This window comes from Sagittula sp. S175 (assembly GCF_049800975.1).
Classification (GTDB): domain Bacteria; phylum Pseudomonadota; class Alphaproteobacteria; order Rhodobacterales; family Rhodobacteraceae; genus Sagittula.
Genome location: NZ_JBNAGB010000007.1, coordinates 57672 through 257862 on the forward strand (window position 1 = coordinate 57672; position 200191 = coordinate 257862).

Genomic DNA, 200191 nt, shown 5'->3' on the forward strand with positions numbered 1-200191 from the left:
TCTACGTGGTTCTCACGCTGCTCTTCCACAGCTTCGTGACCCCGGTAACGATCATCCTCTCCCTGCCCCTCGCCATCGGCGGCGCGATCTTTGCGCTGTATCTTTACGGCGCGGGCATCGGCCTGTCGGTGGTCATCGGCTTCCTGATGCTGATGGGGATCGTGACCAAGAACGCCATCATGCTGGTGGAATTCGCCATCGAGGCAAGCCATCGCGGCCTGACCCGGGCCGAGGCCATGATCGACGCCGCGCACAAGCGCGCCCGCCCGATCATCATGACCACCATCGCCATGACCGCCGGTATGGTTCCCTCTGCGCTGGCCCATGGCGAGGGCGGCGAGGTCCGCGCGCCCATGGCCATCGCGGTGATCGGCGGCCTGCTTCTGTCCACCGTCCTGTCGCTGCTGCTGGTGCCGTCGATGTACGACCTCATCGAGGGCGGCAAGGACCGCCTCCGCCGCCTTCTGGGCCGCGTCCTCGGCGGCGAGGCGCATCTGGCGAAGGATCACTGACAGACCACGGACCCAGCAAAGCGCGGGGCATTCGCCCAAAATTCAGGCAGATGCCCCGCGCCCCCTGCCGCAGCGCAGCAATCCCCCTTGAAATCCTGCCCCCACGGGCGCTTGCTGATCCCAAGACGGCAACGGCGCTGTCCTTTCCCGAATCTCCGGGTTCACCCGAGCAAGGCTGCTCGACCCTCCTGTGACCAACCATGGTGCAGGCGTGTCGGCGGCCTTTTCTGCGTTTGGAAGGATGAAAGCATGAAGAACTTCCCGATGTTCCTGCGTATGGACGGTCGTCGCGTCGTGATCTGCGGCAGCGGAGAAGACGCCGCCCGCAAGGCCCGCCTCGTCCTGAAAACCGAGGCCGCCATCCGCATCCTCGGAACGGACCTCGACCCGGAACTGGCGGGCCTCGTCGCCTCTGGCCGCGCCGACCATCACCCGACCCTGACGCCCGCGACCTTCGACAACGCCGCGCTGACCTTCATCGCCACCGGCTGCCCCGCGCTGGACGCCGCGCTGGCCGACCACGCCCGCCGTCACGGTGCCGTCGTCAACGTCGTGGACCGCCCCGACATGTGCGACGCCGTCACGCCTTCGATCGTCGACCGCGACCCGGTGGTCATCGCCATCGGCACCGAAGGCGCGGCCCCCGTCCTTGGCCGCTCGATCAAGACCGAGATCGAGACCATGCTCTCCCCCCGCCTCGGCTCCTTCGTCGCCCTCGCGGGAAGGTTGCGCGACGCGGTGGCGCAGAACATCCCGCACCGCCAGCGCCGTGGCTTCTGGGAATGGGCCTTCAACGGCGAGGCCTTCCGCGCCCACCTCGCGGGCCGCGAACGCGCCGCCGCCGAGATCCTGAAGGACGCCATCGCCGCCGGTCAGGCCCCCGCCGAAAAGGGCCACATCGCCCTCGTCGGCGCTGGCCCCGGCGCCCGCGACCTTCTGACCCTGCGCGCCGTGCAGCGCCTGCAACAGGCCGACGTCATCTTTTACGACCGCCTCGTCGACCCCGAGGTGCTGGAACTCGCCCGCCGCGACGCAGACCGCATCTACGTCGGCAAGGACGTCGGTGCCCACGCCATCCCGCAGGCCACCATTGACCGCATGATCGTGAACGAAGCCCTGAAGGGCCGCCGCATCGTGCGCCTGAAATCCGGCGACCCCTCGGTCTTTGGCCGCGCCACCGAAGAACTCGAAGCGGCCAAAGCGGCAGGCATCGAGACAGAGATCGTCCCCGGCATCACCGCCGCCTCCGCCGCCGCCGCCAGCCTGCAAAAGCCGCTGACCGAGCGCGGCGAGATCGACACCTTCGCCATCACCACCGGCCAGTGCCGCCCCGGCGACGCCGCGCCCTCGCGCGCGCGGCTCGCCCATCCCGGCACCGCCGTGGCGCTGTACATGGCCGTGGAAAAGGCCGAGGAGGTCAGCCGCGACATGATCGCCGCCGGGACGCCCGCGGACTGCCCCGTGGACATCGTCGCCTCCGTCTCGACCAGGGACGAGCGCCACGCCGCCACCACGCTGGGCAACCTCGCGCAGACCATCCGCGAGGAGGGCCTCGCCTACCCGGCCATACTCTTTGTCCGCTACCCGAAATCCATGGCCGCCTCCGCCCCCGCGCAGCAGGCAACGGCGGCCTGATCCCTCCCCGACAGGGGAATGCCCCGGCGGTGACGGCTCCCTTCGGGCCGCCGGGGCGCATCGTTCTTGACGGACGAGTCAACACCGCTTGAAGCCCGCGCCGCTTTCCCCGATGCTGCGCGCAATCAAAAACCAACAGCGGAGACTCGATCCATGAAGCTCAAGCTTGCCCTCGGCCTGACCACGGCCCTCACCGCCACCACGGCCTTTGCCGACTGCGACACCATCGTCATGTCCGACGTTGGCTGGACCGACATCACCGCCACCACCGCCGCAACCTCGGTCGTGCTCGAGGCCCTCGGCTACGGCACCGACGTCAAAGTCCTCTCGGTCCCCGTCACCTATACCTCGCTCGCGTCCAAGGACGTGGACATCTTCCTCGGCAACTGGATGCCGACGATGGAAGCCGACATTGCCAAGTACCGTGACGAGGGCACCGTCGACACCGTCCGCGCCAACCTCGAAGGCGCGAAGTACACCCTCGCCGTGAACAAGGCCGCCGCCGATCTGGGCATCAAGGACTTCGCCGACATCGCCGCACACAAGGACGCGCTCGACGGCAAGATCTACGGCATCGAGCCGGGCAACGACGGCAACCGCCTGATCCAGTCGATGATCGACGACAACGCCTTTGACCTGTCGGGCTTCGAGGTGGTGGAATCCTCCGAGCAGGGCATGCTCTCCCAGGTTTCGCGCGCAGACCGCCGCGACGAGCCGGTCGTCTTCCTCGGCTGGGAACCGCACCCGATGAACGCCAACTTCGACATGTCCTACCTGACGGGCGGCGACGATTTTTTTGGCCCGAACCTCGGCGGCGCGACCGTCTACACCAACACGTCCGCCGGCTACGTCGAGGCCTGCCCGAACGTGGGCAAGCTGCTGGGCAACCTTGAATTCACCCTCGCCATGGAAAACGAGATCATGGGCGCGATCCTCGACGACGGCAAGGATCCCAAGGACGCCGCGCAGGCATGGCTCTCGGCCAACACCGGCGTTCTGGACGGCTGGCTGGACGGCGTCACCACCAAGGACGGCGGCGACGCGATGGAAGCGGTCAAGGCCGCGCTGGACTGATCCGATCCCGGACCCGCAAACAGAAACGGCGCCCCGCAAAGGGCGCCGTTTTCATTTCCGGGCGCTGAGACCTCAGGACTTGAACACCCGGTAGATCGCCGGGATCACCAGCACCGTCAGCGCCGTGGACGACAACAGCCCGAACATCAACGCAATCGCCAGCCCCTGAAAGATCGGGTCCGCAAGGATCACCGCCGCCCCGATCATCGCCGCCAGCGCGGTCAGCAGGATCGGCTTGAACCGCGTGGCCCCCGCCTCGATCAGCGTGTCTATGCTGACCTTCCCCTCGGGGTCGGCATGGCGGATGAAGTCCACCAGCAGGATCGAGTTCCGCACGATGATCCCCGCCAGCGCGATGAACCCGATCATCGACGTGGCCGAGAACGGCGCGTGGAACAGCCAGTGCCCGCCCATGATGCCAAGAAAGGTCAGCGGCACCGGGGTCAGGATCACCAGCGGCAGGCGGAAGCTGCCAAACTGCGCCACGACGAGGATGTAGATCCCCAGCAGCGCCACGCCAAAGGCCGCGCCCATGTCGCGGAAGGTGACCCATGTCACCTCCCATTCACCGTCCCACAGCAGGGTCGGCGTCAGGGTCTCCTCGGGCTGGCCGTTCATGCGGATCACGGGCTTTTCCAGGTCCGTCCAGTCCATCGCGTCCAGCGCATCTCTGACCGCCAGCATCCCGTACAGCGGTGCCTCGAAATCCCCCGCCAGCTCGCCCGTCACCATCACCACGTCATAGCCGTTGTGGCGAAAGATCGGATAGGAGGCGCGCTCCTCCGTGACCGTGACGATATCGCCCAGTTCCACCACGCCGCGCCCGCCGGGAATGGCGTTGGCGGGGACAGGGATGGACAGCGTGTGCTGATCCATCGTCCGATCCGCCCGCGCCCGCGCGATCACGATGGGAATGGCCCGCCGCCCCTCGCCGCGATGCGAATAACCCACCGGCGTGTCCGAGTTCAGCAGCCGCAGTGTCTCCAGCGCGTCGGCCTCCTGCACGGCATAGAAATCAAGGTCCGAGGTCGACAGCTTCGCCCGCAGCCGGCGCGGACGCTCACCGTAGCTGTCATCCACGTCCACCACGAAAGGCACGCTCTCGTAGGCCGCGCGCACCCGCTCCGCCACGGCGCGGCGTGTCTCGGGATCGGGACCGTAGATCTCGGCCAGCAGGGTCGAAATCACCGGCGGACCGGGCGGCGGTTCGACCACCTTCAGCACGCCGCCATCAGGCAGCTTCACCGCCTTCAGCATGTCGCGCAGGTCCAGCGCGATATCATGCGAGGTCCGCTCGCGCTCGGTCTTGTTGGTCAGGTTTAGTTGCACCTCGCCCATCTCGGGGTTCTCGCGCAGGAAGTAGTGCCGCACCAACCCGTTGAAATTGAACGCAGCCGGGGTGCCCGCATGGGTCTGCGCCGTGCGCACCTCCTCGACCCCCAGCGCGATGCGCGCCACATCCGAGGCCACGCGATCCGTGACCTCCACCGCCGTGCCTTCGGGCAGGTCGATCATCACGGCCAGTTCCGACTTGTTGTCGAACGGCAGTAGCTTGACCGTCACGTCCTTCGTATAGAGCGCCGTCAGCGACCCGAAGGACGCCACGATCACCACCAGCAGGAACAGGCCCGACACGGCCTTCGACCGCAGGATCGGCCGCGCCACGGCGGCGTAGAACCGGCCCAGCCCCGTGGCCGACCCATGCCCGTCATGGCCATGATCCGCGACCTTCGCCCGCCCGGCGATCTTCAGCATCAGCCAGGGGGTAATCATCACCGCGACGAAGAAGGAAAAGATCATCGCCGCCGAGGCATTGGCCGGAATGGGGCTCATGTACGGCCCCATCAGGCCCGACACGAACAGCATCGGCAACAGCGCCACCACCACGGTCAGCGTCGCGACGATGGTGGGGTTGCCGACCTCCGCCACGGCCTCGATGGCAGCGGTCATGCGCGACTTGCGCGGATGCAGCGACCAGTGCCGCGCGATGTTCTCGATCACCACGATGGCGTCATCGACCAAAATACCGATGGAGAAGATCAGCGCGAACAAAGACACCCGGTTCAGCGTATACCCCATGATATAGGCCGCAAAGAGCGTCAGCAGGATCGTCACCGGGATCACCAGAGCCACCACGATCGCCTCGCGCCAGCCAATCGCCAGCAGCACCAGCACGACGATGGACACCGTCGCCAGACCAAGGTGGAACAACAATTCGTTGGCCTTCTCGTCCGCCGTCTCGCCATAGTCGCGGGTGACTTCGACATGAACCGAATCCGGGATCAGGTGGCCCTCCATGGCCTCCACCCGGTGCAGGATCTGCTCGGCCACCAGCACGGCATTGGCACCCGCGCGCTTGGCCAGCGCCAGCGTCACGGCGGGGCGGCGTTCGGCGCCCTCAGGCCCACGGCTCCAGGTCGCCACATGCTGCTCGTCCGTGTCCGAGACATAGGCCACATCCGCCACATCCCGCACGTAGACGGTGCGTCCGTCGCGGGTGGTCAGTTCCAGGTTGCCGATCTCGGCGGGGGTCGACAGCGTCTTGCCAATCGCCAGCCCGATCTGCTCGCCGCCATCGCGCAGCAGACCCGCGGGGGCCGCGGTGTTCGCCCCCTGCACCTTGCTGACAAGCTGTTGCAGCGTCACGCCATTCAGCGCCAGCCGCTCCGGGTCGGGGGCCACGCGCAGCGCCTCGTCGGTCTCGCCCACGATATAGGTCAGACCCACGTCCTGGATCTTTGCCAGCTCCACCTGCACCTCGCGGGCGATGCGCGTCAGGTCGGCGGCGGTCACGTCGTCCTGCCCCTCTGTGGGGGCAAAGGTCAGCGACACGATGGCCACGTCATTGATGCCCCGCCCGACGATCAGCGGCTCTGGGATGCCGACCGGAATCCGCGACAGGTTCGACAGGAGCTTGTCCCGCACCCGCAAGATCGCCGTGTCCGAAGGAATGCCCACGAGGAACCGCGCCGTGACCATGACGTGATCGTCGCGCGTGTCCGAATAGACGTGTTCCACGCCGTCGATGCCCTTGACGATGGTCTCCAGCGGCTCGGTAATCAGCTTCACCGCGTCCACCGCCTCCAGCCCGTCGGCCTGAACGTGGATGTCCACCAGCGGCACGGAAATCTGCGGCTCTTCCTCGCGCGGGAGGCTCATGAGCGCGATCAGCCCCACCGCAAGCGACGCCATCAGGAACAGCGGCGTCAGCGGCGAGCGGATGAAGGCCTGCGTCAACCGGCCCGCGATGCCAAGGTTGCCCTTCGGAGGTGTCTCGTCCTGCATCGGCTTCACTCCGCGATCACGATGGTGTCGCCCGCCGCGAGGCCGGTGAGGATCTCACGCCAAGCCACGCCCTCGCGGACCACCTCGGCCCCCGGCACGACGACGCGGTCCAGCGCCGCGCGATCATCCTGCACGGCCACGAAATCAAGTCCCCCGCTGCGGTGCAACGCCGCCTCGGGGATAAGGATCGCCTGCCGTTCCGCCACGGGCAGCCGCACCGGCATCCGCCGCCCGACAAAGCGCCCGTCCAGCCCCTCGACCTCCACGTCCGCCTGCACGCGGCCGCCTTCGATCTGCGGATACAGCTTCACCAGTCGCCCGGTCTGGCGTTCGCTGTCCGCGCCGGTGCCGATCTCGATATCCGCGCCTTCCTGCAAATCCCCCGCATAGCGTTCGGGGATCGCCAGCCGCAGGTAGACCCCGCCGCCCGCGATCACCGCCACCGCCTCGCCCGGGACCACCACGGACCCGCGCGAGATCGGCACCGACAGCACCACGCCCGTCGCCGGGGACAACACCTTGCCCTCGTCGATCTGCTGCATCACCACCTGCCGTTCCGAGGTCAGGCCGCGGATCTCGCCCTCGATCACGTCCACCGCCGTCTGCAACTGGTCCAGCCGCTGCGCCGTGATGACTCCGCGTTCCCGCAGGGAGGTGCCGCGCTCCAGATCCGCCTGCGCCGTCTCCAGCTGAGCGGTCAGCGATTCCAGCCGCCCGTCGATGGCGTCGATCTGGAACTGCAGCTTGTTGTCCTCGACGAGCGCGATCTGCTGCCCCTGCTCCACCCGGTCGCCCTCGACCACGTCCAGCGCCTCGGCGGTGCCACCGATCCGCGCCCGCGCGGGCACCTGATCGCGCGCCTCGACCCGGCCATAGACGGATTTCCATTCGATGATCGGGGTCTCGGTCACCTCCAGCGTCTGCTGCGCCAGGGCGGGCAGCGCCACGAGTGCCGTAATCAGCGCCAAAATCTGCGGCCGAACATAGGTTTGCAAAGCCATGGGTCCCCTCGTGTCAAAATCCGTCCCGCTATATATGCAAATTCACGCATACGTCTAGCGCCTATCCATTCGGTGAGACTTTTCATCCATCGGGCGAGCGCCAAAAGGCACCGCCAAAGCCGGACGTTGCGAATCACCCCCACGAAATTCGTACCGCCCTTTGACCTGTCCACATATGACATGCCGCAAGGTCACATGTTTGCACGGCCACCCCTGCCGCTAGGGCACCTGCCTAAAAGCCATTCAAAATCTGGACCAATTGGCAAAATTTCGCCTTCCGCGTGTAGCGACGCAAATGTGTGCTGGACGTAACACCGTTGTTACCAAACGCTGTCACCCACAGCCTGACGCATTCAGAACGGGCACAACCGGGGGATTTCGATGTTTTTCAAACCGTTTCAGTCAAAGGGCCACGGCCACGCGCGCGGCCACAACCCGTTCAACTTCGAGGTCGGGACCAAGGGCGGTGATTCCCTCACCGGGACCGATGGCACCGACCTGATCTTTGGCCGCTCGGGCGATGACACCATTGTGGCCTCGCTGGGTCTGGACATCATCGACGGCGGGCGCGGGTTCGACACCGTGGAATATACCGGCTCGATCCTCGACGCCGACATCGACCTCTTTGGCCTGCGCAAGGGCAAGTATCACCACGCGCTCAACGCCTCCACCGCCATCGTCACCCAGACCGACGACAGCGGCGCGGTCGTCAGCATCGACGTGCTGAAGAACATCGAGGCGCTCTACTTCGCCGCCGATGACTTCACCCTCTTCCTCGACGGCACCAACAACGCGGTCCTCGCAGGCGACGACACCGCCGCCACGACCGAGACAGAGGCCACCACCCTCGCCGCCGCCGACCTGCTGGCGAATGACACCGAGTTCGACGGCGACACGATCACCATCACGGCGGTCGATGCGACCTCGGCGCTCGGCGCGACCGTCACCTTCGACGGCACCCAGATCGTCTACACCCCCGCCTTCGACGCGCTGGCCGAGGGCGAAACCGTCGAGGATACCTTCACCTACACCGTCGATGACGGCTTTGGCGGCACCGACACCGCGACCGTCACCGTGACCGTCACCGGCACCAACGACGCGCCCGTCCTGACCGTCTCCGACGCGGCGATCACCATCGACGAGAACGCCACCGCCGTGACCACCGTCTCGGCCACCGACGTGGACAACGGCGCGGCGCTGACCTACGCGCTGACCGGCGACGACGCGGCGCTCTTCTCCATCGACGGCGCGGGGGTCATCACCTTCAACGCCTCCCCGGATTACGAAGCCCCCGCCGACGCCAACGGCGACAACACCTACGACCTGACCGTCCTCGTCACCGACGAATTCGGTGCGACGGACGAACAGGCAATCACCGTCTCGGTCCGCGACCTCTGGGACCCGATCAGCCTGATCCAGAGCTTCGAGACCGAGGCCACCGGCGGCCGCTACGACTATGACCCGGCTGCGGGCGCCCTGACGGAACTGGGCGAGGTCGTCGACCTGCCGAACGTGCCGGGACTGGCGTCGGTGGATTCCACCGAGGCTTCGGACGGCCTGTGGGGCTATGACCTGCAATGGGTGAACACCCGCAACGACAGCGGCATCTCGGACGGTGATTTCATCGGCGTGCAAAGCTTTACCGGAGATGTCGGCAGCTTCACCGATGGGGTGCAGGGCTATGAGCTGTCCGACAGCGACGGCCTGCTGCGCCTGACCTTCGACACCATCGACCTGTCGGCGCGGGCCGACAACACGGTGGTCAAGGTCTCTCTGGATGCCTTCCTGACCGAAACCGGGTGGGAAAGCGACGACCTCGTCCGCATCTTCGTCCAGACCGACCAGGGCAACGTGACGTTGCTCGACAGCACCGGGCAGGACATCGACGACCTCGGGATCGAAGGCGAATGGCTGACGCTCAAGACCACGCTGGACGCCGCCGTGACCTCCGCTGCGCTGGTGGTGGAATTCGACTCCAACGCCGCGTCGGAGGCGCTGTACCTCGACAGGATCGCGCTGAACGAGGTTTTCCAGCTGACCCAGAGCTTCGAAACCGAAGCCACCGGCGGCCGCTACGAACTGGCCGACGCCTCGGACGGCCCCACCGCCCTGGGCGAAGAGGCCGAGGTGCCGAACATCCCCGGCCTCGCCTCGGTGGACTCGACAGCCGCCTCGGCAGGCCTTCTGGGCTATGACCTGACATGGGTGAACACCCGCGGCGACGTGGGCCTGTCGGACGGCGACTATATCGGCGTACAAAGCTTCACCGGCGACGTGGGCAGCTTCTCGGACGGCGTGCAGGGCTACGAGCTGTCCGACAGCGACGGCCTGCTGCGCCTGTCCTTCGACGCCATGGACCTGACGGCGATCGGCGAGCTGACCTTCTCCATCGACGCCTTCCTGAACTCGACGGGCTACGAATCCGACGACCTGCTGAAGATCTACATCGCCACCGATCAGGGCGACGTCACCCTGATCGACACCACCGGGCAGGACATCGACGACCTCGGCATCGAGGGCACGTGGATGACCCTCGCCGCCACCGTCGGCGCGGATGTGAACACCGCCCAGCTGATCGTGGAATTCGACAGCAACGCCGCGTCCGAGGCGCTGTACGTCGACAACATCTTCATCACCTCCGACCCAGAGGCCACGGTGGAACCGCCGGTCGCCGACATCACGCTGATCTCTGACATCCAGGGCGACGGCGCGGCATCGGCCCTCGACGGCCAGCAGGTCACCGTGTCGGCCATCGTGACGGCGGTCAGCGACGTGGGCTTCTGGGTGCAGGAGGAGGCCGCCGACGACGACGGCAATATCCTCACCTCCGAAGGCATCTACGTCTACACCAACGGCGGCTATGCCGTGACGCTGGGCGACCTGGTCGAGGTCACAGGCAGCGTGGACGAGTATTTCGGCCTGACCGAGATCACCTCGGTCTCGGGCGTCATCGTCCAGTCCTCCGGCAACCCCCTGCCCCCGGCCACCGTGATCGCCCTGTCCCCGGACGTGGCGCAAGAGTGGGAGCAGTACGAAGGCATGCGCCTCTCGGTGACCTCCGGCACCTCGGACGCGCTGACCGTGACCACCAACTTCAACCTCGACCGTTATGGCCAGATCGCCATCGCGGCGGGCAACCTGACGCAGGCGACGCAGCTCTATGACGCCCAGACCCAAGCCGCCGAGATCGCCGCGCACAACGAGGGCAATGCCAATGCCTCGCTGCTGCTGGACGACCTGAACGGCGCCCAGAACCCCGACAGCTTTGCGTACCTGCCGGGCGGCGCGGGAGACAACGGCAACGGGTATCTCGACAGCGGCGACGATTTCGGCGACGCCGGGACCACCGTGCGCCTGGGCACCGAGATCGCTCAGCCGGTCGAGGGTGTGCTGACCTATGCCTTCAGCGAATGGACGTTGCAGGTCACCGACACGCTCGTGTTCAACGACACCAACCCGCGCGAGACAACTCCGGCGGACGTGGGCGGCACGCTGCAGGTGGCCTCCTATAACGTGCTGAACTTCTTCACCACGCTGGACGAGGGATCGAACGCCACCGGCCCGAACGGTGACCTCGACCCGCGCGGTGCGGACAACGCCGGGGAATTCGCCCGCCAGTCGGCCAAGATCGTCGAGGGCATCATCGGCACCGGCGCCGAGGTCCTGGCCCTGCAGGAGATCGAGAACAACGGCACCACCGCCATCGGCACGCTGGTCGACCTGCTGAACGCCGAAGGCACCGCCGCCAGCTACGCCTATGTCGATCCGACCGGCACCGGTGACTTCATCGGCACGGACGCGATCACCACGGGCATCATCTACGACGCCGCCTCGGTGACGCTGCTGCATTCCGAGGTTCTGGTCTACACCGAGGCCTCCGCCGATGCCACGGCAGCCATCGGCACGGCGCTGACCGCGATCATCGGCGGCAGCTTCGACGACTACCAACGCAACCGCCCCTCGGTGGCCGCGACCTTCGAAGACGCCGACGGCAACACCTTCACCGTGGTCTCCTCGCACTTCAAGTCCAAGGGCGCGAGCGGCCTCGACTCGCTGGCCACCAGCGCGGAGAACTGGCTGACCAACAACCCGACCCACGCGCAATTCGCCACGGTCGAAGGTCTGCTAGCCAACCTCTACGCCGATGCCAACTACGAACAGGGCGACGGTCAGGGCTTCTGGAACGGCGCGCGTCTCGACGGCGCGGTGGAACTGGCCGACTGGATCGCCAACACCTACAACGGCGGCGGCACCACGAACTACCTGCTGCTCGGCGACATGAACTCCTACGCCGAGGAAGACGCCGTCCAGTACCTCGACGATGACGCGGGCCTGGTGGACCTGATCGACGCCTTCATCGGTCAGGACGAAGCCTATTCCTACGTCTTCGACGGCCAGCGCGGCACGCTGGATCAGGGCCTTGCCGATGCGTCGCTGGCCAGCTCCGTCACGGGCGTCACCGAATGGCACATCAACGCCGACGAGCCGGACCTGCTGAACTACGACACCTCGTTCAAGGACCCGGCCTTCTACAACGACGGCGTCTATGCCTCCTCCGACCACGACCCGTTCATCGTCGGCCTGGAACTGGGCGCGATCGTCTGACCGCCTGACACACGAACACGAAAAGGGGCGCAGCATTCACCACGCTGCGCCCCTTTCCCTTCATCTTGACCAAAATACCTCGGGGAGCGCGAGGGGCAGCGCCCCTCGCCCTTCGATCCGGAGATACCACCTAACGCCCCAAGCGCCCCCGATTTCTCGTCGAGAAATCGTCCCCGCGCTCAGCCAAACAGACGGCCCCGCGCCTTGACCAGCGCGCCTAGGATCACCGCCAGATAGGCCAGGTCGACCACCACCAGCAGCACCCAGGGCCGGGTGAACACCAGCCCCATGCCGATCACCACCGCAAAGAACAGCACCGCCACCAGACGACGCGGCACCTTCACGCCCTTGGGCGACGGCGTGTGCAGCTTCGAGATCATCAGCGCGCCGACGAAGGCCAGCCAGAGACAGACCAGCAGCGGCGCCTGCCCCGCGTCCAGCACGCCCACGTAGGACAGGAATACCGGGAACAGCCCCAACAGCGCCCCCGCGGGCGCAGGCACGCCGACAAAGTAGCGCTTCGGCTCCTCCCCCGGCTCCGCCTGCCCGCTCATCACGTTGAACCGCGCCAGCCGCAGACAGGCCGAAACCGCAAAGATCAGGGCAAAGATCCACCCCAGCCCGCCGAAGTCATGCAGATGCACCTCGTAGACGAGGATCGCCGGGGCCACGCCAAAGCACAGGAAATCCGACAGCGAGTCCAGCTGCGCGCCCATCTCGGACTGCGCCCCCAGCCTGCGCGCCAAGAGCCCGTCGAACAGGTCCGCCAGCGCCGACAGCATGATGAGGAACACCGCCCATGAAAAATGCCCCTCCATGGCGAAACGGATCGCCGTCAGGCCGAAGGACAGGCCCATCAGCGTGACCATGTTGGGGATCAGCAGCACGAGGCTGACCTCGCGCCGATCCGGCGTCGCACCAGACTCCACCGCGGCGTCGGTCTCTGCTTCGGTTTCGTCTGGCTGCTCTGACATGGGTCCGCCTTACTCTTTCACTTGTCCGGTCAGGTCGGCGATGACCGTCTCGCCCGCCACCATGGTCTGACCGATGCGCACCGTGGGCGTCACGCCCTCGGGCAGGTAGATGTCCAGACGCGAGCCAAAGCGGATCAGCCCGAACCGCTCGCCCCGCGCCAGACGGTCGCCGTCCTTAGTCCAGCACAGGATGCGCCGCGCCACGAGGCCCGCGATCTGCACCACGCCATAGCGACGCCCGTCCTCCATGGTGACCGCCAGCCCGTTGCGCTCGTTGTCCTCGGACGCCTTGTCGAGCGAGGCGTTCAGGAACTTGCCCGGACGGTAGGCCACCTTGTCCACAACGCCCGCCGTGGGCAGTCGGTTCACATGGCAGTTGAACACCGACATGAAGACCGAGATGCGCACCATCGGCGCCTCGCCCAGACCCAGCTCGGCGGGGGGCACGGCAGGCTCCAGCAGCGACACGATGCCATCGGCGGGGGACACCATGATCCCCTCGCGCTCGGGGGTCGACCGCTCCGGGTCGCGGAAGAAGTAGTAGCACCAGACCGTCAGGCCAAGGCCGATCCAGCCGAGCGGCTCCCAGACCAGGTAGAGGACAACCGCGATCGCGGCAAAGATCGCCACGAACTTGCGCCCCTCGGGGTGCATCGGCTTGACGAAGGTGGACATCATGGAAACGGACATGGGCGCTTGGTGACCTCGACGGATATGTTTGCCCGTTTACCTAGCCAAGATGGCGGCAGATGCAAATCAATCCTGCCCCGAACGCGGTGTCAGCGGTCAGTCAAGTGCCAGTTCCGGTAGATCCCCCAGCCCAAGAAGCACCACGATATCCTCGAGCAGCACCCCCACCGGGCGCAGCAAGCCCTCCGGGATGGCATCAGCGCGGTTCACCAGACGGCGCATCACGTCGGCCAGCACCTCGGGGCGCAGGATATCCAGCGCCACGCGCCGCAGCAGCGGCCAGACCAGAACCAGCTGCGCAATGTCGCCATCCGTCTCGGGCAAACCCGCCTCGGGCGCCGCCTTGCACCGGGCGCGCAGCGCGTTCAGCGCGGGCAGAAAGCCGTTGACCTCGTCGACCGGCACGCCGGGCAGCAGCGCCCACATCCGCACCGGCGCAATGCCGTAAACCGCCACCACGTCGACGATATCCGCGTCGGCATCCGGGTCCGCGACCTCGCCAAAGAAGGCCAGCGACTCGTCGTCCGCCGTCGTCACCAGCCGCACGGCAAGGGTGAACGCCTCCGGGGCCAGCGCATCCACCGCGCTTTGCAGGCGGTGACGGAACACGCTGTGATCCTCGCGGAACAGGTCCACCATGTAGGTGAACCCACGCGCGATCTTGTTCAGGTGATAGCCGATATCGGCGGCCAGATAGGTGGGCCGCCCCGCCCCGTCGCGCAACAGGGGCACCATGGCCGCCAGTTCGCCCTCCGGGTCCTGCGCCGCCGTCAGCCGCGCGCCGATATCCTCGACCAGCGCATCCAGATCACGCGCCTGCCACAGGGCGCGCTCGGACACCCAGTTGTTTATGTCGATATCCAGCTCGCGCAGGTCGTCGCGGATCCATGTGCTGACCCCGTCCACCGCGAAATCGCGCACCACGGGCAGCCACTCGGCCTCATCCTTGCCGAACAGGCTGTCGCCGTGCTCGGCCTTCAGCGCATCCGCCAGTTCGAAGACATAGGCGGGCAGCCCCGGCGTATCCCGCGGCACATAGCCCGCCGCACAGGCGTAGACCGAGCGCGCCATGGTCGCCACCTGCTGACCCGCGTCGTTCGAGAAATACTCGCGCGTCACCGCCCAGCCGTCCTGCAACAGCATCTCGGCCACGCTGTCGGAAATCACCGCCAGCCGGATGTCCCACAGGCCCAAGGGCGCGGTCGGATAGGCCGAGGAAATCTCCACCACGGCCTTGCCGCGCGGCTCCCGGCGCACGGCCAAAGCCTCCGCCGCCCAGTCGCCCGACACCGCTCCGCGCAGCTCCAGAAGGTCACCGGAAACCGCGACCTCCAGCCCTTCGGCCCGCGCTGCGGTCACAACATCCGCCAGCACCTCGGCCCCGCCCAGCGCGGCCATGTCCAGCCGCAACGCGCCGCCCTCGACCGTACAGGCCGCCACCAGTCCGCCGGGATCGCGCAGACCGGGGCGCAGCTCCGGCACGGCGGCCAAAAGGCCAGCCAGCACTTCCAGATCAGGGGACAGGGGTCGCATGACGCGTCACTCTCGCAAGGTTTCTTACCCAACCATATGACAGCCCGCGACGGAAACCGAAACCGTCGCGGTGCCGCAGTTCTTGGCCTCAGATGCTTTCCGGCGTGTCGATGTGGCAGATGGCAAGACCGTTCACCAGCACCAGCTGCACCGCCTTGGTAATCAGCACGCGCGATTCATTCGCCCCGTCGTCGCCCAGCACCGGCGCCACGGTGTAGTACGAGTTGTACTCCATCGCGATGTCCAGCAGGTGCCGCAGCAGGTAGGTCGGGTTCGCACGACGCGCCGCCTCGGCCACCTTCTGCGGCGTCTGTTGCAGCATGAGCAGCAGCTTGGCCTCCTGCGCGTTCAGCTCAAAGGCCCCGATCTGTTCGACGGTCTTCGGCTCGGACCCGTAGCGACGCAGGATCGAACGCGCTCGGCAGGCGGTGTAGACGGCATAGGCGCCGCCCGCCCGCTCGAACCCCAGGATGGTGTTCTCGAGGCTTGAGACGTCGATATCCACCGATCCCTTGATGTCCTGCTTGAGGTCGTTGAACACCAGCGACCCCACGGTCAGCTGGCGCGCCGCGCCATCGGCATCCGCGCCTTCACGCTCGGACAGACGACCGTGGAAATACTTCTCGGCCTGATCCAGCAGCGCCATGACGTTGGACACCGACGCGCGCGAGGACAGCTTCTTGCCCGTCTCCGCATCGACGTAGAAGCCAAAGTACAGGTGCGTCAGGTCGGGCTTGCCGTCCCTGACCATGCCCAGCACCTCGGCGGCGGCGAATAGCCGTTCAAAGTGCGAGCGCTGCTCCTGCCCCACCACGTAGACGATGTGATCGGGGTTGAACAATTCGTTGCGGCGATGGATCGCGCCAATGTCGCGGGTCGCGTAGATGCTGCGCCCGTCCGAGCGCAGCAGAACGAACCGCTCGCCCCCCGGCAGATGCACCACGGTCGATCCGCAGTCCTTCTCGATGGACAGCTTGCGGAACTCCGCCTCGCCGTCGCTTATCTCGCCCGCGGCGTGCAGGCGGTCCACCTCGGCCAGCGCGGCGTCGGCTTCCTCGCGGGTGTAGACCGAAGCCGTGCCGGCCTTGATCGCCTCTGCGATCACATCCAGACCGTCCTGGAAGTAAAAGCTCTCGCCGATCACGAAATCGATGTCGATGTTCAGCAGCCGGTAGAAGCTCTGGAAGTCCGCAAGGGACCATTCCACCATCTTCTCCCACAGGGCGACCTCGTCGGGGTCGCCGTTCTCCAGCGCCTGGAACCGCGCGTCAGAGGCCGCCGTGAACTCGGCAAAGGCCGCCTTCGCCCCCTCGGCATCCTCGACACCGGGGAAATAGGTGTCCACCACGGCGCGATCCTCGGCAGGCCAGTCGGCCTTGGCCGCGCCCGTCTCGACGATGCGCTCCATGCTGCGGCGGATGGTGTAGACCGCCAGCAGGCGCTGGTTCTCGGTGCTGCCCTCCGGCATCGCGTCATGGAACCGGCGATAGCCCTCCAGCAGGAAACCGAAACCGCCGAAGTCGTTGATATGGTTCACCCGATACACGGTCGCGCCGCAGGCGTCATAGACGTTCGACAGCACCTCGCCGGTGATGGTCGACCGGATATGGCCCGCGTGCAGCACCTTCGCCACGTTGGGCGAGGAATAGTCCACCACCACGTTCTGCCCGGCCATGGTGTCGTTCAGGCCGAACTGGTCGCCCATCGCCACAACCTGCCCGGCGCTGCCCAACAGCCAGGCATTCGTCAGCGTGATGTTGATGTACATGCCCTTCAGCTCGATCGCCTCGACCATGTCGGCCATGCGCTCCGATTGCAGGATCTCGGAAATCGCGGGCTGGAATTCGGCGATGAAGCGCTTCGGCCCGCCGTGCTTCAGCAGGCTCGGCACCTTCAGCGCGATATCGCCGCCGAACTTGGCGCGGTCGATCAGGTCCAGCTGCAACATCACCTCGTCGATGCCGGTGGCGTCGCGCACCACCTGCGCCAGCCGCGCCTCGGTCTGCGCCCAGACATAGCCGTCCAGACCCGGGTTCACGCGGGCAGCGCGGTCGGCCTGCACTTCCTCGCGCTTGGCGATGACGGCGGCGCGGTGGTCACCCACGACACGGGCAAGATCGGAGGAGGCGGAGGATACAGAGGTCATGGCGGCGGCTGCTTCTTGGTCTGGTTGCGGAGTGGATGCGGTCTTTCCGAACCCTTGCAAGGACGCCCGGACGGCACCGGAGGCTCCAGGAAAGGACCGGGCGGAGCAATAGCCAGCCATGCCTGCGGAGTCTATCCCTGACGGGTGCTTTTCCTGATATGGCGCGAGCGCCCTGTGGCAGCCTCACGCGATGCGGGAACCCTACCGTCACTCGTCCGTGAATCACCCGGAAGCCCCGTAAATACACACGTCCCGCGCCGCGCCGCGATTGCCCACAAAGCTTAACCTTGCTTTAACCTTTCTCACCGCCGCAACATTATTGAAATGATTTCCATGACATTTTTCACCGACATCACCGACCCGCTGTTCCGCTACCAGACCTATCTCTCCGGTTACGACTACGGTTTCGGCTCCCACGTCATCACCGAGGACACGCCCGTCCTGAACATCGCCCCCATCTGGGAGCAATACCGCGGCGAGGGCATCCATGTCGGCATCGGTCTGGGCATCGTCGATTACACCCACCCCGATCTGACCGCGAATTACAACGCCGGCGCGCTGGCGCTGATCGACCCGCTGCCGCTGATCGCGGATTACGAGGCCGGGGCCACGCAGGCGACCTTTGTCGCCGGAGTGATCGCCGCCGATGACGATGGGCAGGGGCTGGTGGGCGTCGCCCCGGATGCGACCGTGTCCTACCTTGGCTCCACCATCACCGATCAGGACATCATGGTCCTGCTGCCGCAACAGGACCGCGATACGACCCTGTGGGACGCCTATGATCCCGCGACCCTCGCGGCCACGGGCCGGGGTGGCAAGGGCATCATCACCATCGCCAGCGCCCCCGCCGCCGCCCCGGTCGGCGCATGGCAGGAAGAGGGCTATTGGCGCGACCACACCGTCACGGAATATGCAGATCACAACAACCGCGCGGTCATCACCGTCAGCGGCATGACCGCCACGGGCGGCAAGTTCTGGGGCGAGGCCTCGGGCGACATGATCCTGGTCGGCGCGCCGATCTTCTCGGACATCGCGCAGGGGGCAGATTCGCTGTTCAACCACACGCTGGGGCTGGACCTGAGCGGCGATCTTGGTGTGAACGGTGCGGACGACAGCCTGGGCATGTGGACCTTCGGGGCCGGGCTGGACCAGGTCGACCCCTCGCTTTACCAGGTGAACACCGACAACGCGCTGGCCGCGTCCGGCGTGACCGCCGGTGTCGTCGCCCTGATGCTGGACGCCAACCCCAACCTCGGCTGGCGCGACGTGCAGCAGATCCTCGCCTATTCGGCCCTGCAACCTTCCAATGCGCCGACCGGCACCGAACAGGTCACCGCCAATGGCGCGACGACCAAGAACGGCGGCGGCCTGCTGTATTCCGGCGTGCACGGCTTTGGCCAGATCGACCCCTTCGGCGCGGTGCGGCTTGCCCAAAGCTGGGGAGGAGGACAGAGGAACAGCGCCAACGAGCTGACCGTGACCGTGGACGCCGACCCGGCGGTGATCGGCAGCACTGTCGACGTGAACGGCGTCTGGGAACCGGATCAGCCACAATTCGCGGACATCGCCCTGACCGCGACACAGGCCGTGAACATCGAACACGTCAGCGTGACGCTGCGCGCCACCGTGTCGCCGCTGCATTGGCTCGACGTCACCGCGGACCAGATGATCGTGCAGCTGATCTCTCCCTCCGGCGCGGTCAGCAACCTCACCGGTACGATCGGCGAGGCCCATTCCGCCACCGGCGACACCATCGACATGACCTTCACCTCGCGCCGTTTCTGGGGCGAAAGCGCCACGGCGGGGGATGGCGTCTGGACCCTGCGCTTCGTCGGCGCCATGTGGGACACCGCGGGCGTCACCATCGAAGATCTTGCCCTGCAATTCCACGGCAACGGCGAGCACCCCAACACGACCTACTACTTCAACGACGACGCCCTGCGCAGCGCGGAGTTCGGCATCGACCCCCTGATCGAGGATACCGACGGCTTAAACGTGGTGAACACCGTCGCCATTGCCCGCGATGTCGTCTTGAATGCGGCGGCGGGCAGCAGCAGCTTTGCCGACGGGGTCGAGATCTTCCGGCTGGGCGCCGACACGACGATGTATCGCTTCACCACCGGAGATGGCGACGACCTGCTGTTCGGCAATGCCGCCGCCAACAGCTATCTTCAATCCGGACGCGGCGACGACATCCTGATCGGCGGGACCGCCGACGACTTGATGTACGGCGAACGGGGCGACGACACCTTCGACGGTGGCGGTGGCCGGGATGTCATCAATGGCGGCACCGGGTTTGACACGGCCATCTACAACCACGATTATCTTCACGTTTACACGGACAGGTATGGGGCGACCATCGTCCGGGACCCGAACGACCTGACCACCGGCGACGACCGCCTGTCCAGCATCGAGCGGATCGTCTTCAACGACGGGATATGGCACAAAGGCCGTTTCTTTTCGGACACGTCGTTGCGCCAGGCTGCGGACACGGACGACCGTTTCAGCTGGGCCTCCCTGGACGAGGTTGTCGGCACGGACGGACACGTGCGGCACAGCTACACGGTGTTCGACAATGGCCGTATAGACGACCGCCACTTCTACGACGGTATCTACAACGGTCTCGTGGCGTCCTTCGAAATGCAGGACGCCGGGAACGCCTACGCCTGGACAAGCCATGCAGCGCGGTTCGACAGCCTGGGGCGACAAACCTGGGGGCAGACCACCTTTGACGAAGGACGGACGCTGACCCTGACCTTTTCCGGCGGGGTCCTGACGCAGCGGACCCACATCGAGTTCAACGGTGCCTTCAACAAGCGCCCGTGGAACGCGATCTACGAATATTTCGATGCCACGACCGGAGAGCGCACCCAGACCGTCACCGTATACGACGATGGCCGCAATCTGGACGAACGCTTCGACCCGGCTACGGGGCTGATCGTCTCGCGGCTCGAAACCGACCCGACCAACACCGCGGCATGGACCGAAAAGGAAGACCTGTTCGACACGCAAGGCCGCCAGACCTCCAGCCGGACGGACTATGACGACGGGCGCGTCACGACCGGGACCTTCGTCGACGGTGTCCTTGTCCAGCAGACCACCTCCGACCCGGACAACGCTCACGGCTGGACCAGCGTGACCGAGCTGTTCGATGCGGTCTTCGGCCGGGTGACACAGCGCACCACGCTGAACGACAACGGGCTCGAAGTGGTGGCATCCTTCGATGCAGAGACCGGCACGGCGACGGATCTTCTGCAACGCGACACCGGCAACGCCTACAATTGGACCGAGCGGCAACATCTCTTTGATGAAGAGGGGCGGCCCCAGTCCGCCACGGTGCTTCAAGACGACGGGCGCGTTTCGACGGCGACCTATGTCGAGGGTTCCCTGGACGTGTTGACCGTGACGGACCCCGGCGAACGCTTCGCCTGGTCCGAGATCACCCGCGACTTCGATGTCCCGACCGGCGTGCTCCAGACCCTGACGACGGTCTACGACAACGGCCATGTGGTTGCCCACACGCAGGATGTGACGACCGGCGTTCGCACGCAGACCCGCCAGTGGGACAACGACGATGTCTTCATCTGGACGGAGATGACACAGGACTTCGACCCGGTGACCGGCGCGGCGGTTGCGACGCTGGTGCAGTTCGACGATGGCCGGACGGATCAGACGGACTTTGTCGATGGCGTGATCTCCACGCGGCTCATCACCGACACCGAGAACCGCTTTGCCTGGACGACGAGCTTCGAGACCTACGACGAGACCGGCACCCTGACCGAGCGGGTCATCACCTACGACAACGGCACCGAGCGGACGACGACCTTCGACGACGCGCTGCTGTAAGCCGCGCCAGCACCGATCCGCCCGTCCCACACTCGCCGGGGCGGGCGGCCCGTACCCAGCGGGCTAAGGCATGCCCCTGCAAGGCCATTCGGAAAACCAGCAGTCCCAAACGCAAAAGCGCCCCGACCGAAGGCGAGGCGCTTTTGCGATTTCTGCATCCCCCCTTCCGGGGAGGACAGTGGTGAGCCGTGCAGGATTCGAACCTGCGACCCACTGATTAAAAGTCAGTTGCTCTACCAACTGAGCTAACGGCCCACTGTGTGGAGCGGTGTCTAAGTGGAACGGCCGAGACCGTCAACCCCGATTCCCAGCTTTTTGCATCGCCTTCGCACTTTTTCTCCAACCTCTTGGAAAAACACACGAAAACGCCCGATCCACGGGGGACCGGGCGTCAACTCGCGTCAGGATTGGCGCTGCATCAGATCATGCAACCGGACCAGTCGTCGTCCTCTTCGACAGGCTCCTCGACGGGCTGTTCTTCCTCCTCGGGGCACTCGGTCTCGATGAACAGATTGCCCAGGTCGACGTTCGGCGGCATGCCTTCCGGCCACTCGTCCGAGGTCGCGCCGCTGTAGTTGATCTCGCGCGGCAGATCGTCGGGACCATCGGGGTCGTTGGGATCGGGGTAGGTGATCTCGTCGACACCTTCAAAGTGACCGATGCCCACGACCCCGCCGTTCTCGTCCAGATACTCGACCGAGCCGGACAGCAGACCGGTATCGGGGTCTTCGGTCAGATTGATGACGTTGACGGCGCCCTGCTCGGTCAGGTCGAGCGTGGTGTGACCGTCGCAATCGGCGTGCTCTTCGGGCTCTTCCGGCAGCTCCGGCTCTTCCGGGGTTTCCGGCTCATCCGGCCAGGTGCCGCCCGTGCCGCCAGTGCCACCCGTACCGCCGGTGCCACCCGTACCGCCGGTGCCGCCAGTGCCACCGGTTCCATGTGTGCCGCCCGTTCCGTGGGTGCCGCCCGTACCGCCAGTCCCATCGGTGCCTGCCGTCGCGCCGGTGCCGCCATGCGAACCACCATGCGTCCCGTGCGAGCCACCTTCCATGTCATCGTCCCCACCGTCGTGACCGGCGTCGTGATGACCGAAATGACCGTCGAGATGGTCGTTGAACCAGTCAAAGAAGCCATGCCCCTCGACGCCACCATTGTGATACGAGGTCGAGCAGCTGGCCTGCGAGCCACCCGTGGCACCGCTGCCACCGTGCGATCCGCCCGCAGTCCCCTCGGTCCCGCCGTGGGAACCGTGCGAGCCGCCAGAGGTGCCGGCGTGCGAGCCATGCCCGCTGCCATCCGTCCCGCGCCCCGAACCATCGGTTCCGTGACCGCCATGCGATCCGCGACCCGACCCATCGGTCCCGCGACCGGACCCATCCGTCCCACGGCCCGAACCATCCGTCCCGTGGCCGCCATGCGATCCACGACCCGACCCATCAGTCCCGTGGCCACCATGCGACCCGCCGCGCGTACCGCCAAAGCTGATCGCGTGCTTGCCGAACAGGTTGTCGAGCAGCCCGCCCGACCCGTGCCCATCCGACCCACGTCCGTGCCCGTCAGAACCACGTCCACCATCGGACCCGCGACCGCCGTCGCTGCCACGCCCCCAAGAATTGTGGTGGGTCGTGCGGCCGCCAAAGGTCGGCAAATTCCAAAGTCTGCTGAACATACTGAACTCCTTTCATGTCCCCAAGCGCCAAGGAAGAAAGCGGCAACACCCACCAACCCGGCACACACCTGAGCCCCCACTCAGATCATTGAACTATGACCACACCGCCCAGCTTTCGCCAAATTTCCTAACGATTTCAGGGGGTATTGTTTCGACAAACTCCGCCCCACGACCGAACGGCGGAAATTTCCCCTAGGTCAAGAAACAGTCGAAACCGGTGCTGCCACATTTGGGACACAAACAAGCCGCGCCCCTTCCTCACTTCTGCACGAATCACTGACTAACGGTTAAGTCTTTAGGCCCGACGCGCGGGTCCCATCCGTTGTATGAAGTCGCCGCAGGTCTCCCGATGAACAGCACCCTCCGCCGCCACGACCGCGTGAAGGCCGCCGCCGAGGCCTTCTTTGGCTCCGCCATCGAGGACATGTCGTTCCCGGGCGGCGAGAAACGCGCCTCGGTGCGGCTGCGGGTGAATGGCCGCTCCGTCATCGCCTCCCTGCGCCCCGACTACCGCCGCACCCATCTCGAGGCGTTTGTCCTGCAAAAGCTGCACCCCTTCTGCGACGACGTGCCGGAATGCCTCGGCGTCGAGGCGGACGTGCTGTTCCAGGCCGACGTGGGCGACCGCCGCCTGAACCAGGAAATCCGCGCCCACAGCCCCGCCGTACAACAGGCCCTCGCCGAAGAGGCCGTCGCCGCGATCTTCCGCATCCACGCCGCCGCCCGTCGGACCGACCTGCATGACATCATGCCCCACCTCGGCAACAACCCCGGCTGGCTGCGCAGCTTCGTCGACGCGGTGGACATCCTCGAACCCCTGATGGAACGCGGCATCCCCGCCCGTTATCCCCGCGACAGCCTGCCCGACTTCCTCAACCGCCCTGCCGCGCAATTCGTCAAATGGGACTGCCGCGCCGGGAACGCCGCGCTGGACGAGGCCGGCCGCCTGCGCTGGTTCGACTTCGAATACGCGGGCATCCGCCACGGGGCCGAGGATTTCGCATGGCTGATCGGTGACGAAAGCTGGCCCGTGGACGCGGCCACCATGCTGGACCTCGTGGCAGACGGGTTCGACCCGGCCTGCGGGCATGACCTCGACGATTACATGGCTTACCTGACCGTCTATTCCACGCTGCATTGCGTCCAGCGGCTGAAGCTGATCCTCGAAGAGGTGCAGCGCCGCGGCTGGCGCGACGCCGCCGAGATCGTCGACCGCGACGACGTGGGCCGCCACCCGGACTTTGCGGCGCAACTCTGCCGCAACGCCGCCGTGCTGGCGGATCGCCACGCCTATACCGCGCCGCTGGTGCCGTATTTCGAGACGGCAGTGGACAGTTTCCTCTCTGTTTGAGGCGTGCAAAGCGCCCCTCTGGCGAAACCGCACCGTCAGGCGTATATGCCCGCCATGACCCAGACGCCCGACTCCCCTTTCGCCCACGGCCTGCCCTTCATGAAGATGCATGGGCTGGGCAATGATTTCGTCGTCATCGACGCCCGCGCCCAAAAGGTCGAGGTGACCCCGGCGCTCGCCATGCGTCTGGCCGACCGGCACATGGGCGTGGGATTCGACCAGCTGGCGCTGATCGAGGACGGCGGCAATGCCGACGCGCATCTGGTGTTCCTGAACTCGGACGGCTCGACCTCGGCGGCCTGTGGCAATGCCACCCGCTGCATCGCGCGCTTCCTGATGGACGAGACCGGGCGCGACGCCCTGACCCTGACCACGGAACACGGCGCGTTGCAGGCCCGCGACATGGGCGGGCGGCTGACCTCCGTCAACATGGGCCGGCCGGTGCTGGACTGGTGGAAGATCCCGCTGAAGGTCGAGGTGGACACCCTGCACCTGCCCATCGACGGCGACCCGGTGGCCACGTCGATGGGCAACCCGCATTGCACTTTTTTCGTGGATGACGCCGAGGCGGTGGATATCGTCGCCTTTGGCCCGACCATCGAACACCACCCGCTGTACCCGCAGCGCACCAATGTGCAGGTGGCGTCGCTGGTCGGCCCGGATCACCTGCGGATGCGCGTCTGGGAGCGCGGCGCGGGGCTGACGCTGGCCTCCGGCTCGTCCTCCTGTGCCACCGCCGTCGCCGCCGCGCGGCGCGGCCTGACCGGGCGCAAGGTCCGCATCGACCTCGATGGCGGCACGCTGCACGTCGACTGGCGCGAGGACGGCGTCTGGATGACCGGCCCAACCGCGCATGTCTTCTCTGGCGTGCTGACGCCCGATTGGCTGTCGCAAGGTCTGCCAGATGTCTGACGCGCCCCAGAATACGCCGAAGTTCACCACCCTCGGCTGCCGCCTCAACGCCTACGAAACCGAGGCGATGAAGCGCCTCGCACAGGACGCGGGCCTCACCGACGCGCTGATCGTGAACACCTGCGCCGTCACCTCCGAGGCCGTCGCCAAGGCGCGCAAGGAAATCCGCCGCTTGCGGCGCGACAACCCCGACGCGCCGCTGATCGTCACCGGCTGCGCGGCGCAAATCGACCCGGACTCCTTCGCGCAGATGGACGAGGTCACCCACGTCATCGGCAACACCGAGAAACTCGCCCCCGAGACATGGACCAAGCTCTCCCCGAACTTCATCGGCGAGACAGAGCGCGTCATGGTCAACGACATCATGTCGGTGCAGGAAACCGCCGCCCACCTGATCGACGGCTTCGGCGCCCGGTCGCGCGCCTACGTGCAGGTCCAGAACGGCTGCGACCACCGCTGCACTTTCTGCATCATCCCCTACGGCCGCGGCAATTCCCGGTCCGTCCCGGCGGGCGTGGTCATCGACCAGATCAAGCGCCTCGTGCAGGAGGGCTTCAACGAGGTCGTCCTGACCGGCGTCGACCTCACCTCGTGGGGCGCCGACCTGCCGGGCGAACCGCGCCTCGGCGATCTGGTCATGCGCATCCTCAAGCTGACCGACGTGCCGCGCCTGCGCATCTCCTCCATCGACTCGATCGAGGCGGACGACAACCTGATGCAGGCCATCGCGACCGAGCCGCGCCTCATGCCGCACCTGCACCTCTCGCTGCAACACGGCTCCGACCTGATCCTCAAGCGCATGAAGCGCCGCCACCTGCGCGACGACGCCATCCGCTTCACCGAGGACGCCCGCAAGCTCCGCCCCGAGATCACCTTCGGCGCGGACATCATCGCAGGCTTCCCGACCGAGACCGACGAACACTTCGCCGACTCGCTGTCGCTGGTGGAGGCCTGCAGCCTCACCTGGCTGCACGTCTTCCCCTACTCGGCCCGTCCCGGCACGCCTGCGGCCAAGATCCCGAACCGCGTGGCCGGCCCGGTGATCAAGGAGCGCGCCGCCCGCCTGCGCGCCGCCGGAGACGCCGCCGTCGAACGCCACCTCGCCGCGCAGCACGGCCAGACGCACCGCATCCTGATGGAAGCCCCCGGCATGGGCCGCACCGAACAGTTCACCGAGGCGCGTTTCGAAATGCCGCAACCGGTCGGCCAGCTCGTCACCGCGCGCATCACCGGCCACAGCGGCACGCAACTGACCGCTTCCCCCATCTGACCTGTAGTCGCGCGGCCATAGGCGCCGCGCAATCTGCGGCACCCCCGCTTTACGCGCCCGCCCCGCCGTGTCACCCAACACGGGCACAGCAGGGGGACCGCCGATGCACCCGAATCCCACCTTCCGCAAAACCGCCGCGCCCGAGGCCATCGCCTTTGCCCGCGCCCGCAGCTTCGGCATCCTGATCGCGGCCACCACAGAGGTGCCCGACCTCGCCCACATCCCCTTCCTGCTGAACGAAGACGGGACCGAGGCGCAGCTTCATCTCGCCCGCTCCAACCCCATCGCCCGCGCCTGCACCGCCCCCCTGCCGGTGAAGCTGGCCGTCAGTGGCCCCGACGGCTACATCTCGCCCGACTGGTACGAGATGGACGACCAGGTGCCGACCTGGAACTACATCGCCGTGCACCTGACCGGCACCCTGCACCCGATGCCGCACGACAGCCTGCCCGATATGCTCGCCGCGCAATCCGCTGCCTTAGAGGACTACATCCCCGACAAGACGCCCTGGACCATGGACAAGATGTCCGAGGACACCACCAGCCGCTTCCTGCGCATGATCCTGCCCTTCCGGCTGCAGGTCACTGCAATCGACAGCACCTTCAAACTCAACCAGAACAAACCCGACGAAGCCCGCCATCGCGCCGCCCGCGCCGTGACGCAGGGCTTTGGCATGGAACTCGGCCAACTCTCCGACCTGATGCGCACGCCACCCCGCGAGGGTTGAGCGCGCCCGCGGCGCGAAGATGAGTATTTGGACCAAGAAGAAGCAGGCACCCCGCTCCTGCTTCTTCTTGGTCCAAATACCTCCGGGGGGGGAGGCCCGCATGGGCCGAGGGGGCAGCGCCCCGATCCGTCATGCACAGCATGACAACTACGGTTGGGCATGGGGCGGCGCCCCTTGCCGTCGGCGCTGCCAATTGCCATCGGGCGCGAAATCCGCCATGACAGGGCCATGACAGGCTCAACCTCCCTCCAGTCCCGCGCACTCGCCGTGCACCTTCTGACCGCCACCGGCGCGGTCTTTGCCATGCTGGCACTGCTGGCCGCAGTGCAGGAAAACTGGCCGGTGATGTTCCTCTGGCTGGTGGTGGCCTTTGCCGTGGACGGCGTCGACGGCCCGCTGGCGCGCAAATACGACGTCAAGGTCAACGCACCGCGCTTCGACGGGGTGCTGCTGGACCTCATCATCGACTACCTGACCTATGTCTTCATCCCGGCATTCGCCTTGTTCCAAAGCGGCCTTCTGCCCGGCTGGACCGGCTGGTTCGCGATCATCGTCATCACTTTCGCCTCGGCCATGTATTTCGCCGACAGCCGGATGAAGACCTCGGACAATTCCTTCCATGGCTTCCCGGGCTGCTGGAACATGCTGATCCTCGTGCTCTTCGCGATCAAGCCGGGGTTCTGGGTGATCCTCGCGCTCATCACCGTTCTGGCCGTCGCGATGTTCCTGCCGCTGAAATTCATCCACCCCGTCCGCACCGAACGCTGGCGCAGCCTGTCGCTGCCCATTGCGCTGGCCTGGACCTTCTTCGCGGGCTGGGCCGCCTGGGTCGAATTCCACCCAGAAAGCTGGGCGCACTGGGGACTGATCGTGACCTCGGTCTACCTGATCCTCGTCGGCATCGTGCAGCAGATCATTCCGGCGCGCGGGTGATCCGGGGCAGCCGGGTTCGGCAGGCGTAGGTCGGGGTTTCACCCCGACTCCCCCGGTCGTTAATGGGCCTCGACGCCGGACGCGGTGCAAACCTTAACAACCGGCCGGAAACCGGGGGCGAACCGGCCGGTTCTGCCGTTAAAAACCGTCAACATCTGTAAATGTGCCTTAATGCGTGGTATCCCACAGCGGACGCCCCACAAGATATCGCACGAAAATGGCCGCGCGCCGGGTTAACCCTTGCACGCGGCCTTGCCGAAACCGGGCCAAACGGCGCGGATTAACCCGTCATACAAACCTGTTGACGTAATTCTCCAGCCGCTCCTGACGGCCCGAGCGCGGCTCGGGCTCGATGCCCTCATCCAGAACGCGCTTTTGCAGGGACGCAAGGTCCGATCCCAGCATCTCCTGCGCCTGCGGCGTCTTCCACCCGGCATAGCGCTCAGTCAGAGCCTGCTCCAGCCCGCCGTCCTCGATCATCGTCGCCGCCGCCTTCAGGCCCCGCGCGCAGACGTCCATGCCGCCCGCATGCCCAGCCAAAAGATCAATCGGATCAATACTTTGCCGCCGCAGCTTGGCGTCGAAGTTGGTGCCACCCGTGCCCAGTCCGCCCGCCTTCAGGATGTGGTAATAGGCCAGCGCCACCTCGGGCACGTTGTTGGGGAACTGGTCCGTGTCCCAGCCCGACTGGTAGTCGTTGCGGTTCATGTCGATGCTGCCCAGCATCCCCTCCGCAGCGGCCACTGCGATTTCATGCTCGAACGAATGCCCCGCAAGGATCGCGTGCCCCTGTTCGAGGTTCAATTTCACTTCGTTTTCAAGACCATACTTGCGCAGGAACCCGATGCAGGTGGCGGCGTCATAGTCATACTGATGCTTCGACGGCTCCTGCGGCTTAGGCTCCACCAAGATGGTGCCCTTGAAGCCGATTTTGTGTTTGTAATCAACGACCATGGACAGGAATCGGCCCATGTGGTCCAGCTCCATCCCCATGTCGGTGTTCAGCAGGGTCTCATAGCCCTCGCGTCCACCCCAAAGCACGTAATTCTCGCCGCCCAGCTTCATCGTCGCGTCGAGGCACCCCTTCACCGTCGCCGCCGCATAGGCAAAGACCTCCGGGTCGGGGTTGGTCGAGGCCCCCGCCATCCAGCGCCGATGCGAGAACATGTTGGCCGTCCCCCACAGGCAGCGCACCTTCGCGCTTTCCTGCTTCTCGGCCATGTAGTCGGTGATCTCTTCCAAGGTCCTGAGATTACCCGCATAGTTCCCCTGCTCCGGGCGGATGTCCGCGTCGTGCCAGCAGTAGAAGGGCACGCCCAGCTTCTCGAACATCTCGAAGGCCACGTCGGCCTTCATCTTGGCCCGCCCCATGTCGTCCTGCGGGTGCCATGGCCGCTCGAAGGTCTGCCCGCCAAAGGGATCGCCCCCTTCCCAGGCAAAGGAATGCCACCAAGCGACCGCAAAGCGCAGGTGATCCTCCATGCGCTTGCCAAGTACCACCTCGTCGGGGTTGTAGTGGCGGTAGCACAGCTCCGAGTTGCTCTCCGGCCCCTCGTATGCCAGCGCGGCAATACCGTCGAAAAATTCAGTCATATCAATCTCCTCCCAAAGTTCTCAGGCCAAGTCGCGAATGGCCGGATAGGTCGCGCGATAGGCATCGAAGGCTTCGGCATAGGTACCTTGAAGCGCCGCAACCGGCTCTACCGTCGCCCGCACGCCGGGCCGCACCATCACCTCCTCGACAGTTCCAGCGCCGCAGCCCACCATGGCCAGCCGCGCCGCGCCCAAAGCCGCGCCGAAATCACCGGCCTCGGGCAGGTCCAGCGGCACGCCCAGCACCGTGGCAATCGTCTCCACCCAGTAGCGCGAGGCCGCCCCACCGCCGATCGCCAGCAGCGATCGCAGGTCAACGCCTGTCTGTCCCAGCGCCCGCGCGCAATCGCCCAGCGCAAAGGCCACGCCCTCCATCACCGCCTGCGTCATGGCACGGCGATCCGTGGCCTGCTCGATGTTCAGGAAACCACCCCGTATACGGGCATCGTTGTGCGGCGTCCGCTCGCCCGACAGGTAGGGCAAAAACCGCAACCGCGCCGGGCCGCTGATGGTATCGCCCAACTCCTGCGACAGCTCCGCAGGAGTCGCGCCCGTCACGCGCGACAGCCAGTTCAGCGAATCCGTCGCCGCAAGGATCACGCCCATCTGGTACCACTGGTCCGGCACCGCATGGCAGAAGGTGTGAACAGCACTCTCGGGTTTCGGCGCGTAGCCATCCCGCCCCGTCAGCAAAACACCCGAAGTCCCAAGCGAAACAAAGCCTTCGCCCTCACGCATGGCCCCCACGCCACAGGCCGAGGCCGCATTGTCCCCTGCCCCGCCGACCACCGAAACACCCGGGGACATCCCCCAACGGGCGGCCAGATCGCGGCGCAGCGTACCGCCCACCTCCGAGCCTTCGACCAGACGCGGCATCTGCTCGCGCGTCATGCCTCCGGCGGACAAAAGCACCTCGGACCAATCGCGCGCCCCGACGTCCAGCCAGGATGTGCCTGCCGAATCCGACATGTCGGCAAAGGCCTCGCCGGTCAGGTGAAAGTTCATGTAGCCAGCGGGCAGGACGACTGTCGCCACGCGGGCGAAAGCCTCCGGCTCATGTGCCGCCATCCAGGCCAGCTTCGGCGCCGTGAACCCCGGAAAGACGATGTTCCCGGACAGGTCCCGCACCTGCGCGATGGCGTCCAGAGCGGCCGCCTCGACATGGGACCGCGTGTCGTTCCACAGGATGCAGGGCCGCACGACCGAGCCTGCCGCGTCCAGACAGACCGCCCCGTGCATATGCCCCGAAACACCGATGCCGCGCACGGCGGCCATCTCTGACGGCCGCTCTGCCGCCATGCGGCACAGCACCTTATCGACGGCAGCCACCCAGACGGCCGGGTCCTGCTCGGACCAGCCGGGATGCGGATGCGTGGTCACATAACTCTCCGCGACACTCGTCACCGGCTGGCCACCACCATCCACCAGCAATGCCCGCAGCCCCGAAGTCCCAAGATCCAGTCCAAGATACATAAGCCGCCTCCGTGTTTGCGCTCACACAAACACCACGGAGGGCGAGAAAGTCAAACGGTATACCAATCGGACCAGGCGCTGCGCCCCTGCTTCTTTGGTTTCTCAAATACCTCGGGGAGAGGCCCGATCCCCGCAGGGGCGGAGTGTCCGAAGGACAGTCCGAGGGCCGCGCGAGGGGCAGCGCCCCTCGCCAACCGCGACGTGCGAAGCACGGCGCAAAACCTCGAGTCCGCCGCGAGGCGGACACCGCTTACTTGATCTTCTCTTCCAGCGCCGCGATGCGCGCCTTCAGCGTCTCGTTCTCTTCGCGGGCTTTCTGCGCCATTCCGCGCACCGCGTCGAATTCCTCGCGGGTCACGAAATCGCGATCCGCCAGCCAGCGGTCGATCATTCCCTTGAAGGCGGTCTCCGCCTCCTCCCGTGCGCCTTGGGCCACGCCCATGGCGTTGGTCATCAGTTGCGAGAGATCGTCAAAAACCTTGTTGCGCGTCTGCATGGGTCACTCCGGCGTTGCATTCCCCTCCTATATGGGCTGCATAGGCGCCAGCCTCAAGGTTGACCTCCGCCACGACACAAGGGCATCCCGCCGCATGATCGCCGCCATCCCCTTTCCGAACCTCTCGCCCGAACTGATCTCCTTCGACCTCTTCGGGATGCATTTTGCGCTCCGCTGGTACGCGCTGGCCTATATCGCGGGCATCCTGATCGGCTGGCGCATCGCCGTCTCGGCGGTCAAGCGCCCGGGCCTCTGGCCCCGCCAGCAGCCGCCCGCCACCCCCGGCCAGATCGAAGACCTTCTGACCTGGATCATTCTGGGCGTCATCCTCGGCGGACGCATCGGTTACGTTTTCTTTTACAATGCAGGATATTACCTTTCTCATCCTGCCGAGATCCTCATGATCTGGCAGGGCGGGATGGCCTTCCACGGCGGGCTTCTGGGGGTTGTCGTCGCGACCTGGATCTGGTGCCTGAAGAACCGCGCGCCGATCCTCTCGACCGCCGACATGCTGGCACTTGCGACGCCTCCGGGGCTTTTGCTGGGACGACTGGCGAATTTCGTCAACGCCGAGCTTTGGGGGAGGCCCACCGATCTACCATGGGGCGTGATCTTTCCGGGCGAGGCGGCGCAGGCCTGCGGGCAGGTCATGGGCGAACTTTGTGCCCGTCACCCCAGCCAGCTTTACGAGGCTGGCCTCGAAGGGCTTCTGCTCGGTCTCATCCTGCTCACCCTGGCATGGCGCGGCGCGCTGAAGCGGCCCGGCGTGATCGCTGCGGTGTTCTTCATCGGCTATGCAGCGGCGCGCATCCTCGTTGAATTCGTGCGTCAGCCGGACGAGCAATTCACCTCTGCCACGGACCCGGTCGGTTATGCGATCCAGTTCGGTGGCGCGGGCCTGACCCAGGGCCAGCTGCTGAGCCTCGCGATGATCGCCATTGGCGTGGTCTTCCTGATCCGGTCACGCCGCGCATGAGGCTCAAGGACCTGATCGAACGGCAGATTTCCCGCACCGGTCCGCTGACTCTGGCGGAATACATGGGGCTGTGCCTGTCCCACCCGACGCTGGGCTATTACACGACCCGCGACCCACTGGGCGCCAAGGGCGATTTCACCACCGCACCGGAAATCAGCCAGATGTTCGGAGAGCTTGTCGGCCTTGCGCTGGCGCAGGCATGGCTGGACCAGGGGTCGCCCGCGCCGGTTATCCTCGCGGAACTCGGCCCCGGACGCGGCACCCTGATGGCCGACATCCTGCGCGCCACGGCCCGCGTGCCGGGCTTTCACGATTCGGCGCAGGTGCATCTGGTGGAAACCTCCCCCACCCTGCGCACCGCACAGGCGGAGCGCATCGCCACGGCGACCTTCCACGACAGCCTGCTGACCCTGCCCGAAGGACCGCTGTTCCTCGTCGCCAACGAGTTCTTCGACGCCTTGCCGGTCCGCCAGTTTCAGCGCCACGCGAAGGGCTGGCAGGAGCGCGTCGTCGGTCTGCACGACGGTACGTTGGCGCTGGGGCTGACCGATCCCGCGCCGGTCGAGATACTCGACCACCGACTGGACGACACCACCGAAGGCCAGATCGTCGAGACCTGCGCCCCCGCGCAGGCCATGGCGCAGGACATTGGCCGCCGCATCGCCGAACACGGCGGGGCCGCGCTGATCGTCGACTATGGCGGCTGGCGCTCCATCGGCGACACCTTTCAGGCCCTGCAATCCCATGCGCCTGTCGATCCCTTTGCCCAACCGGGACAGGCCGACCTGACCGCCCACGTGGATTTCGAGGCGCTGGCGCAAGCCGCCGCTCCTGCGCGGCACAGCGCCCTGACCCCGCAGGGTGTGTTCCTCGAACGGCTCGGCATCACGGCCCGCGCACAGGCTCTTGCACAGCGCCTCAGCGGTGCCGCGCTGGAAAGCCACATCGCCGCACATCGCCGGTTGACGCACCCCTCGGAAATGGGGTCACTGTTCAAGGTACTGGCCCTGCATCCCGAGGGCACTCCGCCACCACCCGGCACCGAAACGGTATAAGCCCTATCCATGACGCTCGAGATCATCACCGCCGACAGTCTGTCTCCCTTCCGCCACGGGTTCTTTACCCGGCGTGGCGGCGCGTCTTCGGGCGTGTTCTCCGGACTGAACTGCGGGCCGGGGTCGTCGGACCAAAGCGAGATCGTGCAGATCAACCGTGGCCGAGTTGCCGATGCCATGGGTGTCGACCTGTCGGCGCTGGTGACCGTGCATCAGGTGCATTCGCCCGACGTGGTCACCGTGACGGAGGCCTTGAGCGACCCGCGCCCCAAGGCAGATGCGCTGGTGACCAACACCCCCGGTATTGCTTTGGCGGTACTGACGGCTGACTGCCAGCCGGTGCTGTTCGCCGACCCGGAGAACGACGTGATCGGAGCCGCGCACGCGGGCTGGCGCGGGGCGCTGGATGGAGTGCTGGAGGCAACCATCGACGCCATGTTGGCACTCGGCGCGGAACGGGAAACGATCTATGCCGTGGTCGGTCCGTCGATCAGCCAGAGCGCCTACGAAGTCGGGCCGGAATTCCTCGACGACTTCATGGCCGAAGACCCGGACAACAGTCGTTTCTTCGCAGGCGGCGAGGGCGATCGCATGATGTTCGACCTGCCCGCCTATGGCCTGCACCGCCTGCGGACTGCCGGTGTGAATGCCGAATGGACACGGCATTGCACCTATTCCGACCCTGATCGGTTCTACTCCTACCGTCGTGCCACCCATGCGAAGGAAGCCGACTACGGGCGGTTGATCTCGGCCATTCGGCTCTGACGCTCGCCTGGAAACAATCCCAAAGCCTCCCCCGTATTATCCAATTCGTGTCACAAGTCCGCCCCAATTGGCGGCGAAAACTGGGTTCAGATCACGAGGCAGGGCCGCCAGAACCGCCCGCCCGAGCAGACAGGACCCGGAAGGACGCAACAATGAAAACCAAGTCGCGCTTCATCAAGTCGATCGTCGAAACCGCCAAGGCCTGCGAAAACAACCGCATGCCGTGGGAGCGTGGTGCCCCGCGCGCCAAGATGATCGCCCGCCGCAAGGCCGAGGCCCTGCCGCTGCGCAAAACCGCCTGACCGGATACCACCCGAGGGATCTCCCGAATGACCTCTCGGAACACCTCCCGAATGACCTCCAAGACGGGCCGCCCCAAGCGCCCGACCTCCTGAACGGGCGAGGACGCTGTCCTCGCCCTTTTTCGTGCCCCCGGATCACCAAGCCGACGATGCCGATTCGCGTTCGATTCGGCGAATTGGGGCGAAAACGTTCACGCCTGATTTACAATCTGGCGAACTGCGCCGGGATTAGGGGGCGTTCTACCGGATTCCTCCCACCAATTTTGACAGAACTTGCGAATTGGGGCTTATTCGTCATCAACGAAGACGCGAAACCAAACGTCCTTCTGTCGTTGTTGGTGGGGGCCAACACGGATGTGACCCTTTTGAGGGGTATGCATATGTCCAGTCTCCACCGCGGGTTCTCGCCCGCTGCCTTCGCAGGCAGCCTGCCCTCTGCAGCCCCGTCCCGCGCCGACGAGTCTCAGCGCCGCGCCACCCCGCTGATGCGCCGCTTCGAAATATCCGTCCTGCGCCCCGATCTCACAGCCGACTTCGTGCAGGTGACTGCTCCCGCTGCGCCCCTGTTCGAGGAATGCGCCTCGGCCTTTGCCCGTGGCACCCTGATCGAAACCGTCCGTGGCCCCGTCGCAGTCGAAGACCTGATCCCCGGCGACTACATCCAGACTGCCATGGGGGCAGAACCCATCACCTGGATCGGTTCCACCACCTACATCCCGCATCGCGCCGACGATGCCACGCTGCTGACCCACCTGACCCGAATCACCGCCGATGCGATGGGTCTTGGCCAGCCTCCCATGGACCTGCTGCTTGGCCCGGCGGCCCGCATGGTCATCCGTCATCAGAAACTCAAGACCCTGCTCGGGCAGGAGGCTGTGCTGGCCCCGGTGACCGAGTATACCGACGGTGACCGCTTCCTCGAAGTGGCGCCCGCCGGGTCCGTGCAGTTGTATCATCTGATGGTGCGTCGCCATACGACGCTGAACGTGGGTGGTGTCGAGATCGAAACCTTCCACCCCGGCAATGGCGCCAGTCAGAACCTGGGCGCCAAGACCCGCGCGCTTTTCATGGCGTTGTTCCCGCACCTCGAAACACTTGGCGATTTTGGCGAAACTTGCGCCACAAGGACCACCCGCGAAGTGGTCGAAAGCCTGATCAATACCTGAAAACGCAAAGGGCGGGATTTTCCCGCCCTCTTTGCATGGTCGTCAGGCCATCCGGCTCAGGCGTTCCTCGAGCACGTCGAAGGGCACGCCCGGCTCGTCCTTGGCGCCGCGAATGACCAGCGAGGTCTTGACGCTGGCGACGTTCGGCGCGGTCAGCAGTTCGCCGGTCAGGAAGCTCTGGAATGTCGACAGGTCCGGCGCGACGCATTTCAGGATGAAATCCACCTCGCCGTTCAGCATGTGGCATTCGCGGACCAGCGGCCATGCGCGGCAGCGCTGTTCGAAAGCGGACAGATCGCTTTCGGCCTGTGACACAAGCCCGACGTTCACGAAGACCTGCACCTCGAAGCCCAGCGCCCGCGCGTCCACGTCGGCGTGGTAGCCCTGGATGTAGCCCTGTTCCTCCAGCACACGCACCCGGCGCAGGCAGGGCGGCGCGGAAATCCCCACGCGCTTGGCCAGTTCGACGTTCGTCATGCGCCCGTCCGCTTGCAGTTCGGACAGGATCTTGCGGTCAATGGGATCAAGCCGGTGCGACGGCATGCGGTTCTCCAAAATTCTACTGCGACCCGACCCAATCTGGAGCCGTTCGGGATTGACCTCACCCACCGTCTGCGGGAAACAGCGCCTCCCAACGGGACAACTCCCGCGCGTCGCGTTTTCGCGTTTGTTATACCAGCCCCATGGTCACGCGCAATATTATTTCGTGAATGCGAAATTTTATTAACAGAGCGGGAAATTTCTGCCTCATCACGCAGCACGGCGCCGCATTGCACCTGCGCGGACAGCGGTTATATGCATGTCGAAACCCGTTCCGACCCGAATGCACCGGAGGCTGACATGTCCGACACCCGCCACACCAAGGTTCTAATCATCGGTTCCGGCCCCGCGGGCTATACCGCCGGTGTCTATGCCTCGCGCGCCATGCTGAAGCCCCTTCTGGTTCAGGGCCTCGAGCCCGGGGGCCAGCTGACCACCACCACCGAGGTCGAGAACTGGCCCGGCCACACCGAGATTCAAGGCCCCGACCTGATGGTCAACATGGAGGCGCACGCGCGCGCCATGGGCACCGAAATCATCGGCGACATCATTACCAAGATCGACTTCGACGTCCGTCCATTTGTCGCGCATGGCGACAGCGGCACCACCTATACCGCCGACGCGATCATCCTCGCCACCGGCGCGCGGGCAAAGTGGCTGGGGCTGGAGTCGGAAGAGGCCTTTAAGGGCTTCGGCGTTTCTGCCTGCGCAACCTGTGACGGGTTCTTTTACCGCGGCAAGGAGATCGTCGTGATCGGTGGCGGCAACACCGCCGTCGAAGAAGCGCTGTTCCTGACGAACTTCGCGTCGAAGGTGACGCTGATCCACCGCCGCGACGAGCTGCGCGCCGAGAAGATCCTTCAGGATCGCCTGATGAAGCACCCCAAGATCGAAACCCTCTGGCATCACCAGCTGGACGAGGTCGTCGGCACCGCCATGCCCAAGGGCGTGACCGGGGTGAAGGTGAAGAACGTCAACACAGGCGAGATCAAGGAAATCCCCTGCGAGGGCGTGTTCGTCGCCATCGGTCACGCACCCGCCAGCGAGCTGGTGAAGGACGTGCTGGAAACCCACATGGGCGGCTACGTGGTCACTAAACCCGATTCGACCGAGACCTCGATCCCCGGCATCTTTGCCGCCGGTGACCTGACCGACCACAAGTACCGGCAGGCAGTGACCTCCGCCGGCATGGGCTGCATGGCCGCGCTCGAGGCAGAACGCTGGCTGGCCGAGCAGGGTCTGGACGATCCGTCGACGCCCGAGAAGGACACGACCGAGCCGCTGGGCCACGGCGCACCCGTCGCAGCCGGTCACTGATTCATCCCCGCCCCGGCCTTAGCGTCGGGGCCATTTCTTTCGGAGACACCATGTCCGACCATGATTACGCCGCTCAGCGCGCCGAGACACGCGCGTCCTATGCCGAACTGCGCGACGGCCCCGGCCTGCCGGAATTCGCGGATCTCGACTATTTCCTCGTTCCTGACACCAAGTCGGACTGGAAACCGCTGGCCCAGGCGTTGGCGGACGAGGGCTATGACTGCGAATGGGTCGACGATGACCCCGAGGCCGACGGCCCTTACCTGGTCGCGACGCTTTACGAACAGATCGTATCCGCCGACGCCATCTGGCTGGGCGAGGAAGTCGCCACGCGCATCGCGCTGGACCATGGCTTTCAGCCCGACGGCTGGGGCCTGATGGGTGACGGCGAGGACTGACACCTTCCCCCCACCGCGCAACCGATGATAGAATGACCGCGCTGTCCGAACAAAAGGCGCGGTCATGGCCCACCCCCTCTCTCACATCCCCGCCGCCAAGGCGAAGCCGCTGGTCGGCAACACGCTGGACCTGCTGCGCGACAGCTATGGCCTTCACCGCGACTGCCGCGCGCGATTGGGCGAGGTCTACCGCGTGCATGTGCTGGGGCGCTGCGCGTGGCGCTGTCCTCTGCCGATGCGATGGAATACGTGCTGACCGACCCGGACCGACTGTTCTCCAATGCTGAGGGCTGGGAGACGCTGAAGGTGCTGTTCCCCGGTGGGCTGATGCTGCGCGATTTCGACGACCACCGCGCGCATCGCCGCCTGATGCAGACCGCGTTTCGCAAACCCGCGATGGACGCCTACCTGACCATGATGGCACCGGCGCTGGCGCGGATGCTGCGGGACTGGCCGCTGGACACGCCATTCGATTTCTACGCCGCGATCAAGGAGTTGACCCTGCGCGTGGGCGCGCATGTCTTCATGGGGCTGGCGCTGGATGACCCATCGACGGATGCGCTGAACCGCGCCTTCATCGCCGAAGTCGACGCCGCGGTGACGGTGATCCAGAAGCCCCTGCCCTTTACCAAGCGGCGGCGCGGGGTGAACGCGCGGCTGATGCTGACGGATCACTTCCGCAAGATGATCGCAAAGCGGCGCGCGGGCGATGGCCTCGATTTCTTTTCCCAGATGTGTCGGGCGACGGACGACGACGGCAAAGGCTGGACCGATCAAGAGATCGTGGACCACTTCAATTTCCTGCTGATGGCGGCGCATGACACCACGGCAAGCGCGCTGACGACCATGGTGCAGGCGCTGTGCGAGCACCCCGACTGGCAGGACCGGCTGGCCGATGAATGCGCCGCCGTGCCGGAGCTTACGCCCGAGACATTGGACGACTTTCCGCTGACCGACCGCGTGTTCCGCGAGGCGCTGCGGCTGATGCCGCCAGTGCAGATCACACCGCGCCGCGCCCTGCGCGATTTCGAATGGCGGGGTCATGCGATCCCGGCAGGCACCTACGTGTCGGTGCAGAACGCCCTGATCCAGCGCGATCCAGCCTTTTGGACCAACCCGGATGATTTCGACCCGGACCGCTTCTCGGAAAACCGCGCCGAAGATCGCAGCCACCGCTTTGCCTGGGCACCCTTCGGCGGCGGGGCGCACAAGTGCATCGGGATGCATTTTTCGACCATGCAGGTTAAAGCCTTCTGCCACGCACTACTTCCCACCCGCCGGATCGCACGGGCGGACAGTGGGGAAATCCACTGGAAACGCATGCCTATCCCGCGTCCGGATGGCGGGTTGCGCGTGGTCCTCGCCCTCCGCTGACCGCTGATCCGGCCGGAAGCATTGGCATGTTGCACGGGCGACACCGCGCGGAAAAACGCCGCACGGGCCGAAAAAGGGTTTTCTGCACCTGCGAAAGATGACATGCGTTCAGCCGTGAACACATATTGAGTCCCTCGCATGGATGCGCCCCGGATCATCGCAGACACGGCAGAGGCAGCTGACAACGATCAGCTGTTCCTGTTGCTGCGCCATCTGGAAAAGGCCCCCGGCGCGAGCCAGCGCACCATTGCAGAAGCAATCGGCGTGTCGCTGGGCCGGCTGAACGCGCAGCTGCGCGCTGCGACCGAAGCCGGACTTGTCACCGTGTCCGAACGCAAGGGGCCGGACCGCCGCCAGCGGTTCGCCTACGGCCTGACCCCCAAAGGGATGGCCACCCGGGAACGCCTGATCCAGGCCTTCCTGTCCCGTAAATTCGCCGAATACGCGGCGCTGCACGCGGAGCTGACCGGCTCCGTGGGCGACCTCATGCCCTTGAAGTACAGGAGTACCCTGATGCAATCGAACCTCGCGCCCATCCCCGAACTGTACGTCTCGTACGACAGCGCCCAGAAACTGAAGGTCGAAGCCGCCGAGCTGACCTCGCACGACCTGACCCCGCGCCAGATCTGCGACCTAGAACTGCTGATGAACGGCGGCTTCAACCCGCTGAAGGGCTTCCTGTCGGAAGAAGATTACAACGGCGTCGTCGAAAACATGCGCCTGGCGGACGGCACCCTGTGGCCGATGCCCATCACGCTGGACGTGACGGACGCCTTTGCCGACAAGATCGAGATCGGCCAGGACATCGCCCTGCGCGACCAGGAAGGCGTGATCCTCGCCACCATGACCGTCACCGACAAATGGGTGCCGAACAAGGCGAACGAAGCCGAGAAGGTCTTTGGTGCCGATGACGATGCGCATCCGGCGGTGAACTACCTGCACAACACGGCGGGCAACGTCTACCTCGGCGGCCCGGTGACCGGCATCCAGCAACCCGTGCACTATGACTTCCGTGGTCGTCGCGACACCCCGAACGAGCTGCGCGCCTATTTCCGCAAGCTCGGCTGGCGCAAGGTCGTGGCCTTCCAGACCCGCAACCCGCTGCACCGCGCGCACCAGGAACTGACCTTCCGCGCCGCCAAGGAAGCGCAGGCCAACCTGCTGATCCACCCGGTCGTCGGCATGACGAAGCCCGGCGACGTCGACCACTTCACCCGTGTGCGCTGCTACGAGGCGGTTCTGGACAAGTACCCGGCATCGACCACCACCATGTCGCTGCTGAACCTCGCCATGCGCATGGCAGGCCCCCGCGAGGCGGTCTGGCACGGCCTGATCCGCGCAAACCATGGCTGCACCCACTTCATCGTCGGCCGCGACCACGCCGGCCCCGGCAAGAACTCGGCCGGTGAGGATTTCTACGGTCCGTATGACGCGCAGGATCTGTACCGCGCGCATCAGTCCGAGATCGGCGCTGAAATGGTTGACTTCAAGCACATGGTCTATGTGCAGGAGCGCGCCCAGTACGAGGCGATGGACGAGATCGCCGACAAGGACAATATCACCATCCTGAACATCTCCGGCACCGAACTGCGCCGCCGCCTTCAGGAAGGTCTGGAGATCCCCGAGTGGTTTTCCTTCCCCGAGGTGGTCAGCGAGTTGCGCCGCACCAAGCCGCCGCGGTCCAAGCAGGGCTTCACCGTGTTCTTCACCGGCTTCTCCGGCTCGGGCAAGTCGACCATCGCCAACGCGCTGATGGTCAAGCTGATGGAGATGGGTGGTCGCCCGGTGACGCTGCTTGATGGTGACATCGTGCGGAAAAACCTGTCGTCGGAGCTTGGCTTCTCGAAGGAACACCGCGACCTGAACATCAAACGCATCGGCTACGTCGCGTCCGAGATCACCAAGAACGGCGGCATCGCCATCTGCGCGCCCATCGCGCCCTACGCGGCCACCCGCCGCCACGTGCGCGAAGAGATCGAACAGTTCGGTGCCTTCATCGAGGTGCACGTGGCCACCTCGATCGAGGAATGCGAAAAGCGCGACCGCAAGGGACTGTACAAGCTGGCACGCGAAGGCAAGATCAAGGAGTTCACCGGCATCTCCGACCCCTACGACGTGCCGCAGAATCCGGAACTGTCCGTCGAGACCGAGAATGTCGAAGTGGACAACTGTGCCCACCAGGTGATCCTGAAGCTGGAAAGCATGGGCCTGATCGCCGCGCAGTAAGCGCCGCAACTTGACAGACGTGAAAGCCGGGCCAGCGCCCGGCTTTTGCCGTTTTAGGTTTAGTGCACCGTCACCGGCGCGAGGTCGTTCTGACGCGCCAGCACGAAGGCCAGCTTGCGGTCCTTGACCAGCGCCAGCCGCTCGCCGTCGGCGCGGTGCACCGCGTACAGCGTCTCTCGGTTGCCGACCTGCTCGCGCACCTCGTCGGGCAGATCTGCGGCCTTGACCGAACGCACGTAGACCGTGCGGCCCTCGTCCATCAGCCTGGAAAAGTCGTATTTGACATGCATTGCCTTACCCCTTCCTGATCGTGATCGTCTGCACCACCGTTTCCGGCGCGCTCTGCGTGAGGTCGACATGCAGCAAGCCGTTCTCCATCACAGCTTCGCCCACCTCGACGTTGTCCGCCAAAACAAATGTGCGTTGAAATTGACGCGCGGCAATGCCGCGATGCAGAAATACGCGCTCTGCGCCGTCGTCGCGCGACCGCCCGCGGATCACCAGCTGCCGGTCCTCGACCGTGATGGCCAGGTCCTCCTCGCGGAAGCCCGCGACGGCGAGGGTGATTCTATAGGATCTGTCGGAGGTCTGCTCGATATTGAAGGGCGGATACCCCTCAGAGGATTTTGCCGTCCGCTCAAGCAACCGCTCCAGTTGCTCGAAGCCCAGCATGTGGGGGTAGGACCCCAGTGTCAGTTTCGTCATGTCATCCCTTTCAGCCCTTGAACCAAGCGACCGTTTCGCCCCGGTCCCTGACGGCAACCGGCACAATTTGAATATGGGAAACGCTCCTGACGCGCGCAAGGCCCTTTGCGTGAAGCCTTCGAATCGCTATGTTAACAACTCTGTAGACCTGTCAGGAGCACTTCCATGAACGCGCCATCGGACCTGTCGATGAAAAGCGAAGACGTGCTGCGGGTCGAACTGGAGGTGTTCCGGCGCGAACATCGCGATCTGGATGAAGCCATCCATGCGTTGCAGGCCACCGGCACCGCCGACCAGATCACGCTGCAACGCCTCAAGAAAAAGAAGCTGGTTCTGAAGGACAGGATCGCCCTGATCGAAGACCGGTTGCTGCCTGATATTATCGCCTGACGTCGACAGCGACGATCTGTTCCGGAAAATCCTGTCCAATTTGCACGCGGACAGTAAAGCGCCGAAGGCTTGCGAAGGTGTTACCGCAACGTACCACGGCGCGGATCGCCTCCGGGCGCCGCATTGCCCCTGTGTCAAATCCCGATATAGTCCGCGCTTCCTGAAGGACGGAGAGGCGTGAATGACCATTCAGATCGGCATCATCATGGGCAGCCAATCGGACTGGCCGACAATGAAGGAAGCCGCCGATGCGCTCGATGAACTGGCTGTGCCCTACGAGTGCAAGATCGTTTCGGCCCATCGCACGCCTGACCGTCTTTGGACCTACGGCAAGACCGCTGCCGAGCGGGGTCTGAAAGTCATCATCGCGGGCGCCGGCGGCGCGGCGCACCTGCCCGGCATGATGGCCTCCAAGACCCGCGTGCCGGTGATCGGCGTACCGGTCCAGACAAAGGCGCTGTCCGGCGTGGATTCGCTGTATTCCATCCTTCAGATGCCGCGCGGTTTTCCCGTTGCCACCATGGCGATCGGCGGCGCCGGAGCCAAGAATGCGGGCCTGATGGCAGCCGCAATTCTTGCCAACGAAGACCCGGCGCTGGCCGAGCGGCTGGACGCCTGGCGCGAGGCGCTGTCTGCCTCCATCGCCGATGAGCCGGTGCGGGACTGACAGGGAAAAGGGGGCTCTGCCCCCGCCGCCCCTCGCGGGGCGCCTCCCCCGAGGGTATTTGAAAAACCAAAGAAGCAGGGAACGCGCTTTCGGTGTCTTCTTGGTCCAAATACTGCGGGGTGAGGCCGAGGGGCAGCGCCCCTCCCCCTTGCCTTGTTGGCCGAGCCGCGCCAAAAGCCTGTCAGCACAGGAGACCCCACCATGACCACGCCCCTTCCCACCGGATCGACCATCGGCATTCTTGGCGGCGGCCAGTTGGGGCGGATGCTGTCGGTTGCGGCATCGCGGCTGGGGTTCCGGACGGTGATCTTTGAACCAGGTGCGGATTGCCCGGCGGCGCAGGTGGCGCACGCGCATATTCAGGCGTCTTACGAGGATGCCGAGGCGCTTAAGCGCTTTGCCGACAGTGTCGATGTCATCACCTACGAGTTTGAAAACATTCCGACTTCGGCGCTGGATATTCTGGAAGCCCTGAAGCCAATCCATCCGAACCGCGAGGCGCTCCGGATCTCGCAGGACCGCCTGACCGAGAAGACTTTCTTGCAGGAGCTGGGGCTGGCGACGGCACCCTTTGCGGATGTGGCGGATGTCTACGGTATGGCGGAGGCCGTGAAGGCCATCGGCACGCCCTCGATCCTGAAGACCCGACGGTTCGGCTATGACGGCAAGGGGCAGGCGCGGTTGCGCACCCCCGAGGACGCAGAGCAGGCGCTGGCGGACATGGCGGGCGCTCCGGCGATCCTCGAAGGGTTCGTGGACTTCTCGCTGGAGGTCTCGGTCATCACAGCGCGCAGCCAGGACGGGCAGGTCTCGGCCTTTGATCCCGGCGAGAACGTGCACGAAGGCGGTATCCTGCGGACCACGACGGTGCCCGCCAAGATCCCGGCGCGGCTGGCGACGGATGCCGTGCTGCTGGCGGGCAAGATATTGAACGCGCTGGATTATGTCGGCGTCATGGGGGTCGAGTTGTTCGTCACACCGGGGCAGCTGATCGTCAACGAGATCGCGCCGCGGGTGCATAACTCGGGCCATTGGACGCAGAACGGTTGCACCGTGGACCAGTTCGAACAGCATATCCGCGCCGTGGCCGGTTGGCCGCTGGGCAATGGCGAGCGGCATTCAGACGTGGTCATGGAAAACCTCATTGGTGACGACATGGACCGGGTGCCGGAGCTGGCGCGTGACGGGGCCTGCGCGCTGCATCTGTACGGCAAGACCGAGGTCAAGGCGGGCCGCAAGATGGGGCACGTGAACCGGGTTACCGGCTGAGGCACCCCGTTAACGAAGGCGCCTTCGCGCCGGATTCGGGGGATGCACAAACCATGCGCAAAGCATGCGGAAACCATGCGCATAGAGTATGGGCGCAGTACCGTTCACATGTCTGAACGCGCTGTTCACACATCGCGCACAGGATATGTGTCATAATCACATAAATGCTGTGCGCACATAATTCTTGCCTGAACCGATCGGTTCGATTATCTCCGTCGGACACCCGCCGCGCGTTACGCTTCGCGCGGTCCCGGAATATTCTCCGAAAGCACTGTTTGATGTCCGTGACATACGATCCTGATTCCCTTGCCCAAGCCGATGTGAAACCCGATACCGCCGCCCGTGACCGGCAGGTGATCTGGCTGCTGCTGGTCTCGGCCTTTACCGTGATCCTGAACGAGACGATCATGGGCGTGGCTCTGCCCCGCCTGATGAACGACCTCGGCATCACCGCCAGCGCCGGGCAGTGGCTGACCACGGCCTTCCTGCTGACCATGGCGGTGGTGATCCCGATCACCGGTTTCCTGCTGCAACGGCTGGCCACGCGGCAGGTGTTCCTGATGGCCATGGGCCTGTTTTCCTTTGGCACGCTGATCTGCGCCACCGCACCGGGACTGGGCCAATTGATCGCCGGGCGGATCGTGCAGGCGACCGGGACGGCGATGATGATGCCGCTTTTGATGACCACAGTCATGAGCCTCGTCCCGCCAGAGACGCGGGGCAAGACCATGGGCAATATCTCGATCGTGATCTCGGTCGCGCCGGCCATCGGGCCGACGATCTCGGGGATCATCCTGAACCTGCTGCACTGGCGCTGGATGTTCTGGTTGGTGCTGCCCATCGGGCTGGCCGCGCTGGCGCTGGGGTATTTCCGGTTGGTGAACGTGAACGAACCAAAGGCGCGCCCGCTGGACCTGATCTCGGTTCCACTGTCGGCGGTGGGTTTCGGCGCGCTGGTCTATGGCCTGTCGACCATCGGTGAAAGCCATGGCGCCGCGCCCGTGCAACCGTGGATGCCGCTGACGCTGGGCGTCGTGGTGATCGCGCTCTTTGCCGCACGCCAGTTGAAGTTGGCGCCGCAGGGGCGTGCGTTGCTGGACCTGCGGACCTTTGGCAACCGCGTCTTCACCGTGTCGGTGGTGATGATGGGCCTGTGCATGATGGCGCTGTTCGGGATGATTATCCTGCTGCCGATCTACATGCAGAACGTGCTGGGGATGGAGCCGCTCGAGGCGGGCCTGTCGCTGCTGCCCGGTGGTCTGCTGATGGGGCTGATGGCACCGACCGTGGGGCGCCTGTACGACCGCATCGGTGCGCGCAAGCTGGTGATCCCGGGCGGGTTCTTTGTCAGCGCAGGGCTGTGGCTGATGGCCACGCTGCATGCCGAGACCGCCGTCTGGCATGTCCTCGTCTGTCACGTGATCCTGAGCATCGGGCTGGCGCTGCTGTTCACGCCGCTGTTCACCTCGGCCCTGGGCTCGCTGCCCAAGGAACTGTACTCCCATGGCTCCGCCGTTCTGGGCACGACCCAGCAGGTGGCCGGGGCGGCAGGGATCGCACTGTTCGTGTCGGTCATGTCGCTGGCGGCTGCTGCGGCGGCGTCGGGCGGCGCGGACGTGGTGCATGCCACGGCGGCAGGCGTGCGGGCCGGGTTCATGACGGGCGGTGCGGTGTCGCTGGCGCTGATCGTGGCGGGCTTCTTTGTCCGCCGCCCGCCGGACATGCGTGACGACGCCTAAGCGAGGAAACGTTCAGCCACCGGGCCGGTCATCCACGCGACCTGCCCGCCCGCGATGGTCGCCACGATGCGGTGGCTTTCACGCTCGACGACGAGCAGATCGGCACGCTGGCCCAGGTCCAGCGTGCCGCGATCCGTCAGCCCCAACAGCCGCGCCGGACCGCTGGAGACCAGCGCCCATGCGGCGGCCTCGTCCAGCAGACCCAGTTCGACGCAGCGCCACGCAGCGCGCGCGGGCGACGGGTAGTGGTAATCCGAGGCCAAGGCATCGCACAGCCCCGCAGCAATCAGATCCTGCGCCGAGGCATTCCCGGCATGGGACGCGCCGCGCACCACGTTTGGCGCGCCGAGGACGGTGAAGTCACCGCCGTCGCGCGCCGCCTGCGCCGCTTCCAGCGTTTCCGGGAACTCCGAGACGCGCGCCCCGCGCAGCCGCCATTCGGCGCGGCCCAGTTCGGTGCGGTCATCGTGGCTGCCCAGTGTCACGCCCTTGGCCACCAGCCGGGCGCAGAGTGCGTCCAGCGCGGCAGGCACCTCTGGCCCCCGCGCATGCAGGTCCAGCAGCAGGCGAAAGTAGTCCTCGGGGTTGCGGCGGCTTTTCAGCGCCTGCCCGGTCAGGCGCGGCGGTTTCCTGCCCTCGGCCAAGCGGTCATGCGGGAGGTGGTCGTTGAACACCACGTAACGGATGTCGAATGCGTCGATGGCCGCCTCAGCCTCGGGGAAGCTTTCGAGGTAGTGGGTTTCCAGCCGCAGTTGCAGGCGCATGTCCACGGGGACGCTGTCGCGCATGGTGGCGACCGAGTCGAAAACCTCGCGGGCGAACTCCGGCCCGCGCAACCCGCCTTCCCAGGACCAGAACTGCGCGATGACGGCTGTGGTGATGCCATTGGCCGCCAGCTCGGCCGACACCGCCAGCATCCCGGCATCGCGTTCGCGCAGGGCCCCCCGGCGCGGCGCCATATGGCGTTCGAAGCCGTCGCCATGGGCGTCGACGATGCCCGGCAGGATGTCGTAGCCATTGAGGTCGACACGCCGCGCCGTGCCGTCAGCGATGACGCCCCCGGCCAACGTCAGGGGCGCGTCGTCCCAGCCATCGGCGCGCAACACGCGCGCCCCTTCCAATGTGATCTCGAGCGTCATAGCCTCGCCTTACGCCCTTCCGCCTGAACGGGAAAGAGATGAACAGCTCCAAGCCCGGCCCCCGACCCGGCCCGAGATTGGCCGCCCGCGCGGTGATCCTCCATGACGACCGGCTGCTGCTGGTGAATGCCTGGCCCGAGGGGGCGGGCAGTGTGTTGTGGTGCGCGCCGGGCGGCGGGGTGGAACGGGGCGCGTCGATCCCGGACAACCTCGCGCGCGAGGTGCACGAGGAATGCGGACTGCACATCGCCGTGGGCCTGCCCTGTTTGGTGAACGAGTTCCACGACCCGCAGGGGACATTTCACCAGGTGGAGGTGTTCTTCCGCTGTACCATCACGGGCGGCACGCTGTCGGACGACTGGCAGGACCCGGAACACATCGTGCATGCGCGACGGTTCTTCTCGCGCGCCGAGGTGCAGGAGCTGCACCTGAAACCCGACAGCCTGAAACGCCTCGCTTGGGAGGACGGCTTTGCCTACGACCCCTTGGAATCCCTGGTGAAGTAACGCGGCCCCAGCACCGACAGCGCCACGCCGCCGAGGATCACCACCGAAGCCGTGACGAATTTCAGCGTCAGCGCCTCGCCCAGGAACAACACGCCCCCCAGCGCCGCGATCAACGGCACGGTCAGCTGCGCCACGGCGGCGACGCTGGCCTCCAACCGCGGCAGGACGGCGTACCACAGCGCATACCCCAGTCCCGAGGTCACGGCGCCGGAAACCACCGCCAGCACCACGCCGCCACGGGTCATGGCCCCGGGATCGCCCCCCATGACCAGAAGCGCCAGCGGCGCGGCAATGACGAAATTCGCCGCCGTCGAAGCCAAGGCGTCCTCCGCCTTCCGCCCCGCCAGCGAATAGATCCCCCAACCCACGCCCGCGATCACCATGAAGAGCGCCGGGCCAATCTGCCCCTTCGGCCCCATCAGGGACACTCCCGGCGATTGCACCAGCCAGGCCAACCCGGCAAAGGCCATCCCCGCCCCCAACCAGCGCAGCAGGTGCGGGCGATCCCCCGCCAACAGGCTGCCCCCGAACATGGTGACCTGCACCATGCCGAACAGGATCAAGGCCCCCAGCCCCGAGGGCAAAGCCACGTAGGCATAGGAAAACCCAAAGATATAGGCGAGCAACCCCATCACGCCGCCAACGCGCCCTGCGCCGCCCAGCCGCAGACCGCCGCGCAGGACGACACACAGCCCCGCCAGCATCACCGCCCCGGCCCACAGCCGGATCACGCCAAAGGCCACCGGTTCGATCAACCCTGCCCCGACCGCCGCTCGGTTCAGCACGGAATTGGCGGCAAAGGCCACCATGACGACCCAAACCAATCCGAACAGCCTCATCTGACCCCCTGCTTCTTCTTGGTCCAAATACCTCCGGGGGAGCGCGAAGCGCGGGGGCAGAGCCCCCATGCGCGCGTCGCATGCGCGCGCCGATCGCCTTGCGCCCGCAAGGCGAAATCCCTCATGCCACCAGCTTCTCGGCGCGCTTCAGGTCGACCGAGACCAGCTGCGACACGCCCTGCTCCTGCATGGTGACGCCGAACAGACGGTCCATGCGCGCCATGGTGACCGCGTGGTGCGTAATGACCAGAAAGCGCGTCTCGGTGCGGCGGCACATCTCGTCGAGCATGTCGCAAAAGCGCGTGACGTTGGCGTCGTCCAGCGGCGCGTCCACCTCGTCCAGCACGCAGATCGGCGAGGGGTTCGCCATGAAGACCGCAAAGATCAGCGCGAGACAGGTCAGCGTCTGCTCGCCCCCGGACATCAGCGACAGCACCGACAGCTTCTTGCCCGGCGGCTGACACATGATCTCAAGGCCCGCCTCCAGCGGGTCGTCGGATTCGACCATCACCAGGTTCGCCTCGCCGCCGCCGAACAGATGCGTGAACAGCATGGTGAAGTTGGAATTCACCTGTTCGAAAGCCGTCAGCAGGCGCTCGCGGCCCTCGCGGTTCAGCGAGGCGATCCCGGTGCGCAGCGCCTTGACCGCCTCTTCGAGGTCGTTCTTCTCGGCCACCAGCTGGTCGTGCTCGGTCTGGACTTCGCGGGCGTCTTCCTCGGCACGCAGGTTCACGGCGCCAAGCGCATCGCGGGCGCGTTTCAGGCGGGCGACCTCGATCTCGATCTTCTCGGCATCACCCAGGTCTTCGGGCGTGATGTCCAGCGTTTCCAGCAGCTTGTCAGGCGTGGTCTCCAGCGCCTCGTGGATACGCAAGGCGGCGGCGGCGACTCCTTCGCGGGCGGCGTCAGCGCGGGCCTCGGCGCGTGCGCGGGCCTCGCGGGCCTCGCCTGCCAGCCGTTCGGCATCCCGCTCGGCAGTCACGGCGTCGCGCAGCACGGTTTCCGCCTCGACCAGCTTGTCGTGGGACAGCGCCTTGCGCTCCTCGGCCTGCTCGATCCCTTCGGTCAGTTCCTCGCGCTGGGTCGTCAGAGCGTCGGGCACCTCATAGGCATCGGCCAACTCGTCCTCGGCGTCGGCCTTGCGCTCCGCCAGTTCCTGCGCCCGCGCCGTGGCGTTTTCCAGCCGCAGCCGCCAGCCGGACAGTTCCTTTGTCACCTGCTGGGACCGCCCCTTGCGGGCCTCGCCCTCGCGGCGCAATTCGTCGGCGGCAGAGCGGCGCGCCATCATGGTCATGCGCGCGGCCTCGACGGTCATCTTCACGTCTTCGAACTGCGTGCGCACGTCGTCCAGATCGTCAAGGTCGGCCAGCGCGCGCTCGGCTTCCTTCAACTGGCCGCGCGCGGTGCCCGCCTCGTCCTCGAAGCGGCGCACCGCCAGCGAGGCGCTTTCCAACTTGCCCTCGGCCATGTCGCGCTCGGCCTCGGCGCGGGAGAGGGCACGGGCGGCCTCGGTGACCTTCTGGTCGGCCATGCGGCGGGCTTCGCGGGTTTCCTTGTCGGCGCGGGTGAGGTCGGCGAGCCGGGCCACCAGCGCGTCATGGGCGGCACGGGTGCCGTCCAGAACCGCCGTCGCCTCGGCCATTTCCTGTTTCAGCGCCTCAAGGCGGTTCAGCTGTTCCAGCCGCATCGCAGCGGCAGAGGGCTGATCCTCGGCCCATGCGCGGAAACCGTCCCAGCGCCAAAGGTCGCCCTCAAGCGACACCAGCCGCTGACCGGGCTTCAAAAGCGTTTGCAGGCGCGGGCCGTCCTCGGCCTCCACCAGACCGATCTGGGAGAGGCGGCGTTCCAGCACTTCGGGGACCGACACGTGCTGCGCCAGCGAAGTCACGCCCGCAGGCAAGGGCTGCGTCACGTCATAAGCGGGCAGCACCAGCCAGCCGGAGGGGCCATCCTCGCCGACCTCGGGCGCGCGCAGGTCATCGGCCAGGGCCGCGCCAAGCGCCTTTTCAAAGCCCTGCTCCACCTGCAAACGGTCGAGGATCTGCCCACCCTCGGCGGTGTCGCGGTCCAGCAGGCGCGCCAGCGCGGTCACCTCGGCGCGCAGGGCGTTCATCACCCCCTCGGCCTCGGAACGTTCGCCGCGCGCCTCGGCCTCGCGCGACTGGCACTCGGCGCGGGCAGCCTCGGCGTCGGTCAGCAGGGTCTCGGCGCGCTCGGCCATGGCCTGCGCGTCCATCTGGCGACCCTTGGCCTCCTCGGCAGCCTCGCGGGTTGTGCCGAGGCGCCCCTTGGCCTCGGCCACGCCTTCGCGCGCCTTCTGTGCCTCGGAGTCGGCACGGGCAACGGTGCGCTGGCAGTCGGCAAGGTAGCGCTGTGCCGACTGGTGACGGGCGGCGAGCCGCGCCACGTCCTCGGTCATCTGGCCAAGATCGGCCTCGCGCGCCTGCAACACGTCCGAGGCCTCGTGCGCCGCATCCTGCGCCTCGGCCAGCTTGTCGTCGTGGCCTTCGGAGGCCTTCTTCAACTCGCGCGCCTCCCATTCGAGGCGTTCGATGGTTTCGCCTGCGTCGCGGTTCAGCACCTCTTCGCGGGCCATGTCCTGATCCAGCTGGGCGATGCGCTTGCGCAGGGTTTCGATGCGGTCGGCGGCCTGCTTTTCCTGATCGGACAGCGCGTCGCGCTGCACCAGAAGGCGTTGCAGGATGGCGGCGGCAATGGCGTCTTCCTCGCGCAGGGCGGGGAGCTTTTCCTCGGCGGTGCCGCGCGCCTTCTCGGCTTCGCGGGCGGTGCGCTCGGCGGTGGCGGCGGCGGTGACCAATTCTCGCAGGGCAGCCTCGGCGGCGGCGCGGGCCTGATCGGCCTCCTGCCAGCGGCGGTAGAACAGTGTCCCTTCAGCCTGCCGCAGTTCCTCGCCGATCTGGCGGTAGCGCTGTGCCTGCCGGGCCTGACGCGCCAGTTGTCCCAGTTGCCCTGCCAGCTGTTCCACCACGTCGTCGACGCGTAAAAGGTTGGCCTCGGTGTTCTTCAGCTTCAGTTCCGCCTCGTGGCGGCGCTGGTACAGGCCCCCGATCCCGGCGGCATCCTCCAGCACCTTGCGGCGATTCTGCGGCTTGGCATTGATGAGTTCCGCGATCTGCCCCTGACGCACCAGCGCGGGCGAGGTCGCGCCCGTCGCGGCATCGGCGAACAGCATCTGCACGTCGCGCGCCCGCGTGTCCTTGCCGTTCACCTTGTAGGCCGAGCCGATGTCGCGGGTGATGCGCCGGGTGACCTCGAGCGTGTCGCTGTCGTTGAACCCTGCAGGCGCAAGGCGATCCTGGTTGTCGATGACCAGGCTGACCTCGGCAAAGTTGCGCGCGGGGCGCGAGGCGGCCCCGGCAAAGATCACGTCCTCCATCCCGCCGCCGCGCATGGCCTTGGCGCGGGTTTCGCCCATCACCCAGCGCAACGCCTCGAGCAGGTTGGATTTGCCGCAGCCGTTCGGACCGACCACGCCCGTCAGACCACTGGAGATCATCAGGTCGGTCGGGTCCACGAAGCTTTTGAAGCCGGACAGGCGGAGGCGGGAAAACTGCACGGGATCGATTCCTTTTCAGACCGGAAAGGTGCCGTATCCCGGTCCCGGGAGTCAATCTCTGCGCCGCGCCATATGGCGGATCGGCGGGTTTTGTCCACAAGATATGGGTGAGACCTAGCCGCCGCAGAGCACGTCCAGCGCTCCTTGCCCGGCATCGAACACCGCGCATTCCAAGAGGCGTGGCCGCTTTGGCATCTGGGGTGCCGGGCGTCCGTCGCAGGACAGGCCCACCCACATCATTGCGGGGTCGCCCAGAACCCAGGACGGGGTGCAGCCGGTGCCCTGCCAGGCGGCGATGGCAGCGCGGCGCCCGATGACCTGGAAACGCGGGAGCAGTTCCGACGAGGTGCGAATCGCCTCGACCACATCGCCCTGCCTGCGCAGGGTGAACTGCGATCCATCGACCACGCGCTGCACCTTTGCCGACCGGGAAAAGCCCGGTCCCGCCGCATCACATGCAACGAGACCGAGAAGAGCGATGAGTGGTAACAGTCGCATTCCCCATGATTTTCAGGGCTTGGTTAGCAAGTGGTTAATAGGAGGCCCCCGGAGGGTGGCGCGTTCGGATAGGTTTTTCTTTACATTCCAACTGTGGAATTTTTATAGTATTCCAAACTCAGAATGTATGGAGAGCCGCCATGGCCCGGACAGACGCATTGACCCGCAAACCCGCCGACGCCTACGCGCCGATCTACTTCCTGCAATCGTTGGGCGCAGGGGGGATCGCCGTCACCTTCTTCATGTTCCTGATGTTCTGGGTCCCCCACCCCGGTCGCCCGGTCCCGATCTTCGAGGACCTGATGGCCGCCTGGGCGACGGGCAACCCGTGGCAGCAAGCCGCCGTGGCCGTGTCCATGGCGGGGATCGCGGTGTTTGCCTACCTCAACATCAAGTCTCTGATCTGGAACCTGGCGCGCTACGCCGAGTTCAAGAAAACCGCTGCCTACGAATCCCTGCGTACGTCGAACGGAGAAACCACCCTGCTGGCCATGCCGCTGGCGCTGGCCATGTCGGTGAACGTGGGCTTCATCCTCGGGCTGGTCTTCGTGCCGCAACTGTGGACCGTGGTCGAATACCTCTTTCCGCTCGCCATGGTGGCCTTTGGCCTGATCGCGGTGATCGCGTTCCGGCTGATCGCGGACTTCCTCGGGCGGGTGTTGTCCAAGGGCGGGATCTTTGACGTGACCGCGCATAACTCCTTTGCGCAACTGCTGCCGGCGTTCACCGTGGCGATGATCGCCGTGGGCTTCTCGGCCCCCGCCGCGATGAGCACCAATGCAACCACCGTTGGCGCCTCGCTGATCCTGTCCACCGTACTCGGGACCATCGCGATCCTCTACACGTTGTTCGCCGCCGTCACCGCGTTCTCGTCGATGCTGCACTACGGGACCGCGCGGGAGGCAGGCCCGACCCTGATGATCATCGTGCCGATCGTCACCGTGTTGGGAATCATGTTCGTGCGGCAGGATCATGGGCTGCACACCACCTTTGATGCCCATGGCAATGCCGGAGAGACGATGGTCTTTCTCGCGCGGCTGTTGTCGATCCAGGTGGCCTTCCTTGGCCTCGGGATGGTGGTGCTGAAGGCGCAGGGGTATTTCAACGATTTCGTCATGGGGTCCAAGACCTCGGCCGGGTCCTATGCACTGGTGTGCCCCTTCGTGGCCTTCTCGGTGATGCTGCATTTCTTCATCAACAAGGGACTGGTGGCTGCGAATGTGATCGAGAAGTTCGGCACGGGGTACTGGGTCTGGACCGCGCTGGCCATTGCCTCGCAACTGGTGGCCATCGCGCTGGTCGCCCGCCTGAACCGGCAGCATTTCGCGCCGGTGGGGGCAGCGGCGGTCCCGGCGGAATAATCCAACACTCACGCGAACTGGAGAGGGCCGGGGAAACCCGGCCCTTTTCGTGTTTTGGTTGGGGTTTCGCCTTCGCTGCGCTCAGGTGATCGGCTGGGGGTTTCACCCCCAGACCCCCAAGGTATTTGGAAAACCAAAGAAGCAGGGGAGCGGGCCCCCGTGTCCATGGTATAGACCAAGCCGCGACGATGAAGCGATGTCCTGAACCTGTGGGCCGATGCGGGCGGCCAATGAAGGGATGGTCCCGCGATCCGCCGTCAGAAATTGACCTCGACCCCGGGCAGTTTGAGCGCCTTGATGAGTTCGCGTAGCTCCTGCCGGGCGGCGACGTTGGAGATGTTCAGTTGCTTGACGCCCACGTCCTTGAGATCGAGCAGGGTCAGGCCGCGCGGGAAGAGTTCGCGGAAGACGACGCGCTCCGAGAAGCCGGGTGCGACGCGGAAGCCGATGCGCTTGGACAGGCGTTCCAAGGCCTTTTCGATCTTCATCTTGTTGACCATCTGCTGCGCGCCGAGGCGGTTGCGCAAGACAACCCAGTCGATGGGCGGCAGGCCGGCCTGCGCGCGAACCTGGCGGGCGGACCAGACCATTTCCGAGTAGACCGACGGGCCGAGGATCTTGTCCCCGTCCGCGTCGATGCGGGCCAGCAGGTCGAAGTCGATGAAACTGTCGTTGAGCGGCGTGACCAGCGTGTCGGCCAGCGAATGCGCCACCTGCGCCAGCCGCGTGTGCGAGCCGGGGCAGTCGATCACGATGAAATCGCAGGTCTCTTCCATGCCAGCCACGGCTTCGGACAGGCGTCTGTCGTTGGCGTTCTCGCCGGGGTCGAGCGTCTCTTTTTCGATGTTGGGCAGTTCCGTGTGCATCGGAGAGGGCAAGTCAATGCCAATCTTTTCGAGGTAGGCCATGCGGTTCTCGGTGTACCGACCGAGGCTGCGCTGGCGGATGTCGAGGTCCAGGGTCTGCACCCGGTGGCCCAGTCGCGCCAATGCGGTCGCGAGATGCATGGAGACGGTGGATTTGCCCGCACCGCCCTTTTCATTGCCGACAACGATGATGTGTGCCACGCCCGATGTCCCTCAAGAAATACCACGTGTTGTCCGTGGCTGGTTGCCGCCCACGGTATATTGTGCGCGCCCTCAAGAAAAGATGAAGCCCGCAGAAGACCCGCGAACCGTGGCGGTCCTGCCGCGCAGGCGGCGGGCGCCGGAGATGAGCCAGAAACGACCCAGAGACAGAAAAACCCGACCGAAAGGCCGGGTCCTTCATGCGTTGGCTGTCGGGCCTCAGTGCAGCTTGGCGCCCACTTCGGCGATCGAGGCGTCGATCATCTGGCCGGACTTTGCCGGGTCCATCTGGTCGGCCACGACCTTGCGTGCAGCGGCCACGGCCACGGCGGCGGCCTGATCGCGGACCTGCTTGACGGCCTTGGCTTCGGCCGAGGCGATCTGGCCTTCGGCGGCAGCCAGACGGCGTGCAATGGAGTCCTTCAGGTCGGCCTTTGCCTGCTCGGCGGCCAGTTCGGCCTCCTGACGGGCGTGGGCCACGATGCGGTCTGCCTGATCCTGTACGTCACGCTGCTTGCGCTCGTAGGATGCCAGCAGGGTCTGTGCCTCTTCGCGGATGCGACGGGCCTCGTCCAGCTCGGCCTGGATGTCCGCGGCGCGCTTGTCCAGAAGACCACCCAGCAGGCCGGGGATCTTGAAGTAGACGAGCACGGCCAGGAACAGCAGGAAGCCCAGCAGCACGATGAAGTTGGTGTTGTGCAGGCTGAAGAACGGCCCGCTTGCGGCGTGCGCCGGTGCGGCTGCGGTCAGCAGTGCCCCAGTCAGCGATGCGGGAAGGATGAAACGCGTCATGTACTTACCCTTTCAGCTGGCTGTCGACAGCGGCGTTGATGGCGGCATCGTCTGCCGACATGCCGAGCGCTGCCACGATGGCTGCCGCGGTGTCCTTGGCCACCACCTCGACGTTGGCCACGGCGCTGGCGCGGATCTCGGCGATTGCCTTCTCCGATTCAGCGGCCTTGGCCGAGATTTCCGCGTCGGCCTTGGCCAAAGCGTCGTCAAGGTCGGCCTTGATCTCGTCGCGCGTCTTCTGCGCGATCGCCTGTGCCTCGGTGCGCGCGTCGGCGAGGGCTTTCTCGTAGGCCGCTTCGGCCTCCTGTGCCTTCACCTTCAGCTCTTCGGCTGCGGCGATGTCATTCGTGATGGTGCCCTGACGTTCAGCCAGGACGGACGCGATCCGCGGCAGAGCGACACGCGCCAGAATAAAGTAGATCACCACGAGCGTGATGATGAGCCAGAAGACCTGATTGCCAATCCAGTCTCCGCAGAGCTGGGGCATCCCGACGGCAGAGCCGTGAGAATCCACACATGCGCTGACAGCTTCGGCCCCGTGAGTTTCGGTCGCCATGTCGTCCTCCGTCGGAACTTGTCTCTACATCGGGCGGCCTGTGGTCAGGCCGCCCGCGCGTAAGGATCGTTAAGTTCCGTGAATCAGACGGCGAACATCAGCAGCAGGGAGACCAGGAACGAGAAGATGCCCAGTGCTTCTGCGAATGCGATGCCGATGAAGAGGGTTGCGGTCTGCGACGCGGCAGCCGACGGGTTGCGCAGAGCGCCTGCCAGGAAGTTGCCGGCAACGTTGCCCACACCGATTGCGGCTGCGCCGGAACCGATTGCTGCGAGACCTGCGCCGATGAACTGAAGACCTTCCATGGTGTATCTCCTTACGATTGGAAGTTTTGTATTAGGGTGTTTTGCGGGGTCGGGGGCCAAGGGCCCGCCGACGTTAGTGGTGCGGATGCAGCGCGTCCTTGAGGTACACGCAGGTCAGGATCGTGAAAACGTAGGCCTGGATGAAGGCCACGAGGATTTCCAGACCGTACATCGCGGTGATGGCGATGACCGAGATCGGCGAGATGGCTGCGATGGCGGCAAAGCCTGCGAAGACCTTGATCACCGCGTGGCCTGCCATGACGTTGCCGGCAAGACGGATGGAGTGGCTGACCGGGCGCACGAAGTACGAGATCAGTTCGATGATCGCCAGGATAGGGCGCAGGGCCAGCGGTGCCGAGGACACCCAGAAGAGGCCGAGGAACGACGCGCCGTTCTTGACGAAGCCGAGGATGGTCACGGTCAGGAACACGGCCAGCGCCAGCACCACGGTCACGGCAAAGTGCGAGGTGGTGGTGAAGGACATCGGGATCAGGCCGAGGAAGTTCGCGAAGACGATGAAGAGGAACAGCGTCATGATATAGGGGAAGAACTTCAGACCGTCCTTGCCGGTGACGTCTTCGACCATCTTGTGCACGAAGCCGTAGGCCAGCTCAGCGACAGACTGCGACCGCGACGGCACGATGGCGCGGCGCGAGGTGCCCACGACCATCAGCAGCACGACCGACACGATGGCGAGGAACAGCCACAGGGTCACGTTGGTGATGGTGAACATGCCCACTTCGCCATGGCCGAACAGCGGCTTGACGATGAACTGGTCCATCGGGTGGAAAACAAGGGCGTTGCCGCCTTCCTGTGCCATTTCCGCTGCGCCGTGACCGGCTTCGGCTGCGTGCGTTTCAGCTGCCATCTCTGTTCCCCTCGTTGGCGTCGCGCGCGACGCTCGTGTTCGTGTCGGGCGCGTCCGCCCCGTTGCCGTGTTGCGACGCCTGCGTCGCTGTCAATTCCGCCTTCGCCTGCACTTCCTTCGCCGTGCGCAGCATCACGTTGATGCCGGCGGCGATGCCGAGCAGTGCGAAGATGACCATCAGGAAAGGCGCGGTGCCCAGCACCATGTCCAACCCGTAGCCGATGCCGAACCCGATACCCAGGCCCGCCACCATCTCCGTCACCATCCGCCAGGCGATGTTGGCCTGACTGTAGTGTTCTTCCTGGTGCCGCTTCGTCTGCCCGGTCGCCTTCTTGTAGGCGGCGATGCGGGCCTCGAGTTGCTGCATCTGCTGCTTTTCGTCGGGCGCGCTCATGGGCGTGTCGGCTCCACCAGAGTTCGGGGAGGGAATAGGCGGTGGGGCCTTGCGAGTCAACGCCCGGTTAATGGTGCGCTTTGGCTGGGGATGTGTTTGATTTTTCGTTGAAAAATCGGACATACGGAGAGCGCGTCGATTCCGTCGCACCCGTGGTTAGCGCTCTCGCGGACGTGAAACGATATTCAACCTTTCAGTTGATCTTGGCATCGAGGGCCGTCGCGTTGCCGCCCGAAACCCTGCAAACTCACGCCATAATTGTACGAAACTATTGGCAGGCACCTTAACGAGTAGCCCATGATGACCCTACCGACCTCCGCGCTGTATGTGCTCCCCTCGATCGTTTTTACCGTCATCATTACCTTCGCCCTGCAAAAGCCCCCTCCGCCGGACACCGCCGTTCCCGGCGCACGTGCGCGCGAGCGGTACGTTGTGCCGATCTGGCTCATCGTCCTCGCGGTGCTTTCGGCCCTGACGTGGACGCCGTTGGGTGACATCGTGGCCACGATCACAGCCATCTCCGTCATCGGGCTGCCGATCACAGCGCTGGTTTTTGTCCTGCCCACGATGACCGTTGCGCTGGCGCTGATCCTTGTACCTCACCGCGCCCTGCGCCTGATGGGGGTGCGGCATGGATGGATCGTCGGCGCGGTGCTCTGCGGGGTGTTGGCCCTGATGCCGCCTCTGGTCGCCGCCCGGATGGACTCCACGGCTCAGGCGCTGGCCGCAAGGGATCACCCCTTTCCGTCCCCCCTCGCCCGCACCGGCACGATCGTGATCGACAGCCCCCGCACGGACTGCGACGCTTGGTGCCATGACCTGCTCGACATGGGGTTCGACGGGGTGATCACGGTGCGGGCACCGGATTACGACAGGCCCGAGATGCCCGTGACCCTGCACCGCCGCGTCGTCACCGCCGAGGATTGCGCCACCTTCGAACATTGGGACCCGAATTCCCCGTGGTCGGACTCGCGGCCCGGGCAGGAGACCTGCATCCTGCGCATCCCGTCCACGCTTGCCGAGGGCACCGTGGCGCTGGTTCACGAGAAGCCCCGCCCCAAGGCTCCCCTGGGTGGTCGTTTCGACTTCGTCATTGTCAGTCGCCTGATGCAGCGGGTCGACGGGCGCTGGCAGGAAACCGGCCGCCGCAGCCGGGTCATCTACGATCACCCCATCCTGCCCCTGATCTCGCGCTCTGCAGATGCAGGCATGGCCGTGCGGTCCCGTCCCGGCCTGATGTCCCGCAGGGTGACGCTGGGCGATGACTCTGTGCCGACCTTGGACACCGTCTTTCTTCCGGTTCCCGAGGCGTGACCGCGGCGGGCTACACCGCGCCCACTGTCAAAGCCCGCCGTTCCGCGCTATCGGAGAGCATGACCAACCGTCTCGACGCCACCTTTGCCGCGCTTGCCGATCCGACGCGCCGCCAGATCCTCGCCATGCTGCTCGAGGATGACATGGCCGTGACCGACGTGGCGGAGCCGTTCGAGATGTCGCTGGCGGCGATTTCCAAGCACCTGATGGTGCTGACCGCTGCCGGGCTGATCTCTCAGGAGAAACGTGGCCGGGTCAAATGGTGCAAGCTGGAACCGGACGCCCTGCGCGAGGCGACGGTCTGGATGCAGGGCTTCGGTCTGTTCGAGCCGGTGAACCTTGACGATTTCGAACGGTTCCTTGCGCGGGAGTTTCCTGCCACCGAGGACGGAGCGGGCGGCGACACCTGAATAAGTATTTGCCAAGCAGAGAAAAAGCGGCGCGCGCCTGGTTTCTCTGCCTTGCTCTGCCGCCCGCCGGAGGCTCTTGTTCAGTGCCCCTCGTCCTTCAGCAGCATCAGCAGCGAAATCACCGTCAGCGCTACGCCCGGCAGCACCATGGCGGCCGGGACACCCTGCCCCAGCGCCAGCTGCCAGAGGATCACGCAAGACGGCACGAGATAGGTGTAGGCCATGACCTTGGCCGAGGGCAGTCGCAGCGTGGCATAGCGCAGGATCAGGAAGGTCACGCCGGTGGCCACGATGGCCGTATACAGGATCACCCACCAGACGATGGCGGGCATGGCGGCCCAGTCTGTGTTCACGATGTCCCCGAAGGCGTAGACGCCGAGGATCACGGCCCCTGCCGTGAGGATCGAGGCCACGAAGGCGAGCGCCGGTTCGCCCCGGTTCAGCTTGCGCAAAAGCGGCGAGTAGAGCGCGTGCGCGATGCAGCCCCAGAAGTAGATGCGTTCGCCGTGGCCGATCTCGAATTTCATCGCCAGAGCCGGATCGCCTCGGAAGATCACCCAAAGCGCCCCCAGGCCCCCCACGACGATGGCCAGTGCCATGCGCGCGGTCGTGACCTGCCGGACGACGAACCATCCAAAGATCGCGGTGAGCAGCGGGTTGAGGGTGAAGACGGCCGCCATCGAGACAGGCTCGGCGGTCTTCAGCCCTTCGAACATGGTGACGAAGTAGATCGCAAAGAGCCCGGCGAGGGCGAAGTAACGCCAGGGCGCGCGGCTGACGCCCTTTGCCCCCTGCCCGCTGAGCAGGACCAGCATCCACATGGCGACCGCCGCGACGGCAAAGCGCACCGCGTTCAGAACCACCGGGTCAATGTAAGGGCCAACCATGGCGCCAAAGGGGAAGGACCCAGCGACGATTGCCGCGAAGCCCAGCATGGCAAGGTGTCCCTTGCCTGCCTCGCTCAGGCCCGTTGTCACCGTGCCGAACCCTCGCCTGCAAACGTCTTGAGATGCGCCAGGAAAGCCTGGACCTTGGCGGTGCGGTGCAGGTCCACATGTGTCACGAGCCAGAGCGGCGTCGTCCACTCGCCGCGCGGCGGCATGACCTGAACGAGGTCCGGGTGCAGCGCCGCCTCTCGCGTGCCCATGAAGCCCAGACCCGCCCCGGCCAGCACGGCGTTTTCCATCACGCGGCTGTCGGCGGTGCGGAAGACGACGCGCTGGAAGGGCACCTTGCTCAGCAGCCAGCGGTTGAAGGGGGCGCGGTTTTCCGGATCGTCATGCGCGACGAAATCGTGTGCACTGAGGTCGGATTCGTCCTTCGGTGAACCCTTGCGCGCGATGTAGTCGCGGTGACCGTACAACGCGACGTCCTGATGAGCGAAGGGGCGGACGACGTTGTCCGGCTCCTGCGGGGCGCCACCGGCGCGCAGGGCCACATGCGCCTCGCCGTATTCCAGCCGGAACACGCGGTCATCTGTCAGGTAGCGGACCACCACGTCGGGATATTTCTCGCGAAACGACGCGAGCGCGGGGACCATCAACGGCGCGAACGCAATGAGCGACGTGACCAGCAATTCGCCCGAGACGTCCGAGCCGCGTCCCTTGATACGGCCTTCGAGTTGCTGGAACTGCTCATCCGTGGTCTGCGCGACTCGCAGCAGGTCATGTCCGGCCTCTGTCGCCGTGTAGCCGCGCGCATGGCGTTGAAAGAGTTTCACGCCCAGGCGCCCCTCAAGGGCGTCGATGTGGCGGATCACCGTGGCGTGGTGCACGCCCAGCACTTCTGCCGCGCCACTCACCGTCCCCATGCGCGCCACCTGAAAGGCGGTGCGCACTTCATCCCAATTGTCCATCTCGGAACCTGTGCATTTATCAACACTGGCGGTCAATCTGCCCAGATTGCGTTCGCGGGTACAAGGGCCAACTTCTGTTCTGAACGGAACGTGAAAGACAATGACCAAAGGACGTACACCATGACCCATACATTGCTGCGTATCGACGCCTCTGCCCGCCACGAAAACTCCACCAGCCGCGCGCTTGCGGACAAGGTGGCCGGGCGTCTCTCTCCGGTAAAGACCATCAGCCGCGACCTTTCCGAAGAGGTCATCCCCCAGCTGGACGCGGGCTGGCTGCATGCGGCATTCACCGACGACGCGAGCCGCAGCGACGACCAGCGGGCCCGCCTGGCGCAGTCAGAAGCGCTGATCGCCGAACTGCGCGAGGCAGACACACTGTTGCTGGCGCTGCCGATCTACAACTTCGGAGTGCCTGCCAGCCTGAAATCCTGGTTTGACATGATTGCCCGTGCCGGGATCACCTTCCGCTACACCGAAAATGGGCCTGAGGGCCTGCTGAAAGGCAAGCGCGCCATCCTTGTCATCGCGACAGGCGGAACCGAGGTGGACAGCGCCATTGACTTTGCGACCCCCTGGCTGCGTCACATGCTGAGCTTTGTCGGCATCACGGACATTCAGGTGGTGCGCTCGGACCTACAAAACCTCGACGCCGAAGCCTCGAAAGCCCGGGCCGAGGCCGACATTGCGCACCTTGCCGCCTGACGATCAGAACGCCTGCACGCGCCCGGCTGGTCCCGCCGGGCGCAACAATCCCTGGACCCCGTGCGCATCAGGGTCCAGATCGGCAAAGCGCAGGGCCTCGGCCTGAGTGCGAAAAACTTCGACCCGGTAAGGGGCGTTCGGGTTCACCGAGGTTTTGTAGAGGCGCCCCATTCCGTATGCCACGTTACCCGGCGCGTAGATCGAAGTGACCGAGCGGGGATCGCGTGCGACGTAGTGGTGTCGGAGACGTTCGGACATCTCGCGCATCTGGGCAAAGAAGTCGTCCGGAAAGCGACATTCGGCAAGATCCATCAGGACGTGATGCATCGGGTCGTATCGGGGACCGGACCGGTACTCTCGCACCGCGTCGACATTTTCCTGCGCGGTGACGAGGCCGCGAAACACGACAAGGACGATATTGAATTCAGGGTGTACGGCGTAATCGACGGGCATAAGACGTTGTAGACTTTCTGACAGAATGAAAAATTCTTTCTTGGAAATCAACGCCCGAACAGGCGGGAATGTTTCTTGTGGACGGCAGCCGCCGCGTGGCGAGGGTCGATTTGGTCCTTTTTCCCTTGGGCGTCTCTTTACGTGCCGGGCTACCCGAACGCAGGGATCATGCACGTTTTTCAGAACCGAGAGTCGCGGCCCTCGCCCATCGAAGCCTGCAGGTCACCGAGGTAACGGCCCACTGAACCGCGCGCCTTTTTCCAAGCGCCGAAGGGACGGTCCCCCGGACATGCCACACCCTCGGCTACCGCGAGGGATAGACGCGTTCGGCCTCGGGATCGTCCGGCGCGACCCCAAGGAACCGCAGCGCGCCGCCTGTCGTCCGGAAGACCTCGATCGGGTAATGCGCCATGGCCCGCGCCTGCGCACTGTAGCGGCGAGCGACCTCGAAAGCGGTCTCGTCGGGCGCATAGAGCGCGCTGCGCACCGAGTGCTCGTGAGACTCGTAATACGGCAGACACCCCTGGATGACTTCGGACAGGCTCTCTTGTATATCCGCAGCGAAACGTCCGCCGCGCAGGTCCATCGTCATGTTGAAATCCGGCCGGAACCCCGGGTCACGTGTGTAGGCTATGGACACCTCCACCATTTGTCGCGCGCTCACGATCCCCGACCACGAAAAGCGGACAAGCCGAAGGCGCGGGAAAATCTCGTATTCGACCATGATCCTCACCCCATCCCCTTTTACGTGCTACCACGGCGCGCGATCCCCCACCAGTTGCCACGCTTGACTCCAGAGGGCTTTTCCGGCAAGCAACCCCCAACTTCCGGAAGGTTTCGACTCTTCCGGTCCCTTGGGCATTGCCCGGGATCGCCCTCCGTCAGCGCGTTGCGCCCACGGGGGCTTTTCCGCATTGCCCTGCTGAATGCCCCGTTCGCGGGGCCCGTGAATTGCGATGCCGGTGGCGCGTCCCTACCTGAGGGAAGCCCCCAGAGACTGAAAAGAAAGGCGTAATGCCCATGTTCGAAAATCTCTCCGAACGCCTTGGTGGCGTCTTCGACCGGCTGACCAAGGCGGGTGCGCTCTCCGAGGACGACGTCAAGACCGCCCTGCGCGAGGTGCGCGTGGCCCTGCTCGAGGCCGACGTCTCGCTGCCCGTGGCGCGCCAGTTCGTGAAGGCGGTGGAGAAGAAAGCCACCGGCGCGGCGGTGACGAAATCGGTGACGCCGGGGCAACAGGTGGTGAAGATCGTCCATGACGAACTGATCGCCGTTCTGGCGGGCGAAGAGGGGCAGGACCCCGGCCGGCTCAAGATCGACAACCCGCCCGCGCCGATCCTCATGGTCGGCCTGCAGGGCGGCGGCAAGACGACCACCACCGCCAAGCTGGCAAAGCGCCTGAAGGAGCGGGACGGCAAGAAGGTCCTGATGGCCTCGCTCGACATCTACCGCCCGGCGGCGATGGAGCAGCTGGCCATCCTCGGCCAGCAGATCGGCGTCGACACCCTGCCGATCGTCATGGGCGAGGACCCGGTGGCCATCGCCAAGCGCGCCAAGACGCAAGCAGGCCTTGGCGGTTACGATGTCTACCTGCTGGACACCGCGGGCCGCCTGTCCATCGACGAAGAGCTGATGCAACAGGTCGAAGCCGTCCGCGACGTCGCCAAGCCGCGTGAGACGCTGCTGGTGGTCGACGGCCTCACCGGTCAGGACGCGGTGCACACCGCCGAGAACTTCGACAACCGCGTCGGCATCACCGGCGTCGTGCTGACCCGGATGGACGGCGACGGTCGCGGCGGTGCAGCCCTGTCCATGCGCGCCGTCACCGGCAAGCCGATCAAGTTCGTCGGCCTGGGCGAAAAGATGGACGCGCTCGAGACCTTCGAGCCCGACCGAATTGCGGGCCGCATCCTCGGCATGGGCGACATCGTGGCGCTGGTTGAAAAGGCGCAACAGACGCTCGAGGTCGAACAGGCCGAGCGCATGATGAAGCGCTTCCAGAAGGGTCAGTTCAACATGAACGACCTGAAGATGCAGCTGGAACAGATGGTCAAGATGGGCGGCATGGCCGGCATGATGGAGATGATGCCCGGCATGGGCAAACTCGCCAAGCAGGTGGACAGCGCCGACCTCGACGACAAGGTCATCAAGCGCCAGATCGCGCTGATCAATTCCATGACCAAGAAAGAGCGCGCCAACCCGGCGCTGCTGCAGGCCAGCCGCAAGAAACGCATCGCGGCAGGTGCGGGCATGGAGGTCTCGGACCTCAACAAGCTGCTGAAGATGCAGCGCCAGATGTCCGACATGATGAAGAAGATGGGCAAGATGGGCAAAGGCGGGATGCTGAAACAGGCCATGAAGGGCATGTTTGGCAAAGGCGGTATGCCCGAAGGCATGGACCCGTCGCAGATGGACCCCAAGGCGCTGGAAGCGGCGGCCAAGCAGATGGGTGCGCGCCTGCCCGGTGGCCTTGGTGGCCTTGGAGGAATGGGCGGCCTCCCCGGCGGCCTCTCCGGCTTCGGCAAGAAAAAGTAACCCGTATCACAGGATCTCACCGCGCTTCCGGCTTCTTCTTGGTCCAAATACCTTCCGCCGGAGGCGCGATTTTTCGAAGAAAAATCGCACACCACCCGATGACCGACACCGTCCTCCATACCCCGCGCCTGACCCTCAGGCCGCCGCAACAGTCCGACTGGCCTGCGGTCTCTGCGTTCATGGAGACATCCGGACGGCTGGAATTCATCGGCGGCACCACGGCGGACGAATTCGCCCGTTGGCGCGCCTTCCTCGCCGGTTTCGGCCATTGGGCCCTGAAGGGCTTCGGCTTCTTCACAGTCCTGCATGACGATACCCCCGTGGGCCGCGTCGGCCTGATCGACCACGTGATGTGGGAAGAACCGGAACTCGGTTGGCACCTCTTCGACGGATTCGAGGGTAAGGGCTTCGTGACCGAGGCGGCACTCGCCGTGCGCGACTGGGCCTACACGACCCTTGGCATGGGGCCGCTGGTGTCCAACATCCACCCGGACAACGCCCGCTCGATCCGCGTTGCGGAACGCCTCGGCGCAACCTTCGAGCGCGACGCAACACTGCTGGGCCAACCTTCGCAGGTCTGGCGCCATCCTGCACCGGAGGGTCGTGCCTGATGCCCGCCCCCACCCTGCATACCCCGCGCCTGACCCTGCGCGCCCATGTCATGGCCGACTTCGAAGCGCTTTGTGACCTGTTCGAGAGTGACCGCGCGGCCTATATGGGCGGCCCGATTCCGCGCAAGCAGGCGTGGCGCTGGCTGGCCTCCGAGGTCGGCATGTGGGACCTGCTGGGCCACGGCGCCTGGGGGATCGAGGCGAAGGACGGCACCTTCCTCGGCCAGATCGGGCTGCTGAAACCGCCGCATTTCCCCGAGGTCGAACTGGGATGGACCCTGCTCGACCACGCCGAGGGCAAGGGCTACGCCACCGAGGCCGCGCTGGCGGTGCTGAACTGGGCCGCCGAGCAGGGGTACGCGACGCTTGTCTCCTACATCGACCCGGCCAACGCCCGCTCCATCGCGCTGGCGGAACGCCTTGGCGCGACACACGATCCCGACGCCGCCCTGCCGACAGGCGAAACGCCCGAGGAAACCGTCGTCTACCGACACAGGCTGGACGCCGACGGCAACCCGGAGGCCTACGCATGACGCTGGTCCCCTTTGCCCCCACGCTCGAAACCGACCGCCTGATCCTGCGCGGCCCCCGCCGCGAGGACGCCGAGGCGGTGATGGCCTTCCTGATGGACGCCGAGCGTGCGGAAGGCTTTGGCCATATCGCCGAGCGCGGCAATGCCTGGCGCTGGTTTGCCATGAACGTCGGTCACTGGCACTGGCACGGCTACGGCTATTTCGTGATCGAGGACCGCGCGACCGGCACCCCCGCCGGGATCAGTGGCATCTGGAACCCGGAAACCTGGCCCGAGCCTGAACTGGGCTGGGTGGTCTTCGACGGGTTCGAAGGAAAAGGCATCGCCTACGAGGCCGCGAAACGCGCCCGCCAGTGGGCCTACGACGACTTCGGCCTGACCACGCTGACCTCGAACATCGTGCCCGGCAACGACCGGTCCAAGGCGCTGGCCACCCGCCTCGGGGCGCGCTTCGAACGCGTCTACCACAACACCAACATGGGCGAGGACGAGCTCTGGCGTCACCCCGGCCCCGACGAGGTGGCATCATGAAGGCGCACCTGTCCATATCTACCGACCGGATGGTCCTGCGCACCCCGGAAGAGGACGACTTCGAGGCCGTCGCCGCCTTCATGTCCTCCAACCGCGCGAAATTCGTCGGCGGCCCGCGCCCCGACCGCCACGACATGTGGCGCGGCTTCCTGGGCCAGATGGGTCACTGGGGCCTGCGCGGATACGGCCTGTTCACCCTCACGCAGGGCGGGCGCGTGATCGGGCGGGTGGGCCTGCTGAACCACCTGATGTGGGAAGAGCCGGAACTGACCTGCCACATCTTCGACGAGGCGCTCGAAGGTCAGGGCCTCGCGACCGAGGCCCTGCGCGCCGCCCGCCTCTGGGCCTGGGAAGCGCATGGCATGAACCGCCTCGCCTCCTTCGTGCATCCGGGCAACGGCGCGGCGCAGGGCGTCATGCTGAAACTCGGCGCCGTCCCCGAGAAGGAAACCCTGCTGCTGGGCGCCAAGGTCCAGCTGTGGCGTCACCCGGAGGCGCGCCCGTGACCGACGCCCCCGTCAAGCAAGCCACCGCCCCCTGCGAAAAGCACCGCCCCGGCCCCGCCGCGCGCGCCGCCGCCCGCATGGGCGGCAAGGTGCCGGTGATCGACACGAAACGCCTGCAACTGCGCGGCCCTCGCGTCTATGACTTCAAGGCCTATGCCGAGATCCTGACCTCGGATCGCGCGATCTTCATGGACGGGCCGTTTACCCGCGAAGAGGCGTGGCAGGACTTCACCAATTATGTCGCCTGCTGGATGCTGCACGGCCACGGGCTGTGGACCATCGACGCCGCCACGACCCCCACCGCAGGCTTCGTCCTGCTGGGCTACGAATGGGACAACCCGGAGCCCGAGCTGGGCATCTTCATGGCTGCGGGCGCCGAGGGTCAGGGCTATGCGCTCGAGGCGCTGGAAGCCGCGCGCGACCATGCTTTCGACGACCTGAGGTGGGACAGCGTCGTCAGCTACGTCGCTTCGGACAACGACCGGGGCAACCGCCTGATGAAACGCGCCGGTGCCCGCCGCGACCCGCAGGCCGAGGCGCAGATCGGCGACGATCACCTGCACGTCTGGCGCCACTCCAAGGGGGACGCATGACCATCACCAACATCCCCGTCCTTGAAACCAAGCGCCTGCAACTGCGCGCGCCGCAGCCGCAGGACTACCCGGATTTCAAGGCGACCTTCGCCTCCTACCGCTCGCGCTTCATGGGCGGGCCACTGAATGCCTACGAGGCCTGGATGCTCTACGCCGCCGAGATCGGCCATTGGGAAATCCGCGGCTTCGGCATGTGGATGGTCCACCTGAAGGAAACGGACGAGACCGTCGGCATGGCGGGCGGCTGGTTCCCGGCGAAATGGCCGGAGCGCGAGATCGCCTGGATCATCTGGCCCGACAAGGCCGGGAAGGGCTACGCGCTGGAAGCCACCGACCGGGTGCGCCGCCACTTCTACGAGGACAAGGGCTGGGAAACCGCCGTGTCCTACATCGACCCGAAGAACCTCGATTCCATCCGCCTCGCCGAACGGCTGGGCTGCAGGAAGGACGCCGACGCGCCGTCGATCGACGGCTCCGACGCCGTCTACCGCCACCCCACCATGGACCAGTTAAAGGGCCAGGCGGGGCACGGCGTCGCGATGGAAATCGCCCACTACCAGGACCCGCTGTTCAAGCCGAAAGGATTCGCAATTGACTGACGCCCCCGATGACGTTACCCGCGCGGCGCAAATCCTGAAGGGTCACCGCGAGTCGATCGACCGGCTCGACGCGATCCTCGTCTACACGCTGGCAGAACGGTTCAAGCACACGCAGGCCGTGGGCGTCCTCAAGGCGCAACACGACCTCCCGCCCTCCGACCCCGCGCGCGAAGAAAAGCAGATCGCGCGGCTCGAAGCTCTTGCACTGGAGGCGGATCTCGATCCGGTCTTCGCAAGGAAATTCCTGAATTTCGTCATTCAGGAGGTGATCCGTCACCACAAGCAACATCAGGCTGACGCCTGAAATCCAAGCCATTCAAAGGAGATCAAACAATGGCCGTTAAAATCCGTCTCGCCCGTGGTGGTTCCAAGAAGCGCCCCTTCTACCGCATCGTCGCAGCCGACTCGCGCATGCCGCGCGATGGCCGCTTCATCGAGAAGCTGGGCACCTACAACCCGCTGCTGGCCAAGGACAGCGAAGAGCGCGTCCAGATGGACGTCGAGCGGATCCAGTACTGGATGTCCCACGGCGCGCAGCCGACCGACCGCGTGTCGCGCTTCCTCGAAGCCGCAGGCGTGATCGAGAAGAAAGAGCGCAACAACCCCAAGAAGGGCGAGCCGGGCAAGAAAGCCAAGGACCGCGCCGAAGAGAAAGCCGCCAAGGCAGCCGCAGCGGCAGAAGCATCCGAGTAATTCCTCGGTGGCGGCATGGGGTGGCCCACCCGCCCCACGCCAATCGGCCCCGGTGTCGCGCGACGCCGGGGCTTTTTCATGCGCGAGTGGCTGCCAAAGCTGCAAAGTGCTCTGGCATCTGGCCACGCGCCATGGCACAGCCGCGCCCATGTTCAGCCTGATCCGCCTTCCCCTGCTGCTTGCTGTCGCCTTCGTGGCGGGCATGTTCTATGAGCGTGGACAACAGCGCGAGCTTTGTGAAAACTCCGGCGGAGTGTGGACGCGTGGCGCTTATTGCGTCGGCAAGTAAGGGGATGACCATGGACGACCAGATCTGTGTCGGCGCCATCGGGGGCGCGTTCGGGGTCCATGGCGAGGTCCGTCTGAAAAGCTACACTTCGGACCCCGAAGCAATCGCGGATTACGCGCCGCTCACCGGCGACAACGGCGAGACCTATCAGGTGCAGATCACCCGGGAGATCGCGCAGGGCTTTGCCGCGCGGCTGTCGGGGGTGCGCAGCAAGGAAGACGCTGACGCGCTGAAGGGCGTGCGGCTGTACGCTCCGCGCGACCGGCTGCCCTCGTTGCCTGACGACGAATTCTATCACGCAGACCTGATCGGCCTGACCGTGTTCGACACGGGCGGGGTGGAAATGGGTCGGGTGAAGGCTGTGCTGAACCACGGCGCCACCGACCTGCTGGAGATCATCCGCCCCGGTGTGTCCAAGACGATACTGCTGCCCTTCACCATGGCTTGTGTCCCGACGGTGGATCTGGCGGCCGGACGGATTGTGGCCGACCCGCCCGAAGGCCTGCTGGACTGACACAAGGGCAAGTGGCTCACCATAAACGGGAATTTCCTGAACCCAACGTTCGGAGAAATTGACGCTATTTGCCACAAGTGATTCATCGTTAGGATAGGTTAACAGCCCGACTGTTGAAACGTACGGGACAGTGAGAAAGCCCCCCCGACTTCTGTCCACAACGTTGAAAAATTAACGGTGAAATTCGTCCAAAGTCACCCACATCCCGCCACATTGCTCGTCCATTTTTAGCCGCAATCGAGACGTATTTTATGGACCGCCTCCCTTGGACCGGACAACCCACAGACTGCTTTTCTCCAGCCTCGCGCTGATCCCGGCCTGCGCCGCGCTTTGGGTCGCCCTCCATCAAGGCGAGCACGTCCCGTCAACGCTGCTCACCGTGGCCTGCAGCCTCGTGGCCTTGGGCGCCGCACTTACCCATCCCGGCCAAACCAGCGCCGTGCAGGCGCGCGAGATGATGCCGCTGCGCCGCGTGCCGCGTGATCTGCCCAGCGAAACGCAGCAACGTGCAACGATCGTGCGGGCGCTGGCCGCCGAAGACAGCGCCTTGTCCCTGCACTCGTCACTGTCACGCGAACAGGCCACCGCCTGGATCCTGCGCCGCTGCCTGACGGCCTGGGCGCAGCGAGATCCGGGCGCGCTCACCTCGCAGCAAATGGCAACGGCGTTTCTGCTGACGCGGTTGCTGACGTCGTCGCCGGGCGAAGCCGGGCGGTTGGCACAGTTCTTTCGCCGCCCCGATGCCGTTCTTGGACTGCGCGACGAGGTGGATGTCATGGCACGGGAACGCGCGGAATGGGACCGGAACCAGAGGCTCTACCTCGCGACGCAATGGCTCTGGACACGGCAACGCCACGAACAGCGTATGCCCTCGCTGGTCGATGCCCTTCAGGCTCTGGGACCCTCCGATATCGACCTGTGGCATCGCGTGGTTCTGGAGCATGACCCGAACAATCCCGCCCAGCGCGAGGCCGCCCTGTGGTGTCTGCGCCAACGTGGCTGTGACAAGGCAACAGTGGCGGCATACCTGGCCCAGATTGCGCTGGACGGCCGGCTGGTGGCGGCGGCGCTTGGGCACAAGACGGCTTACCTCGACGCGATCCGCTCGATCATTGAGAACTGGAACGCCGGGCATTACCGGACCAAAGAACTGGCTCTGGACCCGCCGAACGCTCTGGTCGAAGCCGCCCCTCGCGTCACACGTGAAATGGAGCGCGTGTCGCGACTGATCGGGGCGCAGTGGCCTCTGCCGAACGGTGCGTTTGTGCGTTACGACGGCCGTCCGGCGCGTGTGCGTCGCGCCTGGGATCTCGACACGGGACTGTTGCGCAGCGATCCGGAACGCTCGGACTACTTCGACGCGCCGACCAACGCCGCCTCTCATCCGCATCTGCTTTAGTCGCTGGCTCTTGCCCCACGAGGCTGGCTCGGGATAAGGCACGCGCATGTCAGACGCACCCAGCAAACCGAAGCTCTCCCACGGACGCAAGTCCATCCGCCCCAGCCTGAAGCCGCGCGAGTTGATGACCGCGGCACCCGCGCTGGCGCGCGCCTGGAATGCACAGGTGATTACCCTGTTCCCCGAGGCCTTCCCCGGCGTGCTGGGCTTGTCCCTGACCGGCAAGGCGCTGAAGGACGAGCGCTGGCAGTTGCAGACCGTCGCGCTGCGCGAATTCGGCGAGGGAAAGCATCGCAACGTCGACGACACGCCTGCGGGCGGTGGCGCGGGCATGGTGCTGCGGCCTGACGTGATGGGCGCTGCGATCGAACAGGCCCGCGCCGGGCAGCACCCCGCCGCGCCCTTGATCTACCTGTCGCCGCGGGGTCGCCCCTTTACCCAGCAGACGGCGCGGGCCCTGGCCGAGCGTCCCGGCGTGACGCTGATCTGTGGCCGCTTCGAAGGCCTCGACCAGAGGGTGATCGACCATTATGGCATCACCGAGGTCTCGCTTGGCGACTACGTCCTGACGGGCGGAGAGATCGCCGCGCAGGCCATGCTGGACGCCACGGTGCGCCTGTTGCCGGGTGTGCTGGGCAACGCCGAGTCCACCGAGGAAGAAAGCTTTTCGGATGGTCTTCTGGAGCATCCGCAATACACCCGCCCCGCTGAATGGAAGGGCCGGACCATCCCCGACGTGCTGATGTCGGGCCATCACGGCGAGATCGCCAAGTGGCGGCGCGCCCAGTCCGAGGCCCTGACGCAGGACCGCCGTCCCGACCTGTGGGAGTTGTGGCAGGCGCGCAAGGGCTGAGGGTTTACGCAGCGACAGGTTCGGGGCAGGCTGGAAAGGCAGCCACCGGAGACCCGCCATGCGCCTTGCCCTCGTCCTGCCCCTGATGCTCTGCGCCCTCCCGGCGCTGGCCTATGAACACACCGTCGAATACCGTTTCACCGGCGCGGAACTGGTCGCCTTCAACGTCACCGAAGGCCCGGATGAGGACCCAACGGTCCTCTCCATCGGCCTCCAGACGGATGGCGGCGGCGTCACGCTCGAAATCGAATCCGACCTTGGGCTGGGGGATTGTGCCGAAGTGCTGACCTACGCGCAGGGCAACCCCGGGGTGACCGTCGTGCTGACAGCCAACCTGAACGCCCAGACGATGAACGGCGTCACGCTCGTTCAGTGTTCCGAACGCTGACCCTGCGCCGTGCCTCGTCGATGATGCGCGCGGCGGTGATGCCGAAGTAGCGGTACAGCACCTCGGCGCGGTCCGACGCGCCGAAGCCGTCCATGCCGATGAAGCAGTCAGAGGGGCGCAGCCAGCGTTCCCAGCCGAATTTCAGCGCCGCCTCGATGGCGATGCGCGGGGCCTCGCCCAGCACCTCGGCCTGGTAGGCCTCGGTCTGGTCCTCGAACAGTTCCCAGCAGGGCATGGACACCACGGCGGCCTTGACCCCCTGTCCGGCGAGCGTTTCGGCGGCCTCGACGGCAAGAGCGACCTCGGTTCCCGTGGCCAGCAGCGTGACGTCGCGCGGCCCGTCCGTGTCGCGCAGCACGTAGGCCCCGCGCCGCGAGCGGTTCTCTCCGGCGCTGCGCAGTTGCGCGGTCGGCTGTTTCGACAGAGCAAAGAGGCTGGGACCACGGCGGGTTTCCAGCGCGATTTCCCAAGCCTCGGCAGTTTCCACCGCGTCGCAGGGGCGGAAAACGCGCATGTTCGGCATCGACCGGAAGGAGGCGAGGATTTCCACCGGCTGGTGGGTCGGCCCGTTCGACCCGACGCCGATGGAGTCATGGCTGAACACGAAGATCCCCGGCAGCCCCATCAGCGCCGCCATGCGCATGGCCGGGCGCTCGTAATCGGCAAAGGCGAGGTAAGTCACGTTCACCGGGCGCAACCCGCCGTGGGCCGCGATGCCGCAGGTCATGGCCCCCATAAGGTGCTCGCGCACACCGCAATGCACGTATGACCCGCCATGCGAGTCAGCGGAAAACGCGGCGCGATTGCGCTTGTGGTTGGTCGGGGCCTCCAGATCGGCGCACAGCACCTGCACCTCGGGCAGCGCGATACGGAGCGCCTCGCAGACGTCGCCCGACGACAGGATCGTGGCGCGCGGGTCTTCGCTGACCAGCCCGGCGGTGAGTTCGTCCATCCTGTTGCCGAAGCCGTCGGGCAGGGCACCCGACGTCCAGCGCCTGAACTCGGGCGCGCGCGGGTGCTCGGCCAAGGCCGCGTGCCAAGTGCGATGCGCCTCGGCACCGCGTGTCATGGAGGCAGCCCAATCGGCCCGCATCGCGTCGGGCACCACGAAGGGGTCATGGGACCAGCCCAGCGCCTCCTGCGCCTCGATGCGGTCCTCTTGGGTCAGCGGCGCGGAATGGCCGCCGCGCTGGCCTTGCAGGCGTGGAATGCCGCGCGCGATGGTGGTGCGGCAGGCCAGCAGCGAGGGGCGCGGATCGGTGCGTGCCGCGAACAGCGCCGCATCCACGGCGGCGATGTCATGGCCGTCCAGTTCGACCACATGCCAGCCCGCCGCGCGGAACCGCGCCGGAACGTCCTCGGATATCGACAGCGCCGTGTCGCCGTCATCGGTGATGTGATTGTCATCCCAAAGGAAGGTGAGTTTCCCCAGCTTCAGATGCCCGGCGAGGCTGACGGCCTCCTGCCCCAGCCCCTCCTGAAAACAGCCGTCACCGACAAAGGCCCAAGTCCGGTGATCCACCAGCTCCGGCCCGAACTCGGCGGCCATGCGCGCCTCGGCCACCGCCATGCCGACGGCGCAGGCGATACCCTGCCCCAGCATGCCCGTGGTGATCTCGATCCCGGCGCGCTGTTCGATCTCGGGGTGGCCGGCGCAGACCGACCCGAGGCGGCGGAAGGATTTGAGCGCCTCCAGCGACAGCGGCTTTACCCCCGACAGGTGCAGCAGCGCGTACAGCAGCATGGAGCCATGGCCGTTCGACAGCACCACGCGGTCGCGGTCGGGCCAGAGCGGATCGGCGGGGTCGGCCTTGAGGTGGTTGGCGTAGAGGGTCGCTGCGATCTCGGCCATGCCCAGCGGCACGCCCTGATGGCCCTCGCCCGCGTTCAGGATGCTGTCGAGCGCAAGGAAACGGATGGCATTGGCCATGGACTGTATGTCGGTCATGCGGCTCCTCCTCGGACTTCAGCGATGCATACAGCAGGCCGCGCCTTGGCGTTGTTCAGTTCTTCTAACAAGGTCTTGCGATTTTCGAACAACGCACGAGCGCGCCGCCCTGCTAGAGGTGCGCCAAAGACAAAAGGGAGGGTGACGATGAACGGATCGGCAAACGCGCTGTCCAACGTCTCGCTGGCACAGCGCGCGTGGAACATCCGGCGCAAGGCGCTGTTGATGGGCGAGGTGCAGGGACAGGGCTACATCGGGCAAGCGCTGGGTGTGGCGGACGTGCTGGCCACGGCCTACTTTCACGCCATGGACTACCGCGCCGAGGACCCCGAGTGGGAGGGCCGCGACCGGTTCTACCTGTCCATCGGACACTACGCGATCGCGCTCTATGCCGCGCTGATGGAGGCGGGCATCCTCCCCGATGACGAGCTGGAAACCTACGGGATGGACGATAGCCGCATGCCCATGTCGGGCATGGCCTCCTACACCCCGGGGATGGAGATCACCGGCGGCTCGCTTGGTCAGGGTCTGGGCATCGCCGTGGGCGCGGCACTGGGGCTGAAGCGCAAGAAGAACCCCGCCTTTGTCTTCAACCTCATGTCGGACGGCGAGCTGGGCGAAGGCAGCACATGGGAGGCGGTCATGTCCGCCGTCCAGTGGAAGCTGGACAACCTGATCTGCATCGTCGACTTCAACAACCAGCAGGCCGATGGGCCGACCCGTGACGCGCTGGCCGTGGGGGCCGAGGCACCCAAGTGGGAGGCCTTTGGCTGGCACGCCCAAGAGGTCGACGGCAACGACTTGGCCGCGCTGGTGGCCGCCTTCGACACGGCGCGCAGCCTCAAGGACCCGAAGCCGCGGGTCATCATCTGCAACACCACCATGTGCAAGGGCGTCGATTTCCTCGAAGCCCGCGAGATCACGCATTTCGTGCGGGTCGAAGCCGACGAATGGGCCAAGGCCCTCGCCAAGCTGGAAGAAGGCAAGCCGCTGTGACCTTTGACTCGATGAAACGCAAGTACGAGCCGCGCAAGGTCGCGCAGAAGGTCGCGACCTCGGCCATGATCGCCTCTCTGGCGGCCGAAGGGTACGACACCGTGGCAGCCCCTTTTGGCGAGGCGCTGGTGGAAGCCGCCAGGAAGGACGAGCGCATCGTCGGCCTGTCGGCGGACCTGTCGAAATACACCGACATGCATGTGCTGGCCAATGCGATGCCCGACCGGTTCTACCAGATGGGCATGGCGGAACAGCTGCTCATGTCGGCGGCGGCGGGCATGGCGCGCGAGGGGTTCATTCCCTTTGCGACGACCTACGCGGTGTTCGCTTCGCGCCGTGCCTATGACTTCATCGCCATGGCCATCGCCGAGGAAAACCTGCCCGTAAAGGTCGTCTGCGCCCTGCCCGGCCTGACCACCGGCTACGGTCCCAGCCATCAGGCGACCGAGGACCTGGCGATCTTTCGCGGCCTGCCCAACATGGTGCTCATCGACCCCTGCGACGCGGCGGACGTGACGGGCATGGTGCCCGAGATGATCGCCCACGACGGGCCGGTCTATGCGCGGCTCTTGCGCGGCAAGGTCCCGGATGTGCTGCGCCGCCACAAGCCGGATTACCGCTTCCAGTTGGGCAAGGCGCAGATGATCCGCGAGGGGCGCGACGTGCTGGTGATCTCCAGCGGGATCATGACCATGCGGGCGCTGGACGCGGCAGAGAAATTGTCAGCTGACAGTCTGGATGTGGGGGTCCTGCACGTCCCGACCATCAAGCCCTTGGATGTGGAGACCATCCTGGCAGAGGTCGGCAAGGGCGGGCGGCTGGTCGTGACAGCCGAGAACCACACGGTGAACGGCGGGCTGGGAGAGGCCGTGGCGCGTCAGATCCTGTGCGCGGGGCTGAGCCCCACCTTCCGCATGATCGGCCTGCCGGATGCCTTCCTCGAGGCAGGCGCGCTGCCAACGCTGCACGACATGTACGGCCTGTCCGTGGACAAGGTCGCCGAACAGATCAAGGGCTGGGTTTAAGGCCCGTTAAGGAGAAGACCATGGGACTACTGACAGGCAAGACGGCCATCATCACCGGCGCGGCCAGCCCGCGCGGGCTGGGCAAGGCCACCGCCATGCTCTTCGCGGAGCACGGCTGCCGCGTGGCGATCACCGACCTCGACGCGGCTCAGGCAAAGGCCGCCGCCGCTGACCTGCCGGGCGAGGGCCATATCGGGCTGGCGGGCAACGTGGTGTCCAAGGAAGACTGCGACGCCGTGGCCAATGCCGTGCTTGAAGCCTTCGGGCGCATCGACATCCTCGTGAACAACGCGGGCATCACCCAACCGCTGAAGCTGATGGACATCGCGCCCGAGAACTACGAGGCCGTGACCGACGTGTCCTTGCGCGGGACGCTTTACATGAGCCAGGCGGTCATTCCAGCGATGCGTGCGGCCAAGTCTGGTTCCATCGTCAACCTATCGTCCGTCAGCGCCCAGCGCGGGGGCGGCATCTTTGGCGGGCCGCATTACTCGGCGGCCAAGGCGGGCGTTCTGGGCCTGACCAAGGCCATGGCGCGCGAACTCGCCCCCGATGGCGTGCGGTCCAACGCGATCTGCCCGGGCTTCATCGCCACAGACATCACGGCGGGCAAGCTGACCCCCGAGATGCGCGCCGAAGTGCTCAAGGGCATCCCCATGGGGCGCGCCGGAGAAGCGTCGGATGTGGCGGGCTGCGCGCTGTTTCTTGCGTCGGAATTGTCGGCCTATGTGACCGGCTCCGAGGTCGATGTGAACGGCGGTTCGCTGATCCACTAAACCCCTCTGACATGCGTGCAATGCAGCATTCACGCATGTCGGGAAAACCATGTCCACAAGGGCGCACGAGGCCGTGAATCGGTCGTTAGTGGCATTGTGGGCCGCCCGCGAAGGGTGCGAAAATTCAGACTTGGCAGATACGTGATCGATCACCTGCCTCCCGGCGCCGCGTCCTCTCTCCCATTTGGGCGCGGTGCCATCCCCCCTTAGCGCGGCATCTCCTCGGGACTGGCTTCGACAAAGTGACATGTATCCGACAGGAAGGCCCGGACGCGGGTCTCGTGACCTGTGGCCTCGGCGCCAATCCAGTCGTGGAAGCGGCGCACGATGCGGCGGGTCAGGTGGCGTTGCGGGGCGACGAACCAATAGGCCGGAAAGACCATGACGGGCAGTTTCGGGGCGAAGGGCACCAGCTCGCCGCGTTCCAGTTCGCCAAGGCAGAGCGTTGCGCTGTCCAGCGTCACGCCGCCGCCCTGCCTGGCCATCTCGATGGACATGGACGAGCGGTCGAAGCGGAAGGGATAGATCACCTCGGGCAGGCTCAGGCGCTGGGTGGCGAGCCATGTGTCCCAGCGGTACAGCGCCTTGGCGGAGTCGATCAGCCGCGCCTTGGACAGGTCGGCCACGGGGTCGCTGAACCGCGCCAGGTAGTCGGGCGAGCACATGGGCAGCACGTAGTCGCGCATCAGCGGGTCCACCGCCAGCCCCGGCCAATGGCCTAGCCCGTAGCGCAGGTCGAGGTCCACGGTCTCTGTCTCGAAACTGGAGAAATCCGGCGTGGCATCGACGCGGATGTTCCAATCCTCGTTCTCGGCGGCGAAACCGGCGATGCGCGGCCCCAGCCAGCGCACCCCGAAAGAGGGCGAGACCCGCAGCGTCAAGCCACGCATGTCGCGCTGACGGCTGATGGCATCACGCGCGTTGCGCAGCGCGCCGAAGGCCTGCGTGGTGGTCTGGAACAGCCGGTCGCCGTCCAGCGTCAGCACCAGACGCCGTTTCTCGCGCCGGAAGAGGCGGACGCCGAACTGTTCCTCCAACGCGCGGATCTGCTGGCTGACTGCCGAGGGCGACACGCCCAGCTCGGTCGCGGCCTTGGTCACGGTGCCAAGACGGGCCACGGCCTCGAAATGTTCGGTGGCTTTCAGGTTGATGTCGCGCATGGGTCCCCCTGCCGGGACGCTATCGCGTCAGGCCGCCGGGGTGCAATGGCGCGCCATGAAGCGGTCGATCTCGGCCGGGGTGGGTTCCTGCCCGGTAAAGACGACGATGTAGGGCGGCATCCGGGCAAGCCGTTCGTCGCGGGGCTCGGTAACGCGCATCGAAATATAGCCGATCTGGACAAAGATCATCGTCAGGGCGCGGGTCTCGGCCTCTTGCGGCGAGTAGCCGAAGCGCAGGAAGATGCGCTCCATAGCGGCCTGCCGGCGCTTGTCGGCGGCGTCGAGCCGGGTCTGCAACGCGGGGTCGTTCCGCGCCCAGTTGCGGATGGCAAGGTCGAGTGGGCTGTCGAACAGGTCGTTGTCCAGCCAGCAATCGAAGAGGTTGAAGATCGCCTCGCAGACGGTTTCCGCGTAGGCGTCACAGCGCGCCTCCAGCGTGCCGGTGTTCTTGTCCTCCCAATGGCGGATCATCGCCTCGAGCAGGGCCTCGCGGTCGGTGAAGTGGTAATAGAACCCGGATCGGGTCAGCCCGAGGCTTCGGGCGAGCGGCATGATCTTGACCGCCTCGACCCCCTGATCGCAGAGCACATCATAGGCCGCGCGCAGCCACGTGGCCTGCGTCCCGTGCATCTGGTCTGTTTGCGTCACATCCATGTCGCACCCCGTTATTGACACATGTGTCAAATCTCATGACACATGTGTTAGCAGGTCTGACGTGAAAGGCTACAGGGAAATGAGTGAGGTCATCGAACGCAAGCCGCGCCGCAGGGCGCGCACGGCCCGCAGCGGCGAGCCGGGGCAGAACCCGCATCTGGAGGTGCCTTACATCACCCGCAACATCCCGACCTATGACCTCGTGTCGAACGAGGCGCTGGAGCGGATCGAGGCCACCGCCGACCGCATCCTCGCCGAGATCGGGATCGAGTTCCGAGACGACCCGGAAACGGTGCGTTTGTTCGTCGGCGCGGGCGGCGAGGCGACGGATCTGGGCGACGGACGGGTGAACATCCGCTTTGCGCCGGGCCTGATCCGGGGGCTGCTGAAGACCTGCCCGCCGGTGTTCACGCAGCACGCGCGCAACCCGGCCAAATCCGTGCAGATCGGCGGCAAGGCCATCGTGATGGCGCCGTCCTACGGCTCGCCCTTCGTCATGGATATCGACCGGGGACGGCGCTACGGCACGATCGAGGACTTCCGCAACTTCATCAAGCTAGGTCAGTCGTCGCCGTGGCTGCACCACTCGGGCGGCACGATCTGCGAGCCAACCGACGTACCGGTAAACAAGCGGCACCTTGACATGGTGTATTCCCATATCCGCTACTCGGACCGCGCCTTCTTGGGGTCGATCACCGCGCCGGAGCGGGCGGAGGATTCGATCGAGATGGCGCGCATCCTGTTCGGGGCCGAGTTCACCGATCAGAACTGCGTCATCATGGGGAATTTCAACACGACCTCGCCGCTGGTCATCGACGGTGTGACCTCGCGCGGCATCCGGGCCTATGCGGCGGCCAATCAGGGGTCGATCCACCTGCCCTTCTTGCTAGGCGGCGCGGTGGCCCCGCTGACCAATGCAGGCGCGATTGCTCAGTGCCTTGCGGAAAGCATGACCTCCTGCGCGCTGACGCAGCTGGTGCGCCCCGGCGCGCCTGCGGTCCTGGCGAGCTTCCTGTCGTCCATGTCGCTGCGGTCCGGGTCGCCAACCTTTGGCACGGCGGAACCGGCGCTGGGGTCGCTGGTGTTCGGACAACTGGCACGCAGGCTGAACATGCCCCTGCGGTGTGCGGGGAATTTCTCGACCTCGAAACTGCCGGATGGGCAGGCCATGCAGCAGAGCATGATGTCGATGATGTCCGCCATCCAATGTGGCGCGAATTACCTGCTGCATTCGGCGGGCTTCCTGGACGGCCTGCTGTCCATGTCCTACGAGAAATTCGTCATGGACACCGACCTTTGCGGCGCGCTGCACAGCTACTGCCGGGGGGTCGAGGTGAACGAGGATACGCTGGCCTTCGACTGCCTCGCGGAACAGGGGCCGGGCGAACACCTGTTCAGCACCCAGCACACCCTGCGCCACTACCAGACGGCCTATTACGACAGCGCGCTGGACGACAACCAGCCGTGGGAGACATGGGACGAACAGGGCGGAATCGACAGCGCGACGCGGGCCAACACCCGGTGGAAGGCGACGCTGGAGGCCTACGAGGCCCCGCCGCTGGACGAGGGGCTGAACGAGGCGCTGACCGAGTTCATGACAAAGAAGAAAGCGTCCATGCCGGACGCATGGTACTGATATTCGAGGGAAAGACATGTCACGCGACCCGCTGCTGCAACCCTACCAGCTGAAGCACCTGACGCTGAAGAACCGGATCATGACCACCAGCCATGAACCGGCCTACCCCGAAGACGGGATGCCCAAGGACCGCTACCGCGCCTACCACGAGGAGCGGGCAAAGGCCGGCGTGGCGCTGGCCATGACGGCTGGCTCGGCGGCGGTGTCGAAGGACAGCCCGCCGGTGTTCAACAACGTGCTGGCCTACCGTGACGAGGTGGTGCCGTGGATCCAGCGCCTGACGGACGGCTGCCATGAACACGGCTGCGCGGTGATGATCCAGCTGACGCACCTTGGGCGGCGGACGACCTGGAACAAGGGCAACTGGCTGCCCTCTGTGTCCTCGTCCAAGCATCGCGAACCGGCGCACAAGGCCTTTCCGAAGCTGCTGGAAGACTGGGACATCGCCCGCATCATCAACGACTTCGCCGATGCGGCCGAGCGTATGAAGGCCGGAGGCATGGACGGGATCGAGTTGCAGGCCTACGGCCACCTGATCGACCAGCTGTGGTCGCCGCTATCCAATGACCTGACCGGCCCTTACGGCGCGGATACGTTGGAAAACCGCCTGCGCTTTCCACTGGACGTGCTGGCGGCGGTGCGCAAGCGGGTGGGCGACGAGTTTATCGTCGGCTTCCGCTACACGGCGGACGAAGCGCAGAAGGGCGGGATCACCGCCGAGGAAGGCCTCGAGATATCGAAACGGCTGGCGGCGACGGGTCAGGTGGATTTCCTGAACGTCATTCGCGGGCGCATCCATACCGACCCTGCCATGACCGACGTGATCCCGGTGCAGGGCATGGCCTCCGCCCCGCATCTGGATTTCGCGGGCGCGGTCAAGGCCGCGACGGGGATGCCGACCTTTCACGCGGCGCGCATCCCGGACGTGGCGACGGCGCGGCACGCGGTCAGCGCGGGCTTGCTGGACATGGTGGGGATGACGCGGGCGCATATGGCCGACCCGCATATCGTGAAGAAGATCATGGAAGGCCGCGAGGAAGACATCCGGCCCTGCGTCGGCGCGACCTACTGTCTGGATCGGATCTACCAGGCGGGGGACGCGCTGTGCATCCACAACCCGGCCACGGGGCGCGAGCTGACCATGCCGCACACGATCCCGGCGGCAGAGGAGCCAAAGAGGGTCGTTGTGATCGGCGCAGGCCCGGCGGGGCTGGAAGCCGCGCGCGTGGCCGCCGAGCGCAGGCATGCCGTGACGGTCTTCGAGGCCGCCGACGCCCCCGGCGGGCAGGTGCGCCTGACCGCGCAGACCCCGCGCCGCCGCGAGATGATCGGCATCATCGACTGGCGCATGGCGCAATGCGCGGCTCGCGACGTGGAATTCCGCTTCAACACATGGGCGGAGGCCGAGGACGTCACCGCGCTGAACCCGGACGTGGTGATCGTGGCGACGGGCGGGTTGCCGAACCTCGAACTTTTCGAGACCGGTGCCGAAACGGGGCATGTAGTCAGCGCGTGGGACCTGATCTCGGGCGATGTGAAGCCCGCCGCCAACGTTCTGATCTACGACGAGAGCGGCGATCACCCGGCGCTTCAGGCGGCGGAGATCGCGGCGGCAGCAGGGGCGACGGTCGAGGTGATGACCCCCGACCGGACCTTTGCCCCGGATATCATGGCGATGAACCTCGTGCCCTATATGCGCAGCCTGCAGGACAAGGACGTGACCTTTACCGTGACGCGCCGCCTGCTGGGGGTGGCGAAGGACGGCAACCGGCTGACGGCGACCATCGGGACGGATTACTCGGGTTTCACGCGCGAACAGCACTACGACCAGGTGGTGGTGAACTACGGGACCCTGCCGCTGGACGAGCTGTATTTTGCGCTGCGCCCCCTGTCGTCGAACCTGGGCGAGGTGGATCACGACGCGCTGATCGAGGGGCGGCCGCAGGCGGTGCGCAGCAATGCGGACGGCGCATTCCAGCTGTTCCGCATCGGCGACGCGGTCAGCGCGCGCAACACGCACGCGGCAATCTACGACGCGCTGCGGTTGGTGAAGGACCTCTAGGCGGCCCCGAAACCGCTTGAAACAAGGGGGTCGCGCGTGTACAGGGGCGCATCCAAGGGGCACCGGGGCGACTCGGTGCCTTTGGGTTTCGTGGGACGGGCAACCGGCACCACGACAACAAAGCAATAGCTGTCAGGAAGAAATCCCATCGGGATCAATCACTTGTCAGACATGTCCGCGGGCAAACCGCGTGTATCGAAAGGAGAGATCAGATGGACCTGATCGCACAACTCGAAGCGGAGCAGATCGCTGCGCTGGGGAAGACCATCCCCGACTTCAAGGCCGGTGACACCATCCGCGTCGGCTTCAAGGTGACCGAAGGCGCGCGTACCCGCGTGCAGAACTACGAAGGCGTCTGCATCAGCCGCAAGAACGGCAAGGGCATCGCCGGTTCGTTCACCGTCCGCAAGATTTCCTTCGGTGAAGGCGTGGAGCGTGTCTTCCCGCTGCACTCGACCAACATCGAATCCATCGAAGTCGTGCGTCGTGGCCGCGTCCGCCGCGCCAAGATGTACTACCTGCGTTCGCGCCGCGGCAAGTCGGCCCGTATCGCGGAAGTGTCCAACTACAAGGCCCCGAAGGCCCAAGCGTAAGGAACTGACGAGATGAAAAAGGATCTGCACCCCGATTACCACCTCGTCACCGTTCGCATGACCGACGGTTCCGAGTTCCAGACCCGCACCACTTGGGGCAAGGAAGGCGACACGCTCGTCCTCGATATCGACCCGACCGCGCACCCGGCATGGACCGGCGGCACGGGCCGGATGCTCGACCAGGGCGGCCGCGTGTCCAAGTTCAAGAAGAAGTACGAAGGCCTCGGCTTCTGATCCATTCGAACCCTCAAGGGTTCACGGAAACGCCGCCCCACGGGGCGGCGTTTTTCATTTGGCAGGGCCCGCCGGGTGCGGGGGACCATGTCCGGCTACATGTCCAGGTTTTGTCAGGCGTTTTCCACGGTTACAACGGTGCCCGCGTCCAGCCGGTAACGCCGCCGCCCGCCGGTTTTTGCCGGTTCCAGCGCGGGCGCCGGAAACAGCAGCGATACGGCGGTCCCTTTGGCCGAAGTGACGATGCGCAGCCCGCCGCCCGCGCCCTGCACGAAGCCCGCCACCATCGACAGCCCAAGGCCGGTGCCCTGCCCGGGCGGCTTGGTGGTGAAGAACGGCTCGGCCACGCGCGACAGGTTGGGTTCGGGGATGCCGGTTCCCGTGTCGCTGACGGTGACCGTGGCGTAGGTGCCTTCCGGCAGGACATGGCCGTGCAGGGACAAAGGGGCGGTCAGCGTTTCAACGGCCGTGGATATGCGCAATTTCCCAGCCTCCGGCATGGCGTCCACCGCGTTCTTGACAATGTTCAGCAGGGCTGTCGTCAGTTGGCCTTCATCGACAGAGATGGGCACCCGCCCGGCGCAGGGGGCGAAATCACGCGCGATCCGCGCGGGTATCATCGTGCGCGTGAGGGTCATCACCGATGCCACTGCCTCGTTTGCATCCAGATCCCGCACCCGCGTGGGTGCCTTGCGGGCATAGACCATGAGATGCTGGACGACCTCTTCGGCGCGCTGTGCCGCCAGCTGCGCCTCGGCCACGGCGGCATCGCGTTCGGCGGGATCGTCCATCAGGTGATAAAGCTCGAGGTTGCCCTTCACCACGGTCAGCATGTTGTTGAAATCATGCGCCACGCCACCCGCAAGCCGCCCGATGGCCGACATCTTCTGATCCTGTGCGAGCCGTTCGGCGGCCTCTTCCATCGCCAGCCGTGAGGACCGGGCGTACAACATCGCGAGGATGATGTAGACGAAGGCAGCGAAGGTCACCAAGACGGCGCCCACTTTGGCCAACATGCCATTGAAGTGGTCCATGTGGCTGATAAGGATCGTGGTCACGAGCGCCGCAAAGATCAGGATCTGCGCCCAGTTCAGCCAAAGGATCCGGTCCGCGCGCCGGATCTGGTAGATCATGGTCGAAGTCATGAGCACCCCGCCAATATAGATCATGACCGGGTCGTGTTGAGTGGCGAAGTAGGCAGGCAGCCACAGGAAGGCCACCACCACCAGCAGGTACAGGCTCCCTGCCACGACCAGATCGCGGCGCGTCGTGCGTTCCATGTGGGTGGTGACGTAGCGATAGTGAACGGCGTGGGTCAGCAGGTAACCAGCGCACCAGACGAAAGGCGAATACCAGCCCTCGTAGAGGTGAATGAGGCCCGCCCCGATGCAGACCCCGACAAGACGCATCACCAGTTCCCGCTGCACGCCATATTCGACGTCATACAGCAGCTGCATGTCCTTGCGCGGATCGCTCATGTAGGTCGTGATCTCCCTGCCCTGCTGCGACGCTTGCAGTCCATCCGGCAAAACCCGCCGATCACCGCGACCCGCACGCAGCGGGTGGAAACCTGAGGTTTCCAGAATACCGGCAGCCCCCTTTTGTCGCAACGTGAAATCGGGCGAGCAAGCCGTTTCAACGCTAAGCCTGGAAGGGTTATCTACACTGCAATCCGGGGTTGTCGAGCATGCCGAACAGCGCGGCGTCGCCCGGTTGCGCGGCACTCACACCCCCGCTGCGGTTCAGACGCGCGAGGGCGCGGGCCGAGGCCTTTCCCCAAGTTCCATCGGGCTGCAGGTCGCCGCAGCCCCGCGCGGCCAGTTCGGTCTGCAGGCTGTAGACCAGCACGCGCCGGGGCAGCGTGTCGGCCTCCTCCATGATGTGCGTACCGGGGCAGGAGGTACTGGCGTGGTGCATGTGGGGCAGGATGTTCGCCGTCGGCACGCGGTAGGCGCGCTGTGCCTCTGACATGACCCGGATGTAGGACAGGCGGGCGGCGTCGGTCAGGTGCTCGTGGTTGAAGTCGCCCAGCGCCAGCACGGCGAAATGCCCAGTGAAGTCGGCCTTGGCCGTGCCGCCCTTCACAGTGCTCTTGGTCGCCGGAGCATAGCGCACGGGCCGCCCGTTGCCGATCTGCCCCTTGGCGTCCACCGCGTAGTGATAGGCGATCATCCCCAGCCCGGCGTTCGCGGCGTGGTCATGGTGGATGTTGCGCAGGCGCTGGTCGATCGTCTGCTTTGCCCGCGCCGCCGAGGCACGCCGGAACAGGTCGGCGTCCGCTCCGGCGAACCCTTCGTGGTGAAAGGTGATGTGGGTGATCCGCTCCTGCACGTATCCCTGCATCACGGACAGGTCGATGTCGGCGTAGGCGGGCGCGACCTCGCCGGCGATGTGCAATTGTGCGGGCTCCGCCGCCGTGCTGGTCGCCCAGATCAGGGCCAAAAGAAAACGCCACATGCCATCATCCCCCAATACTTCACTGCAAATCACGGCAATCATGCCGGGTTTGTCGGAATAACACCATTCCTCACCGTTCCCGGGCTGGACAGGGACACGCGCCGCTGTCAGATTTGATCAAATTTCCATAGCCTACCAAAGAGTCGCGCCATGAAGGACGAAAACTTTCTCAAGGAAAACAATGCCCGCCAGCTGTGGCACCCGATGGCCCACCCCGGGGACCAGATGGCGCATCCGCCCAAGGTGATCACCAAGGCGCAGGGCAGCACCATCACCGACATCGACGGGCACACGGTCGTGGACGGCGTCGGCGGGCTGTGGTGCGTGAACCTTGGCTATTCCAACGACGTGGTGAAACAGGCCATCGCCGACCAGCTGTTCGAGCTACCCTATTACTCGGCCTTCGCCGGGACGACCAATCCGCCCGCGATCGAGGCGGCCTATGCCGTGCGCGACTTCTTTGCCGAGGACGGGATCGAGCGGGTGTTCTTTACCTCCGGCGGGTCGGATTCGGTGGAAACCTGCCTGCGGCTGGCGCGCCAGTATCACCGCCTGCGGGGCGAGCCGACGCGGACGAAGTTCATTTCCTTGAAGAAGGGCTACCACGGCACGCATTTCGGCGGGGCGTCGGTCAACGGCAACAACCGCTTCCGCATCAACTATGAACCGCTGCTGCCGGGCTGCTTCCACCTGCCCGCGCCTTACCTGTACCGCAACCCGTTCAACGAAACCTCTCCGGCGCAGCTGGCGCAGCTGATCGCGCAGGCCTTCGAGGACGAGATCGCCTTTCAGGGGGCGGAGACCATCGCCGCGCTGATCATGGAGCCGATCCTCGGCGCGGGCGGCGTGATCGTCCCGGACGAGAGCTTCATGCCCCTGATGCGCGAGATCTGTGATCGTCACGGCATCCTGCTGATTTCCGACGAGGTCATCACCGGCTTCGGCCGTACGGGCGACTGGTCCGGCGCGCGGCATTGGGGCGTGAAGCCCGACATGATGAGCACCGCCAAGGGCATCACCAGCGGCTATTTCCCAGTGGGGGCGGCGCTGATCTCTGGCAAGGTGGCCGAAGTGTTCGAGACGTCGAAAGTGGCCGATGGCACGATTTCGCACGGCTACACCTACTCGGCGCATCCGGTGGGCGCGGCTGCGGTCATCGCGACGCTCGCCGAGACGCTTCGCCTGAACACCAAAGACAACGCCGCCGCGCGTGGCACGCAACTGTTCGACGGCATCCGCGCGCTGTCGGCCAAGTACGACGTGATCGGCGATGTGCGTGGTGGGCATGGCCTGATGACGGGGCTCGAGCTGGTGGACGACCGGGCGAAGAAGACGCCGCTGGACGCCGCCACGGTAAAACGGATCTTTGAAACCACCTACCAGAACGGCGCGATGGTGCGCATGTCGGGCCACAACCTGCTGATGTCCCCGCCGCTGACGGTGACCGAGGCCGAGATCGGCACGATCCTTTCGGCGCTGGAAAAGGGCCTTGCGGCGGCCTGACGGGTTTGTATCGCATTCGAGACGAAAGGGCGGGCCTTGGCCTGCCCTTTTGCGTTTGTGACCCTCACGACGGTCGATTTCGTTAAGAAATTGCGCGTAAACCCTCGCAAAGCTTGACAGGATGTCTCATATCTCATTCATCAATATGAATGTATACGACCGTGGACATGATTCCCGGTAGTGGAGGAGCACGCGTATGGAATTCCGCAAGATCAATGATGACATCACCGTCTCGCCGCAGATCACGGTCGAGCACCTCAAGGAGATTGCGGATGCGGGCTATCGCTCGATCATGTGCAACCGTCCCGATGGCGAGGGCGCGGATCAGCCGACCTTCGACGAGATCTCGGCCGCGGCGCAGGCGCTGGGGCTGCAAACCGCCTACCTGCCGATCGTCTCGGGCAAGGTGACCGACGAGGCCGCCGAGGAGTTCGGCAAGACGATGAAGGCGCTGCCCGGCCCGATGTTCGCCTATTGCCGCACCGGGACGCGCTCGGCCACTCTGTGGTCGCTGAGCCAGGCCAAGACGCTGCCGACCTCGGATATCCTCGCCGCGACCAAGGCGGCGGGCTATGACATGGCGGGCGTCGTGCGCCGCATCGTCAACGGCGGCAAGACCCCGACGGACGAGGGCGATGCCAGGTTCGACGTGGTGATCGTTGGCGGCGGGGCGGCGGGGATTTCCGTGGCATCGTCGTTGCAGACGCGGGCGGCGAACCTCAACATCGCCATCATCGACCCGGCGGACGTGCATTATTACCAGCCGGGCTGGACCATGGTCGGCGGCGGCGTCTTCGAGGCGGAAACCACCGCGCGCACCATGGGCTCGCTGATCCCCAAGGACGTGCACTGGATCAAATCCGCCGTCGCGGCCTTTGAACCGCAGAACAACGCGGTGATCCTCGACGGCTGCCGCGTGGTGAAATACGACCGCCTGATCGTCTGCCCGGGGCTGAAGCTGGACTGGAATGGCATCGAGGGGCTGGTCGACACGTTGGGCAAGAACGGCGTCACGTCGAATTATCGTTATGACCTTGCACCTTACACCTGGGAGCTGGTGAAGGGCCTGCGCAAGGGGCGCGCGATCTTTACCCAACCGCCGATGCCGATCAAATGCGCCGGCGCGCCGCAAAAGGCGCTGTATCTGTCGTCGGACCATTGGCATCGCGAGGGGGTGCTGAACAACATCGACATCAACTTCATGAACGCGGGCGGCGTGCTGTTCGGGGTGAAGGACTACGTCCCGGCGCTGATGGAATACATCGAGAAGTACAACGCCCACCTGAACTTCTTCCACAACCTCATCCGCGTGGACGGCCCGGCGAAGACCGCGACCTTCAAGGTGGCGAAACCGGATACCGAGGCGACCGAGGTGACGGTGGAGTTTGACATGATGCACGTCTGCCCGCCGCAGACCGCGCCGGATTTCATCCGTGTCTCGCCCTTGGCCGATGCCGCCGGATGGGTCGACGTGGACCAGTCGACGCTGCGCCATAAGACCTACGACAACGTCTGGAGCCTCGGTGACGTGATGAACGCCCCGAACGCGAAAACCGCCGCTGCCGCCCGGATGCAGGCGCCTGTCGTGGCCGAGAATGTCGCCGCCGACATCGCGGGCAAGAACCCGCAGGCGGTTTACAACGGTTATGGCTCCTGCCCGCTGACGGTCGAGCGCGGCAAGATCGTGCTGGCGGAATTCGGCTACGGCGGCGCGCTGCTCCCGTCCTTCCCGAAGTGGTTCATCGACGGCACGAAACCGACCCGCGCCGCATGGCTGCTGAAGGAGCAGATCCTGCCGCCGATCTACTGGAAGGCCATGTTGCGGGGCCGCGAATGGATGGCACGTCCCGAAACCGTTACGGCCAAGTAATGACGAAGGGTCGGGGCAATCCCCCGGCCCTTTTCACTTCAATGTAGCAAAGATGCTCCGGGAAAGCTGCATTTCGGCCCTTTCAAATTCGATTTATAGAATATATAGAGCAGCAACCGGCGCCGCGCCGACTCCCTTCCGCAGGATAAGCCCATGAAGCTTCCCACGCTGTCCGCAAGGACCTTCACCCAATACATGCCCATCCTCCAATGGGGCCGCACCTACGACCGCGATCAGGCGACGTCGGACCTCGTTGCCGCCGTGATCGTCACGATCATGCTGATCCCGCAATCGCTGGCCTATGCGCTGCTGGCGGGTCTGCCTGCCGAGATGGGGCTTTATGCCTCCATCGCGCCGCTGTTCGCCTATGCGATCTTTGGCACCTCGCGGGCGCTGGCCGTGGGTCCGGTGGCCGTGGTGTCCCTGATGACCGCTGCCGCCATCGGCAACCTCGGCCTGACCGACCCGATGGAGATTGCCGTGGCCGCCGGGACGCTTGCCTTCATCTCGGGCGCGTTCCTGCTGGTGATGGGTCTGTTCCGCCTCGGTTTCGTCGCGAACTTCCTGTCGCACCCCGTAATCGCGGGCTTCATCACTGCGTCGGGCATCCTGATCGCAACCTCTCAGCTGAAGCACATCTTTGGTATCCCGGCGGGCGGTCACAACCTGATCGAAACGATCGAGTCGCTGATCCTCAACCAGGACAAGGCCAACGTCATCACCATGGCCATCGGCCTGACCGTGACCGGCTTCCTGTTCTGGGTGCGCAAGGGGCTGAAACCGCTGCTGATTTCCACGGGGATGAAGCCGCGCATGGCCGATATCGCCGCCAAGGCGGGGCCGGTGGCCGCCGTCGCGGTGACGATCCTCGTCACATGGGCGTTCGGCCTGCATGACAAGGGCGTCAAGATCGTGGGCGAGGTGCCCATGGGCCTGCCGCCGATCACCATGCCGTCGCTGAACGGGACGCTCTGGGGGCAACTGCTGCTGCCCGCCATCCTGATTTCCATCATCGGTTTCGTGGAATCCGTCTCGGTGGCACAGACGCTGGCCGCGAAGAAGCGCCAGCGCATCGTCCCGGATCAGGAACTGATCGGCCTCGGTGCGTCGAACATCGGCTCGGCGCTGACGGGCGGCTATCCGGTGACCGGGGGCTTTGCCCGCTCGGTGGTGAACTTCGACGCCGGGGCCGAAACGCCCGCCGCCGGGGCCTATACCGCCGTCGGCATCGGGATCGCCGCGCTGCTGCTGACGCCGCTGCTGTACTTCCTCCCCATCGCCACGCTGGCCGCGACGATCATCGTGGCCGTGCTGTCCCTTGTGGACCTGTCGATCCTGTCCAAGGCATGGGGCTACTCGCGCGTGGATTTCGCCGCCGTGGCCGCGACAATCTTCCTGACGCTTAGCCTTGGGGTCGAGGTCGGCGTGTCGGCGGGTGTGCTGATCTCCATCGGTCTGCACCTCTACAAGACCTCGCGCCCGCATGTGGCAGAGATCGGTCTGGTGCCGGGCACGCAGCACTTCCGCAACATCCTGCGCCATGAGGTCGAGACCAAGCCGCACCTGATCACCCTGCGCGTGGACGAGAGCCTGTATTTCGCCAATGCGCGCTTCCTTGAGGATTACGTGCTGAAGCGGGTGACCTGTGACGAGCCGATCACCGACGTGGTGCTGAACTGCCCCGCCGTGAACGAGATCGACATGTCGGCGCTGGAAACGCTGGAAGAGCTGAACAAGCGCCTGTCGGAAATGGGCATCAAGCTGCACATGTCCGAGGTCAAGGGCCCCGTGACCGACCGCCTGAAACGCTCGCATTTCCTCGACGAACTGAGCGGGCAGTTGTTCCTGTCGCAGTATCAGGCCTGGGTGGCGCTCAGCCCCACCCCCGGCCCGGAGGTGGCGAAGGAGTCAGCGCAGGCGGACGCGGCCTGACGTTTCGAGGGCGAAGATCGTTTCGCCCTCGAACACCGCCACCGTCAGCGGACGCCCATAACCGGCCCCGGTGTCCAGGTTCAGCCGGTTGGCGCGCAGGTCCGGCGCGTCAACCGGCGAATGGCCATGAACGACGAACGCCCCATGGTCAGTGTCGTCCTCCAGGAATTCCTGCCGGATCCACACCATGTCGTCCTCGGCCTGCGCCTCCAGCGCAACCCCCGGACGCACGCCCGCATGGACAAAGAACTTGCCCGCCTCGCGGTGATTGATCGCAAGCCCCTGCAAGAACGCCAAGTGATCGGCAGGGACGGCCGCCCGCAACTGATCGGCCAGGTGCTCGGAGCGGATGCGGTCCGGCACCTCGACGCCGTAAGACGCCATGGTCTCGCGCCCGCCGATGTTGGGGTGGGTCCAGTCGTAGCCGATGATCAGGTGCGGGTCGTTGCGCGGCTTGGGCGGGGCAACGAACCATTCGAACAGGCGATCATGGTTGCCCTTCAGGCAGACCCAGTTGCGACCCCCGGCCAGCCCATCGGCCAGCCTGCCGATGACCCCGGCGGAGTCCGGCCCGCGGTCAACATAGTCGCCCAGAAAGACGATACGCGCATCGCCCCCGCCGTCGTTGTCGATCCGCTTTAGGGCCGCGTCCAGCATCTCGCGCTGCCCGTGGATGTCGCCCACCGCGTAAATCCGTTCACTCATGACCTGCGCTCCTGTCCTGCCTCTGCCCTGTCTTGGGGGCAACAGCTAGGCCCGCCACCCGGCGGGGTCAACCGCGTGGCCCATGCGAAACGGGCGGCCCCGAAGGACCGCCCATTCAAATGTCTCATGTCAGAGCAAAGCTCAGGCCACGTCGAATTCCAGCGGCTTGATCTGCTTGAACAGGCCGGTCGCCTTGAGGTCGGCAATGGCCTTCGCGGGCATCGGCTCGTCGATGTACAGAAGCGCGATGGCCTCGCCCTTGGCCGCCGCACGACCGAGGGTAAAGTTCGCGATGTTCACGCCGTTCGACCCGCAGGTGGTGCCCAGCGTACCGATGATGCCCGGCACGTCTTCGTTGGTGGTGTAGACCATGTGGCGGCCCACTTCGGCGTCGATGTTGATGCCCTTGATCTGGATGAAGCGCGGCTTGCCATCCGAGAACACGGTGCCCGCGATGGACCGCTCCTTGGACTCGGTGACCACGGTCACCTTGATGAAGCCTTCAAAGGCCCCGGACTGCGCTTGGTTGGTGGTGGCGATCTTGATGCCGCGATCCTTGGCGATCAGCGGGGCCGAGACCATGTTCACGTCCGGGTTCACCGACTTCATGATGCCAGCGATCAGCGAGCAGTTCAGCGCCTGCAGGTTCATGGTCGAGGCTTCGCCATCGTACAGGATGTTGATCGCCTTGATCGGCTCCTCGTCGGACATCTGGCCGATGAAGTTGCCCAAGTGACCGGCGAGGTTGATCCACGGCCCCATGACCTTGGCCTCTTCGGCGGTGACGGAGGGCATGTTCAGCGCGTTGGTCACGGCGCCGGTCAGCAGGTAATCCGCCATCTGCTCGGCCACTTGCAGGGCGACGTTTTCCTGCGCTTCGGTGGTCGATGCGCCCAGGTGCGGGGTACAGACAACGTTCGGCAGGTTGAACAGCGGGTTCTCGGTGGCCGGTTCCACGGCGAAGACGTCGAAGGCCGCGCCAGCGACATGGCCGGATTTGAGCAGGTCGGCCAGCGCTTCCTCGTCCACCAGGCCGCCACGGGCGCAGTTGATGATACGCACGCCCTTCTTGGTCTTCTCGAGGTTCTCGCGCGACAGGATGTTGCGCGTGCCATCGGTCAGCGGCACGTGCAGCGTGATGAAGTCGGCGCGGGTCAGCAGCTCTTCCAGCTCGACCTTCTCGACCTGCATCTTCTCGGCCTTTTCCTCGGACAGGAAGGGATCGTAGGCCACGACCTTCATCTTCAGGCCACGGGCGCGGTCACAGACGATGCCACCGATGTTGCCCGCGCCGATGACGCCAAGGGTCTTGCCGGTAAGTTCGACGCCCATGAACTTGGACTTTTCCCACTTGCCCGCGTGGGTCGAGGCAGAGGCCTCCGGGATCTGGCGGGCCACTGCGAACATCATGGCGATGGCATGCTCGGCGGTGGTGATCATGTTGCCGAAGGGCGTGTTCATGACGATCACGCCTTTCTTGGACGAGGCTTCCTTGTCCACGTTGTCGGTGCCGATCCCGGCGCGGCCCACGACCTTGAGGTTGGTGGCGTGCTCGAGCAGCGAGGGCGTGACCTTGGTGGCCGAGCGGATGGCGAGACCGTCGTACTGGCCGATGATCTCGGCCAGCTTGTCCTTGTCCTTGCCCACGTCGGGCAGGTAGTCGACGTCGATGCCACGATCGCGGAAGATCTGGACGGCGGTTTCGGAGAGTTTGTCGGAAACGAGAACCTTGGGAGCCATTTTGAGCGTCCTTCAGAATAAAGGGGGATCGTGGGGCCCCACGCGGGACCCCGATTTTTCATCGAAAAATCGTGCGCGGGCTCAGGCCGCTTCGAGTTCCGCGACGGTCGCCTCGAAGGCCCACTTGAGCCAGAGGGTCAGCGCCTCGACGTCGGCGGACTCGATGGTCGCGCCGCACCACACGCGCAGGCCGGCAGGGGCATCGCGGTAGGCACCGATGTCATAGGCCACGTTCGCCGTTTCCAGCTTCTTGGCCACGGCCTTGGCGAATGCCGCGCCGTCGGTGATCCGGTCGTCGGTGAACCTCAGGCAGACGGAGGTGTTCGAGCGCGTCGCCGGGTCCACGGCGAGGTTGTCGATCCAGTCGTGACGATCGCAGAAGTCCCACAGGACCTTGGCATTCGTCGTCGCCCGTTCGATCAGCTTCGGCAGGCCGCCGATTTCCTTCGCCCAAGCGAGGGCCACGAGGTAATCCTCGACCGCCAGCATCGACGGGGTGTTGATCGTCTCGCCCTTGAAGATGCCGTCGATCAGCTTGCCGCCCTTGGTCATGCGGAAGATCTTCGGCATCGGCCATGCGGGGGTGTAGCTTTCCAGGCGCTCGACCGCGCGCGGCGACAGGATCAGCATCCCGTGCGCCGCTTCGCCGCCCATGACCTTCTGCCAGGAGAAGGTGGTCACGTCGAGCTTGTCCCAGGGCAGGTCCATGGCAAAGGCGGCGCTGGTCGCGTCGCAGATGGTCAGGCCCGCACGGTCCGCCGGGATCGCGTCGCCGTTGGGCAGGCGCACGCCCGAGGTGGTGCCGTTCCAGGTGAAGACCACGTCGGTGTCAAAGTCGATGGTGGCGAAATCCACGATCTCGCCGTAACCGGCTTCCTTGACTTCGGCGTCGATCTTCAGCTGCTTGACCACGTCGCTGACCCAGCCGGAGCCGAAGCTTTCCCAGGCCACCATGGTCGCCTTGCGGGCGCCCAGCAGGGACCACATGGCCATTTCCACGGCACCGGTGTCGGACGCGGGCACGATGCCGATCTTGTAGTCGGCAGGGATGCCGAGGATCTCGCGGGTCTCCTCGATGGCGGCTTTCAGCTTTTCCTTGCCGATGGCAGCGCGGTGCGAGCGGCCCAATGCGGCGTCGCTCAGCTTGTCGAGGGAGAATGTGGGGATCTTGGCGCAAGGGCCAGAGGAGAAGCGCGGGTTTGCGGGCCGCGCGGACGGCGTATTCGTCATATCTGCTAACCTTCCAGATAGATGCCTCTCGTTGGGGAGAGGTGTCCCGAGACCGCATCTAATCGAGTCGCGGCACCGCAGCAAGTCGGATTTCATGGCCAGAAGGTCGCATTTGATTTTTGCGACAGGGGCCTTGGAGCGCATCGGAAACTTCGCGCATGGTCCGGTATTTCCCCGTTGAAGGCGGTGCTTGGCCGGATAGGCTGCGATCAGGTCATTTCAGGCATGGGGGCGGGCATGGTTCGCACGATTTTGACGGTTGTTTTGGCGGTCTGGGGCGTGACGGCGCAGGCTTTTTGCGGGTTCTACGTGGCCAAGGCGGATGGCGACCTGTTCAACGAGGGCTCGCGCGTGGTCTACTTCCGCGAGGGGACCCTTTCGGTCATCACCATGGCCTCTGATTACAAGGGCGCGGCAGAGGATTTCGCCATGATCGTGCCGACCCCCGTCGTGCTGCCCCGCCCCAGCATCCAGACCGTCGACCCGAAGACCGTGCAGCATCTCGACGACTATTCGGCCCCGCGGCTGGTGGAGTATTTCGACCGGGAGCCCTTGTGCAACGACGACTACGAGGGGGCCCAGTGGGTTGAAGAACCCGTGGTTGTCGTCGAGGCCGCCCCGCGCGGTGCCCAGCCGACCCAGCGCCAGCGCGCCAGGTCGCTCGGCGTCAGCATCGAGGCGAAATACGCCGTGGGCAGCTACGACATCCTGATCCTCGGGGCAAAGGAATCCGACGGGCTCGCCACCTTCCTCACGCAGGAGGGCTACAAGCTGCCCGATGGCGCGGCGGCGGTCCTCGGACAGTACATCAAGGGCGGGATGAAGTTCTTCGTCGCCCGCGTGAACCTCAAACGCCACGCCGATGGTCCTCAGGAACTGCAGCCGTTGCAGATCCGGTTCAAGTCGAAGGACTTCATGCTGCCGATCCAGCTGGGCAAGGTGAACGGCGACGGACCGCAGGACGTGCTGATGCTGATGCTGTCGCGCAAGGGCCGCATCGAGCCCACGAACTACAAGGCCGTCGAGCTGCCGACCAACCTGACCATTCCCGGCTTCGTCGAGAAGAACTTCGGCGCCTTCTACAAGGCGATGTTCGCCCGCGCCGCGCCGCAGGGGGGCGGCATCGTGCTGGAATACGCCTGGGACATGGGCTGGTGCGACCCCTGCGCCGCCGATCCGCTGAACGGCAAGGAACTGCGCGAGCTGGGCGTCACCCGCCTGAAAGGCAACGAGGAAATGGTCGAGGAGATGTACGTCACCCGCCTGCATGCGCGGTACCAACAGGGCCAGATGAAACAGGACATCGCGTTCCGGGAAACGTCGAACCGCGAGAATTTCCAGGGCCGCTTCGTCATCCAGCGCCCCTTCGTCGGCAAGTTCGACCTGGGCGACAGCGTCAGCGCCAAGGAAAAGGCCTGCATCGCGGACTTCATCGGCGATACCCGCAAACGCCTGCGCGACGAGGGCAAGACGCTGGCGAAACTCACCGGCTGGAAGCAAAGCCAGATCGACGCGCGGATTTCGCAGACAGTGCCAAAGGCCTACCGCTAAGGCTGTCCGACCCGCCGGACCGGGGGCCGGCCCCCGGACCCCCGGAGGTATTTGGACCAAGAAGAAGCACAAGGCGCGCGTTTCTGCTTCTTCTTGGGTCAAATATCTCCGGAGGGGGTTTGGGGGAGGCAGCGCCTCCCCCGATGCTGCGCGCCAGTCGTCTGAGCAACGCCGAGGCGAAGCAGGCTCAGAGGTTCTTCAGACCACCTTCGGCAAAATCCGCCGCGAGGGCTGCGAACTCGGTGCGGGACAGGCCTTTGCCGGGGCGGTGCCACTGGTACACCCAGTTGATGATGCCGAAGACCGTCATGGTGGCGGCGCGCAGCCGGTCGCCGGTCAGGTCGGGGCGCTGCGCCTGCAACGCCCCGGACATCAGTCGTACAAGGGTGCGCTGGTGGGACAGGACCGGCTGTTGCAGCTCCTCGGACAGGGTGTGGAGAGATTCCAGTTGCAGCTTGTGTTCGGCGTCGGCGTGCTCGAACGCTTCGAGCAGCGCGGCCATCAGCGCGCGCAGCCCCTGCGGTGCAGCCAATTCGGCACGCCCGACCACGTGTTCGTAATGGGTTTGCAGAATGTCGGACAGCAGGGCCTCCTTGCTGTCGTAGTAGTGGTAGATCAGGGCCTTGGACACGCCACAGGCCTTGGCCGCCCCCGCCATGGACGCCCGGTCAAAGCCGTTCTGCGCAAAGTAGGCCGCTGCGCCCTTGCGTAAGGCGCAGCGCTTCTCGGCGTGGTCGTGGGCCAGTCCGCGCGCCATCTCAGCCCCCCAGGATCGGGCGGTTGTCGACGATGCGCACCGCCTTGCCCTGTGACCGCGCGACGCCACCCGGCTCGGCCAGGTCGACCTTCACCGAGACGCCGACCACCTGCTTGATCTTCAGCGCCAGTTCGCGGCAGGCTTCGGCCCCCTCGCCCGCCGTATGCGGGAAGCATTCGACGCGCACGCGCATCTCGTCCTTGTGCTCGATGCGATTCAGTTCCAGCTGGAAATGCGGCGCCAGCGCCTTCACCGTCATCAGCTGTTCCTCGATCTGCGTCGGGAAGACATTGACGCCGCGCAGGATGATCATGTCGTCGCTGCGCCCGGTGATCTTTTCCATGCGCCGCATCGTGCGCGCCGTTCCCGGCAGCAGGCGCGTCAGGTCGCGCGTGCGGTAGCGGATGATCGGAAAGGCCTCCTTGGTCAGCGAGGTAAAAACCAGTTCGCCCATTTCGCCGTCCGGCAGGACCTCCCCGCTGTTCGGGTCAATGATCTCGGGGTAGAAGTGGTCCTCCCAGATGTGCAGCCCGTCCTTGGTCTCCACGCATTCGTTGGCGACGCCCGGGCCCATGACCTCGGACAGTCCGTAGATATCGACGGCGTGCATGTCGAAGGCGTCCTCGATCTCGCGGCGCATGGCGTTGGTCCAGGGCTCGGCACCAAAGATGCCGACCTTCAGGGGCGACTTGCGCGGGTCCAGACCCTGCGCCGCGTATTCGTCGATGATCGACAGCGCGTAGGAGGGCGTCACCGTGATCCCGGTTGCGCCAAAATCCTCGATCAGGCGCACCTGGCGCTGGGTCATCCCGCCCGAAATCGGCACGGTGGTCAGACCCAGCTTGTCCGCGCCGAGGTGGATGCCGAGGCCGCCGGTGAACAGCCCGTAGCCGTAGGCGTTGTGCAGGATGTCGCCCGCGCGCAGACCGGCCGCGCGCAGGGACCGCGCCACCACCGTGGCCCAGGTGTCCAAATCCCGCTCGGTATAGCCCACCACGGTCGGCTGCCCGGTGGTTCCCGAGGACGCATGGATGCGTTTCACCTGCTCCCGCGGCACGGCGAACATGCCGAAGGGGTAGTTGTCGCGCAGATCGGTCTTAACGGTGAAGGGGAATTTCGCCAGGTCCGACAGCGACGTCAGGTCGTCCGGATGCACCCCGGCGGCGTCAAAGCTGGCCTTGTAATGGGGCACGTTGTTGTACGCGTGGCGCAGGGACCACTTCAGCCGCTCCAGCTGCAGGGCGGCCAGTTCATCGCGCGAGGCGGTCTCGATGTGTTCGAGGTCGCCGGGCTTGGGGGAGAGGTCTTCCATCGCGGGTATCCTTCGGATCAGACGGTTGCGGGCTCGTTAAAGAGCGTGCCCTTGATGGTGCGTGACAGGCCGCGCATCAGTGCGACGGTGCGGCCGTCGGCGCCCGTGACGGTGACGTCGTAGACACCCGAGCGCCCCGGGCGGGCGCGTTCTTCGGCGGTGGCGGTCAGACGCTCGTCAGGCTGACCGGGAGACAGGAAGGTGATCTGGTTCTCCTGCGCCACGGTCACGGCGTTGTAGCTGTTGCAGGCAAAGGCAAAGGCAGTGTCGGCAAGGGTAAAGATATACCCCCCGTGGCAGATGCGGTGCCCGTTCAGGTGCTGGGGCTGGACCTGCATCGACAGGACCGCGCGCCCCGGGCCGATCTGGTCGATAGTGATGCCAAGATGCTGGCTGGCCGCGTCGGTGGCATACATCGCCGCGGCGGACCGCTCGGCGCGTTCCTGTGGTGTCATTGGCAGTGTCCTCCCTGCCCAAGACGATGCACAAAACCGACCGGACGGTCAAGTATGCGAATGCGAGAGCCCATGCGTGAGCCAAACCTCTTGATTTGCGAACGCGAAGGCGCAACTCTTTGGGTATGAACAGCCTCACCCCCTTTCCCGGGCAGGGACACCCGCAGGAGGTCACGGCCTTCCACCGGACCGAGCTGAACGTGATCCTCTCGCTCTATGGCCGCATGGTCGCTGCCGGAGAATGGCGCGACTACGGGATTTCCTCGCTGCGCGACGTGGCGGTGTTCTCGGTTTTCCGGCGCACCGCCGAGAACCCGCTGTACCGGATCGAGAAACGCCCGAAACTGCGGGCGAAACAGGGCGAGTATTCTGTCATCGGAGCCGAAGGGCAAATGCTGAAACGCGGCCACGACCTAAGGACAGTGCTGCGCGTTCTGGAACGCAAGCTGATCCGCCCGGTAGACTGAGGGCCCCGATTTCTCGACGAGAAATCGCGCGCGCGTCAGTTCGCGATCATGGCGCACAGTAATTCGAACATGATCGACACGCCTAGGAACGCCGTCCCTCCAGAGGCGTCGAAGGGCGGCGAGACCTCCACCAGATCGGCGCCGACGATTGTCAGGCCGTGCAGTTCACGACAAACCTGCAGAGCCTGGAAACTGTTCGGGCCGCCCACTTCGGGCGTCCCTGTGCCGGGGGCGAATGTCGGATCGACAAAATCGATGTCGTAGGAAACATAAGTCGGATGATCGCCCGCAATATCGCGCGCCTCGGCCATCACGTCGGGAATGCCCCGGGCAAAGAATTCTTCGATCTCGATGATGCGGATGCCCACGGCCTTGGCGAAATCACGGTCTTCGCTGTCGTACATCGTGCCGCGGATCCCGATCTGTACGACGCGCTTCGGGTCCAGCAACCCTTCCTCCACCGCACGGCGGAACGGTGTCCCATGGGTGTACATGGTGCCACCGAAATAGCTGTGAAACAGGTCAGTGTGGCTGTCGAAGTGGATCATACCAAGCGGGCCGTCCTTGGCCAACGCGCGCAGGACAGGCAGCGATGTCAGATGGTCTCCGCCCGCAGTCAGGGGCCGGATGCCTGCGGTCTTGAGCCTGTCGTAGAAGGCCGTGATGCGGGCCATGCTGTCCTGAATGTCCGCCGGGTTTGGCCCGACATCACCGAGGTCCGCACAATTCACCGTCTCGAAGGGGCGCTGCCCGGTGGCCTGATGCTGCGCGCGGATCATGGTAGAGGCATCGCGCAATTGGCGCGGTCCATGCCGCGGGCCGGGCCGGTTGGTGGTGCCGCTGTCCCACGGGACGCCAACGAGGCCGATCGCGACCTCGGAAAACCGGGGATGGTCGGGGTCCACATGTGGCAGGCGCATAAACGTCGGCACCCCTGCAAAGCGCGGCAGGTCGAACCCCGAAACGGGATGAAAGAACGGATCGCTGGACATGGCGGCCTCCTGTTGCCTTCCCGGAGAGTGGCGGAGGCGTGAGCGGGGGGCAAGAGGGGCTCTGCCCCTCGCCCTTCGGGCTCACCCCGCGGTATTTCGATCAAGATGAAGGCGGGAACCGCAGCGCGCCTGGTCATGGCTGCGAAAAGGCTCATGACGTTGTCATGGGGCCGTGCTACCTGAGGGGCATGAGCACCATGCCGACGAAGCAGGACATCCTGGACTGGATCTCCGAGCACCCGACCCTGACTGCGAAGCGCGACATTGCCAAGGCCTTTGGCATCAAGGGCGCCGCGCGCATCGACCTCAAGCGTCTCCTGCGCGAACTGGAGGACGAGGGGCATCTGGAAAAGCGGAAGAAGACCTTCCGCGATCCCGACCGTCTGCCGCCCGTCAGCGTGTTGCAGGTGAAGGCCCCCGACGACAACGGCGACCTGTTCGCGCTGCCGCTGGAGTGGCATGGCGAGGGGGTGGAGCCTGTCGTGCTGGTGGTGTTGAAGCCGTCGGACCCGGCCTTGGGCGAGGGCGACCGGATTTTGGCGCGGTTGCAGGTGGTGCATGAAGAGGACCACAACTACGAGGCGCGGCTGATCCGCAAGATCGGTGTCAGCCCGCAGAAGGTGGTTGGCCTGTTCCGCAAGACTGCCGAGGGCGGGCGCATCCTGCCTATCGACAAGGGGTCGGATCGCGAGTGGCTGGTGATGCCGGACGCCACCGGCGGCGCGAAGGACGGCGAATTGGTGGAGGCGGAGCAGGCGGGGCCGAAGGGGCGCATGGGCCTGCCCAAGGCGCGCATCGTGATGCGGCTGGGCGATCCGTCGGAGCCGCGCGCGGTGTCGCTGATCGCCATTCACCAGCATGGCATCCCGGATGATTTCCCGCCGAAGGTGGTGGAAGAGGCGGACGCGATGAAGCCCGCCGGACTGACGGGGCGCGAGGACCTGCGCGACCTGCCCCTGGTGACCATCGACCCGGTGGATGCGCGCGACCGCGACGACGCGGTGTTGGCGCAGCATGACGACGATCCGAAGAACGAAGGCGGATTTGTCCTGTGGGTCGCCATCGCCGATGTGGCGCATTACGTGACGCCGGGATCGGCGCTGGATCGCGAGGCGAGGAAGCGCGGGAATTCGTCCTATTTCCCGGACCGCGTGGTGCCGATGTTGCCGGACCGTCTGTCGGGCGATCTGTGTTCGCTGCACGAGGCGGTGCCGCGCGCCTGTTTGGCGGTTCGGATGGTGATCGACGCGGCGGGCAACAAGCTGTCGCATCGGTTCGTGCGCGGGTTGATGTATTCGGACGGCTCGCTGAATTACCGGGAGGTGCAGGAGGCCGTCGACGGACGCCCGAACGAGAAAACCGCGCTTTTGGTCGAGCCGGTGCTGAAACCGCTGTTCGCCGCCTATGCCGCGCTGAAATCGGCACGGGAACGGCGGCAGCCGTTGGAGCTGGACCTGCCGGAGCGCAAGATCGTGCTGTCCGAGGAGGGCAAGGTGCTGTCCGTGGACTTTGCCGAGCGGTTGGATGCGCACCGTCTGATCGAAGAGTTCATGGTGCTGGCGAATGTCGCCGCGGCCGAAACGCTCATCGCCAAGAAGACGCCGCTGCTGTTCCGGGTGCACGAGGAGCCCGCCGAGGACAAGCTGGAGAGCCTGCGCGAGACGGCCAGTGCCGCCGGGTTCACGCTGGCCAAGGGGCAGGTGTTGAAGACCAAGCATCTGAACGCGCTGCTGCGGCAGGCCGAGGGGTCGGCGGATGACGAGCTGATCAATATGGCGACGCTGCGGTCCATGACGCAGGCCTATTACAGTCCGAAGAACTTTGGCCATTTCGGGCTGGCGCTGCAGAATTACGCGCATTTCACCTCGCCCATCCGGCGGTATTCCGACCTGATCGTGCACCGCGCATTGATAAAGGCGCATGGCTGGGGCGAGGACGGGCTGTCGCCGGAGGATATCGACAGGCTGGAGGACACCGCGCAGCATATCTCGGACACCGAGCGGCGGTCGATGATGGCGGAGCGGGACACGACGGACCGCTACCTTGCGGCCTTCCTGTCGGACCGGATCGGGGCAGAGTTCACGGGGCGCGTGGCGGGGATCGCCAAGTTCGGCATCTTCGTGAAGCTGGACGAGACAGGGGCGGACGGGCTGGTGCCGATCTCGACCCTCGGGAACGAGTATTTCCACTTTGACCGCGATGCCGGGACGCTGATGGGGTCGAACACCGGGCGCGTGATCGCGCTGGGGATGCGCGCCAAGGTCAAGTTGAAGGAAGCGGCCCCCGTCACCGGAGGCATCGCCTTTGAGCTGCTGGAGCTTGAGGACGAGGAATACGAAAGCACCCCCGGCGGGCGTGGACGCAGGCCTTATCGCGGGCCGGGCAAGGGCAAGCGCGGGGCCTCGCCCAAGCGCAAGGCGGCCCGGGCCAAGGCCAAGGACGCCAAGACGAAGCGGAAGGTCACGCGGCAGCGGCGGCAGACGTGACCTTGGGGTACAATTGCGCCCTGCCCCGCTGGACATAGGCCATCAGCGCGGGCCGGGCGCGTAGGCTGTCGCGCAGGGCCGAGGCCTGCGGCAGATGGTCGATCATGCTGAGCACCGGCAGGGCCGCCGCATCGGCCAGAACGGGCCGGTCGCCAAACAGCCACGAATTATCAGCCAGAAGCGCTTCGAGCGCGTCGAGATCGGCGTCCAGGCGCTGCGCCCGCTTGTCTGCCGGGATATTTGCCATGCCCTGCTTCGTCAGGAATTCGCGAATACCAGCGCGGATCTGCGCGGGCACAACGTCCAACAGGTGCGGCGGGAGCCCGCCAAAGACTTGTTCCAGCATCGCGGGCCAAGCGGCCTCGTCCAGCCAGCGGTCGTGCACCAGCCCGTAGCGCAGGTTTTCCTCGACCATGCGCAGGATCGCATGGGACTGCGCCCGCTGTAGCGGGGTCAGGCCGGGATGCAGGTCGTGGCCCTGAGCCTCCAGCCACTGCGCAATGAAGGTGCTGTCGGGAACAAGCGCGCCACTGGCTTCGAGCGCGGGCAGCTTGTCCCAGGTGTCCGGCCCGGGCATGTCGCGCCAGTCAGGCGCCCAATCGACGCCCGCCATGTCCAAAAGGATCATCGCCTTGACGCAGAAGGGGGAGCTGGAGGGTTCGTCGAAACCGCCGCAGAAGGTGAGTAGTTTCAGCATGGCTATACCTCTTGTTGCCGACATGCTGTTGAACATGGCACCTGGTACTGCCAAAATACGGCAGCACCCTCGGCGATGTTGAGCGCATGTCCAGAACCCACCGCCTGTTCCAGCTGATGACCGCCTTGCGCCGCCTGCCCTCGCCTGCGACGGCGCAGCAACTGGCGGACGAGACGGGAGTCTCGCCGCGCACGCTGTACCGCGACATCGACACCCTGCGCGAGCTGGGGGCAGTGATCGACGGCGAGGCCGGCTATGGCTACACGCTGGTGGAAGACGCGCATCTGCCGCCTTTGGGGTTCGACGACGAGGAACTGGAGGCGCTGATCCTCGGGCTGAAGGAGGTGGCTGCCGTGGGCGACCCGGCGCTGGCCGAGGCGGCGCAGACTGCCTTGACCAAGCTGCGCGCGCGGCTGCCCGAGCGGCAGGCGCACCGGCTGCGTCATGCCGTGCTGACGGCGCATCGTTTTGCCCCGCCCCCGGCCCCCACCATCGACGCGCGCGAATTGCGCCGCGCCTGCTGGGACGAGGAACAGGTGACATTCGACTACACCGACAAGGACGGCGCGGCGACCCGGCGCGAGGTCAAGCCGCTGGCGATCATGCTGTTCGACAATTCGCATTGCCTGCTGGCCTGGTGTCTTTTGCGGCGTGATTTCAGGGCCTTCCGGCTGGATCGCATGGGCGCGCTGGCGCGGGCGGGGCGGTCGTTCCGGCCCGAACGGGTGCCGCTGCTGCGGGACTACCGCGAACGGATGGACGCGAGGATCCGCCAATGGGGGTGATCCCCCTTCGCAGGCCGCTTTAACCACGTTACACTGGCGGCAAAACAAAACGAGCGGAATCACATCGTCATGATCAGGCACATCAGCCGGGGGCTGGGGCTTTGCGTCCTTGGCCTGTCGCCCCTGTATGCAAATCCCGTGGAGACCTCGCTGCGCCCGCAGGCGCGGGACCGTATCGTCGTGCGCGACGTCGAGGAGGTCGTGAGCCGCGCCGTGGGGATGAACGTGGATGTTCAGGCCCCCGCCGTGTCGCGTAGGCCCTTCGTGCGGCCAGCGGCGCTGCGTCCGAGGGCTGAAGTGACATCGCAGGTGCCGCAGGCCTCGAAGGTTTCGCCCAACGGCGGCAATGACGCCGGGTTCCATCGCTGGATCGACGGGTTCCGCCCACGCGCGCTGGCGCAGGGCGTGTCGGGGCGGACCTTTGACCGGGCCTTTGCCGGGGTGACATTCGACCCGGCGATCGTGGCCAAGGACCAGAAGCAGGCCGAGTTCGTGAAGGGCATCTGGTCCTACCTCGACAGCGCGGCGTCTGAGTCGCGAGTGGATAACGGCCGCGCCATGCTGCGCCAGCATGCTGCCCTGCTGGACCGGATCGAGCGCACCTATGGTGTAGACAAGAAGATCGTGCTGGCAGTCTGGGGCATGGAATCCGCCTATGGGTCGCACAGGGGCACGGAGAATGTCGTCGAGGCCATGGCGAGCCTTGCCTATGACGGTCGCCGCGCGAAGTTCTTTGAAAAGCAGTTGGTTGCAGCGCTCCAGATCCTCGAGGCCGGGGATACGACGCCCGCGAACATGAAGGGCTCATGGGCCGGGGCCATGGGGCATACGCAGTTCATGCCCACGTCCTTTCAGGCGCTGGCGGTGGATTTCACCGGCGACGGGCGGCGCGATATCTGGGGGGATGACCCGGCGGATGCGCTGGCCTCGACCGCGCATTACCTCGCCAGGAACGGCTGGGTGCGCGGGATGCCCTGGGGGGTCGAGGTGCGGCTGCCGCAAGGGTTCGACTATACAACCATGGACACCGACCGGATGCCGTCGAAATGGGCGGCCATGGGAGTCATCGGCATGGATGGCCGCCCGGTGCCGGACCATGGCGCGGCGCGGGTGCTGCTGCCTGCGGGGCACAGGGGCGCGGCCTTCCTCGTGTTCAAGAACTTCCGTGTCATCAAGCGCTATAACGCCGCCGACGCCTATGCGCTGGGAGTCGGGCATCTGGCGGATCGGATCGGTGGCGGCGCGCCCTTCCGGGGCGAGTGGCCGCGCGGGGACAGCCCCTTGACCAGCGAGCAGCGCAAGGAGTTGCAGGCGCGGCTGACGGCGGTGGGCTTTTCCACTGGCGGCGTGGATGGCCGGCTGGGGCCGAATTCCGTAGCGGCGATCCGGGGCTATCAGGCGCGCAAGGGACTGGTGCCCGACGGCTATGCCTCGATGGAGCTGCTGAAGAAGCTGCGCTGAGGCCTACTGGCGGGGCGTGCAGGCCCCGCCCGCAAAGCACTGGTAGACGCGGTCCAGATCCTCGCGCGAGGGATTGGGGAAGATATACGCGCCGCAGGGGTCTGCCGTGGCGACATGGCGCGTGGGTTCGCGTTGCAGGAACATCAGGTAGGTCACGCCGCTCTTCGGCAGCGCGCACCACGGGCCAAAGCACTGGACCTTGAGCGCGACGTTGCCCTGAAACGGCTTCGTCCAGCCGTCGGTGTCCAATGTGCGCCCCACCAGTTGCGCGCGCAGCCAGGTCTCGGGCGGGGTGTTGGTCATGTCCTTGTGCGACTGCGGCAGGCGGCTTTCGTCGAAGTCGAGCCGCCCCACGGCAGCGCCCCAGCGTTCCGGTGCGGCGTCGACTTCAAGAAAGGTGCGCACCGGGTCGGGCGGCAGGCAGGACAGGGCGGCGGCCTGCGAGGCGCTCAACATGAGGGCCGCCAGCCAGCGCATCAGAGCCTGTCCCGGAAGGCGGCAATGACCTGCTTGTAGACGGCGCGCTTGAAGGGCACGATGTTCTCGATCACCTCGTCGGCAGGCGACCAGCGCCAGTCCTCGAATTCCTGATGGTCGTCGGCATCCAGCCGAATGTCGCTGTCCTGGCCATGAAAGCGCATGAGGAACCACTTCTGTTCCTGCCCCTTGTATCGGCCCTTCCAGATGTTCGGGACCATATCGTGCGGCAGGTCGTAGGCGATCCAGCCGTCGGTTTCCGCCTCGATGGTCACGAGATCGGGCGTGACGCCGGTTTCCTCGGTCAGTTCGCGCAGGGCGGCGGTGCGGGGGTCCTCGCCCTTGTCGATGCCACCCTGCGGCATCTGCCAGGCGGGCGCCTCATGCGGCTTGCGGTCGGTTCGGGTGCCGACAAAGGCGTGACCTGCCGCGTTCACCAGCATGACACCGACGTTGCGGCGATACGGCAGGGCAGCGATGTCTTCGGCGGTCAGGGTCTTGGTTTTGCTCATGAACAGCCTCGAAAAGAAAAGGGCGGGGATGATCCCCGCCCTACCCGTTTCATTCCTGCGGCGCCAGCTTTGACAGGCCCTTGAGGATGTCGATGGCGTAGGCCAGCTGGTAATCCTCGTCCCGCAGCTTGGCGGCCTGTTCGGCCTTGGCGCGGTCTTCCTCGATCTGCTTGATCTCGTCCTCGGTCAGCGAGTCATTGTCGAGGCTGCCCCGCAGGTCCGCTTCGGAGCGCGAGAAGCGGTTGGTGGGCGTATCGTCCTCCTCCTCGGCAGCGGGATCGCGGCGCGGCTGTTCCACGACGATGTCGGGCGACACGCCGAGGTTCTGGATCGAGCGGCCCGACGGCGTGTAGTAACGCGCCGTGGTCAGGCGCATCGCACCGTCGCCACGCAGCGGCATGACCGTCTGGACCGAGCCCTTGCCGAAGGATTTCGTCCCCACGATGATCGCACGGTGATGATCCTTCAGCGCTCCGGCCACGATTTCCGAGGCCGAGGCGGAGCCGCCGTTGATCAGCACGACCATGGGCTTGCCCTCGATCAGGTCGCCGGGCGTGGCGTTGTAACGGTCACCGTCCGCCGGGTTGCGGCCACGCGTGGAGACGATCTCTCCCTTCTCGAGGAAAGCATCGGAGACGCGGATCGCCTGGGTCAGCAGACCGCCCGGGTTGTTGCGCAGGTCCAGCACGACGCCATTGACGTTCTCCATGCCACCGGCGGCTTCGACCTGCTTGGCCAGGCCATCGGCAAGGTTCGGGTAGGTCTGGTCGTTGAAGGTGGTCACGCGCAGAACGACGGTCTCGCCCTCGGTGCGGGCGCGCACGGCGGTCAGCTTGATGGTGTCGCGGATGATCGAGACGTCAAAGGGTTCTTCTTCGCCTTCGCGCACGACGGTGATGACGATCTCGGAACCCACCGGACCGCGCATCAGGTCGACTGCCTCGTCAAGGGTCAGGCCCAGAACGGACTCGCCATCGACATGCGTGATGAAGTCACCGGCTTCGACCCCGGCCTCCATCGCGGGCGTGCCGTCGATCGGAGACACGACCTTGACGAAGCCCTCTTCCTGCGTGACCTCGATGCCGAGACCGCCGAATTCGCCGCGCGTCTGCACGCGCATGTCGGCTGCGTCGTCGGGCGGCAGGTAGGACGAATGCGGATCAAGCGAGGTCAGCATACCGTTGATGGCTGCTTCGATCAGGTCCCGCTCGTCAACTTCCTCGACATACTGCGCGCGGATGCGTTCAAAGATGTCACCAAACAGGTCAAGCTGTTCATAGACGCTGGAGGGCCGGGTTTCCTCTTGGGCCAGAAGCGGGCCGACGAATTGCGTGGTCGCCACCACCGAGGCCAGAGTGCCCGCAAGGGCGGCCATCACGAATTTCTGCATATCTCATCCCTTGTCGGTTACGAACCATCGCAGTGGATCATCGGGCGCGTCGCCCTGTCTGACCTCTATGTAAAGCGTTTCCGAACGGCCAGCGCCACCCCCTTCACCCGTAGATGACGCATTTGTGGGGGCGGCCATCAGACCGATGGGGCTGCCCGCTGGCAGAACCTGGCCGATTTCGCCGTAAACCGTGTCCAGGCCCGCAAGCACGAACAATACATCCGGAGAAGGTTCCAAAATGGTTACCAGACCGTAATCCAGCAACGGCCCGTTGTAGCGGATCGTTGCGGCGGTCGGCGCGGTGACCAGCGCGCCGGGACGCGTCGCCAGCACAATCCCCGGGCGCGACACACCCGCCGCGTCCGGATCGCCCGCCTGCCGCAGCACGACGCCGCGCACAGGCAGGGGAATGGTGCCCTTCAGCGCCTGGATATCGGGCATCGGCTGGATGTCCTCCTCCTCGGCGATCTGGCTGAGGCCGGAGGCAAACCCTTGTAATGTCTCGGTTGCCGAGATCAGGATCGCCGTGCGCACCGGGTCTTCGGTGAAGCGTTTCGGCAGGTCGGTGCGGTCGGCAATGGCCTGGCTCAGCTCGGTGCGCGCCTGCTGAACGCCGGCGAGACCTTCGGCCAACGTCTGTGCCGCGTTCTGCTGGATGTCGCGCAGGGCACTGACCTCTTCGAGATCGGCGCGCAGGTTGGCGGCCTGCTGTGCGAGCCCGGGTGTCACAGCCGCGACAAGCATACCTGATCGCGCCGTCCCCAAGGGCCCCTGGGGATGCAGCATCGCGCCGGGCGCGGACCGACCGCTCATTGCCGTAAGTACGCCCAGAAGCTGGGAAATCTCCTGCTCCTGCGCGGCCAGCTTGCGGGTCAGTTCCGTTTCCCGAATGGCGGCGCCACGCAGGCCCTCGCGCATGGCGGCCAGTCCGTCCTCGTAGGCGCGGATGGTGTCCGTCAGCGCCGCAACCCTGTCTTTTGCGTCCTCGGCGCTGTCGAGCAGGACCGAAGCGGCCTCCAGATCCTGCGCGGCCCGGCGCGCGGCCTCGCCCGCATCCTGCGCAATGGCGGGAGTCGTCAGCAGGCCAAGTATGAGCGCGAGACGTTTCACTTTATCAGGCTTTTCCCTGTCATTTCATCCGGTTGCGGCAGCCCCATCAACTGCAGCAGCGTCGGCGCAACGTCGGCGAGGCGACCGCTGTTCAGCTGCGTGCCCTCTGGCGCGCCGTAGAGGATCACGGGAACGAGGTTGGTCGTATGCGCCGTGTGCGGCCCGCCGGTTTCGGGGTCGACCATGGTCTCGCAGTTGCCGTGATCGGCGATGACCAGCAGCGCACCGCCAGTTTTCTCAAGCTTATCAACCACCTGTCCCAATCCACGGTCCACTGCCTCGCAAGCCTTGATCGCGGCATCCAGATCACCAGTGTGGCCGACCATGTCCGGGTTGGCGTAGTTCACCACGATAAGATCGTAAGCGTTATCAATGGCTTCGAGGAATTTCTCCGTCACCTCGCCCGAGCTCATCTCGGGCTGGAGGTCATAGGTCGCCACCTTGGGCGATTTCGGCATGAAGCGGTCTTCGTGCGGCTCGGGGGTTTCCTTGCCGCCGTTCAGGAAGAAGGTGACATGCGGATACTTTTCCGTCTCAGCCAGACGGAACTGGCTAAGACCTTGTTTCGCAACCCATTCTCCCAGCGTATTGACGATCTTGCGCTTGGGGTAGGCGGTGGTCATATAGGCGTTGTGGCTGTCGGAATATTCCACCATGCCGAGCAAGGCAGAGAGCTTTTTGGGCTCGCGATCGAAGCCGTCGAAGGACGGATCCGCGATGGCGGCGAGGATCTCGCGGGCGCGGTCGGCGCGGAAGTTGATGAAGAACAGACCGTCGTTTTGTGCCATGCCCTGATACCCTTCGATGATGAAGGGAAGGATGAATTCATCAGCCTTATCAGAGGTATAGCTCGCCTTTATGCCGGTCACGGCATCGGGTTGACCGGGGGCGTCGGCGTCGATAACGGCGCGGTAAGATTTCTCAACACGGTCCCAGCGGGTGTCCCGGTCCATGGCGTAGTAACGTCCTGAAACCGTTACGATTTTCGCGCCTTCGGGCAGCGCCTTTTCGAACTGGGCCACCTGATCCGCAGCCGAGGTCGGGGCCACGTCGCGGCCGTCCGTGATGACGTGGACTTTGACCTCAAGCCCTTGATCCGTCAGCATCTTTGCGGCGGCAAGCAGGTGATCGGTGTGGGCATGGACACCACCGTCGGAGGTCAGGCCCATGATGTGCGCCGCGCCTCCGGCATCCTTAACAGCCATGCAAAAATCAAGGATCGCCTTGTTTTCAAAGAAGCTTTTGTCTTCAATCGCCAGGTCGATCTGGCCGAGGTCCATGGCCACCACGCGGCCCGCGCCAATGTTGGTGTGCCCCACTTCGGAGTTGCCCATCTGCCCGGTCGGCAGGCCTACGTCGGGGCCGTGGGTGATGAGCGTGGCATGGGGGCAGGTTGCCATAAGCCGATCAAGTGTCGGGGTATTTGCCAGCGCGGGCGCGTTGTTCGCGGTGTCCTCGCGCAGGCCCCAGCCGTCGAGAATGGTGAGGATGACGGGTTTCATGGGCGTGCCTCCGTGCTGCTCTGACGGCGGTCTAGCAGAGCGGCGCGGCCTTGTGGAGAGGCGAAGGGTTAATGCGGCGGGCGATGGCTTAACCATGACGCATTAACCAATTTTAAAGGTGAGTCCCGGCCGGTTTGGGGGCATAAACCGGCCGGTTGGCAATCTTTCCTACCGGATGATTGATATTTCCATGATTTCCCCCTGCGACTCAGCTGAAATCGCGTGGTTTCGGACCGCAAGAATGCTATCTGGAGGTGTGAACCTTGCTGCCCGGAGCCTTCGATGCGTCTCGCCCTGCCCCTGTTGTTAACTATTTCCGCCGCCCCTGCCCTCGCACAGGAGCGCGCTTTGGCGTTTGATGTGGGCCTTGGGGTGCAGTCCTACGCGGCCTACGAGGGCTCGGATGAATATGTGCCCGCTCCGGCGCTGACGGGGTCGGTAACAACCTTTAAGATGTTCGGACTCGATATCGACCGGGGCGACGGGCTGGGGTTCGGCTTTGGCCCGTCCTTCCGCGCACTGCCGGAGCGCACGGCGAAAGATCACGCGCGGCTGGCCGGGATCAAGGACGTGGACGCGGCGTTCGAGCTGGGCGGCCGGGTGTCCTACCGTTGGCAGAACGCCGAAGCCTGGGCAGCGGTGCGCAAGGGCGTCACCGGGCACGAGGGCGTGGTGGGCGACCTCGGGTCGGACATGATCGCAGAGCGCGGCGCGACGGAGTTCCGCTTTGGCCCGCGCCTGTCGTTCGCGGATGCGGAATATGTGAACACCTATTTCGACGTGCCTGCGGGGGCTGGGTTGTCGGCCTATGACGCGGACGGCGGGCTGTACAAGGTCGGGCTGGAGTTCGGTGTCCGCCACGATCTGAGCGACGTCTGGGCGGTGCAAGGCTCCGTCGGCTGGACCCGCCTTGTGGGCGACGCGGGGGACTCCCCAGTGGTCCAGTCGCGGGACGCCGGGACAGTGTCGGTATCGCTGGTCCGGTCGTTTGATTTGAGGTTTTGAACCCACGATATCCTGAAAATGGCAAAGGGCGGGGAAATCCCCGCCCTTTTGTTTTGTCGACCGCTTTCGGCGGGGGCGGGGCGGCGATTTTTCCGGAAAAATCGCGGTCTCCGCCTAGGGGTCAGCCTTGAAGAGACTTCACCACCAGCTCCCCTTCACCCCGGGCCTTGATGGCCAGCGCAGCGGCATGGGCGCCGGCTGCCGTGGTGAAGTAGGGGATCTTGTCGTAAAGCGCGACGGAGCGGATTTCGCGTGAATCCTCGACCGACGCCGCGCCTTCGGTGGTGTTCAGGACCAGTTGCACGCCGCCGTCCTTCATCAGGTCGACAATGTTCGGGCGGCCTTCGTAGACCTTTTTCACCACGTCGCAGGCGATGCCGTGGTCCTTGAAGAAACCCGCGGTGCCGCCGGTGGCGATGATCTTGAAGCCCATGTCGGCCAGCGTCTGCGCCGCTTCGACCATGAGGGGCGTCTTGTCCTCGTCCTTGATCGAGACGAAGACGGTGCCCTCTTCGGGGAGGTGGGTGCCTGCGCCCATCTGGGCCTTCAAAAACGCGCGGGGGAAGGAGCGGTCCCAGCCCATGACTTCGCCCGTCGAGCGCATTTCCGGGCCGAGGATCGTGTCGACGCCGGGGAAGCGGGCGAAGGGGAGCACCGCCTCCTTGACCGAGAACCACGGCATGTTCGGGTCGGCCAGGGTCATCTGGTCGGCGATGGGCATGTCGGTGTCGTAGTCGGCGTCGGCGGCGTAGCCTTCGCGCAGGGGGAAGGCCGAGAGCTTCTCGCCCGCCATGAGGCGCGCGGCGATGGAGGCGATGGCGCTGTCGGTGGCCTTGGCGACGAAGGGCACCGTGCGGGAGGCGCGCGGGTTGACCTCGATCAGGTAGATTTCACCGTTCTTGATGGCGAACTGCACGTTCATCAGGCCGACGACGTTCAGCGCCTTTGCTAGCGCGTTGGTCTGCTCCTTGACCTGTTCGATCAGCTCGGCGGAGAGGGAGTAGGGCGGGAGCGAGCAGGCGGAGTCGCCGGAGTGCACGCCGGCCTCTTCGATGTGCTGCATGATGCCTGCGACGTGGACGTTTTCACCGTCACAGAGCGCGTCGACGTCCAGTTCGGTGGCGCCGGAGAGGTAGGAGTCCAGCAGGACGGGGCTATCGCCCGACACCACCACGGCGTCGCGGATGTAGCGTTTCAGCTGGTCCATGTCGCGCACGATTTCCATGGCGCGGCCACCCAGCACGTAAGACGGGCGGATCACCAGCGGGAAGCCGATTTTCTCGGCGATCTTGAACGCCTCTTCGTCGGTGGAGGCGATGCCGTTGTTGGGCTGCTTGAGGCCCAGTTCATTGACGAGGTTGAGGAAGCGGTCGCGGTCTTCGGCCAGGTCGATGCTGTCCGGCGTGGTGCCGAGGATCGGAATCCCGGCCTCTTCCAGCGCGTTGGCCAGTTTCAGGGGCGTCTGGCCGCCGAACTGGACGATGACGCCGTGGAGCGTGCCGTTGGCTTGCTCGACCCGCATGATTTCCATGACGTGTTCGAAGGTCAGCGGTTCGAAGTACAACCGGTCCGAGGTGTCGTAGTCGGTCGACACGGTTTCCGGGTTGCAGTTGATCATGATCGTTTCGTAGCCCTGCGCGGACAGCGAGAAGCAGGCGTGGCAGCAGCAATAGTCGAACTCGATGCCCTGACCGATGCGGTTGGGGCCGCCGCCGAGGACGACGACCTTCTTCTTGTCCGAGGGGCGCGCCTCGCATTCGACCTCGCCCATCATGGGTTCTTCGTAGGTGGAATACATATAGGGGGTCTGCGCCTCGAACTCGGCGGCGCAGGTGTCGATGCGCTTGAACACGGCGTTGACGCCGAGGTTCTGGCGGGCGCGGCGGACCTGGCCCTCGTCGCGGCCGGTCAGTTCGGCCAGACGGGCGTCGGTGAAACCCATCATCTTGAGCTGGCGCAGACCGTCCTCGGTCACGGGGAGGCCGTTCTTGCGGACGTCTTCCTCGGCCTCGACGATCTCGCGGATGCGGGCGAGGAACCACGGGTCATAGGCGGTGACGCCTTGGATCTCGTCGTTGGTCAGGCCGTGGCGCATGGCCTGGGCGATGGTGCGCAGGCGGTCGGGGGTGGCCTCTGACAGCGCCTTCACCACGGCGGATTTCTCGGGCGCGCCGGGGATCTCGACCTCGTTGAAGCCGGTCAGGCCGGATTCCATCGAGGCCAGCGCCTTTTGCATCGACTCGTGGATGGTGCGGCCGATGGCCATGGCCTCGCCCACGGATTTCATCGCGGTGGTCAGCAGCGGCTGCGAGCCGGGGAACTTTTCAAACGCGAATTTCGGGATCTTGGTGACGACATAGTCGATGGTCGGTTCAAACGATGCGGGCGTGACCTTGGTGATGTCGTTGTCCAGCTCGTCCAGCGTGTAGCCGACGGCGAGCTTGGCCGCGATCTTGGCGATGGGGAAGCCCGTCGCCTTGGACGCCAGAGCCGAAGAACGCGACACGCGCGGGTTCATCTCGATCACGACCATGCGGCCGGTTTCCGGGTTCACGGCCCACTGCACGTTGGAGCCGCCGGTTTCCACGCCGATCTCGCGCAGGACGGCGATCGAGGCCGTTCGCATGATCTGGTATTCCTTGTCGGTCAGGGTCAGCGCGGGCGCCACGGTGATCGAGTCGCCGGTGTGCACGCCCATCGGGTCGACGTTCTCGATCGAGCAGACGATGATCGCGTTGTCCGCCTTGTCGCGGACGACCTCCATTTCATACTCTTTCCAGCCCAGCAGCGATTCATCCACGAGGATCTGGCCCACCGGGGAGGCATCCATGCCGGTGCGGCAGAAGTGGATGTAGTCCTCGCGGTTGTAGGCCACGCCGCCGCCGGTGCCACCCAGGGTGAAGGCGGGGCGGATGATCGCGGGCAGGCCGATGTGTTCCAGAGTCTCCAGCGCCAGCTTCACGCCCTCTTCGAGGTCGCGCTTGCCGTTCGGCAGCTTGGGCGCGGTGATGATCTCGGCCTTGGGGTTTTCGAGGCCGAGACGGTCCATCGCCTCGCGGAACAGCTTGCGGTCTTCGGCCATCTCGATGGCCTCACGCTTGGCGCCGATCATCTCGACATTGTACTTGGCCAGCACGCCCATTTCCTCGAGCGCGAGCGAGGTGTTCAAGCCGGTCTGGCCGCCCATGGTCGGCAGCAGCGCGTCGGGGCGCTCTTTCTCGATGATCTTGGCGACCACTTCGGGGGTGATCGGCTCGATATAGGTGGCGTCGGCCAGGCCCGGATCGGTCATGATCGTCGCCGGGTTGGAGTTCACCAGGATGACCCGGTAACCCTCTTCGCGCAGCGCTTTACACGCTTGGGCGCCGGAGTAGTCGAATTCGCAGGCCTGCCCGATGACGATGGGACCGGCGCCGATGATCATGATGGACTTGATATCGGTACGTTTGGGCATGGGTCACCTCGTCTGGACGGCTTTTGGCGCATGGGGCATGGGGCACGTGACTCGCGTCATGTCCCCAAATTGTCGTGCGTTATAGACAGGCGAGGCGTGGGTTCAACCCCTCAAAGCCGCGTTCTGCGGAGAAGGGTTGAATGCCGAGGTGCAGGAGATGGGCCGGGCCGTTCAGCCGCGCTTGAACAGGCGCGCGACGAGGCCGCGACGTTCCGGTTCGGGGGCGGGTTCCGCGGTACGTACGGGAGCGTATTCGGGGGCGCGTTCCGGACGGGGTGCGGGGCGGCGGGGCTGTACCGGGGCCGCCGCACGGGGCGGCGTTTGCGGTCCTGCAGGCGACGGGGCCTGTTGGCGCGGTACAGGCGCAGGATCGGCCGCAGGCTGCGGCGCGAGCAGGTGCGCCTGCCCCTGCTCCTCAAGGATTTCCTTGATGGTTTTCATGGTGACGGCGGTCGCGACTTGCTCCGACTCGCCCTCCAGCAATGTCCAGTCCTTGTGGCTCATCTTCGGTTCTCCGGAAGATTTTCTTGAGAAACGAAGGCATCTTTGCGCGCGGATGTGGCGGAGATACGGCGCGTTTAAGGCAAATGCGGCGCATTTCCCCTTATGAGGGTTTCACATGCAGTTTTTGTGCGCGTCGGAACAGGCCCGAGAGGAGACCGGACAGGCCGGAGCGCTGCTTGACGGGCGCAGGTCCCCGGGCGGGCGGGGGCGCTGGCGGGACCAGTTCGTCGCGGCTGTAGATGTAGCGCGGCGGCGGCGCGGTGGCATCCGGTTCAAACCGGCGGCGGGGACGCTGCGGTACGTTCGGGCTGTGGTTGACCGTTGGACGCGCGGGCGGCGGGTCCGCGTAGATCGGATCTTGGGCGATGAGGTCGCGAATGGTGTGCAGGGTGTCCTCGGTCACGCCGGGACCGGGTTTGCCTTGGATGAGACGTGGCTTTCGGGTTCTCATGGGAATACCCCTCGGGGCTTATGCTAAAGTTTAATAAAATCCTATACGAAAGATGTAATTCGAATGGGGCGCGAAGATGGCGCAATTATGGCGGGAATGTGGCGCAGCCTGTGGCCGGACAGGGTGGAACGACCCGGAATGGGCCGGGACATGCTTAAAAGCGGCGTTTCGCTTGACTTCCGTGCGTCCGCGCGGTGTATCCGCGCCTGACCCCTGCGCGGTGCTCCGCGCGCGATTTCAGACATTCCCCCAGAGGTGAGAGACCATGCACGCCTATCGCAGCCATACATGTGCCGACCTGACCAAGGACAACGTGGGCGAGACCGTGCGGCTGGCCGGCTGGGTCCACCGCATCCGCGACCACGGCGGCATCCTGTTCGTCGACCTGCGCGACCACTACGGCACCACGCAGGTGCTGTGCGACCCCGACAGCCCCGTGTTCAAGGACATGGAGAAGGTGCGCTCCGAATGGTGCATCCGCATCGACGGCAACGTGAAGGCGCGCGACCCGGAGCTGGTGAACCCCAAGCTGCCGACCGGCGAGGTCGAGGTTTTCGTGCGTGACCTCGAAGTGCTGGGACAGGCGCAGGAACTGCCGCTGATGGTCTTCGGCGAGCAGGAATACCCGGAAGAGACGCGCCTGAAGTACCGCTACCTCGACCTGCGCCGCGAGACGATGCAGGACAACATGGTGCTGCGCTCGGACGTGGTGGCGTCGATGCGCCAGCGGATGTGGGGCAAGGGGTTCAAGGAATTCCAGACGCCGATCATCACGGCCTCCTCGCCGGAAGGCGCGCGCGACTTCCTCGTGCCGTCGCGTCTGCATCCGGGCAAGTTCTACGCGCTGCCGCAGGCGCCGCAGCAGTTCAAGCAGCTGATCATGGTGTCGGGCTTCGACAAGTATTTCCAGATCGCGCCTTGCTTCCGCGACGAGGACCCGCGCGCGGATCGCTCGCCGACCGACTTCTACCAGCTGGACATGGAGATGTCGTTCGTCACGCAGCAGGACATCTTTGACACGATTTCCCCGGTGATCGCGGGCGTGTTCGAGGAGTTCGGCAAGGGCAAGTCGGTGGATGCGCCGGAGACCTGGCCGCAGATCCCCTACAAGGAAGCCGCGCTGAAGTACGGCACCGACAAGCCGGACCTGCGCAACCCGATCGTGATGCAGGACGTGTCCGAGCATTTCCGCGGCTCGGGCTTTGCGATCTTTGCCAAGCTGCTGGAGCAGGACGGCACCGAGATTCGCGCCGTGCCCGCCCCCACCGGTGGCTCGCGCAAGTTCTGTGACCGGATGAATTCCTGGGCTCAGAAAGAGGGTCTGCCGGGGATGGGCTACATCTTCTGGCGCGAGACCGATGGCGCGATGGAAGCCGCCGGGCCGCTGGCCAAGAACATCGGGCCGGAGCGGACCGAGGCGATCCGGCAGCAGCTGGGCTTGGGTGTCGGCGACGCGGCCTTCTTCCTGGGTGGCAAGCCGCAGACCTTCCAGAAGATCGCGGGCCGTGCCCGTGACGTGCTGGGCGCGGAACTGGGGCTGATCGACGAGAACCGCTTTGCCTTTGCCTGGATCGTGGATTTCCCGATCTACGAGCGCGACGAGGAAACCGGCGAGATCGACTTTGAGCACAACCCGTTTTCCATGCCGCAGGGTGGCATGGAGGCGCTGCAGGGCGATCCCATGGCGGTGAAGGGCTTCCAGTACGACCTGGCGTGCAACGGCTACGAACTGGTGTCGGGCGCGATCCGCAACCACAAGCCGGAGGTGATGCTGAAGGCGTTCGAACTGGCGGGTTACGGCGCGGACGAGGTGAAGGCGCGCTTTGGGGCGCTGTTCAACGCGTTCCATTACGGCGCACCGCCGCACGGTGGATGTGCTGCCGGGATCGACCGGATCGTGATGCTGCTGGCGGGGACCTCGAACATCCGCGAGGTCATCATGTTCCCGATGAACCAGCGCGCCGAGGACCTGATGATGAACGCGCCGAGCGATCCGACCACGGATCAGCTGATGGAACTGTCGCTGCGGGTGATCCCGCAGGAGTGATCCGTCCCGAGGCGGCAGAATGCGAAAACCCGGCGCGCAGGTGCCGGGTTTTTCGTTTCAGGGGATCAGCGCGACGCCATGATCATGTCGGCCGAGAGCGCGTCCGGGCCAAGCAGGAGGACGGCCCCGCACATGACGCCGGCGGTCAGGGTGACGATGACGAAGCGCGCGGCCTCGTCGCTGCGGGCGGCGGCATCCTCGCCCCGGCGTTTCGAAATGACCCGCTTGGCCATTTCCTTCAGGACGATCAAAGGCAGGAGCATCGTCACGATGGCGAAGGCCATCATCAGTGCAGCTTGGGTTGCCATGTCCCCGGTTCTCCGTTGTTGTCTCGCCCCCGTTGCCACGAAAGATTGCAATGCAATGTGGCAGGTTTCGGGCGCAAACATGCGGAATTAACGGTTTGTTAACCGGACAAGCTACTGAATCTTTTCAGTAATTAAAGAAACTTTGCACTACTTTCGTATAGAAAGCGCCATGCCGGGGAAGGTCGGCATGGCGCGGCGGCGGTGCCGTGAGGATGCGCACCACCGGTTGCACGCGGAAGGGAGATCAATCCTCCAGCGCGTCTTCCTTCTTTTCTTCGATCAGGCCGGATTCTTCCTGCTTGCGCTTGAGGAAGCGGTCGCCGTAGCCCTTGATCTCGGAGTCCTTGATGACCTCCTTGGCGCGGGTGAAGACCTCGTCTTCCTCCTCGTCGACGTGATGCAGGTAGTCGTGCTGCAAGGTCTTGAACTTGTTGAGCCAGCCGGAGGAAGACATGTCCATCTCGTTGAGCTCTTCCATCAGGTCGTCGAGCTGCTGGTGCTCGTGCACGGAATGGCGCGCGGCGTCCTGGCCCCAGGTTTTCGAGATGAGTTTCGAGTAGAAGGTTTCTTCCTCGGCGGCGGCGTGGGCCTTTACGTCGTGGTAGAATTCATCCCAGGCCTTTTTGCGTTCGTCCGACGCGCCAGAGGTCTGTTCGATGATCGAGAGCAGTTCGCGGTGACGGTCGTGGTCGGATTTGATGGCACTGTAGATGTCGGTCATGTGCGGCCCCTTATGTTTTCTCGCGCCTCCTCGCGCGGTTTCGGGAAGGCAACGCGACGGGGCGGGCAAGGTTCCGCTGTCGTGTGAAATTCCTGTGTCTGGGGTCGCGGAGCGCGTTAGTCTGGGGGTGTTTCGTCGCGCTTTGCGGCACAGGCGGGGGCTCTGCCCCCGAACCCCCGAGGGTATTTGGAAAACCAAAGAAGCAGGGACGTCGCGCATGTTCGATCCGGTACTGGCGGAGGTGAGGTTTGGGTGTGGCTTGTCGCCCCGCGTGGCGGCCCCCGATGGGGTGGCGGCGATGCTGGAGGGGTTGGTTGCGCCAGACGTCATGGCGGAGCGCTTTCCGATCGAGGATTTCGAGACGTTCCGCGAGAGGATGGCCGAGAAGCAGCGGCTGGCGAAGTTCGTGAAGAAGAACCGCGAGACGGAGGAGGGCAAGGCCACCGCCAAGCAGATCAAGCTGATGCAGCGCGCGGCGCGGGAGGATTGGCTGAAGTGGATGGCGGCGCATATCTCGCGCCGGGTGCATACGGCGACGGGGTTCCGCGAGCGAGTGGTGTTCTTCTGGGCGGATCATTTCACCGCGACGGGGAAGAACGGGCTGATCCGGCGGGCGACCTCGCCCTACATGCAGAGCGCGTTGAGGCCCCGGGTGGCGGGGCGGTTCGAGGATCTGCTGGTGGAGGCGGTGACGCATCCGGTGATGCTGCAATACCTCGATCAGGCGCGGTCCACCGGGCCGAATTCGCCTGCGACGCTGGCGCGGCCGGACAAGCGGGGCATGAACGAGAACCTCGCGCGGGAGGTGCTGGAGCTGCATACGCTGGGCGTCGGCGGGCCGTATACCCAAGGCGATGTGCGGCAGTTGGCGGAACTGCTGACCGGGCTGACCTTCGATGCGGAGAACGGGCGGAAGTTTTCGAAGGGCTGGGCCGAGCCGGGGGCAGAGACGGTTCTGGGCAAGACATACGGTGGCGGGAAGAACGCGCATTTCCGCGATATCGAGGCGGCCTTGCGCGATATTGCCAACCATCCGGCGGTGGCGGGGCACCTGGCGCGCAAGCTGGTGGTGCATTTCGTATCGGATGAACCTGACGAGGCGTTGGTGGCGTCTGTGGCTGACGTCTGGCGCGAGTCGGGTGGTGACCTGATGGCGGTCTATGGCGCGCTGTTGGAGCATCCTGCCGCCTGGGCTCCGGAGCGGCGGAATTTCAAACCCGCATTCGACTTCATGGCCTCGGCCTGTCGCGCGCTGGATATGCCGCATGAGGCGATGGTGGGGTTGAGCGAGGCGGAGTTCCGGGCGCGGATGCAGGGGCCTTTGAGCATGATGGGGCACGTCTGGCAGAAGCCGGACGGGCCGGACGGGCTGCCGGAGGAGGATGCGGCCTGGCTGACGCCTCAGGGTGTGGCGGCGCGGTTGCAATGGGCGGTGACGGTGCCTCAGCTGATGTTGGCGGAACTGCCGGACCCGCGTGGGTTCGTGGACGTGGCGCTTGGGCCGGATGCGCCGGAGGCGGTGCGGTTTGCGGCAAGCGCGGCGGAGAGCCGGGCGGATGGGATTGGTCTGGTGCTGGCTTCGGCGGCGTTTCAGAGGGTGTGAGCATGGATCGCAGGGGATTTCTGAACGGGTTGGTGGGGTGCTCGCTGGCGGCGTCGCCCCTGGTGGTGCCGGTGTCCTTTGCCTCGGTGCCGGGGGACCGGCGGCTGGTGGTGATCCTGTTGCGCGGCGGCATGGACGGGCTGGGCGTTGTTGCTCCGGTGGGTGACTCAGGATTCGCGGCGCTGCGGGGCGCGCCGGAGGGGCTGATCGGGCTGGACGGGATGTGGGCGATGCATCGGGGCATGGCGCCGCTGATGCCGCTGTGGGAGGCGGGGCAGATGAGCGTGGTGCACGCGGTGTCCACCCCCTACCGCGACAAACGCAGCCATTTCGACGGGCAGGATCTGCTGGAGGCCGGGGTGGCGGGCGTCGAGGTGGGCGCGGCGCGGGATGGCTGGCTGAACCGGCTGGTAGGGCTGATGCCCGGCGCCACGGCACAGACGGTGCAGGCGCTGGGGAACGATCCGCTGGCGATTGCCTCGGGCGTGCAGCCGGTGACGCGGTGGTCGCCGGAGGTGGACTTGGCGCTGTCGCCGCAGGCGATCCGGCTGGCGCAGCTGGTCATGGCGGATGATCCGGCGATGAGCGCCGCGTTGGCGGAGGCCTATGCGCTGGCGGGGGACGATGGTGACGGGATCATGATGGATGGCGGGGCGGAGGCCGCCATGGGCGAGATGATGTCGGACATGCAGGCGCAGAAGGGGCGCGGCGCGGTGGAGAGGATGGCGGAGTTTGCCGGGAAGAAGCTGCGCAAGGAGGCCTCTGTCGCCTGTTTCAGCATCAACGGATGGGATTCGCACGCGGCGCAGGACCGGGTGCTGGACCGCGCGCTGGAACAGCTGGCGGTGGCGGTGCTGACGCTTCGGCGGCATCTGGGCGAAGGCGGCTGGGACCGGACGGTCGTGGCGGCGGTGACGGAATTCGGGCGCACCGCGCGGCTGAACGGCAATCGCGGCACGGATCACGGCACCGGGGGTGCGATGCTGCTGATGGGCGGCGCGGTGAAGGGCAGGCGGGTCATCACGGACTGGCCGGGTCTGTCCGAGGCGGACCTTTATGACCGGCGCGACCTGATGCCGACGCGGGACATCCGCGCGCATCTGGGCTGGGTGATCCGGGGGCTGTTCGGCACGGCGGCGGGCGACGTTGAGCGGGTGGTCTTTCCGGGGCTCGACCTTGGGGCCGATCCGGGGCTGCTGCTGTAGGTGCCCTTCCCCCTGCCCTGCACAGCCTGACGCGGCGCAGGGCGATGGGACCGCGAGGGAGGCCCGTGCTACATCGCCAGACGGTCGGCGAGGCGGTCTTGCACCAGTGCCGCAACGCGGGCGAGGCTGGATTGCGTCGGGCGGCCATGGCGGCGCGCGTCGGCGAGATCCTCGGCGGCGGATTGCAGCGCGCCGTCCCCGGCGCTGCGGGCGACCCCGGCGAGGAACTGCGTCACGTAGCGCAGCGAGCGTTCGTTGTCGCGGTCGTCCAGAACGTCGGCCGCATGGGCCATGTCATCACGATAGGCCAGCGGATCGGGCAGGATCGGATCGTCCACCACGAGGCGCGGTCCGGTGGGCTGACGCTCGGGCGGGAGGGCGGCGAGGATGGTGTTCTGGAAGGTGGTTACCGACGACACGGGCTTGGCCAGGAAACCGTCTGCCCCGGCAGCGAGGGCGATTTCCTCGGCAAAGCTGTCGCCGGAGGTGCCGATCACCACGTCGACGCGCGGGCAGGCGACGGTCAGCTCCGATATCAGTTCCGCCCCCGAGCCATCCGGCAGGCCGAGGTCGACGATCACCACCGAGGGGCGGTAGACCTGAAGATGGCGGCGCGCCGATTTCAGGCAGTCGGCGCGCCGGATGCGGGCGCCGGAGCGCAGGCAGAGCAGGCGCATGGCGTCACAGGAATATCGGCTGTCCTCGACGACGAGAATCGTCAGGCCGAGCAGTGGCCGGGTCGAGGTGGGCCGCAGGTGTGCGGCAAGGTGGTTGGTGTCCATTTGGTCCCTCCAGGTGCGAGTCGTGGACAGTTTGCCGCGCGCTGGGTGAACAACCCGTTAAGGATGATATTTCGCTAAGTTAACCACCCTTTAAGCGAAATGAGCGGGGGGATTCGCGTTGTCCGGGACGCTGTTAGCGCCGCGAAGGGCCGCTGTGTCGCGGGGGCGCGGGCTTGTCCCCGATGGGGGCAAAAGGCCATATAGCGGCAACAGGACAGAGGAGACTTGTCATGATCGGACGCCTGAACCACGTCGCCATCGCCGTGCCGGACCTTGAGGCCGCCAGCGCGCAGTACCGCAATGCCCTGGGTGCCAAGGTTGGCGCGCCGCAGGACGAGCCGGACCACGGGGTCACGGTGGTCTTCATCGAACTGCCGAACACCAAGATCGAACTGCTGTACCCGCTGGGCGACAACAGCCCGATCAAGGCGTTCCTGGAAAAGAACCCCTCGGGCGGGATGCACCACGTCTGCTACGAGGTGGACGACATCATCGCGGCGCGTGACCACCTGAAGGAAACCGGCGCGCGGGTGCTGGGCACGGGCGAGCCGAAGATCGGTGCGCATGGCAAGCCGGTGCTGTTCCTGCACCCGAAGGACTTCAACGGCTGCCTCGTGGAACTGGAGCAGGTCTGATGGGCATTTCCTCGGGCTTGGTGCTGTTCGCGGTGATCTGGTTCATGACGTTCCTCGTCGTGATCCCCTTCCGCATCCAGACGCAGGGCGACGCGGGGGATATCGTGCCGGGCACCCATGCGGGCAGCCCGGAGCGGCACGACCTGAAGCGCAAGGCCTGGATCACCACGGGGATCTCGGCGGTGCTGTGGGCGATCGTTGCGTCGATCATCATCTTCGAGGTCATCACGGTGCGCGATCTGGACAAGATTTTCGGCAACCGGATGGGGCCTGAGACGACCCAGAGCGAGTGACGAAGGGAGTCGGGGCAACAGCCCCGACCTATGCCTGCCGTCAGGTCTTGCCCGACAGGCGGTGGAAGATATGGGTGAAGGTGGCCGCGCCCAGAACCGGCACCAGCAGGTTGACCAGCGGAATGGTCAGCGGCAGCGCCATCAGGACGCCTCCGATCCAGATGGTCGCGATGTGACGTTTCCACAGACGGCGCGATTCGGCGCGACCGACGCGGCGCATGGCGGCGAGGATGAAGTATTCCCGGCCCAGCAGGAACCCGTTCAGTCCCCAGAAGATGAAGGGCGCGAGCGGCGCGAAGAGGATGTAGAGGATCAGCGCCACGAGGTTGGCCAGCGCCATCACGCCGAGGAAGCCGAGGCCGTCCTTGATCGCCTCTGACACGGGGACGGGTGTGGCTTGTCCAAGGTGGGGGTAGTGGCGGTCCTCGACGGCCTGCGCGACCTGATCGAGGAAAAGCCCGGTAACCGCCGAGGCCACCGGCACCATGAGGAAGATCGACAGCAGCGCCGTCACCGGCACCATGGCCCAGCTGAGCACGTTGTCGACCCATGTGATTTCGCCCACCCAGGGGATCGTCAGGCTGTCGCCCACCAGCCAGCCGGTGCCCCAGACGAGGAAGGCGGCAAAGGCGAAGAGCACGGCGAGGGTGATGCCGATGCCCTTGGCCAGCACGGCGCGGAACTTTGCGTCGTCGAGCTGGCCGATCGCCTTGAAGAATGCGTCGAGGATCATGCGTCGAGCCAAGTGGTGATCCGGGACAGGTCCGGGCGGGGGCGGTCCGGGGGGGCCGAGGTCTCGGTCCCGATGTGCATGAAGGCGGCGAGGGATTCGTTGTCGGCGAGGTGCAGCGCGTCGGTCAGGAACTGGCGGTCGTGCGAGGCCCAGCCCGAGAGCCAGTTGGCGCCCCAGCCCGAGGCCAGCGCGGCATTCAGCAGCGCGAGGCAGACGGCCCCGGCGGAGTAGGTCTGTTCCAGCGGCGGCACCTTTTCGGACGGCTTTTGCACTTCGATCACCGCGACGCAGAGCGGGCTGTCGCGGAAGGCATTGGCCGCCTTGGCGATGGCCTCGATGTCCTTGCCGAGGCGCTGGCCGGTTTTCTCGACCTCGGTCGCCATGCGGTGCAGCGCGGCGCCTTCAAGGACGATGAAGCGCCAGGGTTCGAGCTTGCCATGGTCGGGCGAGCGGGCGGCGGCGGTCAGGAGGGTTTCCAGCGTGGCGCGGTCGGGCGCGGGGGCGGTCAGGGTCTTGGACGGGCGCGACCGGCGTGTCAGCAGGAAATCCATCGCGGCGGGGTTGGGGGTGGGCATGAGCGTGTCCTTTGGTTCCTTGGGACGTATCAAAGGGCTGGGGGCGCGGGATTCAAGCGGATTTCCACGGGGAAAGTTGCGCGGAGACGCACAGGGTGGTAGCGCGGCGACATGACGAAGGGTGCGTTTTCAGACCTCGCGGTGCCCGGTGCGCTGCTGACCTGCCGGGTGACGCCCAAGGCGTCGCGCAACGCGGTGGAGCGGGATGGCGAGGGGTTGCGGGTCTACGTGACCACGGTGCCGGAGGGCGGAAAGGCCAACGTGGCGGTGGTGAAACTGTTGTCGAAGGCGCTGGGGGTGCCGAAGTCGGCGCTGGTGCTGGTGCGGGGCGAGACCTCGCGCGACAAGGTGTTTCGCGTGGGCTGATCCGGGTTTGACCCGCGTTGGCGCCACCCTACCTGAACGTATAGGCATTTCTCGTTTATGTAGTGGAGACGCACATGGCCAAGGGTGGCAAAGGTAAGAGTGGCGGCGGCGATTCAGGTGGGGATACTGGCGGCACGACCACCCTGCGCGGCGGCAAGGGGTTCGACAGTGTGACGCTGTCCGGTTCGGTCTGGGATTACCGTTTCGTCGAGGGCGACCGGGGCGAGTGGCTGTTGATCGACGTGAACCCGGATGACGGGGACGATGGCACGCTGATCCTGAAGAACTGGGAAGAGGTGGTGCTGGATGACCGCACCGTGGACCTGATCTTTGATGGAGCGCCGGTCTATGGCGTGGTGCCGGAGGGGCTGGTCGTCACCTATGGTGACACGATTGATCTGCAGATTGAGGCCTGGGATGCCGATGACTGGGTGGGGATCGACGTGCGGTACTATCCTGAGACCACCATCGGATCGCTGCGGCGGACGGACAGTCAGGTCTACGACTACGGCGACACTGGGCAGCGGCGCATCGTGTCCTACACCTATGACACCACCTACATGACGGAATGGGAGGCCGGGGTCGCGCTGGCGGAGGGCGAGACCACGGAGCAGACGTGGATCATCAGCTTGGGTGGCAACGGCGGCGGCTATACCGAGGAACTGACCATCACCGTGGTGGGTGTGAACGATGCGCCGATGCTGGCCAACGAGTGGCGGCGGGCCGAGGCGGTGGTAGGTATCACCCCTGGCGTCGTCGGACTGGCGGAGTTGGGCAGCGACCCGGACAGCGACGATGACGGCAGCACGCTGACCTATGTTCTGACGCAGGCCCCGGTGGACTGGGGCGTCGCGGTGGAGGGCACCGACATCGTGCTGCGCGGCGGCGCGGCGCAGGCGGCGCTGGACAGCGACGAATTCATGGAGTCCGAGGTCTGGGTGAAGGCCGTGGACCGCCATGGCGCGGAGAGCGGCGAGATCGACGTGGACCTGCGTATCTTTGGCGGTGGCGAGAAGGAGGCCGCCTACCTGACCGCGGCGGGCGATGTGGATTACGCCGCCATCGGGCTGACGCCGGGGGCCGGGCCGGTCTATGGCATCCTGAACGGGTTTACCGACGATCCGGCGCTGCTGGACCTCGTGACCGTTGCACCCGGCGCGAACCTGTTTCAGGTGAACGCGGCGCGAATGGCGAATTTCTTTTACGACCCGGATGCCTATGGCTGGCAAGGCGTCACGAATTACGACTCGCTGCCCATTGACCTGTGGCAGGGCGACGATTACCTGACGGGCGGCGACGACCGGGTGTTGATCTCTCTGGCAGATGCAGAGCTCACGACGCTGGAGGCGGTGGAGATCGTGACCGGCTGGGGCGACGACGTGGTTGTGGTCGATATGACGACGGCGGGAGTGGCCTATGCCAATGGCGTGGACATCTCCACCGGGCAAGGGTCGGACCAGGTGTTCGTGCGCATGGACGGCGGAACGGAAAACCTGTGGCGCGGCAGCATCTTTACCGGCACCGGGCATGACGTGGTTGACATCCGCATCACCGATTCCGATCCGGGGAATTACCATGGATACCAGAGCTTTGGCGGCAGCGTGTCTCTGGGCACCGGCGACGATGTGCTGAACATTGAGGTGAGCGGGCAGAATGTCTCGGCCAGTTTCTTTCAGCCGCTGACAAAGATCGACGCAGGGGCAGGCAATGACGTGCTGCGAATTTCCAACGCCGACACCACGCTGAACGGCGACAACCCGTTCTTTTCCGGCGGGTTCGACGGCGAGATACTCCTTGGCAATGGCGATGATCTGCTGATCCTGAACCTGAGCCGCGCGACGACGCGGGAGGTGGAATTGACGATTGCATCGGATTTCGCGGTTGTGGACCCGACGGCGGAACACATTTACGGATCGCCCGGTCATGACGTGCTGGTGCTGGAGCACCTGACGGCAGCGGATGATTTCGAATTCAAAGTCTCGGAATACGGCCGAGTCACCTTGGTGGATGGGATGCAGACCATGTATATCGGTGCATTTGAAGAGATCATCCTGGGCGACGGAAGCAGCCTGTACGACCTTATGTAAAGAGGTCACTCGCCGCGGCGGTAGACCCCTTCGGGCTGGTTCACGGCGGCGACGAGGTCCTGCATCTGCGAGATGGAGAGGGTCACGGTCATCTCGCGGTCGGTGCGGGGGTCGTATTGCACCACGGTCACGCAGTCCTCGAACGAGGTGATGACCACGTCCTCCTGGAGGTGGCTGGTGCCCTCGTCGACGAGGGTGACGACGGTGGCGTCAAAGTCGTGCTCGATGCTGAACATGGGCTGAGCCTAGCGCGGCTGCGGGGCGGAGGAAACAGGAAACGGCGGGCTGTCGCCGTTGTGTCGCGGCGGGGTGGCGCAACGGCTGTGCGACGCCTATGTTGAACGCACCACTCGTCTTTTCCGGACTGACATATGCGCCGATTCGCCCCGCTGGCCGTGATGGCCTCCCTGCTGCTGTCTGCCTGCGCCACGGGGCCTGTGCCCATGCCGGTGCCCTCGCCCATCTCTGGCAGTGCCACGGCGGCGCAACTTCGCGCCAACACGGCAGCGCGGCAGTTCGTGGCCGTGGTGGACACGGTCGAACCCGTCGCCGAGCAGGTCTGCCGCGAGAAGACGCGCGGCATGAACTGTGATTTCCAGATCGTCGTGGACGACCGGCCGGACCAGCCGCCGAACGCCTTTCAGACGGTGGACAATTTTGGCCGCCCGATTCTCGCGTTCAACCTGGGGATGATAAACTCGGTTCAGAACGCCGACGAGCTGGCCTTTGTCATGGGGCATGAGGCGGCGCATCACATCAGTGACCACCTGTCCAAGACGCGCGAAAGTGCGACCGTCGGGGCTGTGGTCTTTGCCGGGATCGCCGCGATCAGCGGGGCGGAAGCGCAGGCCATCAAGAGCGCCGAGGAGCTGGGTGCCGCCGTGGGTGCGCGCACCTACTCGAAGGATTTCGAATTGCAGGCCGACCAGTTGGGCACGATCATCGCGCATCGCGCCGGCTATGACCCGGTGAAGGGGGCGGCCTTCTTTGCCCGCATCCCTGATCCGGGCAACCGTTTCCTTGGCTCTCACCCGCCCAACGCGGCGCGGCTGGACATCGTGCGCAAGACCGCGGCCAGCCTGCCGCAGTAAGGCGCACACGTTCCCGTTGACCTGAGTCAAGGCGCGCCGCGTCAGAACCCCTATCCTCGATCCTGAGTGACAGGAGCCCGAGGATAGGAGGACGCGCGATGCAAAGCCCCAGTACCTTGAAGAAACACGCCGCCCTGGTCGACCATATGGCGACCGCGCAGGGCGTGGACCTCGAAGAACAGATCATGCGCGGCCGCATGACCGTGACCGAGTTGGAAGACGCGGTGCTGCGCTGCACCGCCTGCACCAATCCCGACGATTGCCAGCATTGGCTGGCCAATCCGGCCAATGAGGGCGCGGCTGCGCCGGACTATTGCCGCAACGCCGAGATGTTCTCGGACCTCGGGGGCAAGGGCGATGGCTGACGGCACGGGCCGCCCCCCGGTGCTGGGGGCCGAGAACGAACATTACTGGCTGGTGCAACGCATGGCGAAGGCCACCGGCGTCGACCTCGTGCAGGCGATGGACGATGGCGTCCTGACGCAGAAAGACTGGGCGGGAATCGTCACGCGCTGCCGCACCTGCCAATGGACAGAGGGCTGCGATCGCTGGCTGAACGCGCCCACCGAAGACATCCGCGACCTGCCGGACACCTGCCTCAACAGCACGCGGCTGGCGCGGATAAGGACAAAACTTGAGGAGTAGAGCCATGGCGCATGTGTTGGGAGACCCCGCCCGCCATTTCTTCATGACACGCGGCGTGGCGCGCGTGATGGGTTTGAGCCTGTCGGAGGCGATGAACGCGGGCGAACTGGACCCGCGCCGCTACGCCGACATGGTGACGCGCTGCCGGGGCTGCGCGCTGGTCGAGGCCTGCCAGGAGTGGCTGTCATCGCGCGTCAGCGGCAGCGCCACGCCGCCGCCGGGCTGCTGCAATGCGGCCGAGCTGTCCCGCCTGAAGGGGATGCATTAGGGGCGCTTGCGGGTCAGCGTCATGAATATCCCGCCGGGCACGGGTCTGAACCCCAGCCCGGCATAGAACCGCCCTGCATCCCGGGTGCCAAGGGTCCAGGCCCGGACCTCTTGCAGGTCGGGGTGGTTGAAGAGGCCTTCGACGAGGGCGCGTCCGATCCCCCTGCCCCGATGCCCTTTGAAGACCACCACATCCTTGAGATAGGCGCTGGTGATCCCGTCCGAGACCGCGCGGGCAAAGCCGACCTGCGTGGCGCCGTCGAAGGCCGCAAGGCAGGCGGACCGGAGAAAGGCCCGCCGGAGATCGTCCTCGGACAGGTCGGTGCCCCAGTGCTCTTGCCGGATCGCGGCGAATGTGGCGGGCAGGTCCATCCGGGACAGGTCGTGGATCAGATCCAAGGTCATGACTTGGATATGGGGGCTGAAACGGGCATCTGCAAAGCAAAAGGCGGCCCCGGTAGAGCCGCCTTTGAACCGTCTTTCGATCGAAATCAGTGGGCGCGCAGGTTCTTGGCCGATTCCTTGATCGCGTCGTACTGGCCCGAGGGGCGGAAGCGCCACAGGTAATCGGGCATGACGGCTTCGGGCGCGGTGGGGCGGATGCCGAGGTCGGACAGGTCCTTGTGGTCACCGGAGACGATGTTGTCGTGCTGCAGCTGCGTTACCTGATCGCGGGTGATCTGCGCCGGGACGAGGCCCAGCGAGAGGACCTCGACCACGCGCATGATCGAGGCCATCGGACCCGCCACGGCGAACGGAATGTTGGCCAGCAGGCGGCGGCGGTGGATCACGCCGAGCATGTCCTGCATCAGGTCGCGGAAGCTCTTGGTCTCGGGTCCGCCGAGTTCATAGATGCCGGAGGCCTCGCCCTTGACGCCCATGCAGGCGGCGCGGGCGACGTCGTCGACATAGACCGGCTGGAATTTCGTGTCCGCGCCGACCATCGGCAGCACCGGGGTGAAGCGGGTCATGGTGGCGAAGCGGTTGAAGAATTCGTCCTCCATCCCGAAGATCACCGAGGGGCGCAGGATCATGGCGTTCGGCATATGCTCGAGCACGCCCTGTTCGCCCTTGCCCTTCGAGGCGGCGTAGCCCGACTCGGCCTCTGCATCCGCGCCGATGGCGGAGAGGTGGACCATGGTGGCCACGCCCTGTTCGGCGGCGATGCGGGCGATTCGGGTCGCGCCCTCGGCCTGCACGGCGTCGAAGTTGTTCTTGCCACCGGCATCGAAGGTGCCGACGCAGTTCACGACCGCATCCGCGCCCTGCATCGCGAGGCGGACCGAGTCGTCGTCGCGGATGTTGCAGAACACCGGTTCGACCTGGCCCACGACGCCGTAGGGTTTGACGAAAAGCGCCTCGTTCGGGCGACGCACGGCGACGCGCACGCGCCAGCCGTCCTTGGCCATGCGACGGGCGATGTAGCGGCCGACGAACCCGGAACCGCCGTAGATGGTGACGAGCTTGGACATGCGCCTCTCCTTTGCACCTTTGGTAGTGGTTTAGGCCCATGTCGCGTCCGGGGCAAGGTGCCCGTTTGACGCGATTTTCAGGGTGGTTTTCAGGGTATTCAAAAGATTTTCGCGGGGGACGATTTTTCTGGAAAAATCGCGTTGACAGTCCGCGCGGCTGACCGTAGACACCGCTCCACCAACTCCAGTGCCCAGATGGCGGAATTGGTAGACGCGCTGGTTTCAGGTACCAGTGGCCTAACGGTCGTGGAGGTTCGAGTCCTCTTCTGGGCACCATTCGTCAACCCTGAAAACCAAGTATACTTGGTTTTCAGGGGTTTTCGACGAAGATCCTCCGAAAACTGCCCCACAATCCGCCCCACACGTGGGCCGCAGGACAGCCTGTTGCTTCACATGCTGCGAGCAGCGCGAGCGAGGTCGTGCAGCCGCGCAGCATACCAGCGAAGCCCTGCATCAACCTGGAGACGGCGACCAGAATCGACCGGAAGCGGGTGACAATCCTCGCCCTGCAGCGAGAGCAGAGTGTCCGTGGCCTCCTCGAGTACCATGGCGAGCTCTGGCGCTGTTTCCGAGGGCGAGAAACAGGCTTCGATCGCGCGACGGAAAGCAGGACCGTCGGTGCACGGGAATCGACGGAGTAGGTCGTCGAGGCCGGATCCGTGCCGATCGAGGAAGCTCCGCGTCATTCGGTGCGCTGTCCATTGAGGAACGCCGGTATCCGAGTTGATGTGGATGAATTGCTGATTGCCCATTCAGGACCTCCTGGGCGCCGACTGGCGACACAATGTCGCCGAGACTATCGGGGCCAAATTCAAGACCGCCGCGCAGGAGGACGCGGCGGTTTGACCGATGGCGAAGTGAAATCGCCGCCGATCCTATTCGACATGCACGGATGTTCCGGTCCGCATAAAGCATGCCGATTTCTGTTTGAAGCAGGCCGTGGCTTGCGAAGCTGGTCTCACCCCCGAGACCAGCTGCGAAAACCGCCGCGCTACTCTTGTTATGCTACTCCGAGACGCCCAAATCGCGGAAGTATTGCACTGCGGCGAGCTTTTCATGCGACGTGAGCTCGGCGGCGAAAACCACGATCCCAGGAGATGTCCATTTCGCGCCTACGGTGTCCGCGAAGTAGCCCAAGGAGCTCAGAGCTTCGACAGCTGTCCGGATGACAGACGCTTCATCGAAGGGGTGCTCGATTTCGGCGACACTCACTTCCATGGCGATGCCCATGTCCTCGAAGAACTTCGCCGCGGCGACGAGAGTGTAGCCCGTCAAGCCGAAATGCTTGTGTCCACACCAAGCCCTCGCTCGGCCAAGATCGCGCGATAAATTCGCACGCATCAACGTTAGTCGTGGATCCCATGTCATCGGTGTCTCCCATATCGCCGCGTCGCACCAAGAGGGCGCGGAGATATGGGGGCATCCGGTGATCCTGTCCCCTGCATTATCGCTTCTTCCGGACATCACATTCAAGACTGCGGAGTGGGAGAGGTCCAGGAGAGGTCCCCTCTCCTCGGCTGGCGCGGGGAGCGCGAACAGGAGGGGTGCCGGCCGGCGGGAGGAGTGTGGAACGACCTCCCGAGAGGCCGCCCGCCGCGCGGGCGCCCCGCCGGAGGCGCGGGGTTCCGGGGCAGCGCCCCGGGCGAACGAAGGAGCTGAGAGCAAGGAGCCGAAGGCGCTGCGCTCAGCTCTATAGTGAGTAAAGAGCTGAGCGCATCCGCAGGATGGGCTCGTCTGGTGGCTCCTGAGCATCTTCGTCGTGAAATTTCGGACGGCCCGTGTCGGGGCGTAAATAGTCCTCATGGAGAAGGCGAAAAACCTCATCGTGCTGCGCTTCAAGCGGGTGAGCACATACGGTCTCGGCGGGATCGAAGCCCATGGCAAGCGCTTGGGCGAGACCCCGCATGTCGACCCTTCCCGAACGGGCCTAAACTATTTTCCGGTCGGTCACGCCGATCTCCGCGAGATCGCGAACGCCCGGATCGTCGATATCCAGAAACGCAATATCGCCCTCAAGCGCGAGTCGCTGAAGCGGCGCCGCAGGAAGACCCAGCGCGAGGACCTCGACGCGGCGGCGAAAGCGGCGGGTGACGATCCGAGGGCGCTCGCCGAGATCATCGGGGAGGCATGGGACCCGAAGAACGAGATGCCTTGGACGGAATGCATCCTATCCGCGTCTCACGAATGGTTCCTCGACGAAGACGGCGATCAGGACCCGGCGCGGGTCGCCGAGTTCGATGCCTTCGCTGTCGGATACCTTCAGCAGGAATTCGGAAACGAGCTGATCTACGCGCGGATCGACGCTGATGAGAAGACGCGGCATTTGTCCGCCGTGATCGCGCCGGAGGCACGTGAAAAGCGGACGAACCGATACATACTCAGCCATGCGCAACACCATCTTTTCGGCCAGATGGAGGTGATCACCGTCGCCGGGGACGACGGCCGCGAGGAGCAGTGGCCGAGGCGGAGCTACGAGCTTTTTCAAGATCGCATCGCGGATTACGCGAAGGCGCAGGGTCTCGACCTAAAGCGCGGGGAACGCCGGGCGGCGAAAGAGCGCAAGAAGCGCATGGCAGGCAAAGAGGTCATGAAGGTCCGAAACGTCTCACCGGCTCGCGGACGGGAGCTGGCGGAGGTGCTGGTCGGTGAAGGAGAAGCCTGTCGGAAGAAAAGGCAGTCCGAACTCGACACCGCCCGAACCCGCATTCAGCGCCACGAGTCAATGGTGGAGGCGGAATTGGACGCCAAGATCGCTGCCGTCGAGACTGGGCTCGACATGCTCGAGGCGGGAGAAATCACCTACCGCCCGGCAAGTGAGGTCAAAGACGAAGGCATCAGCATGACCGACCGGAATGCCGGCAAGGCAAAGGTGGAGAGGTACCGCGCGATCCTCGAGCCCGGGCAGAAGTGGCTCCTTGGCATCGCGCGCCGCTTCTTCACTTTTCAACAGAACATGGACACCCGGACCAAGGAAGTGCAGCTCGAGGCGGCCGAGCAGCGACGCCGGGCGCGGGTACTGGCGGACGAAGAGAACCGTGTCGCGGTGCGTCTTCGGCCAACGATCCGCAAGATCATAGATGACATCACCCGGGGCGCCATGAGATCCCGCGCTGCGCACTACACGGAGGATGATTTCCCTGGCGCACTCTCTGTCGATTCCGACGACCCGAAGCTCATCGAAAAGCACATGGCCGAATGTGATCGAATGAAGAATGCAGAGATAAGAGCTGCGTGGCACGCAACGGCCGATGCGAGCGTGCTGTGCGACGAGAGCCCGAGACTTCAACGGGCCTACATGAACGGCTGCGGGTTGCTGGTTGCGGTGGCGGAAGCTCGCGGCCTTGACCTGAACTCGGGGATACACGAGCCCGGCCAAGCCAGAGATCCGACGAAGGCCCATCTGCATGTTGATTCGGTCCCGGAACCAATCCGGGTCAAATGGAAAACCCGGATCCGCCAGCGGGTCCGGGCTTGATGAAGATGATACCTGAAGGCAGCATTGTCAGCACGATTGCGCTCGATGGCCCCGGAGTTGGAAGCGCGAACCTACTCGGCAGCGATATCATTCGATCCGGCATCGCTCGTGGTATCGAAGGTTTCTTCGCCAAACATGTCCAGCTGATGTGTCTCGCTGCACGAGACGACTCCGCCCGTTGATGCAGCAACTACCTTTTCCAAGTCGTTCAGAGATTCTTCGGAGGTCTCCTCGTGAACGTCCTTGAACGGCCGGAAACTGAAGGTCAGCCGCTCGGCGAGACGACCCTCGAGCCGGGCTATCTCCATCCTCGCTGCTATCAGGTTCTCTTTCACCTCTGCGAGCTCGGACTCTGCCTTCTCGGCGCGGATGATTGCGGCCTCGAGATCCGCCTCGACTACCAGCATGTCGCTATCACGCTCCTCATCGAGAACCTTTCGCTTCTCCAACTCGGTCGCATAGTGCGCTTTGATTGCGGCGACCGGTTCATCGGCCTTTTTCCAAATTAGGCTCCACATCTTCTCGTTCATCTCGATCACTTCATCAGGCATGGGCGGTACCGCTGACATCGTTGCGGCATGCGCCTCGGCTTCCTCACGGTATTCCTTGACGATCGCCTGGACGTCCGACATCGACGCGCCTTGACCATTGTCTTGAAGGTGTTTCAGCACGGTCTGGTTCTTTACCGCGCCGGTCCCTTCGACTTCGCGGATCGCTGCGAGGATGCGTTTGCGGACAGCGGCGCTGGGGGTTCGTTTGGCCATGTTGGCTCCTCTTGGTAAAGGTAACCGCCGGTAATACCGATACCGAGCGATACCACCCGGGGGGTGGTGCAGAGGAAATGGTTCCGATCTCAGTGAGGAAAAAACCATAAACGAAAAAAGGCGGCCTTGAACCCTTTGCATTTCGTGTTGCACACGGGACTAAGGGCTCCGAGCCCAAATAACCGCGCTGGTCGTAGGAAGCTTCGCAGTCGCAGCATGCGCGCGCCTGTCGTAGGCGGCCCACAGCGGTCATTCAAACTCTGCTTGTCGAATGGCCGGAAAGGTCGAAGTTGAAGGGTTCCCGGGCAACGTCAGGAATGGTCCTCGTGGGGCATTGGATTTCGATGCCTAAGTGTTTGAGATATAGTGGCAATCTGTCTGGACGTTGAGTAGATCAGAGAGGGCGTCAATCTTTAGTTTTTCAGAAACTCCAATTTTGAATGTGGCTGATTGCGAGAAAAAAATGTCAACATGATTCAACGGATGGCGCCTACCGTCCTCTCTATCAGGGTCGTGATCGAAACGTATATACCCGTCGTCCGTGTTCACCAGTTCGCTAAGCGCCGCCCAAAGTGTGTCCGGATCATCGGAAATACCCATGATGTCATCTGCGAAACCAAGAACTTCGCTGTTTGTGAAGGAGGCGGTCGTCGAAAGGGCGGCGATAATTTCAGAGCTTAGCTTGCTGCTGAGATCTATTCCAGAGCGAAGAGTGCAGGAGTAAAATCCATCAACATTATTGACGGAGAATGGCAGGGCTGTCGAAAACATCTTCCCCTGATTTTCAACAAAAACCCGATGCATTTTGTCCGTGCAAACGAGCATTCTCCCACGAACCTGATCCGGCTTTGGCTTTACGAAGGATAAGATCGTCTTCGCCACCCGCATCCAGAACAATATGATATTATTCCTCTCCCGAAAGACCGTCACAAGGTTAGCAGCTTGGTATTGGTCCAGATCAAAGGGCTCGATTTTCATCGCCCCTCCTTTTTCAGCATTTTCTTATAGTTGAAGTCTGCAATTTCTGCTATTTCATGTCGGTCAAAGTCTTCACCGGCGGTGGCTCTTACGACTCTACGAAGCTCTTGTCTGAAAATCGGAAGAACGCCAAGCTCATTAAATATATCTTCGCAAAAGTCGTAAAAGGATGTGCGGACATTGTCCTGAGTAATGGTAGTCATTATTTCGGCTCGCTCTTCTTCAGAAGGCGCCTGCGCCTCGATGCACCCCGAAGCGTTGATCGTTTTCAAGCCTTGCCTGATTAAGCCCATCATCGCCTCATCCTGTTTTCGGGAAACAATCAAATACGATCTTAGGAAAGAGCGCGTCAGCGTCATGTAAAGTGAGTTCCTGTACGCCAGTCCCCTCGATAGATTGCTTGTAACGCAAATCACGAAGGGGAACTCGAGTCCCTTTACGTTGTTTCGGTTGCTTATAAATAGTCTTCCAGGAATCTTCCGTTTGCTTTCAACCGCCTTATTCACAACCCAGCCTGTTTCCCGCGGAATGACCTGAGCAAGAGTATCTTGAAGGTTGAAAACCTGATTTCCACTATCCACTAAGATGATACCTATATCATCCGGAGTGATTGTGGGGTTCTCATCGGATATGGACTTGATCGCATCAAGAACAAGACCTGCTACTTGTTCATTGCCCAGAGTTTCGCCCTCAATGATTGATACCGACGGTACGTCTGCAGCTGATATGTCCTCAAAACGACGAAGCGGTTCGCGCTTCAAGCGATAAAAGCTCTTGTCAGGGCTCGTCTCTACAATATAACCGCAAGTCTGCCACTCGTCGTCATCAAGCCAACGGAGTTTTTTATTTTCGAATAAACCCATTCCGAGAGAGTGGGCAAACATGAGAGCTCTTGGGTCGGTTCGGTAGCACTTACTCAACAGAAAATCTGGAGATATGCTGGGTTTTATTTTTGCGTCAAAAATGCTTTGGAATATGTCGCCTGCAACAATGACGTACTCTTTCGCAACAAGCGTGCAAAGGTCGAGGAATGACTGAGGAAAATCCTGGCTCTCATCTATGAGAATGTAGTCAAATGCGCAATCCAAGCCATCACCTTTTGCCTCAATCATCTCAAAAGCTTTTTTACAGGCGCCATCAAAAGATTCTTGCCCGAAGGTGTAAAACGGAATGTCAAAGTGATGGCAAATGTATCTGTATGTGCCAGAGTTTGGGTCGTTGCGAGATCCCCAAGCATGCATGCACCACAACCTTGAATCCCACTCGATCTGCTGCTCCACCTTCATAAAGTTGAAAAATTCTGGAATTCTTCTACGCAAACTATCTGCGAGAATTCTGTTGTGGCATGTCAGCAATATCCGCGAACTTGGGTTTCGGACATATATATCCTTGAGTTTATGAAGCAGAAGTTCTGTTTTTCCGGTGCCGGAAAGCCCCTGTATGTGAATTGCCTTTTTGTTTATGGATTTGTAGATAAATCGAGTTTGGTCCGCGTCGAAAAGTTGAATTTTCTGCTTAACCTTATCGAGAAGGTTGTCTGGCACTTCGGCTGTAGCTCTTTCAATGTCGTTAATGCTCCCGGTTACCAAAGATATGATCAGCTCAGAGAGTCTCCGCTTCCCAGGATCTTCGATGCGGCTGTCTTGAATGTAACTGTCGACATCATAATGGGCGCCGGCGCAAACTGTAAAGATTAGGTCTTTGCGCCATTTTCGTGGTCTACCAATCGCACCCTTGTACTCATACTTGTCCGAAATTGATCCCACGTCTTCCAAGAAATCTTCAACGAAGTCGTCAAAGTCTTCTTTATCTTCTGAGAAGCTGATGAGGCAGATTTTTCGACCGGGCGACATAATAACTGCGCAATTTTCATAATCGTAATCGTACCGGTCATCGCCAAGAGGCTGACTCACTACATATATCTGAGTTTTTTTGACTTGAGGCCCATGTTTCAAGCTCATCGTAAAAAGTCTGGTTTGATTCGCTTTTTTCAGCTTGAAGGAAAAAGAAGCTGCTCGTCATTGTCCCCTCGCGACATTTTGGATAGCGTGTTTGGAGCCGTTAACCTGCTCGTCGCCTTGGCTGAGACTGAGAGATTAACTACGTTTTTGCAAGTCCTCTTCCCAGAATGAGGTTTCGGCATAGGGTTGTGAAAGACTTGCCGCGACATCACCTCTACGCTGCTCCATTCGACCCTTTGTTGACACTGGTGTGTTCACCGAGAGCAGCGGCGCTGCCGTTCATAGTTAGCGCAGCGAAAGCCCGCAAACCGCCCTCGGAGGTTAGTCGGATGCTGGACGGGGCATGAATGTCGTGGAAGGGCTGTCTCTACCATTTCAGGCGCGGTTTGCAGATGGCGGACCTTTTGCTTCATCTGAGGGACGCTACCGCCGCTCGGCGCTTGCGTTCCATCTCATCGACTGCAGCTTGCAGCTCCGGCGAAATCGGATTCTCTGGTCCCGGCTGTGGGAGGTCGGCCAAGAACCGCCAGCGGCGATCAAGTGCAGCAAGTGATACTTCATCGGTATATCCGCGCCGTGTTTGTCGAAAGAGTAGGCTTTTCAACTCGTCCGACACGGGCTTACCCTCGCGCATCCTCTTCGCGGTCCAAAGTGTGACATCGACAAGCTCGAGCCCAGCACTTTCGTCGCCAGGTTTGTATTCAGGTGGAATCTCCGGGAGCGTTGAGTAATCGAACTCGGGCATGCCTGGGCCGAGGCTGGACTTATGGCCGCGCAACTTCTGGTAAATTTCGGCCAACTCCCCTTGCGCTTTATTAAACTCAGTCTGACGGTCGACAGTGATCCTATGCACTTTCTGGCCCATGGCCGTTGACTCCCTGCCGATTCCGTAAAGGACCGATTGGAAGCCGACCAGATTGGGGGAGATCTGTAACGAGGTATCGTAGTTGCCAACGCCGTAACTGATCTCGTCGGGATATGCACCTGCCCAGCGGATGGCACCGTCGATGAGTTCCCGCGAGCGGGCATCAGGCAGCCTGTTGATGTTGGCGAGTAGCCGCCTATGGACATCCTGAAGCATCTTGGCACAACGTGCAGTGTTTTTCTCCAGTCTTGCCTTCCACGCAGCTTTGGCGATGTCCTCATCGAATAGGTGCGCTACTTTGAAGAGCAAGGGGTAACGCAACGGAGTCCAATAATGATTCCACGCGACGGCGTCATTCAAGCCTGCATCGAAGACTTGGTCGAAGTAGCTAATGATTGCATGATCTTTCTTATCGACCGTAAAGATCGAAAACCGAAGATCGTTCTTCTTGCTAAATTTCTCGAGCCGTTCAGCAATTGTCGTCAGCTTTGCGACGCCAAGTTCATTGGCGTGAATTCGCTTCACTCCAAGCTCTTTTCTAAGCGTCCGTACCAGCGGAGCGGAAATTACGTCCAGATTGGCGCGGGCTCCGAGAACCCCATAATAGAGCAGCGGCTGGGCAGGGTCGAATAGATGTAGCCCTGTATTTCCGCTTTCATCAACATAATAATACATGATTTTTCCCGGCGACCTGAACAGATTATGTGCCACCGTATATCTCGCGGTCAATGCCCCGACAGCCAAGTTCGCCTTCTGAGCTCTGTGTAGATCACCTACGGCTCAGCGGGATGATCCTGGCGGAATGTCCGCTTCGGCGTTGAGGCAAGAGGGCTTTCGCGCCTGCAGCGAACTTCCGGTGTCCGCCCTTCTTGCGAGACGCGCGGGCGGGCGCAGCGAACACTGAGCAGGTGCGGCGAACGGAAGAACAGTCCGCCAGGCCGGCCTCAGGCGCGGAGGCCTCCCGAAGATTTCTTCGGGAAGCTTTGTCGGATATAGCGCCAGGCCCACAAGGGGCTTGGCCACGAGTTGCACCACGAAATGCAAAGGACTGGGGCTTGGAGACCGCCTTTCTCGGGCTGCCAACTCGAGGGCGGAATGAGAGCAATGGAGCGCACTTCAAGACCGGCCTGCCCCAGCGAGGTTCTTCCGCAGGTTCGCCTCCACCTTCGTCGGGTTCTCTCCTGGGATTGCATAGCACCGAAAGTCTTTACCATCGATCTCGACTATCTCATCGGGCGAAACCCGAAATACGCGAGCGCCAAGCGACCAGAATCGAATCTTCTCAGGGAACCATGTCGTCCCCTTGTGGCGAAAACGCAGGCGTAGACGTTGGTACTCCACACCCTGTCGTACCAATTCGAGTCCAACGAAGGCCGTCGTGTTCTCCATTGCAACTACCTGCTTCAAGGCGGGCATTAATTTCGGCCGATGCACACTCCATCGCTCTGTGAGCGGCAATTCGAATTCTGGGATAGGGTGTTTCCTGAGGTTGCGGAGCCTACAGTAAAGTTCCAGCGACATGGGTGTTCTGCATGCCCGAACATTTTCGACGTCGAGAAGCGCGAAATTTGCACCAAGCCAACGCGTGGACATCATCGCGTGCACTGACCCGCAGAATTGCCAGTGAATTTGTCTGTTAAGGTCCGACAGGGTGATCTCTTCGAAGAGACCGCGACCGGCAGTCTCAGCGATCAAGGTCTTCACGGAGCGCGCGTTGTTGGCGCCAACTGGTCCTACCAGCGAACGGAGCTCGGCACAGAACGCCCACGTTTTGGCCTGTTCCGGATGCTGGAGGTAAAGGTCGTCGGAGCGCCACAGGTCGGCGCGATCCTGCATATAAATCATGCCGATCAGGAGCCGCATCGTTGTGATGCTGAGGCCCGCGGCAAGGATTTGTTCCAAGAGATCGAAGGTGATGCTGACTTGTCTATTCTGTGTGGTCATGGTGCCTCTCTGGTCAAGTGTGATCAGGAAGTGGATCGACCGCTGGCTTCGAGGAAATCGATGGTTGCAATTTTCTCGTGGCACCCATCAACACACACGCACCGCCCTGCATTTTTGCCGTTCGACCTGCTTTCTAACAGATTGTCCCTGACTTTATGTGGCACCCCCCTGTGAAAAAAACCTGTGCAATCGTCCAACCTCAAGAGACAAAAGGGGTTTCTCTCAATAGGCAATTAGGCACATAGGCAGAGATCCACTATACCTATTCAGAGCCATTGCATTGGGCGGAGCTGGACAAGATCGAGCGCTATTGCCGATAGTCTGAAAATTTCCCGAACATGCATCAGTCGCTGGCCGACCTTTCCCTCTTGGACGATCGCTATGGTGACCGTCGGATTTTGCCAAAACGGCGAGGGCATAGATGATTACCGGTGAACTGAAGTCGAGGGTCGACGCGATGTTGACGGGCGGCCTGTCGAACCCGCAGACAGTCATGGAACTGTTGACACTCCTGCTCTTTCTCAAGGGCCTCGACGACGCGCAGAGCCGAGGAGGAGATGGGATCGACCGGCGTACCGGCAAAATCCCATCTCCGAACCGCCTGTTCGGCGGCTGATTGCCGGACCCGCAAGGGTCCTGACCAGGAGATGGAACCACACCGCAATGTGCGGAAACCCTAACTGTCATGCCTCCATCTTTATGTAACGCTCGTAGTCATCCTCCTGGCTCCGAAGCGCTTGAAGCTCCCGTTCCAGATGCTTAGCGATGGGGACGAATTTGCGGCCGTCCTCGGGACGGGCGCGCAGGATTTCCAGGATGCGCTTGTATGCGCCTTCCAGCCTTTCCGGGTTCATGAAACGATCCTTCCTCTTTCCTGAGGAAGAGGTCGGATCGTTTCGAAATGGACGGAAAAGCTTACCCGACGCGATATCCAAGCGCCTCAAGTTCGGCCTCGATGAGTTTCCTGACCTCCGCTTGTGGGCGCGGTTGCCATGTGTCTGTGGGGAAAGCGACCAGCTCGGAATAGAGCGCGCGAAGCTTGAGTTCAGGCCCGTCACCGTAGACCGGGCGTCCGCGGAGCTTGCCGACAGAATGGCCGAGGAGGAATGCCCGTTCCTCGTTCGTCATGCCTGCAGCCCGAGCGCGTTCCTCCCAGGTGTGTCTGGTGCCGCCGAAGGTATAAGGCCTTCCACCTTCGGGATGCGCCGGGAAGAGCCCGTGATCTTTCATGAATTTGTTGATATCGCCGGAGAAGCTGCCTTTCGCCCGATACCGGGTGAAACCGTTGGGATGGCGACGCATAGCATCCAACGCAGCGCCCAGCAGTGGCACCAGTCTGATGGATGCAAGATTCTTAATGTCCCGGGCGTGTTCTCCCTCCTCGACATACCTGATCCGGAGGTGCGGAATAGGGTGATCGAGAATGATGTCACCGGGGGGCAAGTGAACGATTTCCGTCTGCCGGCCGCCGGTCTCGGAGATGACAATCGCGATATCGATACGTTCGTCGGTCTCGATCCCTGCTGTCAACTTGCCGCTGGCAAGGTCTCTGACCCAGCCCACGGGCAACGCTGGCTTACCGCCCTGGTTGGAAGACTTGTCCTTCTTTGGACGCGGCTCGATCTTGAAGCCTGCGACCGGGTTGAAGGTCTGGCTCGGAAGCGTCCCTGCGAGTTTATGAAACTCGGCAATCATCTGCCGTAGGTAGCGAAGGCGCTTGATTGCCTGGTCATCGGAAATACTCCCGGAATCCACCCTCGCCTGCCAGTGATTATAGTATCGCCGCGCGTCGTCCTCGGTGATCTCATGCACGTTCTTGTTCGAAATGACTTCGGCGAATATGCGAGCGGCATGCTTGTAACGATTACGCCACTGGCGCTTCTGGTCCTTGTGTTTCCCCTTCAACTTGTGTTGCGCGCGCTCCTCCATAACCTTCGGCATATCGATGATCTTGATGTGGGGGACATCGCAAACACCGAGTGCTGCAGGTATCGCCGGTGAGTCCACCGGGACGGCGGCGAGTTTCTCGATCCTCGCGACGAGGCCCTCGAGAGGTCCGGCCAGAAGGCCCTGGATCGGCACGTAGGGTAGCTCGAGGTCGTCGAGCAAAGACACCGCAGCTTCGAAAGCCTCGACAGAGAGCCCTTGGTCTGCCTGCAGCAGGCGAGCCTTCCAGATTTTTCGAAGCGCTTTCTTTTTCAGAAGGGCAAGAGCCCTTGCCTCTTTCAGATCGCGGGTCTTCAGGGACTGGTTTATCTCAGTCCGCGACTCCACGGCGCGGAACTCCGCGGGGACTCGCCAGCGGAGATAGTAGACGTTGCCACGGGGCTCGACCCCGTCGATGCATTTCGGTACGCTCATAGAACAGGTGCTCCACAGGTTGCCACACAACGGAGCCGCGGGGCTTCCTCGGTCTTCCGACCCGCTCAGGCTCCAAGTATCGAAAAAGTGGGAGCTTTTTCAGGGCGGCGGAAATCGCGTCTCCGCCGCCGATAATTCTCTTCTGGGCACCATGAAAAGCCCGCAAGGTTTTGGCCTTGCGGGCTTTTTTGCGTCTTGGGCTCAGGTCCGCGGATCAACGGGTCAGCTTGGCCCGCAGGCTGCGCCAGAGCGAGGTCAGCGCGAGGCGGGCAGTGAATTCGGAGCGCAGGAGCGCGACCAGTTGGGTTTCCGTCAGGCGGGCAAGGCGGTGGACGGAGCGGTCCCAGTCGGCAGGGTCGTAGGTGGCGATGCGGGTGTTGGCCTGAAAGCCCAGCCGGTAGTTGCGCGACAGGCGGCGGTGGCAGCTGCGTTCGTAGCGGTGGAGTGGTTTGGGCGAACCCGTGGCGAGGGTTTCCCCCAGCGCCTTTCCCAGCGTCTGGCCAAGGTCCATGCAGATGCGAATCCCCTCGCCAACCGTGGGCGTGGCGAAATTGGCCGAATCGCCGGTGCGGATGACGGTGCCGTAGACGAGGCGGCGGTCATAGGGCACCGAGGGCAGCGTACCTGCGTTGACCTCCAGCGGTGGGCCGTCGAGGGTCAGGCCAAGGCGCCGGACCGCGTCGGAGGCGAGGAAGCGTTCCAGCATGTCGCGCGGCGAGGCGTCGGTGTCCGGGTGGATCACCCCGATGCCGACGCGCAGGCGGTTGTCCCGCGTCGGGAACACCCAGCCGTAGCCCGAGGGCGCGTCGCGTCCGACAAACAGAATGCCGCGGTGCGGGTCGTTGGCGCCGATGGGGTATTCGTGTTCGATCCCGACCCCGGTGCGGGCGGGCTTTGGCGCGAGGCCGAGGGAGGCCAGTACAGCACAGTGAACGCCGGAGGCATCGACGAGGTAGCGCGCACTTATGCGGCGGACGGGCGAGGTGCGGGAGCGGACATCGGCCTGCCAGAACTCGCCTGCGCGTGTGGCAGAGATGTATTTTGTGCCCAGAAGCAGGGTGCGGGCCTTGTGGTCGGATTGCGCGGCGATCCAGCGGTACAAGCCGGTGACGTCGAGGATGACGGGCTTCTCGGCGGTCATGGTGAACCGCGCCTGCGCGGTGTCGGCGTGGATCTCGACGGTGTCGATGCGCTGGTAGAGGCTTTCGGGGATACCCAGCCGCCGGACGTCGGACAGCCAGCAGCCACCGGAGGTGCGCACGGGGCGGCCGATCTCGCGGTCCTGATGGAGGATCACGCAGCGGACGTGGTCCGGCAGCGCGGCAGCCACCGACAGGCCCGCCGGGCCCCCGCCGACGATCAGCACGTCACAGGTGATGGTTTCGGACATGGCGACTCCCTTCGGTGTGGATACCTGCGGAGCCGAAGCGCGGCCAACGAAAAACGCGCCCTGCCGGGGCAGGACGCGTTCTCCGTGAGTGGCCCGTTCCGAAAACGGAACAGGGTGGTGGTTCAGTCGGACAGGGAGCCTTCTTCGTCGCGGCGGGCGTGCATCCCGGCCTTGACCCGTGCGCCGATGATCAGCGGCAGGATGAAGCCGATGATGGCGATGGCCCAAAGCGTGATCGCCAGCGGGCTGTCGATCAGGGTCCACCAGTTGCCGTTGTCGATGGTGATGGCGCGGCGCAGGTTGTTCTCCATCGCGTTGCCCAGCAGCGTGCCGAGAATGATCGGCACCAGCGGGACGTCGAACTTGCGCAGCACCCAGCCCATGACACCGAAGGCGATCATGACCATCAGGTCGAAGGACGAGCCGGAGATGCCGTAAATCCCGACGAAGGACACCATCGCCACGATCGGCATCAGGATGCGCGAGGGGATCATCAGCACGCGGGTGAACAGGCCGACCATCGGGATGTTCATCAGCAGCAGCATGACGTTGGCGATGAAGAGCGCCGCGATCAGGCCCCAGACCACGTCCGGGTTCTGCGTGAACAGCAGCGGGCCGGGGGTGATGTTGAGGCTCAGCAGCACGGCCAGCAGCACGGCGGTCGTCCCCGATCCCGGCACGCCCAGCGCCAGCATCGGCACCAGCGCGCCCCCGGCGGCGGCGTTGTTGCCTGCCTCGGGTGCGGCCACGCCGCGCGGGTCACCGGTGCCAAAGGTGCCGTCCTTGTCGACCAGACGCTTTTCCATCGAGTAGGCGAGGAACGACCCCAGCGAGGCCCCTGCCCCGGGCAGCACGCCCGCGATGAAGCCCACGAAGGAGGTCCGCAGCATGGTCGGCGTCGAGCCCTTTATCATGCTCATCGGCGCGGTCAGGCGGTTGACCTTCAGCTTTGACCCGTCGGCGTTTCCGCCGTGGCGGTTCTCGAGGAAGATGAAAACTTCGGACAGGGCGAAGAGGCCCACGATGGCGACGAGGAAGTCGAGGCCGTCATAGAGGTGCACCTCACCGAAGGTGAAGCGCGGCACGCCGGTCTGGGTGTCCACCCCGATCATGGCAAGGCCAAGGCCCAGCATGGCGGCAAAGGCGGATTTCGCCTGGTTGGTGGAGGACACGCCGCCCAGCGTCATGAAGGCCAGCGCGAAGAGCGCGAAGTATTCCGCCGGACCGAAGAGCAGCGCGATCTTCACCAGCTGCGGCGCGAGGAAAATCAGGCCCCAGGTCGCAAGAAACGCACCCACGAAGGAGGCGATGCCCGAGAGCGCCAGTGCCTCGCCGGCCTGACCGGCCTTGGCCATCGGATGCCCGTCGAGCACGGTCATCATGGCCGGTTCGTCTCCGGGAATGCCCAGCAGGATGGAACTGATGCGCCCGCCGTACATGGCGCCGTAGTAGACCGAGGTCAGCAGGATCAGCGCGGGCGTCGCGCCGAGGCCCATGGTGAAGGCCAGCGGGATCAGGATGGCCACGCCGTTCGACGGGCCAAGGCCCGGCAACGCGCCCATGATGGTGCCGAGGAAGCAGCCCAGCAGTGCCAGCAACAGGTTCTGCCAGGTCAGCGCGATGGCGAAACCGTCGGCGAGGTTTGCGAAAGTGTCCATGGATCAGAACCCCCACGGTCCGCGGGCGAGGCTGAGGCCCAGCACGAGATGGAAAATGACGTAGATACCGACCGAGGTGCCGACGCCGACAAGCGCCGCCTCGATGGGCCCGGACCCCAGCCGCCATGCGAGGTAGGCGGCGGCAAAGGCTGTCGCCACGACGAAACCCGCCACCGGCAGCAGTTGTGCGTAGAGGATCATCACGACCACGGATGCGCCGATCTCGACCAGGCGGGCGAAGGGCGGCCATTCCGGTTCGGCGTCGGGGCGCAGCGCGATCACGGCAGAGGAAATGCCAAGGATGGCGGCGATGATGAGGGGGAAGGCCTTGGGACCTACGGCATCGGAGAGAAAGGATTCCTCGATGGCCAGCGCGGAAATCGCGAAGCCGATGGCGAGGAGAATGCCGAAGACCCCGAAAATGCGATCACTCATGGGGATCTCCAGTTCGGGACGTCTTGTGGATTGGATAAAGATCGGGCGCCGCCATGCGAGGATAGCGGCGCCCGGACAGGGTGACGACGGGAGGAGAGGCCGTCACCCGTAACAAGCGCGGTGGGCGCGCTTACTTGATGATGCCGATTTCCTTGGAGATCGCTTCGATCTGAGCAACCGAGTCGGCCACGAAGGACTGGAACGCCTCGCCCTGCAGGTCCAGCGGTGCAAGGCCGTTGGCGGCCATGACTTCTTTCCACTCGTCCGATGCGTAGAGCGTGCCGATCTTCTCGACCCATGCGTTGTAGGCTTCGTCGCTCATGCCGCCCGGTGCGTAGAAGCCGCGCCAGTTGGCGCCGATGGCGTCGACGCCCTGCTCCTTGGCGGTCGGGAAGTCGGCGAATTCGCCGGACAGACGCTCGGGCGCGAGGACGGCGATGACCTTGATGTCACCGGAGTCGACGAAGCCCTTGGCTTCGGAGATGTCACCGGTGAAGGCCTGAACGGAACCGGCCAGCAGCTGGGTCACGGCCTCGCCGCCACCGTCGAAGGCGATGTATTTCACGGCGCGCACGTCATCGATGCCATAGGCGTTGGCGGCGATCAGGACCTTCAGGTGGTCCCAGCCACCGACGGCGGAACCGCCCGCGACGGACACGGAGGTCGGGTCGTTCTTGATCTGGTCGAGCAGCTCGGGGAGCGTGTTGACGGCGCTGTCCTTGGACACCGCGATCACGCCGTAGTCTGCGCCGACCGACGCCAGCCAGCGGACCTGGTCCATGGTGTTGCCCGGATAGGCGCCCTGCGCCAGACGAGTTGCGGTCGCGGAAGACGCGGCGACGATCAGGTCGTTGCTGTCATTGCGCTTGTTCACGACTTCGGCGAAGGCCACGCCACCGCCGCCACCGGCGAGGTTGACGACCTGCATGGTCTTGTCGATGAGGCCCTGGTCCTGCATGGACTTGCCCACCTGGCGGCAGGTGAAGTCCCAGCCGCCGCCCGGGTTGGCGGGGGCGATGCACTCGGGGTTTTCCTGAGCGGATGCAGCGACGGCGGTCATGCCAAGCACGGCGGCCGCGATCATGGTGCGGGTGGTTTTGAACATTTCGTGTTCCTCCTCTTGGACAGGCGGGTATGTCCCGCCATGGATTGCCCGCCTCTATCCGACTGCGCTTTGCAGCCTCCCTTGTGGCGGGTTAGGAAGAGGGCATAGCGAAGAAACCTGTCACGAACCTGTCAGGTCGCTGACAGCCATCCTTTTGCGCCGCCGCGCGGGTGAAAGGCGGCTCACCACCCGATGGAGACGCGCGATGCGGGTACTGATGATCGAGGACGCGGTGGATCTGGCCGAGGGCGTGGTGGCCCGGCTGGCCCGGTCCGGCGTGGTCTGCGATCACGCGACGACCATCGAGGACGCCCGCGATTTCCGCGCCGTGCAGAAATACGACGCGCTGATTTTGGACATCAACCTGCCGGATGGGTCCGGCCTGTCGCTGCTGCGCGAGATCCGCGCGGGCGGGGACCGCACCCCGGTGTTGATGCTGACGGCGCTGGTTTCGGTGGATGACCGCGTGTCGGCGCTGGATCTGGGGGCGGATGACTACCTTGGCAAACCCTTCGACCAGCGCGAGCTGGAGGCGCGGCTGCGTGCATTGGTGCGCCGCGAGGCGGATCAGAAGGGCGAAAGGGTCGCGCTGGGGCCGTTGAGTTATGCCCCGGCGGAGCAGGCGGCGTTCCTCGACGGGGCGCGGCTGGACCTGACCCGGCGCGAGGCGGCGCTGCTGGACGTGCTGATGCGCCATCCCGGCCAGTTCCTGACGAAACAGCGGCTGTATGACTCGCTCTTCGGCTTTGACGACGCCGACGTGGGCGTTAACGCCATCGAGCTGTATGTGGCGCGCCTGCGCAAGAAACTGGCGGGCAGCCCGGTGTCCATCACTACGCAACGCGGCGTGGGCTACCGGATCGGACTGGATGGCTGAGGCGCCCTCCCTCGCCGCCCGCGTCCTGCGCGGGATGCTGTTGATCCTGCTGGCGGGCGGGTTGCTGGTGGCGGCCTCCACATGGATCAACGGGCGGGCGGCGGCGCGGCAGTCCTATGACCGGCTGCTGCTGGGGGCGGCCAATGATATCGCCGAATCCATCCGCGTGCTGGACGGGCAGCCGGTGGTGGATCTGCCGGTGTCGGCCTTCGAACTGCTGGCGCAGGCCCCCGATGACCGGATTCACTACGCCGTGCGCGGGCCGGGCGGGCAGTTGCTGACCGGGATGGGCGCATCGGTCGAGCCGGATGCGCCCACGCGCGGGACGGTCTATTTCGATGCGGCGATGCAGGGCGAGGCGGCGCGCTTTGTCCGGGTGACGCGGCTGTTCGCGGAGCGGGAGTTTTCAGGCGAGGTGTCGGTGGTGGTCGGCCAGACCCTGCGCGCGCGGCAGACCATGGCGGTGGGGCTGATGCTGGACGCACTGGCGCCCATGGCCCTCGCGGGGCTGGCGTTGCTGGGGATGGCGTGGCTGGTGACACGCTCGGCGGTGCGTCCGCTCGAGGCGCTGTCCGGTGGCCTGTCCGCCCGCGATCCCTATGATCTGACGCCCATGCCGACCGAGGGCCTGCCGCGTGAACTGCGGGTCATGGTGGCGTCGGTCAATCACTTCATGGGACGGCTGGACCGGCAGGTGAACGCCATGCGCAACCTGATTTCGGACACGGCGCACCAGCTGCGAACGCCCGTGGCCGCGATCCGGGTGCAGGCCGAGGGCTTGCAGGAAGAGGCCAGCCCGCGCGGGCTGGAACGGTTGTTGGGGCGGACGCGCTCGCTGGGCGTGCTGCTGGACCAGTTGCTGAGCCGGGCACTTGTGACCCATCGCGCCGATTCCGCCCCGCGTGTCGCACTGGACCTGCGCGAGGTGGCGCTGGATATCGTGGATGCCCGCGATCACGAGCTGCTGGCGCCGGGTGTCGAAGTGCGGCTGGAGATCGGAGAAGACCCGGTGATGGTCCACGCCGAGGAATTCAGCGTCGGCGAAGCGGCCAAGAACCTGCTCTCCAACGCTCTGAAGCACGGCGTGCCACCAGTCGCCATCGGGGTCGATACACGCGGCGCGGAGGCCTGGCTTTGGGTGCAGGACAGCGGTCCCGGCCCCGACGCGGCGATTGCCGCGCGGCTGGGCGAGCGGTTCGCGCGGTCCACCGCCTCGCGCGAGGACAGCGCCGGGCTGGGGCTGAGCATCGTGCGCGACGTGGCCGCCGCCTATGGTGGCCGGATGGAGATGGAGCGCCTGGGCTGCGGGTTCCGTATGGCGCTGGTGTTGCCTGAGGTTCTGCCGGAGGTGTCGCAATGAGGTGGCTGGCGGGTTTGCTGGTCTGGGCGGGCATGGCCGCCATGGCCACCGCGCAGGAGGACGCGGCGCGTTTCGGCACCGGCGGGACCGAGATGCTGGTCCGCTCCACCACCGACATCGCCATCATCGCGCCCGTCATCGACCGCTTTACCGCGCAGAACCCTGACCTGACGGTGGTTTACGAACAGTGGGGGTCGAACGCGTTGTTCGCCAACAGCCGCGCGGCCTGCGAGGGGGAATGGGCCTCGGCGGACGTGGTGTGGTCGTCTGCGGTTCAACAGATGGTGGCGCTGGTGAATGTGGCCTGCGCCTCGCCCTACCAGTCGGCGCGCACCGCCGCCCTGCCCGCCACCCGACGCTGGCGCGACGAACTGTGGGGCATCACCGAGGAACCCGCCGTCATCATCTACAACAAGCAGGCGCTGGAGGCCGCCGACGTCCCGCGTTCGCGCTTTGCGCTGCTGGACATGATGCGGTCGGAGCCGGATCGGTTGCGCGGGCGGATCGCGACCTATGATATCGAGGCGTCGGGGCTGGGGTATCTTTTCGCCTTTTCCGACAGTCTGGAGGCCACGACCTTTGGTGCCATGCTCGAAGGGTTCAGTCGTGTGGATGCCGTGGCGACCTGCTGTTCCGCCGAGATCATCCGTGGCGTCGCCGAGGCGCGCTACCTGATCGCCTACAACGTACTGGGGTCCTATGTCGCCGCCGAGATGGATCCGGCGGTGGGCGTCATCCTGCCCGAGGATTACACGCTGATCCTGTCGCGCAGCCTGATGATCCCGCGCGATGCGGCGCAGAAGGACGCTGCCGGGCGGCTGCTGGAATTCCTGCTGGGACCAGAGGCACAGGGGATGCTGGCCGACATCGGTCTGGTGATGCGGGATGGGCCGGAGGAAACCGGGCTGCTGCCCAGCGCGCGGCGCACGGTGCCGCTGTCTCCGACGCAGTTGGTGGCGCTGGATGCGCACCGCCGCGCCCAGTTGATCGCGCTTTATGCCGATGCGTTCCGGGTGGACGGGGAATAGGAACGACAAAAGGGGCCGCGAGGAGGCGGCCCCCAGGTCAGGCGCGGACCGGGGAGGAGGTCGGCCCTTGCCTGTTCGCTGGACGGTGGGTCAGGCCCTGTCAGGTTTGGCTGACATCGTCATGGAAGCGTCTCAGCCTTGGCTGACGCCTTGCATGAAACCGTCGAACTCTTCGTCCTTGATCGGGACGGTGTATTCCGCCGCCGGGTAGCCGCCGTTGTCCACGTCGGCCTTGTAGTCCTTGAACGCCTGAATGCGCGCGTCCTGAAGTTCCTTCATCTTGGCGCCAAGGTCTGCGTAGACCTTGCCGTGACGCGGCTTGTGGTTCTTGCCGTAGCCGCAGACGTCCTCGGTAAAGAGGTACTGCGCGTCGGCGTATTTACCCGCGCCCATGCCCAGCATCAGCAGGCTGGAGTTCTCGGTCAGGTACTTGGCGACGCGATCCGGCACGACCTCGAGCTCGGCGCCGAAGACGCCGATCTTTTCCAGCATCTGGGTGTGCTTCCACAGCGCAAGTGCCTCGTCGGCGGTCTTGCCCACGGCGCGCCAGCCGGTCCAGGTGATGTAGGAGGGGATCAGGCCGATGTGGCCGACCACGGCGAGGTGGTTGTCGCACAGGACTTTCTGGATGTCATAGGAGGCGGAGCAGTAATAGGCGTCGCCGCCCAGCGCGGCGTAGTGGAAGGCCGCGCGCAGGTAGTCCTCGGCGGTGGCCAGAGGACGCCCGTTGAACGCGCCCCAGCCGCCGTAGGGCAGACCGACCTGGACGAAGCAATCGCCAGCGGCCTCGCGCATTTCGGCGTCGAACACACGGCCCTCGATGGACAGCATGTGGATGCCCGCGGCACTGGCGGCGGCGGCTTCGTCCGGGGTCGAGACGTAGAGCATGGAGATCTTGTCTCCATTCTTCTTCATCTAGCGCAGGTCGTTCACATGCGGGCGGTTGTGGTACATGGACATGGGCGTTTCCTCAGATGTCGACGTAGACGCGGCCGTCTTCGACCTTCACCGGGTAGGTGCAGAGGTTCTCGCAGGCCGGGGGTGTTTCCACCTCTCCCGTGGCGCAATCGAAGATCGACGAGTGTTTCGGGCATTCGATGGTGGCCTCGACCACCAGCCCGTCGGCAAGGTGCACCTCTTCGTGGGTGCAGATGCCATCGGCGCAGAAATAGTTGTCCTCGTGGTCGCGGACGATGATGAAGGTGCGGTCACCGGCGTCGAAACGGATGACGTCCTCTGCGTCGACGTCGTCGATGCCACATGCGTTGGTCCAGGCCATGGGTATCCTCCCTTGGAAGGTCTTAAAGTGAGATGGAACGGTTCTCGCGCGCCGACTGGCGGGCCGCGTCGAGAATGCGAAGGGTCTGAACGCCGGATTCAGCGGGCACGGGGGGCGGGGTGCCGTCGCGGACAGCTTGCGCGAAGGCGGCGTAGTAGTCGTGGTAGCGGCCCTGCTCGGACGGGATCTTTTGCGCGCCGGCGGCGGTGCGCAGGGTGCCCCAGTGGGTTTCCGGCTCAAAGCCCCAGTGGGCCGGATCGTCGACGGGGCGCTGCCCGGCAAAGATCGCCTGCGCCTGCACATCCGTCGAATGGGAGACGTAAGAGCCAAGGTCGCCATAGGCGCGGAATTCGCGCTGGTTGAAGTGGTTCAGCTTGGACGCCGAGATATGCGAGTGCGCGCCGCTTTCGTGCCGCAGCGTGATGGAGAAGCTCGCATCGGTGCGCCCCGAGGCCAGATCGACGTGATCCAGCTGCGCATCCACGGTCGTGACAGGACCCAGCAGGTAGACCATCTGGTCGACAAGGTGAGAGCCGAGGTCGCGCAGCAGACCGCCCTCCGGCCCGGCCTCCAGCGTGGCGGGATCGTCGAAATCCATGCGCGAATGCACGCGCCAGATTTCCCCAAGCCGCCCGTCCTGAATGACCTTGCGCAGGGTCTGCATGTCGCTGTCATAACGGCGGTTCTGGTAGACACCCAGCGTCACGCCCTTTTGCACGGCAGCGTCGCGCAGGTCGCGGGCGCCATTGGCATCGGGGGCAAAGGGTTTGTCCGCGATGACGTGCAGGCCTGCCTCGATGGCCTCCAGCACCAGCTTTCGCCGGGTCTGCGGCGGGGTGGTGATGGTGACCGCGTCGACCTTTCCCGACGCGATCATGTCGGTCAGCGAGGCATAGATCGGCTGATCGGGGAGATCCTTGTTCACCTTCTGCACGGTCTTCGCGGCACGCGCGACGACACCCGCCAGCTCACAGCCTTCTGCCGCCTGAATGAAGGGGGCGTGAAAGTGCTGCCCCCCGGTGCCATAGCCGACCACGCCGATCCTGAGCATGTCTCAGATCTCCTGCGGTTTGAAATCCGCCGCGGCGGCGGGCATGACGTTCTGCAGAAGGGTGACGGATTTCTCCAGCCCTTCGAGGGAGTTGAGCAGAACGTCCTCGTGTTCGATCGACAGCCAGCCGTCGTAGCCGCCCATCTTCAGGCGGTAGCAGAACTGCCGCCACCATTCCTCGCCATGGCCGAAGCCGAGCGTGATGTAGGACCAGCTGCGCGCCGGGATGTCCATGAGCGAGCCGTTTTCCAGCAGCGAGGTGGTGGCCTGCTTGGGCGCGTTCAGGAAGGTGTCCTTGGCGTGGACGTGGTAGACGGCCTCGCCCAGCGCCTCGGCGGCGATGAGGGGGTCGGCCCCCATCCAGAACAGGTGCGACGGGTCGAGGTTCGCGCCGATGACGGGGCCGACGGCCTCGCGCAGTTTGAACAGCGAGGGCACGTTGTAGACGCACTGGTTGCCGTGTAGTTCGAGAGCGATCTGCTCGACGCCGTTTTCCTTGGCCAGCGCGACGATCTCGGTCCAGAAGGGGATGAGTTTCTCTTCCCACTGGTACTTGAGCATGGTCTGGGTTTCCGGCGGCCAGCTGCTGACAACCCAGTTGGGCATCACGTCTTTGGCAGAGCCTGCGGGCAGGCCCGACATGGTGCAGACCTTCTTGATCCCCATTTCACCGGCGACGCGGATGGTGTCGCGCAAGTCGTTGCCCTGCTTGGGGTCGGTGGGGTGCAGCGGGTTGCCGTTGGCGTTGAGGCTGATGATCTCGAGCCCGTGGTCGGCCAGTTTCGCGGCATAGGCCTTTTGCGCGCCCGGCTTGCCCAGCATATCGGCCAGCTTGAAGTGCGGCGCGGTGGACCAGCCACAGGTGTTGATCTCCAGCCCCTGCACGCCCATGCGCTGCGCGTTCTTCAGAACGTCGTCAAAGGACATGCCGCCGAGGCTGTCGGTTACGAAACCCAACTTCATGCATCGGCTCCTTTGTGAGCCGAATAGAACTCCGGCTTGGTCGTCAGGGTGATGGGTTCGGCATTGCCGGAAGCGAGCGCCTTCACGCCGGTTTCGGCGATGACGGAGGCGGCGTAGCCATCCCACGAAGACGAGGCGCGTTCAGGATAGTCGCCGCCCTTGACCCACTTGAGGAAGGCCTTGTTCTGCTGGCGGTAGGCCTCGGCGTAGCGGTCGCGCCAGTCCGGGTCGTGGCCCATGGATTTGGTCGCGTCCTTGTCCAGTCGGGTGTAGCTGACGTGGTTGGTCCCGATGGAGCCGGTCTCGCCTACCAGCTCGGCCTTCACGTCATAGCCATAGGCGGCGTTGTTGTTGACCTCGACCGTCACCACCTGGTTGTCGGCGGTGGTCAGGACCATGACGACCGGGGCGACCTTGTCGTCGGACCGCTTGGGCTGGGTCGCCGTGATGGTCAGGATCTCGGTCGAGAGCAGGTAGCGCATGATGTCGAATTCATGCGGGGCCGAGTTGGTGATCGCCATGGCCCCGGTGAAATCCGCGGCGGGCGTCGAGCCATTGCGGTGCCAGTTGTGCAGCATCAGCGCGCGGCCGATCTTGCCCTCGTGCAGCGCGGCGCGCATCTGCAGGTAGGCAGGGTCGTAGCGGCGCATGAAGCCCAGCATGATATGCTTCTCGCCAGAGGCTTCCTCGGCCTGCATGACCTCGAGGCACTGGGCCGAGGACTGCGACAGGGGCTTTTCGCACATGACCTTTTTCCCGGCCTTGATGCAGGCCATCGACAACGGCGCGTGGGTGAAGTCGGGCGAGGCGATGATGACCGCGTCCACGTCGTCGCGGGCGATGACGGCCTCGGGGTCGGTGGCGGACTGCGCGCCGTAGAGGTCGGCGATCTTGGCGGCGCGGGCGGCGTCCATGTCGCAGACCACCTGCAGCACCGCGCCGGGAAGGTCCTCGGCCACGATGCGGGCATGGTCGGCGCCCATGATGCCTGCGCCGATGACGGCAATACGAATTGTCATGTCTGTCTCTCTGCAAAGGTTGCTGCGTGGCAACCGTGGAGTGCGGTCCGCGATCTGGGAAGCCCCGCGCGGCGATTTTCTCTCAAAGCCCTCAGTGGGCGGGCTGCGGCACGTGTCCGTCGTGGGTTTCCATGTAGCCCTCGATGGAGGCCTCGAGGTCGGCCATGGATTCACCCCCGGCCATGAGGTCGGCGATTTCTTCGCGCGATTTCTGGCCCTTGCGGAAGTCGGCGGCGATGGCGCCCCGGATCAGAACCGCAAAGTGGTCGCCCACGGCCATGGCGTGCATGACCTGGTGGGTGATGAAGATCACCGCCAGCCCGCGCCGCTTGGCCTCGTTCACGATGCGCAGGACGTGAGCGGCCTGCTTGACGCCGAGCGCCGCGGTCGGTTCGTCGAGGATCAGCACGCGCGCGCCGAAGTGTACCGCGCGGGCGATGGCCAGCGACTGACGCTCGCCGCCGGACAGGCCGCCGACCAGACGGTCGCCGTCGGTGATCCGGGTGATGCCGAAGTTCTGCACGGCCTCCACGGCGATCCTGTTCGCCGTTTCACGGTCGAAACGCTTGAACGGCCCCCAGCCCTTCGTCGGTTCCTGCCCGACGAAGAAGTTCCGCCCGACGGACATCAGCGGGTAGGTGCCGCCGAACTGGTGCACGGTGGCGATGCCTGCGCCTTGGGCCTCGCGCGGGTTGGAGAAGCTGACTGGCGTGCCGTCCATCAGCATCTCGCCGCGGGTGGGGGCGTGGACGCCCGAGAGGGTCTTGATGAGGGTGGACTTGCCCGCACCGTTGTCGCCCAGCAGGCAGAGAACCTCGCCCGCGTGGACCTTCAGCGAGATTTCGTGGAGCACGTCGATGGGGCCAAAGCTCTTGTCGACGCTGCGCATTTCAAGGACGGGTGCGGTCATCTCACTTCCCCTTCTTCGTGGTCGACAGGGAGGTGGCGAGGTTGCGGAAGGTGTCGTTCATCAACACGGCCACCAGCAGCAGGACGCCGATGAACAGCATGTTCAGGTCCTTGTCGAAGGTGGTGAAGTTGATGCCCTGGAACACGATGCCGAAGGTCAGCGTGCCGAAGACGGTGCCGGTCACGGTGCCGAAACCCCCAGTCAGCAGCACGCCCCCCACCACGACGCAGATGATCGTGTTGAAGATCATGCCGAATTGCGTGGTGGTCGAGGCTGTGTTGGCGAGGACCGCTTCGGTCATGCCCACCAGCGCGGCGGCCATGGCTGACAGCATGAACAGCGCGATCTTCAGCCGTTCGGTCGGGATACCGGCGTTGCGGGCCGAGACCTGATCGCCGCCCATGGCGAAGATCCAGTTGCCCCATGGGCTGACGTGCAGGATGTAGAAGCAGGCGATGGCAAAGATGATCCACAGGAAGAACGAGCTTTGCAGGCTGCGGAAGATGGTGAATTCGTCGGGCTTCTCGCCGAACACCAGCGAGTGATAGTCGCCGAGGATGAATTCCGACACGACACCGGCGTCCGGCAGGCTGTGCTGGGTGGTGCCCGCGATCTGCTTGGACAGGTAGGCGTTGAGGCCCGCGATCACGAAGAGCGTCGCGAGGGTCACGATCAGCGACGGCACCTGCGTGCGGGTCACGAGCATCCCGTTGATGTAGCCGATGGCGGCGGCAACGGCCAGCGACAGGGCAAAGCCCGCCCAGATGTTGAAGCCGAAGGTCTCGACCGAGAGGGCCAGCACGATGCCGCCCGCCGGGATCACGGCACCGATGGAGATGTCGAGTTCACCCGCGATCATCAGGAAGCCGATGGGGATGGCAATGATGCCGACCTTCGACGCGAAGTTCAGCCAGGTGGAGGAGCCGAGCGCGGTGAGGAAGTTCTTGTCCCAGCCGAACCAGCTGAAGAACAGGAAGATCAGGATGAAGCCCGCTGCCGCGCCCGCCTCGGGGCGGCGAAAGAGGCTGAGAAGGGAGAAGCCGGAGCCTGCGGATTTCTCCGCCGGTTGGCTGGTGGTGGTGTCGGTCATGTCGGTCGCCCCCGGGAGAGAAGGGTGGATGCCCCCGGGACGGACCCGGGGGCGGGAGAGGTCAGCGTGCGCCCAGCGCCGCGCCTGCCTTGACGGCTTCGACGTTGTCCGCGTCGATGATCGACGGGCCGGTCAGAACCGGGTTGGTCGAGATGTTGGTGCCGAACTTCAGGTGGGCGAACAACATGGAGGTCGCGAGGAAGCCCTGCAGGTAGGGCTGCTGGTCGATCGCCATGGTCTGGGTGCCTGCCGAGATGCGGTCCAGCGAGGCGGGCGAGAAGTCGAAGGCGGAAACCATGATGTTCGCGCCGGTCTGCTCGACCGCGTTGGCACCGGCCGCCGCGCCGAAGTCGGCGCAGGAAACCATTGCGTCAATCGACGAGTCACCGATGAACTCGGCCTTCAGCGCCTCGGCGGTGCCGGTCACGTCGCCGTCGAGGTTCGCCGGGGTGTTCAGTACGGTGACCTTTGCACCGGCTTCGGCTGCGCCGTCGGTCACGCCTTTGCAGCGCTGTTCGAGGTTGATCGCACCGGGGACCTGGATGTGGCAGAGGATGTGCTTGGCACCCTTTTCCGCGAGGTACTTGCCGCCGCCGAAGCCTGCTTCGTACTCGTCCGAGCCGAAGTAGTTCAGCGCGCCGATGTCACCCATGACGGGCAGACCGGAATTGTACTGCATGATCTTGATGCCAGCCTCGCGCGCGGCCTGAAGCGCGGGGATCTGCGCGTCCGGAACCCAGACGGGGATCGCGATGCCGTCGACGCCCTGTGCGACGGCCTGGTTGATGAGCGTCACCAAGTCGGGGCCGAAGTTCTCGTAGTTCTGGGTGCGCAGGTACTGCACGGTGCCGCCGTTGGCTTCGACCATGGCGGTGGCGTCGTCCACGCCCTTCTTGATCTTGTCCATGAAGGCGTCTTCGACGGAGCCCGCGATGACGGCGATGTCCTGCGCAACGGCGCCGGTGGCCAGCAGGGCTGCAACGGAAGCCGCGGCGATGGTCTTGATGATGGTCATGTCGATTTCCTCCTCTGAAAACCCGCGCTTGCGCGGATCGACATGGTGCGGCCCGAAGGCCCGGGAACAGGTTCGCCGGGCCGTGGCGCGCGGGTTACACACCTCGGGTCCTGCGGTCCTGCAGTGGTTTGCGATTTGGCTGTCCGGGCCGGTCTTCCGCCCGCTTGCGCGGCTCCTCGGGAAGGGATCGGCTGCTCCTCCAACTCTGCGACATGTTATCCCGATTGCGGCACTGTGTGGGAAGCGGACTCGCGAGATATTTTTGATTTGATACGCATCATTTTAGTGTGGTTCGTGCAGCACTTTGCACGCGCATAATGGGTTTTCGTTGCATCTTCGCCGCCAATCCATATTGATTGCAAAACCATCAAAACGGACACGCCATGACTGACCCCACCCATTGGAAAGGCCCAACCATCCCCGAGATCGCGGCGCTGGCCGGGGTCGGCACGGCCTCGGTCGACCGGGTGCTGAACAACCGGCCCGGGGTGAAGGAGAAAACCCGCCAGACGGTCATGGCCGCCTACGACAAGCTGACGCTGGAACGGGCGGCGCGGCAGACGCTGGACCTGCGGCTGTTCTGCGAGTCGGGGGTCAGTTTCAACGACGCGATGATGCGCGCGGCGGAGCAGGTGAACCGCACCGTCGCGGGCGTGCTGCTGACGCCGCACATGGTGCCGACGAGCGAGATGAACCCCACCACCTTTGCCCGCCAGATCGAACAGGAGGGCGCTGCGGCGGATGGAGTGCTGCTGGTGGCGCGGGAACATCCGGCGATCAACCGCGCGGCGCGCAAGCTGGGCGGAATGGGCGTGCCGGTGGTCTGCCTGACGACTGACCTGCCCTCGGCCCGGCGCGCGGCCTACGTGGGCAACGACCAATACGCCGCCGGAAGTGTCGCCGCGCAGCTCATCGGGCAAATCCTTGGCGGAACCCGCAGCCGCATCCTGCTGATGATGAGCGAGACCTTCCGCTGCCAGCAGGAACGCGAGATGGGTTTTCGCCGGGTGCTGCGCGCCGAGTTCCCGCATCTGCGGATCGAGGAGCGCGTCATCTCGGACGACCGGCCCGAAACCACGCTGCAACAGCTGCGCACGCATTTCGATGCCAACGGTCTGCCCGATGCGGTCTACAACGTGGCGGGGGCCAACCGGGGCGTCGCCATGGCGCTGAACGAGTTCGCCGGAAGGGACACGATTTTCGTCGGGCATGAGCTGACTCCCCATTCGCGCGCGCTGCTGGAGCAGGGCGTGATGGACTACGTGATCTCGCATGATTTTGCGGGGGAACTGGGACAGGCGGCGCAGTGGTTCCTGCAACGGGCCGAGGGTGCGAGTTCCGACCCGCAGCCCTCGTCCATTCTGGTACACACGCGTTACAACTGCGACCTCTGAGCGGTCACTCGGCCGGGGTTGCCTTGGCGTTGGCGCGGGCCTTCTTGGCCTTGAACCGGGCCTTCATGCGCTCGTCGGATTCCTTGGTGCCGTCGTGCCATGTGCCGAACAGCTTATCGAGGGGGACAAGGCCGTCACCGCCGTAGTTCACCTCGAAATACTTGTGGTGCAGGTAGTGCAGGTAGCTGTGGCTTTCGATGGCGTGGTTTTCGGTGGTTTCCAGCAGCTCGAACCCGATGTGGCCGTTGATTGCCCCAAAGCCCACCTGGTGCAGCGTGAAATACGCGCAGACCGGGTTGGACGGGATCAGCAGGTGCAGCCAGGCCTCTGCCATGTAGGGGAAACCTTCGCCCGGGTGCATCGACAGCGACGAGTAGGGCGACGGGTTGATCGAGTTGTGGTGCACCGAGTGGATGTACTTGTACAGCGGACCCCAGTGGATCGCACGGTGCAGGAAGAAGAAGTAGGTTTCGTGCACGGCGGGCCAGATCAGGACGATGAAGGACAGCCACAGCCAATGGGTCGTCCACGGCAGCCAGACCGCCCAGCTGTTGGCGTAGGCCCAAAGCATCACGATCTCGACCACGGTCCAGAGCGGCACGGTGACAAAGACCGAGCGGATGAAGTTGTCGATGTTCTGGGATTTGAACCAGAACACGTCCGAGGGATGCTCGGAGGGGAATTTAGGGTTGTACTTGAACCGGTTGCCCTGCCGACGCTTCACGTACCAGACGAATTCGAACAGGCCGAAGAAGGCGATGATGCCCACGGCGTTCAGCGCGTAGAGGTAGAAGTAATTGCCGAAAGACAGGGTTTGCAGGCTGTCCCACGAGGGGATCAGTACCAGCACCCACAAGAGCGCCGTGGCCATGTGGAAGGCGTTCCACGGCCAGAAATAGGATGGCAGCCAGGCTAGGACCTTCTTCAGGTCAAAGGGGCGATGCCAGATCGGGGCGACCTGGACCGGACGGCTGGGCGTCCAGTTGCCGCGCTTGTCGCGGGTGCCGTATTGCATGTCGTCCATCGACGCCTCCCAAACTCGTCGCGCCGGTTTCCATACATCTGCGGACGGCTTCTTCTTGACGAGATGGCACGGATCAAATCAAGTTCGGCAAAATCAGGAGGACAAAATCGCTTCATTTCAGTCCAAAATGCACTGAAGAAATGAACCGTTTTGAATGGACATGCCGGGCAGACGACCAACGATTCCCGACCTTGCCGAGGCGGCGGGCGTATCCATTTCAACCGTGAATCGCGTCATCAATGACGCGAGAAAGGTGCGCGCACCGACCCGCCAGCGCGTGCTGCGTGCCGCGCAGGAGATCGGGTTCTATGGCCTTGGTTCCATTGAACATTCCATACGGAACGAAGCCGAGATCCATCGGCTCGGCGTGTTGCTTTTGCAAAAGCGGCGGCCGTTCTACGCCGACCTCGGGCGCGCACTGGAGCAGGCTGCGCAGGTACATCTGGACGGTCGGATCGAACTGACGCTGGAATACCTCGAGGATCTGACGCCCAACGTCGTGGCCGAGCGGCTGAATGTCCTTGGCACGAAATGCGATTCGGTGGCCCTGGTGGCCGCGGAGCACCCGCTGGTGTCGGAAGCCATCGATGCGGTGCTGGCGGACGGGGTTCCCGTGGTGGGGCTCATCACGCCGCTGACCGCACGCGGGCCGGTGGGATTCGTCGGGCTGGATTACTACAAGGTCGGACGCACCGCCGCATGGGCCATCGACCGGATGTGCCCCACGCCCGGAGAGATCGGTATTCTGGTCGGCAACCATCGCTATCGCAATCAGGACCAGAACGAGAGCGGCTTTCGCAGCTATTTCCGAGAGCACCCGCGCGGTTTCACCCTGCTGGAGCCGAAACTGACCTTCGAGAACAGCGCCGCCGCCCGCGAAATGACGGAGCAGATGCTGGCAGAGCACCCAGACATCCGGGCGCTCTTCGTCTCTGGCGGGGGCATCACCGGCACGATTTCAGCCCTGCGAGACGCGGCCCGGCCCGAAGGATTCGTGGCCATCGGTTACGAGCTGATGGACGTGACCCGCGCCGCCCTGATCGACGGTACGCTGGACCTCGTGATCTCGCACCCCATTCAGGCGTTGGCGCAACAGACATTGGACACGCTGATCCGGGCAAAGCGGGCCGGACCGGCAGCAGGTGCCCAGAACGTCACGCTGAATTTCGAGATCTACACGCCCGAAAACCTGTAGGGTCAGCCCTTCAGGAACGCATTTCGGTCCACGAGGAAACGGTCCGACAACGGCAGGCTGGCGGCCCCCAGCGCGCGGGCGTCTGGGCCGATGGTGCCTGGACGGACCTCAGGGATTTCGATGCCGGGGAGGCTGATTTCCTCGAGACGGACGCGGGTGCGGCGCACCAGTTCGGCACGCACATCGGCGGGCACCCAGCCGTCGATCATCACCGCCTCGAAGTCGATCATGCAGGCCGCCGAGAAGGTCGCATAGGCGAGACCGTCCACCGCTTCCTGCATCCAGGGCTCGAGGATCGCGCGGTCGATGGGCCAGCTTTGGGTCGTGTCCCAGATGGCCTCGGGGGCGATGCCCGCATCGGTGACGCGCTGCTCCAGCGTGATGAGCGAGGCGACATCGACCAGTTGGCGGACCTTGTTGCCGTCGATGCCGATGGGCAGAGAGCCAAGCGCGGCGGCGTTGCCGGTGCGCCCCGTGTAGAGGGTGTTGTCCAGCACCATGCCGCCGCCGACGAAGAAGCCGATGAAGAAATAGAGGAAATCGCGCGGGCGGTTCTGATCCCCGAACACCAGTTCCGCACCGCAGGCGGCGGAGGCGTCGTTGCGCAGATAGACGGGAAACTCCCAGGCGTCGGCGATTTCGGAGGCGATGTCGCGCGTCTTCCAGTCCTGCATGTCCTCGGGATTCACGCCCAGCGGCCTGGCCCAGTCATGCAGGCGAAAGGGGATGGCGATGCCAAGACCCGCCACGCGGGCGCGCTGCGCGGGGGCGAGTTTGGCCAACAGTTCGGCAATCGACTCGTTGGCGAATTGCACGACGCTGTCCGGCGTGGGGTAACGGTGGGTGCGGTAGACCCTGCCTTCGACCTTGCCATGAAAGTCGGTGAGGATCAGGTCGAGGCTTCGGCGCCCGACCTTCAGTCCCAGAAAAAATGCGCCATCCTGAGCAAGGCTCATGGGCACAGAGGGCTGGCCGACCTTGCCGCGCACGGGCTCTCCCTTTCGCAAAAGTCCGTCGGCCTCGAGGCCGCGCATGATGACGGAGACGGTTTGCGCCGACAGGCCGGTCATGCGCGCGATTTCGGCCTTGGCCAGCGGTCCCATTTGCCGGACCAGCGTCAGGACAAGACGTTCATTGTGGGCGCGCACACCCGACTGGTTCGTCCCGCGCGCCCCTTCGAGCACGAGCGATGTTTCGCTTTCTGCCTGCCCCTGTCCGTTCTTCATGATCTGGCCGTCCCTTGACCGTTTCGCTGCGCGAGCACAGTGCTAACGCTGCGGCGCAGAAGGATTTTTCGGCCCTTCACGCATCTTGTTCGCCCCGAACAGTTGGCCAGATGCGGGCAGGCTGTCAATAATAAATGCACATGATTTATTTATTGTTGACAGCCCCGGCCCGAATCTGTTCTTTTCTTTAACGAGGGGCCGCCATGCGTGGTTCTTGGGCAAAAAGCGTCGCGCAGATCGCCCCGCGACTCACTGGGAGGATACCATGAAAAAGCTTCTGACGGGCACTGCTGTTGCCCTGGCCACCGCTGCCTTTGCATCCGCCGCAGCCGCCGAAAGCCACGGCTCGGTCAGCGCCTGCCTGATCACCAAGACCGACACCAACCCGTTCTTCGTCAAGATGAAGGAAGGCGCGACCGCCAAGGCCGAAGAGCTGGGCATCGAGCTGAAGACCTTTGCCGGCAAGGTGGACGGCGACCACGAGACTCAGGTTCAGGCCATCGAGACCTGCATCGCAGACGGTGCAAAGGGCATCCTGCTGACCGCATCCGACACCTCGTCCATCGTTCCGGCGGTGAAGCAGGCGCGTGACGCGGGCCTCGTCGTGATCGCGCTGGACACGCCGCTGGATCCGATCGACGCCGCCGACGCGACCTTTGCCACCGACAACTTCCTCGCCGGTGAGCTGATCGGCAAGTGGGCCGCCGCCAAGCTGGGCGACGAGGCCGCCAACGCCAAGATCGCCATGCTGGACCTCGCCGTCAGCCAGCCCACCGTGGGCGTGCTGCGCGATCAGGGCTTCCTGCAGGGCTTTGGCATCGACCTCGGCGATCCGAACAAGTGGGGCGACGAAACCGATCCGCGCATCGTCGGCAACGACGTGACCGCAGGCAACGAAGAAGGTGGCCGCAAGGCGATGGAAAACCTTCTTGCCAAGGACCCGATGATCAACGTCGTCTACACCATCAACGAGCCTGCCGCTGCCGGTGCCTATGAGGCGCTGAAGGCCATCGGCCGTGAGAATGACGTGCTGATCGTGTCCGTCGACGGCGGCTGCCCGGGCGTGAAGAACGTGGCGGACGGCGTCATCGGCGCGACGTCGCAGCAGTACCCGCTGCTGATGGCATCCAAGGGCATCGAGGCCATCGCAGCCTGGGCCAAGGATGGCACCAAGCCCGCACCGACCGAAGGGAAGGACTTCTTCGACACGGGTGTTTCGCTGGTCACCGACCAACCGGCCGAGGGCGTCGAGTCGATCGACGTTGCCGAAGGCACCGACCGCTGCTGGGGCTGATCCCCGCCTGATACCGGAAGGGGCGCATGCCGCCCCTTCCCCTTTTTTCATGGACGCGCGCCGCACCGTCGCCCTAGGCTGAAGCGAGAGCGCGCACCAAGACGCACCCACCATACCGGGAGGAACCCCAATGTCCGAGACTGCCTCGAAAGGGCAGGACTTCGAGTCGTCGTTGTCGAAAGCCACCAGTTCGGTCGCTGAATTCGAACGGCGCAAAGGTCTTGTTCCACGAATCCAGGGCGCGCTGCATTCGACGCCCGCGCTGGTTCCACTGATCGTGCTCGTGCTGTCGATCATCATTTTCGGCGCGCTTCTCGGGTCCAAGTTCTTTTCGCCCTTCGCGCTGACGCTGATCCTGCAGCAGGTGCAGATCGTCGGCATCGTTGCGGTGGCGCAATCGCTGGTGATCCTGACGGCGGGCATCGACCTGTCGGTCGGCGCGATCATGGTGTTGTCGTCGGTCGTGATGGGGCAGTTCACCTTTCGCTACGGCATCCCTGCCCCGATGTCGATTGCCGCGGGTCTGGCGGTCGGCACGGCCATCGGTGCGCTGAACGGCTGGCTGGTGGCCAAGGTCAAGCTGCCGCCCTTCATCGTGACGCTGGGCATGTGGCAGATCGTTCTGGCGACCAACTTCCTGTATTCCGCAAACGAGACGATCCGCAGTCAGGACATCGAGGCCGAGGCCCCGCTGCTTCAGTTCTTTGGATCCGTCATCACGGTGGGCAGCGCACGGCTGACCTATGGCGCGGTCTTCATGTTGCTGCTGTTCATCATCGTGGCCTACATCCTGAACCAGACTGCCTGGGGACGCCATGTCTATGCCGTGGGCGACGACAAGGAAGCCGCCGAGCTGTCGGGGATCAAGGCCAACAAGGTGCTGATTTCCGTCTATGCCGCCTCGGGGCTGATCTGCGCCTTTGCCGGCTGGGCCCTGATTGGCCGGATCGGGTCGGTGTCTCCGACGTCGGGCCAGCTGGCCAATATTGAATCGATCACCGCTGTCGTGATCGGGGGTATCTCGCTGTTCGGCGGGCGCGGTGCGGTCATGGGGTCGCTGTTCGGCGCGCTGATCGTGGGGGTGTTCACCTTGGGGCTGCGCCTGCTGGGCGCGGATGCGCAATGGACCTACCTGCTGATCGGCGTGCTCATCATCGGCGCCGTGGCCGTGGACCAGTGGATACGAAAGGCATCGGCATGAGCATTCAACCTGTTGTGGAAGGCCGCAATATCGTCAAGCGATACGGCCATGTCACCGCCATCGACCACGCCGATTTCGACCTGTTTCCGGGCGAAGTGCTGGCCGTGATCGGCGACAACGGCGCGGGAAAGTCCTCCATCGTGAAGGCGATCTGCGGCGCGGTGCAGCCGGACGAGGGGTCGATCAAGATCGAGGGCAAGCCGGTGCATTTCTCCTCGCCGCTGGATGCCCGCGACATGGGGATCGAGATCGTCTATCAGCAACTGGCCCTGTCGCCCGCGCTGTCCATCGCGGACAACATGTTCGCCGGGCGCGAATTGCGCAAACCGGGGTTCATGGGGTCGGTGTTCCGACAGCTGGACAAGAAGCGGATGGAGGATTTCGCCCGCGAGAAGCTGACGGAGCTGGGCCTGATGACGGTGCAGTCGATCAACCAGGCGGTGGAGACGCTGTCCGGTGGTCAGCGGCAGGGCGTTGCGGTGGCCCGCGCTGCGGCCTTTGCCAAGAAGTTCATCATCATGGACGAACCCACCGCCGCGCTGGGGGTGAAGGAAAGCCGCCGCGTGCTGGAGCTGATCCAGGACGTGCGGGCCAAGGGCATCCCGATCATCCTGATCTCGCACAACATGCCGCATGTCTTCGAGGTGGCGGACCGGGTGCATATCCATCGCCTGGGCAAGCGTCACGCGGTGGTGGACCCGAGGAGCATCACCATGTCCGACGCCGTGGCGATCATGACCGGCGCGATGGAGCCGCCGCCGGTGGAAGAACAGCAACTTACGCCGAAGGTGGCGTGACATGGCTGGCCCGGAGCGATCCGGGCCTTTGCCTTTTGGACAGAGCGCCCAATATTGTGGCACATCGACCACCATTCCGGGCATTTGCCTGTGTATTCGGCAGAATACTTGCCTCAAACGCAGGCGTAGCGCAGATGTTAGCGGTATCATCGTGGCCGTCTGACTTGTCGCCGCATCGTGCTAGTGTTGAATGAAGCGACGACCACCCACGCCGAGGGCTTCCCCATGAAAGACGATATCCTGCGCCACCTTCGCTACGGGCTGGGGAAGGACGCCGCGCATTCCTCGATCTACGACTGGCGCATGGCGCTGTCGAACGCGCTGCGGGACCGGATGGTGGATCACTGGATTCCGTCGACGCAGGCCGCCTATAACGACAAGGCCAAGCGCGTGTATTACCTGTCGATGGAATTCCTCATCGGGCGGCTGGTGGAGGACATGGCCTGCAACCTCGGGCTGGTCGAGGAAGCGCGCGCGGCGCTGGCCGAGCTGGGGCAGGACTACGACCTGATCGTTAAGGACGAGCCGGACGCGGCGCTGGGCAACGGCGGTCTGGGCCGGTTGGCGGCATGCTTCATGGACTCGCTGGCGACGCTGGGCATTCCGGCGATGGGCTATGGCATCCGCTACGAGCACGGTCTGTTCGAGCAGGATTTCGTCGAGGGCCAGCAGGTCGAGCGCCCCGAGACATGGCTGCAACAGGACCACGTCTGGGAATTCGAGCGCCCCGAGGTACAGTATCCGATCCGCTTTGGCGGGCATGTCGAGCACCATGACGGCAAGGCGCATTGGCACGCGGGCGAAACCGTGATCGCCACGGCCTTTGACACGCCGATCATTGGCTGGAAGGGCCGTTGGGGCAACACGCTGCGCCTGTGGGCGGCGCAGCCGGTGAAGGTCTTTGACCTCGCGTCGTTCAACCGTGGGGATTACCTTGCTGCCTCGCGGTCCGAGGCGCTGGCGCGCACGATCTGCCGCGTGCTGTACCCCGATGACACCACGGAGACCGGCAAGGAACTGCGTCTGAAGCAGGAGTATTTCTTTACCGCCGCGTCGATTCAGGACCTGATCCGGCGCTTCTTGTCGGACCATGGAGACATCCGCAGCCTGCCCGACGCCGCCGCGATCCAGCTGAATGACACCCACCCGGCCATCGCCGGGCCGGAACTGATCCGCGTGCTGGTGGACGACCACGGGCTGCATTTTGACGAGGCGGTGGCGCTGGCCCGCAAGTGTCTTGGCTACACCAACCACACCTTGTTGCCTGAGGCTCTGGAACGCTGGCCCGAGTGGCTGTTTGGTCGTGTCCTGCCGCGCCATCTGGAGATCATCCGCCAGATCGAGGGCGAGCATCAGCGGCGTTTCCCGGATTCCCCGCGCATCCTGGACCATGGCAACGTGCAGATGGGCGAACTCGCCTTCATCATGGCGCACAAGGTCAATGGCGTCTCGGCACTGCATACCGAACTGGTGAAAAAGACCGTCTTTGCCGACCTGCACCGCCTGCACCCGCAGCGCATCATCAACCAGACCAACGGCATCACGCAGCGCCGCTGGCTGCACACCTGCAACCCGGCGCTGTCGGGTCTGATCACCGAGACCATCGGCGAGGGCTGGATCACCGATCTGGACCAGTTGACGCGGCTGAAGGGACGGTCCGGCGACGCGGCCTTCAAGCAGGCGTTCATGGCGGCAAAGCGCGTGAACAAGGAGCGCCTGTCGAACTGGATCGGCGCGACCATGGGCATCGAGGTCAACCCCGACGCCATGTTCGACGTGCAGATCAAGCGCATCCACGAGTACAAGCGCCAGCTGATGAACGTGCTGGAAACCATCGCGCTGTGGATGGACATGAAGGCGCATCCGAACGTCGACTGGACGCCTCGGGTGAAGATCTTCGGCGGCAAGGCCGCGCCGGGGTATCACACCGCGAAGGAGATCATCCGCCTTATCAACGACGTGGCGCAGGTCATCAACAACGACCCGGCGACGAAGGACCTGCTGAAGGTCGTCTATCCGCCCAACTACAACGTCACCATGGCGGAAATCCTCATCCCCGCCGCCGACCTGTCGGAGCAGATTTCCACGGCGGGCAAGGAGGCCAGCGGCACCGGCAACATGAAGTTCGCCCTCAACGGCGCGCTGACCATCGGCACGCTGGACGGTGCGAACGTCGAAATCCGCGATCATGTCGGGTATGAGAACTTCTTCCTCTTTGGCCTGACCGCCGAGCAGGTGATGGAGCGCCGCCAGCACCACGGCTATGCCCGCGCCGCCATCAACGCCTCGCCCCGCCTGCAAGAGGTGCTGCGCCTGATCTTCGAAGGCCGGTTCTGCCCGCAGGACCCGGGGCGCTATCACGGGCTTGTCGGAATGCTGTATGACAGCGATTATTTCCTCGTGACATGCGACTTCGACACCTACTTCGACACCCAGCGCCGCGCCGACGAGGCGTTCAAGCATCCGCGCAACTGGGCGGCCATGGCGCTGACGAACACGGCGTCGATGGGCTTCTTCTCGTCCGACCGGACGATCCGGGGATATGCGTCCGATATTTGGGGCGTGTCCTCGCACCTCGACGCCGCGGAGGCGGCCGAATGACCTTGATCGACGACCAAGACCTGTCCCGCCTCCTTGCGGGGCAGCATCACGACCCGTTTTCCGTGCTGGGCCTGCACGAGGTGGGCGGCACTCTGGTGGCCCGCGTGTTCCGGCCCGGCGTGGCGACGGTGGAACTGATCGACCGCAAGACCGGGCGCAAGGTCGCCGGGTTGGAGCGGGTGCGCGAGGGGGTCTTTGCCGGGGCGATCCCGCGCCGCAAGAAGTGGTTTCCCTACCAGTTGCGCATGAGTGAGGGCGAAGCCGAGTGGATCGAGGAAGACCCTTATGGCTTTGGCCCGGTGCTGGGCGAGATCGACGAATACCTGCTGGGTGAAGGCACCCATGGCCAGCTTTGGAAGGCGCTCGGCGCGCATGTGATGGATCATGGCGGTGTGCAGGGCACGCATTTCGCCGTCTGGGCCCCGAACGCGCGGCGCGTGTCCGTGGTGGGGGATTTCAACGGCTGGGACGGGCGGCGGCACGTGATGCGGCGGCGGGGCGCGACCGGGGTGCACGAGATCTTCCTGCCCGGCATCGGCGAGGGCGTGGCCTATAAGTACGAGGTCGTGGACCCGCATGGCGCGGTCCAGCCGCTGAAGGCGGACCCGGTGGGCTTTGGCGCGGAACTGCCGCCAAAGACGGCGTCCGTCGTGCGGCGGCTGGACCAGTACCAGTGGAACGACGCAGGCTGGATCGCCCGGCGCGGCGCGGCGCATCGCATCGACGCCCCGATGTCCATCTACGAGGTACACCTGGAAAGCTGGCGGCGCGTGCCGGAGGACGGCAACCGCCCCCTGACCTACCGCGAGCTGGCGGACACGCTGGTGCCTTATGCAAAAGACTTGGGCTTTACCCATATCGAGCTGACGCCGATCTCCGAATATCCCTTTGGCGGATCATGGGGGTATCAGCCCATCGGGATGTACGCGCCGACCAGCCGCTTTGGCACCCCGGATGATTTCCGTCACCTGATCGACGCCGCGCATCAGGCGGGATTGGGCGTGCTGATCGACTGGGTGCCGGGGCATTTCCCGACCGACCCGCACGGGCTGGGGCGCTTTGACGGAACGGCGCTGTACGAACACGCCGACCCGAAGGAAGGCTATCACCCCGACTGGAACACGCTCGTCTACAACTACGGCCGCGCCGAGGTGCTGAACTACCTCGTGGCGAACGCGAAATTCTGGCTGGAGGAATACCGCCTCGACGGGCTGCGCGTGGATGCGGTGGCCTCCATGCTCTACCGCGATTATTCGCGCAAGGACGGCGAGTGGGTGCCCAACATCCACGGCGGGCGCGAGAACCTCGAGGCCATCGCTTTCATGCGGGCGATGAACGAACAGGTCTACGCCGCGCAGCCGGACGTGATGACCGTGGCCGAGGAATCGACCGCCTTTCCGGGGGTCAGCGCGCCCACCGACGCGGGCGGGCTGGGCTTTGGCTACAAGTGGAACATGGGGTGGATGAACGACACCCTGCGCTACATGGCCGAGGACCCGATCAACCGGAAATACCACCACGACAAGATGACCTTCGGGCTGCACTACGCCTTCACCGAGAATTTCATCCTGCCGATCAGCCACGACGAAGTGGTGCACGGCAAGGGCAGCATGATCCGCAAGATGCCGGGCGACGACTGGCAGAAGTTCGCGAACCTGCGGGCCTACTACGGCTTCATGTGGACGCATCCGGGGCGCAAGCTGTTGTTCATGGGCTGCGAATTCGCGCAATGGGCCGAATGGAACCACGAGGCTTCGCTGGACTGGCACCTGCTGGACTACGACACCCACCGGGGCGTCCAGAGCCTGATCCGCGACCTGAACCACCTCTACCGCGAGACACCTGCGCTGCATCAATGCTGCTCGGAGCCGGAGGGGTTCAAATGGGTCGATGGCGGCAATGCGAACGACTCGATCTTTGTCTGGACCCGCCATGCAAAAGATGCGGAACCCGCACTGGTGGTTGCGAATTTCACACCCGTGACACGTCACGGCTACAGGATCGGCGTGCCGCAGGCAGGCCATTGGGATGAACGCCTGAACACCGATGCGCCCGTCTACGGCGGCAGCGGTCAGGGCAACCACGGCGGACGCACCGCCGACGAGGTTCCGGCCCACGGGCTGGACCATTCGATCGAGATCACCGTGCCGCCCTTGGCCTGCGTGGTCTTCACACGCTCTGGAGGGTGAGCCGGAGCACGACCCAGAAGGGGGGAGAGATGGACTACGACCGTTTCACATTGGCACAGCAGACCATGGCCTTTGTCCTGGCCGGGGGGCGCGGTAGTCGTCTGAAAGAGATGACCGACGTGCGCGCCAAACCTGCGGTCTACTTCGGCGGCAAGACGCGGATCATCGACTTTGCCATGTCGAACGCGGTGAATTCCGGCATCCGGCGCATTGGCGTTGCGACGCAGTACAAGGCGCACAGCCTGATCCGCCACCTGCAACGCGGCTGGTCCTTCTTCCGGGCCGAGCGCAACGAGGGGCTGGATATCCTGCCCGCCAGCCAGATGCTGGACGAGGAGAACTGGTACAAGGGCACCGCCGACGCGGTGACGCAGAACATCTCGATCATCCGGGGGTACGGGCCGAAATACATCCTGATCCTCGCGGGCGATCACATCTACAAGCAGGATTATTCCTACATGCTGGAGCAGCATGTGAAGACCGGGGCCAAGGTCACTGTGGGCTGCATCGAAGTGCCCAAGGCCGAGGCGACGGGCTTTGGCGTGATGGCGGTGGACGAGACCGACAAGATCACCGATTTCGTCGAAAAGCCCGCCGATCCGCCAACCATGCCGGGGGATGACACCCGCTCGCTGGCGTCCATGGGGATCTACGTGTTCGAGGCGGAGTATCTTTACGAGATCCTCGAACGCGACCGGCCCGACGATGCCTCGGAACACGACTTCGGCAAGGACATCATCCCGGCCATCGTCAAGCAGGGCGGTGCCTATGCGCATCCTTTCAGCCGTTCCTGCGTGAAGTCGGGTCTGGAGTCGGAGCCCTACTGGCGCGACGTCGGCACGCTGGACGCCTATTGGCAGGCGAATATCGACCTGACGGATTTCGCGCCCGCGCTGGACATCTACGCGACGGACTGGCCGATCTGGACCTATTCCGAACTGACTCCCCCGGCCAAGTTCATCCACAACGAGGAAGGCCGCCGCGGGCAGGCCGTGTCCTCGATGATCTCGGGCGGCTGCATCATCTCGGGTTCGTCGCTGTATCGCTGCCTGCTGTTCACCGGGGTCAAGACGCATTCCTATTCGCAACTCGAAGGAGTCGTGGCCCTGCCCGGCTGCGAGGTCGGGCGGCGTGCCTGGATCAAGAACGCCATCCTTGACCGCGGCGTGAAGGTGCCGCCGGGGCTGATCGTGGGCGAGGACCCGAAGCTGGACGCCAAACGCTTTCGCCGCACGGACAGCGGTATCTGCCTGATTACCCAGAAGATGATTGATGCCCTCTGACAAGACGCCTTTGGAGCCCGGCGGCTGGGTGCTTTGGGAGGACGACCGCGACGAGGTCGTCCTCGACATCGACCCACACGTCGGGTTCGCCTACCTGAACCGAGGCGGTCAGATGATCTCTTCGGTTTGGCTGTTCAACCTTGGCGGGCCACAGCCCGACCCCGACGACATGGACGCCCTGCCCGGTATGCCGGATGAATTCCTGATCCCCACCGCGCGCCCGCCGCGCGTGCTGGAGGACATCGAGGTCACGCATGAGTTTCGCCGCTGGACGATCCGCTGGGGCGAATCCCGCGCGGTGCTGATGCCCAATGCGACGCCGGGCTATCACTCGGACGTCACCTCCTTTACCCCCTTTGCCCGCCCGATCGAGGAATTGCCGCTATGAACGTGCTGATGGTCACCTCGGAATGTGCGCCTTTCGTCAAGACTGGCGGGCTGGCGGATGTGGTGGGAGCGCTGCCCGGGGCGCTGGGGCCTATGGGGGTGGATGCGCGGGTGATGCTGCCCTGTTACCCGGCACTGTTTCCCCTGCTGCCCAAGGGCGAGGAAGTGGCGACCTTTGGCGATCTGCCCGGCGGGCCGGGGCGGCTGGTGCAGGTCGAGGCGGAAGGGATCACCCTGTTGCTGCTCGACGCGCCGCAGCTGTTCGACCGTGCTGGCAAGCCCTACAATGGGCCGGACGGCCACGACTGGCCGGACAATGACAAGCGCTTTGCCTCGCTGGCGCAGGCCGCCGCGCGCATCTGTTTCGACGGTCTGCCCGGGTGGAAGCCGGACGTGCTGCACGCTCATGACTGGCAGGCGGCGCTTGCCCCGGTCTACCTGAAACAGACCGGGCGCACGGTGCCGAAAACCGTGGTGACCATTCACAACATCGCCTTTCAGGGGCGGTTCGGCGCGCACGCCCTCGGGCCGCTGGGCCTGCGGGCCGACTGGTTCCACGCGGACGGGCTGGAATACTGGGGCGACGTGTCCTTCCTGAAGGCAGGGCTGGTCTATGCCGATCACGTCACCACCGTGTCGCCCACCTATGCGCGCGAGATCCTGACGCCGCAGTTCGGCATGGGGCTGGAGGGCGTGCTTCAGGCGCGGACCGAAACGCTGACCGGCATCCTGAACGGCATCGACACGGGTATCTGGGACCCGGCGACGGATGGCGCATTGCCCGCGCCCTATGACGCCAAGACCCTGAAACTGAAGGCGCGGAACAAGGCCGCTCTGGCGGAACGGCTGGGGCTGGACACGGCGCATGACGGGCCGATGTTCTGCGTGATCTCGCGCCTGACCGAACAGAAGGGGCTGGATGCGCTGGCCGAAGCCATCCCGCATCTGGTGGCGCGCGGCGGGCAACTGGCGGTGCTGGGCACCGGGGAACCCGCGTTGGAGGCACTGTTCCAGAAGGCCGCAACGGACAACCCTGGCAAGGTCGGCACCTACATCGGCTATGACGAGGGGTTTAGCCACCTCGTGCAGGGCGGCGCGGATGCCATCCTGATCCCCTCGCGCTTTGAACCCTGCGGGCTGACGCAGCTGTACGGGCTGCGCTACGGCACGTTGCCGGTGGTGGCGCGGACCGGAGGGCTGGCGGACACCGTGATCGACGCCAACGCGGCGGCCATCGCTGCGAAATGTGCCACCGGATTCGTCTTTGACGAGGTTTCCGCCGCAGGAATAGGCGCCGCGCTTGATCGTGTGTTCGAGGCATGGGAAAATCGGCAACTCTGGCAGCAGATGGTGCGTTCAGCGATGCGGCACCCGGTCGGATGGGAGGACTCGGCCAGTGCCTATGTCACCCTTTACGAGAGCCTCATCCAATGACCGAACGATACGAGACGAAACCCGGCCGCCCCAACCGGCTGGGTGCCAACTGGGATGGCGAGGGCACGAACTTCGCGCTGTTCTCGGACCATGCGCACAAGGTCACGCTGTGCCTCTTCGACGAGGGCGGCAAAGAGACCCAGCGCATCGACCTGCCGGAACGTTCCGGCGCGATCTGGCATGGCTACGTGCCGGGCCTCGCGCCGGGGCAACTGTACGGCTACCGCGTCGACGGCCCTTATGCGCCGGACCGGGGCCATCGCTTCAACCCCAACAAGCTGCTGCTCGACCCCTATACGCGGGAATTCCACGGCACCTTCCAGCATGAAGCCGCCTGTTTCGGCTATGTCTGGGGCGAGGATGACCAGTCCTACGACGAACGCGACTCCGCGCCCTTCGTGCCGAAGTCCGTGGTCAGCCACCCCGACACGTTGCCGCTGGACGCCAAGACCCTGAACCGCGACTGGGAGGACACGATCCTTTACGAGGCGCATGTGAAGGGCACCACCATCCGTCATCCCATGATCGCCGAGGAAAAGCGCGGCACCTATGACGCCATGGCCTCGGACGCGATGCTGGAGCATCTGACCAACATCGGCGTCACGGCGGTGGAACTGCTGCCCGTGCAGGCCTTCAAGTCCGAGGGCGCGTTGTTGGACCGTGGCCTGACGAACTACTGGGGCTACAACACCATCGGGTTCTTTGTCCCCGAGCCGAAGTACCTTGGCCCCTCCGGCGTGCGCGGCTTTCGTGCGATGGTGGACCGCTTCCACGCGGCGGGGATCGAGGTGATCCTCGACGTGGTCTACAACCACTCTGCCGAGGGCGACCAGAACGGGCCGACCTTGTGTTTCCGGGGGATCGACAACGCGTCCTACTACCGTCTGCTGGACGGCCAGCCGCGCTATTACGTCAACGATACCGGCTGCGGGAACACGATGAACGTGGCGCATCCCTTTGTGACCCGGCTGATCCTCGATTCCATGCGGTATTGGGTGCAGGCCTTTGGCGTGGACGGGTTCCGCTTTGACCTTGCGACGACGCTGGCGCGCGAACCGTCGGGGTTCGACCGGCACGGCGGCTTCCTCGACGCGCTGCGGCAGGACCCGGTGCTGGCGAACGTCAAACTGATCGCCGAGCCGTGGGACATCGGGCCGGGCGGCTACCGCCTTGGCCAGTTCCCGCCCGAGTTCGCCGAGTGGAACGACCGCTCCCGCGACACCTTCCGGCGGTTCTGGCGCGGCGATGCCAAGGCGGCGCAGGATCTGGGCGGCGCGCTTCTGGGGGCGGCGGACCTGTTCGACACGCGGGGACGGCGGGCGTGGTCCTCGGTCAATTTCACCGCTGCGCATGACGGCTTCACCACCGCCGACGTGGTGGCCTACGAGCAGCGCCACAACGAGGCCAATGGCGAGAACAACCGCGACGGCCACAACGACAACCACTCCGACAACTTCGGGGTCGAAGGGCCGACCGACGACGAGGGCATCAACACTGCCCGCCGCCGCCGCATCCGCAACCTGCTGGCGACCGTGCTGCTGAGTCAGGGCACGCCGATGATCCTCGCCGGGGACGAGGGGGCGAATACGCAAGACGGCAACAACAACGCCTACTGTCAGGACAACGAAACCGCCTGGCTGGATTGGGAGGCGATGGACGGCAACCTGATCGCCTTTACCGCGTCTGTGGCGGCCTTCCGCCATGCACATCCGACACTGCGCCAGTCGCGGTTTTTGCACGGGGCCGACCGGAGCGATGGCAAGAAGGACGTGGAATGGCGCGGCTTTGACGGGTCGGAACTGAACTGGCGCGACCCGGGCCTGTCGTCCCTGTGTCTGTTGATGCGAGGCAATGCCGAGGCGCCCACGGGCGATGCGTCGATGGACACGATCCTGCTGGCCTTCAACCGCGAGGATGCAGATCTGGAACTGCACCTGCCCGACATCAGCCCACGCAAATGGGTGCGCGGCGTCGATACCTCGCAGGCAAAGCAAGAGGACACGCCCATCGACACCGATGTGGTCACGGTGCCGTGGTGCTCGCTGTCGGCCTTCGTCGCGGTGGAGCCGGAATGACCGAAGCCCTGCGCGCGCTCGCCACCGCCCATGGCATCCACGCCGGGTTCCACGACCTTGGCGGCACCTACCGCGAGGCCTTGCCGGAGACGCTGCGCGCGCTGTTGCGGGCGATGGATGTTGCGGCGGGGACCGAGGCCGAGGCGACAGAGGCACTGGCCGACCTGCGCGCGGGGCAGATGGCGCGCCACCTGCCGCTGGAGGAGGTGCTGACCGAGGGCACGCCCCTCACCCTGCCCCCGCCCGCCACCACTTGGACGGTGGTGGACGAAGCCGGGGAAATCGCCGCCGAGGGCAAGGGCGGTATCGCGCTGCCCGCCCTGCCCCTTGGCTACTACACGTTGCACGCGACCGGTGACGGCTGGCAGGAAGACTGCTTCCTGCTGGTCCGCCCCGCCCATGGCGCGCCCGCCGTCGAGGACCTGACCGGCAGGCCGAAAGGCTGGGGCGTGGTCGGCGCGCTCTATGGTTTCCGGTCCGAGACCAACGGCGGTCTGGGCAGCTTTGCCGACCTGTCGGAGGCCGCCACAGCGCTGGCCCGCACCGGCGCGCAGTTCCTTGGCATCAACCCGATCCACGCTATCGGCTGGACGGCGGTGGACCTGCTGTCGCCCTATTCCCCCACCCATCGCGGGTTCCTCAACACCGACCACATCGCCCTGCCCGGTCTAGGCCCGACGCCGCCCGACGACCTGATCGACTACCGCGCCTTTCGCACGAGGCACCGCGCCGCGCTGGAGGCGCGGTTCGCGCAGACCGACGACGGCGCGCCCATCGTCGCCGACCTGCCGGGGCTCGACGATTTCGCCACCTACGAAGCGCTGTCCGAACGCTACGGTGACGACTTCCGCACATGGCCCGCCGACCTGCGCCAGCCGGGGGCCAAGGCCACCCATGCCGCAGGCCCCCGCACCCGCCTGCACGCCTGGGCGCAGGCCGAGGCCGAACGGCAACTGGACCGCGCCGCGCAGACCGCGCGCGATGCCATGGGGCTGGGGCTGTACCTAGACCTCGCCGTGGGTCCGCGCCCCGGCGGGGCCGAGCCGTGGATGAACCCCGATACCATCGCGCGCGGCGTCTCGATCGGCGCGCCGCCCGACCATCTGAACCCCGAGGGCCAAAGCTGGAACCTCGCCGCCCACGCACCGCGACGGCTGGCGGCAGCGCGATACAGGCCGCTCCGGCAGATGCTGTCCTACCTGATGAAACGCGCGGGAATCCTGCGCATCGACCATGCGCTGGGCCTGACCCGCAGCTTCTGGCAGCCCGACGACGGCAGCCCCGGCGGCTACATCACGCAGCCCTTCGCCTCGCTGCTGGCTGTCATCGCCATCGAGGCACGGCGCGCGGGCTGCATCGTCATCGGCGAGGACCTCGGGCTGGTGCCTGCGGGCTTCCGCGAGGCGATGAACGGCGCGGGCCTCTTGTCCTACGCCGTCTGGCAATACGAGACCCACGACGACGGCACCCTCTTGCCGCCCGAGGACCTGCGCCCCTTTGCCCTGTCGTGTTTCGGCACCCATGACACGCCGACCATCACCGGGTTCTGGCATGGCACGGACATCGCGTGGTGGCACGCCATGGGCTGGCAGTCGCGGGCGAAAACCCAGCGGCGGCTGGAGGCCCGCGCCGACCAGCGCCACGGGTTGCGCGGTCTGTGCGGGATCGCGCCAGACGCGCGCCCCGCGCAGGTCACGGCGGCCATCCACCGGCGGCTGGCGGATGCGCCCTCGCGGCTGACGGCGCTGCAACTGGACGACCTCGCCGGACAGGTCGAGGCGCAGAACCTGCCCGGAACCATCACCGAACACCCGAACTGGCGGCGTCGCCTGCCGATCAGCGTCTCTGCTCTGGCAGAGGCGCCCGCGCTGCGCGATACTCTGCCCAAGGGCGCCTGACGCGGGCGCCAGACTGAAAGGACGATTGAGACCATGGATGTTGTGACCAAGCCCATTACCCCCTTCGACGGCCAGAAACCCGGCACCTCGGGCCTGCGCAAGAAGACCCGCGTGTTCATGCAGCCGGGTTATCTCGAGGCCTTCGTGCAGGCGACCTTCAACGCGATTGGCGGGGTCGCGGGCAAGACGCTCGTGGTGGGCGGCGACGGGCGGTACTTCAACGCCGAGGCCATTCAGACCATCCTGCGCATGGCGGCTGCGGGCGGCGCGGCGCGTGCTATCGTCGGGCAGAACGGGTTGCTCTCGACGCCTGCCGCGTCAAACTTGATCCGGCAGCGCGGCGCGGACGGCGGGCTAATTCTGTCGGCCAGCCACAACCCGGGCGGGATCGACGAGGATTTCGGCCTGAAATACAACATCTCGAACGGCGGCCCCGCCCCCGAAAGCGTGACGACGGCGATCTTTGACCAGACGAAAACGCTTTCCGAATACAAGACGCTGGCGGCTGCCGACCTCGACTTGTCGGCCTTGGGCGAAAGCGGCCTTGGCACCATGGTGGTCGAGATCGTCGACCCGGTGACGGATTACGCGGCACTGATGGAAACGCTCTTTGACTTCGGCGCGATCCGCGACCTGTTGGCGGGCGGTTTCACCGTGAAGTTCGACGCCATGCATGCGGTGACGGGGCCCTACGCCAAGGCGATCCTCGAAGGCACCCTTGGCGCGCCCGAAGGCACCGTGCTGAACGGCACCCCCTCGGTGGATTTCGGCAAGGGCCACCCGGACCCGAACCCGATCTGGGCGAAACCGCTGGTGGACATGGTCATGTCTGAGGATGGGCCGGACTTCGCCGCGGCCTCGGATGGGGACGGCGACCGCAACATGATCCTGGGCCGCGGCGTCTACGTCACGCCGTCCGACTCGCTGGCGGTGCTGGCGGCCAACGCTCACCTTGCCCCGGGCTATGCACGCGGGCTGGCAGGCGTGGCGCGGTCCATGCCGACCTCGCGCGCCTCTGACCGCGTCGCGGCGAAACTTGGAATCGGGTCCTACGAGACCCCCACAGGTTGGAAGTTCTTTGGCAACCTGCTGGACGCGGGCAAGGCGACGCTGTGTGGCGAGGAAAGCGCCGGGACGGGGTCGGACCATGTTCGGGAAAAGGACGGTCTGTGGGCGGTGCTGCTGTGGCTGAACATCCTCGCGGTCCGCAAAGCGTCCGTGGCCGACATCCTGCTCGACCACTGGCAGACCTACGGACGCGACTACTACTCGCGCCACGATTACGAGGCGGTGGATACGGGCATTGCCAACGCCATCATGGATGACCTCAAGGCCATGACCGAACTGCCCGCAGGCATCGAGAAGATCGACAGCTTCGCCTACACTGATCCGGTGGACGGCTCGGTTTCGGAAAACCAGGGGATGCGCATATTCTTTGCCGATGGCGCCCGCGCCGTGCTGCGCCTGTCCGGCACCGGCACCGAGGGCGCGACGATCCGGGTCTATCTGGAACGCTACGTGGGTCCCGATGGTTCGCTGACCGAAGACACCCAGGCGGCGCTCGCGCCATTGGTTCAGGCAGTTGAAAACCTGACCGGCCTGAAGGCCCGCACCGGCCGCGCCGCGCCGGATGTGATGACCTGAGCCAGCGGGAGCCAGCCCCCGCACCCCCGGAGATATTTGCACCAAGAAGAAACACAAGCGCGCGCCCCTGTTTCTTCTTGGTCCAAGTACCTCCGGGGGTGAATTCTCCGCAGGAGAAGAGGGGGCAGCGCCCCCTCCCCCTGTTCCCCTCTCGCGAATCCGCTTGCGTTTTGCGGAACGCTCCCCTATATCGCCCTCAACAGCGAGGTTCCGGCAACGGTGCCCACCGATACGACGAGCGGGCCGCTGGCCCGCTTTTTTGTTTTACGCGCCCGAAAGGCACATGAATGAACCAGATGATCGCCAAGACCGGCATGGACAAGCGGATCGCCGAGATCATAACGCCTGTCATCGAGGACATGGGCTTCGAGGTCGTGCGCATCCGCCTGCAAAGCGGCGAGACTCCGCTGCTGCAGATCATGGCGGAACGCCCCGAGGGCGGCATCCACGTAGACGAATGCGCCGAGATCTCGACCGCCGTGTCCGCCGTGCTGGACGTCGAAGACCCGATTTCGGACGCCTATACGCTGGAAGTCGGCTCCCCCGGCATTGACCGTCCGCTGACGCGTCTCAAGGATTTCGACACCTACGAAGGCTATGAAGCCAAGCTGGAGACCGCCGATCTGATCGATGGTCGCAAGCGATTCCGTGGTATCCTCGCCGGAACCGAGGGCGACGAGGTGCTCATCAACATCGAGGATCACACCGCCGAAGACGGCACCGTGACCATCGGCCTGAACTTCGACTGGCTGGCGGATGCCAAGCTGGTCATGACCGACGAATTGGTCCGCGAAATGCTCAAGGCCCGCAAGAAGGCCGAGGCCGAGGGCAAGCTGGACGAAGACAAGTTTGACGACATCGAGGCCGAAGGGCCCGAGGAGGAGTAAGAGATGGCAATCACCTCAGCCAACCAGCTCGAGCTGCTACAAACGGCCGAAGCCGTCGCGCGCGAGAAGATGATCGACCCCGGTCTGGTCGTCGAAGCGATGGAGGAATCCCTCGCCCGCGCGGCGAAGTCGCGTTACGGCGCCGAGATGGACATCCGCGTCTCGATCGACCGCCGGACGGGTCGCGCGACCTTTACCCGGGTCCGCACCGTGGTCGAAGACGACATGGTCGAGAACTACCAGGCCGAGATGACCGTCAAGCAGGCCAAGCAATACATGGCCGACCCCCAGATCGGTGACACCTTCGTCGAGGAAGTGCCCCCCGTCGAGCTGGGCCGGATCGCGGCCCAGTCGGCCAAGCAGGTCATCCTGCAGAAGGTTCGCGAAGCCGAGCGGGATCGCCAGTACGACGAGTTCAAGGACCGCGCAGGCACCATCATCAACGGTCAGGTAAAGCGCGAGGAATACGGCAACGTCATCGTCGACGTGGGCCGTGGCGAAGCCATCCTGCGCCGCAACGAGAAGATCGGCCGCGAATCCTATCGCCCCGGCGACCGCATCCGCTGTTACATCAAGGATGTCCGCCGCGAGACCCGCGGCCCGCAGATCTTCCTGTCGCGTACCGCGCCGGAATTCATGGCCGAGCTGTTCAAGATGGAAGTGCCGGAAATCTACGACGGCGTCATCGAGATCAAGGCCGTGGCCCGTGACCCCGGTTCGCGTGCGAAGATCGCCGTGATCTCCTATGACAACGGCATCGACCCGGTCGGCGCCTGCGTCGGTATGCGCGGCTCGCGCGTTCAGGCGGTGGTGAACGAGCTTCAGGGCGAGAAGATCGACATCATCCCGTGGAACGAGGACGTGCCGACCTTCCTCGTCAACGCGCTTCAGCCTGCCGAAGTGTCGAAGGTGGTTCTGGACGAAGAAGCCGAGCGCATCGAAGTGGTTGTGCCTGACGAGCAGCTCTCGCTGGCGATTGGTCGTCGCGGTCAGAACGTGCGTCTGGCCTCTCAGCTGACCGGCCTCGACATCGACATCATGACCGAGGAAGAAGAATCCAAGCGCCGCCAGAAGGAATTCGAAGAGCGCACCCGCCTGTTCATGGACACGCTGGATCTGGACGAATTCTTTGCTCAGCTGCTGGTTTCTGAAGGTTTCACCAACCTCGAAGAAGTAGCCTACGTCGAACTGGACGAATTGCTCGTCATCGACGGCGTGGACGAAGGTACGGCCGAGGAACTGCAGACCCGCGCCCGCGAGCACCTGGAAGAGCAGGCCCGCAAAGCCGAAGCCCGCGCCCGCGAACTGGGGGCCGACGACAGCCTGTTCGGATTCGAAGGGCTGACACCGCAGATGATCGAGGCCCTGGCCGAGGATGGCGTGAAGACCCTCGAGGACTTTGCCACCTGCGCCGACTGGGAACTGGCCGGTGGCTGGACCACCGTGGACGGCCAGCGCCAGAAGGATGATGGCCTGCTGGAGAAGTTCGGCGTCGATCTCGACGAGGCGCAGAACATGGTGATGACCGCACGCGTCCTGCTGGGTTGGGTCGACCCGACCGAGATGACCGCCGAGGAAGAAGACGGCGATGACATCGCCGAAGAGGCAGAGGAATAAGAGATTGACCCGAGGGGGACGCGACACCAACCGCGAAGACGGTCCTGAACGGAAGTGCATCGCCACCGGCGAGGTGCAGCCGAAGCATGGCCTCATCCGCTTTGTCGCGGGCCCCGAAGGGCGTATCGTGCCCGATCTGGCTGGAAAACTGCCGGGTCGTGGCCTATATGTCTCTGCTGACCGGGCTGCGATCGACAAGGCGGCAAAGAAGAACCTCTTTGCCCGTGCCGCGAAACAGCCCGTCCAGGTCCCCGAGGGCCTGTCGGATCTTCTGGAACAGATGTTGGCGAAGCGGGTCATCGACCTGATCTCGCTGGCGCGCAAGTCCGGCGAGGCAGTCGCCGGGTACGAAAAGGTGAAGGCCAAGCTCCAGATGGAGGAGGCCACGGTATTGATCCAGGCCGAGGACGGTTCGGGTCGGGGAAAGACGAAACTGAGCACGCCATACGGCGGGCGATACATTGGCTGGCTGACCGCGGACGAACTGGGCGCGGCCTTTGGCCGACAAACTGTCATACACGCCGCGCTTGGCTCTGGTGGACTCGTTCCACGTATTGTAGAGGAAGCCATGCGCTTGAAGGGACTCCGGGCATCGTCGCAACCGGCGACGGCGTCCGAGGATCACGGCGGCAAGGCCCGCCGGAAAGGATGAAGACGTTTTATGAGCGATAACGACGGCAAAAAGACCCTGGGTGTTCGTGGTGGTGGCGCTGGCCGTTCAGGCAGCGTGAAGCAGAGCTTCAGCCATGGACGCACCAAGAACGTCGTGGTGGAGACCAAGCGCAAGCGCGTCGTGGTGCCCAAGCCCGGTGCTGGCGCCGCGGCTGGTGCCACCGGCGGCAAGGGACCCATTGGCGGCTCGGGCGGCAAGCGCCCGGCAGGCATTTCCGACGCAGAGATGGAGCGCCGCCTGAAGGCCCTTCAGGCCGCCAAGGCGCGCGAAGTCGAAGAGGCTGCGCAGCGCGAGGCCGAGGAGAAGGCCCGCGCCGAAGAGCGTGACCGCCTCCGCGCCGAGAAGGAACAGAAAGAGCGCGAGCAGCGCGAAGCCGAGGAAGCGATCAAGCGCAAGGCCGAAGAGGAAGAGCGCAAGGAACGCGAGGCCCGCGAAGCCGAGGAAAAGAAGGCCAAGGCCGCCGCAGCAGCGGCTGCCCAGCCTGCACCCGAAGACGCGGCCCGCAAGGCGCGCGACGCCGGCAAGGCCGCCCCTGCTCCGCGCCGCGAGACGGTGGACAACGACGACCGTGGCCGTGGCCGTGGCCGCGACGATTCCGGTCGCCGATCGGGCAAGCTGACGCTGAACCAGGCGCTGTCCGGTGGCGAAGGTGGCCGTCAGAAGTCCATGGCCGCGATGAAGCGCAAGCAAGAGCGTGCGCGTCAGAAGGCGATGGGCGGTGCTCAGGCACGTGAAAAGGTCATCCGTGACGTTCAGTTGCCCGAGGCGATCACCGTCGCGGAACTGGCGAACCGCATGGCGGAGCGCGTGGCTGACGTGGTGAAGGCGCTGATGCAGATGGGCATCATGGCGACCCAGAACCAGACGATCGACGCTGACACTGCGGAACTGATCATCGAGGAATTCGGCCACAAGATGACCCGCGTCTCCGACGCGGACGTCGAGGACGTGATCCAGCAGGTCGAGGACAAGGAAGAAGACCTTCAGTCCCGTCCGCCGGTCATCACCATCATGGGCCACGTCGACCACGGCAAGACCTCGCTGCTGGACGCGATCCGCAACACCAGTGTGACCTCCGGCGAAGCTGGCGGGATCACCCAGCACATCGGCGCCTACCAGGTGACGACGAAGGATGGCCAGGTACTGTCGTTCCTCGACACTCCGGGCCACGCCGCCTTTACCTCTATGCGTTCGCGCGGGGCTCAGGTGACGGACATCGTGGTGCTGGTGGTTGCTGCGGATGACGCCGTGATGCCGCAGACTGTCGAGGCGATCAACCACGCCAAGGCCGCCGGTGTTCCGATGATCGTGGCGATCAACAAGATCGACAAGCATTCGGCCAACCCGACCAAGGTGCGCACCGACCTTCTGCAACACGAAGTGGTCGTGGAACAGATGTCCGGTGAAGTGCAGGACGTCGAGGTTTCGGCCCATACGGGTCAGGGTCTGGATCAGCTGCTCGAAGCCATTGCACTGCAAGCAGAAATTCTGGAACTGAAGGCAAACCCGAACCGCCCCGCCGTTGGCGCGGTGATCGAGGCGCAGCTGGACGTGGGCCGCGGTCCCGTGGCCACCGTTCTGGTTCAGAACGGCACGCTGCGTCAGGGCGATATCTTTGTCGTGGGCGAGCAGTACGGCAAGGTCCGTGCGCTCATCAACGACAAGGGCGAGCGCGTTGCCGAAGCTGGTCCGTCCGTGCCCGTCGAGGTGCTGGGCCTGAACGGCACGCCGGAAGCCGGGGACGTCCTGAACGTGACCGAGACCGACGCGCAGGCCCGTGAAATCGCTGAGTACCGCGCCCACGCGGCCAAGGAAAAGCGCGCGGCTGCAGGTGCGGCGACCACGCTGGACCAGCTGCTCCAGAAGGCCAAGGACGACGCGAATGTGTCGGAGCTGCCGATCCTGGTGAAAGCCGATGTGCAGGGCTCTGCGGAAGCGATCGTTCAGGCGATGGAGAAGATCGGCAACGACGAGGTGCGCGTCCGCGTGCTGCACTCGGGTGTCGGCGCCATCACCGAAACCGACGTGGGTCTGGCCGAAGCATCGGGCTGCCCGGTCATCGGCTTCAACGTCCGTGCCAACGCTCCGGCCCGCAACGCGGCCAACCAGAAGGGCGTCGAGATCCGTTACTACTCGGTGATCTACGACCTCGTGGATGACGTGAAGGCGGCGGCCTCGGGCCTGCTGTCCAACGAGATCCGCGAAAACTTCATCGGCTATGCCAACATCAAGGAGGTCTTCAAGGTCTCCAACGTGGGCAAGGTCGCTGGCTGCCTTGTCACCGAGGGTGTGGCGCGTCGTTCCGCAGGCGTCCGCCTGCTGCGCGACAACGTCGTGATCCACGAGGGCACCCTGAAGACGCTCAAGCGCTTCAAGGACGAGGTCTCCGAGGTCATCTCGGGTCAGGAATGTGGTATGGCGTTCGAGAACTACGACGACATCCGCCCCGGCGATGTCATCGAAATCTTCGAGCGCGAAGAGATCAAGCGCACGCTGGCCTGATCGCCTGAAACACATGAATTCAAAGGCCGCGATCCGAAAGGTTCGCGGCCTTTTTCCATGGGTTTTTCAGCGTTGAGAGCGCCGCAAAAACGAAAGGCCCCCGGATGAACCGGGGGCCTTTTCGCATGTGTCAGGCAGGGGCAGTGTGTCCCCTGAGCGGTCGCCCTCAGGCGGCCTTGGCCACCGGAGCAACGAGGTGCCCGGTGTAGACGCGGTCGCCGACGCGCACAGCCACGCGGCCATCCGGCAGCGTCTGTTCCAGCATCCCCTGGACCGAAATGTAGTTCCCGATGGTGATCGTTTTCAGCATGCCAATTCCTCCCCAGAGCAGCAGTTGACGCGAGCAGATATAAGCCTATCCGGAAAAAATTGCTACATTGCTAAGTCACAAAAACGCCATGATTGCGCAACAATGTTAGGCAGGCACCGCCGGAAGTGGCTAAATATTCCCCAAATGCTCCGATGACCGTGTCCGGACCATGGACAATTAACCGATTCAGAGCCAATCGCGAAGAATCGGAATCAGGGGGATATCCGCCGGTGGCATGGGGTAGTCCTTCAGATGCTGCGCCTTCACCCATTTCAGCGCCTGCCCCTCCTTCGACATCGGCGTCCCCGCCCACTTTCGACAGGCATAAAGCGGCATCAGCAGGTGGAAGTCGTCGTAGCTGTGCGAGGCAAAGGTCAGCGGCGCCAGGCAGCTGTTCCACGTTTCGATGCCCAGTTCCTCGTGCAGCTCGCGCACCAGTGCGGCCTCGGGGGTTTCACCGGGTTCGACCTTGCCACCGGGAAATTCCCACAGGCCCGCCATGGACTTGCCCTCGGGACGTTGGGCCAGCAGCACACGGCCATCGGTGTCGATCAGGGCGACAGCGGAGACGAGAATGATCTTTTTCAAGCGGAGACTCCGTCGGATAGTGAGGAGCGGGGCTCTGCCCGTCGCCATCGGGCTTGAACCAATGGCGCGCAATGGCGACCCCGGAGATATTTGGACCAGGAAGAAGCCAGGGGGCCGGTGCGTGCCCCCGGCGTGGGTCACGAGCGGTAGTCGGCGTTGATCGAGATATAGCCGTGGGTCAGATCGCAGGTCCAGACGGTTGCCTTGCCCTGCCCCAGGCCGATATCCACGTCGATGCTGATTTCCGGCTGCTTCATCACAGCGGCGCCCTGCTCTTCGCGGTAGTCGGGGCTGACCCAGCCCTTTTCCGCGACGAGGATGTCACCGAAGCGGATGGTCAGCGTGTCGCGGTCGGCGGCGGCACCCGATTTCCCGACGGCCATGACCACGCGGCCCCAGTTGGGGTCTTCGCCCGCGATGGCGGTCTTGATGAGGGGTGAGTTGGCGATGGACAGCGCGTGGGTGCGCGCATCGGCGTCGGAGGCCGCACCGGTAACGTTGACGGTCACGAACTTGGTCGCACCTTCGCCGTCCTTGACCACGAGGTGTGCGAGTTCGCGAAACACGTCATGTACGGCCGTGGCGAAATCGGCGTTGCCCTCGACGTTCAAGCCAGACGCACCCGTGGCACCCATCAGCAGCGTGTCCGAGGTCGAGGTGTCCGAATCCACGGTAATGCAGTTGAAGGTGCGGGCGTTGGCGTCAGAGACGATCTGTTGCAGAGCCGCGCGGCTGATCTGGGCGTCGGTGAAGACGTAGACCAGCATGGTGGCCATGTCGGGCGCGATCATGCCCGAGCCCTTGGCGATACCCGCGATCTTGACCTCCTTGCCGTCCACCGTGACGGTGCGCGACGCGCCCTTGGGGAAGGTATCTGTGGTCATGATGGCCTTGGCCGCGGCGGCAATTTCCATGCGGGAGAGGTTGCCCGTGACCTCGTCAAGCTTGGCGATGATGCGGTCATGCGGCAGCGGCTGGCCGATCACGCCGGTGGATGAGGTGAAGATGCGGTCCTCGGGCAGGCCCGTCGCTTCCGCGGCGGCCTTGCAGATCGCATCCACCGACATTTGCCCCGCAGAGCCGGTGAAGGCGTTGGAGTTGCCGGAGTTCACGAGGATCGCGGCGCCCTTGTCGGAGTCGCCACCGATCTTGGCCTGGCAGTCCAGCACCGGGGCCGAGCGCGTGGCGGAGCGGGTGAACACGCCTGCCATGACGGAGCCGGGGTCCAGCACCGCCAGCATGACGTCGGTGCGCTCCTTGTACTTGACCCCCGCTGCGGCGGTGGCAAAGCGGACGCCTTCGATCACCGGCAGCTCCGGGAAGGCGGCGGGCGCGAGGGGAGAAACGGGATAGGCCATGCTTATTCCTCCAGCAGTTCGGTACGCGACAGGATCGACGGATCGACATCGGTCTGCGGTGCGCGGGTGATCCTGGTTTTTTCCATCAGCCCGTCGATGTGCTGTTCAACTGCTTCCTGCTGAACGGTGCGCTCGATGTCGGCGCGCACGTCTGCCAGCAAGGGCGCTTCGGCAGAACGCGTGTTGTTCAGCTTGATGACATGCCAGCCGAACTGGGTCTGCACCGGGCCGACCACGTCGCCGGGGTTCATCCCCTCGACCGCCTTCTGGAACGGCTCTACCATCATGCCGTCGCCGAACCAGCCCAGCGAACCGCCGTTGGGGCCGGACGGACCGGTGGATTTTTCGCGCGCCGTCGCGGCGAAATCGGCACCGTTCTTCACGTCTTCAAGAACGGCCTGAGCCTCGGCCTCGGTGTCCAGCAGGATGTGAGAGGCGTTGTATTCCTTGCCCTTGTCCACATCGACGAAGTCGCGCTGGTAGATTTCCAGCACCTTCGCCTCGTTCACGGCACGGCGTGCGACAGAGGTGATCGCCACGGCGGCCATCAGGGAGCGCTGTTCATTGTCCATCGACAGGCGGACCAGTGCGGTTTCATGGGCGTCGCCGGACTGGGCGAGGACCTCTTGCTGGATGAGTTGTTCCAGCAGGCCATCCCAAAGCTGGTCGTCGGGGATCATCTGGTATTGCTCTGGCAGGCCTGCCTTCGCCACCATCATGTGACCAACCGTGATTTCCTTGCCGTTCACCGTCGCGACCACTTGGCCGAGGTTCCCAAGGCCGGCTGCGCCGTGACCGGTGTCCGCCGTGACCCCGTGATCGCCTGCCGGAGCAGCATGATCATCCGCTGCGCCGTGATCCGTTGCTGCCGCGCCGTGATCGGCGGCCGGAGCGGCACCGTGGTCCGCTGCCGGCGCTGCACCATGATCGGCGGCCGGTTCGCCGTGACCGGCGGTCTCGGCCGCCACGGGCAGGGCGAACGTCAGCGACAGCATCGCGGCACCCAGAAGTGTGGTTTTCGTCATACCGTCCTCCTCATCCGCCGACCCGGAGGCCCGGCGGCGTTGACACTTACCGGCCTCCCGCTTACATGCCGGATGGGCCTGCGTGGCCGGTCTCCTGGCCTGTCTATTGGCTCGGTGCGAGGCGGGCAAGCAGATGCCGCACACGAAACCGGGAAGGTAGCTCAGGAATGTTGGGAAAACTCGCGCGCAAGGTCTTTGGCACGCCGAACGACCGCAAGATCAAGGCGACGCGCCCGATCGTGGACAAGATCAACGCACTGGAGCCGGAATTCGAGAAACTCGACGATGCCGGTCTGGTGGCCAAGACCGCCGAGTTCCGCGAGCGTCTGGAGAAGGGTGAATCCCTCGACCACCTGCTGCCCGAGGCCTTTGCCAACTGCCGGGAAGGCGCCAAGCGGGCGCTGGGTCTGCGCGCCTTCGACGTGCAGCTGATGGGCGGGATCTTCCTGCATCAGGGCAACATCGCCGAGATGAAGACCGGTGAAGGCAAGACGCTGATGTCGACCTTTGCGGCCTATCTGAACGCGCTGACGGGCCGGGGCGTGCATATCGTCACCGTGAACGACTACCTCGCCAAGCGTGACGCCGAATGGATGGCCAAGGTCTACGGCGCGCTGGGTCTGACGACCGGCGTGATCTACCCGCAGCAGCCCGAGCAGGAAAAGAAGGCGGCGTATGAGTGTGACATCACCTATGCCACCAACAACGAGCTGGGTTTCGACTACCTGCGCGACAACATGAAGTCGGACATCCGGCAGATGCACCAGCGCGATCACTACTTTGCGATCGTCGACGAGGTGGACTCGATCCTGATCGACGAGGCGCGGACACCGCTCATCATCTCTGGCCCTGCCGACGACCGGTCGGATCTGTATGTCGCCATCGACAAGCTGATCCCCGAACTGAACGAGGATCACTACGAGGTCGACGAGAAGACCCGCAACGTGTCCTTTACCGACGAGGGCAACGAGTACCTCGAAGAGCACCTGCACGCCCGTGGCCTGCTGCCCGAGGGTCAGTCGCTGTACGACCCCGAGAGCACGACCGTCGTGCACCACGTCAACCAGGCGATCCGTGCACACAAGCTGTTCCTGAAGGACAAGGACTACATCGTCCGTGACGGCGAGGCGATGCTGATCGACGAATTCACCGGCCGCATGATGTCGGGGCGTCGTCTTTCGGACGGCCTGCACCAAGCCATCGAGGCCAAGGAAGGCCTGGAGATCAAGCCCGAGAACGTGACGCTGGCCTCGGTGACCTTCCAGAACTACTTCCGCCTGTATGAAAAGCTGGGTGGCATGACCGGTACGGCCTCCACCGAGGCCGACGAATTCATGGAGATCTACGGGCTGGGCGTGGTCGAGGTTCCGACCAACCGCCCCATCGCGCGAATCGACGAAGACGATCAGGTCTACCGTACAGCGCGCGAGAAATACGCCGCCATCGTCGAGGAGATCAAGCTGGCGCACGAACGGCAGCAGCCGGTTCTGCTGGGCACGACCTCCATCGAGAAGTCCGAGATGCTGAGCCAGATGCTGACGCAGGCGGGCGTGCCGCACAACGTCCTGAACGCGCGCCAGCACGAGAAAGAGGCGCAGATCGTCGCAGACGCAGGCCGTCTGGGCGCCGTGACCATCGCCACGAACATGGCGGGCCGCGGCACCGACATCAAGCTGGGCGGCAACGTCGAGTTCAAGATCATGGAAGCGATCGAGGCCAATCCCGACCGCCACCCCGACGACATCCGCGCCGAGATCGAAGAGGCGCACAAGGCGGACGAACAGGCAGTGAAGGATGCAGGTGGTCTGTTCGTGCTGGCCTCCGAACGCCACGAGAGCCGCCGGATCGACAACCAGTTGCGTGGCCGCGCCGGTCGTCAGGGCGACCCGGGCCGCTCGTCCTTCTTCCTGTCGCTCGAGGATGACCTGATGCGCATCTTCGGCTCCGACCGCCTGGACAAGGTGCTGTCGAGCCTCGGCATGAAGGAAGGCGAGGCCATCGTTCATCCTTGGGTGAACAAGTCGCTCGAACGCGCGCAGGCGAAGGTCGAGGGTCGCAACTTCGACATGCGCAAGCAGATCCTGAAGTTCGACGACGTGATGAATGACCAGCGCAAGATGATCTTTGCGCAGCGCCGCGAGATCATGGAATCGACCGACCAGTCCGAGATCATCGAGGACATGCGCGAGGACGTGATCGAGGACCTGGTGGACACCTTCTGCCCGCCGCGCAGCTACTCGGACCAGTGGGACCTTCAGGGCCTTTATGCCGCCTGCATCGAGAAACTGGGCATCGACGTTCCGGTCATGGCCTGGGGCGCCGAGGACGGCGTGGATCAGGACGTGGTCAAGGAACGCATCACCGAGGCGGCGGATGCCTTTATGGCCTCCAAGGAAGAGGCCTTTGGCCCTGACAACATGCGCTCGATCGAGAAGCAGGTGCTGTTGCAGACCATCGACAAGAAGTGGCGCGAGCACCTTCTGACACTGGAACACCTGCGCTCCGTGATCGGCTTCCGGTCCTACGCGCAGCGCGACCCGCTGAACGAGTACAAGAACGAGGCGTTCCAGCTGTTCCAGAACCTGTTGGAAGGCCTGCGCGAGACGGTGACGGAACAGCTGTCGCAGATCCGCCCGATGACCGAAGAAGAGCGTCAGCAGATGATGGCGGAACTGCGGGAACAGCAGCAGGCCATGCAGGCTGCGCTGCGCGCTCAGCAGGAAGCCGCAGCGCCGGTCCTTTCTGAAACCGCAGCGGATGGTTCCGCCCCCACCGAAGCTGCGGCTGCACCCGTCGAATACGCAAACGCCATCCCCGGCTTTGACGAAAACGACCGCAGCACCTGGGGCAATCCGGGCCGCAACGACCTGTGCCCCTGCGGCTCGGGCGAGAAGTTCAAACACTGCCACGGCAGCCTCGTCTGAGACGCTTTTTGAAGAAGACGGTGGAGTTTGTCCCAAACCGAGGCAAGTTTGTCCCGAGGTCTGTATTTAGGGGGCGCCGAAAGGCGCCCCTACTTTATTTAGTGCCTGCTGTTTAGGAAAATCTATTTCACATCCGAGCCAGTTCTGACCGCCCGCTCAGGCACGCCCCAGTCCACCGCCCCGCCTGAAAGACACCAAAGCACCGCTGGATGCTACTCTTGCGGCGATGTCCGTCTCCCCCTCGACCGCAGAGCCAGTCGATCCGCTCGCACGCGGAAGCGACTGGCGACAAGAAGAGCTTCGTCTGCCGCACATGATCGCGATCCATCGCGTCCGGCCAATCTCTGGCGGTCCGCCATCAGCATGTCGCCCGATCTCGGAGAATGTGCCTACGCCTCGAATATGGCGCGCCCAACACAAGAAGAGGGGCATCGGTCAACTTATCTCCGGACAGGGCACGACCCACACAGAGGGCGGAAAGCGGTCCTTCGCTGCGCTCCCAATCAGATTAGCCCAACCACTGGAAGCGGACGCTCAGAGTTACCCCAAATCGAAGCTTTTGATGCTCCGGGCTTTTAACGAGTTGGCAGATCCGAAATGGCATTTCCTCTTATAAATCAGGCACGAGCCGATGGCTGGCACCGGACATCATCTCATAATGTGGACCCTGTCCGTAGAATTCAAATACGCGACGGAAAACACTGCGAAGGCGTTCGCCCGCATCTGCATCAAAGTAGAATTCCTCTGCGCCAAGATAGCCATGTGATCCGTCGTTTAGAGAGCGTCGAAGTGCGCCAAAGGCAAAGGCGTCCGCTCCATCAAGGTTGTCGAGGCCTGACATCCAATCTCTGTTGCCGATAAACTTGAAGTAGTGTTCCAAAATGCGGCGCATCGCATTGCAGAGAGCCACCGGGACTGTCGCTGGATCATTCACCTCGTCCCAAAGCGCACGATAGGCTGTCATGATCGGAGTATTCGTCCCATGGCTCGTCACCGACGAAACTCCAGCGGGCTTTCGGAGGATCCAATGTTTTGGATCTGGGGCTTTACCCTTCCAATAGCTACTGATCTCGTGATGGAAATGTGCATTGTGTGTCAGGACAATGACTTGAGAGATCCGACCGCCCGGGGCACACGCGTCCTCGAACAGTTTTCGGACCATGGCTGCGACCGTATGCACTGCGGCGGCGTCTTGGCTTGTCATCGGGTCGTCGATCACCACGACACGTCCTAAATTTTTTTCCGCTTCGTCGTGGTCGCCCGCCAAATGGTGGTAAAGATATACGAAGGCAAGGAAAGAACGCTCACCTTCCGACAGCGTGTCGCCAGTCGGCGACCCATCGGAGCGATGAACGGCGTAGGTGCCATCACCCGATGTGGGGCGAAGGTGAAAGCCATTATGCCCCTGTAGTCGCAGCAGCTCATTGATCGCGTCGGCGGTTGCCTCAATGCCTGTGATGCCGCGCCGAAGATCAGATATTTCTCCATTCAACTGTGCGACTTTAGCTTCGCGCTGCTCGATTGTATTGCTGAGACCCTCAACCTTTTTCAGAAGCGGCTCTCGGCGCGCATCGTGGCCTATGTATTCGGACCGCGTGTCTGCGAGGAAACGGCACCATACCTCCTCCTGCCACGCAGAGCGTTCTCGGGCGAAATTCTCGGATAGATTCGTTTGATGATCAGCCTTGGCGTTAGCCCCATGCATGAATGACAGGACCATCCCGAAAGCGTCATCATCCACTTCCAAATCGATTTCGGACGATGGAGCCGACAGCTTGCGATCAATGGCTTCGAGATTGCGACGGTGGAGTTCTATCCATGCGGAAAATGCCTTGTTGGCATCTGCATCCAAAAGCGGCGAACCAACCACCTCGGCGATCCATCCGTCAATAGCCTCGATATTTTTAGCATAAATGGCTCTGTCCCGACGGATCGCCTCAAGCCCGCTTTCATAGGTAGCGTCGAAAATCGCAGCGATGCGAGTCGAAAGGGAGTGGTCGACAGGTTGTTGGCAGAATGGACACCGGCCGGAAGACTGCCGCAAGAGGGGGAGGCCAGCCTTCACCCAGTCAGCACTTCCGAGTTCTGCGACCAATTCAGCGATTGGTTGGTCGCTCGCCGGCACAAGAGGTCTGCGTAGGCGCTCTTGGACGGTTTCTTCGGCCGACGGCCTGGGTGGTAAAGGCAGGCGCTCGGCTACCGCTGGCGGATTGCCTGCAAAGGTCTGCGCCTGCTCGAGAAGGTCGGCGAGAGACTTCGGTTCTTCGCCAGACCACCTTTCCGCACGGTCATAGTATTCGGTTGCAAAGCGGGCCTCGGCGTTCCAAGTGCCGACGAACGTCAGAGATTTGTGCGGCGTCCATACTTCCTTTCTCTTATTCCAGATTCTCTTACTAAAATCCGCATTTTCAGCTTTAAGTGCAGGTTCACCTTCAGGTCCCTGCAGGCGCACCTTTGCAGATTTCAACCTTTCATATTCATCATCTCGCTCGCCCTCCTTCTGCTCCACCTCCCGCGCCGCAACAGCGTCATCACCGAGAGTGTAGATGCCGGGCATCGCCCGTGATGGATGGCAGTTGCGGGCGATATAGTCTCGCCCAAAAACGATCACTTCCTTTGGCCCTGAAGCCCATCCCGTGGCGCACGATGGATATGACATCAAGTCTGCGAGCACCCGGCTGATGGTCGATTTACCCGAACCATTGGGTCCAAAGATGACGTTGCAAGGCCCAAGGTCGTCGAGCCGGATACCAGTATCGGAAAAAGAAGCTTCAGAACGAATTTCAACAAAAGTCAGCATCGTTAAATGGTCTTCCTCAAAATTTGCCAGCCCTCAACAAGACGTTCCGCTCTAAAGACAGGCGCGCTATGACTTTTCGGCGATATCGTCTCGAATTGTCGCCACCGAAGACTGATGCAAGAAAAAACACCTCATCCCGGAGGGGTCCCTCCAATTAGGCCGATTGGACCTGATTTCTTCGCCAACCGCGAAGCCGCACTTTATCTACCACTCCAAGTTAGCTTGCCGTACTTTATGCTGCAAGATGCGACGGGCGACCGGTTCGGGGAAGCTGTTCCGCAGCGTTGTTTAGGAGTGAGAGCGGCAGCTATGGGCCGAAAACTACTACGTTCTCCGCCCGGACCGAATAACCGCTGAGGGCCCGAGTTCGGCAGAGAAAGAACATTTAGTCAATGAAGAGCTCCTCCAAAGGCTCATTCGATGCCCTAGCCACTGCCCTTTGGAAGAAACCCTCAAAGTCCGAGTACCATTCGGGCACAACTCCAGAAAATTTTACTGCCGACAACAAGCGGTCGTTGGGGAACGGTAGATCAAGGTCAGCACTTCCACCTCGAGAGAATTTGAACAGGCTTTCCGCCAAGGCATGTAAAAGTGCCCAACGGTAGCACAAAGAAATGCGTGTGTATCCGTCAGCTCCTTGTTCGTGCGGCGTTTTGACAAGCGGACCAGATAGTTCCCAGTCTGTGCTAGCCAAGGCGACTTGGTAGCCACGCAGGATTGCTTGCAACCGTACCCGAACGGGCGCGGGACTGACTTTAATCATCGCTTTGATGCTCTGCACGTGTGTTGCTTCCAACGACATATCTTCGTTAGCGAGAGCTCTATAGATTTCTCCGTGCCCTACTAGATCCTGAATTCCCCTCCGGCTTATCTCGCATATGCGAGATAGAGCTAGCGGCATTGCCGCTCTTTCGGCTTCTAGTTCTGCAAGCTTTCGATCAGCTTCGATCTCATTCTGGTGCCGGATCTGTCTTAGTATGCCCGCATAGGCTATGGCCGCGGCGGCAATGGTAGCGGCAATCGTAACAAACGACACCGCTTCACTTTCAATTATCGCCCCCACCTGAGGATCAAGCAACCAACACAGCAACAGAGTAATAATTGTGCCGCTAGCGAGGCCGCCAGGGAAACCATCTCGCATGCACTGCCTCCCAACTTGCGCCAGTCTTATGAAAATAAACCCGATACCGCGCTTGGCAAATATTTTCTAGTTTGGAAAGTTTTTCGATGGAGTGGGGAGGCGATGAGTGCAACTCGGGAGGACATGATCCCAGAGTACTTCATCTGCCAAACAACGCCATTCACAATTTGTGCGTGGATGTCCGCTTTTGCGACTGAGCTGCGGCGTCTCGGCGGATCGTTGAAAGGCCGCTTTGGGCCGGAAGCGACGATGTCTTCAACCACGGCCGGGGTCCTAGTTGCCGCGCCGCCGCACGTCCGTTTGGAGCCCAAAGTCACGAATACAGCGCTGTGTTCCAATGTCGGCGATGCGCGTAAAGCGGACCCTGCCACTGAGAGAAGCGTCTGTCGCATACCTTTTTCGGACCAAGGCTTGGAAATCGTGAGCGACAACGCCCCGATCCGCTCCCCGTCAACCAACAGAAATATTCGATAGAGTGGATCTATTTCAGTATGGCATTTGTAATCGGGGCATCAGCGCGACGGGATCGGGCGACAGTGCTCTCACGTTATTGGGCTGTGACCGAAAATAACCCGCTGATCCTCTTAAAAATGACACAAAGCCATTGAAGCTGAACCAAATATTTAGCCGATAACATTGGGGACTTTTGTGCTTTCACTGTCAGTAATTGGATTTCAGGCAATGATCGCCGCATCTCTGGTCGTGGCGCGGATTTTGGGGGCCGCGTACAACAAGCCCGATTGGCTTTTCTGGGCCGCATTCGGCTGGACCGCCTTCACGTTTGCCTTTGTGTTCGCGTCCCCACTGATCCTCTTGCAACTCGTGGTGATTTGGGGCGTCACCGCATGGATCAGGCCGAAAGATGAAGATGAACCCCGTCCCACCAGCGAGCTGGAAACGCTGACCGCAGACGACGAGAACTGGCACCGATATTTCCAGCACCATTGCGAATCTCCGGCGGAAGTCGCCTTTCTCGACGCTATGGTCGAAGCTTTCAATCTCACGCCTCAAAAGGGCCGCTTGCGCGGCGGCGGGCTGACCTTGCAGATGCAGGTTTCAGTCATGAATTACCGCCTCGACTTCCTGATCGACGATGGCCTGATTGTCGAGGTTGATGGCGCACAATGGCACTCCTCGCCCGAAGCCATCGAGCGCGATGCCGAACGAGACAAAGCGCTTGCAGCGAAAGGATATGAAATCCTGCGCATTCCTGCAAAAGTCACGCTCTACAAGCCCCATGATGCCATTAAGCTGGTTCGCCAAACGCGCTCAGGCTGGTTGGTCCGCAAGGCGAAGATGCGCGCCAGCCGCGCGCAAAGGGCGGATGGAATGATCGCAAAACATAAGGCACAAACGAACAAGCCAAAATTCAGCATGTCCGGACTCGCGGCCTCCGTGGAAAATGGTCTCGAAAGCTTCACCGCTGGCATGGACAACATCAATGCGGAACTAAGGCAGTTCAATGAGCGTACGGAAAAATGGATTAAAGAAGATCGCAAGCGCGTCGCTCAGGAAGCTAATGAAAGAATGAGGCGCCTTCAAGAAGAATTGGATGCTGACCCCGAATTAGCAAAAATATACGAACAGATTTCGGCAGAGTTTGACGAAAAGCGCTGAAATACGCCAGAAACTCCACAATCGCTAGATATTTGACGTCTCGCTTATGTGGATTTTCCAGCTCGCGTTGCACATTCGGCGTTGATGACATCGCCCCCCAACAAGGCAGGGCAAAGCGGGTAGGATGCGGCCACTAGAATTCTCATTTTGAAAGTCCGCTTCGTCCGCATACCGGACATTGGCCTCTTGTCGCATGCTGCGCGCAGTCAGGAACGACCGGTTCAGGCACGCTGCGTCGCAGAGATAGCTGCCTTGGGAAATGTCTGTTAATGGGATGTACCGGCTGCTTCACCCAGCAGGTTAGGCTGTGCCTATTTCTGCCAGTTGGAGGAGTAGCATGGAAAAGAAAACATTCGATCAGCTGATGTCCATCGGGATCGACATCGGCAAGGATAGGTTCCACCTCGTCGGGTTTGACTGCGATGGCCAATTGGTGTTGCGCAAGCAGATCAAGCGATCGGCACTCGTCGCGACATTCGAGAAGTTGCCGCGATGCATCGTCGGGATGGAAGCCTGCCTGAGCGCTCATTTCGTCAGTCGAACCCTGCGTCAGCTTGGTTTTGAGCCGCGCATCATCCCCGCGATCTACGTGAAGCCTTTCATCAAGGGGCAGAAGAACGACTACAATGATGCCGAGGCGATCGCGGAGGCGGCGCTGCGCCCGAACCTGCCGATCGTGCCTGAGAAGAACCAGGACCAGCTCGACCTGCAAGCCCTGCATCGGGTGCGGTCCCGCTTGGTGTCGCGCCGGACCGCGACCATCAACCAGATCCGCGCCTTCCTGATTGAACAAGGGATCACGGTGCGCAAAGGGCTTCGGGCTTTGAAGAACTCCTTCGAGGTGATCCTCGAGGAACGCAAAGACGAGATCTCGCCGCGCATGCGGGCCATCCTGATTGGCCTGTATGGCGATTGGCTCTGGTTGGACGATCGGATCGAAACCGTTTCGAAGGAGATTGAACAGATCAGTCGGACCGAGGAGAATTGCGTCAACGTCATGACCATTCCCGGTATCGGACCAATGATCTCGACGGCCATGGTTGCGGCGATTGGCACGGGAGAGGCATTCGGGCGCGGACGGGATTTCGCCGCATGGATCGGCCTGGTTCCCAGACAATACAGCACCGGCGGACGAACGGTGCTCGGCCGCATTTCCAAACGCGGCAGTCGATACCTGAGGATGCTGTTCGTTCAGGCTGCCAAGGTCATCCTCATGCGGGCCAATCGATGGCAGGATTTCAGCTTTGGTGATTGGCTGATCCGGGCATCGGAAAGAATGAACAGGAACAAGCTGGCCGTGGCGCTGGCAAACAAACTGGCACGCATGGCCTGGAGCATCCTGAGACACAGAACCGCGTTTGACGCACCACGAGACGAGGTCGCTGTCGGCATCTGAGCCGAGACGGCCCAAAGGAGTTCGCGACAGATCGAAAGCATGGAACGGAACAATTACGCCCCCAGAATCTGACGGCCCATTCGGTCCTTGTGGACCTTTCCGCTAATTAGATCACGGCGCGTGCGTAACCCCAACAAGGCCACGACCCGCGTGTCGATCAACAGGCCG

The 200191-nt window shown here is 64.4% G+C and carries 180 protein-coding genes and 2 tRNA genes (1 of these 182 running past the window's edge); 96 read left to right on the top strand and 86 right to left on the bottom strand.

Annotation, left to right across the window (positions count from 1 at the left end):
- The 3 genes from ACP16H_RS10770 to ACP16H_RS10780 all read left to right on the top strand — a co-directional run.
- A protein-coding gene (locus tag ACP16H_RS10770) for an efflux RND transporter permease subunit (RefSeq protein WP_425072293.1) crosses the window boundary here: on the top strand, positions 1 to 512 show its 3' portion. The gene continues 2539 nt to the left of window position 1, outside the view; only the last 512 of its 3051 coding nucleotides appear in the window; its start codon lies off the left edge, out of view; it ends in the stop codon at positions 510 to 512.
- A 249-nt stretch (positions 513 to 761) separates the two neighbouring features.
- On the top strand, positions 762 to 2147 hold the full coding sequence (cysG, locus tag ACP16H_RS10775; protein ID WP_425072294.1) for a siroheme synthase CysG: 1386 nt from the start codon (positions 762 to 764) through the stop codon (positions 2145 to 2147).
- A 153-nt stretch (positions 2148 to 2300) separates the two neighbouring features.
- Positions 2301 to 3221, top strand: coding sequence for a choline ABC transporter substrate-binding protein (locus tag ACP16H_RS10780; protein WP_425072295.1), 921 nt, complete (start codon positions 2301 to 2303; stop codon positions 3219 to 3221).
- 72 nt (positions 3222 to 3293) lie between these two features.
- Here the strand turns inward: ACP16H_RS10780 and ACP16H_RS10785 are convergent, their stop codons facing one another.
- Both ACP16H_RS10785 and ACP16H_RS10790 read right to left on the bottom strand, forming a co-directional pair.
- Positions 3294 to 6506: an efflux RND transporter permease subunit gene (locus ACP16H_RS10785; RefSeq protein WP_425072296.1), complete on the bottom strand. Its 3213-nt coding sequence runs from the start codon at positions 6504 to 6506 to the stop codon at positions 3294 to 3296.
- A 5-nt stretch (positions 6507 to 6511) separates the two neighbouring features.
- Positions 6512 to 7507, bottom strand: a complete 996-nt coding sequence (locus tag ACP16H_RS10790) for an efflux RND transporter periplasmic adaptor subunit (protein ID WP_425072297.1) — start codon at positions 7505 to 7507, stop codon at positions 6512 to 6514.
- A 381-nt stretch (positions 7508 to 7888) separates the two neighbouring features.
- On the opposite strand from ACP16H_RS10790, the gene ACP16H_RS10795 reads away from it, so the two are divergent.
- Positions 7889 to 12112: an ExeM/NucH family extracellular endonuclease gene (locus tag ACP16H_RS10795; RefSeq protein WP_425072298.1), complete on the top strand. Its 4224-nt coding sequence runs from the start codon at positions 7889 to 7891 to the stop codon at positions 12110 to 12112.
- Between the two features lie 179 nt (positions 12113 to 12291).
- Here the strand turns inward: ACP16H_RS10795 and pssA are convergent, their stop codons facing one another.
- From pssA to argS, 4 genes are all read right to left on the bottom strand, one after another.
- Positions 12292 to 13086 (bottom strand): CDP-diacylglycerol--serine O-phosphatidyltransferase, encoded by a 795-nt coding sequence (pssA, locus tag ACP16H_RS10800; protein ID WP_425072299.1) that lies wholly within the window; start codon positions 13084 to 13086, stop codon positions 12292 to 12294.
- Positions 13087 to 13095: 9 nt separating this feature from the next.
- Positions 13096 to 13776, bottom strand: coding sequence for a phosphatidylserine decarboxylase (locus ACP16H_RS10805; protein WP_425072300.1), 681 nt, complete (start codon positions 13774 to 13776; stop codon positions 13096 to 13098).
- A gap of 96 nt (positions 13777 to 13872) precedes the next feature.
- Complete coding sequence (locus ACP16H_RS10810; RefSeq protein ID WP_425072301.1) at positions 13873 to 15309, bottom strand: hypothetical protein; 1437 nt, start codon at positions 15307 to 15309, stop codon at positions 13873 to 13875.
- Positions 15310 to 15397: 88 nt separating this feature from the next.
- The gene (argS, locus tag ACP16H_RS10815; protein WP_425072302.1) at positions 15398 to 17455 is read right to left on the bottom strand and encodes an arginine--tRNA ligase; all 2058 of its coding nucleotides are present in this window, start codon (positions 17453 to 17455) and stop codon (positions 15398 to 15400) included.
- 333 nt (positions 17456 to 17788) lie between these two features.
- Between argS and ACP16H_RS10820 the strand changes: the two genes are divergently transcribed.
- Positions 17789 to 21301, top strand: coding sequence for a proprotein convertase P-domain-containing protein (locus ACP16H_RS10820; protein ID WP_425072303.1), 3513 nt, complete (start codon positions 17789 to 17791; stop codon positions 21299 to 21301).
- A 179-nt stretch (positions 21302 to 21480) separates the two neighbouring features.
- Here the strand turns inward: ACP16H_RS10820 and ACP16H_RS10825 are convergent.
- Positions 21481 to 21556: transfer RNA gene (locus tag ACP16H_RS10825), tRNA-Lys, on the bottom strand.
- A 163-nt stretch (positions 21557 to 21719) separates the two neighbouring features.
- On the bottom strand, positions 21720 to 22970 hold the full coding sequence (locus ACP16H_RS10830) for a hypothetical protein (RefSeq protein ID WP_425072304.1): 1251 nt from the start codon (positions 22968 to 22970) through the stop codon (positions 21720 to 21722).
- Between the two features lie 349 nt (positions 22971 to 23319).
- Here ACP16H_RS10830 and ACP16H_RS10835 point away from each other — a divergent pair, with 349 nt between their 5' ends.
- From ACP16H_RS10835 to ACP16H_RS10855, 5 genes are all read left to right on the top strand, one after another.
- Positions 23320 to 24321 carry a hypothetical protein gene (locus tag ACP16H_RS10835; protein ID WP_425072305.1) on the top strand — a complete coding sequence of 334 codons (1002 nt, stop codon included), beginning with the start codon at positions 23320 to 23322 and terminating at the stop codon, positions 24319 to 24321.
- Positions 24322 to 24366: 45 nt separating this feature from the next.
- Positions 24367 to 25233 (top strand): diaminopimelate epimerase, encoded by an 867-nt coding sequence (gene dapF / locus ACP16H_RS10840; protein WP_425072306.1) that lies wholly within the window; start codon positions 24367 to 24369, stop codon positions 25231 to 25233.
- A complete protein-coding gene (gene mtaB / locus ACP16H_RS10845) occupies positions 25226 to 26503 on the top strand; it encodes a tRNA (N(6)-L-threonylcarbamoyladenosine(37)-C(2))-methylthiotransferase MtaB (protein ID WP_425072307.1) in 1278 nt (425 codons plus the stop codon). The genes dapF and mtaB overlap by 8 nt, the downstream gene beginning before the upstream one ends.
- A gap of 103 nt (positions 26504 to 26606) precedes the next feature.
- Entirely contained in the window at positions 26607 to 27230 is a 624-nt protein-coding gene (locus tag ACP16H_RS10850; RefSeq protein ID WP_425072308.1) for an FMN-binding negative transcriptional regulator, read from the top strand.
- Positions 27231 to 27458: 228 nt separating this feature from the next.
- Positions 27459 to 28163 carry a CDP-alcohol phosphatidyltransferase family protein gene (locus ACP16H_RS10855; RefSeq protein WP_425072309.1) on the top strand — a complete coding sequence of 235 codons (705 nt, stop codon included), beginning with the start codon at positions 27459 to 27461 and terminating at the stop codon, positions 28161 to 28163.
- 288 nt (positions 28164 to 28451) lie between these two features.
- Here ACP16H_RS10855 and xylA read toward each other — a convergent pair whose 3' ends face one another.
- The 3 genes from xylA to ACP16H_RS10870 all read right to left on the bottom strand — a co-directional run bounded on the left by xylA (position 28452) and on the right by ACP16H_RS10870 (position 31725).
- Entirely contained in the window at positions 28452 to 29756 is a 1305-nt protein-coding gene (gene xylA, locus ACP16H_RS10860; protein WP_425072310.1) for a xylose isomerase, read from the bottom strand.
- Positions 29757 to 29777: 21 nt separating this feature from the next.
- Positions 29778 to 31229, bottom strand: a complete 1452-nt coding sequence (xylB, locus tag ACP16H_RS10865) for a xylulokinase (RefSeq protein WP_425072311.1) — start codon at positions 31227 to 31229, stop codon at positions 29778 to 29780.
- A gap of 250 nt (positions 31230 to 31479) precedes the next feature.
- Positions 31480 to 31725, bottom strand: coding sequence for an accessory factor UbiK family protein (locus ACP16H_RS10870; RefSeq protein WP_425072312.1), 246 nt, complete (start codon positions 31723 to 31725; stop codon positions 31480 to 31482).
- 94 nt (positions 31726 to 31819) lie between these two features.
- On the opposite strand from ACP16H_RS10870, the gene lgt reads away from it, so the two are divergent.
- The 5 genes from lgt (at position 31820) to ACP16H_RS10895 (ending at position 35989) form a co-directional block, all read left to right on the top strand.
- The gene (gene lgt, locus ACP16H_RS10875; RefSeq protein ID WP_425072313.1) at positions 31820 to 32701 is read left to right on the top strand and encodes a prolipoprotein diacylglyceryl transferase; all 882 of its coding nucleotides are present in this window, start codon (positions 31820 to 31822) and stop codon (positions 32699 to 32701) included.
- Positions 32698 to 33756, top strand: a complete 1059-nt coding sequence (locus ACP16H_RS10880; protein ID WP_425072314.1) for a class I SAM-dependent methyltransferase — start codon at positions 32698 to 32700, stop codon at positions 33754 to 33756. Before lgt ends, ACP16H_RS10880 begins: the two co-directional genes overlap by 4 nt.
- A 9-nt stretch (positions 33757 to 33765) precedes the next feature.
- The gene (gene pgeF / locus ACP16H_RS10885; protein WP_425072315.1) at positions 33766 to 34521 is read left to right on the top strand and encodes a peptidoglycan editing factor PgeF; all 756 of its coding nucleotides are present in this window, start codon (positions 33766 to 33768) and stop codon (positions 34519 to 34521) included.
- A gap of 152 nt (positions 34522 to 34673) precedes the next feature.
- Positions 34674 to 34823 carry a hypothetical protein gene (locus ACP16H_RS10890; protein ID WP_425072316.1) on the top strand — a complete coding sequence of 50 codons (150 nt, stop codon included), beginning with the start codon at positions 34674 to 34676 and terminating at the stop codon, positions 34821 to 34823.
- A gap of 380 nt (positions 34824 to 35203) precedes the next feature.
- Positions 35204 to 35989, top strand: coding sequence for a Hint domain-containing protein (locus ACP16H_RS10895; protein ID WP_425072317.1), 786 nt, complete (start codon positions 35204 to 35206; stop codon positions 35987 to 35989).
- Between the two features lie 42 nt (positions 35990 to 36031).
- Here ACP16H_RS10895 and ACP16H_RS10900 read toward each other — a convergent pair whose 3' ends face one another.
- The gene (locus ACP16H_RS10900) at positions 36032 to 36532 is read right to left on the bottom strand and encodes an Lrp/AsnC family transcriptional regulator (RefSeq protein WP_425072318.1); all 501 of its coding nucleotides are present in this window, start codon (positions 36530 to 36532) and stop codon (positions 36032 to 36034) included.
- Positions 36533 to 36829: 297 nt separating this feature from the next.
- Here ACP16H_RS10900 and trxB point away from each other — a divergent pair, with 297 nt between their 5' ends.
- The 5 genes from trxB (at position 36830) to ACP16H_RS10925 (ending at position 41844) form a co-directional block, all read left to right on the top strand.
- Positions 36830 to 37846 carry a thioredoxin-disulfide reductase gene (gene trxB, locus ACP16H_RS10905; RefSeq protein ID WP_425072319.1) on the top strand — a complete coding sequence of 339 codons (1017 nt, stop codon included), beginning with the start codon at positions 36830 to 36832 and terminating at the stop codon, positions 37844 to 37846.
- A gap of 50 nt (positions 37847 to 37896) precedes the next feature.
- A complete protein-coding gene (locus ACP16H_RS10910; protein WP_425072320.1) occupies positions 37897 to 38244 on the top strand; it encodes a ribonuclease E inhibitor RraB in 348 nt (115 codons plus the stop codon).
- A 64-nt stretch (positions 38245 to 38308) separates the two neighbouring features.
- Positions 38309 to 38500, top strand: a complete 192-nt coding sequence (locus tag ACP16H_RS10915) for a hypothetical protein (protein ID WP_425072321.1) — start codon at positions 38309 to 38311, stop codon at positions 38498 to 38500.
- A complete protein-coding gene (locus tag ACP16H_RS10920) occupies positions 38461 to 39618 on the top strand; it encodes a cytochrome P450 (protein ID WP_425072322.1) in 1158 nt (385 codons plus the stop codon). Before ACP16H_RS10915 ends, ACP16H_RS10920 begins: the two co-directional genes overlap by 40 nt.
- 138 nt (positions 39619 to 39756) lie before the next feature.
- Positions 39757 to 41844, top strand: a complete 2088-nt coding sequence (locus ACP16H_RS10925; protein ID WP_425072323.1) for a bifunctional sulfate adenylyltransferase/adenylylsulfate kinase — start codon at positions 39757 to 39759, stop codon at positions 41842 to 41844.
- A 59-nt stretch (positions 41845 to 41903) separates the two neighbouring features.
- Here ACP16H_RS10925 and ACP16H_RS10930 read toward each other — a convergent pair whose 3' ends face one another.
- Positions 41904 to 42134, bottom strand: a complete 231-nt coding sequence (locus tag ACP16H_RS10930; protein WP_425072324.1) for a DUF1150 family protein — start codon at positions 42132 to 42134, stop codon at positions 41904 to 41906.
- A 4-nt stretch (positions 42135 to 42138) separates the two neighbouring features.
- Positions 42139 to 42549: an Hsp20 family protein gene (locus tag ACP16H_RS10935; RefSeq protein WP_425072325.1), complete on the bottom strand. Its 411-nt coding sequence runs from the start codon at positions 42547 to 42549 to the stop codon at positions 42139 to 42141.
- Positions 42550 to 42714: 165 nt separating this feature from the next.
- Between ACP16H_RS10935 and ACP16H_RS10940 the strand changes: the two genes are divergently transcribed.
- The 4 genes from ACP16H_RS10940 to ACP16H_RS10955 all read left to right on the top strand — a co-directional run bounded on the left by ACP16H_RS10940 (position 42715) and on the right by ACP16H_RS10955 (position 46614).
- Positions 42715 to 42939: a YdcH family protein gene (locus ACP16H_RS10940; protein ID WP_425072326.1), complete on the top strand. Its 225-nt coding sequence runs from the start codon at positions 42715 to 42717 to the stop codon at positions 42937 to 42939.
- 181 nt (positions 42940 to 43120) lie between these two features.
- Positions 43121 to 43606: a 5-(carboxyamino)imidazole ribonucleotide mutase gene (gene purE / locus ACP16H_RS10945; protein ID WP_425072327.1), complete on the top strand. Its 486-nt coding sequence runs from the start codon at positions 43121 to 43123 to the stop codon at positions 43604 to 43606.
- 201 nt (positions 43607 to 43807) lie between these two features.
- Positions 43808 to 44875, top strand: coding sequence for a 5-(carboxyamino)imidazole ribonucleotide synthase (locus ACP16H_RS10950; protein WP_425072328.1), 1068 nt, complete (start codon positions 43808 to 43810; stop codon positions 44873 to 44875).
- Between the two features lie 278 nt (positions 44876 to 45153).
- Positions 45154 to 46614, top strand: coding sequence for an MDR family MFS transporter (locus ACP16H_RS10955; protein WP_425072329.1), 1461 nt, complete (start codon positions 45154 to 45156; stop codon positions 46612 to 46614).
- Here the strand turns inward: ACP16H_RS10955 and ACP16H_RS10960 are convergent.
- The gene (locus ACP16H_RS10960; RefSeq protein WP_425072330.1) at positions 46611 to 47753 is read right to left on the bottom strand and encodes an alpha-D-ribose 1-methylphosphonate 5-triphosphate diphosphatase; all 1143 of its coding nucleotides are present in this window, start codon (positions 47751 to 47753) and stop codon (positions 46611 to 46613) included. The genes ACP16H_RS10955 and ACP16H_RS10960 overlap by 4 nt on opposite strands.
- A gap of 38 nt (positions 47754 to 47791) precedes the next feature.
- Between ACP16H_RS10960 and ACP16H_RS10965 the strand changes: the two genes are divergently transcribed.
- Entirely contained in the window at positions 47792 to 48259 is a 468-nt protein-coding gene (locus tag ACP16H_RS10965; protein ID WP_425072331.1) for an NUDIX domain-containing protein, read from the top strand.
- On the opposite strand, the gene ACP16H_RS10970 is transcribed toward ACP16H_RS10965, so the two are convergent.
- The 3 genes from ACP16H_RS10970 to ACP16H_RS10980 form a co-directional block, all read right to left on the bottom strand.
- Complete coding sequence (locus ACP16H_RS10970) at positions 48229 to 49098, bottom strand: DMT family transporter (RefSeq protein ID WP_425072332.1); 870 nt, start codon at positions 49096 to 49098, stop codon at positions 48229 to 48231. The genes ACP16H_RS10965 and ACP16H_RS10970 overlap by 31 nt on opposite strands.
- A 121-nt stretch (positions 49099 to 49219) precedes the next feature.
- A complete protein-coding gene (gene smc / locus ACP16H_RS10975; protein ID WP_425072333.1) occupies positions 49220 to 52675 on the bottom strand; it encodes a chromosome segregation protein SMC in 3456 nt (1151 codons plus the stop codon).
- Between the two features lie 114 nt (positions 52676 to 52789).
- Positions 52790 to 53083, bottom strand: a complete 294-nt coding sequence (locus tag ACP16H_RS10980; protein ID WP_425072334.1) for a hypothetical protein — start codon at positions 53081 to 53083, stop codon at positions 52790 to 52792.
- Positions 53084 to 53313: 230 nt separating this feature from the next.
- On the opposite strand from ACP16H_RS10980, the gene ACP16H_RS10985 reads away from it, so the two are divergent.
- Positions 53314 to 54534: a TsoY family (seleno)protein gene (locus ACP16H_RS10985; RefSeq protein WP_425072335.1), complete on the top strand. Its 1221-nt coding sequence runs from the start codon at positions 53314 to 53316 to the stop codon at positions 54532 to 54534.
- A gap of 257 nt (positions 54535 to 54791) precedes the next feature.
- On the opposite strand, the gene ACP16H_RS10990 is transcribed toward ACP16H_RS10985, so the two are convergent.
- From ACP16H_RS10990 to ACP16H_RS11015, 6 genes are all read right to left on the bottom strand, one after another.
- Positions 54792 to 55601, bottom strand: a complete 810-nt coding sequence (locus tag ACP16H_RS10990; RefSeq protein ID WP_425072336.1) for a division plane positioning ATPase MipZ — start codon at positions 55599 to 55601, stop codon at positions 54792 to 54794.
- A 219-nt stretch (positions 55602 to 55820) separates the two neighbouring features.
- Positions 55821 to 56393, bottom strand: coding sequence for a F0F1 ATP synthase subunit B (locus ACP16H_RS10995; RefSeq protein WP_425072337.1), 573 nt, complete (start codon positions 56391 to 56393; stop codon positions 55821 to 55823).
- Between the two features lie 4 nt (positions 56394 to 56397).
- Positions 56398 to 56949, bottom strand: coding sequence for a F0F1 ATP synthase subunit B' (locus tag ACP16H_RS11000; RefSeq protein WP_425072338.1), 552 nt, complete (start codon positions 56947 to 56949; stop codon positions 56398 to 56400).
- Positions 56950 to 57032: 83 nt separating this feature from the next.
- Positions 57033 to 57254 (bottom strand): F0F1 ATP synthase subunit C, encoded by a 222-nt coding sequence (locus tag ACP16H_RS11005; protein WP_425072339.1) that lies wholly within the window; start codon positions 57252 to 57254, stop codon positions 57033 to 57035.
- Positions 57255 to 57327: 73 nt separating this feature from the next.
- Positions 57328 to 58122 carry a F0F1 ATP synthase subunit A gene (locus ACP16H_RS11010; protein ID WP_425072340.1) on the bottom strand — a complete coding sequence of 265 codons (795 nt, stop codon included), beginning with the start codon at positions 58120 to 58122 and terminating at the stop codon, positions 57328 to 57330.
- Positions 58112 to 58516, bottom strand: a complete 405-nt coding sequence (locus tag ACP16H_RS11015) for an AtpZ/AtpI family protein (RefSeq protein ID WP_425072341.1) — start codon at positions 58514 to 58516, stop codon at positions 58112 to 58114. The genes ACP16H_RS11010 and ACP16H_RS11015 overlap by 11 nt, the downstream gene beginning before the upstream one ends.
- Positions 58517 to 58813: 297 nt before the next feature.
- Here ACP16H_RS11015 and ACP16H_RS11020 point away from each other — a divergent pair, with 297 nt between their 5' ends.
- A complete protein-coding gene (locus ACP16H_RS11020) occupies positions 58814 to 59830 on the top strand; it encodes a hypothetical protein (RefSeq protein ID WP_425072342.1) in 1017 nt (338 codons plus the stop codon).
- Positions 59831 to 59889: 59 nt separating this feature from the next.
- Positions 59890 to 60240: an ArsR/SmtB family transcription factor gene (locus ACP16H_RS11025; RefSeq protein WP_425072343.1), complete on the top strand. Its 351-nt coding sequence runs from the start codon at positions 59890 to 59892 to the stop codon at positions 60238 to 60240.
- An 80-nt stretch (positions 60241 to 60320) separates the two neighbouring features.
- On the opposite strand, the gene ACP16H_RS11030 is transcribed toward ACP16H_RS11025, so the two are convergent.
- Together ACP16H_RS11030 and ACP16H_RS11035 are read right to left on the bottom strand one after the other, a co-directional pair.
- Positions 60321 to 61205: a DMT family transporter gene (locus ACP16H_RS11030; protein WP_425072470.1), complete on the bottom strand. Its 885-nt coding sequence runs from the start codon at positions 61203 to 61205 to the stop codon at positions 60321 to 60323.
- A gap of 8 nt (positions 61206 to 61213) precedes the next feature.
- Positions 61214 to 62095 carry a LysR family transcriptional regulator gene (locus ACP16H_RS11035; RefSeq protein ID WP_425072344.1) on the bottom strand — a complete coding sequence of 294 codons (882 nt, stop codon included), beginning with the start codon at positions 62093 to 62095 and terminating at the stop codon, positions 61214 to 61216.
- A 120-nt stretch (positions 62096 to 62215) separates the two neighbouring features.
- Here ACP16H_RS11035 and ACP16H_RS11040 point away from each other — a divergent pair, with 120 nt between their 5' ends.
- On the top strand, positions 62216 to 62800 hold the full coding sequence (locus tag ACP16H_RS11040; RefSeq protein ID WP_425072345.1) for an FMN-dependent NADH-azoreductase: 585 nt from the start codon (positions 62216 to 62218) through the stop codon (positions 62798 to 62800).
- 3 nt (positions 62801 to 62803) lie between these two features.
- Here the strand turns inward: ACP16H_RS11040 and ACP16H_RS11045 are convergent, their stop codons facing one another.
- Together ACP16H_RS11045 and ACP16H_RS11050 are read right to left on the bottom strand one after the other, a co-directional pair.
- The gene (locus ACP16H_RS11045) at positions 62804 to 63253 is read right to left on the bottom strand and encodes a hypothetical protein (RefSeq protein ID WP_425072346.1); all 450 of its coding nucleotides are present in this window, start codon (positions 63251 to 63253) and stop codon (positions 62804 to 62806) included.
- 304 nt (positions 63254 to 63557) lie between these two features.
- Positions 63558 to 63977, bottom strand: coding sequence for a hypothetical protein (locus tag ACP16H_RS11050; RefSeq protein ID WP_425072347.1), 420 nt, complete (start codon positions 63975 to 63977; stop codon positions 63558 to 63560).
- Positions 63978 to 64273: 296 nt separating this feature from the next.
- Between ACP16H_RS11050 and ffh the strand changes: the two genes are divergently transcribed.
- From ffh to ACP16H_RS11120, 14 genes are all read left to right on the top strand, one after another.
- Positions 64274 to 65788 (top strand): signal recognition particle protein, encoded by a 1515-nt coding sequence (gene ffh, locus ACP16H_RS11055; RefSeq protein WP_425072471.1) that lies wholly within the window; start codon positions 64274 to 64276, stop codon positions 65786 to 65788.
- Between the two features lie 98 nt (positions 65789 to 65886).
- Positions 65887 to 66399 carry a GNAT family N-acetyltransferase gene (locus tag ACP16H_RS11060; RefSeq protein WP_425072348.1) on the top strand — a complete coding sequence of 171 codons (513 nt, stop codon included), beginning with the start codon at positions 65887 to 65889 and terminating at the stop codon, positions 66397 to 66399.
- Positions 66399 to 66932 (top strand): GNAT family N-acetyltransferase, encoded by a 534-nt coding sequence (locus ACP16H_RS11065; protein ID WP_425072349.1) that lies wholly within the window; start codon positions 66399 to 66401, stop codon positions 66930 to 66932. The genes ACP16H_RS11060 and ACP16H_RS11065 overlap by 1 nt, the downstream gene beginning before the upstream one ends.
- Entirely contained in the window at positions 66929 to 67462 is a 534-nt protein-coding gene (locus tag ACP16H_RS11070; RefSeq protein WP_425072350.1) for a GNAT family N-acetyltransferase, read from the top strand. The genes ACP16H_RS11065 and ACP16H_RS11070 overlap by 4 nt, the downstream gene beginning before the upstream one ends.
- A complete protein-coding gene (locus ACP16H_RS11075) occupies positions 67459 to 67968 on the top strand; it encodes a GNAT family N-acetyltransferase (RefSeq protein WP_425072351.1) in 510 nt (169 codons plus the stop codon). Before ACP16H_RS11070 ends, ACP16H_RS11075 begins: the two co-directional genes overlap by 4 nt.
- Positions 67965 to 68561, top strand: a complete 597-nt coding sequence (locus ACP16H_RS11080) for a GNAT family N-acetyltransferase (RefSeq protein WP_425072352.1) — start codon at positions 67965 to 67967, stop codon at positions 68559 to 68561. The genes ACP16H_RS11075 and ACP16H_RS11080 overlap by 4 nt, the downstream gene beginning before the upstream one ends.
- The gene (locus ACP16H_RS11085) at positions 68558 to 69160 is read left to right on the top strand and encodes a GNAT family N-acetyltransferase (protein WP_425072353.1); all 603 of its coding nucleotides are present in this window, start codon (positions 68558 to 68560) and stop codon (positions 69158 to 69160) included. The genes ACP16H_RS11080 and ACP16H_RS11085 overlap by 4 nt, the downstream gene beginning before the upstream one ends.
- Positions 69153 to 69464 carry a chorismate mutase gene (locus ACP16H_RS11090; protein ID WP_425072354.1) on the top strand — a complete coding sequence of 104 codons (312 nt, stop codon included), beginning with the start codon at positions 69153 to 69155 and terminating at the stop codon, positions 69462 to 69464. Before ACP16H_RS11085 ends, ACP16H_RS11090 begins: the two co-directional genes overlap by 8 nt.
- 29 nt (positions 69465 to 69493) lie before the next feature.
- Complete coding sequence (gene rpsP / locus ACP16H_RS11095; RefSeq protein WP_425072355.1) at positions 69494 to 69853, top strand: 30S ribosomal protein S16; 360 nt, start codon at positions 69494 to 69496, stop codon at positions 69851 to 69853.
- Positions 69854 to 70001: 148 nt separating this feature from the next.
- Positions 70002 to 70142, top strand: a complete 141-nt coding sequence (locus ACP16H_RS11100; protein WP_425072356.1) for a hypothetical protein — start codon at positions 70002 to 70004, stop codon at positions 70140 to 70142.
- 10 nt (positions 70143 to 70152) lie between these two features.
- A complete protein-coding gene (rimM, locus tag ACP16H_RS11105) occupies positions 70153 to 70656 on the top strand; it encodes a ribosome maturation factor RimM (RefSeq protein ID WP_425072357.1) in 504 nt (167 codons plus the stop codon).
- A gap of 265 nt (positions 70657 to 70921) precedes the next feature.
- Positions 70922 to 72055, top strand: a complete 1134-nt coding sequence (locus ACP16H_RS11110; protein ID WP_425072358.1) for a hypothetical protein — start codon at positions 70922 to 70924, stop codon at positions 72053 to 72055.
- A gap of 46 nt (positions 72056 to 72101) precedes the next feature.
- Entirely contained in the window at positions 72102 to 72908 is an 807-nt protein-coding gene (gene trmD, locus ACP16H_RS11115; protein WP_425072359.1) for a tRNA (guanosine(37)-N1)-methyltransferase TrmD, read from the top strand.
- Positions 72909 to 72966: 58 nt separating this feature from the next.
- Positions 72967 to 73296, top strand: coding sequence for a hypothetical protein (locus ACP16H_RS11120; RefSeq protein WP_425072360.1), 330 nt, complete (start codon positions 72967 to 72969; stop codon positions 73294 to 73296).
- Here the strand turns inward: ACP16H_RS11120 and tkt are convergent.
- A complete protein-coding gene (gene tkt / locus ACP16H_RS11125; RefSeq protein ID WP_425072361.1) occupies positions 73268 to 75244 on the bottom strand; it encodes a transketolase in 1977 nt (658 codons plus the stop codon). The genes ACP16H_RS11120 and tkt overlap by 29 nt on opposite strands.
- A 147-nt stretch (positions 75245 to 75391) precedes the next feature.
- On the opposite strand from tkt, the gene ACP16H_RS11130 reads away from it, so the two are divergent.
- The 3 genes from ACP16H_RS11130 to ACP16H_RS11140 are packed head-to-tail and all read left to right on the top strand — an operon-like array spanning position 75392 to position 78041.
- Complete coding sequence (locus tag ACP16H_RS11130) at positions 75392 to 76240, top strand: transketolase (protein WP_425072362.1); 849 nt, start codon at positions 75392 to 75394, stop codon at positions 76238 to 76240.
- Entirely contained in the window at positions 76237 to 77265 is a 1029-nt protein-coding gene (locus ACP16H_RS11135; RefSeq protein WP_425072363.1) for a transketolase family protein, read from the top strand. The genes ACP16H_RS11130 and ACP16H_RS11135 overlap by 4 nt, the downstream gene beginning before the upstream one ends.
- Before the next feature lie 20 nt (positions 77266 to 77285).
- On the top strand, positions 77286 to 78041 hold the full coding sequence (locus ACP16H_RS11140) for an SDR family NAD(P)-dependent oxidoreductase (protein ID WP_425072364.1): 756 nt from the start codon (positions 77286 to 77288) through the stop codon (positions 78039 to 78041).
- Between the two features lie 206 nt (positions 78042 to 78247).
- Here ACP16H_RS11140 and ACP16H_RS11145 read toward each other — a convergent pair whose 3' ends face one another.
- Positions 78248 to 79201, bottom strand: a complete 954-nt coding sequence (locus ACP16H_RS11145; protein ID WP_425072365.1) for a LysR substrate-binding domain-containing protein — start codon at positions 79199 to 79201, stop codon at positions 78248 to 78250.
- A 27-nt stretch (positions 79202 to 79228) separates the two neighbouring features.
- A complete protein-coding gene (locus tag ACP16H_RS11150; RefSeq protein ID WP_425072366.1) occupies positions 79229 to 79855 on the bottom strand; it encodes a TetR/AcrR family transcriptional regulator in 627 nt (208 codons plus the stop codon).
- A gap of 79 nt (positions 79856 to 79934) precedes the next feature.
- Here ACP16H_RS11150 and ACP16H_RS11155 point away from each other — a divergent pair, with 79 nt between their 5' ends.
- From ACP16H_RS11155 to rpmE, 4 genes are all read left to right on the top strand, one after another.
- Positions 79935 to 81491, top strand: a complete 1557-nt coding sequence (locus ACP16H_RS11155) for a trimethylamine methyltransferase family protein (protein WP_425072367.1) — start codon at positions 79935 to 79937, stop codon at positions 81489 to 81491.
- Between the two features lie 16 nt (positions 81492 to 81507).
- Entirely contained in the window at positions 81508 to 83553 is a 2046-nt protein-coding gene (locus ACP16H_RS11160) for an FAD-dependent oxidoreductase (RefSeq protein WP_425072368.1), read from the top strand.
- Between the two features lie 212 nt (positions 83554 to 83765).
- On the top strand, positions 83766 to 84146 hold the full coding sequence (gene rplS, locus ACP16H_RS11165; protein ID WP_425072369.1) for a 50S ribosomal protein L19: 381 nt from the start codon (positions 83766 to 83768) through the stop codon (positions 84144 to 84146).
- A gap of 12 nt (positions 84147 to 84158) precedes the next feature.
- Positions 84159 to 84380 carry a 50S ribosomal protein L31 gene (gene rpmE, locus ACP16H_RS11170; protein WP_425072370.1) on the top strand — a complete coding sequence of 74 codons (222 nt, stop codon included), beginning with the start codon at positions 84159 to 84161 and terminating at the stop codon, positions 84378 to 84380.
- A gap of 113 nt (positions 84381 to 84493) precedes the next feature.
- On the opposite strand, the gene ACP16H_RS11175 is transcribed toward rpmE, so the two are convergent.
- Positions 84494 to 85858: a sensor histidine kinase gene (locus tag ACP16H_RS11175; protein WP_425072371.1), complete on the bottom strand. Its 1365-nt coding sequence runs from the start codon at positions 85856 to 85858 to the stop codon at positions 84494 to 84496.
- A 178-nt stretch (positions 85859 to 86036) separates the two neighbouring features.
- Positions 86037 to 86837, bottom strand: a complete 801-nt coding sequence (locus ACP16H_RS11180) for a hypothetical protein (RefSeq protein WP_425072372.1) — start codon at positions 86835 to 86837, stop codon at positions 86037 to 86039.
- A gap of 150 nt (positions 86838 to 86987) precedes the next feature.
- On the opposite strand from ACP16H_RS11180, the gene ACP16H_RS11185 reads away from it, so the two are divergent.
- The 3 genes from ACP16H_RS11185 to ACP16H_RS11195 all read left to right on the top strand — a co-directional run bounded on the left by ACP16H_RS11185 (position 86988) and on the right by ACP16H_RS11195 (position 92142).
- Entirely contained in the window at positions 86988 to 88340 is a 1353-nt protein-coding gene (locus ACP16H_RS11185; RefSeq protein ID WP_425072373.1) for an aminotransferase class III-fold pyridoxal phosphate-dependent enzyme, read from the top strand.
- Between the two features lie 196 nt (positions 88341 to 88536).
- Entirely contained in the window at positions 88537 to 90210 is a 1674-nt protein-coding gene (locus tag ACP16H_RS11190; RefSeq protein WP_425072374.1) for a TIGR01244 family sulfur transferase, read from the top strand.
- Positions 90211 to 90363: 153 nt separating this feature from the next.
- Positions 90364 to 92142 (top strand): SulP family inorganic anion transporter, encoded by a 1779-nt coding sequence (locus tag ACP16H_RS11195; RefSeq protein WP_425072375.1) that lies wholly within the window; start codon positions 90364 to 90366, stop codon positions 92140 to 92142.
- Here the strand turns inward: ACP16H_RS11195 and ACP16H_RS11200 are convergent.
- The 3 genes from ACP16H_RS11200 to ACP16H_RS11210 all read right to left on the bottom strand — a co-directional run bounded on the left by ACP16H_RS11200 (position 92119) and on the right by ACP16H_RS11210 (position 95817).
- Entirely contained in the window at positions 92119 to 92847 is a 729-nt protein-coding gene (locus ACP16H_RS11200; protein ID WP_425072376.1) for a metallophosphoesterase, read from the bottom strand. The two genes, ACP16H_RS11195 and ACP16H_RS11200, sit on opposite strands and share 24 nt — an antisense overlap.
- Positions 92848 to 92988: 141 nt before the next feature.
- Entirely contained in the window at positions 92989 to 94587 is a 1599-nt protein-coding gene (gene serA / locus ACP16H_RS11205) for a phosphoglycerate dehydrogenase (RefSeq protein ID WP_425072377.1), read from the bottom strand.
- Between the two features lie 81 nt (positions 94588 to 94668).
- Positions 94669 to 95817: a phosphoserine transaminase gene (locus ACP16H_RS11210; protein WP_425072378.1), complete on the bottom strand. Its 1149-nt coding sequence runs from the start codon at positions 95815 to 95817 to the stop codon at positions 94669 to 94671.
- A 237-nt stretch (positions 95818 to 96054) separates the two neighbouring features.
- Here ACP16H_RS11210 and ACP16H_RS11215 point away from each other — a divergent pair, with 237 nt between their 5' ends.
- Positions 96055 to 97368, top strand: coding sequence for a DUF2330 domain-containing protein (locus ACP16H_RS11215; RefSeq protein ID WP_425072379.1), 1314 nt, complete (start codon positions 96055 to 96057; stop codon positions 97366 to 97368).
- Between the two features lie 187 nt (positions 97369 to 97555).
- Here the strand turns inward: ACP16H_RS11215 and ACP16H_RS11220 are convergent, their stop codons facing one another.
- The 3 genes from ACP16H_RS11220 to paaI are packed head-to-tail and all read right to left on the bottom strand — an operon-like array spanning position 97556 to position 99892.
- On the bottom strand, positions 97556 to 98125 hold the full coding sequence (locus ACP16H_RS11220) for a TetR family transcriptional regulator (protein ID WP_425072380.1): 570 nt from the start codon (positions 98123 to 98125) through the stop codon (positions 97556 to 97558).
- A gap of 1 nt (position 98126) precedes the next feature.
- Positions 98127 to 99437: a phenylacetate--CoA ligase PaaK gene (gene paaK / locus ACP16H_RS11225; RefSeq protein WP_425072381.1), complete on the bottom strand. Its 1311-nt coding sequence runs from the start codon at positions 99435 to 99437 to the stop codon at positions 98127 to 98129.
- A 17-nt stretch (positions 99438 to 99454) separates the two neighbouring features.
- On the bottom strand, positions 99455 to 99892 hold the full coding sequence (gene paaI / locus ACP16H_RS11230; RefSeq protein WP_425072382.1) for a hydroxyphenylacetyl-CoA thioesterase PaaI: 438 nt from the start codon (positions 99890 to 99892) through the stop codon (positions 99455 to 99457).
- A 125-nt stretch (positions 99893 to 100017) separates the two neighbouring features.
- Here paaI and ACP16H_RS11235 point away from each other — a divergent pair, with 125 nt between their 5' ends.
- Positions 100018 to 100359: a DUF2794 domain-containing protein gene (locus ACP16H_RS11235; RefSeq protein ID WP_425072383.1), complete on the top strand. Its 342-nt coding sequence runs from the start codon at positions 100018 to 100020 to the stop codon at positions 100357 to 100359.
- A 35-nt stretch (positions 100360 to 100394) separates the two neighbouring features.
- On the opposite strand, the gene speB is transcribed toward ACP16H_RS11235, so the two are convergent.
- On the bottom strand, positions 100395 to 101351 hold the full coding sequence (speB, locus tag ACP16H_RS11240; RefSeq protein ID WP_425072384.1) for an agmatinase: 957 nt from the start codon (positions 101349 to 101351) through the stop codon (positions 100395 to 100397).
- A gap of 188 nt (positions 101352 to 101539) precedes the next feature.
- Between speB and rnr the strand changes: the two genes are divergently transcribed.
- Positions 101540 to 103837 (top strand): ribonuclease R, encoded by a 2298-nt coding sequence (gene rnr / locus ACP16H_RS11245; RefSeq protein WP_425072385.1) that lies wholly within the window; start codon positions 101540 to 101542, stop codon positions 103835 to 103837.
- Here the strand turns inward: rnr and ACP16H_RS11250 are convergent.
- Complete coding sequence (locus tag ACP16H_RS11250; protein WP_425072386.1) at positions 103812 to 104534, bottom strand: glutathione S-transferase family protein; 723 nt, start codon at positions 104532 to 104534, stop codon at positions 103812 to 103814. The two genes, rnr and ACP16H_RS11250, sit on opposite strands and share 26 nt — an antisense overlap.
- 86 nt (positions 104535 to 104620) lie before the next feature.
- Between ACP16H_RS11250 and ACP16H_RS11255 the strand changes: the two genes are divergently transcribed.
- A complete protein-coding gene (locus ACP16H_RS11255; protein WP_425072387.1) occupies positions 104621 to 105319 on the top strand; it encodes a helix-turn-helix transcriptional regulator in 699 nt (232 codons plus the stop codon).
- Positions 105320 to 105388: 69 nt separating this feature from the next.
- Positions 105389 to 106780, top strand: a complete 1392-nt coding sequence (locus ACP16H_RS11260; protein WP_425072388.1) for a lytic murein transglycosylase — start codon at positions 105389 to 105391, stop codon at positions 106778 to 106780.
- A 3-nt stretch (positions 106781 to 106783) separates the two neighbouring features.
- Here ACP16H_RS11260 and ACP16H_RS11265 read toward each other — a convergent pair whose 3' ends face one another.
- From ACP16H_RS11265 to gpmI, 5 genes are all read right to left on the bottom strand, one after another.
- Positions 106784 to 107257, bottom strand: a complete 474-nt coding sequence (locus tag ACP16H_RS11265; RefSeq protein ID WP_425072389.1) for a hypothetical protein — start codon at positions 107255 to 107257, stop codon at positions 106784 to 106786.
- Entirely contained in the window at positions 107257 to 107751 is a 495-nt protein-coding gene (locus ACP16H_RS11270; protein ID WP_425072472.1) for an RNA pyrophosphohydrolase, read from the bottom strand. Before ACP16H_RS11270 ends, ACP16H_RS11265 begins: the two co-directional genes overlap by 1 nt.
- A gap of 67 nt (positions 107752 to 107818) precedes the next feature.
- Positions 107819 to 109159 carry a S41 family peptidase gene (locus ACP16H_RS11275; RefSeq protein WP_425072390.1) on the bottom strand — a complete coding sequence of 447 codons (1341 nt, stop codon included), beginning with the start codon at positions 109157 to 109159 and terminating at the stop codon, positions 107819 to 107821.
- 3 nt (positions 109160 to 109162) lie between these two features.
- The gene (locus tag ACP16H_RS11280; protein WP_425072391.1) at positions 109163 to 110269 is read right to left on the bottom strand and encodes a murein hydrolase activator EnvC family protein; all 1107 of its coding nucleotides are present in this window, start codon (positions 110267 to 110269) and stop codon (positions 109163 to 109165) included.
- The gene (gpmI, locus tag ACP16H_RS11285) at positions 110266 to 111771 is read right to left on the bottom strand and encodes a 2,3-bisphosphoglycerate-independent phosphoglycerate mutase (RefSeq protein WP_425072392.1); all 1506 of its coding nucleotides are present in this window, start codon (positions 111769 to 111771) and stop codon (positions 110266 to 110268) included. The genes ACP16H_RS11280 and gpmI overlap by 4 nt, the downstream gene beginning before the upstream one ends.
- Before the next feature lie 282 nt (positions 111772 to 112053).
- Between gpmI and ACP16H_RS11290 the strand changes: the two genes are divergently transcribed.
- A complete protein-coding gene (locus ACP16H_RS11290; protein ID WP_425072393.1) occupies positions 112054 to 112776 on the top strand; it encodes a MipA/OmpV family protein in 723 nt (240 codons plus the stop codon).
- A 121-nt stretch (positions 112777 to 112897) separates the two neighbouring features.
- On the opposite strand, the gene carB is transcribed toward ACP16H_RS11290, so the two are convergent.
- From carB to ACP16H_RS11305, 3 genes are all read right to left on the bottom strand, one after another.
- Positions 112898 to 116230, bottom strand: coding sequence for a carbamoyl-phosphate synthase large subunit (gene carB, locus ACP16H_RS11295; protein ID WP_425072394.1), 3333 nt, complete (start codon positions 116228 to 116230; stop codon positions 112898 to 112900).
- A 171-nt stretch (positions 116231 to 116401) separates the two neighbouring features.
- Entirely contained in the window at positions 116402 to 116734 is a 333-nt protein-coding gene (locus ACP16H_RS11300; protein ID WP_425072395.1) for a hypothetical protein, read from the bottom strand.
- Between the two features lie 100 nt (positions 116735 to 116834).
- The gene (locus tag ACP16H_RS11305; protein ID WP_425072396.1) at positions 116835 to 117185 is read right to left on the bottom strand and encodes a hypothetical protein; all 351 of its coding nucleotides are present in this window, start codon (positions 117183 to 117185) and stop codon (positions 116835 to 116837) included.
- A gap of 265 nt (positions 117186 to 117450) precedes the next feature.
- Between ACP16H_RS11305 and aspS the strand changes: the two genes are divergently transcribed.
- Positions 117451 to 119232 (top strand): aspartate--tRNA ligase, encoded by a 1782-nt coding sequence (gene aspS / locus ACP16H_RS11310; protein WP_425072397.1) that lies wholly within the window; start codon positions 117451 to 117453, stop codon positions 119230 to 119232.
- 65 nt (positions 119233 to 119297) lie between these two features.
- On the opposite strand, the gene ACP16H_RS11315 is transcribed toward aspS, so the two are convergent.
- Both ACP16H_RS11315 and ACP16H_RS11320 read right to left on the bottom strand, forming a co-directional pair.
- On the bottom strand, positions 119298 to 119540 hold the full coding sequence (locus tag ACP16H_RS11315) for a hypothetical protein (RefSeq protein ID WP_425072398.1): 243 nt from the start codon (positions 119538 to 119540) through the stop codon (positions 119298 to 119300).
- A 244-nt stretch (positions 119541 to 119784) separates the two neighbouring features.
- Complete coding sequence (locus ACP16H_RS11320; protein WP_425072399.1) at positions 119785 to 120261, bottom strand: hemerythrin domain-containing protein; 477 nt, start codon at positions 120259 to 120261, stop codon at positions 119785 to 119787.
- 217 nt (positions 120262 to 120478) lie between these two features.
- On the opposite strand from ACP16H_RS11320, the gene ACP16H_RS11325 reads away from it, so the two are divergent.
- Together ACP16H_RS11325 and ACP16H_RS11330 are read left to right on the top strand one after the other, a co-directional pair.
- Positions 120479 to 121864, top strand: coding sequence for a DUF1800 domain-containing protein (locus ACP16H_RS11325; RefSeq protein WP_425072400.1), 1386 nt, complete (start codon positions 120479 to 120481; stop codon positions 121862 to 121864).
- Between the two features lie 2 nt (positions 121865 to 121866).
- Positions 121867 to 123069, top strand: coding sequence for a DUF1501 domain-containing protein (locus ACP16H_RS11330; protein WP_425072401.1), 1203 nt, complete (start codon positions 121867 to 121869; stop codon positions 123067 to 123069).
- 68 nt (positions 123070 to 123137) lie between these two features.
- On the opposite strand, the gene ACP16H_RS11335 is transcribed toward ACP16H_RS11330, so the two are convergent.
- Positions 123138 to 123851, bottom strand: a complete 714-nt coding sequence (locus ACP16H_RS11335) for a response regulator (RefSeq protein WP_425072402.1) — start codon at positions 123849 to 123851, stop codon at positions 123138 to 123140.
- A 230-nt stretch (positions 123852 to 124081) separates the two neighbouring features.
- Here ACP16H_RS11335 and mce point away from each other — a divergent pair, with 230 nt between their 5' ends.
- Both mce and ACP16H_RS11345 read left to right on the top strand, forming a co-directional pair.
- Complete coding sequence (mce, locus tag ACP16H_RS11340) at positions 124082 to 124486, top strand: methylmalonyl-CoA epimerase (RefSeq protein WP_425072403.1); 405 nt, start codon at positions 124082 to 124084, stop codon at positions 124484 to 124486.
- Complete coding sequence (locus ACP16H_RS11345; protein ID WP_425072404.1) at positions 124486 to 124779, top strand: DUF1467 family protein; 294 nt, start codon at positions 124486 to 124488, stop codon at positions 124777 to 124779. Before mce ends, ACP16H_RS11345 begins: the two co-directional genes overlap by 1 nt.
- 40 nt (positions 124780 to 124819) lie before the next feature.
- Here ACP16H_RS11345 and ACP16H_RS11350 read toward each other — a convergent pair whose 3' ends face one another.
- Both ACP16H_RS11350 and ACP16H_RS11355 read right to left on the bottom strand, forming a co-directional pair.
- Complete coding sequence (locus ACP16H_RS11350) at positions 124820 to 125512, bottom strand: EI24 domain-containing protein (RefSeq protein ID WP_425072473.1); 693 nt, start codon at positions 125510 to 125512, stop codon at positions 124820 to 124822.
- The gene (locus ACP16H_RS11355; RefSeq protein ID WP_425072405.1) at positions 125509 to 126087 is read right to left on the bottom strand and encodes a nitroreductase family protein; all 579 of its coding nucleotides are present in this window, start codon (positions 126085 to 126087) and stop codon (positions 125509 to 125511) included. The genes ACP16H_RS11350 and ACP16H_RS11355 overlap by 4 nt, the downstream gene beginning before the upstream one ends.
- Before the next feature lie 111 nt (positions 126088 to 126198).
- Here ACP16H_RS11355 and ACP16H_RS11360 point away from each other — a divergent pair, with 111 nt between their 5' ends.
- Positions 126199 to 126453, top strand: a complete 255-nt coding sequence (locus ACP16H_RS11360) for a DUF167 domain-containing protein (protein WP_425072406.1) — start codon at positions 126199 to 126201, stop codon at positions 126451 to 126453.
- Between the two features lie 74 nt (positions 126454 to 126527).
- Positions 126528 to 128540, top strand: a complete 2013-nt coding sequence (locus ACP16H_RS11365) for a hypothetical protein (RefSeq protein ID WP_425072407.1) — start codon at positions 126528 to 126530, stop codon at positions 128538 to 128540.
- A gap of 5 nt (positions 128541 to 128545) precedes the next feature.
- Here ACP16H_RS11365 and ACP16H_RS11370 read toward each other — a convergent pair whose 3' ends face one another.
- A complete protein-coding gene (locus ACP16H_RS11370) occupies positions 128546 to 128776 on the bottom strand; it encodes a hypothetical protein (RefSeq protein WP_425072408.1) in 231 nt (76 codons plus the stop codon).
- A 135-nt stretch (positions 128777 to 128911) separates the two neighbouring features.
- On the opposite strand from ACP16H_RS11370, the gene ACP16H_RS11375 reads away from it, so the two are divergent.
- The 4 genes from ACP16H_RS11375 to ACP16H_RS11390 all read left to right on the top strand — a co-directional run bounded on the left by ACP16H_RS11375 (position 128912) and on the right by ACP16H_RS11390 (position 130544).
- A complete protein-coding gene (locus tag ACP16H_RS11375; protein ID WP_425072409.1) occupies positions 128912 to 129631 on the top strand; it encodes a M48 family metallopeptidase in 720 nt (239 codons plus the stop codon).
- Between the two features lie 98 nt (positions 129632 to 129729).
- Positions 129730 to 129996, top strand: a complete 267-nt coding sequence (locus ACP16H_RS11380; protein WP_425072410.1) for a DUF6455 family protein — start codon at positions 129730 to 129732, stop codon at positions 129994 to 129996.
- Positions 129989 to 130276, top strand: coding sequence for a DUF6455 family protein (locus tag ACP16H_RS11385; protein ID WP_425072411.1), 288 nt, complete (start codon positions 129989 to 129991; stop codon positions 130274 to 130276). The genes ACP16H_RS11380 and ACP16H_RS11385 overlap by 8 nt, the downstream gene beginning before the upstream one ends.
- 4 nt (positions 130277 to 130280) lie before the next feature.
- On the top strand, positions 130281 to 130544 hold the full coding sequence (locus ACP16H_RS11390) for a DUF6455 family protein (RefSeq protein WP_425072412.1): 264 nt from the start codon (positions 130281 to 130283) through the stop codon (positions 130542 to 130544).
- Here ACP16H_RS11390 and ACP16H_RS11395 read toward each other — a convergent pair.
- Together ACP16H_RS11395 and ACP16H_RS11400 are read right to left on the bottom strand one after the other, a co-directional pair.
- On the bottom strand, positions 130541 to 130948 hold the full coding sequence (locus tag ACP16H_RS11395) for a GNAT family N-acetyltransferase (RefSeq protein WP_425072413.1): 408 nt from the start codon (positions 130946 to 130948) through the stop codon (positions 130541 to 130543). The genes ACP16H_RS11390 and ACP16H_RS11395 overlap by 4 nt on opposite strands.
- Positions 130949 to 131034: 86 nt before the next feature.
- Positions 131035 to 132015 (bottom strand): complex I NDUFA9 subunit family protein, encoded by a 981-nt coding sequence (locus ACP16H_RS11400; protein ID WP_425072414.1) that lies wholly within the window; start codon positions 132013 to 132015, stop codon positions 131035 to 131037.
- A gap of 189 nt (positions 132016 to 132204) precedes the next feature.
- On the opposite strand from ACP16H_RS11400, the gene ACP16H_RS11405 reads away from it, so the two are divergent.
- Positions 132205 to 132291 (top strand) — tRNA-Leu (locus tag ACP16H_RS11405).
- 113 nt (positions 132292 to 132404) lie between these two features.
- On the opposite strand, the gene ACP16H_RS11410 is transcribed toward ACP16H_RS11405, so the two are convergent.
- A complete protein-coding gene (locus tag ACP16H_RS11410) occupies positions 132405 to 132767 on the bottom strand; it encodes a hypothetical protein (RefSeq protein WP_425072415.1) in 363 nt (120 codons plus the stop codon).
- Between the two features lie 253 nt (positions 132768 to 133020).
- Complete coding sequence (locus tag ACP16H_RS11415) at positions 133021 to 133383, bottom strand: hypothetical protein (RefSeq protein ID WP_425072416.1); 363 nt, start codon at positions 133381 to 133383, stop codon at positions 133021 to 133023.
- 433 nt (positions 133384 to 133816) lie between these two features.
- On the opposite strand from ACP16H_RS11415, the gene ACP16H_RS11420 reads away from it, so the two are divergent.
- Positions 133817 to 135490: a plasmid recombination protein gene (locus ACP16H_RS11420; protein ID WP_425072417.1), complete on the top strand. Its 1674-nt coding sequence runs from the start codon at positions 133817 to 133819 to the stop codon at positions 135488 to 135490.
- A 71-nt stretch (positions 135491 to 135561) separates the two neighbouring features.
- Here the strand turns inward: ACP16H_RS11420 and ACP16H_RS11425 are convergent, their stop codons facing one another.
- The 5 genes from ACP16H_RS11425 to ACP16H_RS11445 all read right to left on the bottom strand — a co-directional run bounded on the left by ACP16H_RS11425 (position 135562) and on the right by ACP16H_RS11445 (position 142002).
- A complete protein-coding gene (locus tag ACP16H_RS11425) occupies positions 135562 to 136254 on the bottom strand; it encodes a hypothetical protein (RefSeq protein ID WP_425072418.1) in 693 nt (230 codons plus the stop codon).
- Between the two features lie 348 nt (positions 136255 to 136602).
- Positions 136603 to 137232: a hypothetical protein gene (locus ACP16H_RS11430; protein WP_425072419.1), complete on the bottom strand. Its 630-nt coding sequence runs from the start codon at positions 137230 to 137232 to the stop codon at positions 136603 to 136605.
- On the bottom strand, positions 137229 to 139193 hold the full coding sequence (locus ACP16H_RS11435; protein WP_425072420.1) for a DEAD/DEAH box helicase: 1965 nt from the start codon (positions 139191 to 139193) through the stop codon (positions 137229 to 137231). Before ACP16H_RS11435 ends, ACP16H_RS11430 begins: the two co-directional genes overlap by 4 nt.
- A gap of 409 nt (positions 139194 to 139602) precedes the next feature.
- The gene (locus tag ACP16H_RS11440) at positions 139603 to 140733 is read right to left on the bottom strand and encodes a DUF3800 domain-containing protein (protein WP_425072421.1); all 1131 of its coding nucleotides are present in this window, start codon (positions 140731 to 140733) and stop codon (positions 139603 to 139605) included.
- A 441-nt stretch (positions 140734 to 141174) separates the two neighbouring features.
- Positions 141175 to 142002 (bottom strand): hypothetical protein, encoded by an 828-nt coding sequence (locus ACP16H_RS11445; protein ID WP_425072422.1) that lies wholly within the window; start codon positions 142000 to 142002, stop codon positions 141175 to 141177.
- A 421-nt stretch (positions 142003 to 142423) separates the two neighbouring features.
- On the opposite strand from ACP16H_RS11445, the gene ACP16H_RS11450 reads away from it, so the two are divergent.
- Positions 142424 to 142618, top strand: coding sequence for a hypothetical protein (locus ACP16H_RS11450; protein ID WP_425072423.1), 195 nt, complete (start codon positions 142424 to 142426; stop codon positions 142616 to 142618).
- 67 nt (positions 142619 to 142685) lie between these two features.
- Here ACP16H_RS11450 and ACP16H_RS11455 read toward each other — a convergent pair whose 3' ends face one another.
- From ACP16H_RS11455 to ACP16H_RS11480, 6 genes are all read right to left on the bottom strand, one after another.
- Positions 142686 to 142856 (bottom strand): hypothetical protein, encoded by a 171-nt coding sequence (locus ACP16H_RS11455; RefSeq protein ID WP_425072424.1) that lies wholly within the window; start codon positions 142854 to 142856, stop codon positions 142686 to 142688.
- A gap of 61 nt (positions 142857 to 142917) precedes the next feature.
- Positions 142918 to 144363, bottom strand: coding sequence for a DUF6538 domain-containing protein (locus tag ACP16H_RS11460; RefSeq protein WP_425072425.1), 1446 nt, complete (start codon positions 144361 to 144363; stop codon positions 142918 to 142920).
- 214 nt (positions 144364 to 144577) lie between these two features.
- On the bottom strand, positions 144578 to 145753 hold the full coding sequence (locus tag ACP16H_RS11465; RefSeq protein WP_425072426.1) for an NAD(P)/FAD-dependent oxidoreductase: 1176 nt from the start codon (positions 145751 to 145753) through the stop codon (positions 144578 to 144580).
- A 122-nt stretch (positions 145754 to 145875) separates the two neighbouring features.
- The gene (locus ACP16H_RS11470; protein ID WP_425072427.1) at positions 145876 to 147411 is read right to left on the bottom strand and encodes a tripartite tricarboxylate transporter permease; all 1536 of its coding nucleotides are present in this window, start codon (positions 147409 to 147411) and stop codon (positions 145876 to 145878) included.
- Positions 147412 to 147414: 3 nt separating this feature from the next.
- A complete protein-coding gene (locus ACP16H_RS11475) occupies positions 147415 to 147846 on the bottom strand; it encodes a tripartite tricarboxylate transporter TctB family protein (RefSeq protein WP_425072428.1) in 432 nt (143 codons plus the stop codon).
- Between the two features lie 130 nt (positions 147847 to 147976).
- The gene (locus ACP16H_RS11480; protein ID WP_425072429.1) at positions 147977 to 148951 is read right to left on the bottom strand and encodes a Bug family tripartite tricarboxylate transporter substrate binding protein; all 975 of its coding nucleotides are present in this window, start codon (positions 148949 to 148951) and stop codon (positions 147977 to 147979) included.
- 205 nt (positions 148952 to 149156) lie between these two features.
- Here ACP16H_RS11480 and ACP16H_RS11485 point away from each other — a divergent pair, with 205 nt between their 5' ends.
- Genes ACP16H_RS11485 through ACP16H_RS11495 form a run of 3 tightly spaced genes read left to right on the top strand, consistent with a single transcriptional unit; the run spans position 149157 to position 152216 of the window.
- A complete protein-coding gene (locus tag ACP16H_RS11485; protein WP_425072430.1) occupies positions 149157 to 149828 on the top strand; it encodes a response regulator transcription factor in 672 nt (223 codons plus the stop codon).
- Complete coding sequence (locus ACP16H_RS11490; protein WP_425072431.1) at positions 149821 to 151188, top strand: sensor histidine kinase; 1368 nt, start codon at positions 149821 to 149823, stop codon at positions 151186 to 151188. The genes ACP16H_RS11485 and ACP16H_RS11490 overlap by 8 nt, the downstream gene beginning before the upstream one ends.
- Positions 151185 to 152216 carry an ABC transporter substrate-binding protein gene (locus ACP16H_RS11495; RefSeq protein ID WP_425072432.1) on the top strand — a complete coding sequence of 344 codons (1032 nt, stop codon included), beginning with the start codon at positions 151185 to 151187 and terminating at the stop codon, positions 152214 to 152216. The genes ACP16H_RS11490 and ACP16H_RS11495 overlap by 4 nt, the downstream gene beginning before the upstream one ends.
- Before the next feature lie 132 nt (positions 152217 to 152348).
- Here the strand turns inward: ACP16H_RS11495 and ACP16H_RS11500 are convergent, their stop codons facing one another.
- The 8 genes from ACP16H_RS11500 to ACP16H_RS11535 all read right to left on the bottom strand — a co-directional run bounded on the left by ACP16H_RS11500 (position 152349) and on the right by ACP16H_RS11535 (position 159543).
- Complete coding sequence (locus tag ACP16H_RS11500) at positions 152349 to 153131, bottom strand: 3-methyl-2-oxobutanoate hydroxymethyltransferase (protein WP_425072433.1); 783 nt, start codon at positions 153129 to 153131, stop codon at positions 152349 to 152351.
- 55 nt (positions 153132 to 153186) lie between these two features.
- Positions 153187 to 153495 carry a MocE family 2Fe-2S type ferredoxin gene (locus ACP16H_RS11505; protein WP_425072434.1) on the bottom strand — a complete coding sequence of 103 codons (309 nt, stop codon included), beginning with the start codon at positions 153493 to 153495 and terminating at the stop codon, positions 153187 to 153189.
- Between the two features lie 22 nt (positions 153496 to 153517).
- Positions 153518 to 154546 (bottom strand): Gfo/Idh/MocA family protein, encoded by a 1029-nt coding sequence (locus ACP16H_RS11510; protein ID WP_425072435.1) that lies wholly within the window; start codon positions 154544 to 154546, stop codon positions 153518 to 153520.
- A gap of 3 nt (positions 154547 to 154549) precedes the next feature.
- Complete coding sequence (locus ACP16H_RS11515) at positions 154550 to 155509, bottom strand: sugar phosphate isomerase/epimerase family protein (RefSeq protein WP_425072436.1); 960 nt, start codon at positions 155507 to 155509, stop codon at positions 154550 to 154552.
- Entirely contained in the window at positions 155506 to 156528 is a 1023-nt protein-coding gene (locus tag ACP16H_RS11520) for a Gfo/Idh/MocA family protein (RefSeq protein ID WP_425072437.1), read from the bottom strand. Before ACP16H_RS11520 ends, ACP16H_RS11515 begins: the two co-directional genes overlap by 4 nt.
- 91 nt (positions 156529 to 156619) lie before the next feature.
- On the bottom strand, positions 156620 to 157438 hold the full coding sequence (locus ACP16H_RS11525) for an ATP-binding cassette domain-containing protein (protein ID WP_425072438.1): 819 nt from the start codon (positions 157436 to 157438) through the stop codon (positions 156620 to 156622).
- A gap of 1 nt (position 157439) precedes the next feature.
- Complete coding sequence (locus ACP16H_RS11530) at positions 157440 to 158528, bottom strand: ABC transporter permease (protein ID WP_425072439.1); 1089 nt, start codon at positions 158526 to 158528, stop codon at positions 157440 to 157442.
- A 61-nt stretch (positions 158529 to 158589) separates the two neighbouring features.
- Entirely contained in the window at positions 158590 to 159543 is a 954-nt protein-coding gene (locus tag ACP16H_RS11535) for a substrate-binding domain-containing protein (protein WP_425072440.1), read from the bottom strand.
- Between the two features lie 383 nt (positions 159544 to 159926).
- On the opposite strand from ACP16H_RS11535, the gene ACP16H_RS11540 reads away from it, so the two are divergent.
- Positions 159927 to 160937, top strand: coding sequence for a LacI family DNA-binding transcriptional regulator (locus ACP16H_RS11540; RefSeq protein ID WP_425072441.1), 1011 nt, complete (start codon positions 159927 to 159929; stop codon positions 160935 to 160937).
- 4 nt (positions 160938 to 160941) lie between these two features.
- Here ACP16H_RS11540 and ACP16H_RS11545 read toward each other — a convergent pair whose 3' ends face one another.
- Positions 160942 to 161961, bottom strand: a complete 1020-nt coding sequence (locus ACP16H_RS11545; protein ID WP_425072442.1) for a sterol desaturase family protein — start codon at positions 161959 to 161961, stop codon at positions 160942 to 160944.
- A 160-nt stretch (positions 161962 to 162121) separates the two neighbouring features.
- Here ACP16H_RS11545 and ACP16H_RS11550 point away from each other — a divergent pair, with 160 nt between their 5' ends.
- Entirely contained in the window at positions 162122 to 163156 is a 1035-nt protein-coding gene (locus ACP16H_RS11550) for a LacI family DNA-binding transcriptional regulator (protein WP_425072443.1), read from the top strand.
- Between the two features lie 2 nt (positions 163157 to 163158).
- On the opposite strand, the gene ACP16H_RS11555 is transcribed toward ACP16H_RS11550, so the two are convergent.
- A complete protein-coding gene (locus tag ACP16H_RS11555) occupies positions 163159 to 164382 on the bottom strand; it encodes an ROK family transcriptional regulator (protein ID WP_425072444.1) in 1224 nt (407 codons plus the stop codon).
- 265 nt (positions 164383 to 164647) lie between these two features.
- On the opposite strand from ACP16H_RS11555, the gene ACP16H_RS11560 reads away from it, so the two are divergent.
- The 15 genes from ACP16H_RS11560 (at position 164648) to infB (ending at position 186864) form a co-directional block, all read left to right on the top strand.
- Positions 164648 to 165676, top strand: a complete 1029-nt coding sequence (locus ACP16H_RS11560; RefSeq protein WP_425072445.1) for a sugar ABC transporter substrate-binding protein — start codon at positions 164648 to 164650, stop codon at positions 165674 to 165676.
- A gap of 130 nt (positions 165677 to 165806) precedes the next feature.
- On the top strand, positions 165807 to 166877 hold the full coding sequence (locus ACP16H_RS11565) for an ABC transporter permease (RefSeq protein ID WP_425072446.1): 1071 nt from the start codon (positions 165807 to 165809) through the stop codon (positions 166875 to 166877).
- Positions 166874 to 167674 carry an ATP-binding cassette domain-containing protein gene (locus ACP16H_RS11570; protein ID WP_425072447.1) on the top strand — a complete coding sequence of 267 codons (801 nt, stop codon included), beginning with the start codon at positions 166874 to 166876 and terminating at the stop codon, positions 167672 to 167674. Before ACP16H_RS11565 ends, ACP16H_RS11570 begins: the two co-directional genes overlap by 4 nt.
- A 225-nt stretch (positions 167675 to 167899) precedes the next feature.
- A complete protein-coding gene (locus ACP16H_RS11575; protein WP_425072448.1) occupies positions 167900 to 170275 on the top strand; it encodes a glycogen/starch/alpha-glucan phosphorylase in 2376 nt (791 codons plus the stop codon).
- Positions 170272 to 172464, top strand: coding sequence for a 1,4-alpha-glucan branching protein GlgB (glgB, locus tag ACP16H_RS11580; RefSeq protein ID WP_425072449.1), 2193 nt, complete (start codon positions 170272 to 170274; stop codon positions 172462 to 172464). The genes ACP16H_RS11575 and glgB overlap by 4 nt, the downstream gene beginning before the upstream one ends.
- A 29-nt stretch (positions 172465 to 172493) precedes the next feature.
- Positions 172494 to 173747 carry a glucose-1-phosphate adenylyltransferase gene (gene glgC / locus ACP16H_RS11585; RefSeq protein WP_425072450.1) on the top strand — a complete coding sequence of 418 codons (1254 nt, stop codon included), beginning with the start codon at positions 172494 to 172496 and terminating at the stop codon, positions 173745 to 173747.
- Positions 173737 to 174135, top strand: coding sequence for a hypothetical protein (locus tag ACP16H_RS11590; RefSeq protein WP_425072451.1), 399 nt, complete (start codon positions 173737 to 173739; stop codon positions 174133 to 174135). The genes glgC and ACP16H_RS11590 overlap by 11 nt, the downstream gene beginning before the upstream one ends.
- Positions 174132 to 175568, top strand: a complete 1437-nt coding sequence (gene glgA, locus ACP16H_RS11595) for a glycogen synthase GlgA (RefSeq protein WP_425072452.1) — start codon at positions 174132 to 174134, stop codon at positions 175566 to 175568. The genes ACP16H_RS11590 and glgA overlap by 4 nt, the downstream gene beginning before the upstream one ends.
- Complete coding sequence (gene glgX, locus ACP16H_RS11600; RefSeq protein ID WP_425072453.1) at positions 175565 to 177643, top strand: glycogen debranching protein GlgX; 2079 nt, start codon at positions 175565 to 175567, stop codon at positions 177641 to 177643. The genes glgA and glgX overlap by 4 nt, the downstream gene beginning before the upstream one ends.
- On the top strand, positions 177640 to 179541 hold the full coding sequence (locus ACP16H_RS11605) for a 4-alpha-glucanotransferase (RefSeq protein ID WP_425072454.1): 1902 nt from the start codon (positions 177640 to 177642) through the stop codon (positions 179539 to 179541). The genes glgX and ACP16H_RS11605 overlap by 4 nt, the downstream gene beginning before the upstream one ends.
- A 33-nt stretch (positions 179542 to 179574) precedes the next feature.
- Positions 179575 to 181185, top strand: a complete 1611-nt coding sequence (locus ACP16H_RS11610; protein ID WP_425072455.1) for an alpha-D-glucose phosphate-specific phosphoglucomutase — start codon at positions 179575 to 179577, stop codon at positions 181183 to 181185.
- Between the two features lie 287 nt (positions 181186 to 181472).
- Positions 181473 to 182072, top strand: coding sequence for a ribosome maturation factor RimP (rimP, locus tag ACP16H_RS11615; RefSeq protein WP_425072456.1), 600 nt, complete (start codon positions 181473 to 181475; stop codon positions 182070 to 182072).
- Positions 182073 to 182075: 3 nt separating this feature from the next.
- Complete coding sequence (nusA, locus tag ACP16H_RS11620; RefSeq protein ID WP_425072457.1) at positions 182076 to 183689, top strand: transcription termination factor NusA; 1614 nt, start codon at positions 182076 to 182078, stop codon at positions 183687 to 183689.
- Positions 183690 to 183693: 4 nt separating this feature from the next.
- Positions 183694 to 184341, top strand: coding sequence for an RNA-binding protein (locus tag ACP16H_RS11625; RefSeq protein WP_425072458.1), 648 nt, complete (start codon positions 183694 to 183696; stop codon positions 184339 to 184341).
- 9 nt (positions 184342 to 184350) lie between these two features.
- On the top strand, positions 184351 to 186864 hold the full coding sequence (infB, locus tag ACP16H_RS11630) for a translation initiation factor IF-2 (RefSeq protein WP_425072459.1): 2514 nt from the start codon (positions 184351 to 184353) through the stop codon (positions 186862 to 186864).
- A 166-nt stretch (positions 186865 to 187030) separates the two neighbouring features.
- Here the strand turns inward: infB and ACP16H_RS11635 are convergent, their stop codons facing one another.
- The 4 genes from ACP16H_RS11635 to ACP16H_RS11650 all read right to left on the bottom strand — a co-directional run bounded on the left by ACP16H_RS11635 (position 187031) and on the right by ACP16H_RS11650 (position 190145).
- On the bottom strand, positions 187031 to 187174 hold the full coding sequence (locus ACP16H_RS11635) for a hypothetical protein (RefSeq protein WP_425072460.1): 144 nt from the start codon (positions 187172 to 187174) through the stop codon (positions 187031 to 187033).
- Between the two features lie 186 nt (positions 187175 to 187360).
- Positions 187361 to 187762: an 8-oxo-dGTP diphosphatase MutT gene (mutT, locus tag ACP16H_RS11640; RefSeq protein ID WP_425072461.1), complete on the bottom strand. Its 402-nt coding sequence runs from the start codon at positions 187760 to 187762 to the stop codon at positions 187361 to 187363.
- Positions 187763 to 187899: 137 nt separating this feature from the next.
- Entirely contained in the window at positions 187900 to 189120 is a 1221-nt protein-coding gene (argJ, locus tag ACP16H_RS11645; protein WP_425072462.1) for a bifunctional glutamate N-acetyltransferase/amino-acid acetyltransferase ArgJ, read from the bottom strand.
- A gap of 2 nt (positions 189121 to 189122) precedes the next feature.
- Positions 189123 to 190145 carry a peptidylprolyl isomerase gene (locus ACP16H_RS11650; RefSeq protein ID WP_425072463.1) on the bottom strand — a complete coding sequence of 341 codons (1023 nt, stop codon included), beginning with the start codon at positions 190143 to 190145 and terminating at the stop codon, positions 189123 to 189125.
- Positions 190146 to 190312: 167 nt separating this feature from the next.
- Between ACP16H_RS11650 and secA the strand changes: the two genes are divergently transcribed.
- Complete coding sequence (secA, locus tag ACP16H_RS11655) at positions 190313 to 193069, top strand: preprotein translocase subunit SecA (protein WP_425072464.1); 2757 nt, start codon at positions 190313 to 190315, stop codon at positions 193067 to 193069.
- Positions 193070 to 193679: 610 nt separating this feature from the next.
- Here the strand turns inward: secA and ACP16H_RS11660 are convergent.
- Positions 193680 to 195869: an AAA family ATPase gene (locus ACP16H_RS11660; RefSeq protein ID WP_425072465.1), complete on the bottom strand. Its 2190-nt coding sequence runs from the start codon at positions 195867 to 195869 to the stop codon at positions 193680 to 193682.
- A gap of 385 nt (positions 195870 to 196254) precedes the next feature.
- Positions 196255 to 197010 (bottom strand): hypothetical protein, encoded by a 756-nt coding sequence (locus tag ACP16H_RS11665; RefSeq protein WP_425072466.1) that lies wholly within the window; start codon positions 197008 to 197010, stop codon positions 196255 to 196257.
- Positions 197011 to 197691: 681 nt separating this feature from the next.
- On the opposite strand from ACP16H_RS11665, the gene ACP16H_RS11670 reads away from it, so the two are divergent.
- Positions 197692 to 198627, top strand: coding sequence for an endonuclease domain-containing protein (locus ACP16H_RS11670; protein WP_425072467.1), 936 nt, complete (start codon positions 197692 to 197694; stop codon positions 198625 to 198627).
- A 337-nt stretch (positions 198628 to 198964) separates the two neighbouring features.
- On the top strand, positions 198965 to 200023 hold the full coding sequence (locus ACP16H_RS11675) for an IS110 family transposase (RefSeq protein WP_425072468.1): 1059 nt from the start codon (positions 198965 to 198967) through the stop codon (positions 200021 to 200023).
- Positions 200024 to 200191 lie beyond the last annotated feature (168 nt).

Excerpts from the sequence above, each read along its gene's own strand:
- cysG (WP_425072294.1), top strand. The coding sequence starts at position 762 with ATGAAGAACTTCCCGATGTTCCTGCGTATGGACGGTCGTCGCGTCGTG.
- ACP16H_RS10780 (WP_425072295.1), top strand. The coding sequence starts at position 2,301 with ATGAAGCTCAAGCTTGCCCTCGGCCTGACCACGGCCCTCACCGCCACC.
- ACP16H_RS10785 (WP_425072296.1), bottom strand. The coding sequence starts at position 6,506 with ATGCAGGACGAGACACCTCCGAAGGGCAACCTTGGCATCGCGGGCCGG.
- ACP16H_RS10790 (WP_425072297.1), bottom strand. The coding sequence starts at position 7,507 with ATGGCTTTGCAAACCTATGTTCGGCCGCAGATTTTGGCGCTGATTACG.
- ACP16H_RS10795 (WP_425072298.1), top strand. The coding sequence starts at position 7,889 with ATGTTTTTCAAACCGTTTCAGTCAAAGGGCCACGGCCACGCGCGCGGC.
- pssA (WP_425072299.1), bottom strand. The coding sequence starts at position 13,086 with ATGTCAGAGCAGCCAGACGAAACCGAAGCAGAGACCGACGCCGCGGTG.
- ACP16H_RS10805 (WP_425072300.1), bottom strand. The coding sequence starts at position 13,776 with ATGTCCGTTTCCATGATGTCCACCTTCGTCAAGCCGATGCACCCCGAG.
- ACP16H_RS10810 (WP_425072301.1), bottom strand. The coding sequence starts at position 15,309 with ATGCGACCCCTGTCCCCTGATCTGGAAGTGCTGGCTGGCCTTTTGGCC.
- argS (WP_425072302.1), bottom strand. The coding sequence starts at position 17,455 with ATGACCTCTGTATCCTCCGCCTCCTCCGATCTTGCCCGTGTCGTGGGT.
- ACP16H_RS10820 (WP_425072303.1), top strand. The coding sequence starts at position 17,789 with ATGACATTTTTCACCGACATCACCGACCCGCTGTTCCGCTACCAGACC.
- ACP16H_RS10830 (WP_425072304.1), bottom strand. The coding sequence starts at position 22,970 with ATGTTCAGCAGACTTTGGAATTTGCCGACCTTTGGCGGCCGCACGACC.
- ACP16H_RS10835 (WP_425072305.1), top strand. The coding sequence starts at position 23,320 with ATGAACAGCACCCTCCGCCGCCACGACCGCGTGAAGGCCGCCGCCGAG.
- dapF (WP_425072306.1), top strand. The coding sequence starts at position 24,367 with ATGCCCGCCATGACCCAGACGCCCGACTCCCCTTTCGCCCACGGCCTG.
- mtaB (WP_425072307.1), top strand. The coding sequence starts at position 25,226 with ATGTCTGACGCGCCCCAGAATACGCCGAAGTTCACCACCCTCGGCTGC.
- ACP16H_RS10850 (WP_425072308.1), top strand. The coding sequence starts at position 26,607 with ATGCACCCGAATCCCACCTTCCGCAAAACCGCCGCGCCCGAGGCCATC.
- ACP16H_RS10855 (WP_425072309.1), top strand. The coding sequence starts at position 27,459 with ATGACAGGCTCAACCTCCCTCCAGTCCCGCGCACTCGCCGTGCACCTT.
- xylA (WP_425072310.1), bottom strand. The coding sequence starts at position 29,756 with ATGACTGAATTTTTCGACGGTATTGCCGCGCTGGCATACGAGGGGCCG.
- xylB (WP_425072311.1), bottom strand. The coding sequence starts at position 31,229 with ATGTATCTTGGACTGGATCTTGGGACTTCGGGGCTGCGGGCATTGCTG.
- ACP16H_RS10870 (WP_425072312.1), bottom strand. The coding sequence starts at position 31,725 with ATGCAGACGCGCAACAAGGTTTTTGACGATCTCTCGCAACTGATGACC.
- lgt (WP_425072313.1), top strand. The coding sequence starts at position 31,820 with ATGATCGCCGCCATCCCCTTTCCGAACCTCTCGCCCGAACTGATCTCC.
- ACP16H_RS10880 (WP_425072314.1), top strand. The coding sequence starts at position 32,698 with ATGAGGCTCAAGGACCTGATCGAACGGCAGATTTCCCGCACCGGTCCG.
- pgeF (WP_425072315.1), top strand. The coding sequence starts at position 33,766 with ATGACGCTCGAGATCATCACCGCCGACAGTCTGTCTCCCTTCCGCCAC.
- ACP16H_RS10890 (WP_425072316.1), top strand. The coding sequence starts at position 34,674 with ATGAAAACCAAGTCGCGCTTCATCAAGTCGATCGTCGAAACCGCCAAG.
- ACP16H_RS10895 (WP_425072317.1), top strand. The coding sequence starts at position 35,204 with ATGTCCAGTCTCCACCGCGGGTTCTCGCCCGCTGCCTTCGCAGGCAGC.
- ACP16H_RS10900 (WP_425072318.1), bottom strand. The coding sequence starts at position 36,532 with ATGCCGTCGCACCGGCTTGATCCCATTGACCGCAAGATCCTGTCCGAA.
- trxB (WP_425072319.1), top strand. The coding sequence starts at position 36,830 with ATGTCCGACACCCGCCACACCAAGGTTCTAATCATCGGTTCCGGCCCC.
- ACP16H_RS10910 (WP_425072320.1), top strand. The coding sequence starts at position 37,897 with ATGTCCGACCATGATTACGCCGCTCAGCGCGCCGAGACACGCGCGTCC.
- ACP16H_RS10915 (WP_425072321.1), top strand. The coding sequence starts at position 38,309 with ATGGCCCACCCCCTCTCTCACATCCCCGCCGCCAAGGCGAAGCCGCTG.
- ACP16H_RS10925 (WP_425072323.1), top strand. The coding sequence starts at position 39,757 with ATGGATGCGCCCCGGATCATCGCAGACACGGCAGAGGCAGCTGACAAC.
- ACP16H_RS10930 (WP_425072324.1), bottom strand. The coding sequence starts at position 42,134 with ATGCATGTCAAATACGACTTTTCCAGGCTGATGGACGAGGGCCGCACG.
- ACP16H_RS10935 (WP_425072325.1), bottom strand. The coding sequence starts at position 42,549 with ATGACGAAACTGACACTGGGGTCCTACCCCCACATGCTGGGCTTCGAG.
- ACP16H_RS10940 (WP_425072326.1), top strand. The coding sequence starts at position 42,715 with ATGAACGCGCCATCGGACCTGTCGATGAAAAGCGAAGACGTGCTGCGG.
- purE (WP_425072327.1), top strand. The coding sequence starts at position 43,121 with ATGACCATTCAGATCGGCATCATCATGGGCAGCCAATCGGACTGGCCG.
- ACP16H_RS10950 (WP_425072328.1), top strand. The coding sequence starts at position 43,808 with ATGACCACGCCCCTTCCCACCGGATCGACCATCGGCATTCTTGGCGGC.
- ACP16H_RS10955 (WP_425072329.1), top strand. The coding sequence starts at position 45,154 with ATGTCCGTGACATACGATCCTGATTCCCTTGCCCAAGCCGATGTGAAA.
- ACP16H_RS10960 (WP_425072330.1), bottom strand. The coding sequence starts at position 47,753 with ATGACGCTCGAGATCACATTGGAAGGGGCGCGCGTGTTGCGCGCCGAT.
- ACP16H_RS10965 (WP_425072331.1), top strand. The coding sequence starts at position 47,792 with ATGAACAGCTCCAAGCCCGGCCCCCGACCCGGCCCGAGATTGGCCGCC.
- ACP16H_RS10970 (WP_425072332.1), bottom strand. The coding sequence starts at position 49,098 with ATGAGGCTGTTCGGATTGGTTTGGGTCGTCATGGTGGCCTTTGCCGCC.
- ACP16H_RS10985 (WP_425072335.1), top strand. The coding sequence starts at position 53,314 with ATGGCCCGGACAGACGCATTGACCCGCAAACCCGCCGACGCCTACGCG.
- ACP16H_RS10995 (WP_425072337.1), bottom strand. The coding sequence starts at position 56,393 with ATGACGCGTTTCATCCTTCCCGCATCGCTGACTGGGGCACTGCTGACC.
- ACP16H_RS11000 (WP_425072338.1), bottom strand. The coding sequence starts at position 56,949 with ATGGCGACCGAAACTCACGGGGCCGAAGCTGTCAGCGCATGTGTGGAT.
- ACP16H_RS11005 (WP_425072339.1), bottom strand. The coding sequence starts at position 57,254 with ATGGAAGGTCTTCAGTTCATCGGCGCAGGTCTCGCAGCAATCGGTTCC.
- ACP16H_RS11010 (WP_425072340.1), bottom strand. The coding sequence starts at position 58,122 with ATGGCAGCTGAAACGCACGCAGCCGAAGCCGGTCACGGCGCAGCGGAA.
- ACP16H_RS11015 (WP_425072341.1), bottom strand. The coding sequence starts at position 58,516 with ATGAGCGCGCCCGACGAAAAGCAGCAGATGCAGCAACTCGAGGCCCGC.
- ACP16H_RS11020 (WP_425072342.1), top strand. The coding sequence starts at position 58,814 with ATGATGACCCTACCGACCTCCGCGCTGTATGTGCTCCCCTCGATCGTT.
- ACP16H_RS11025 (WP_425072343.1), top strand. The coding sequence starts at position 59,890 with ATGACCAACCGTCTCGACGCCACCTTTGCCGCGCTTGCCGATCCGACG.
- ACP16H_RS11035 (WP_425072344.1), bottom strand. The coding sequence starts at position 62,095 with ATGGACAATTGGGATGAAGTGCGCACCGCCTTTCAGGTGGCGCGCATG.
- ACP16H_RS11040 (WP_425072345.1), top strand. The coding sequence starts at position 62,216 with ATGACCCATACATTGCTGCGTATCGACGCCTCTGCCCGCCACGAAAAC.
- ACP16H_RS11045 (WP_425072346.1), bottom strand. The coding sequence starts at position 63,253 with ATGCCCGTCGATTACGCCGTACACCCTGAATTCAATATCGTCCTTGTC.
- ACP16H_RS11050 (WP_425072347.1), bottom strand. The coding sequence starts at position 63,977 with ATGGTCGAATACGAGATTTTCCCGCGCCTTCGGCTTGTCCGCTTTTCG.
- ffh (WP_425072471.1), top strand. The coding sequence starts at position 64,274 with ATGTTCGAAAATCTCTCCGAACGCCTTGGTGGCGTCTTCGACCGGCTG.
- ACP16H_RS11060 (WP_425072348.1), top strand. The coding sequence starts at position 65,887 with ATGACCGACACCGTCCTCCATACCCCGCGCCTGACCCTCAGGCCGCCG.
- ACP16H_RS11065 (WP_425072349.1), top strand. The coding sequence starts at position 66,399 with ATGCCCGCCCCCACCCTGCATACCCCGCGCCTGACCCTGCGCGCCCAT.
- ACP16H_RS11070 (WP_425072350.1), top strand. The coding sequence starts at position 66,929 with ATGACGCTGGTCCCCTTTGCCCCCACGCTCGAAACCGACCGCCTGATC.
- ACP16H_RS11075 (WP_425072351.1), top strand. The coding sequence starts at position 67,459 with ATGAAGGCGCACCTGTCCATATCTACCGACCGGATGGTCCTGCGCACC.
- ACP16H_RS11085 (WP_425072353.1), top strand. The coding sequence starts at position 68,558 with ATGACCATCACCAACATCCCCGTCCTTGAAACCAAGCGCCTGCAACTG.
- rpsP (WP_425072355.1), top strand. The coding sequence starts at position 69,494 with ATGGCCGTTAAAATCCGTCTCGCCCGTGGTGGTTCCAAGAAGCGCCCC.
- ACP16H_RS11100 (WP_425072356.1), top strand. The coding sequence starts at position 70,002 with ATGTTCAGCCTGATCCGCCTTCCCCTGCTGCTTGCTGTCGCCTTCGTG.
- rimM (WP_425072357.1), top strand. The coding sequence starts at position 70,153 with ATGGACGACCAGATCTGTGTCGGCGCCATCGGGGGCGCGTTCGGGGTC.
- trmD (WP_425072359.1), top strand. The coding sequence starts at position 72,102 with ATGTCAGACGCACCCAGCAAACCGAAGCTCTCCCACGGACGCAAGTCC.
- ACP16H_RS11120 (WP_425072360.1), top strand. The coding sequence starts at position 72,967 with ATGCGCCTTGCCCTCGTCCTGCCCCTGATGCTCTGCGCCCTCCCGGCG.
- tkt (WP_425072361.1), bottom strand. The coding sequence starts at position 75,244 with ATGACCGACATACAGTCCATGGCCAATGCCATCCGTTTCCTTGCGCTC.
- ACP16H_RS11130 (WP_425072362.1), top strand. The coding sequence starts at position 75,392 with ATGAACGGATCGGCAAACGCGCTGTCCAACGTCTCGCTGGCACAGCGC.
- ACP16H_RS11140 (WP_425072364.1), top strand. The coding sequence starts at position 77,286 with ATGGGACTACTGACAGGCAAGACGGCCATCATCACCGGCGCGGCCAGC.
- ACP16H_RS11145 (WP_425072365.1), bottom strand. The coding sequence starts at position 79,201 with ATGCGCGACATCAACCTGAAAGCCACCGAACATTTCGAGGCCGTGGCC.
- ACP16H_RS11150 (WP_425072366.1), bottom strand. The coding sequence starts at position 79,855 with ATGGATGTGACGCAAACAGACCAGATGCACGGGACGCAGGCCACGTGG.
- ACP16H_RS11155 (WP_425072367.1), top strand. The coding sequence starts at position 79,935 with ATGAGTGAGGTCATCGAACGCAAGCCGCGCCGCAGGGCGCGCACGGCC.
- ACP16H_RS11160 (WP_425072368.1), top strand. The coding sequence starts at position 81,508 with ATGTCACGCGACCCGCTGCTGCAACCCTACCAGCTGAAGCACCTGACG.
- rplS (WP_425072369.1), top strand. The coding sequence starts at position 83,766 with ATGGACCTGATCGCACAACTCGAAGCGGAGCAGATCGCTGCGCTGGGG.
- rpmE (WP_425072370.1), top strand. The coding sequence starts at position 84,159 with ATGAAAAAGGATCTGCACCCCGATTACCACCTCGTCACCGTTCGCATG.
- ACP16H_RS11175 (WP_425072371.1), bottom strand. The coding sequence starts at position 85,858 with ATGAGCGATCCGCGCAAGGACATGCAGCTGCTGTATGACGTCGAATAT.
- ACP16H_RS11180 (WP_425072372.1), bottom strand. The coding sequence starts at position 86,837 with ATGTGGCGTTTTCTTTTGGCCCTGATCTGGGCGACCAGCACGGCGGCG.
- ACP16H_RS11185 (WP_425072373.1), top strand. The coding sequence starts at position 86,988 with ATGAAGGACGAAAACTTTCTCAAGGAAAACAATGCCCGCCAGCTGTGG.
- ACP16H_RS11190 (WP_425072374.1), top strand. The coding sequence starts at position 88,537 with ATGGAATTCCGCAAGATCAATGATGACATCACCGTCTCGCCGCAGATC.
- ACP16H_RS11195 (WP_425072375.1), top strand. The coding sequence starts at position 90,364 with ATGAAGCTTCCCACGCTGTCCGCAAGGACCTTCACCCAATACATGCCC.
- ACP16H_RS11200 (WP_425072376.1), bottom strand. The coding sequence starts at position 92,847 with ATGAGTGAACGGATTTACGCGGTGGGCGACATCCACGGGCAGCGCGAG.
- serA (WP_425072377.1), bottom strand. The coding sequence starts at position 94,587 with ATGGCTCCCAAGGTTCTCGTTTCCGACAAACTCTCCGAAACCGCCGTC.
- ACP16H_RS11210 (WP_425072378.1), bottom strand. The coding sequence starts at position 95,817 with ATGACGAATACGCCGTCCGCGCGGCCCGCAAACCCGCGCTTCTCCTCT.
- ACP16H_RS11215 (WP_425072379.1), top strand. The coding sequence starts at position 96,055 with ATGGTTCGCACGATTTTGACGGTTGTTTTGGCGGTCTGGGGCGTGACG.
- ACP16H_RS11220 (WP_425072380.1), bottom strand. The coding sequence starts at position 98,125 with ATGGCGCGCGGACTGGCCCACGACCACGCCGAGAAGCGCTGCGCCTTA.
- paaK (WP_425072381.1), bottom strand. The coding sequence starts at position 99,437 with ATGGAAGACCTCTCCCCCAAGCCCGGCGACCTCGAACACATCGAGACC.
- paaI (WP_425072382.1), bottom strand. The coding sequence starts at position 99,892 with ATGACACCACAGGAACGCGCCGAGCGGTCCGCCGCGGCGATGTATGCC.
- ACP16H_RS11235 (WP_425072383.1), top strand. The coding sequence starts at position 100,018 with ATGAACAGCCTCACCCCCTTTCCCGGGCAGGGACACCCGCAGGAGGTC.
- speB (WP_425072384.1), bottom strand. The coding sequence starts at position 101,351 with ATGTCCAGCGATCCGTTCTTTCATCCCGTTTCGGGGTTCGACCTGCCG.
- rnr (WP_425072385.1), top strand. The coding sequence starts at position 101,540 with ATGAGCACCATGCCGACGAAGCAGGACATCCTGGACTGGATCTCCGAG.
- ACP16H_RS11250 (WP_425072386.1), bottom strand. The coding sequence starts at position 104,534 with ATGCTGAAACTACTCACCTTCTGCGGCGGTTTCGACGAACCCTCCAGC.
- ACP16H_RS11255 (WP_425072387.1), top strand. The coding sequence starts at position 104,621 with ATGTCCAGAACCCACCGCCTGTTCCAGCTGATGACCGCCTTGCGCCGC.
- ACP16H_RS11260 (WP_425072388.1), top strand. The coding sequence starts at position 105,389 with ATGATCAGGCACATCAGCCGGGGGCTGGGGCTTTGCGTCCTTGGCCTG.
- ACP16H_RS11265 (WP_425072389.1), bottom strand. The coding sequence starts at position 107,257 with ATGCGCTGGCTGGCGGCCCTCATGTTGAGCGCCTCGCAGGCCGCCGCC.
- ACP16H_RS11275 (WP_425072390.1), bottom strand. The coding sequence starts at position 109,159 with ATGCAGAAATTCGTGATGGCCGCCCTTGCGGGCACTCTGGCCTCGGTG.
- gpmI (WP_425072392.1), bottom strand. The coding sequence starts at position 111,771 with ATGAAACCCGTCATCCTCACCATTCTCGACGGCTGGGGCCTGCGCGAG.
- ACP16H_RS11290 (WP_425072393.1), top strand. The coding sequence starts at position 112,054 with ATGCGTCTCGCCCTGCCCCTGTTGTTAACTATTTCCGCCGCCCCTGCC.
- carB (WP_425072394.1), bottom strand. The coding sequence starts at position 116,230 with ATGCCCAAACGTACCGATATCAAGTCCATCATGATCATCGGCGCCGGT.
- ACP16H_RS11300 (WP_425072395.1), bottom strand. The coding sequence starts at position 116,734 with ATGAGCCACAAGGACTGGACATTGCTGGAGGGCGAGTCGGAGCAAGTC.
- ACP16H_RS11305 (WP_425072396.1), bottom strand. The coding sequence starts at position 117,185 with ATGAGAACCCGAAAGCCACGTCTCATCCAAGGCAAACCCGGTCCCGGC.
- aspS (WP_425072397.1), top strand. The coding sequence starts at position 117,451 with ATGCACGCCTATCGCAGCCATACATGTGCCGACCTGACCAAGGACAAC.
- ACP16H_RS11315 (WP_425072398.1), bottom strand. The coding sequence starts at position 119,540 with ATGGCAACCCAAGCTGCACTGATGATGGCCTTCGCCATCGTGACGATG.
- ACP16H_RS11320 (WP_425072399.1), bottom strand. The coding sequence starts at position 120,261 with ATGACCGACATCTACAGTGCCATCAAATCCGACCACGACCGTCACCGC.
- ACP16H_RS11325 (WP_425072400.1), top strand. The coding sequence starts at position 120,479 with ATGTTCGATCCGGTACTGGCGGAGGTGAGGTTTGGGTGTGGCTTGTCG.
- ACP16H_RS11330 (WP_425072401.1), top strand. The coding sequence starts at position 121,867 with ATGGATCGCAGGGGATTTCTGAACGGGTTGGTGGGGTGCTCGCTGGCG.
- ACP16H_RS11335 (WP_425072402.1), bottom strand. The coding sequence starts at position 123,851 with ATGGACACCAACCACCTTGCCGCACACCTGCGGCCCACCTCGACCCGG.
- mce (WP_425072403.1), top strand. The coding sequence starts at position 124,082 with ATGATCGGACGCCTGAACCACGTCGCCATCGCCGTGCCGGACCTTGAG.
- ACP16H_RS11345 (WP_425072404.1), top strand. The coding sequence starts at position 124,486 with ATGGGCATTTCCTCGGGCTTGGTGCTGTTCGCGGTGATCTGGTTCATG.
- ACP16H_RS11350 (WP_425072473.1), bottom strand. The coding sequence starts at position 125,512 with ATGATCCTCGACGCATTCTTCAAGGCGATCGGCCAGCTCGACGACGCA.
- ACP16H_RS11355 (WP_425072405.1), bottom strand. The coding sequence starts at position 126,087 with ATGCCCACCCCCAACCCCGCCGCGATGGATTTCCTGCTGACACGCCGG.
- ACP16H_RS11360 (WP_425072406.1), top strand. The coding sequence starts at position 126,199 with ATGACGAAGGGTGCGTTTTCAGACCTCGCGGTGCCCGGTGCGCTGCTG.
- ACP16H_RS11365 (WP_425072407.1), top strand. The coding sequence starts at position 126,528 with ATGGCCAAGGGTGGCAAAGGTAAGAGTGGCGGCGGCGATTCAGGTGGG.
- ACP16H_RS11370 (WP_425072408.1), bottom strand. The coding sequence starts at position 128,776 with ATGTTCAGCATCGAGCACGACTTTGACGCCACCGTCGTCACCCTCGTC.
- ACP16H_RS11375 (WP_425072409.1), top strand. The coding sequence starts at position 128,912 with ATGCGCCGATTCGCCCCGCTGGCCGTGATGGCCTCCCTGCTGCTGTCT.
- ACP16H_RS11380 (WP_425072410.1), top strand. The coding sequence starts at position 129,730 with ATGCAAAGCCCCAGTACCTTGAAGAAACACGCCGCCCTGGTCGACCAT.
- ACP16H_RS11385 (WP_425072411.1), top strand. The coding sequence starts at position 129,989 with ATGGCTGACGGCACGGGCCGCCCCCCGGTGCTGGGGGCCGAGAACGAA.
- ACP16H_RS11390 (WP_425072412.1), top strand. The coding sequence starts at position 130,281 with ATGGCGCATGTGTTGGGAGACCCCGCCCGCCATTTCTTCATGACACGC.
- ACP16H_RS11395 (WP_425072413.1), bottom strand. The coding sequence starts at position 130,948 with ATGACCTTGGATCTGATCCACGACCTGTCCCGGATGGACCTGCCCGCC.
- ACP16H_RS11400 (WP_425072414.1), bottom strand. The coding sequence starts at position 132,015 with ATGTCCAAGCTCGTCACCATCTACGGCGGTTCCGGGTTCGTCGGCCGC.
- ACP16H_RS11410 (WP_425072415.1), bottom strand. The coding sequence starts at position 132,767 with ATGGGCAATCAGCAATTCATCCACATCAACTCGGATACCGGCGTTCCT.
- ACP16H_RS11415 (WP_425072416.1), bottom strand. The coding sequence starts at position 133,383 with ATGACATGGGATCCACGACTAACGTTGATGCGTGCGAATTTATCGCGC.
- ACP16H_RS11420 (WP_425072417.1), top strand. The coding sequence starts at position 133,817 with ATGGAGAAGGCGAAAAACCTCATCGTGCTGCGCTTCAAGCGGGTGAGC.
- ACP16H_RS11425 (WP_425072418.1), bottom strand. The coding sequence starts at position 136,254 with ATGGCCAAACGAACCCCCAGCGCCGCTGTCCGCAAACGCATCCTCGCA.
- ACP16H_RS11430 (WP_425072419.1), bottom strand. The coding sequence starts at position 137,232 with ATGAAAATCGAGCCCTTTGATCTGGACCAATACCAAGCTGCTAACCTT.
- ACP16H_RS11435 (WP_425072420.1), bottom strand. The coding sequence starts at position 139,193 with ATGAGCTTGAAACATGGGCCTCAAGTCAAAAAAACTCAGATATATGTA.
- ACP16H_RS11440 (WP_425072421.1), bottom strand. The coding sequence starts at position 140,733 with ATGTATTATTATGTTGATGAAAGCGGAAATACAGGGCTACATCTATTC.
- ACP16H_RS11445 (WP_425072422.1), bottom strand. The coding sequence starts at position 142,002 with ATGACCACACAGAATAGACAAGTCAGCATCACCTTCGATCTCTTGGAA.
- ACP16H_RS11450 (WP_425072423.1), top strand. The coding sequence starts at position 142,424 with ATGATTACCGGTGAACTGAAGTCGAGGGTCGACGCGATGTTGACGGGC.
- ACP16H_RS11455 (WP_425072424.1), bottom strand. The coding sequence starts at position 142,856 with ATGAACCCGGAAAGGCTGGAAGGCGCATACAAGCGCATCCTGGAAATC.
- ACP16H_RS11460 (WP_425072425.1), bottom strand. The coding sequence starts at position 144,363 with ATGAGCGTACCGAAATGCATCGACGGGGTCGAGCCCCGTGGCAACGTC.
- ACP16H_RS11465 (WP_425072426.1), bottom strand. The coding sequence starts at position 145,753 with ATGTCCGAAACCATCACCTGTGACGTGCTGATCGTCGGCGGGGGCCCG.
- ACP16H_RS11470 (WP_425072427.1), bottom strand. The coding sequence starts at position 147,411 with ATGGACACTTTCGCAAACCTCGCCGACGGTTTCGCCATCGCGCTGACC.
- ACP16H_RS11475 (WP_425072428.1), bottom strand. The coding sequence starts at position 147,846 with ATGAGTGATCGCATTTTCGGGGTCTTCGGCATTCTCCTCGCCATCGGC.
- ACP16H_RS11480 (WP_425072429.1), bottom strand. The coding sequence starts at position 148,951 with ATGTTCAAAACCACCCGCACCATGATCGCGGCCGCCGTGCTTGGCATG.
- ACP16H_RS11485 (WP_425072430.1), top strand. The coding sequence starts at position 149,157 with ATGCGGGTACTGATGATCGAGGACGCGGTGGATCTGGCCGAGGGCGTG.
- ACP16H_RS11490 (WP_425072431.1), top strand. The coding sequence starts at position 149,821 with ATGGCTGAGGCGCCCTCCCTCGCCGCCCGCGTCCTGCGCGGGATGCTG.
- ACP16H_RS11495 (WP_425072432.1), top strand. The coding sequence starts at position 151,185 with ATGAGGTGGCTGGCGGGTTTGCTGGTCTGGGCGGGCATGGCCGCCATG.
- ACP16H_RS11500 (WP_425072433.1), bottom strand. The coding sequence starts at position 153,131 with ATGAAGAAGAATGGAGACAAGATCTCCATGCTCTACGTCTCGACCCCG.
- ACP16H_RS11505 (WP_425072434.1), bottom strand. The coding sequence starts at position 153,495 with ATGGCCTGGACCAACGCATGTGGCATCGACGACGTCGACGCAGAGGAC.
- ACP16H_RS11510 (WP_425072435.1), bottom strand. The coding sequence starts at position 154,546 with ATGCTCAGGATCGGCGTGGTCGGCTATGGCACCGGGGGGCAGCACTTT.
- ACP16H_RS11515 (WP_425072436.1), bottom strand. The coding sequence starts at position 155,509 with ATGAAGTTGGGTTTCGTAACCGACAGCCTCGGCGGCATGTCCTTTGAC.
- ACP16H_RS11520 (WP_425072437.1), bottom strand. The coding sequence starts at position 156,528 with ATGACAATTCGTATTGCCGTCATCGGCGCAGGCATCATGGGCGCCGAC.
- ACP16H_RS11525 (WP_425072438.1), bottom strand. The coding sequence starts at position 157,438 with ATGACCGCACCCGTCCTTGAAATGCGCAGCGTCGACAAGAGCTTTGGC.
- ACP16H_RS11530 (WP_425072439.1), bottom strand. The coding sequence starts at position 158,528 with ATGACCGACACCACCACCAGCCAACCGGCGGAGAAATCCGCAGGCTCC.
- ACP16H_RS11535 (WP_425072440.1), bottom strand. The coding sequence starts at position 159,543 with ATGACCATCATCAAGACCATCGCCGCGGCTTCCGTTGCAGCCCTGCTG.
- ACP16H_RS11540 (WP_425072441.1), top strand. The coding sequence starts at position 159,927 with ATGACTGACCCCACCCATTGGAAAGGCCCAACCATCCCCGAGATCGCG.
- ACP16H_RS11545 (WP_425072442.1), bottom strand. The coding sequence starts at position 161,961 with ATGGACGACATGCAATACGGCACCCGCGACAAGCGCGGCAACTGGACG.
- ACP16H_RS11550 (WP_425072443.1), top strand. The coding sequence starts at position 162,122 with ATGCCGGGCAGACGACCAACGATTCCCGACCTTGCCGAGGCGGCGGGC.
- ACP16H_RS11555 (WP_425072444.1), bottom strand. The coding sequence starts at position 164,382 with ATGAAGAACGGACAGGGGCAGGCAGAAAGCGAAACATCGCTCGTGCTC.
- ACP16H_RS11560 (WP_425072445.1), top strand. The coding sequence starts at position 164,648 with ATGAAAAAGCTTCTGACGGGCACTGCTGTTGCCCTGGCCACCGCTGCC.
- ACP16H_RS11565 (WP_425072446.1), top strand. The coding sequence starts at position 165,807 with ATGTCCGAGACTGCCTCGAAAGGGCAGGACTTCGAGTCGTCGTTGTCG.
- ACP16H_RS11570 (WP_425072447.1), top strand. The coding sequence starts at position 166,874 with ATGAGCATTCAACCTGTTGTGGAAGGCCGCAATATCGTCAAGCGATAC.
- ACP16H_RS11575 (WP_425072448.1), top strand. The coding sequence starts at position 167,900 with ATGAAAGACGATATCCTGCGCCACCTTCGCTACGGGCTGGGGAAGGAC.
- glgB (WP_425072449.1), top strand. The coding sequence starts at position 170,272 with ATGACCTTGATCGACGACCAAGACCTGTCCCGCCTCCTTGCGGGGCAG.
- glgC (WP_425072450.1), top strand. The coding sequence starts at position 172,494 with ATGGACTACGACCGTTTCACATTGGCACAGCAGACCATGGCCTTTGTC.
- ACP16H_RS11590 (WP_425072451.1), top strand. The coding sequence starts at position 173,737 with ATGCCCTCTGACAAGACGCCTTTGGAGCCCGGCGGCTGGGTGCTTTGG.
- glgA (WP_425072452.1), top strand. The coding sequence starts at position 174,132 with ATGAACGTGCTGATGGTCACCTCGGAATGTGCGCCTTTCGTCAAGACT.
- glgX (WP_425072453.1), top strand. The coding sequence starts at position 175,565 with ATGACCGAACGATACGAGACGAAACCCGGCCGCCCCAACCGGCTGGGT.
- ACP16H_RS11605 (WP_425072454.1), top strand. The coding sequence starts at position 177,640 with ATGACCGAAGCCCTGCGCGCGCTCGCCACCGCCCATGGCATCCACGCC.
- ACP16H_RS11610 (WP_425072455.1), top strand. The coding sequence starts at position 179,575 with ATGGATGTTGTGACCAAGCCCATTACCCCCTTCGACGGCCAGAAACCC.
- rimP (WP_425072456.1), top strand. The coding sequence starts at position 181,473 with ATGAACCAGATGATCGCCAAGACCGGCATGGACAAGCGGATCGCCGAG.
- nusA (WP_425072457.1), top strand. The coding sequence starts at position 182,076 with ATGGCAATCACCTCAGCCAACCAGCTCGAGCTGCTACAAACGGCCGAA.
- infB (WP_425072459.1), top strand. The coding sequence starts at position 184,351 with ATGAGCGATAACGACGGCAAAAAGACCCTGGGTGTTCGTGGTGGTGGC.
- ACP16H_RS11635 (WP_425072460.1), bottom strand. The coding sequence starts at position 187,174 with ATGCTGAAAACGATCACCATCGGGAACTACATTTCGGTCCAGGGGATG.
- argJ (WP_425072462.1), bottom strand. The coding sequence starts at position 189,120 with ATGGCCTATCCCGTTTCTCCCCTCGCGCCCGCCGCCTTCCCGGAGCTG.
- ACP16H_RS11650 (WP_425072463.1), bottom strand. The coding sequence starts at position 190,145 with ATGACGAAAACCACACTTCTGGGTGCCGCGATGCTGTCGCTGACGTTC.
- secA (WP_425072464.1), top strand. The coding sequence starts at position 190,313 with ATGTTGGGAAAACTCGCGCGCAAGGTCTTTGGCACGCCGAACGACCGC.
- ACP16H_RS11660 (WP_425072465.1), bottom strand. The coding sequence starts at position 195,869 with ATGCTGACTTTTGTTGAAATTCGTTCTGAAGCTTCTTTTTCCGATACT.
- ACP16H_RS11665 (WP_425072466.1), bottom strand. The coding sequence starts at position 197,010 with ATGCGAGATGGTTTCCCTGGCGGCCTCGCTAGCGGCACAATTATTACT.
- ACP16H_RS11670 (WP_425072467.1), top strand. The coding sequence starts at position 197,692 with ATGATCGCCGCATCTCTGGTCGTGGCGCGGATTTTGGGGGCCGCGTAC.
- ACP16H_RS11675 (WP_425072468.1), top strand. The coding sequence starts at position 198,965 with ATGGAAAAGAAAACATTCGATCAGCTGATGTCCATCGGGATCGACATC.